This window comes from Streptomyces sp. NPDC050439, from assembly GCF_040655335.1.
Classification (GTDB): Bacteria; Actinomycetota; Actinomycetes; order Streptomycetales; family Streptomycetaceae; genus Streptomyces.
Window position 1 is genome coordinate 171,157 of sequence record NZ_JBFAJT010000011.1, and the last position, 164,822, is coordinate 335,978.

The window sequence follows — 164,822 nt, forward strand, 5'->3', positions numbered from 1 at the left end:
TCGGCCGAGGGGGAGTGCGTAAGGTGTCTGGAGCCGCTGAAGCTTGAGGTGGAAGCGGACTTCCAGGAGATGTTCTCGTACCCTGACGCCGACGACCGGGGCCGCACCGCGGAACCGGCCGACGACGCCGAGGACGACGAGGACAGGCTCTATCTCGAGGACGGCTTGTTCGACCTCGAGCCTGTGCTGCGTGATGCGGTGGTGCTCGCACTGCCGATGCAGCCGGTGTGCCGGGACGACTGTCCGGGTCTGTGTTCCCAGTGTGGAGCTCGGCTCGCGGACGACCCGGACCACCACCATGACGCCGTCGACATTCGTTGGGCGGCATTGCAGGGACTCGCCGGGACCATCCAGGACGGCGAGAAGGACGACGTGAGCGGCGCCGAAGCCGGCGTCGACGAGAAGCAGGAGAAGTAGCCGTGGCTGTTCCGAAGCGGAAGATGTCGCGCAGCAACACGCGCCACCGCCGGTCGCAGTGGAAGGCTGCGGTCCCCACCCTGGTTTCGTGTGAGCGTTGCCAGGAGCCGAAGCTCCAGCACATCGCGTGCCCGAGCTGCGGCACGTACAACAAGCGCCAGGTCCTCGAGGTCTGAGCGGCTGGTGAGAGGCACCGTGTCTAGCCACAAGATGGCGGAAGACGCCAACGCTGAAAAGGCTGCAAACGCCAAGAAGCAGGCGGAAAACACGGCCTCGTCCCACACGCTTTTGGAAGGGCGGCTCGGGTACAAACTCGAGTCCGCCCTTCTGGTGCGTGCACTGACCCACCGTTCGTACGCGTACGAGAACGGCGGTCTGCCGACGAATGAGCGGCTCGAGTTCCTCGGGGACTCGGTGCTCGGTCTCGTCGTCACGGACACGCTCTATCGCACCCACCCCGACCTGCCCGAAGGCCAGCTGGCCAAGTTGCGGGCCGCGGTGGTCAACTCGCGTGCGCTGGCGGAGGTCAGTCGTGGCCTCGAACTCGGCCTCTTCATCCGGCTCGGCCGGGGCGAAGAGGGCACCGGAGGCCGGGACAAGGCATCCATCCTCGCCGACACCCTTGAAGCGGTGATCGGCGCGGTCTATCTGGACCAGGGTCTGGACGCGGCGGGCGAGCTGGTGCACCGGCTCTTCGACCCGCTGATCGAAAAGTCCTCGAACCTGGGAGCGGGCCTGGACTGGAAGACCAGCCTCCAGGAGCTCACCGCCACCGAGAGCCTCGGCGTGCCCGAGTATCTCGTCACGGAGAGCGGCCCCGACCACGAGAAGACCTTTACTGCTGCCGCCCGCGTCGGAGGCGTCTCGTACGGCACCGGCACCGGCCGCAGCAAGAAGGAAGCGGAGCAGCAGGCCGCGGAGTCCGCGTGGCGCGAGATTCGCGCTGCCGCGGATGAGCGGATCAAGGCGGCGGAGGCCGATGCCGCTGCCGCTGCTGTGAAGGTTGACGGGGGCTCCGAAGCTCCGTCCGCCTGACAAGCGCTTTACTGTTGGTGCCGGTCGCCTTTTGGTGGCCGGCACCAGCCTTTTTCGCCGCTTCGCGGCGGGTTTCCCACCCGCCCGCCCGTCACCGGAGTCAAGACCCCCATGCCCGAACTGCCCGAGGTTGAAGTCGTCCGGCGTGGGCTTGAGCGGTGGGTGGCTCATCGCACCGTCGCCGACGTCGAGGTGCTGCATCCGCGTGCCGTGCGGCGGCACCTCGCGGGCGGTGACGACTTCGGGCAGCGTCTCAAGGGCCACCGGGTCGGTACGGCGATGCGGCGCGGCAAGTATCTGTGGCTGCCCCTGGAGGACAGCGGGATCTCGGTCCTCGCCCATCTCGGCATGAGCGGGCAGCTGCTCGTCCAGCCCCAAGAGGCGCCCGACGAGAAGCACTTGAGGATCCGCGTGCGGTTCGCCGACGCGCTCGGCACCGAGCTGCGCTTCGTCGACCAGCGGACCTTCGGCGGTCTGTCGCTGCACGCGAACACCCCGGACGGACTGCCGGACGTCATCGCGCACATCGCACGCGACCCGCTGGACGAGCAGTTCGACGACGCGGCCTTCCACACCGCGTTGCGCCGTCGGCGTACGACGATCAAACGGGCCCTGCTCGATCAGTCGTTGATCAGCGGTGTCGGCAACATCTACGCGGACGAGGCCCTTTGGCGGGCGAAACTGCACTACGAGCGTCCCACGGCCACGTTCACGAGCCCGCGCACGGCCCAACTCCTGGGCCACGTACGGGATGTGATGAACGCGGCGCTGGCCGTCGGCGGCACGAGCTTCGACAGCCTGTACGTGAACGTGAACGGCGAGTCCGGGTACTTCGAACGGTCGCTCGACGCCTATGGACGTGAGGACGAGCCGTGCCGCCGGTGCGGTACGCCGATGCGCCGGCGCCCCTGGATGAACCGCTCCAGCTATTTCTGCCCGCGCTGTCAGCGGCCGCCGGTCGCCCGCTTGTCGTAGCGGTCGCGCGCTTCGAGCACGCCGTCCATCCGGCCTTCCACGAAGTGGATGAGGTTCATCAGGCGGTCGGTGATCTCCCGGCCCAGCGGGGTCAGCTCGTAGTCGACCCGCGGCGGATTGGTGGGCTGCGCCTCGCGGTGCACCAATCCGTCGCGCTCCAGCGCGTGCAGCGTCTGGGACAGCATCTTCTCGCTCACGCCGTCGACCCGGCGGCGCAGCTCGTTGAAACGGAACGTGCCCTCGTGCAGCGCGCCCAGGGTGAGCGCGCCCCAGCGGCCGGTGACGTGCTCCAGGGTGCCGCGCGAGGGGCACTGCCTGGAGAACACGTCGTACGCCAGGTCCTGGGCGTCGTCGGTATGAGCGAGGGAGTCCATGCAGCCAGCATACTCCCGCACAGCGCTGACCCAGGGGTGGCGCTAACTGGAAGTTAGTGTGCCCAGTGGGACTCTAGAAGCCGAAGTCCTGCGTCCACCACGGGCCGCCCGGCGCGAAGTGCGCGCCGACGCCCAGGGTCTTGTAGTCGCAGTTGAGGATGTTGGCGCGGTGGCCGGGGCTTTTCATCCAGGCGTCCATCACGGACTGCGCGTTGGCCTGGCCCCGGGCGATGTTCTCGCCGCCCAGGTCCGATATCCCGGCCTTTTCTGCGCGGTCCCACGGGGTCGCGCCGTCCGGGTCGGTGTGGTCGAAGAAGTCGCGCTCGGCCATGTCCGTGCTGAAGTCGCCGGCGAGCGAGGCGAGCGCGGAGTCGCCGCTCACGGGGGAGCAGCCCACCTTGGCCCGCTCCTGGTTGACCAGGGTGAGCACGTCCGCCTCGGCGACGCTCTCCGCGGACGGAGACTTCGCGCCGGTGGCCGGCGGGGCCTTGGTCTTCTCGGCGGGCTTGCGCGAGGGGCTCGGGGGCGTCGTCTTCTTCTTCTCGTCGGTCCTGGGCGCGGGCGCCTTGGACGACGGCTTCTTCGACGGCTCGGCCGAGGGCTTCTCGGTGGTCTGCGAGGGGGAGGGGGCAGGGGCGTCCGGGCGCTCGGAGCCGCGGCTCGGCGGGGCCGACTCGCGCTCGGCGGTGCCCGTGTCGCCGCCCTGCGGCGAAACCTCGCTGGGAGTCGTGGCGGCACGCACCTTGTTCGAGTCGCCGCCACCGCCCAGGGAGTAGTTGTCGGCGCCCGGGATGAGGCCGGACGCGACCGCCACGGCACCCATCGCCACGGCTGCCGAGACCCCGAGCAGGCCGGTGCGCACCGGTGCGGCACGGCCCTTGCGGCGGTGTGACACGGTGGCGGGGCGGGGCTCCGGGACGCCGGCGTGGCCGCCCGCGTATGTGTCGGAGACCCCAGTGGCGCGGCCGGTGGCGGCTGCCCCTGCGCCGGAGCGTCGGTGGCGTCCCATCTCCTGGCCTTCCTCGTCCTCAGCGGTCAACGTGGCTCACCCATACGAGTGAGGCTCATCGAGTCGGGACTGTACGCGATGGCGCATGGGGACGAAGTGCTCCGAGAGCAATTGGCCGGTTAGCGTGCACCCATGAACGAAGAAGTCAGAGTCACGGCCTGGGTGCGTGGCCAGGTGCAAGGCGTGGGTTTCCGCTGGTTCACGCGGGCCAAGGCTCTGGAGATCGGGGGTCTGAGTGGTTTTGCTCTCAATTTGGAGGACGGCCGTGTGCAGGTCGTCGCCGAGGGCCCCCGCGCGGGTGCTCAGGGGCTGCTCGACTGGCTGCGCACGGGCGACACACCCGGCCGCGTCGACGGTGTCACTGAGATCTGGGACACTCCGCGCGGCATCTACGACACCTTCGCGATTCGCTGACGGAGACCTGTCGGGCGGGCCTGCTCCCGTGGGGTCCTGGCAACTGCCCGGGGCAGAAAACGCCTGGTGGTTGCCAAGAACGTCCCGTCGTGGCAGGCTCCCGGGTGAAGGATGATCGACACGCCCTCAGGGCCCCGCAGCAGAGGCAGCGCCGCCGTTTCCACGGCCGCCGGCCCCCGGGTTGCCCGCCAATACGGGGCGTGATCGTGTTGACCGTCAAACTTTTTGGTGAGACTCTGGAAGCCCCGCGCACCTTAGCTGTTTGGCATGTGAGAACGGCCCTGCAAGACCAGCACGAACAACGAGTGCCAAGCACCGCGGGTGCGATTCCCTCACGACCCACACCGCTTCGGTCGGTCACTCATTGTGGAGGACCATCCATCATGGCAAAGGCGCTTCTCGGTTACGTCGGCGGTTCCGACCCGCGACTTCTCGCCGAGATGCGACGGCTCCAGCAACGCGTCCAGGACCTGGAATCTGAGCTCGTGAAGATCCAGGCCGAGAACGACGCGCTCGCGGCTGCCGCTTCTCACGAATCGCTCCTGGAGAGCATCGACGTACCCCAGGCGGAGCCTGCGCTCACCTGACCATCACCTTCAGCAAGGCGCTCACCTCACACGACTGTGCGTAACGCCTGTTCGCGTCACGCGTGCTCCGGTCTGTGGGATGCCTGTTAACGCTTGTGGTCAGGCTGCCCATGTCAGCCGCTTGTCCAGATCTGCAAGGGACGCTTCGGCGTCCCTTCTTTCTGTCGCCGCATGGCCCTATTCCGTTACAGCTGATGTGCCCTGCATGTTCCTGGGTGAAACGGTCAGTGAAAGGTAGAGTCCGGCTGCGTGCACCTTAAGGCCCTGACACTGCGCGGTTTCAAATCCTTCGCGTCGGCGACGACGCTGAAGTTCGAGCCGGGCATCACCTGCGTCGTCGGACCGAACGGCTCCGGCAAGTCCAATGTCGTGGACGCGCTGTCCTGGGTCATGGGCGAGCAGGGCGCCAAATCGCTGCGCGGCGGCAAGATGGAGGACGTCATCTTCGCCGGCACCACCGGGCGCCCGCCGCTGGGCCGTGCCGAGGTGTCCCTCACCATCGACAACTCCGACGGCGCGCTGCCCATCGAGTACGCCGAGGTCACCATCACGCGGATCATGTTCCGCAACGGCGGCAGCGAGTACCAGATCAACGGAGACACCTGCCGGCTCCTCGACATCCAGGAACTGCTCTCCGACTCCGGCATCGGGCGCGAGATGCACGTCATCGTCGGCCAGGGGCAGCTCGACGGCGTGCTGCACGCCGACCCCATGGGGCGCCGCGCCTTCATCGAGGAGGCCGCTGGCGTCCTCAAGCACCGCAAGCGCAAAGAGAAGGCGCTGCGCAAGCTCGACGCGATGCAGGCCAACCTCGCCCGCGTACAGGACCTGACCGACGAACTGCGGCGTCAGCTCAAGCCGCTCGGCCGGCAGGCCGCCGTGGCGCGCAGGGCCGCCGTCATCCAGGCCGATCTGCGCGACGCCCGCCTGCGGCTCCTCGCCGACGACCTCGTCCGCATGCGGGACGCGCTGCGGACCGAGGTGGCCGACGAGGCGGAGCTCAAGCGGCGCAAGGACACCGCCGAGGCCGAGCTGAAGAAGGCGCTCCAGCGGGAGGCGGAGCTGGAGGACGAGGTGCGCCGCCTCACGCCACGGCTCCAGCGGGCGCAGCAGACGTGGTACGAGCTGTCGCAGCTGGCCGAGCGGGTGCGCGGCACGGTGTCCCTTGCCGACGCCCGGGTCAAGAGCGCCACCGCCGCGCCCCCGGAGGAACGGCGCGGCCGTGACCCCGAGGACATGGAGCGCGAGGCCGCGCGGATCCGCGAGCAGGAGGCGGAACTCGAAGCCGCCCTGGAGGCCGCGGAGCACGCCCTTGAGGACACCGTCGGCCACCGCGCCGACCTGGAGCGGGAGCTGGCCGTCGAGGAGCGCCGCCTCAAGGACGTGGCGCGGGCCATCGCCGACCGGCGCGAAGGCCTCGCCCGGCTGAACGGCCAGGTCAACGCGGCGCGCTCGCGAGCGGGCTCCGCGCAGGCCGAGATCGACCGGCTCGCCCTGGCGCGGGACGAGGCGGGGGAGCGCGCGGTCGCCGCCCAGGAGGAGTACGAGCAGCTGAAGGCGGAGGTCGACGGGCTCGACGCCGGTGACGCGGAGCTCGGCGAGCGGCACGACGAGGCGAAGCGTTCCCTCACGGAGGCCGAGGGCGCGCTGACCGCGGCCCGGGAGGCGGCGACCGCCGCCGAACGGAAGCGGGCCGCGGTCGCCGCCCGGCACGAGGCGCTCGCGCTCGGCCTGCGGCGCAAGGACGGTACGGGGGCGCTGCTCGCCGCCAAGGACCGCCTGGCGGGGCTGCTCGGTCCCGCGGCCGAGCTGCTGTCGATCACGCCGGGGCACGAGGTCGCGGTCGCCGCGGCGTTCGGCGCGGCGGCGGACGCGATCGCCGTGACCACTCCGGCGTCGGCGGCGGAGGCCATCCGGCTGCTGCGCAAGCAGGACGCGGGGCGGGCCGCGCTGCTCCTCACGGGGGCGCCGGACGCCGGCCCCGGTGACGTACGGCGGGAAGGTTCCGAAGGGCCGCCCATGGTCGCCGAACTGGTGCGCGGGCCCGAGGAGTTGATGCCCGCGGTGCGGCGGCTGCTGCGGGGGATGGTCGCCGTCGGCACCCTTGAGGACGCCGAGGACTTCGTCTACGCCCACCCGGAGCTCACCGCCGTCACCGCCGAAGGTGACCTGCTCGGGGCGCACTTCGCGCAGGGCGGGTCGGCCGGGGCGCCCAGTCTGCTCGAAGTGCAGGCGTCCGTCGACGAGGCGGCGGCCGAGCTCGAGCAACTCGCCGAGCAGTGCGAGGAGTTGGCGCACGCCCAGCGGGAAGCAGGCGAGCGGCGCAAGGAAGTGGGCGCGCTCGTCGAGGAGCTGGGGGAGCGCAGGCGCGCCGCCGACCGGGATAAGTCCGCCGTGGCCCAGCAGTTGGGGGCGCTCGCCGGGCAGGCGCGTGGCGCGGCGGGTGAGGCCGAGCGCAGTGCGGCCGCCGCGGCGAAGGCCCAGGAGGCGCTGGACAAGGCGGTCGAGGACGCCGAGGAGCTGGCCGAGCGGCTCGCCGTGGCGGAGGAGGCTCCGGTCGAGGAGGAGCCCGACACCTCGGTGCGCGACCGGCTGGCCGCCGACGGGGCCAACGCCCGGCAGACCGAGATGGAGGCCAGGCTTCAGGTGCGTACGCACGAGGAGCGGGTCAAGGGCCTGGCGGGGCGCGCCGACTCGCTGGACCGGGCGGCGCGCGCCGAACGTGAGGCACGCGCGCGTGCCGAGCAGCGCAAGGCCCGGATGCGGCACGAGGCCGCGGTCGCCGAGGCCGTGGCCCGGGGCGCGCGGCAGCTGCTCGCGCACGTCGAGGTGTCCCTTGTGCGGGCGGAGGAGGAACGTGCCGCCGCCGAGCGCGCCAAGGAGGTGCGGGAGCGGGATCTGGCCGCCGAGCGGGGCCAGGGGCGTGACCTGAAGGCCGAGCTCGACAAATTGACGGATTCAGTCCACCGCGGCGAGGTACTCGGTGCCGAGAAGCGGCTGCGGATCGAGCAGCTGGAGTCCAAGGCACTGGAGGAACTCGGTGTGGAACCGGCAGGACTCGTGTCCGACTACGGCCCCGACCAGCTCGTGCCGCCCTCCCCCGCGGCCGAGGGCGAGCAGCTCCCGGAGGACCCGGAGCATCCGCGCAACCGGCCCGTGCCGTACGTCCGCGGTGAGCAGGAGAAGCGGCTGAGGTCAGCCGAACGGGCGTACCAGCAGCTCGGGAAGGTGAACCCGCTGGCGTTGGAGGAGTTCGCCGCGCTGGAGGAGCGTCACAAGTTCCTGAGCGAGCAGCTCGAGGACCTGAAGAAGACGCGGGCCGACCTCCTGCAAGTGGTGAAGGAGGTCGACGAGCGCGTCGAGCAGGTCTTCACCGAGGCCTACCGGGACACCGCGCGTGAGTTCGAGGGCGTCTTCTCGCGGCTCTTCCCGGGCGGCGAGGGCCGGCTCATCCTGACCGACCCCGACAACATGCTCGCCACGGGTGTCGACGTCGAGGCGCGCCCGCCCGGCAAGAAGGTCAAGCGCCTCTCGCTGCTCTCCGGCGGTGAGCGGTCCCTGACCGCCGTCGCGCTGCTCGTCTCGATCTTCAAGGCACGGCCGAGTCCCTTCTATGTGATGGACGAGGTCGAGGCCGCGCTCGACGACACCAACCTGCAGCGGCTCATCCGCATCATGGAGGAGCTCCAGGAGGCCTCGCAGCTCATCGTGATCACGCACCAGAAGCGCACCATGGAGGTCGCCGACGCGCTGTACGGCGTGTCCATGCAGGGCGACGGCGTCTCGAAGGTGATCAGTCAGCGGCTCCGGTAGCCGCTTGTCGGCGCACTCCGTCACGCCATCTCCATAACTTCAAGACTTGAACGAACCACGCCTCGAGAGTCCCTGAAAGTCACAGGAACCCAGGTATTGACTTCGAAACTTGAAGGCATAGTCTCTGCAACGTTGCTTTTACCTTCAGGTGGTGGGCGGCGTGAAGTTGTGCGCCACTTGAAGTGCTCACCCCCACCCCCGGCGATGTTGCCGGTGGCCCGAGGAGTCCATGTGACCAGCACAACGAAGGCGCCGCAGCCCGGCCACGGCAGAGAGGCCCACCCGGACCATCTCGGCCATGTCATCTTCATTACGGCGGCCGCCGCGATGGGTGGCTTCCTGTTCGGCTACGACAGTTCGGTGATCAACGGCGCGACCGTCGCCATCCAGCACCGATTCGACGTCGACGCCAACATGCTCGGCTGGATCATCGCCACCGCACTGCTCGGCTGTGCCGTCGGTGCCGCGATCGCCGGCCGTATCGCCGACCGCATCGGCCGCATCCGCTGCATGCAGATCGCCGCCGTCCTCTTCGCCGCGAGCGCAGTCGGTTCGGCCCTGCCGTTCGCGGCGTGGGACCTGACGATGTGGCGCTTCATCGGCGGCATCGGCATCGGCATGGCGTCCGTCATCGGCCCGGCCTACATCGCCGAGGTCGCACCGCCCGCCTACCGGGGCCGCCTCGCCTCGTTCCAGCAGGCCGCGATCGTCATCGGCATCGCCGTCTCCCAGCTGGTCAACTGGGCCATCCTGAACATGGCGGACGGTGACCAGCGCGGCAAGCTCCTGGGCCTGGAGGCCTGGCAGCTGATGCTCGGCGTCATGGTCATCCCGGCCCTCCTCTACGGCCTGCTCTCCTTCGCGATCCCCGAGTCGCCGCGCTTCCTCATCTCGGTCGGGCGCAACACCGAGGCCAAGAAGGTCCTCGGCGAGGTCGAGGGAACCAAGATCGACCTCGACGCGCGCGTCTCCGAGATCGAGGAGGGCATGCGCCGCGAGCACAAGTCCTCGTTCAAGGACCTGCTCGGCAAGGTCGGCTTCCTGCCGATCGTCTGGATCGGCATCGGCCTCTCGGTGTTCCAGCAGCTCGTCGGCATCAACGTGATCTTCTACTACTCGAACCAGCTGTGGCAGTCGATCGGCAAGGACCCGAGCAGCTCGTTCCTGTACTCGTTCGAGACGTCGATCGTGAACATCATCGGCACGGTCATCGCGATGATCTTCGTCGACCGCATCGGCCGCAAGCCGCTGGCCATCATCGGCTCGGCCGGCATGGCGCTCGCGCTGTTCACCTGCGCCTGGGCGTTCTCCTACCGCACCGGCACCGGCGACAACGTCTCGCTGCCGGACGCGCAGGGCCTGACGGCGATCATCGCCGCCAACTTCTTCGTGCTCTTCTTCGCCCTCTCCTGGGGCGTGGTGGTCTGGGTGCTGCTCGGCGAGATCTTCCCGAACCGCATCCGCGCCGCGGCGCTCGGTGTGGCCGCGTCGGCCCAGTGGCTCGCCAACTTCGCGATCACCAAGACGTTCCCGAGCATGTCCGAGTGGAGCCTGACCGGCTCGTACATCATCTACGGCGCCTTCGCCGTGATCTCGATCCCCTTCGTCATGAAGTTCGTCCAGGAGACGAAGGGCAAGACCCTGGAGGAGATGGGCTAATCCCCGCTGCCCCTCCTCTGAGGAAGCTGCCCCGGTTCAAGGACCTATTCCTTGAGCCGGGGCAGTACGTTTTCGCAGAAGTGGTGCAGGCTGCGCCAGCCCTCGTCGACCGGCATCCCGCCGGAGAGCGGATGCAGCACGAGATTGGCCGCGCCGCCCTGCACGTACGCCACGCACTGGTCGGGCGTCAGGACGCGGTAGACGCCCTCGGCGCGCAGCTCCTCGACCGTGGTGGCGCTCGACTTCACCGCCGAGCGGATGTCCTTGGACTGCCATGAGGCGTACGTACGGGCCTCGTGCAGGAAGTGCTCGCCGTGCTCGGCCCAGGTGCGGTCCGGGTCGTCCGCGATGTGCAGGAGCGGGGTCTCGGCGGCGGGCATCATCGTCCAGCCCTCGGTGCCGTACTCCGCGAGGCGGTCGTTGTAGTACGCCTCCAGTTCCGGCAGATGCGCGCTGGGGAAGAACGGCAGGCCGAGCCGGGCCGCGCGGCGGGCCGCCGCCTGCGAGGAGCCGCCGACCAGGAGCATCGGGTGCGGCTGGGTGTACGGACGCGGGGTGACGCGCGCGGTGCGGCCGCGGAACTCGAAGGGCTCGCCGGTCCACGCCTGCAACAGGGTCTCCAGGAGCTCGTCCTGGAGCTTGCCGCGCCGCTTCCAGTCGACGCCGAACGCCTCGTACTCCTCGGGCCGGTAGCCGATCCCCGCCACCGTGACGAGGCGGCCGCCGCTGAGCAGGTCCAGTACGGCGATGTCCTCGGCGAGCCGCAGCGGATCGTGCAGCGGGCCGATGATCGCGGAGACCGTGACCGCGATGCGCCGGGTCGCGCCGAAGACCGCGCCGGCGAAGGTGAAGGGCGAGGGCAGCCAGTTGTTGCCGACGCCGTGGTGTTCCTCGGTCTGCACGGTGGAGATGCCCCGATCGTCGGCGTACGTGGCCATCTCCAGGGCGGCCTTGTAGCGATCGCTCAGCGAGGAGGGCGTGGCATCCGGATCGACGAGGTTGAAGCGTACGACTGTGACGGGCATGGAAACGTCCCCCTTCACCGTGTGCGGGCGAAGAGGGACGTTAGGTGATGCGGTGTCAGATGGCCAGAGTGCGGGGGCAGTTGCTCCGGATCAGGAACCAGCCCCGTAACGGCGTCAGGCCGAGACCAGCTCCGACTCGCCCTCGCCCTTGCCCTCGGGGGCCTCGACGGCCGGGGTCCTCGGAAGCACCGCGTACAGCACGGCGGCGATGAGGATCGTGGCCAGCCAGCCCAGGCCATTGCGGCCGATCCAGGAGGTGGCGAGCGGGCCGCTGAACCAGTCGACCTTCGTGAAGAGGAGGCCCGTCACCAGGGCGACCGCCCACGCGGTCATGGCCTGCCAGGCGAAGCCCGCCTTGTACCAGTAGGCGCTGGTGCGCTTGGTGTCCATCAGCGCCTCGCCGTCGTACGTCTTCCGGCTCAGCATGTCGATGCCGAACACGCCGATCCAGGCGGAGAACGCGACCGCCAGCAGGGTGAGGAAGGAGATGAACGAGCCCATGAAACTCTTTGCCACGTTCATCAGGATGTAGCCGAAAATCAGGCTGATGACGGCGTTGATCGAGACCGCCCACGTGCGCGGGACCTTGATGCCGAGCGTCATGGCGGTGAAGCCCGCGGAGTACATCGACATCGAGTTGATCAGCAGCATGCCGATCAGGGCCATCAGCAGGTAAGGCACCGCGATCCACGTCGGGAGCAGCTCGCCAAGGAAGGAGACCGGGTCGGAGGCCTCCGACAGGCTTGGCGTGCTGACCGCCATGACCGCGCCCATCAGGACCATCGGTACGACGACGATGCCGGCGCCGCCGATGGCGTTGCCCACCAGGGCCCTGTTGGAGGCCTTGCGCGGGAGGTAGCGGGTGAAGTCGGGGCCGGTGGGGACCCAGCTGATGCCGCCCGCGGCGATCACGCCGACGCCCGCGACCATCGCCGCGGTGGAGCCCGCGGGCCGCGAGAAGACGTCCGACCAGGGGGTGTTGGCCACCAGGTAGACGAGGACGAGGACGCTGAACGCGCCGAAGAGGTACGTGGCCCAGGTGTTGCAGATGTGCAGGACCTTGCGGCCCAGGCCGCTGATGACGAACGTGCAGGCGACGAAGGCGATCAGCGTCACGATCGTCAGCCACGTGCTGGACTTCACGCCGAAGCAGATGTCCAGGACGGTGATGATCGCGTACGCGCCGGTGACCGCGTTGATCGTCTCCCAGCCCCAGCGGGCGATCCAGATGAGCGAGCCCGGGAAGAGGTTGCCGCGCTGGCCGAAGACGGCGCGCGAGAGGGTCATGCCGGGGGAGCCGCCGCGCTTGCCCGAGATGGAGATCAGACCGACCAGGCCATAGCTGAGGAGAGGCGAGACGAGGGCGACGACCAGGGCCTGCCAGAAGTTGAGGCCGTTGGTCACGATGAGACCCGCGCCCATGGTGAGCAGCAGGACGCTGATGTTGGCCGCCACCCACGTGGGGAACAGCTCGCGGGCCTTGCCGGTGCGCTCGGAGTCGGGGACGGGCTCGAGGCCGCGTGTCTCCAGCGCGCCTTCGTTTTCGGCGGTGGTGCTCATGGGGTGGGGTCCGTGCCTCTCGCTCGGATCGCAACGCCGCGATCCGTCCGTGGGGGTGATCGGGTTGGACTCTACGCGCGTTGATACGGAGAGCTCCATCGTACTTTAGTCCGAGTAGTTCCCTCTATGAGCTTATGTTCTTTGGAGGAAGCTACAGCTTGAGCCTGTGTTGCCCCCATGACTGATACTGGGGAGGTTATGGAAATCGTCATCCTTGCTGTAGTCATCGCCGTGGTCGTGATCGGCGCGCTCGGCGGGCTCGTGATCGGCAGCCGCAAGAAGAAGCAGCTGCCGCCGAAGGCCCCGTCGTCCACGCCCACCATCACCGCTCCTCCGGCCGAGCCGCATGTCGGCGACGAGGCCGAGACGCCGCGCGACGAACCGCGCCGCACGATCGAGGAGGTGGAACTTCCGCTCGCCGAGCCGTCGGCGTCGGCCCCCGTCGTCATCGAGGAGCCGGCCGCCCCGGAGGTCGAGACCCCGGAGCCCACGGCAGGTCGCCTGGTCCGTCTGCGCTCGCGCCTCTCGCGCTCGCAGAACGCACTCGGCAAGGGGCTGCTCACGCTCCTCTCCCGCGAGCACCTGGACGAGGACACCTGGGAGGAGATCGAGGACACGCTCCTCACCGCCGATGTCGGCGTCGCCCCCACGCAGGAACTGGTCGAGCGGCTCCGCGAGCGCGTCCGCGTGCTCGGCACCCGTACCCCCGAGGACCTGCGCGCGCTGCTGCGCGAGGAACTCGTGGCGCTCGTCGACCCGGACCTCGACCGCACGGTCAAGACCGAGTCGGGCCTGGAGACGCCCGGCATCGTGATGGTCGTCGGCGTGAACGGCACCGGCAAGACCACCACCACCGGCAAGCTCGCCCGTGTCCTGGTCGCCGACGGCCGCTCCGTGGTCCTCGGCGCCGCCGACACGTTCCGCGCGGCCGCCGCCGATCAGCTGCAGACCTGGGGCGAGCGCGTCGGCGCGCGCACGGTCCGCGGCCCCGAGGCCGGCGACCCCGCGTCGATCGCCTTCGACGCGGTCAAGGAAGGCATCGCGGAGGGCGCCGACGTCGTTCTCATCGACACCGCGGGCCGCCTGCACACCAAGACCGGCCTGATGGACGAGCTCGGCAAGGTCAAGCGCGTCGTCGAGAAGCACGCGCCGCTCGACGAGGTGCTGCTCGTCCTGGACGCCACGACCGGGCAGAACGGCCTGGTGCAGGCGCGGGTCTTCGCCGAGGTCGTCGACATCACCGGCATCGTCCTGACGAAGCTGGACGGCACGGCCAAGGGCGGCATCGTCGTCGCGGTCCAGCGCGAGCTGGGCGTGCCGGTCAAGCTGATCGGACTCGGCGAGGGCGCGGACGACCTGGCGCCGTTCGAGCCCGAGGCGTTCGTCGACGCGCTGATCGGCGAGTAGCCGCTCGGCGCCCGGCGCCACGTACGAAAAGAAATGCCCCACCCCGGGGTGCAGCCGGGGTGGGGCATTTCGTGTGCGGGCGCCGACCGCTACGCCGGTGAGCGATGCGCCACGTACGCCAGGGTTCCGAGGACAAGACGCGCCTGGGGCGGATGCGTCGCCGAGTCCAGGTCAGGGGAGCGGAGCCAGCGGACCGGGCCGAGGCCCGCGCGATCGGAGGGCGGGGCGGTGATGTGCGCGCCGGGGCCCAGGCCGTGCAGGTCGATGCCGGCGTCGTCCCAGCCCATGCGGTAGAGCAGCTGGGGGAGTTCGGCGGCGGCGCCCGGGGCGACGAAGAAGTGCGCGCGGCCCTCCGGGGTGGCGGCCACCGGGCCGAGCGGCAGGCCCATGCGCTCCAGGCGGACCAGCGCCCTGCGGCCCGCGGCCTCGGCCACCTCGATGACGTCGAAGGCGCGGCCCACGGGCAGCATCACGGCGGCGCCCGGGAACTGCGCCCAGGCCTCCGTGACTTCGTCGAGCGTCGCCCCGGCGGGTACCTCGGGGGCGAACTCCAGGGGGTGGGCGCCGGGGGCGGCGCAGTCGGCCGCGCCGCAGGAGCAGCGGCCGTCGAGTGCGCGTGCGCCGGGGACCGCGGCCCATCCCCACAGTCCGGTGTACTCCGCCACCGCGGTGCAGTCCGACGTGCGGCCGCGCCGCCGTGCACCGGTGCGAGGCTTGTCGGTCCCCCGGATGCCGCCGATCGTGAAGCCCATGCCCCCTCCAACGGGTCGAGCGCGGTGTGGTTACGTGACGGAATCGGATCGTGACCCTGTGTTTGTGCGGGCGCCGAGTGGTTCACGGGGGGTGCGACCCGGTCATGCGCGCCCCGAAGTGCTCCCTTCCGCCCACCTTCGGTCGTCCACTGTCAAGTCAATCGCTTGTAGCGGCCCGGGAGTTCATTCGAAGGGGTGGCGAATGGTGGCGTTTCCGCGATCGCCCTCGCCGGAGGGGTGATCGTAGGATTACTTTCAGTGCACGGACCCTGAGTGCTGTGCACTCGTGGGTATGCCGGAGGCAAGTCGGTTTCCTGTTCGATGGGTGACGTTCTCCGGACGGAGAGCCGCACCGCGCGGCATTCTGGTAGGGCTTGGCGTGGGACCGCGCGTAAGTGTCTTGAGGGATGGGGGCGTTCCAGTGGGCGGCAATGGCGGAAGTGGTGCGAACGCTGAGAAGCGCCCCAACGAACTGCTCAATTCCTGGTTCGTGCGCAGCGGCTGGTCGAAGGGCGAGCTGGCGCGCCAAGTGAACCGCAGGGCACGGCAGTTGGGCGCGCACCACATCTCCACCGACACCTCGCGGGTGCGGCGCTGGCTGGACGGCGAGAACCCCCGCGAGCCCATCCCGCGCATCCTCTCCGAGCTGTTCTCCGAGCGGTTCGGCTGTGTGGTCGCCGTCGAGGACCTCGGGCTGCGTGCCGCGCATCAGTCGCCGTCCGTCTCGGGCGTCGACCTGCCCTGGACCGGACCCCAGACCGTCGCGCTCATCAGTGAGTTCTCGCGCAGCGACCTGATGCTGGCCCGGCGCGGCTTCCTCGGCACCTCGCTCGCGCTCTCCGCCGGTCCCTCCCTCATCGAGCCCATGCAGCGCTGGCTGGTCCCGGGACCGACGACACCGGTCGGCGACCCGGAGCCGCCCACCCCGTCCCGCAGGCCCGGCAGGCTCTCCAGGCCGGAGCTGGACCTCCTGGAGTCCACGACCGTGATGTTCCGGCAGTGGGACGCGCAGTGCGGCGGCGGCCTGCGGCGCAAGGCGGTCGTCGGCCAACTGCACGAGGTGACGGACCTGTTGCAGGAGCCCCAGCCGGAGGCCACGTCCAAGCGGCTCTTCAAGGTCGCGGGCGAACTGGCCGAGCTGGCCGGCTGGATGAGCTACGACGTCGGTCTCCAGCCGACCGCGCAGAAGTACTTCGTGCTCGCCCTGCACGCCGCGAAGGAAGCGGGCGAGAAGCCCCTCGGTTCGTACATCCTCTCCAGCATGAGCCGCCAGATGATCCACCTCGGACGGCCCGACGACGCGCTCGAACTGATCCACCTCGCGCAGTACGGCAGCCGTGACTGCGCGAGCCCGCGCACCCAGTCCATGCTGTATGCGATGGAGGCCCGTGCCTACGCCAGCATGGGCCAGCCCGGCAAGTGCAAGCGGGCCGTGCGCATGGCCGAGGACACCTTCGCCGACGCAGCCGACTTCGACGAGCCCGAGCCCGACTGGATCCGCTTCTTCTCCGAGGCCGAGCTGAACGGCGAGAACGCCCACTCGTTCCGTGACCTGGCCTATGTCGCGGGACGCAGCCCGACGTACGCCTCACTCGCCGAGCCCGTCATGGAGCGCGCCGTCGAGCTCTTCGGCAAGGACTCCGAGCACCAGCGTTCGTACGCACTGAATCTCATCGGGATGGCCACGGTCCACCTGCTCAGGCGCGAGCCCGAGCAGAGCACGGTCCTCGCGGGCCAGGCCCTGACCATCGCCAAGAAGGTGCGGTCCGAGCGGGTCAACACCCGCCTTCGCAAGACCGTGGACACCGCCGTGCGGGACTTCGGCGACATCGCCGAGGTCGTGCAGCTCACCGACCAGCTCGCCATCGACATGCCCGAGACCGCGGAGGCGGTCTGAGGGCGCCCCACCAGAACTCCGGCCGCGGCCGGTCCATCCCGAACTGCCCGACTCGGCTCCCCCACGCCAGGTCAATCGGATGGCCGCCGCGGCCGGTTTTTTCTGTGTGCGCAGGGTATGAAACCGCGCCCCGCCCGACCCGGCAGTTCATGGACGCGTAACACGCACGACCTCTTCGTCACTGCGGCGAAACATCGAGGGGCGCCCCCTGAAACGGCGCTGGGCCAATCTCATGGCGCATAACGGCCCACCCCCTCTTGCCCCCGCCCGCACGGGCCGCATACGACGACGAGGAGACGCCGATGCCCCCAGGCATCACGATCGCCGCAGACGCCCCGCAGCTGTCTGCCGCCAACACAGGGTTCATGCTCATCTGTTCCGCCCTGGTGATGCTCATGACGCCGGGACTCGCCTTCTTCTACGGAGGCATGGTCCGCGTCAAGAGCACACTGAACATGCTGATGATGAGCTTCATCAGTCTGGGGATCGTCACCATCCTCTGGGTGCTGTACGGCTTCTCCATCGCGTTCGGCACCGACCACGGCAGCCTCTTCGGCTGGTCGTCCGACTACGTGGGCCTCAGCGGCATAGGGCTCACCGAGCTGTGGGACGGCTACACCATCCCGGTGTATGTCTTCGCGGTCTTCCAGCTGATGTTCGCGATCATCACGCCCGCGCTGATCAGCGGTGCGCTCGCCGACCGCGTGAAGTTCACCGCCTGGGCGCTCTTCGTGGCGCTCTGGGCCACGACCGTCTACTTCCCGGTCGCGCACTGGGTATGGGGCACCGGCGGCTGGGCCTTCGAGCTCGGCGTCATCGACTTCGCCGGTGGTACGGCCGTGCACATCAACGCCGGTGCCGCCGCGCTCGGCGTGATCCTGGTCATCGGCAAGCGCGTCGGCTTCAAGAAGGACCCGATGCGGCCGCACAGCCTGCCGCTCGTCATGCTCGGCGCCGCGCTCCTCTGGTTCGGCTGGTTCGGCTTCAACGCCGGATCGTGGCTGGGCAACAACGACGGCGTCGGCGCCATGATGTTCCTGAACACGCAGGTCGCCACGGCCGCCGCCATGCTGGCCTGGCTCGCCTACGAGAAGATCCGGCACGGCGCGTTCACCACGCTCGGTGCCGCTTCGGGCGCCGTCGCCGGGCTCGTCGCGATCACCCCGTCCGGCGGCTCCATCTCGCCGCTCGGCGCGATCGCCGTCGGAGCCATCGCCGGTCTGCTCTGCGCCATGGCCGTCGGCCTCAAGTTCAAGTTCGGCTACGACGACTCCCTCGACGTCGTCGGTGTCCACCTCGTCGGCGGTGTCGTGGGCTCGCTGCTCGTCGGCTTCTTCGCCACCGGCGGCGTCCAGTCCGACGCCAAGGGCCTCTTCTACGGCGGCGGCCTCGAACAGCTGGGCAAGCAGGCCGCCGGTGTCGGCGCCGTCCTCGTCTACTCCATGATCGCCTCCGCGATCCTCGCCCTCCTGGTCGACAAGACCATCGGGATGCGGGTCAGCGAGGACGAGGAGGTCGCGGGCATCGACCAGGTGCAGCACGCCGAGACCGCGTACGACTTCAGTGGCGCCGGCGGTGGCACGGCGCCCCGTACCGCAGCCGTGCCCGGCTCGCCGGCCCAGGACGCCGGCAAGGCCGCGAACGAGAAGAACAAGAGGGTGGACGCATGAAGCTCATCACCGCGGTCGTCAAGCCGCACCGGCTCGACGAGATCAAGGAGGCCCTGCAGGCCTTCGGCGTCCAGGGCCTGACCGTGACCGAGGCCAGCGGCTACGGCCGCCAGCGCGGCCACACCGAGGTCTACCGTGGCGCGGAGTACACCGTCGACCTCGTGCCGAAGATCCGCATCGAGGTCCTGGTCGAGGACGACGACGCCGAACAGCTCGTGGATGTCGTGGTCAAGGCCGCCCGGACCGGCAAGATCGGGGACGGCAAGGTCTGGAGCGTCCCGGTCGAGACGGCCGTCCGGGTACGGACCGGCGAACGGGGACCGGACGCGTTGTGAGCTCTGCCGGCAGGGCTGCCGGCAGAACTGAGCGGAACTGAGCGGGACTGACAGGAGCTGCTGGGTGACGAGTGTGGACGTACGTACTGAATCGGACTCGGAAGACTCCGGACCCAGCGGCTATGCGGCGGCCCGGCTGCGCCTCCTCCAAGGGGAGGCGCGGTCCGGGCCGCCGCGCCGTTCGGCCCTCGCCGACCTCACGGACGACTGGCTGACCGGCCTCTTCACGGCCGCGGGTGCGCCACGGGGGGCCGCACTGGTGGCCGTCGGCGGGTACGGCAGGGGAGAGCTCTCGCCGCGCAGCGACCTCGACCTGCTGTTGCTGCACGACGGCAGCGCGGACGCCGGCGAGGTGGCGGCCCTCGCGGACCGCGTCTGGTACCCCATCTGGGATCTCGGGCTCGCGCTCGATCACTCCGTGCGTACGCCCGCGGAGGCGCGCAAGACGGCGGGCGAGGACCTCAAGGTGCAGCTGGGGCTGCTCGACGCGCGGCATGTCGTGGGGGATCTCGGGCTGACCGCCGGGCTGCGCACGGCGGTGCTCGCCGACTGGCGCAACCTCGCGCCGAAACGGCTGCCCGAACTGCGCGAGCTGTGCGAGGAACGGGCCGAGCGGCAGGGGGAGTTGAGCTATCTCCTGGAGCCGGACCTGAAGGAGGCCCGGGGTGGCCTGCGGGATGCGACCGCCTTGCGGGCCGTCGCTGCCTCCTGGCTCGCGGACGCGCCGCGCGAGGGGCTCTCCGATGCCCGGCGGCGGCTCCTCGACGTGCGGGACGCGCTGCATCTGACCACGGGGCGGGCCACCGACCGGCTCGCGCTGCAGGAACAGGACCAAGTCGCCGCCGAGCTCGGCCTGTTGGACGCCGACACCTTGCTGCGACAGGTGTACGAGTCCGCGCGCACCGTCTCGTACGCGAGTGACGTGACGTGGCGCGAGGTGGGCAGGGTGCTGCGGTCCCGGTCCGTGCGGCCTCGGCTGCGGGCGATGCTGGGCGGCGGCAAGGGGGCGGTCGCCGAGCGTTCGCCGCTGGCCGAGGGGGTCGTGGAACAGGACGGGGAAGTCGTCCTCGCGCGGGCGGCCCGGCCCGAGCGGGATCCCGTGCTGCCGCTGCGTGCCGCCGCGGCGGCGGCCCAGGCAGGGCTGCCCCTGTCGCTGCACGCGGTGCGCAGGATGGCCGCGGCGGTGCGGCCGCTGCCCACGCCGTGGCCGGCCGAGGCCAGGGAGCAGCTGGTGACCCTCCTCGGAGCCGGGCGGCCCACGGTCGAGGTGTGGGAGGCGCTGGAGGCCGAGGGGATGGTCACCCGGCTGCTTCCGGACTGGGAGCGGGTGCGGTGCAGGCCGCAGCGCAACGCCGTGCACACGTGGACGGTCGACCGGCATCTGGTGGAGACGGCGGTGCAGGCCTCGGAGCTGACCCGGCGCGTGGGGCGGCCCGACCTGTTGCTGGTGGCCGGGCTGCTGCACGACATCGGGAAGGGCTGGCCCGGGGACCACTCCGAGGCCGGGGAGATCATTGCCCGGGACGTCGCCGCCCGGATCGGCTTCGACCGGGCCGACGTGGCGGTCCTTGCGACCCTCGTACGACACCACCTGCTGCTGATCGAGACGGCCACGCGCCGCGACCTCGACGACCCGGCCACGGTACGGGCGGTGGCGGACGCGGTGGGTTCGACCGGGACGCTCGAACTGCTGCACGCGCTCACGGAGGCGGACGCGCTGGCCACCGGCCCCGCCGCCTGGTCCACCTGGCGGGGTTCGCTCGTCGCCGACCTGGTGAAGCGGGTGGGGGCGGTGCTCTCCGGGGAGGAGCCGGAGAAAGCGGAGGACATCGCTCCCACCGCGGAGCAGGAGCGCCTCGCGGTGGAGGCGTTCCGTACGGGCGGGCCGGTGCTCGCGCTGCGGGCGCAGACGGAGACCGTCGCCGCCGAGGAGTCGACCGGGGACCCGGAGCCGCTGGGCGTGGAGCTGGTCATCGCGGTGCCGGACCAGCCGGGCGTGCTGTCCGCCGTCGCGGGGGTGCTCGCCATGCACCGGCTCACGGTTCGGACCGCGGAGCTGCGCGGGGTGGGGCTGCCGTCCGGTCTCGAGGACTCGGTGCTGCTGCTCAACTGGCGGGTCGCCGCGGAGTACGGCTCCCTGCCGCAGGCCGCACGGCTGCGGGCGGACCTGGTGCGGGCCCTGGACGGCTCCCTGGACATCGCGGCCCGCCTTGCCGAGCGGGATGCCGCGTATCCACGGCGGCGGGGGACGGTCGCGCCGCCGCCCCGGGTGACCGTGGCCTCGGCGGGGTCGCGTCTCGCCACGGTCATCGAGGTGCGGGCCCAGGACGCGCCGGGCCTGCTGCACCGCATCGGCCGGGCGCTGGAGTCGGCGGGCGTGGAGGTACGGAGCGCGCACGTCTCGACGCTGGGCGCGAACGCGGTGGACGCGTTCTATGTGACGGGGTCGGGGTCCGGGGCGGGCATGCCTTTGCCGGGGGAGCGGGCGGCGGGGGTGGCCCGGGCGGTGGAGGAGGCGTTGCGGGGGTAGAGGGTGCGGGATGGCGCGGTGAAGGGGTGGTGCGGTGGGGGGGGGATGGTGCGGGATCACTGCCCCGCACTGGTCCACCCCTCCCCGGGGTACGACCTCCGCCCAGACGCTGCGCGCCCGGGCGCCCGGTGGTGCAGATACCCTGGAGGGCGACCCATCCGCCCTCCCCCATACTCAGCTCCGCGCGAGCGGGGGCCCCTTCGACCCGAGGATTCGCGACCGCCGTGTTCGACACTCTCTCCGACCGCCTCGCAGCGACATTCAAGAACCTCCGGGGCAAGGGCCGCCTGTCCGAGGCGGACATCGACGCCACGGCGCGCGAGATCCGCATCGCCCTGCTCGAGGCGGACGTCGCCCTCCCCGTGGTCCGGGCCTTCATCAAGCAGATCAAGGAGCGGGCCACCGGGGCCGAGGTCTCGCAGGCCCTGAACCCCGCCCAGCAGGTCATCAAGATCGTCAACGAGGAGCTCATCGGCATCCTCGGCGGCGAGACGCGACGCCTGCGGTTCGCCAAGAACCCGCCGAGCGTCATCATGCTCGCCGGTCTGCAGGGTGCCGGTAAGACGACCCTCGCCGGCAAGCTCGGCCTCTGGCTGAAGGGGCAGGGCCACTCGCCGCTCCTGGTGGCGTGCGACCTGCAGCGTCCCAACGCCGTGAACCAGCTCTCCGTCGTGGGCGAGCGCGCGGGCGTCGGCGTCTACGCCCCCCAGCCGGGCAACGGCGTGGGCGACCCGGTCCAGGTCGCCAAGGACTCGATCGAGTTCGCCAAGACCAAGCAGTACGACGTCGTCATCGTCGACACCGCGGGACGCCTCGGCATCGACCAGGAGCTGATGCAGCAGGCCGCGGACATCCGCGACGCCGTCAGCCCGGACGAGGTCCTCTTCGTCGTCGACGCCATGATCGGTCAGGACGCCGTCAACACGGCGGAGTCCTTCCGCGACGGCGTCGGCTTCGACGGCGTCGTCCTGTCGAAGCTCGACGGTGACGCCCGCGGTGGCGCCGCCCTGTCGATCGCGCAGGTCACGGGCCGCCAGATCATGTTCGCCTCCAACGGCGAGAAGCTGGACGACTTCGACGCGTTCCACCCGGACCGCATGGCGTCCCGCATCCTCGGCATGGGCGACATGCTCACGCTGATCGAGAAGGCCGAGCAGACCTTCTCCCAGCAAGAGGCCGAGCAGATGGCCTCCAAGCTGGCGAGCAGCAAGGGCAAGGACTTCACGCTCGACGACTTCCTGGCCCAGATGGAACAGGTCCGCAAGATGGGCAGCATCAGCAAGCTGCTCGGGATGATGCCCGGAATGGGGCAGATCAAGGACCAGATCAACAACCTGGACGAGCGGGACGTCGACCGCACCGCCGCCATCATCAAGTCGATGACGCCGGGCGAGCGCCACGAGCCGACCATCATCAACGGCTCCCGCCGCGCCCGTATCGCCAAGGGTTCCGGCGTCGAGGTCAGCGCCGTCAAGAACCTGGTCGAGCGCTTCTTCGAGGCCCGCAAGATGATGTCGCGCATGGCCCAGGGCGGCGGAATGCCGGGCATGCCCGGGATTCCGGGCATGGGTGGCGGCCCCGGCAAGCAGAAGAAGAAGCAGAAGCAGGCCAAGGGCAAGCGGAAGTCGGGCAACCCGATGAAGCGCAAGCAGGAGGAGCAGGAGGCCGCCGCCCGCCGCGAGCAGGCGGCCCAGGAAGGCGGCGCCTTCAACCTCCCCGCGGGCCAGCAGGGACAGAACTTCGAGCTGCCGGACGAGTTCAAGAAGTTCATGGGCTGACCTCGCCCGTTCTCGTACGCCTCCTGGGGCGCCCCTCTGCCGAGAGGGGCGCCCCAGGCGTTTTCGGAGCGGATGCCCGGCCCCGGTTTGTGTCGTAGCGTCCGGATATGAGCAACCCTGTGCCGCCGCGCCAGGCGCCCGACCAGCCATGGCGCTCCGAGGGTGCGCCCCCGCCCGCGCCCACACCACCGCCGAAGAAGAAGATGCCGGGCGGATGGGGCGGGCTCATCCTCACCGCGCTCATCGTCTATCTCATCGCCAACCTCGTCCTCTCGTTCTTCAACGACGGCGACGAGCCGACGATCTCGTACACGGAGTTCAGCAAGCAGGTCGACTCCGGGAACGTCACGAAGATCTACTCCAAGGGCGACGCGATCCAGGGGCAGCTCAAGAAGGAGCAGGAGAAGCCGGGTGACGCCAAGGGGAAGTACACCAAGTTCATCACCCAGCGGCCCGCCTTCGCCGACGACAAGCTCTGGGACGACCTGACCAAGCACGACGTCACCGTCACCGCCGAGCCCGTCGTCCAGGAGCGCAGCTTCCTCTCCAACCTGCTCATCTCGCTCGCCCCGATGCTGCTCCTCGTCTTCCTGTGGATCTTCATCGCCCGTCGGATGAGCTCGGGCATGGGCGGCGGAGCGGGCGGCATGCTCGGCCGCAAGGCCCCGCCCAAGCCGGTGGAGCTCGAACCCGGCGACAAGCGCACCACCTTCGAGGACGTGGCGGGCATCGACGAGGTCGAGGGCGAGCTCAGTGACGTCGTCGACTTCCTGAAGAACCCCGCCGCCTACCGCGAGATGGGCGCCAAGATGCCGCGGGGCGTGCTGCTCGCGGGCCTGCCCGGCACCGGCAAGACGCTGCTCGCGCGGGCCGTCGCCGGCGAGGCCGGAGTGCCCTTCTTCTCGGCGTCCGCGTCGGAGTTCATCGAGATGATCGTGGGCGTCGGCGCGTCGCGCGTACGCGAACTCTTCGCCGAGGCGAGGAAAGTCGCGCCGTCCATCATCTTCATCGACGAGATCGACACCATCGGGCGGGCGCGTGGCGGCGGCAGCGGGATGGGCGGCCACGACGAACGTGAGCAGACGCTGAACCAGATCCTCACCGAGATGGATGGTTTCTCCGGCTCCGAAGGTGTCATCGTCCTGGCGGCCACCAACCGCGCCGACATCCTCGACCCCGCCCTGACCCGTCCCGGACGCTTCGACCGGGTCGTCACCGTCAGCCCGCCCGACCGGGACGGACGCGAGGCCATCCTCAGGATCCACACCCGTGAGATCCCGATGGCGGACGACATCGACCTCACCCAGGTCGCCCGTACGACACCGGGGATGACCGGCGCCGAACTCGCCAACCTGGCCAACGAGGCCGCCCTGCTCGCGGTGAAGCGCAAGCAGAAGGAAGTGACGCAGTCCGACCTCTCCGAGGCCCTGGAGAAGGTCCAGCTCGGCGCCGAGCGGCCGCTGGTCATGCCCGAGGAGGAGCGGCGGCGCACGGCCTATCACGAGAGCGGACACGCCCTGCTCGGCATGCTGCAGCCCGGCGCCGACCCGGTCCGCAAGATCACCATCGTGCCCCGCGGGCGCGCACTCGGCGTCACGCTGTCGACGCCGGACGCCGACAAGTACGCGTACACCGAGGAGTATCTGCGCGGCCGCATCGTCGGCGCCCTGGGCGGCATGGCGGCCGAACAGGTCGTCTTCGACACCATCACCACGGGTGCCGAGAACGACCTCGAACAGGTCACCAACATCGCCCGCGGGATGGTCGGCCGCTGGGGCATGAGCGAGCGCGTCGGCAGACTCTCGGCACTGCCGAGCGACGCCCAGCAGGCCTACGGCCTCTCGGCCGCCCCCGTCACCCTCGACACGATCGACCACGAGATGCGGCGGATCGTCGACGAGTGCTACGAGAGCGCCTGCCGCCAACTGAGGGACCACCGGGGCCAACTGGACGCCCTGGCGGCCGCACTCCTGGAGAACGAGACACTGGAGGAGGAGGCGGCCTACCGGGTCGCCGGGATCACACGCCTCACCAAGGACGTCGACTAGACCGATTCGGCCACGAAGCGGCTTCGCGGCTCCCCACGGAGACGGCCCGGTGGGAGCTTCCTGCCGAACAGGACGAGGAGAAGGTCCTGCGCGGCGCCGGTCAGCGGGACCCCGGTGCCGTAGCTCCAGTCGAGGTCGTCGGCGCACAGCCGTACGCCGCCGACGTCCGCCCCGAAGAACTTGGTGCTCTTGGGCGTGACCTTCTTAAGAAGGATGCCGACACGGTCCAGGGGGACCCTGCGTTCGAGACCCAGGGCCACCGAGATGTCCAGACCGTGCACCACGTCGTGGCCGAGTGCGCCCTCGATTCCCGCGAAGGGCGGCTGCCAGGGGTGGTCGGCATTGTCCCTGAGAAACGCGGCGAGCTGACCCGTGGAGTACGTGGCGGCGTCCGCGCGGGCGCACCGGTCGGTCATCCGGTGCAGGCTCCCACGCGCCTTGACCAGTTCGGCCAGCGTCCTCGGGAGCGAGTACCGGAAGCCCAGCGACATATGGGCTGCCACTTCCCGGACCCGCCACCCGGCGCACAGCGTCGGCGCGTCCCACTGCGCGGGCGTCAAGTCGTCGAGCAGGGCGGCGATATCACGGCGTTCGGCGGCGACAGCGTTTCTGATGTCCACTTCTCCAGCGTGTCGACGACCTCGCCATAAGTCCAAGAGCTGGATCTTCTCGCCGCTAGCATGCCCAGTTATGGAACTCCGCCAGCTCCAGTACTTCGTCGCCGTCGCGGAGGAGGCCAACTTCACCCGCGCCGCCGCCCGTCTGCACCTGGCCCAGCCGGGCCTGAGCGCTCAGGTCCGGCAGCTGGAGAAGGAGCTCGGGCAGCAACTCCTCGACCGCTCGGGGCGGTCGGTGACCCTGACGGAGGTGGGCGAGGCCGTCCTGCCGTTCGCGCGGGCCGCGCTCGCCGCGGTCGAGGGCGTGCGGCACACCGCGGACGAGTTCACCGGACTGCTGCGGGGGCACGTGACGGTGGGACTCGTGTCGGGGGCCGCCACCCATGAGTTCGACGTGGTCTCCGTCCTGGCCGACTTCCATGACGCCCACCCCGAGGTGGAGATCGCCCTCACCGAGGACGCGTCCGACCGCATGCTGGCCGCGCTGCGCCACGGCGAACTGGACATCGCCCTGCTCGGCCTGGCGGACGGGGCACCCCCGCCGGGTGTCTCCTCGCAATTCGTGATCGATGAACCACTGGTGGTCGTCGTGCGCCCCGGTGACGCCCTCCTGACACCCGAGAGCCGTACGAGTGTCCCGCTGGCCGAGCTCCGTGACCGTCCGCTGATCAGCTTGCCGCGCGGCACCGGCGTGCGCGGGGTGCTCGACCGCGCCTGCGCGCAGGCCGGCGTCCGGCCCCGCATCGCCTTCGAGGCCGCGGTCCCGCAGGTCCTCGTGCAACTCGTCGTGCGCGGCCTTGGGGTGGCCGTCCTTCCGGCGCTGGAGCCCCGTACGGCAGCCGCCTACGGACTGCGGACGCTGGAGATCACGGACCCCCGGCTCCGTGGCCGCATCGCGCTGACCTGGCGCACGGACGGCCCCGCGAGCCCGGCGGCCAGAGTGCTGCTCGACCGCCTCCGGACGGCGCTGGGCACTGGTTAGCTGGGCACTGGTTAGGCGTACGCCCCTATCGCGCGTACGCCCCTATCGCGTGCGCGCGATCAAGTACCGGAACACGTTCGGCATCCACACCGTTCCGTCCCGTCGTTTGTGCGGGTGCAGGGCCTCCGTCAGTTCCTTGTCGACCTGCACCTGATCGGTCGCGCCCACCGCGGCGTCGAACAGTCCTGTGGAGAGCAGACCGCGGACCGCGCTCTCGGTGTCCGCGTACCCGAAGGGGCAGGCGACGCGTCCCGAGCCGTCCGGCTTGAGGCCTGCCCGCTGGGCGACCTCCTCCAGGTCGTCACGGAGCGCGGGGCGCCAACTTCCCGTATTGCGGAGCGGGTCGGCGAGCTTGGTCGCCACCTTCAGTACAGAAGAGGTCGTGCAGCGCTCCGGCGGACCCCAGCCGACGAGCACCACGGGGGTGCCGCGCCCGGTCAGCGGGACGGTGGACTCCAGGAGGCCGGAAAGGCCCTCGGAGTCGCCCGCCACACAGCCGATCGGCTGGAACGCGGTCACCAGGTTGAAGAGGGGGACATCAGGCCCCGAGACGTCGGCGGGGCCTCCCTCGACGAGCCGGGTGCCGCCGTGTCCCTCTGTGTCCGAGGCCGTCTCCGGCAGCAGGCGTTCGCGCGCCAGGGCGAGCCGTTCGGGAGCCGCGGTGTCGACGCCGGTGACCGAGGCGCCCCGGGATTCCGCCATCAGGAGGGCGAGCCCGGAACCGCAGCCGAGACCGAGAAGCCGTGTTCCGCCGCCCACGTCGAGTCGTTCGTACACCGCCTCGTAGAGCGGGACCAGCATCCGTTCCTGGATCTCCGCCCAGTCACGCGCGCGTGCGCACCGGTCCACGCCGCGCGGGGTCGTGCCCGCGCGGGGGAGGTGCGGCTGCGCGAGTGTAGGTGACATCGAAAGCGCCCCAATCCGCCGAGAGTTGCTGGAGTGTCGTATTCAAACGGTTCGTCCGCCCCCGTGCAGTGCGCTCGCACTCCCCCCGTATGCCAGAGAACTCCGCATCCGTCGCGGCGTCCAGAGGTTGTGGGGCAATGCTTGCGTGCCACCGTCGTGCGCCCCCTGAAGAAGCCCCGGAAGAATTCAATTCACGCGCTCCGGAGGCCCGCCGTACCATGCGCGCCATGGCTAAGGCACCCGTACTCACGCCCCGGGCGGAAGACTTTCCGCGCTGGTACCAGGACCTGATCAACAAGGCCCAGCTGGCCGACAACGGTCCGGTGCGGGGCACCATGGTGATCCGGCCGTACGGCTACGGCCTGTGGGAGCGCATGCAGCAGGACATGGACGCCCGCATCAAGGAGACGGGTACCCAGAACGCGTACTTCCCTCTCCTCATCCCCCAGTCGTACCTGACCAGGGAGGCCGAGCACGTCGAAGGCTTCGCCCCGGAGCTGGCCGTCGTCACGCACGGCGGCGGCAAGGAGCTGGAAGAGCCGGTCGTCGTGCGCCCCACCTCCGAGACGATCGTCAACGAGTACTTCGCCAAGTGGGTGCAGAGCTACCGCGACCTGCCGCTCCTGATCAACCAGTGGGCCAACGTGGTCCGTTGGGAGCTGCGCCCCCGGCTCTTCCTGCGGACGTCGGAGTTCCTCTGGCAGGAGGGCCACACGGCCCACGCGACGTACGAGGAGGCACGCGACTTCGCGGCCCGCATCCACCGTGACGTCTACGGAGCCTTCATGCGGGACGTCCTCGCGATGGACTTCGTGCTGGGCCGCAAGACCGCGAAGGAGCGCTTCGCGGGCGCCGTCAACACCCTCACGCTCGAAGGCATGATGGGCGACGGCAAGGCCCTCCAGCTGGGCACCAGCCACGAGCTCGGCCAGAACTTCGCCAGGGCCTTCCACACGCAGTACCTCTCCAAGGAGGGCAAGCAGGAGCTGGTCTGGCAGACCTCCTGGGGCAGTACGACAAGGATGATCGGCGCCCTGGTGATGATGCACGGCGACGACAGCGGCCTGCGGGTCCCGCCGCGTCTCGCGCCGGTCCAGGCCGTCGTCCTCGCCGTCAAGGGTGACGACGCGGTGCTCACCGAGGTCCGCGAGATCGGTGACCGCCTCAAGGCCGCCGGCGTGCGCGTCCAGGTCGACGACCGCACGGACATCCCCTTCGGGCGCCGCGCCGTCGACTGGGAGCTCAAGGGAGTGCCGGTGCGCGTCGAGGTGGGCCCGCGCGACCTCGCGAACGGCACCGCGATGGTGGCCCGCCGGATCGTCGACGAACACAGCGGGGGAGGCAAGGAGCCGGTCGCGATCGACTCCCTGGTGACGCTGCTGCCCACCCTCCTCGAAGAGGGCCAGCAGCTGCTCCTCGACCAGGCCCGCGAACGGCGGGAGTCCCGCACCTCGGACGTCACCACGGTGCCGGAGGCGGTGGAGGCCACGGCCGCCGGCGGCTGGGCGCGCATCCCCTGGGCCACGCTCGGCCCGGAGGGCGAGGCGAAGCTCGCGGAGCACTCCGTGTCCGTACGGTGTCTGGTCACGGAGGACGGGGCGGTGCCGGACGCCGATGAGACCCCGGGTAACGTCGCCGTGGTGGCCCGCGCCTACTGACGCGGGCGCCTCCGGTACCGGCGCGCCCGTTCGCGGCTCGCACGCCTGCCGAGGCAACCCACGTCCCGGTGTACGCGCTTCTTCTACGCGCCGGGGCGTACGCGCCACTACGTACCGGCTTGCCATGAGCTGCGAGGCTTCTGGGCAGATCAGCGCACCCGCCCTCGTCCGGACGCATCAATGACAACTGACGGGTACGTGCAAATTATTTGGGATGCCCCGGAATGGAACCCCTGGGCATCCCGGCTCGTTGTTCACGACGTGAGCACGACACCACCTGTTCTCGCCGCAGAGCTGGCACAGGCGTGGGCCGATATTCAGCGGCACCACCCCGAGCTGCCCGATCTTGCCGCGCCCGAATCCCTGATCGGAGAGTCGTCGTCCGCCTGCGGCGCCGAACTCTCCTTCGAGCGACTGCTCCACGAGGCAGTCCATGGCATCGCCGCGTCACGCGGCGTACGCGACACCTCACGCGCGGGCCGCTATCACAACCGCAGATTCCTCGCGATCGCCGAGGAGCTGGGCCTCGACCACCCCGAGGAGCCGCATCCCAGCAGCGGCTTCTCGCTGGTCACGCTCAACCCCGAGGCGCGCAAGCGCTACCGCCCGACGATCGAGCGGCTCCAGCGCGCCCTCAAGGCGCACACCGCGGCGACCGCCGCCGACACGGCACGCAGCTTCCGGGGCCCGGCCGCCCGGCACGGCTCCTCCGGGGGCGGCGTCCGCGTCAAGGCGGTCTGCGACTGCGGACGCAACGTCCGCGTGGTCCCCTCGGTGCTCGCCCAGGCGCCCATCGTCTGCGGCGGCTGCGGCAAGCCCTTCCGTATCCCGGAAGTGGTCGGCGCCGCCGCGGGCTGACGGGCTGAGCTGGGGATGCGTCGCGGGGGCGCCCGAACCGGGTTCGGACGTCCCGGCGGCGTATGGCACAATGGCTAGCTGTACTCGACGGCCGCATAGGAACCCTCTCGCCTCCGGCTGACGCGTCCATCGGGCACCCCGAGTACCGCAACCCCACGTGGCATCTCGTTGTGCCCAACCACGTCAAGACCAGGAGACACCACTCCAGTGGCAGTCAAGATCAAGCTGAAGCGTCTGGGCAAGATCCGTTCGCCTCACTACCGCATCGTCGTCGCCGACTCCCGTACCCGCCGTGATGGTCGGGCCATCGAGGAGATCGGTCTGTACCACCCGGTGCAGAACCCCTCGCGCATCGAGGTCGACTCGGAGCGCGCGCAGTACTGGCTCTCCGTCGGCGCTCAGCCGACCGAGCCGGTCATGGCGATCCTGAAGCTCACCGGTGACTGGCAGGCGCACAAGGGCCTTCCGGCCCCGGCGCCGCTGCTCGTCGCGGAGCCCAAGGACAAGCGCGCCGCGTTCGAGGCCTTCACCAAGGGCCTCGAGGGCGACGAGGCGAAGGGTGAGGCCATCACCCAGAAGGCCAAGAAGGCTGACAAGAAGGCGGACGAGGCCAAGGCCGAGTCCACCGAGTCGACCGAGGCCTGAGCATGCTCGAGGAGGCTCTCGAGCACCTCGTGAAGGGCATTGTCGACAACCCCGACGACGTGCAGGTCGCCTCGCGCAACCTGCGCCGGGGGCGTGTGCTCGAGGTCCGGGTTCACCCGGATGACCTCGGCAAGGTGATCGGCCGCAACGGCCGTACCGCGCGCGCTCTGCGGACCGTCGTGGGCGCCATCGGCGGCCGTGGTGTCCGCGTCGACCTCGTCGACGTGGACCAGGTTCACTGAACCACAGGTAGCACCGGCACGGGCCGGGGAGGGCTTCTGGCCCTCCTCGGCCCGTAGTCGTCTGCAGACACAGGAGAAAGAGCAGTGCAGCTGGTAGTCGCGCGGATCGGCCGCGCCCATGGCATCAAGGGTGAGGTCACCGTCGAGGTGCGGACCGACGAGCCGGAGCTGCGGCTCGGCCCCGGCGCCGTACTCGCCACCGACCCCGCCTCCACGGGGCCGCTGACCATCGAGACCGGCCGGGTGCACAGCGGCCGCCTCCTGCTGCGCTTCGAGGGCGTACGCGACCGCACGGGCGCCGAGGCGCTGCGCAACACGCTGCTCATCGCGGAGATCGACCCGGAAGAGCTTCCGGAGGACGAGGACGAGTACTACGACCATCAGCTGATGGACCTCGACGTCGTCACCAAGGAAGGCCTCGAGGTCGGCCGGATCACCGAGATCTCGCACCTGCCCTCGCAGGACCTGTTCATCGTGGAGCGGCCCGACGGCAGCGAGGTGATGATCCCCTTCGTGGAGTCGATCGTCACCGAGATCGACCTGGAGGAGCAGCGGGCGATCATCGACCCGCCGCCCGGCCTGATCGACGACCGCGCGGAGATCGCCTCGGCCAGGGACGCAGAGGAGCCTTCGGACGAGAAGCCCTCGGACGAGAAGCCCTCAGGGGACGACGCCTGATGCGGCTCGACGTCGTCACGATCTTCCCCGAGTACCTGGAACCCCTGAACGTCTCCCTCGTCGGCAAGGCACGCGCGCGTGGCCAGCTCGACGTGAACGTGCACGACCTCAGGGAGTGGACGTACGACCGGCACAACACGGTCGACGACACCCCCTACGGCGGCGGCCCCGGCATGGTCATGAAGACCGAGCCCTGGGGTGCGGCACTCGACGACGTACTCGCCGAGGGGTATGAGGCGGGGGCCCACGGGCCCGTCCTGGTCGTCCCCACGCCCAGCGGACGGCCCTTCACCCAGGAACTCGCCGTCGAGCTCTCCGAGCGGCCCTGGCTGGTCTTCACGCCCGCGCGCTACGAAGGCATCGACCGCCGTGTCATGGACGAGTACGCGACCCGGATGCCGGTCTACGAGGTGTCGATCGGCGACTACGTCCTCGCGGGCGGCGAGGCGGCCGTCCTGGTCGTCACCGAAGCCGTGGCCCGGCTCCTGCCCGGCGTCCTCGGCAACGCCGAGTCCCACCGCGACGACTCCTTCGCGCCAGGCGCCATGGCCAACCTCCTCGAAGGCCCCGTCTACACGAAGCCTCCCCAGTGGCGCGGCCACGGCATCCCGGACGTGCTCATCAGCGGCCACCACGGCAAGATCGCACGCTGGCGCAGGGACGAGGCGCTGCGGCGCACGGTCCGCAACAGGCCCGATCTGATCGAGCGCTGCGACCCCGCCGTCTTCGACAAGAAGGACCGCGAGATGCTCTCGATCCTGGGGTGGCGCCCGGGTCCCGACGGCCGATTTGGGCGAGACCCCCAGGCCGTGGAAGAATAGGCCGCTGCTGTACGTCCAGCGCGCGCCCCTGCCACAGGGGGAACGACGCCCGCCCGACGCGAACAGCTATCGAATCCTCATCACGAACTTCCCGCTGATGACCTGTGGCATCAGTGAAGAAAGCAGACGATCATGGCTAACCTGCTCGACTCCGTCGACAGCGCTTCGCTGCGCACCGACATCCCGGCCTTCCGCCCGGGTGACACCGTCAACGTCCACGTGCGCGTCATCGAGGGCAACCGCTCCCGTGTCCAGCAGTTCAAGGGCGTAGTCATCCGTCGCCAGGGTGCCGGCGTGCGCGAGACCTTCACGGTCCGCAAGGTCTCCTTCTCCGTCGGCGTGGAGCGCACCTTCCCGGTGCACACCCCGATCGTCGAGAAGATCGAGCTCGTCAGCCGCGGCGCCGTGCGTCGCGCGAAGCTGTACTACCTCCGTGAGCTGCGCGGCAAGGCCGCGAAGATCAAGGAGAAGCGCGACAACTGAGCTCGCGCACGGGTCCACAGCGGAGCCGGATAGCATCTGGCCCCGATGGACACCGAAGCACAGCACACGGAGCGCGACCGCTCCTCCCCACCCCCTGACTCCCCGAGCGCCGAGCGCGCGGGTGAGTCCGAGGGGACGGAGGACCGGTCGCGCTCCGCTTTTGTGTCGCTCGTGTCCTGGGTGCCCGGCGGCAGAGTCACCCTGACCCTGCTGTTCTGCATGGTGTCCCTGCTGCTCGTCAGCACCTTCGTGATGCAGCCCTTCCAGATCCCCAGCGGCTCCATGGAGCCCGCGTTCCGGGTCGGAGACCGGGTACTCGTCAACAAGTTGGCGTACCGTTTCGGTTCCGAGCCGCAGCGAGGTGACGCGGTCGTCTTCGACGGCAGCGGCTACTTCGGAGATGCCGACTACATCAAGCGGGTCGCAGGGGTAGGGGGAGACCGGGTGGTCTGCTGCGACAAGCGGGGGAGGATCAAGGTGAACGGCGAACCCGTCGACGAGCCGTACCTGTACCCGGGGGACGCCCCCTCGAAGGCGCGCTTCGTCGCGGTCGTCCCCGAAGGCAGCCTGTTCCTCCTCGGTGACCACCGCAGTGACTCCAGTGACTCCCGCGACCACCTGGGCCAGCCGGGCGGCGGCATGATCCCCGTCGACTCCGTGATCGGCAGGGCCGACTGGATCGCCTGGCCCATCGGACACTGGACCTCCCTGGAGCGTCCCGACAGCTACGCGCGCGTGCCGGCACCAGGCGGCGCGCATGGGTAACCGCGGGCGTACACGTGCCGCCAGTCACCGAGCCGACACCCGGCTGCCCACCGGCTCCCGGCCCACCACCGGTCCCGTACTGCCCGGCAGGGCCGAGCGGCGCAAGCTCGCGCGGAAGGTCAAGCGGCGCAGGCAGCGCTCGGCGATCAAGGAGATACCTCTCCTCATAGGCGTGGCGCTCCTCATAGCCCTGGTCCTGAAGACCTTCCTGGTGCAGGCCTTCGTGATCCCCTCGGGCTCGATGGAGCAGACGATCAAGATCGGCGACCGCGTGCTCGTCGACAAGCTCACCCCGTGGTTCGGTGCCAAGCCGAAGCGAGGCGACGTCGTCGTCTTCGAGGACCCCGGCAACTGGCTCAAGGACGAGCAGACCAAGAAGAAGGACGACCCCGTAGGCGTCAAGCAGGTCAAGGAAGGCCTCGCCTTCATCGGACTGCTTCCCTCCGACAACGAACGCGACCTGATCAAGCGCGTCGTGGGCACCGGCGGCGACACCGTGAAGTGCTGTGACAAGAACAAGAAGCTCACGGTCAACGGAGTCCCCCTCACCGAGCCCTACATCAATCCCGGGGACGAGCCGTCGTCGTTCGAGTTCGAGGTGAAGGTCCCTGAGGGGCGGCTCTTCGTCATGGGTGACCACCGCTCCGACTCGGCCGACTCCCGCTTCCACCGCACCGAGAAGTTCAGCGGCACGGTCTCCGAGGACAGCGTGGTGGGCCGCGCGCTCGTCATCGCCTGGCCCTTCGACCACTGGCGCAAACTGGAGGAGCCCGACACGTACGCGTCGGTGCCCGACGCGCGTGCGGGGTCGGACACCGCCCTTGGCCCGTCGCATAGGGTGGCCCCAGGCGATCGACACGGATTGACCGGACTCCCGACCCCTGCGGAACTCCCGCTCGTTATGGGAGTGGTGGGCCTGCATCGCATCAGGAGCGGGCAGCGGCACGGACTGAGGAGTGGATGTGGGGGATGTGGCGGTCGGCGCACGGTCCGGACACGGTGGGCCCGAGGAACAGCCGGGACGTTCAGACGAGCCGGAGGCCGCGGCGGACGGCGTGAGCCCCGGGAGTGACACCGCGGGGGCCGGTCCCGCGCCCGGTGAGCCGGACGGCAAGCAGGCCAAGGAGGCGAAGAAGCCCCGCTCCTTCTGGAAGGAGCTTCCCCTCCTCATCGGCATCGCGCTGATCCTGGCCCTGGTGATCAAGACTTTCCTGGTGCAGGCGTTCTCGATTCCCTCGGACTCGATGCAGAACACGCTCCAGAAGGGCGACCGCGTCCTGGTCGACAAGCTGACCCCGTGGTTCGGCTCGGAGCCCGAGCGCGGCGAGGTCGTCGTCTTCCGGGACCCCGGTCACTGGCTGGACGGTGAGCCGACGCCCGACCCGAACGCGCTCCAGCGGGTCCTCGGCTGGGTCGGCCTGATGCCGTCCGCCGACGAGAAGGACCTGATCAAGCGCGTCATCGCGGTCGGCGGCGACACGGTGGAGTGCAAGGGCACGGGCCCGGTGAAGGTCAACGGCAAGGCGCTGAACGAGCCGTACGTCTTCGAGGGCAACACCCCGTGCACCGTCGACGACCAGGGCGGCCAGTTCAAGCTCACCGTCCCCGCGGGCAAGATCTGGGTCATGGGCGACCACCGGCAGAACTCGCTGGACTCCCGCTACCACCAGAACCAGCCCGGCGGCGGCGCCGTCCCCGTGGACAACGTCGTGGGCCGCGCCATCGTGATCGCCTGGCCGCCCACCCGCTGGGCGACGCTGCCCAAGCCGGACACCTTCGACCAGCAGGGCATCAACGCCGCCATGAGCGCGGCGCCGGCGGCCCTCGGGCTCGCGGGTGCGGTGCCGGTCGTGCTCTGGCGCCGGCGTCGGCTGACGGTGGCTGCCGCGCAGGCCGCGAGGGTTTCTGGCGGAGGTACCGCCGGGTAGGGTGCCGTCCCAGATCGCCGATCTTCCGCGCTCCTGTTCGTAGGGGCGCGGGGTCGTCTCCGAAATGGGGGAGCACTGGGATGAGCAGGACACAACGTACGGACGAGGGCCGCGGACGGCTCGGCAGCGTGCTGTCGGGACTGGCCGTGGCCCTCGGCTGTGTGCTCTTCCTGGGAGGCTTCGTCTGGGGCGCCGTCCTGTATCAGCCCTACACCGTTCCCACCGGGTCGATGACGCCGACGATCGGCGCGGGCGACCGGGTCCTGGCCGAGCGGATCGACGGCAGCGAGGTGCGCCGCGGTGACGTCGTCGTGTTCCGGCAGGCGAGCTGGGGCGACCTGCCGATGGTCAAGCGCGTCGTCGGCGTCGGCGGGGACCGCATCTCCTGCTGCACGGACGGCAAGCTGATGGTCAACGGCAAGCCCGTCGCAGAACCGTATCTGCCGGAGGGTACGGGTGCCGCGGCCACCGGAATCCCGGCCACCACGGTCCCCAAGGGCAACCTTTTCCTGCTCGGTGACGAGCGCAGCGGCTCCCTGGACTCCAGCGTGCACCTGGGCGACTCCAACCGCGGCTCCGTGCCGCGCGGTGCGGTGGAGGGGCGGGTCGACGCGGTGGCCTGGCCGTCGGAGCGGTTCGGGACGCTGGAACGCCCCGAGGGCTTCGCCGGCATGCCGGGAGGCATCTCCGACCCCGGGCCCGTGCGGCTCATGGTGTGGGCGGTGGTGGCCGGCGCCGTTCTCGTCCTGGGCGGCGCGGCGTACGGCCCGGTGGCCAAGCGGCTGCGGCGCGGGCGCGAGCGTCCGCGGAGCCGCGACCGCTCGGGGGAGAGCGCCCATGTCGGCTGAGGAGCCGCAATCGGGGGCGCTGCGCAGGGTCGCGCGGGTGGTGCTGCTCGACCCGCAGGACCGCATCCTCCTGTTGCACGGCCATGAGCCGGAGGACGCGTCGGACGACTGGTGGTTCACGCCGGGCGGCGGTCTGGAGGGCGACGAGACGCATGAACAGGCCGCGCTGCGTGAACTGATGGAAGAGACGGGCATCACCGAGGTCGAGCTCGGCCCCGCCCTGTGGCAGCGGCTCTGCTCCTTCCCCTTCGCCGGACGGCGCTGGGACCAGGACGAGCGGTACTTCTTGGCGCGTACGTCGCAGACGTACACGCGGGCCGCGGGGCTGACGGAGCTGGAACGGCGGAGTGTCGCGGGAGCGCGATGGTGGACGTGCCAGGAACTGACCGAGGCACATGAGACGGTGTATCCGACCAGGCTCGCCGAGTTGCTTCGCAGGCTGCTCGACGAGGGTCCTCCGAGCCGGCCCGAGACGCTCGACACGGAAATCGTGTAGAGGCTCCAGGGGCTGACGCACAATAGGGGGACGCACGGCTGAAGGGGAACATGCCATGAGCGCCGAGGACCTCGAGAAGTACGAGACCGAGATGGAGCTGAAGCTCTACCGGGAGTACCGCGATGTCGTCGGTCTGTTCAAATATGTGATCGAGACCGAACGGCGCTTCTACCTCACCAACGACTACGAGATGCAGGTGCACTCGGTCCAGGGTGAGGTTTTCTTCGAGGTGTCCATGGCGGACGCCTGGGTGTGGGACATGTACAGGCCCGCCCGGTTCGTGAAGCAGGTGCGCGTCCTCACGTTCAAGGACGTGAATATCGAGGAGCTCAACAAGAGCGACCTCGAGCTGCCGGGCGGCTGAGTTCACCGCGCGGTTCACCGCTCGGTTCACCTTTCACCGCCACGGGTGAGCGAGTTATCCACAACGGATGAGTCGTCCACCAAGATCCACAGCGCTCGGGGCCGGGCCCCAGTGTGGGTGTCGGAGGTGGTTCCGACATGAACGCACGTGGGGCACTCGGGCGGTACGGCGAAGATCTGGCCGCGCGGCGGCTGGGCGAAGCCGGGATGACGGTTCTGGAGCGCAACTGGCGCGGTGGCAGGACCGGCGAGATCGACATCGTGGCCATGGACGGCGAAGCGCTGGTCGTCTGTGAGGTCAAGACACGCAGGGCCGCCCTGGTCGGCTCGGGGATCTACCAGCACCCGATGGCCGCCGTGGGCCAGGCCAAGGCGGAGCGGTTGCGCCGTCTCGCCGAGCGCTGGATCGACGAGCGTGGCGGCCCACCGCCGGGCGGAGTCCGGATCGATCTCGTCGGCGTCCTGATCCCACGCCGCGGGGCCCCTGTCGTGGAGCACGCGCGGGGGGTGGCCTGATGGGATTCGCGCGTACGTGTTCCGTGGCGCTGGTGGGCGTCGAGGGCGTGGTCGTCGAGGTGCAGGCCGATCTGGAGCCGGGCGTCGCGGCGTTCACGCTGGTCGGGCTCCCGGACAAGAGCCTGACGGAGAGCAAGGACCGGGTCAGGGCCGCGGTGGTCAACTCCGGAGCGGAGTGGCCCCAGAAGAAGCTCACGGTGGGCCTCAGTCCGGCGTCGGTGCCCAAGGGCGGCAGCGGCTTCGATCTGGCGATCGCCTGCGCGGTGCTCGGCGCGGCGGAGCGCATCGATCCGCGGACCCTCACCGACATCGTGATGATCGGCGAGCTGGGGCTCGACGGGCGGGTGCGGCCGGTCAGGGGAGTGCTGCCCGCGGTCCTCGCGGCGGCCGATGCGGGCTATGAGCAGGTCGTCGTCCCGGAGTGCACGGCGGCGGAGGCCGCGCTGGTGCCGGGGGTCTCGATCCTGGGCGTGCGCAGCCTGCGGCAACTGATCGCGGTGCTGACCGACGAGCCGGTGCCGGAGGAGGAGCCCGACGAGCCGGGGCGCCCGGACCCGATGCTCGCGGGGCTCTGCGTGCCCGGGACCGGTGTGGGCACGGGGCTCAGCGGCGGCCTGGACGACGCCCTCGCCCTCGACCTCGCCGATGTCGTCGGCCAGACCTCGGCCAGGACCGCCGTCGAGGTGGCGGCGACGGGCGGACACCACCTCTTTCTGCAGGGCCCGCCGGGCGCGGGAAAGACGATGCTCGCGGAGCGGCTGCCGGCGATCCTGCCCCGGCTGACCCGGGAGGAGTCCCTGGAGGTGACGGCCGTCCACTCCGTGGCGGGCATGCTGCCACCGGGCAAGCCATTGGTGGACACCGCGCCGTACTGCGCGCCGCATCACTCCGCGACGATGCAGTCGCTGGTGGGCGGCGGCAAGGGAATCGCGCGGCCGGGGGCGGTCTCGTTGGCTCACCGTGGGGTGCTTTTTCTGGACGAGGCGCCGGAGTTCAGCGGCCAGACCCTGGACTCCTTGCGCCAGCCCCTGGAGTCCGGGCACGTGGTGATCGCTCGCAGCGCGGGAGTGGTGCGGCTGCCCGCGAAGTTCCTGATGGTGCTCGCCGCCAACCCCTGCCCCTGCGGCCGGCACACCCTGCTGGGTGACGGCTGCGAGTGCCCGGCGTCCGTCATCCGCCGCTATCAGGCGCGGCTGTCGGGACCGCTGCTCGACCGGGTCGACCTGAAGGTCGAGGTGGAGCCCGTCACGCGCTCCGAGCTGGCCGGGCACGGCACTCCGGGGGACTCCACGCAGACCGTCGCCGACCGGGTGCGGGCCGCCCGGGAGCGGGCGGCGGCCAGGCTGACCGGCACCGGCTGGCGCACGAACAGCGAGGTCCCGGGGCACGCGCTGCGCACGCGATGGCCCGCGGAGCCGGGCGCCCTGGACGCCGCCGAACTCGACCTGGAGCGTGGCTTCCTGACTGCCCGGGGGCTCGACCGCGTCCTGCGGGTCGCCTGGACCGTGGCGGACCTCGCAGGACGGGACCGTCCCGGGGTCCAGGACGTCGCCCTGGCACTGCAGTTGCGTACGGGGATCTCGCGGGGAGTACCGATGGCGATCGGGGCTCTGACATGACCTCGGACCAGGGCGGCAGCCCGGCGGAGGAGCGGCTGGCGAGGGTCGCCCTGACCCGCATTCTCGAACCGGGGGATGCGGTGGGCGGGCGGTGGTTGCGCGAGACCGGGGCCGCGGAAGTGGTGCGGCGGCTGGTCGCGGGGGAGGAGCGGCTGGCCGGGGTGACTCCGGCGAGGTGGGAAGGGCTGCGGGCGCGGGCCGTGCGGGCGAGGCCCGGGCGTGACCTGGCGGTGGCGCGGGACGCGGGGGTGCGCTTCGTGTGTCCGGGGGAGGCGGAGTGGCCCGCACAGCTGGACGACCTCGGGGACGCCCGGCCCGTGGGGCTATGGGTGCGGGGGCAGCCCAGCCTGCGGATATGGGCGCTGCGGTCGGTGGCCGTGGTCGGCGCGCGGGCCTGCACGGAGTACGGGGCGCACATGGCGGCCGGTCTGGGCGCGGGGCTGGCCGAGCGGGGGTGGGTGGTCGTGTCGGGCGGCGCCTATGGGGTGGACGGCGCCGCGCATCGGGGAGCGCTGGGGGCCGGCGGGGCGACGGTCGCGGTGCTCGCGTGCGGGGTCGATCAGGCCTATCCGCGCGGTCACGCCGAGTTGCTGAGGAGGATCGCGGAACAGGGGCTGCTGGTGGGGGAGTTGCCGCCCGGGGACCATCCCACGCCGAGCAGGTTCATCCTCCGGAACCGCGTGATCGCCGCTCTCACCCGGGGGAGTGTCGTCGTCGAGGCCGCTTACCGCAGCGGTGCGCTCGCCACGGCGCGCAGTGCTCAGGAGCTCGGACGGTTCGCGATGGGGGTTCCTGGCCCCGCGACGAGCGGTCTCTCGGCGGGGGTGCACGAACTGCTGCGGCGGGACGGAATCCTGGTGACCGACGCGGCGGACGTCGTCGAGCTGGTGGGCGACATGGGCGAGCTGGCCCCGGAGCGGCGCGGGCCCGTCGTGCCGCGTGATCTGCTCGCCCCGGACGCCGCGCGCGTCCTGGCGGCGGTGCCCGGCCGGGGGAGTGCGTCGCCCCGGGAGATCGCACTCGGGGCGGGCACGGTGGTGGACATGGCGATCGGTCGGTTGTACGAGTTGCGCTCTCTCGGGTTCGTCGAACGACACGGCGAGGGCTGGCAGTTGACACGCCAGGCGATTGTGTCGGTCTCGTCGGAGGGAGGCGGTTCGTGACCGACCGTGTTCGGCCGTCTGGATGAACCCCCGATGTCCTTGGGGGCGCCCGCAGTTGACGCTTCAAGCTCGTCACGGACGGCGACGAGGGGTACTCGGCGGGGCGCCCAGCGGAACGTATCTGCGTACGCGGGATCCCCTACTGTTCGCACACTGCGACACTTCAGTCACGCTACGCTCACAAGGATTCCGACGCGGACAGGCAACCACGGGCAAGCAGACGGACAACCTCATTCACTTCACGCAAACTCACCACCTCGCGGGCGCGGGCGAATCCATCGGCTCGCACGACCTCACCGGTTCACGGCAGAACGGCTCAAGGCAACAAATGCCCCAGCACACCTCAGGGTCCGATCGGGCGGCGGCTCCTCCCGCCGCCCGGAGCGGCGAGCGGGAGCGGCCCCCCGCCCCCTCGTCGCTGGACGAGCTGTGGCGGTCGTACAAGGACACGGGGGACGGGCGACTGCGCGAACAGTTGATCCTGCACTACTCGCCGCTGGTGAAATATGTCGCGGGCCGGGTCAGCGTGGGCCTTCCGCCCAATGTCGAGCAGGCGGACTTCGTGTCCTCCGGGGTGTTCGGCCTGATCGACGCGATCGAGAAGTTCGACATCGAGCGTTCCATCAAGTTCGAGACGTACGCGATCACGCGCATCCGTGGCGCGATGATCGACGAACTGCGTGCGCTCGACTGGATTCCCCGGTCGGTGCGGCAGAAGGCGCGCAACGTCGAGCGGGCCTACGCCACGCTCGAAGCACAGTTGCGGCGTACTCCGTCGGAGGGCGAGGTCGCCGACGAGATGGGCATCGCCATCGAGGAATTGCACGCCATTTTCAGCCAGTTGTCGCTGGCGAACGTGGTGGCCCTCGAGGAGCTGCTGCACGTCGGCGGCGAGGGCGGCAACCGTCTGAGCCTGATGGACACCCTCGAGGACACCGCGGCCGACAACCCCGTGGAGGTCGCCGAGGACCGCGAGCTGCGGCGGCTGCTCGCGCGCGCGATCAACACGCTGCCGGAGCGGGAGAAGACCGTCGTGACGCTCTACTACTACGAGGGCCTGACGCTCGCCGAGATCGGCAACGTGCTCGGTGTGACGGAGAGCCGCGTGAGCCAGATCCACACGAAGTCGGTGCTCCAGCTGCGGGCGAAGCTGGCGAGTTTCGGCCGCTGAGCGCGCTGAATCGTCCCTGCCCCCGGCATGTGCCGTGCGATCGCGGTGTGGGGTTCCGCCGAGTGCATCGACTCCCGTCCTCGCGGTCACGTCCGTAGAGTGGAGGGCGTGCCAAGGATTCGAGCGGCCTCTGTGGCCGAGCACCGGTCGATGCAGCGCGGCGCCCTCCTGGACGCCGCACGGTCCCTGCTGTCCGAGGGCGGTACGGAGGCGTTGACCTTCCCCGCCCTCGCTGAACGCACGGGGCTCGCGCGGTCGTCCGTGTACGAGTACTTCCGGTCGCGGGCCGCGGTCGTGGAAGAGCTGTGCGAGGTCGACTTCCCCGTCTGGGCGGCGGAGGTCTCCGCCGCGATGGAGGGCGCCGACTCCGCCGAGGGCAAGGTCGAGGCGTACGTCAGGCGTCAGCTCGATCTGGTGGGGGACCGCCGCCACCGGGCCGTCGTCGCGATCTCCGCGGCCGAGCTGGACGCGGGTGCGCGCGAGAAGATCCGGGCCGCGCACGGAGGGCTCGTCGCCATGATCGGCGAGGCGCTGTGCGAGCTGGGGCACGCCGAGCCACGGCTCGCTGCGATGCTCCTGCAGGGTGTCGTGGACGCGGCGGTGCGGCGCATCGAGCTGGGCGCCGCCGAGGACCCGACCGCCATCACCGAGGCGGCCGTGGCCATGGCCCTGCGAGGGGTGCGGGGCTGAGGCTCCGCACGTCGACGCCCGGCAGCGGGGCGTCCCGTCCCCCTGCCCCGCCCCGCAGAACGCCTGCCCACAGCGGGACCGGCCGCAAGAACGACACCGGCCGCAGGAACGGCACATCGATCACCGGCAGCAGCCGGGCGGCCCCGCGTCGCAGCAGCCACGGCGGCATCAGCGACAGCGGGTCCAGATACGCCTCGGCCCTCAGCAGCCCCCAGTGGAGACAGCTGCCCGCGCAGTGGGTGCGAGGCGGCTCCAGTACCCCCAGCGTCTCGCCCGCCGCCACCTCGGCGCCCTTCTCGACCGTGGCCCGCACCGGCTCGTACGTCGTGCGCAGGGGTGGATCACCCGTGCCCGTCAGCTCCACGGCGATCACTCCCCGTCCCGCCACCCGGCCCGCGAAGGAGACCTTGCCCGCGGCCACCGCCCGGACCACCGAACCCGGCGGCGCCGCGAGGTCCACGCCCCGGTGGCCCCGGCCGTACTCCGTCGCCGGCGGCTCCCAGCCCCGTACGACGGCGGGCCGCACCCCCACCGGCCAAGCGCGGCCGATCTTCGGCACCGGCTCCCCGGCAGCCCCGGCGGGCACCACCGCCACGGTGATCAAGGCCACGCACAGCAACACCGGACCCGGCAACAGACGCAGAACCGCACGCAGTCTTCTTCGCATGTGAGACATGCCAGAACCGTCCCGCGCCGGGCCGGTCCGCGGGGATCATGGCGCGGATCTGTGGATGACCAGCCGCTTGTGGACAGCGGCGTCACCCGCTGCCTCGCGGGTCCCGTACACTTCTTGTGGCGATCCGGGTCACCGGGTCGACTTCGCACGCCCCGACACCAGGCCATCAAAAGCCAGGTGCCAGCGCCTCTCGGTCCTTTGTGGCACGGCGCGATCGCGGGCGTCAGGCGCGACCGCCATCCGGCGGACGCGGCACAACCGAGAACACCTAGGAGTACGGCCATGGCCGTCGTCACGATGCGGGAGCTGCTGGAAAGCGGCGTCCACTTCGGTCACCAGACCCGTCGTTGGAACCCGAAGATGAAGCGCTTCATCTTCACGGAGCGCAACGGCATCTACATCATCGACCTGCTCCAGTCGCTGTCGTACATCGACCGCGCCTACGAGTTCGTCAAGGAGACCGTCGCCCACGGCGGCACGGTCATGTTCGTCGGCACGAAGAAGCAGGCGCAGGAGGCCATCGCCGAGCAGGCGACCCGCGTCGGCATGCCCTACGTGAACCAGCGCTGGCTGGGCGGCATGCTCACCAACTTCTCGACCGTCTACAAGCGCCTGCAGCGCCTGAAGGAGCTCGAGCAGATCGACTTCGAGGATGTGGCCGCGTCCGGCCTCACCAAGAAGGAGCTGCTCGTCCTCTCCCGCGAGAAGGCCAAGCTGGAGAAGACCCTCGGCGGTATCCGCGAGATGTCCAAGGTGCCCAGCGCCGTCTGGATCGTGGACACCAAGAAGGAGCACATCGCGGTCGGCGAGGCCCGGAAGCTCAACATCCCGGTCGTCGCCATCCTCGACACCAACTGTGACCCCGACGAGGTCGACTACAAGATCCCGGGCAACGACGACGCGATCCGCTCCGTCACGCTGCTCACCCGCGTGATCGCCGACGCCGTCGCCGAGGGCCTCATCGCCCGTTCCGGCGTCGCCACGGGCGACCAGAAGCCGGGCGAGAAGGCCGCCGGCGAGCCGCTCGCCGAGTGGGAGCGCGACCTGCTCGAGGGCGAGAAGAAGGCCGACGAGCCCAAGGCTGACGAGGCCAAGGCCGACGAGGCCGAGGTTCAGAAGTCCGCCGAGACGGAGAAGGCCGCCGACGCCGAGCAGGCCGAGGCCCCCGCCGAGGTTGCCGCCGCCGAGGCCCCCGCCGCGGAGACCGAGCAGGCCTGACCTTCACAGGTTCGGTAGTTGACGGCGGGGGCCCACAGGCCCCCGCCGTTCACCCGTAGATCTTTCAGACCTCCGAAAGAGAATTTCAGGATCATGGCGAACTACACCGCCGCTGACGTCAAGAAGCTCCGTGAGCTCACGGGCGCCGGCATGATGGACTGCAAGAAGGCGCTCGACGAGGCCGACGGCAGCGTCGACAAGGCCGTCGAGGCCCTGCGCATCAAGGGCCAGAAGGGCGTCGCCAAGCGCGAGGGCCGCTCCGCCGAGAACGGCGCCGTGGTCTCCCTCATCGCCGACGACAACACCTCCGGCGTGATCGTCGAGCTGAAGTGCGAGACGGACTTCGTCGCCAAGGGCGAGAAGTTCCAGGCCGTCGCGAACTCGCTGGCCGCGCACATCGCCAAGACGTCCCCGGCCGACCTCGAGGCGCTTCTCGCGTCCGAGATCGAGTCCGGCAAGACCGTCCAGGCGTACGTCGACGAGGCCAACGCCAACCTCGGCGAGAAGATCGTCCTGGACCGCTTCGCGCAGTTCTCGGGCACCTTCGTGACCGCGTACATGCACCGCACCATGCCCGACCTGCCCCCGCAGATCGGTGTTCTGGTCGAGCTGGACAAGGCCGACGCCGACCTCGCCAAGGGCATCGCGCAGCACATCGCCGCCTTCGCGCCGAAGTACCTCTCCCGCGAGGACGTCCCGGCCGAGGTCGTCGAGTCCGAGCGCCGCGTCGCCGAGGAGACCACCCGCGCCGAGGGCAAGCCCGAGGCCGCGCTGCCCAAGATCGTCGAGGGTCGCGTCAACGGCTTCTTCAAGGAGGCCACCCTCCTCGGTCAGCCGTACGCGCTCGACAACAAGAAGTCCGTCCAGAAGGTTCTGGACGAGGCCGGTGTCACCCTGAAGCGCTTCTCGCGCATCAAGGTCGGCATCTGAGTCCGTACCGCGATCGACGGTAGACCCCGCTAGGGTCGACAGCGGTCGCCCGCGTACCCACGCGTACGCGACGTACGACCGCAGGATCTGACGAGGAGGCCATTGCCGAGCATGGGATGCGAACGACACCCCACCGGCAGTGGCCTTCTTCGTATGTGCGCCGAGCAAAAAGAAGCGAGAACTCCATGACCACCAAGGCCGACACAAACAGCGGCGACGATAAAGTCCCCGGTCGTTTCCTGCTGAAGCTCTCCGGTGAGGCATTCGCCGGCGGGGGCGGCCTTGGCGTCGACCCCGACGTGGTGCACGCGATCGCCAAGGAGATCGCCGCGGTCGTCCGGGACGGAGCCCAGATCGCGGCCGTCATCGGCGGCGGCAACTTCTTCCGTGGCGCTGAGCTCCAGCAGCGCGGCATGGACCGTGCCCGCTCGGACTACATGGGCATGCTCGGCACGGTCATGAACTGCCTCGCCCTCCAGGACTTCCTGGAGAAGGAAGGCATCGAGTGCCGCGTGCAGACCGCCATCACGATGGGCCAGGTCGCGGAGCCGTACATCCCGCTGCGCGCCGTGCGGCACCTGGAGAAGGGCCGTGTGGTCATCTTCGGTGCCGGCATGGGCATGCCGTACTTCTCCACCGACACGACCGCGGCGCAGCGCGCCCTGGAGATCGACGCCGAGGCCCTGCTCATGGGCAAGAACGGTGTCGACGGGGTCTACGACTCCGACCCCAAGACCAACCCGGACGCGGTGAAGTACGACGCGCTCGGTTATGGCGAGGTCATCACCCGCGACCTCAAGGTCGCCGACATGACCGCGATCACGCTGTGCCGCGACAACAAGCTGCCCATCCTGGTCTTCGAGTTGCTCTCCACCGGCAATATCGCGCGTGCCGTCAAGGGTGAGAAGATCGGCACGCTCGTGGGCGACGAGGGCACCCGCTCCTGATCTCGGGACGGCCCCCCGAGGGCCACGAGGGATGGACAAAGCCCTGCCGGTCGGACACGGTGCAGGGAAAGAGACGCGACGCAGCCGACGCCCCATGGACTCCCCCTACTTCACCGTGTGGGGGCGCCCCCAGCCCACTCACAACACCAGGAGCAAGTGGTGATCGAAGAGACCCTCCTCGAGGCCGAGGAGAAGATGGAGAAGGCCGTCGTGGTCGCCAAGGAGGACTTCGCCGCGATTCGCACAGGCCGTGCGCACCCGGCGATGTTCAACAAGATCGTGGCCGACTACTACGGCGCCCTTACGCCGATCAATCAGCTGGCCTCGTTCTCGGTGCCCGAGCCGCGGATGGCCGTGGTGACCCCGTTCGACAAGAGCGCGCTGCGCAACATCGAGCAGGCGATCCGCGACTCCGACCTCGGCGTCAACCCCAGCAATGACGGAAACATCATCCGGGTGACGTTCCCCGAGCTGACGCAGGACCGCCGCAAGGAGTACATCAAGGTCGCCAAGACCAAGGCCGAGGACTCCAAGATCTCGATCCGCTCCATCCGCCGCAAGGCCAAGGAAGCGATCGACAAGGCGATCAAGGACGGCGACATCGGCGAGGACGAGGGCCGGCGCGCGGAGAAGGAGCTCGACGACACCACCGCGAAGTACGTCGCACAGGTGGACGAGCTGCTCAAGCACAAGGAAGCCGAGCTGCTCGAGGTCTGAGGGCTCGTGGTCTGAGGACTGAGGAATCCGATCCGTGAACGACTCTTCCTGGGGGGCGCCTCCCAGAGCCGGGTACTGGGGGCCGCCCGACCAGGGCCCTGCTCAAGGGGCTGCCCCGGCAGGTCCCGCGTACGATGCGCATGACGCCCTGTATCCAGCAGAGACGCAGCCCATGCCCATCGTGCCTGACATGCCTGAAGTACCCCGGGAGCCCATGCCCAGCGCATCACAGCCCGCCCCTGAGGCGCCGCGAGCGCCTCAAGCGCCCAAGGTGCCCCAAGCGCCGCAGAAGAAGAGCGCGGGCCGTGATCTCGGGGCGGCCATAGGAGTCGGCGTGGGGCTCGGCGCGGTGATCGTCGCGTCGCTCTTCATCGTGAAGGCCGTCTTCATCGGCGTCATAGCGGTCGCCGTCGTGGTCGGTCTCTGGGAACTCACCTCGCGGCTCCAGGAGCGCAAGGAGATCAAGGCGCCGCTGGTCCCGCTGGCGGTGGGCGGCGCCGCGATGGTCGTCGCCGGGTACGTCCGCGGGCCCGAGGGCGCCTGGGTCGCCATGGCGCTCACCGCGCTCGCGGTGCTCGTCTGGCGGATGACCGAACCGCCCGAGGGCTATCTGAAGGACGTCACGGCGGGCGTCTTCGCGGCGTTCTACGTCCCGTTCCTCGCGACGTTCGTGGCGATGATGCTCACCGCCGACGACGGCGCGATGCGGGTGCTCACGTTCCTGCTCCTGACCGTGGTCAGCGACACCGGGGCGTACGCGATCGGCTGGCGCTTCGGCAAGCACAAGCTCGCCCCGCGCATCAGCCCCGGCAAGACCCGCGAGGGCCTGGTCGGAGCGGTGACGTTCGCGATGGCGGGGGGCGCGCTGTGCATGGAGTTCCTGATCGACGGCGGCACGTGGTGGCAGGGCCTGCTCATCGGCCTGGCGGTCGCCGCGAGCGCGACGCTCGGTGACCTCGGCGAGTCCATGATCAAGCGTGACCTCGGCATCAAGGACATGGGCACGCTGCTGCCGGGCCACGGCGGCATCATGGACCGCCTCGACTCCCTGCTGCCGACGGCACCGGTGGTCTGGCTGCTGCTCGTGATCTTCGTAGGATCCAGCTGACCTGCGTCTTCGCACACCAGGGGCTCGTCGTCCACAGGGCGGCGGGCCCCTTGCCTTATGTCTGCGACACTGGATGGACCATGCCTGTACCCGGAGAACTGGGTTCCGAGGATCGCGAATAGGCCCCCTACCTGCACGTTTGGTGCAGGTAGGGGGCCTATTGCTGCTCGCTGGGCCGTGCCTGGGCCGTGAGAGGGCGCGAAGCTAGCCTGATGCGAGGCGTCGACGGACCGCATCGCCGCTCGCATGGATGAACGCGGGTATGGCCCTGTGATGCCGCTCCCATAGCCGAGCGTATGACTCATCGTCGACGTGGCCCTGTCTCCAGTAGCTCCCCAGCTCCTTGCCGGCCGCGTCCAACTCGGCGAGTGCCGCGAGCAAGGCAGCGTCCCGAGTGAGGATGCGTAGCCGAACAGATGCCAGCACGTGGGCGGGCAGGTCGTAGCCACTGACACGGTCGTTCATGCCGAGGACCCTTTCCTCCCAGATGCGATCCTCGAAATCTGTCACCGAGGCAGCGATCAAAGCGCACTGCTCCATGAGCAACTCCGACAAGCGCGCCCTGTCTTCCGCGCGCTTCATCAGGCGTTGTCCCAGCAGTGCGATGGCAGCACCGACAATCGTCGCGAGCAACGTCCCCCAGATGTCCACGGTCGGCATTGTCCTCGTGATGCTGCTGATTGAGCCGTTGGCGGTGGACTGCCCGCCAACGGCCTCGCTTCTACGCCGCTTGCGTGGGTCCCGAAACGTTCTTGTGCTCGCCGATGAGCGTGTAGAGGCTGTCGACCGCCTTTCGTGTCCGTGTCTCGCTGCTAGGCATGAGGTGGGTGTAGACCCGCAAGGTGAAGCCAGGGTCTGTGTGCCCGAGGTAGCTGCTCAGCGCCTTGATGTTCTCTCCGGCGTCCAAGAGCACCGAAGCGTAGAAGTGTCGTAGCGCGTGCATCCCGTGCTCGCGCGCGGAGGGCAGGGGGCCGCCGTCCTCCGGTTTCTGGATGAGCCCTGCTTCGGCGAGGGCAGGTTTCCACGGGCTGATGTTGAAGTTGCTCCGATAGACGTGGTTTCCCTGCGGACCCGAGAAGATCAGCCGCTTGGTAACGGGCGGCCCGTCGGGCGTCTTCCACGGGAGCGTGACGTTCACTGGCGGATGTTCCCGCATGTGCTGAGCAAGTGCCTGACTGACTGAGTGGGGGAGCGGCACGTCACGCTCTTTGCTGTTCTTCGGCTTCCCGAAAAACGCTTTTCCCTCCACGACCTTGATTTGCAGCCCGACGTGCAGCCAGCCCGTGAGGAACCCCACCGCGTCGACAGGCAGGCCAAAGATCTCGCCCTGCCGCAAACCGCATCCCGCTCCGAGATCCACCACGCTTCGGTAGCGCGCCGGCAGTGCGTCGCGGACCGCGAATACCTGCTGGGCGGTCCACGGGACGACGCGCTCCAGCCCCGGCTTCGGGGCTGTCACCGAACTGGCTCGGCAGGGGTTCCGGGGGATGAGCCCATCATCGACGGCAGCGGTCAGGACCGCGGATACGTTCGCGAAGATGCCGCGTCGATACGACGACGCGAGCCCAGTGTCTTCCAACTGACGTACCCAAGTGCGGATGTGACTCGGCCGGAACGACGACAGGGGCCGTGATCCGATGTAGGGGATGGCGTGGAGCCGAATACGCGTTTCGGTGGTGGTCCGCGACGACACGTCCGTGGACTGAGCGGCAATCCAGCGTTCGGCGTACTGCTTGAAGGTGATTCGGGCGGCGGCGGGGTCGGTGTAGTTGCCGCGCGACATGTCAGCTTCGATGTCGGTCAGCCACCGTTCCGCGAGGCGCTTCTGTCCATCGCGGAAGCTCTTGGACTTCTCGGTGCCGTCGGGCCCGACGTAGCGAGCTCGGTAACGCTTACCAACGCCGTGGCGGTCGGTCTTCACACGCCGGGCCTTGCCGTTGGCGTCGCTCTCGGTCTTGTACCAGCGGTCCTGGATGTGGCCTGCCATGCGGCGGTGATCCTCTCGCAGAGCGAAGCAGGGCGGGGCCATATGGCCCCGCCCTGCGGGTGGTTGGTCGTGCTCGGGTGGTCGCCGGTTAGGCGGCCTTGTCGGCGGCCATGCGCTCCGCTGTCCAGTCGCGTACGGCGGCGGGGTCGTAGCGGACGTACTTGCCGACACGGAAGCCGGGCGGGCCGGTGCGCTTCTTACGCCACTGGTAGACGGTCTCCAGAGGCACCTCGAAGAGTTCGGCGATGTCGTCGGGAGTGAGGTAGCGGTCTGGGAGTCCGGCCCGGAGGGTCTCGCGGGGGTCGGGTTGAGCGGAACGGGTTCGGCTCATGGGGTCCTCGAAGTCGAGTCACGTTGCTCTTGGATTGGAGGCTGCTCAGGAGTGCGCGCCTGTCCGAGGCGGGGATTTCTGCGTCATCGCGTCACCTGCGTCAATCAGGCTTCTGACCTGTGGGTTTCGATGACGCAGCGGGGCGGGCCTCACGTCATCTGTGACACGGGCTCTCGTCACGGCGTGACGCGGGTGACGCAGGGTGACGCACGATTCGCCGTCTGCGTCACCGTTGTCAGTGCTGGTCAGCGGCCGTCTCTCGGGCCGTGGTGACGCAATGACGCAGATCTTCCCTACTTAGGAAAAAGAAGGGGTGGTTTCTGTGGTCGTACGTCGCTGCTTATGAGGTGAAGAGCGGGCCGCTTCGCGGCGCGACCCGTTCAGGGCGGCTGGCGCCGCCGAACAGCAAGAGGAGCACCCCGGGCGGGGCGTGCTCCTCTTGCTTGTCCGCTTGTATGGGGTCAGAACGCGGGTTGCTGTTGATGCGGCGAGGCCGGAGTCTGGCGGCTGAGCTCGATGAAGCGGGCGGCGCTGGTGCGGCCCCATTCGACCAGGACGCCCCGGGAGGCGAGGGTGGGCTGGATGCGCCGCAGTCGGTCGGAGAGCACCTTGCCGGTGGTGGGCCAGCCCTTGGGTAGGGGACGGCATTCCTCGCCGCTGTAGAGGGTGGTGAGGCAGTGCAGCCACTCGGCCGACGTCATCCGTACCTCTTCGCCTGGGGCGAGTCCGGCGGCGTGCTGCAGGACGGTCTGCGCCAGCAGGTCACCTTCGATGACGTCGTCGTTCAGGTCGTCCAGGCTGGCCCGGTAGGCGGCCAGGGTGCCGAAGGCCATGGCCGCGTCGAGCTGGGCGCACAGGTGGGCGAAGTCGGCCATGCGCAGGTCGGTGGGGGTGTCCGCTTCGGCCGCGCGGACCTTGACGGTGAGGTCCAGGAGCGAGCCGAGGACGGCGGGCAGGATCTCGGCGTACTCCGCCCACAGTTCCGCTTCGGTGCGCCGCACGCGGGGGCGTTCCAGGCGCAGGGTCAGGAGGCGTTCGGCGAGGTCGGGGCGGATGATGCCGACGTCGATGCCGGTGAGGAGCACCGGGCGGCGGTAGCGGGAGCGCACGACGTCGCCGTCGGTGAACAGGGCGCGCTTGATGCTCTCGGCTCCGGTGATCACGCAGCACATGAGGTCGGACAGGTCCGGGGCCAGGTGGGAGAGGTTGTCGAGGGCGGTGATCCATCCGGCGGCCACTGCCGTGATCATGTTTTCTTCGTCCTTGGGAGGCCGCCGCAGGTCGCTGCTCATTCCCTCGATGATGCGGATGAGCATCCGCCCGGCGGTCGACTTGCCCGCGCCCTGCGGGCCGGTCAGGAACGGTGCCGGCACCGGGACGGACGGTTCGAGGCAGCCGATGAGCCAGGCGAGGGCCAAGCACTCGGTCTGGGCGTCGGCGAAGTTGCACAGCCGCAGCAGCAGATCCAGGCCCTTGCCGTTGGTGTCCCGGGTGGGAAGGGGGAGTTCGCCGGTGAGCTGGGTGCGCCGCCAGCAGACTTCTTGGGGGTCGGGGACGCGGATGTCCCAGCCGGTGGCGTGGATGCGGACCGACTGTCCGTCGTCGCGGCCCAGGTCGAGCCAGGTGGCGCCGTCGAAGCCGGGGGCGACGCGGATGTGGGTGGGCTGTACCTGTTCGGTGAGTGCGAGTGCTTCGATCAAGTCCAACGCCTCCTTGAGGGCGGTTCCGTTGAAGACGCCGACCCCGTCACGGAAGAGGCCGACCATGAGTTCTTGGCGGTGGCTCCCGGTTGTGCCCTGGGAGCGGATGGGGCGGGCCACGGGGTGGCCGGTGCGCTGGGCGTACACGGTGCCTTCGACCGTGCGGAAGTAGCGGAAGTGGCTCTGCGCGTAGTCGGTGATGACCTTGCGGGCCGGGTCCTTCTCGTCGTCGGACACAGTCACAGCCCCAACCGGGTACGGGCGTTGATCCACGCCTCGGTGCAGTGCCGGGGCCTTTCGCCCTTGGCCTGAGCGGCGTCGAACAGCCGCGCGATGTGGGCGTCGGTGAGGCAGCCGCACCGGCCGTGCGTGGAGAGCACGGCGAGGAACGTGCGGTAGACGGTGGCGTGCACCGACTCATGCGCCTCGGTGATGCGCTGCTCGGCCATGGCGATGCCACGTTCCAGGTAGGCGGGCGTGCGGTGACGGCATTCCCCGCCATCGGTCAGTGCGGGCACGCCGACGGCGGGCGACGGCGGCTGGGCAGCAGCCGGTTCCTTGACGACCAGCGCGCGGACGGCGTCCGGCAGGGCGGTGATGGTGCCGGCGCCTTCGCCTAGCCATCGCGCGTAGGTCATCGTGGACTTGATGTCCACGCCCGTACGTACTGCGTTGGCCGATCGCATCGCCCCTAGGTAAATCCAGTGCTCGCCACGGGTGGTGGGCACCGCGCGGGTCGGTGGCAGGCTCTCGCGGGCCCAGGCGATGGCGTCGGCGTCGTCGAGGTCGAGGACCGTGAGCCGGGCACCGCCGGGGTGGTAGGCGACTGCTTGCGCCTGGGGCCACAGGCGTCGCCAAGGGCCGGAGACGATGACGTCGGGGTCGGTGGTCGCCGCGGCCCAAGCGTGGCAGGGGGCCGGGCAGGTGCAGGGGCCCGGGGTCTTCATGTTCGGCCGGCCGCCGCACGCGTTGCTCGCGCAGGCGCGGCAGTTCCCGAACGGCACCTTCCCGACCCGCAGCGGCAGCACGGGCACGCCGGACGCGGCGAGGGCCAGGGCGGTACGCAGGTGCTCGGTGCGGCCGTCGCCGTGGGCGGGGGCTCGCCGGGTGGCGGTGGGTTGGGCCATGCTGGGACTCCTCCAGTTCCTTTAGTTCCTTGTTGGGCGCTGGCTGGCAAGGGCGGCCCCGCGACTTTGGCGAGACGGAGGGGCTGCCCTTGGCGTAGCTAGAACGGGGGCTGGTCCCCGGTCTGGGGCCGGTTGCCCCCGGTGTTCCACGGGCTATCGCCGGATGCCGTAGCGGCCTGCGCCGGGCGCTTGGCCTCGATGGCCACGTTGGTGAACTTCAGCGACGCACCGATCTCGTCGATCTCCAGCGCGAGCATCGAGCGGTTCTCACCCTCGGGGGTCTCCCAGTTGTGCTGGCGGATACGACCGAACGCCACCACCCGAGAGCCCTTGGCCAGGGACTCCGCGATGTGCTCTGCCAGGGAGCGCCAGGCGGCGCATCGGAAGAACGTCGCGGTGCCGTCCTTCCACTGATTCGTCTCGCGCTCGTAGACGCGCGGGGTGGAGGCGATGGTGAACTTCGCCAGCGCGGCCCCGGAGGGCGTGAACTTCACCTCGGGGTCGGCGGTCAGGTTGCCGATCACGGTGATCGGGGTCTCTCCGGATGACATGCGGGTTCCTCTCAAGGTGCGTTTACGGGGTAGCCGTTGGTGATGGACCGATGGACTGTGGCCAAGCTCGTGCCCGCGGAATGGTGGGCTTGGCGCTGGGTGCGCTGGACGGTCGTGATCACCGTCTGGGTGGTCGTCTACGGAGCGGCTGCGATGTTCTGGCACTTCGTCCTGGACCACTCTTGGGCGGATGCGATCGTGTTCGCGGTCGTCCTGGCGGTGTGCAACGCGGTTGCCCAGTGGTGGGTCTGGCGGACGACCCGGCAGAAGACGTCGCGCCGCCTTGGTTGAGCTCTAGGCGCGATGGTTGGTGCCCTCGTCGGTGCGGATGACGGCGAAGGCGTCGGTGGTCGGGTCGTGGTGGACGTGGACCGCCCCGGGCGCTTCGTTGCGAGCCTCGGTGGCGCGGCGCGCGGCGACCAGGGAGGCGCGGGGGTTGCCGGCCGGGTAGGCGTCGATGCGCTCGGGGTGGTGTTCGGAGCAGGCGCGGCAGGTCATGGCGCTACTCCTGGCCGTGGGTGCGCACGTCGGTGATCTGCGTGCGCTCGGGCTGGGGAGTGGTGGTGCCGCTGTCGTCGCGCTGCCCGATGAGGGCGGCCACGGCGAACAGGATGATCAGGACCCAGAGCCCTGCGGGCCGCCGAGGCGGGGCGACCGGGGTGATGCTGATCTCGTAGCTGACGGGATGGCGATTGCCTAACGACACCGGGAAACCTCCGCGTTGAGAGCGTTGCGAGTGGAACGATCGGATCGTGTGCGGTGGCGCTGAAACGACATCGCCCCGCTCTCCAAGAGGGCGGGGCGCGATGCGGCAGGTGCGGGGGTGGGTCAGGCGGCGTGGTCGATGACGTTCGGCGGCATCTCCCAGCCCCATTCACGACTTGCGGCGGGGGCGAGCGGAGACGTCTTGCCCTGGGCTGCGTCGCGGCGCCGGGAGGTGAAGCAGAGTCGCCGCTCGTAGTCGGTGACCAGGGTTTGGACGAGGTTGACGTGCCGTCCGGTCTGCCAGATGGCCTGTCCTCGGCCGAGCAGTGGGATTTGGCGTACGGCCCAGTCGGGCAGGGAGAACAGGCTGCGGCATTGCTCGGCTTCGTCCTCGTCCATCTGGTGCAGGATGCGGGTGGAGGCCAGGCGCAGGAGGTCTTTGGCCTCTTCGGACTTTGCGTCCTTGGCGCTGTGCGCGACGGAGGTGACCGAGAGGCCTTCGCGGCGGGAGTACTTCATCATCCGCTGCAACAGCGCCGCTGTGGCGGGGTGTTTGAGGATCTGCCAGGCCTCTTCGACGATGAGCGTCGAGTGAATGCCGTGATCGGCCCCGCCCTGGGCGAGCCACACCGATTCCAGGAACACCCCGACCACCGACATCAGCGCGGGCAGGGCGATGGAGGTGCGGTCGATGCCGGAGAAGTCGAACACGGTCAGCTTCTCGTCCAGCGACACCGATGTCTGGCCATCGAGCATCCCGCGCGTGGCCGAGCGGATGAACGGCGACAGCGCCTGAACGACCTCCTGCCCGAAGGCGAGCAGCTGGCGTTGGTCGAAGCGTCCGGGGATTGCATCGGCCTGCAGCGAAGTGACCGCCCCCATCAGCCCGGACAGCGTGCGGGCCGCCGGGGACTCCATCGCCGCGTCCAGCGCCATCCGCGCCCCGGGCGACAGCGGCCGGTGTCCGCCGAGCTCAGCGAGCACGGCCACCAGCTGCACCCGGTGCAGCGGGGGGATCCGCTCATCGAGGGGGTTCATGCACACCCCCTCGCCGAAGCGGACCGGCGCGATACGCAGGGCTGCGGCCACCGCGTCCCACTCGCCGACGCCGTCTTCGCCCTTGGCGTCCAGGACGGCGTAGCGGCGGCCCGGGCGGGCCATGTCGCGCAGTGCCATGACCTTGGTGTTGGTGGACTTGCCGTTGCCGAGCGTGCCCAGCAGGGCCATGCCGGTGGACGGCAAGACCTCCTGGTCGCAGTCGACGGGGGTCAGACGGAAGGGCGAGCCGTCCAGCAGCGAGGCGCCGATCAGGGCGCCGTCGGTGATGGGCTTGCAGGCGTAGCCGGGAAAGAGGCCTGCGGCCTGGCGGGTGGTGGTGGTCAGCATGTGATCTCTCCTCCCGGAAGCGGCAGCGCCGAGTGCCAACCGGTTTCGTGTTCCTTGTCCATCCACGTCAGGTGGGCGCCGGCCGATACCGCGTTCTGCTCCAGGTCCCGGCGAAACTCTTTGAGTTCCGCCTGATCGCGGGCTTGGAGCATGATGCGGGCGCCGACCTTGACGTAGGCGGCGCCGTCGGAGATGTCTTCCTCGTGGAGTTCGGCGGCCCGCTTGCCGGTGCGGGTGGAGGTCTTCTCGCGCCGTACGTCCTTCTCGTCGCGGGCGGTTGCGGTGCGCAGCATCTCGCCGGTCTCCAGCCGCTTCTCGGCCTTGCGGCGGTCCAGCGGCAGGTACTCGACCACGGTCGTGCGGGTGACGCGGGGCAGCGTCGTGATCATCGGCCGCCAGAACTCCGCGGCTCGCTCACCCCGCCGAAAGTCGGCGACCTCGGCGGTTGCCGTGACGTAGTCACCGGAGCGGAAGTGATCCTCGTGGATCTCGTACAGAGCATCGCCCTTGACCGTGGCCAGCGCGGTATCCCAGGCGGGGCGGTCCCACAGGGGGCCCGCCTCGATGCCGCACACCTGCGCCTGCTCGAAGGCGGCCTGTGCCCAGGCCGTCTCTTCCTCGACGTCCGTGCTGTGGGCGGGTACGGACAGCAGGATGACGGTGGTGTGCACGTCGCATGCCCCGTTGACCAGCTCCATCAACTGCCGGTATGAGTCGGCCAACTCGCCGCCCTTCTCGGCGCGGATGTCGTGCTCGCCGACGTAGGGGCTGACGGCGTGCACGATGCGCACGCAGGAGCCGTGGCCGGTGGCCGCGACCCATTCCAGGAACGCGGCGAGCGCGTCGTGGGCGCGGTCGCGGTGGGCGCCGTCCTTGAGGGCGGCGCCGTCGGTGACCCACTCGAACGCCGCAAGCAACCTGCCGGAACTCTGGGGGAAGGCGTAGCCGTCGCGTTCGTGCCAGATCAGGTTATTGATCCTGGTGAACGCGTCGTGGTGGGGCAAGGCCCCCTCCGCATCGGATGCGGCGGGGGCCTGCTCGCTCTCGTACTGCCTGACGGCCTTGCCCAGGGCACGTTTCCTGAGCGCGTGGCCACTGTGGCGGGCTACGCGTTCGACGACGGTCGATCCGCCCGTCTTCACCAGGGCCAGCGCCCCCGCCAGGGCGGCGGGGACGATGCACGTCAAGGTGCCCAGGATGCCGGGGACGGCGACGCCGTGGGTGATGCTAAGAGCGACCCCGGCCCCGATGACCGTCAGATCAGTACGGGAAGGGGGGAGCTTGAGCGTCTCGGTCTCGTACAGCGGGTCGAGCAGATACGTCCGGGCCGCGGGCATGAGCAATCCTCTCCTGTCGTTGGGGGGACTTGCGGGCCGTGCCGGAGGCGGCAGGCTGTGGGGTCTGCGCCGGGTGTGCGGGCGCCTTCAGTGCGGCCCGAACTCCCTTGCCGCTGCCGGGGTAGCGGCGGCGGCCGGCCTCGTGTACGCCCGCGACCTGCCCCGGCGCCTTCCTCTTGTTGCCGCGCAGTGTCTGGGCGCGGGCCAGCCGCTTGGCGTGCGCCTGGCGTTCGGCGTCGGCGGGCAGCTTGGTGACCGCGGTGCGTCCCTCGCTCTGTGTCTTGAGCTTGGGGGCCCGGGTGACGGCCGCGGCGACGTGCTTGGCCATCTCCGGCAGGCTCAGCAGGATGTACAGGCACACGATCGTCGTGCTCGCGGTCAGCAGCAGATCCGTCAGGGCGCTCTTGGGCAGCACCCTGCGGAACATCAGCACGATGGAGATCGGCACGCGCGCCAGGAACACCGCCGCGACCAGATGCAGCAGCGCCTTGCCGCTACGCGACTGCAGCCAGCCCTTGCCCACCCCCAGCGCCGCCGACAGCGGCAGGAACACCACCGCGGCGAGCACGGCGAGCGGCGAGATGACGCACAGCAGCCACAGCGGACCCACCGCTAGCAGCACCACGAAGGCCTGGGCGAGGCGGCCGTAGGGGTTGCCGCTGGAGTCGAGCAGCGACTTTTCCATGCCCTTGAAGGGATGGTCGGCCAGGTCAGCGTAGATGAGCGCGGAGAACTGACCGAACGCGAACGCGAGCAGTCCCACCGCCATCGGAATCACGGTCACCAGGAACAGCAGGGCGAAGAACCGTGCCCCGGCCGAGCCCGCCTTCTTGAAGGCGGGCCCCGAGGGGCGGGTGATCCATAAGATCAGCCCGCCCACCAGAACGATCGCACCGATCAGCACGGCGATGCCCGCCACCGGGTTGTAGACCTTGGCCAGCGCGCCATCTTTGAGACCGCCGAGCGGATCGGCGGCCGCCATCATCGACTTGTCCATCAGCCGGTAGAGGGCGGCCGCCTGGTCGGACATCCAGTCAGCGGCGGCGCCGAGCGGGTCCATCGATCCGGGCATTTCCGGTGTCAACGCGTCGGGGTCCGACCCGCCGCCGTTCTCGCCGCCTTGGCCCTTCTCGCAGTACTTGTGGGCGGGCCCCTTGATGCGCTCGCAGGGATCATCGGCCACGGCTCAGCCTCCCAGCGCCGTGGCGATGGACGGGCCGATGGCCAGCACGCCGAGCAGCAGGACGATCAGGCCGCCCACAGTGATGGCGGTCTTCTTCAGCGCCGAGCCATCCTTCTTAAACCCGGCCTGGATGCCGCCGCGGCCGGCCGAGATGACCGCCCCCGCCGCAATCGCCAGGATGACCGCGCCGATAAGCACGCCCATGATCACGCCGTACAGCGGCAGGAACCCGGAGACGGGCGCCAGGTCCGGACCGGTGTCGTTGACCGTCTTGACGACCTGCTTGGCGCCCTCGGAGCAGTCCTTCTTGCCGTCGGACTTGGTGATGCAGCCATCACCGGGGCCCGCGACAACGATCGTTCCGGTGTACTTGGCCATGATCAGAACTCCTTTTCAGGGGTGGCGAGGGGGAAGGTGTCGTGCTGGGTGCTCGGGCGCTTAGCCGTCGAGTGCAGCCGGTAGGCGACGATCGCCATCGCGACGCACATCAGGACCAGGAAGACGGCCAGCCCGGTCAGAACGGCGACGGTTGTTTCCAGGCTTTCGGCGGACGCGGCCACGGAATACATGGCCTGGGTGGTGGCGATGCACTGTCCGTTTGCCATCACACCTCCTTGGTTTTCGTGGATTTGGGGTAGACCCGGCCCGCACCCATGTAGGTGTCCCACCAGATCTTTTCGATGCGAACTTTCGCCCCGGGGCGGGGCGCGTTCAGAAAATGACCCCGGCCGATGTAGATACCGACGTGGTCGATATCGGCGGGCATGGCCTTGCCCGCCCGCTTCTTCTGACTGAAGAAGACGAGATCACCGATGCGCAGATCGTTCTTTTCGACGAGCGCCCCATCGTTGTCCAGGTGCGTGTACTGAGCGCTGGCGACCCTGGGCAGATTTACACCGGCCTGGGAGTAGGCGGCTTTGGTGAGGCCGGAGCAGTCGAAACCGCCGTCGCTATCGCCGTTGCCGCCCCACACGTAGTTCTTGCCGATCTGAGCGGAAGCGTAATTGACCGCTTCCACTGCGACGTTGGACTGTCCGCCGACCGCTTGGCCCATCTTCGCGGCCGACGCCATGATGGTGGCGACGTAGTTTTCCGTCTCCTTGTACGGCGGTATGCCCCGGTACTTCTTCACCGCGCCGGGACCCGCGTTGTATCCGGCAAGCGCAAGCCGTGTTTTATCCCCGGGAACGTTTTCCACGTCCCGGGAGACAGAGCACATGTACTTGGCAGCGGAGGGGATCGCGTCTTCCGGATCCCATACGTCCTTCTTGCCGTCGCCGTTTCCGTCGACCCCGGAGTTCTGCCAGGTTCCGGGCATGAACTGCGCGATACCCATCGCCCCGACCGGTGATTTGGCCTTGGGGTTGAAACCGGATTCCTGTTTGAGCTGTGCGGCCAGGATGCTGGGGGTGATGGCGTCGCACTCATTGCCCCAGGCGTTGAACAGCCGCTCGTACTGTGCGGGCACCGATCCGGGCGCCGTGCGGTTGGCCACCGAGGTGGCTTTGCCGCTGACGGCCGGGTTGCCGGTCAGGGTCGTGGCGGTCACTGCCAGCAACCCCGATCCGACCACGATCAGGCCCATCGAGGACCCTTTCATCTCCCACTCTCCTCAGGTGTGTTCATGCAGCTCACACACCCCGTACGCCACCCTGCGGGCACCCTGCATTCACCCTGCGGCGCAAGGTGAATGCAGGGTGGGGACAAGGTGGGTGCAGGGTGGTGGGCAGGGTGCCTAGCGGGTCAGGATGTCGCTCAGGCGTCGGCCCTGGACGCGGTCGACGGACACCGAAGGCACCGGCCGCTCGAAGGCCTGTGACAGCCACGCGGAGACGGCCTTGCCGGTGGCAGTGCGGTCATCTCCTCCGGCGATGTCCACTCCCAGCTCGCGAAGCCGGGAAGCGAATTCGACGGTAGAGAGGAACGTCTCTCCGGCGTACGCCTCGCGGACGAGACGCACGTGTTCGGGCTCGGCCTCTTCGAATTCCTCGGCACGGGCGTCGATGGCCTCGTTCAGATCCTCGTCGGTGACGAGGAACCCCCGCATTTCGCGGTTCTTGTCCTTGACCTGGAGGATCGCCGCCCCGTCAATGGCGGGGAGTTTCGAGGCATCATGCCCGCCTCGCGCCGTTCCGCCGCCGAGGATCACATCCGACTGTCCGGTCTCCGCGCACCCAAAGGCGATGCGTACACGGTGATTGGACCGAATCGATGTGTTGATGACTTCAGACTTTGGATTCTGCGTCGACAGAACAACCAGGATCTTCGATGAACGGAACTTGCGGGAGGCGGTCTTCAGCTTCGTCTCGAACGCGGTGGCTTCCTTCCGTGTATCGGCTTCATCGGTGTAGGTGCTGACCTCGTCGATGATGAACAGCAGCGGTCGGTGTTTCGCCTTTCCGTTTCCGGCTCGCACCGATGCACTGTTCTCCGCTGCACGTTCCGCGTGCCGCTTCTCTACGAACGCGATGATTTCCAGCATGCGTTCGTGGTCGGGAACCTCTTCGTAGATCAGGCACGCCTTTTCCGCGTAGGCGAGATCGCCGTCACCCTTGGCGTCGACCAGGACGATGTCCCAGCCATTTAACAGGGCGAAATAGACGAGCCACTTGATCTCTTCGGTCTTTCCGCCGCCGGACGATCCGGCGATCAGAATGTGCGTATCGCCGATGGGAGAGTTAATTTCCACCAGGTGGCCGTACATGTCGTACCCGACCGACAGCACGCCCCGGCGGGCGGCTTCCACTGGATCGGGAAGGGCGGGGATGCGGCTGTAGACCGGCTGATCCAGGACCGTGATGACCACGTGCCGGGAGTTGGGCCGCGGGCGCAGGGTGACCCGGGTGGGGTCGACGTCGAGCCAGGAGATGACCCGTTCCGACTTGCCAGCCACATCCCCGTACACGCCACCCTGCGGCAGTTCGATGACCCACTCTTCCCCCAGGTCGACGCGCCCGCGGCTGAGCGTGCGGGCCTTGCCCGCCGCGTAGTCGAGTTTCAGCGCGGCCACCAGCTTGGGGGCCTCATCGTTCTGGAACGTCGCAGGCATCTGGCCCGGCTGCGCATCCGGTACGGCCGGTGGCGCACCCCACGCACTCTGCTCCGGGGCGGCGGCGACCTCTTCGTCGGGAGCCTCCACGGCGCCCAACGGGCTTCGCGGCGCGGGGCCGGGCAGCCCTTCGGAGGCGAACGCGGCCACCACCTGCGGTCGTTTGCGCTGCCGGGGGCGTCGCGCGCGGCGGTAGGCGCGTGTCATGGCCATCACGCACGAGCCGACCAGCAGCACGGCGGTGCCGAGCAGCCATAGCCGGTTGTCGTAGACCCAGGACTCGATCGCATCCCGGTAGACCAGCCCGGAGGCGGGCCCGGTAACAGCGAGCCCGCCGATCAACCATTTCACCTCTTCGGACATCGGCTTCTTCGCCGCGGCCCGTGCCGGTTTCGTTGTCTGTGTGGCTTCCTTCTCCTCGACCGCTTCGGCGGCCATACGTCCTCATCTCTCGATAGGGGGTGGGCAGGACGAAGCTCCCTGGGCGTGATGCGGATCTGCGCGGGGGACCTGCGGGACCTGCGGACGTATGTCCGCCAGCCCGCCAGCCGCCGGCCAACCGATGGCCCGGGGAAGGGGTGGTGCATCGACTGTCTTCCGGCAGTCGCAACGAAGCCCGGCCCCTCGTGATCGGGGCCGGGCTTCATTGATGTGTGCCGGACTACGCGACCTGCTCAGCGAACTCCGCCTGCAGCTGCTCGTAGGTCTTGGCCATCCGCTCGTAACTGGCCTTGGCGCCCTGGGCCCGCATCGCCTTGATGAACCCGTTGAGCGACTTCGGCGGCGCGAGCTCAGTGAAGATCCGCCGCCCGGTGAGGTAGAGCTCCTCATCACTCAGGCCCGGCTTGCGGCCCGGACCCTCGGAAAGATCCGAGGTCCCCTCGGAATCCTCCACAGATACCTGCGAGGCGTCAGCCCAACCAGGGTGTTCGCGCAGGCCAGAGAGTTCCGAGGATTCCGAGGACTCCGTCACTCGCGGGGCAGGCGCCGGTGCGCTCAGGCTCTTAGCCACCGGCGATTCCGAGGCCCCCTCGGAATCGCCGGGCGGGCGGGTCTCGATTCCGAGGGGGGTTTCCGAGGGCGGGGTCAGGACGTGCAGCGAGCGGGCCTCAAAGGCCTTGGCCGCGGTGCCGTGCTTGGACTCGGAATCCTTCAGCTTCTCTTCTGCCTTCGCTCGCGCCTTGTTGATCGTCTTTTGCATGCCGGTGAGGGCCTTGGCCTGCACGGCCTGGCGGTGGGCTTCGGCGAGGGTCTCGGCCGTCTCGATGACGACCTCATTCTCGGCGCCTGCCTTCAAGTGCCGGGCGTGGGCGTATGTGAGCGCGAGGGTGTTGCGGGCGGCTGCGGACTGCTCTTCGATGGCGCGGGAGGTCGCATCGTCGGCGAGCATGTGATCGGCGAAGATCCGCAGCCCCATGAACACGGCGGCGGCCACCGGGACCAGCGCGAAGACGCGGGCGTGTCCCATCAGCAGCAGGATCGCGACTGACCCGGCCATCGCGAGGCCGGCCACCGACAGCATCACGACCATGCCCAGGGTGCTGCGCTGGCGGATGGCCTGCTCGCTCATCTTCAGCGCGCCGATCCACAGTGCGTCGAAGACGAGCGCGATGAGCCAGGCGACAGCCGTGCCTAGCCTGCCGTCCAGGCCGAGGAGCGGGGCGAGTTGTCCGCCGACGGTGATCGCCACGACGGTCAGGGCCGCCAGCGTCAGCAGCTTCTCGACAACGGCGAACGGATTGAAGCCCCCGATCCTTGCGAGGGCGGTGGATTTGAAAGTCACGATCACTCCTGGGTCACGGTCGCTTCTTGGACTGGCGTGCGCGGTAGGCGTCCTGGAGCTGGGCGAAGCGCTCGCAAAGCTGCACTCCCTCCCGGCAGTCCTGGTCGGCCTGGCAGGCCGCGCAGTCGGAGGCGTGCTGGACGGCCTCCTCATAGGCGCGCATGTAGCGCACGTAAAGGTCGTCGGTCGGCTTCGCCATCAGTGGCCCGTCCAGCGGGTGATGCTCGGCCTCTTGGAGTCGCGGGCTTCGCCGAAGGCGATGAGCCGCACCGTGGCACCCGCGAAATGGGTGTAGGCCTCCAGCACCCAGGTTTTGCCGTCCGTCTGAGTGTGGAAGTCCACGGCATCGCGGGTGATGCCCAGCGCGGTCCGCCAGGGCTCAAAGGCGCCCAAGTCGTCGTGCAGGGAAAGCTCCAGCCGCGCCGAGTAGAGGGGTGAGACGAGCACGGTCGGGGCGGGCAGATCAGGGAAGTCCAGTGCCAGCAGGCGCAGGGTACGCAGCGGACCTGTCAGGTCCTCCATCACTGGGCTCGTGTTCATGCCGCCACCCCCATCACCAGCGGGCCCGTGCGGGCCCCGTGGCGGCCGGAGCGGCGCCCGGCGACCGTGGCGAACAGACGGCCAAGACCGGCCCGCTTGAGCCCAGATCGGGCCTGCTTGGCCGCGTACATCGACTCATCGGCCCGCCGCAGCAGACTGGAGAGGTCATCGCGGGGGAAGTCGGCGGCCCGGACCCAGCCGAGCGAGACGGTGGTGTGCACGTCCGGGCTCTGGCCATCGACGGGGCGGGCGAGGATGCCGTGCAGCAGGGCGAGCAGATCGGCGGCGGCGCCGTTCTCGTCGATCAGGACGGCGGCGAACTCATCGCCCCCGAGCCGCCCGGCCACCCCCTTGCGGCCCACGTGATGCGCCAGCCGGTTGGCGGTGGCCTTCAGTAAGGCGTCACCGGCGGTGTGGCCGTAGGTGTCGTTGATCTGCTTGAAGCGATCTACGTCGGCCAGGACGACGACCGCGCGCGGGTCCTTGAGCAGGGCTGTGGCGCGGTGGGTGAAGGCGTCGCGGGTGCGCAGGCCGGTGAGCGGGTCACGGCGGGCGACGTGCAGACGCCTGCCGAGCCAGCGCACGTGCACGGCCCATCCGGTGGCCAGCGGGGCGGTGGCTGCGAGGGCGCCTAACAGGGTGCTCATGCCGCCACCGCCAGGCTCTGCGCGCCGCACACGGCCGGACGCCGCATCGCAGACTTGCGGGCCCGCCGTCGCCGGGGCGTCTGGGTGGGCAGGTCGCTGGCCTTCAGCAGCTCGCGGGCGTAGGCCGCGGCCACCGGGTCGATGTGACGCAACTCGATGAGCACGTCGTGGGCCACCGCCAGGCGCGCCGCGCGGTCCTCCTCATTTTCCCCGGCGGCGCCGGTGAACAGCTCCGTGTCGAATCCCGCCGCGCGCTCGGCCAGGCCCAACGCCAGCTCTGCAAACTCCTTTGCCGTAACAGCAGCATGACCAGCAACGATGCACTTCATGGGTCGTGACTCCTCTGAGATCAGAAACGGATGGGGAACGGCCCGAACAGCGCCCCCGAAGTAGCCGCTTCGGGGGCGCGCGCCGTAGAAGGAAAGAGGCGCGATAGTCCTCATCAAACGGGCAGGCCGCAGGTACTTGGCCGGCGCCCTGCCCGCATGACGAGTGACGGGGCAAGCCCGTCACTGTCGTCTCGCGGCTCCCGTATGCGCCTCGCTCCGCCTCCTTTGGACGGCGCGCGGTCACCGCGTCGCTCAGTCGTCACTCGCTGAGTCGATCTCCCTGGATGTCATGGACCGGGTGCAGCCCAATCACCGGGGTCCCCGCCGATCCGGTCCCTGGGTCTTACGCCCGAAGGTCAGATCAACGGCTTAGCCGATGACACCGATCGTTCCGTGAAGACGACGGACTTCTACGTCTCCCCTGCCGCTCGAACCGCGTGTAAGCGAGTCCAGGCGGACGTTTGTGCAGGTCAAACGGGTTTCTCTTGTGCATCGACTCGGCCCTCTACGAAGAGGGTGCTTCGAGTTGGTGCACGTTCAGATTGGCCTAGGTCAGTTTTGAGTGCAAGGGGTTCCGTGGAGAAAGTTGGATTGACCTAGATCGGATATCCTCTAGGGATGGATTGGATGGAGTGGGGCAGCGGCAGCGCACCGACGGCGAAAGACATCGCGGCGTACTACCGATCCCGGATCGCGGCCGGCGAGTTGGAGCCGCTGGCACCTCTCCCGCCCGGCCGAAAGCTCGCCAAGCATTTGAAGGTGGCTCTTGCGACCGTTCAAAGTGCTTACGACGTGCTGAAGAGCGAGGGACTGACGGACTCCCGTCCTGGCAGCGGCACCTTCGTCGCGGAGGCCACTGACGACGCAACCGCACAGGATCGAGCCCAAGGGCTCCGCGAATTGCAGGGGCAGTTGAGCAAGGTCACTTCTCAACTTGCCGCACTTTCCGAGCGTGTAGCGAAGCTCGAAGACGACCGGACCGATGCCCCGTAGTTGGACGGGCGGTGGACCTGGCTTCCGTGCGTTGGAGGCACTTTCGCGGGAGGCTCCTCGGAAGCCATCATCAAGTGGTGCTGCTCATCTGCCGCCAGAGGCATAGCCGTACCCCTTCGTCGTCGTTTCGGGTGTCTGGCTCCCGACAACCAAGACGCTATGGGCCGCTCATGACCCGACCCCGGAAAATCCTTCCGGGGTCTATCTGCGAACCGAGGCGAGGCTGAAGTCATGCGAGGAATGACGCAGCAACTGACGATCGGCGAGCGGGTTGCGTGGTACCGCCACCGTCGCGGCATGTCCCAAGAAGTGCTGGCCGGGCTGGTGGGTCGCACCGCGGATTGGCTCGGCAAAGCGGAGAACAACCGTATCGAGCTGGACCGACTCTCTGTAATCCGTGCACTGGCTCACGCGCTGGATGTGTCCATCGGGGATCTCATCGGCGAGCCGACGCTGTTGGAGTGGTCGACAGACAGCGGGCGGCGCACGGTCCCTGCGCTGCGCGAAGCGCTCATGGATTACCGGCAGTTGACCCCGCTCCTTGGGGCGCCGGCGGATGGCGAGCCCCCGACCCTAACGGCTTTGCGGTCCGACGTGAGCGAGGTGTGGGATGCCTACCAGGGATCTCAGTACGGGTTCGCGACCCGACAGCTACCGCTGATCCTCTCGGACGCCCTGCTCGCAGTGCGTATGTACGCGGGAGAGGACCGGGAGGAGGCTAACGCGCTGCTCGCATTGACGTACCAGGGCGCAGCGATGGTGCTGGGCAAGCTGGGGGAGAGTGAGCTTGCTTGGATGGCGGCGGATCGTGGGCTCGCCGCTGCACAGCAGAGCGGGAACAACGTCGTCATCGGGTCGCTCTTCCGGTCAGTGACGCACTGCCTGCTGTCCACCGGGCGCTTTGAGACTGCGGTGCAGCTCGTTAGCGACGCAGCCGGGTTCCTCGAATCTGGACTGGGAGAGGCGACCCCCGCGTACTTGTCCGTCTATGGAACCCTCTTCCTGACAGGTTCAATGGCTGCGGCTCGTGCGGAGGACCGTGCGACGACGCAAGTCTTCCTGCGCGAGGCAGAGGCGATTGCGTCCCGGCTCGGGACCGACGGAAACCACATGTGGACGGCTTTCGGGCCCACCAACGTTTCGATCCACAGGGTTGCCGCCGCTGGTGAACTGGGAGACTTCCAGGTTGCAGCGGAGCTGGGGCCGCAGGTCGATACGAGCGGACTCCCGGTCGAGCGCAGGGTGCGGCACAGCCTTGAGGTGGCGCGGGCGCTCACGGCCTGGAATCGCATCGATGACGCGCTCAGCGTGGTCCTGGATGCCGAGCAACTGGCACCGGAACAGGTTCGGCACCACTACATGAGCCGGGAGATCGTGCTCGGCTGGGTCCGTGGAACGCGCGGACGGCCATCACTCCCCGTGGCTGACCTGGCCGAGAGGCTTCGAGTGATGTGAGCTGGTTAGGCTCGGTCATGTGAGCGAGACCGAGAACGAACACGAAGCGAAAATGGCGCGCCCGCGGATGGCCTCGGGCGCGCTCTTCTTTGATGCCGCGGGCCGCGTCATGCTCCTTGAGCCGACGTACAAGGACTACCGGGATATTCCAGGCGGATACATCGACGCGGGTGAATCGCCGCTACAGGCGTGTGTCCGCGAGGTCCGGGAGGAACTCGGCATCGCGCCCGAGATTGGCCGCTTGCTCGTCGTCGACTGGGCACCGAGCCCTTCCGAGGGTGACAAAGTGTTGTACCTCTTCGACGGTGGCACTCTCTCTGACCAGGTCCTGGCACAGATCAGATTGCAGGCGTCAGAGATCAAGGCGTACGAGTTCCATCCCGTCGCGGCGGTAGACGCCCTCACCATTCCCCGTCTCGCACGCCGCATCCGAGCGGCTGTGGTTGCGCGCGACGAAGGCGCCGTGGCGTATCTCGAACACGGCCTGCAACCCGAGCAATGAGCTTTCGCGGCCACAAGTCGCTGACCACCTGCTCCCGCTGGGCCCTCACAGCCCCAGAACGGAACGTACGGCCTGCTCGATGCGAGCCATGGTTTCTTGGCCCACCTCGCCCAGCAGCTTGGCGTTCTCGAAGCGCCGAGCCGCGTACTGGGTGACGTTGACCGGGACCGCGACCGCTCGCACGGGGTCGGCGATCGGCACGGATACGAGGGTGTCGGGGTAGGCGCCGGCCGGGTGCAGGAGCAGGCAGACGGCGGCCTGGAACTTCGTGTTCACCTCGTCGATGGAGAGCACGACTGCGGTGCGCGTGGTGTCGCCCACTGGGATCTCCCAGACAGTGCCGCGCTTCAACGGATGTCCCCCGCCGGGTCATCGTCGCCAGTGTCGACAAGGAGCACGCCCTTGCTGTCCACAGCGGCCAGCGCTTCGCGCAGGGTCTGATCCCGCAGCGTTCGGACCATGTACGCGTTCAGCGACAGCCCTGCCTCGGCCGCCGCCTTCCGCACCTCGGCGTCCAGGTCATCGGGTATGCGCACAGTGAATACACTCATGCCACCATTCTAGTAGTGACCCTTGGTGCCGGGAAGGCAGCTGAACAATCTCCGGACCCCTTGCCCCGCCCCCGCTTCGGTCGGCTGCGGCGGCGGTTACCGAGAGCCACAACGCGGGCTACAACCGATAGTCCTTCACCCCGTTGTCCAGGGTCGGGCCAGAGGCGACATGGGTGCATCAGCCTTCCGAGCAGCACGCTCGTGGTCCCTGCGTCAGTCACCAGGTACGAGTCTGGACCCATTGCCGGAGCGCTTGAAACATGGTCTCGTCGTCCAAGTGTGATTTCTCAATACAGGACATCATGACCAGCTCCATCACAGCTGGGTCCAGCAGTGCACGCCGCCCCTCGCGGTTAAAAACTTGTATGCATTCAATCTTCAAGAAACGCACGATCATCACACTAGCGTCGTGCCCACTGAAGTAATGTCGAAAATCTCCATCCACTTTGCTTTCGTATTCGACATATCGCGAATAAAGAGACTCGGGAGTCTCGCCATTCCTCTCCTTCGCGGGAAGGGTATGCAGCGCCAGTCGAAACACTTCGCGCACTTTTTCTTCCGATTGGTCCTCTAGATCCCACTTACCAAGAAGTCTGGGTGGGATAGTTGCCCCCGTCCCACTTTCCCTGAGAGTCAGACGAATCAAGAATAGGGAAATGAGAGCTGGCTTGATGGCGGAAAGTAACATCGACGGCGTGACATATTCGGGTGCGCCGATAGGTATATGCAGTAGCTTAGAAGTTGTTCGCTCATTTAGGGCGTAAGCTTCCATTGATGAGTAGTCTGTGTATAGGAGGCCGTGAACCTCCTCCTGTGTGTCCGCCTGAAGGCTAGCGAAATCCTTATCTGCAATAAGCGCTGCCGAAGTTTGATGTGGGATCCTCTTAGCCAGTTGTTGGGCGAGCCAGATCACTCTACCGCGCTCGCCAACCATGATTCCTGCATTTATTAGATCACCGTCGGAAATACTCACGCGATCGGAGACGGCGTAGATGTTGCATAATGTAGGTCTGTCTTCGCCGAACAAATTTTCGCTAAGGAAGTTCCGGTCAGATCTCCCCTCCGTGAATATGTCTTGAACGTCAGGGGCAACCTCGTAAAGGGTGATCAATTCATCGACTGTCCTGCGGTCGTCAGGTTCCTGCATGGCGCCCCTCCGGTTACCTGATAAACGAATTTAGTCTTCCAGAATTTTAGGGATCACCCTTGTGAGCGAGTCGCGATGGCCAGTAATAACCTCAATTGAGTGTGTCGCGACAATGAATTGAACGGGTGCTCCTTCTGTGAGTGACAGAAGCGCATTCATCAATTGACGTTGCCACTTCACATTTAGGCTCAATTCTGGTTCGTCGATCAGAAAAAGTCGAGTACTCTGGCGAGCCAACATCGTGTTAAGTAGCAGAAGGAGAATTTGCCGCTCCCCGGAAGATAGGCTCTCGGGTTGCAATACATGCCCATCCTCTGAGATCACGGAGATTCCATGTTGAGTGCTGTATCGGAATGTCTTACCACTACTTTCGAGGAAACGATTTACCTCACGTGAAAGAGTAGCTACGAGTCGAGCAACACTGCTAAGTGCGTCCAGGCGGGCTTCCTGTGCTTCCAGGAAGGGTTGCAAAACATCTTCGGCAACCCCAATCTTTTCGTCAGGGGTACGCCGAAGAACTTCGAGGAAAGAATCCTCTCGGAGCTTGGGCACTAGGCCGTACTTGCTGTACTGTTCCGTCTTGTGTGAGATCGCCTTTAGTTTGTCGGATAGATCCTGGCGCGTCGTCGCATATGAATCGACTTGATCGCTCTTTGCGATTTTCTCCAGGATCCCCAGGTATACATTATTTGATCCCCTAGAGCCCGAAACGTTGCCCCTGATGATCATGCGTTGGATCATCTCGGCAGAGCGCTTTAACGCCGTCGTCAGTTCTGCAGCAACTCCGTGTGAGCGTTCCTCCTCAGCTTCGTAATCGAATTCTTGAAATCGGATTCTACGGCGTTTACCCTTTGGCTCGATGTCGTCTCCGTAAATCCTTCGATCGTCAGCCAGCATGTAGGGGCCAGCCTTCAGGTTCTTCAAGTATCTGACGAAAGTGTCGTGGCGAATTTCGCGGACTCGCGTCGAGTCCATTACCGCCTCGTAAGACTCGCGCCACACTTGCTGAGACATCGCGTCTTCCCGAAGATGGTCAGGCATCAAGAGGGGGGGTGGATCAATTTCGAACAGCGGTTTTTGCTGCAAAGCATCCGAGCGCTCGGGAGCGTGTGCTACAGGGATGGCTTTTCCTTCGCGAGCCCTATAAATCTGCTCAACTACTCTCTTTTTGTTGTTGGCCACCGTGACCGTGAAGTCGCCGACTGGTCCATTCGTCTTGACGAAATTGATTACGTCACCGCTACCGAGAGTGATCGTGAATCGCTCGAAAGGTGTACTTGCGATCTCCGAGCGATGTCCCGATTCGTCAGAAGGTGACAGCGCGTGCCAGAGGAGCTTCAATACTGTTGTCTTCCCACTGCCGTTGTTCCCGTATAGCAGAGAAAGGCGACGTCCCTGAGTTCGGATGTCATCCTCTCCCGTAAGGTCAACGTGCAAATACTTACTCCCAAAAAGCCCCCGGATCTCCAGAGAAGAGACGAGCGTGCTTTCTTCGCTTGTCATGGGAAGTCCTCACATCTTGGAAAGGTGCTAGCTTCGTAGAGCGCGTAGCCTCAGCGTAGCTTCGTACGCTGCCCGGAGAGTCGATTTCGGGAAGCTAAGAGGCTGCCAATCTGACGCGCTCAAAGGAACGATTGAGCCAAGCTCACGGCACGACGGCACGACGGCACGACGGCACGACGGCAGGGGCCGAGTGAGACTGAGCACGATCGGAAGCGGAGTTGAAGTCGGCAGTGTGGGTGGGGCACGGGGCGGTGACCATAAGCCTGAGCCGTGCCCTCAGGCGCCGTTGTCGCAGCTCAGCCTAGAAACTGCCGGGCCGCCTGGGGGCCGTCCAAGAGGGGCCGGTAGTGGCCAATGACGACCAATAGCGACCGCCACCCGTAGGTGGTGACCTGGTCCGGCTTCCCCCGTCTGCGACACTGGATGGACCATGCCTGTACCCGGAGAACTCACCTTTGTCGCGCCCCGTGGAGCCAAGAAGCCGCCGCGGCATCTCGCTGACCTCACGCCCGCCGAGCGCAAGGAAGCCGTTGCCGCTGTCGGCGAGAAACCGTTTCGCGCCAAGCAGCTGTCGCAGCACTACTTCGCGCGGTACGCGCACGACCCGGAGCAGTGGACCGACATTCCCGCCGGTTCGCGTACGAAGCTCCAGGAGGCGCTGCTTCCCGAGCTGATGTCCGTGGTGCGGCACATCAGCTGCGACGACGACACCACCCGCAAGACGCTGTGGCGGCTGTTCGACGGCACGCTCGTCGAGTCCGTGCTCATGCGCTATCCGGACCGCGTGACGATGTGCATCTCGTCGCAGGCCGGGTGCGGGATGAACTGTCCGTTCTGCGCGACGGGGCAGGCCGGACTCGACCGGAATCTGTCGACCGCCGAGATCGTGCATCAGATCGTCGACGGGATGCGTGCGCTCCGGGACGGGGAGATCCCGGGTGGGCCCGCGCGGCTCTCCAACATCGTTTTCATGGGCATGGGTGAGCCTCTCGCCAACTACAACCGCGTCACTGGGGCCATTCGCCGGCTCACCGACCCCGAGCCGGATGGTGTCGGGCTGTCGCAGCGTGGCATCACCGTTTCTACCGTCGGGCTCGTGCCCGCCATCCACCGGTTCGCCGACGAGGGCTTCAAGTGCCGCCTCGCCATCTCGCTGCACGCGCCCGACGACGAGCTCCGCGACACCCTCGTACCCGTCAACACGCGGTGGAACGTGCGCGAGGTGCTGGAGGCGGGGTGGGAGTACGCCGCCAAGTCGGGGCGCCGCCTCTCCATCGAGTACGCGCTGATCCGGGACATCAACGACCATGCCTGGCGCGGTGACCGGCTCGGGCGGCTGCTCAAGAACAAGCCCGTCCACGTGAACCTGATCCCGCTGAACCCGACGCCGGGCTCGAAGTGGACGGCATCGCGGCCGGAGGACGAGAAGGCCTTCGTGAACGCCATCGCCGCTCATGGGGTGCCTGTCACGGTTCGTGACACCCGTGGCCAGGAGATCGACGGGGCGTGCGGTCAGCTCGCCGCGTCCGAGCGTTAGTCTGGCCGGAACACGACTGACCACAACTTCATAGCCGGAACACATCTTCATATTCCGACAGGGGAGCGCCACAGCGCTGAGAGTGCGGCAGCCAAGGACAGGTTGGCCGCAGACCCTCTGAACCTTGCCCGGGTCATTCCGGGTAGGAAGTTCGGTCATCACTCAAGCTGTTGCGCCCTGCCCGCGGCCCCTCCGGTCCGCGGGCAGGGCCGCGTCTCTTCCTGGTCACTCCAGGAGGAATGAACTCAGTGAGCACCACCAAGAAGGTCACGGTCACCGCGGTCGCGGCGGCCATCGGACTCGTCGCGCTCTCCGCGTGCGGCTCGTCCGACAGCGGCGACAACGCCGCCGACTCCAAGAGCGTCACGCTGGTCAGCCATGACTCCTTCAACGTGTCCAAGGACGTGCTGAAGGCGTTCGAGAAGAGCTCCGGCTACAAGGTCAACGTCCTCAAGGACGGGGACGCGGGCGCCGCCGTGAACAAGGCGATCCTGTCGAAGGACAACCCGCAGGGAGACGTCTTCTTCGGCGTCGACAACACCCTGCTCTCGCGCGCGCTCGACAACGGCCTCTTCCAGTCGTACGAGGCCAAGGGCTCGGAGAAGGTCGAGTCGGAGTTCCGGGTCGACGGCGACAAGCATCGCGTCACGCCCGTCGACAGCGGCGACATCTGCGTCAACTACGACAAGAAGTACTTCGCAGACAAGAAGCTGGCGCCGCCGAAGTCCCTCGATGACCTGGCGAAGCCCGCCTACAAGGATCTGCTCGTCACCGAGAACGCCGCGACCTCGTCGCCCGGCCTCGGGTTCCTGCTCGGCTCGGCCGCCGAGTACGGGGACGGGGGCTGGCAGGGCTACTGGAAGAAGCTCAAGGCCAACGGCGTCAAGGTCGTCGACGGCTGGGAGCAGGCCTACAACGAGGAGTTCTCCGGGTCCGCCGGCGGCAAGAAGGCCAAGGGCGACCGGCCGCTCGTCGTCTCCTACGCCTCATCGCCGCCCGTCGAGGTGCTCTACGCCAAGCCGCAGCCCAAGGAGGCGCCGACCGGCGTCGCGAAGGGCACCTGCTTCCGGCAGGTCGAGTACGCGGGTCTGCTCGCCAACGCCAAGAACGAGAAGGGCGGCAAGGCGCTCCTCGACTTCCTGATCGGTGAGAAGTTCCAGGGCGACATGCCGCTCAACATGTTCGTGAACCCGGTGCGGGAGAACGTCGAGCTGCCCGAGCTGTTCGTCAAGCACGGGGTGAAGATCGATGATCCGCAGACCATGGACCCGAAGAAGATCGCCGACAACCGTGAGCAGTGGGTCAAGTCGTGGACCTCGCTCGTACTGAAGTAGAGGGGCCCCGTAAGTCCCGCAAAGCCCGTGAGTCTCGTGAGTCTCATCAGTCTCGTACGGGGCTCTCGCGGGGGAGTGTGGCGCGGCTCGGTCTGATGGCCGTGCCCGTCGCCTTCTTCGCGGTCTTCTTCGCCTATCCGGTCGCCGCGATCGTCGCGCGCGGCCTGAAGGTGGGCGGGCAGTGGCAGTTCGGGCGGATCGCGGACGTCATCGGGCAGTCCGACGTCCGGCACGTGCTGTGGTTCACCACCTGGCAGGCGCTCGCCTCGACCGCGCTCACGCTGCTGATCGCGCTCCCCGGCGCGTATGTCTTCGCGCGCTTCGAGTTCAGGGGCAAGCAGGTTCTGCGGGCGGCCGTCACGGTGCCGTTCGTGCTGCCGACGGTCGTCGTCGGGACGGCGTTCCTCGCGCTGCTCGGCAGGGGCGGGCTGCTCGACGAGATGTGGGGCGTACGGCTCGACACGACCGTGTGGGCCATTCTGCTCGCGCACGTCTTCTTCAATTACGCCGTCGTCGTACGGACGGTCGGCGGGCTCTGGTCGCAGCTCGACCCGCGTCAGGAAGAGGCCGCGCGGATGCTCGGCGCCTCGCGGTGGACCGCCTGGCGGACGGTGACACTGCCCGCGCTCGGGCCCGCGGTCGCCGCGGCCTCTCTCATGGTCTTTCTGTTCACGTTCACCTCCTTCGGCGTCGTACAGATCCTCGGCGGGCCCGCGTACTCGACGCTCGAGGTCGAGATCTACCGGCAGACCGCCCAGCTCCTCGACCTGTCGACGGCCGCCGTCCTGACGCTCGTGCAGTTCGCCGCGGTCGGCCTGATCCTCGCCGTGCACGCGTGGACCGTGCGCCGACGCGAGACCGCGCTGCGGTTGGTCGACGCCGCCGCCGTGGCCCGGCGGCCGCGCGGCGCGGGGCAGTGGGCGCTGCTCGGCGGGGTGATGCTGACGGTCGCCGTGCTGATCCTGCTGCCGCTCGGCGTGCTGATCGAGCGGTCGCTGAGCGGTCCTGGCGGCTATGGCTTCGCGTACTTCAGGGAGCTGACGTCGGCGGAGGGCGGGGCGTTCCTCGTCCCGCCGATCGAGGCCGTCTGGAATTCGCTCCAGTATGCGATCGCCGCCACCGCCATCGCCCTGGTGATCGGCGGGCTCGCCGCGGCGGCGCTCACCCGGAAGGCCGGACGTCTGGTGCGCGGCTTCGACGCGCTCCTGATGCTGCCGCTCGGGGTGTCCGCGGTGACGGTCGGCTTCGGCTTTCTGATCACGCTGGACAAGCCACCGCTCGACCTGCGGTCGACGTGGATCCTGGTGCCGCTCGCGCAGGCACTGGTGGGCGTGCCCTTCGTCGTACGCACCATGCTTCCCGTCCTGCGCGCGGTGGACGGACGGCTGCGCGAGGCGGCCGCCGTGCTCGGGGCTTCGCCGCTGCGGGCCTGGCGCGAGGTCGACCTGCCGATGGTGCGGCGGGCGCTGCTGATCGCGGCCGGGTTCGCCTTCGCGGTGTCCCTCGGGGAGTTCGGCGCGACCGTGTTCATCGCGCGGCCGGACAACCCGACGCTTCCGGTCGCCGTGGCGCGGCTTCTGGGGCGGGCCGGGGAGCTCAACTACGGGCAGGCGATGGCCCTTTCGACGATCTTGATGGTGGTGTGCGCGGTGTCGCTGCTGCTGCTCGAACGGCTCCGTACCGACCGGACGACTGGGGAGTTCTGATGGGTGTGGGACTGGGTGCGGGTGCGGGTGCGGGTGTGGGCGTGGGTGCGGGTGCTGCGGGTGGGGGATTTGGGGCGGGTATGGGGTTGCTGACCTTGGTGGATGCGACCGTGCGGTTCGGGGGGCGGGCCGTGCTCGACCGGGTCGGTCTCGCGGTCGACGAGCACGAGATCGTCTGCGTGCTCGGGCCGAGCGGCAGCGGCAAGTCGACGCTGCTGCGCGCGGTCGCCGGGCTGCAGGAGCTGGACGGCGGGCAGGTCCTGCTCGACGGCCGTGACCAGCGGGGCGTGCCCGCGCACAAGCGTGGGGTCGGCCTGATGTTCCAGGACCACCAGCTGTTCCCGCAGCGCGACGTGGCCGGCAACGTCGCCTTCGGGCTGCGGATGCACGGGGCTTCGCGGGGCGAACAGGCCGACCGTGTCGCTGAGTTGCTCGAACTCGTGGGACTGCCCGGGGCGCAGCGGCGGGCAGTCGCGTCACTCTCGGGCGGCGAGCAGCAGCGGGTCGCTCTCGCGCGGGCGCTCGCGCCGAGGCCGCGGCTGCTGATGCTCGACGAACCGCTCGGGCAGCTCGACCGTTCGCTGCGGGAGCGCCTTGTCGTCGAACTCCGTGAGCTGTTCGATGAGTTGGGCACGACGGTCCTTGCGGTCACGCATGACCAGGGCGAGGCGTTCGCGCTCGCGGACCGGGTCGTGGTGATGCGGGACGGGCGGATCGCCCAGTCCGGCACGCCGCTTGAGGTCTGGCGGCAGCCCGCGGATGAGTTCGTGGCGCGGTTCCTGGGCTTCGACAACGTCGTCGACGCGACGGTGGTCGGGGAGGTGGCCGACACTGCTTGGGGCAAGGTTCCGGTGCCGGGGGGCGGGGACGGCGACGGGGACGGGGACGGGGACGGGAATGGGTTCGGGGGCGGGGGAGGTGGGCGGTGCCGGTTGCTGGTGCGGCCGGCCGGGGTGCGGCTGGTGCCTGTCGATGAGGGGCTGCCGTGTGTGGTGACGGCGCGGACCTTCCGGGGCACGCATGTCGCCGTCCATCTGGAGCCTCGGACCGGGCCGCGGCTTGAGGCCGCCTGTGCGTTGCGGGATGCGCCTGGGGTGGGGGAGTCGGTGGGGGTTGTGTTTGATGTGGGGGATGTTGTGGTGCTTGGCTGACGGGGTCCTCATCGGTGGGGGTAGTGGTGGTGGGCGTTAATCGCGTGTGTGTTGCGCGGGGGTCTGCCTAAGGTCTGGCGCATGACCACGTTGGAGTACGACCGCCATTGCGCCGAAATTCCCGTACAGCTGGGGCTGTTGAGGGAGACGCTTGCCGGGGCGGATCTGTCGGCCACCGTGCCGACTTGTCCCGAGTGGACGCTGGGGTACCTTGCCCGGCATGTGGGTGGCGCCGTGCGGTGGGCCGCGCGGCTGGTGGCCACCCGTGCCACGGAGGACATTCCGGAGGAGGACGTCCCCGGAATCCGCGGGCCGGAGGGGGATGATCCCGCGGCTCTCGACGCGTGGCTCGCGGAGACCGCCGAGATTGTCGCGGCAGCGTGGGACGGGGTGGACGCCGATACCGCGGTGTGGTCCTGGTCCGATCAGCACCATGCCGGGTTCTGGGCGCGTCGTATGACGCATGAGGTGGCTGTGCACCGGGCCGATGCGGCTATTGCCGCGGGGGTGCCGTATGTGGTTGCGGCGGATGTTGCCGCCGATGCGATTGATGAGTGGCTGGAGATTGTGCAGTTCGTGCAGCGGACTGAGGTGGGGGATTCGGCTGGGGAGTTGCGTGCGGGGGTGGTCGGTGAGTTGTTCGGTGAGTCGTTCGGTGGGGAGTGCAGTATTCATCTGCACGCGACTGATGTGGTGCCGTCGCTGGATTCCTCGCTGGATTCCTCGTTGCATGCCTCGATGGATGCTGAGTGGCTCATCGAGTTCGGGGCGGAGGGTTTTGCTTGGCGGCGTGGGCATGAGAAGGCGACTGTTGCTGTGCGGGGGCCGCTGACTGAGGTGTTGCTTGCGTTTTATCGGCGGCGGGGTTTGGACGGTGGGGGTGTGGAGGTTTTGGGGGAGCGGGGGTTGATGGAATTCTGGTTGGAGCGGGCGTCGTTCGGGTGATTTTTCCCCAACCCCACCCCTTCCCGAAAACCCGCTGGGCGCGGGGGCCTGGGGGGTGGGGTGGGCGGATTACTTGCGCGCCGGAGCCTTGGCGGCCGCCATCACCGGCTCCGCCGTGTTCGTCCTCAAGCGCCGGACGGGCTGGGTGGTCCGCCGGTGGGTTGGTGGGTGGGCCGGGTTGGTGGGTGTTGCGCGCGGCGGCCTTGGTGGCCGCCATCACCGGCTTCGCCGTGTTCGTCCTCAAGCGCCGGACGGGCTGGGTGATCTGCCGGTGGGTTGGTGGGTGGGCCGGGTTGGTGGGTGTTGCGCGCGGCGGCCTTGGTGGCCGCCATCACCGGCTTCGCCGAGTTCGTCCTCAAGCGCCGGACGGGCTGGGTGATCTGCCGGTGGGTTGGTGGGTGGGCCGGGTGGGTGGGTGGTGCGCGCGGCGGCCTTGGTGGCTGTCGTCACCGGCTTCGCCGAGTTCGTCCTCAAACGCCGGACGGGCTGGATTACCCGCCGATACGTCGGGGGTTTGTCGGACGGGCTGGATTATCCGCCGATGCGTCGGGGGTTTGTCGGACGGGCTGGATTATCCGTCGGTTCGGGGGCTCAGCCGTTTGTTGTGAGTGAGGCCAGGGCTGCTGGGGCCTCCTCCACTCTGTCCACCAAAGCGATCCTTGGTTCCATCGCGCGGCCTTGCGCCAATGCCTTCAGTAGGGGCCAGGCCGGGAGATCTCTGGTCCAGTGCGTTTCGTTCACCAGGATCATGGGGGTCGGTTCGCCGCGGGATTCGTAGTAGTTCGGCGTGGCCGCGTCGAAGATCTCCTGGAGCGTGCCGGCCGCCCCCGGCAGGAAGATCACGCCCGCGTTCGAGCGGGCCAGCAGGCCGTCCTCGCGGATGGCGTTCGCGAAGTACTTGGCCAGGTGCGTGGCGAAGGCGTTCGGCGGCTCATGGCCGTAGAACCACGTGGGGATGCCCACCGACGCCCCGCCGGACGGCCACCGCTCACGCACGTCGAAGGCCGCCCTCGCCCACTCGGTGACCGACGGGGTGAAGGACGGAGCCTTCGCCAGGAGTTCGAGCGCCTCGTCCAGCATCTCGTCGCGGAAGACGGACGCGTACGCGCCCAGGTTCGCCGCCTCCATCGCGCCGGGGCCGCCCCCCGTGGCGACCGTGAACCCGGCTCGGGCCAGCGAGCGGCCGAGCCGTGCGGCTCCCTCGTACGCCTCCGTGCCACGAGCCATCGCGTGACCGCCCATCACGCCCACCACCCGCGCGCTGACGAGCAGTTCGTCCAAGGCGTCCGAGATCGAGTCGTCGTGAATCGCCCGCAGCATGGAGGAGAAGACGTCGCCGTCCGCCTTGGTCTCCTGGAACCACGTGTACGCACGGGCGTCGGGCGTCGCCTCGTACCCGCCCTCGGAGAGGCCCGCGAAGAGCTCTTCCGGCGTGTAGAGAAGGCCGCGGTACGGGTCGAACGGCAGGCCGGGGACGGGCGGGAACACCAGCGCTCCCGCGGTCCGCATCGCGTCCACCGCGCCCTGCTCCATCGCGCACCCGAGGAACACCGCGCCCGTAGCGTCGCAGGCCCGCAGCACGGACGTACGCGCCATGAGATCTATGGCCTGGACGCGGCATCCGGCGAGGGAGCCGCCCGCCGCGATCTCGTCGAACTCCGCGAGCGACTCGATCTCGCGGTCGCCGCCGGGGAGGGGGGCAAAGGAGGGCGTGGAGGGTGTCGAGGTGGGGTTTGGGTTGGGAGTTGGCTGCATTCGGCCATGCTAGGGACGCTGCCCGGGCGGTGGGCCCCAGCCCCGTATCTCAGGCCCGCCTCCCCGACCCCGCTTCAACCCCCGTACCTCAGCCCTGCACCTCAGCCCTGCACCTCGGACTGGTCCATCCACATGATTTCCCAGGTGTGGCCGTCCAAGTCGTCGAAGGCGCGGCCGTACATCATGCCGAAGTCCTGCGTCTTGCCCGCCGTGCCGCCCGCCGCGACGGCCTTGTCGACCAGTTCGTCGACCTTCTCGCGGCTCTCGGCGCTCAGACAGAGCAGCGTCTCGCTCGTGGTCCGCGCGTCCGCGATCTGCTTCTCGGTGAACTGCTGGTAGTGCTTCTTGCTCAGCAGCATGGCGATGATCGTGTCGCTGATCACGACACAGGCGCAGTCGTCCGTCGTGAACTGGGGGTTGATCGTGTAGCCGAGATCCGTGAAGAACTTCTTCGAGCTGTCGACGTCGTTCACGGCGAGGTTCACGAAGATCATCTGCTGGTACATGTGGTGTCTCCCGATGCTGTGAGGTGTACGCGAGGTCGAAGGGAGGCCATCGCGAGTTCTGCGTCGCGCGTGCGTTCCGTGGCTCAGTGCCTTAGTGGCTTACGGAGGGGTAGACGCACGTTCGACGCGGAACTCATCGCCCCTCGCGGAACTTTTTTCCCGGGAGGTCGACCAGGGCTCCTCAGCAGCCCCCCCGGCGACTCCTCAGCAGCCCCTCAGCGACTCCTCAGCAGCTCCTCAGCCCGTCAGCGGCAGTGCCGCCAGCTGTGCGACCACCCATGTCAGCGGGCCGAACACGGCCGCGAGCACGCCCGCCCGCAGCGCCGCGGTGCCGCGCAGCATCGACGTCGGTGCCCCGAGCTGGAGCAGTGCCGATGTCGTCTCGGAGCGGGCGTGCTTGGCCTCGACGGCGGCCGTGGCCAGGGTGAGGACCGCGCAGCCCGCGACCAGCAGCGACCCGAGCGCGGTCAGCGGACCGACGGCCGGCCGCTCGCCGGAGTAGAGCGTGAGCGCCGCGTACGCCGCGGAGCCCACCACACAGAGCACCCCCAGCGGCCGCCCGATCCGCCGGGCCTCCTCCTGCAGCCCGCGCCCGGCCAGGAGCCGCATCGCTCCGGGCCTGGCCGCCTGCAGGATGCGCCCGCACAGGTACGTGAGGCCGGGTCCCGCGAGGGCGAGGCCGACCGCCGTGAGCGCCCACCCGGCGAGCACCCCCGCGGGGCTGCCGGTCAGACCGCCCGGCAGCGTCAGGTTCGAGGTGCCGGAGGCGCGGCTCGCGTACGCCTCGACGGCGAGGCCCGCCGCGAGGAGCGCGATGCCCCACGGCAGCCCGCTCGGCGGGGCGGCGGGTGCGTCCGGGTCCGCGGGTTCCTGCCGCTCGGCGCCCGGCTTGCCGCCGCGCTTGGTCGTCCGGGGGCGCAGGACGGCCGCGCTCGCGGCGGAGGCGGCCAGCGGCACCAGGGCGAGCAGGGTGAGCGCGGCGGCCAGCGGCAACGGCTGCCCGGCGGCGAGCAGTTCGGACGCGGCGCCGTCGAACGGCAGGCCCGTCAGATCGCCGCGCAGGTGCAGGAAGAACAGGAGCGCGACCATCGAGCCGAGTGTGCACGCCACGGCCGTGGAGATCGTGGCGAGCACCGTGAGCCTGGCGGGACCGAGCCCCACCGCGGAGAGCCCGGAGCGCGGCTTCGTCGCCGGGTCGGTGCGCGCGACGGTGACGGCGAAGTACACGGTGGCGGCGATCGGCGCGACGCACCAGGCGAGCCGCAGAACGGCCCCGCCGGACGCGTCCGGGTGGCCCATCGCGTACCCCAGCGTGCACAGCAGCAGGAAGCCGGTGCCGGCCGAGGCCGCGGCCACGAGCAGCCTGCGCAGCTGGACCAGGGGGTGGGCCCCGCGGGCTAGACGGAGAGCGAGCACGCGGCCCGGCCTTCCGCCTCGTCGGACTCGCCCTCGGCGGAAGCGGAGGCAGTGGAGGCAGCGGAGGCAGTAGAGGTAGCGGAGGTAGTAGAGGCCGTAGAGGTAGCAGAGGCGGCGTCAGCACCCGCCTCATCCCCGGCCTGCCCATCTCCCTCTGCTGCTTCCCTCGCTTCCCTCGAATCCCTCGGTTCCCTCGAATCCTCCGCGTCCCCTGTATCTCCCGTGTCCCCCGCCGCGCTCTCACCCGCCCCCGGCAGGTGCACCGTGTTCACGCGCCGTCCGTCGAGCAGCGTGACCGTACGGTCGGCGAGGGCGGCGATCTCCGCGTCGTGGGTGGCGAGGACGACCGTGATGCCGTGCGAGCGGGCCGCGGTCGTCAGCGTGCGCAGGACGTGGGCGCGGTCGGCGCGGTACAGCGGTGCCGTCGGCTCGTCGGCGAAGATCACGGACGGCATGGTGACCAGGGAGCGGGCGATGGCGATGCGCTGGCGCTGGGCCTGGAGCAGCGCGTGCGGCCGCTTGCGGGCGCAGTCACCGATGTCGAGGCGGTCGAGCCACTCCTGGGCCGTGGCCTTGGAGGCCCGGTGCGAGGAGCCGCGCAGCATCAGCGGCAGCGCGACGTTCTCCCGGGCCGTGAGCTCGGGGACGAGGTGCGGCTCCGGGTCGATCCAGCCGAAGCGGTCGCGGCGCAGGCGTTCGCGGACGACCGGGCTCATCGTGTGCACCGGCGTGCTGTTGAACCAGACCTCGCCCTGCTGGGGCAGGAGCTGGCCGGAGAGACAGCGCAGAAGAGTCGTTTTGCCGCTGCCGCGCGGGCCGGTGACGGCGAGGATCTCGCCCTCGCGGACACCGATCGATACGCCGGTGAGCGCGGGTGAGCCGTTGTGCGTGACGTGCAAGGCGCGTGCCCACAGCACGTCGTTGTCCGGCGGGGCCACCATCACGTACACCTCGGTTCAGATCAGTTTGCCTCCCCCGTACGGGGGAACGAAGGCGGGGCCGATCGGTCACTGGGCACGCTAGGGATCCAGGCCGTGCTGCCTGGAAAAGACGCGGCCCGGGGGCGTCCGTTCTCACTCGAACGGGCGCCCCCGGGGACGGTGTTGATCACTCGATCACACTATGGATCCCTGTGGAGCCGTAGGAGCTCCATGGGTTCCTGGGATCAGAGCTTCGTCCACGCCTCCGTGAGGACGTGGCGCAGGATGCCCTCGATCTCGTCGAAGGTCTCCTGGGTGGAGATCAGCGGCGGGGCGAGCTGGACGACCGGGTCGCCACGGTCGTCGGCGCGGCAGTACAGGCCGTTCTCGTACAGCGCCTTGGAGAGGAAGCCGTACAGGACGCGCTCGGTCTCCTCGTCGTTGAACGTCTCCTTGGTGGCCTTGTCCTTCACGAGCTCGATGCCGTAGAAGAAGCCGTTGCCGCGGACGTCGCCGACGATCGGCAGGTCGTGCAGCTTGCGCAGGGTCTGGTAGAACGCGTCCTCGTTGTCGAGGACGTGCTGGTTGAGACCCTCCTTCTCGAAGATGTCGAGGTTGGCGATGCCGACCGCGGCGGAGACCGGGTGGCCGCCGAAGGTGTAGCCGTGCAGGAAGGTGTTGTCGCCCTTGTAGAACGGCTCGGCGAGCTTGTCCGAGATGATGCAGGCGCCGATCGGGGAGTAGCCCGAGGTCATGCCCTTGGCGCAGGTGATCATGTCCGGGACGTAGCCGAACTTGTCACAGGCGAACATCGTGCCGAGGCGGCCGAAGGCGCAGATGACCTCGTCCGAGACGAGCAGCACGTCGTACTTGTCGCAGATCTCGCGCACGCGCTGGAAGTAGCCGGGCGGGGGCGGGAAGCAGCCGCCCGCGTTCTGTACCGGCTCCAGGAACACGGCGGCGACCGTCTCGGGGCCCTCGAAGAGGATCTCCTGCTCGATCTGGTCGGCGGCCCAGCGGCCGAAGGCCTCGGGGTCGTCGCCGTGGATCGGCGCGCGGTAGATGTTCGTGTTCGGCACCTTGTGCGCGCCCGGGACGAGCGGCTCGAAGGGGGCCTTGAGGGCCGGCAGGCCGGTGATGGACAGGGCGCCCTGCGGGGTGCCGTGGTAGGCGACCGCGCGCGAGATGACCTTGTACTTCGTGTGGTTGCCGGTGAGCTTGTGGTACTGCTTCGCCAGCTTCCACGCGGTCTCGACGGCCTCGCCGCCACCGGTGGTGAAGAAGACCTTGTTGAGGTCGCCGGGCGCGTGGTTGGCCAAACGTTCCGCCAGCTCGACGGCCTTCGGGTGGGCGTAGCTCCACACCGGGAAGAAGGCCAGCTCCTGCGCCTGCTTGTAGGCGGTTTCGGCGAGCTCGTGGCGGCCGTGGCCCGCATTGACGACGAAGAGGCCGGACAGGCCGTCCAGGTACTTCTTGCCCTTGTCGTCGTAGATGTAGGTGCCCTCGCCACGCACGATGGTGGGCACGGGTGCGTTCTCGTAGTCCGACATGCGGGTGAAGTGCATCCACAAGTGGTCGTACGCGGTTTGGCTGAGGTCCTTGCTCACGGCTATCGGGTTCCCCACATATAGGTCTGCTTCTTGAGCTTCAGATAGACGAAGCTCTCGGTGGAGCGCACGCCGGGGAGGGCGCGGATGCGCTTGTTGATCACTTCGAGAAGGTGGTCGTCGTCCTCGCAGACGACCTCCACCATCAGGTCGAAGGAGCCCGCGGTCATCACCACGTACTCACACTCGGCCATGGCCGTCAGCGCCTCAGCGACGGGATCCAGGTCGCCCTCGACGTTGATGCCGACCATGGCCTGGCGACGGAATCCCACGGTGAGCGGGTCCGTGACGGCGACGATCTGCATCACGCCCTGGTCGAGCAGCTTCTGGACGCGTTGGCGCACGGCCGCTTCGGACAGGCCCACGGCCTTGCCGATGGCGGCGTACGGACGGCGTCCGTCCTCCTGAAGCTGCTCGATGATCGCCAGGGAGACGGCGTCGATGGGAGAAGAGCCGTTCCCGTGTCGGGAACTACTGGAATCTGCGCTGCGACTGGCCACGACCCCATGGTGCACAGGAGTCGACAGTTCCGCAAGGTCAGATCGATGAAATTCGTTGTCTGAAGCTTCAATCGTCACGGATTTCGCAGTTCTGGGCCTCCGGGTATGTTGAAAGCGTCGGTACACCGACTAGGGTGGGTGTCTCATCCACTGGACATCTGACTGGAGGGCCGGAAGTGACCACCGAGCTGCGCCGTCTGCGTAACTACATCGACGGAGAATTCCGGGACGCCGCCGACGGCCGGACCACCGAGGTGGTCAACCCCGCCAACGGCGAGCCCTACGCCACCGCGCCCCTGTCGGGGCAGGCCGACGTCGACGCCGCGATGGAGGCGGCCGCCGCCGCGTTCCCCGCCTGGCGTGACCTGACGCCCGCCGAGCGCCAGAAGGCCCTGCTGAAGATCGCCGACGCCTTCGAGGAGCGCGCCGAGGAGCTCATCGCGGCCGAGGTCGAGAACACGGGCAAGCCGACCGGCCTCACGCGGTCCGAGGAAATCCCGCCCATGGTCGACCAGATCCGCTTCTTCGCGGGTGCGGCCCGGATGCTCGAAGGCCGCGCGGCCGGCGAGTACATGGAGGGTCTGACCTCCATCATCCGCCGCGAGCCGATCGGCGTCTGCGCGCAGGTCGCGCCGTGGAACTACCCGATGATGATGGGCGTATGGAAGTTCGCCCCGGCGCTCGCCGCGGGCAACACCGTCGTCCTCAAGCCCTCGGACACGACCCCCGCGTCGACCGTCCTGATGGCCGAGATCATCGGCTCGATCGTCCCCAAGGGCGTCTTCAACGTCGTCTGCGGCGACCGTGACACCGGTCGCGCGATGGTCGAGCACAACACCCCGGCGATGGCCTCCATCACCGGCTCCGTGCGTGCCGGCATGCAGGTCGCCGAGTCTGCCTCCAAGGACCTCAAGCGGGTCCACCTGGAGCTGGGCGGCAAGGCGCCGGTCGTCGTCTTCGAGGACGCCGACCTCGCCAAGGCCGTCGAGGACATCTCCGTGGCGGGCTTCTTCAACGCGGGCCAGGACTGTACGGCCGCCACGCGCGTGCTCGTGCACGAGTCCATCCACGACGAGTTCGTGACCGCGCTCGCCAAGGCCGCGGCCGACACGAAGACCGGCCAGCCGGACGACGAGGACGTGCTCTTCGGCCCGCTCAACAACGCCAACCAGCTCAAGCAGGTCTCCGGCTTCATCGACCGTCTTCCGGCGCACGCCAAGGTCGAGGCGGGCGGTCAGCGGGTCGGCGAGAAGGGCTTCTTCTACGCCCCGACCGTCGTCTCGGGCCTGAAGCAGGACGACGAGATCATCCAGAACGAGGTCTTCGGCCCGGTCATCACCGTCCAGTCCTTCACGGACGAGGAGCAGGCCGTCTCGTACGCGAACGGCGTGGACTACGCCCTGGCCTCCTCGGTCTGGACGCAGAACCACGCGCGCGCCATGCGCATGTCCAAGGTCCTCGACTTCGGCTGCGTCTGGATCAACACGCACATCCCGCTGGTCGCGGAGATGCCGCACGGCGGCTTCAAGAAGTCCGGCTACGGCAAGGACCTCTCGGCGTACGGCTTCGACGACTACACGCGCATCAAGCACGTGATGACGTCCATCGAGGGCTGAGCCCGCCCAAACCCGGGCCGCTCGGGCCTCCGCTAATTGAGATGCCCGGCCCCGCCGCCCCCGCGTACCGTCATGTACGCGGGGGCGGCTCCGTGGTGTGCTTCCTTCTTTCTCATCTCTGCAAAAGATCCGTAGCGCACCCACTCTCCGCCCCCGCTTGTCTGTACCCACGGGGGTGGAACCTGATGATGACGACGGCTGACGATCTCGCCGGGCTGCTGCTGCGCCGCCGGCAGAGCGTGTACGTGCCCTCCGGCGCCGGACGGTCCGCCGAGACCGCCGCCGCCGTGGTCGTCCTGGAGGCCGAACTCGCCGACCGCGGGCACCTGTTGACCGCGCCGCTGCGCCGCGCGCTGACCGAGCTCTCCGTCGCCGACCTCGCCGCGACCGGCATGAAGCTGCTCGCCGACGTCGACGCGCTGATGGGGTCCGACCGGCGGCACGCGCCGCTGTTCCGGCGCTTCCCCGACGAGATCGCGTACCAGCCCGCGTACGACCGCTACACCTCCCTCGTCGCCGAACACCTCGCCGCCCAACCGCACCAGCCCTGCATGAACTGCGCGGGCACCAAGGCGCGCGTCCGTGCGCTCAAGCCGTGCGCGCATCTGCTGTGCGACGACTGCCACCGCAAGGAACTGGACACGGGCTGCTGCGACGACTGCTGCGTCTGGTACGCCTGCCCCGTCTGCGAGAACCGCTACGAGACCGACGGGCCCACCGACCCCTGGCTCGACACCGGGGCCGGCCGGGGCGGTGACAGCGGCGAGATCCTGCGCGCCCTGCGCCTCGGCGCACCCGGTGACGCAGCCGCCGAGCTCGCCGCGCTGCTCGCCCGCCGTACGCCCCTGAACCCGCAGGACCACGACGATCTGGTGCTGCTGCTCGGGTACGCGGCTGCCGCCGACGCCACCGACTGGCTCCCGGCCGAGATCCCGTTGCGCGAGAGCAAGGCGCTCGCCCTCGCGCCGCTGCTCGACGTGCCGGACCTGCGCCCGCTGGTCATGCGGCACGCCGACACCGCCACCGATGTCCTTCGCATCCTCGTCGTACGTTCCGGGGGCGACCCCGATCTCCTCGAACTGCCGCGCGTGCGTGGGGTCCCGCGGCCCGTACGACGTGAACTGCTCGCTCTGCTCGACGGGTTCGACCTGCGGCGCCTCACTGAGGACATGGCCCGCAACCCGATGGGCTGGAAGCGGGTCGGCGAAATACTGCATCCCTTCGAGCAGGCCCACCGGCACGCGCGCGTGGCGCTCGCCTTCGCCGTCCTGCGCGGGACGCGCATCGGCGACAGCGTCCTCTCCGAGGTGCTGCTCGCCGAAGCCGCACGCCACGACGACGTCCGCATCGAGGGCGACCGGCTGCGGATCTCCACCTGGCAGGGGCGGGTCGAGGAGGCCATCGGCCGCTGGGACACGGTGACCGCGGCCGGGCTGCTGCGTGAGCGTCCCGGTGAACTCCTGCGCCGCCTTGACCTGTTGCTGGCCCGGTCGGGCGCCGCGACCCTGCCGGAGGCGGTGGGTGACGCGCTCGCGGACGCCCTGCCCCGCTCCGGGCCCGGCCCGCTGCTCGGCGCGTACGGCCGCATGAAGGTCCGCGCCGAGCCGGGGCACCGTCGCGTCTTCTTCCCGCGAGGACGCGTCACCCAGGCGTACGCGATCGACGACGACCGGCCGCCGCTGCCGCCCCGGGTGGCGGGGCGTGCCGGTGAGCTGATCGCGGCGGAGGCCGTGCGACGGCTTGCCGCGGGCTCGGAGGGCTCGGAGGGCGAGCGGTACGACGTCGCCGTCCTGGATGCCGCGCTCGACGATCTGCCGGTGCCGTTCGCCGAGCGTGCCTCCGCCGCCTCGCTGGTCGCCGTGCCGCGCGGCAGCTCGCTGCCCATGCCCGCGGACAGCGAGACCGTGCGGCTCTTCCTGCACTGGTTGCAGCCCAAGGGCAAGCGTGTCGACCTCGACCTCTCCGTCGCGCTCTACGACGACCTGTGGCGCTTCGTCGGCCTGTGCGACTACACGCACCTGACGTACGCGGGCGACGCCGCCCGGCACTCCGGGGACCTGACGTCGGCACCCGCCCCGCACGGCGCGACCGAGTACCTGGACCTCGACCTGCCGCGGCTGGCCAATGCGGGGGTGCGCTTCGTGGTGCCCGCTGTCCTCTCGTACAACAACGTGCCCTTCGACGAACTCCCGGACGCCTTCGCGGGGTTCATGGCGGTGGAGGGCACGGGGCGTGCTGTCTACGACCCACGCACCGTGCGGCAGCGCTTCGACCTCGCGGGTGATGCCGCGCTGCGCGTGCCGATGATCGTCGACCTGCGCTCGCGCCGCGCCTGGTGGGCCGACGTCACCCTCGGCACGGGCGAGGGCAACCACGACGTGTGGCGTTACCGCAAGCAGCTCGGCCGCATGGGCAACGACCTGCTCGACACTTTCCAGCCGCGCGGCCGGGCCACGCTGTGGGACCTCGCCTGCTGGACCGCGGCGGCCCGCACCGAAGGACCGGTGTACGTGCGCGGCCGTGGCCACGTCCTGTGGGGCTACCGCCGTGCCGACGACGAGCCGCGCGCCGACTTCGCGCTGCGGGTCCGCGACGGCTGGGAGCCGGACGAGCTGCGCGCGGAGGCGGTTCCTGAGCTGGCGGGCCGCCGTGCCCTTCTGGCCCTGCTGTACGGGGAGTTGGAGGGGGCGTCCGAGGTCGCGTCCGGCACGGTGTACCGCCTCTACCCGGGGCCGGTTGACGCCTCCCCGCTGGATAGGATCACGGCGGGGGATCTGGCGGGATGGCTGGCGCCGGTGTGAGGAGGGCCGGCCTCCGATCGACAGGGTGTCGGTTCCGGGCCGCTCGGCTCGACGCAGCGTCCATTGCCTGTACGTGACACGCAGGAGCATGCTGCCGAGGTGCGAGCGAATCCCAGTGCCTCCTCAGTCTCCCGTCGGCCGGTCTCTCGCCGGTCCCTGCTGCGTGCTCTCGGTGGCGGGGCGGCCGTCAGTACGCTCGCGGGCTGCGGTGTGCCCGCCGCGTACATCGCTCCCGGCGAGCGTGCCGCGGGGGACCGCTCGCGGCGGGACAAGACGCTGACCTTCGCCAACTGGCCGCTCTACATCGACACCGACGACGATGACGCGACGAAGCGGCCCTCGCTCGACGCCTTCGAGAAGCGGACCGGCATCGACGTCCGCTACACGGAGGAGATCAACGACAACGACGAGTTCTTCGGCAAGATCAGCCCGTCCCTGATGAACCACCAGGAGACCGGCCGCGACCTCATCGTCATCAGCGACTGGATGTGCGCGCGCTTCGTGCGGCTCGGCTGGGTCCAGGAGATGGACCGCGCGCGGCAGCCGAACGTCACCAAGTACCTGGACCCGCTGCTGCGTTCGCCGCACTTCGACCCGGGGCGCAAGCACACCGTGCCCTGGCAGTCGGGCATCACCGGCATCGCGTACAACAAGCGCAGGCTGGGCCGGGAGATCAAGCACGTGTCCGACCTCTGGGCCGACGACCTCAAGGGCAAGGTCACGCTGCTCTCCGGTCTCGACGAGGCGTTCGCGCTGCTCATGCAGGGGGACGGGGTCGACATCAAGAAGTGGAAGGCGGACGACTTCCACCGCATGTGCGACCGGGTGGAGAAGCTGGTGGCCTCGAAGCACGTCCGCCGCTTCACCGGCAACGACTACATCAAGGACTTGTCGAGCGGCGACGTCCTGGCGTGCCAGGCCTACAGCGGTGACGTCATCCAGCTCCAGGCGGACGACCCGGACATCGAGTTCGTCGTCCCCGAGGAGGGGGCAGAGCTGTGGGCGGAATCCCTGATGATCCCGAACCTGGCCCGCCACAAGCAGAACGCGGAACGGCTCATCGACTACTACTACGACCCCGAGGTGGCCGCGGAGCTCGCCGCCTGGGTCAACTACGTCTGCCCGGTGCCCGCCGCGCGCGACGTCCTCGCCTCGTCCAAGGACAAGGAGCTGGCGGCGCTCGCCGAGGACCCGCTGATCTTCCCGGACGACGCGATGCGGGGGCGGCTCGCGATCGCGCGGGACATCACGTCGAAGGAGCGGACGGAGTTCGCGAAGCGGTGGAACGCGATAGCGGGGTTGTAGCGGGGCTCGGGCTTGGGGAGATCCCGCTCATGAGGGGCGTCGGCGCAGGGCCTTCCGGACGGTGTCGGCCCCGTCCTCGCACAGCATTCCCCAGTACTCCAGCTTGTCCGCCACGGTCATCCGTACGGTCTGCCACTTGAACCAGAGGGGAAGCTGCCGGAACGGCACGAAACCCAGGGTGTCCCTGAGGGCGTGCTCGGCGAAGCCGCCGGGGCCCTCGGCGCGCAGCGCGGCGAACAGCTCCGGGATCAGCGCGCCGTTGAGCCGGGCCGCATGGCCTGCCGCGGTGAAGCCGAATCCTCGCTGGCCGTGGTCCGGCAGCCGCATCGCGCGGATGATGCGGGGTGAGGCCTCCGCCAGCGTGCAGTTGAAGGCAAGGCCGATGGCGGCTGTGCCGAGGCTGCGCTCGCCGCGGGCGTACGCCGCGTCCCACTCGGCGGGGTCGTCGAGGGCCAGCAGGCTTTCGCCGCGTTCCCAGTCCCACTTGGCCGCCATGGCCATGCTTCCTTTCCATCAGTGTCGTGAACGGCGGCGGTGCAGAGCCGTGCGGATGTCCTCGGCCGCGTACGTGGCGTTCAGCCGCCAGGTCTCCAGCTTGTCCCGCACCTTCGACGCGACCTTGCGCCACTTGAACCACGGGGGCAGGTCCCGGAACGGCACGAACGTCAGTGTGTCGTCCACCGCGTTCTCGGCCAAGCCGCGATGACCCTCCGCCCGCAGGGCGGCGTACAGCTGCGGGGTGAGTGCGTTGTTGAGGCGGGCCGCGGTGCCCGCCGCGGTGTACGCGAATCCCCGCTGGCCGTGGTCCGGCAGCCGCATCGCCCGGATGATGCGGGGTGAGGCCTCCGCCAGCGTGCAGTTGAAGGCAAGGCCGATGGCGGCTGTGCCGAGGCTGCGCTCGCCGCGGGCGTACGCCGCGTCCCACTCGGCGGGGTCGTCGAGGCCCAGCAGGCCTTCGCCGCTCTCCCAGTTCCACTCGGCCGCCATGGTCATGCCTCCGTCCTTCGGGACCTGAACTCTCACGTTGGATTTGAACACCCACGAGTCCCGTTCCGTTTCATAGGTAACTGCATGGCTCGTGCGGCCCTCCCGTCCGGGTGCCGCGGAAAAGGACGAACTTGATGATCAAGCGAACCGGCCTTCTCGTGGGGCTCGCCGCTCTGCCCGCCGCTCTCCTCACCGTGGTCGTCTCGTCCCCGGTGTTCGCGGCGGACCCCCCGGCCTACCAGATCGACCTGGGCCCGCTGAACGACTCCGGCTCCACGGGGACAGCCCTCCTGAGCCTGCGCGGCAACGCGTTGACCGTGTGGATCAAGTCCGAGGGCCTGGTGCCGGGGCAGCCATCGGCGCAGCACCTGCACGGTTCCACCGACGGGCACGACTTCCAGTGCCCGGACGACGGTGACGACACCAACGGCGACGGCGTCCTGAACAACACCGAGGCCACCGTCCACTACGGCGATATCAACATCTCGCTGACCGAGTCCGGCGCCACCGACGCGGCCAGCGGCCTCGCCGTGGACCGGATGCCGGTCGCCGACGCGCAGGGCAAGGTCTCCTACAAGCGCACCATCACCGTGGGGCAGGACGTGGTCGAGCACATCAAGGACCTGCACATCGTGCAGCACGGCATCGACCCCAACGACAACGGCAAGTACGACTTCGAGGGCGCCGGCAAGAGCGAACTCGACCCGAAGCTTCCGCAGGAGGCCACCGCTCCGACCAACTGCGGGGTGGTCAAGGGCGCGGCGGTCGGGTCCGTTCCCATCGGCGGGGTCGAGACCGGAGGGGGCGTGGAAGGCGTGGAGGGCGTGGAGGACCGTACGTCCACCGGTGTCGTGACCGGTGCCGCCGGGGCCGCGGCGGTGGCCGCCGCGGGGTCACTCGTGCTCGTCAGGCGGCGCATGACGACTCCGGTCCCGACCCCGGCAGCGGTCGCCGTCGCGAAGACCGGGGACGCCGCGTGAGCCGCTCGGCCTGGCGGGCGTGGACCGGGCTCCGACGTGCCTCCGCAGCCGCGATCGCCGCCGTCGCGGCGGCTCTGGTGCTCACCGCGTGCGCGGGCCCGGACGACACCGCCGCCGCGCCTGCCCCTCCCCGCCAGAGCGCGGCAGGGGAGGGCACGGCGGAGGGCAGCGCGGACGACGGAACCACGCCATCCGCCGAGCAGGACAAGGGCGTCCCCGAGGCCCTGAGCCGGTCGGCTCCGCAGCGCGTCGCCATCCCCTCCCTGGGAGTTTCCAGCGCGCTGGAGACGCTCGGGCAGGGCGGGGGCGGGGCGATGACGACGCCGAAGGATCCCGATCTGGCGGGCTGGTACGAACCGGGCCCCACCCCCGGCTCCAAGGGCCCGGCGGTGATCGCGGGCCATGTGACCTGGAACGGCGCTGACGCCGTCTTCAAGAAGCTGAAGTCGATGAAGGCCGGGGACACGATCGAGGTCACGCGGGAGGACGGCAAGACCGCCACCTTCGCGGTGGACCGTGTCGAGGAGTACCCGAAGAAGGAGTTTCCCACCCTGGAGGTCTACAAGAACATCGACCACGCGGGGCTGCGCCTGATCACCTGCGGCGGAGAGTTCGACGCGGACCGCAACTACTACCCCAACAACGTGACGGTGTTCGCGAGCATGACGGGCGTCGCGTAAGCGTGTTGACCTCGGCTCAGCCCCGCTGCATCGCCGCCAGGGCGATCCGCTCGGCGATCGGGTTCATGTCCTTCCCCTTGGCGTCGGTCGCGTTCACCGAGTAGGCGAGGGTCCGTGAGCCGCTCTCGGTGGAGGCGATCATGTTCGTGTAGCCGTAGCGGGAACCGGTCTTGAGCCAGACCACAGTGTCGTCGTCCAGTTCCATCCGCTGGAGCCCCGCGCCGAACATGGCCTTGGGGACGCCCGGCGCCAGCTCCGGCAGGGTGAGCATCTCCTTCAACTGCGGCTTGGGCAGGAGCTTTCCGTCGAACAGCGCCTGCGTGAAGACCTCCAGGTCGGCGGTGGAGGAGATCATGTCGCCCGCCGCGAAGCGGTCGTACTGATTCCACTCGGTGATGTCGACGAGCCGGGTGGTGCCGTCCGGCTGCTGCACGCTCTGGTATCCGCGGTTGTGCGGGCCGCGGATGCGGAGCTCGGTCCCGGGGAAGTAGGTGTCGCGCATATGCAGCGGCTTGAAGATCCGCTGCGCGGCCTGATCGGCGTACGAGTCCCCGGTGACCCGCTCGATGAGCATGCCGAGCACGGTGTAGCCGATGTTGCGGTAGTGCTGCTCGTCGCCGGGATCATGCTGCGGCCCCTTGGCGACGGCCGACGCGACGACCTTCCCGTAGTCCAACGTCTCGAAGCGGTGGGCGTACTCGTCGTCGAAGCCGTCGCCCGACTGCAGACCACTGGTGTAGTTGAGGAGGCTGCGCACGGGGACGGGCTTGAACCTCTTCTTCGGGTCCTCCTGCTTCGGGAACAGCTCCGGCATGTAGTGCTGCACCGGCTTGTCGAGGTCCAGTTCGCCGTCGGCGGCCAGCTGCAGCGCCACGGCGGCCGTCACGATCTTGGTCGTCGACCCGGCGCGGAAGCGCCCGTGCGGGTCGGCCTTTCTCCCCGTGACCAGGTCGTGTACGCCGGAACTTCCTCGCCACGACCCGTCCGTGCCGCCGACGCGGACCAGGGCGGCGGTCGCGTCGGCGTTCGGGAGGCCCTTGATCGCGGCACGCAGGGCCTTGCCGTCCGGCGCGGGCCCCTGCGAGGCGACCGCCGCGGGCGGGGTGTGCGCCTGCGCCAGGGCGGGGGCGGTCGCGGCGCCGGTGAGGCCGATGACGAGGGCGGCGGCGAGAGCGGTACGAGCGCGGAACTGCACGGTGTGACTCCAGGAGGGCTGCGGAAGGTGTGCCGTCCATCCTGGTGAGCCTGCGGGCAGGCCGGATCATCACTGGGGAGGGGCGAGGGCCCGGGGAATCCCGAGGGGGCAAGGCCCTCGTAGATCGGGGGAGTTGGCGGGTCTTCCCCTAGGGGGCGTCGGCGGCGGGACGGCCGTCGGCGCGCTCCTGCGCGGCCATCACCTCGTCGCCGTGGTCGAAGGCCCACGCCCCGAAGGCCTCGATCGGGTCGAGCAACGTACGCCCCAGGGCGGTGAGTTCGTACTCGACGCGGGGCGGTGACTCGTCGTACGACCGGCGCGAGACCAGGCCGTTGTACTCCAGGCGGCGCAGGGTCTCGGTGAGAATCTTGGGGCTGATGCCGCCGATCAGGCCGCGCAGCTCACGCGGGCGGCGCGGGCCGTGCCGCAGGGCCCAGAGCGTCACCGCGTTCCAGGTGTTGGCGAGCAGGTCGAAGGCGAGCCGGGCGCGGCAGTCGGCGAGCAGATCGTCGTTCGTCACGTACCGAATGGTGCCCGAGCGCTTTCCTACTGTCGTGCCGTACCCCGATGGACCGGGGCTCGGGACGAGAGGGAGACGGAGACAGGCATGCGCATAGGAATCATCGGCACGGGCGCCATGGCGGACGCGCTCGGTACGCAGTGGGTGCGCGCGGGGCACGACGTGCTGGTCGGCGGGCGGAACGAGGGCCGCGCGTCGGCGCTCGCCGCGCGCATGGGCGCGGCGGGGCACGGGACACCGCGTGCGGCGGCCGAGTTCGGCGACGCGGTGCTGCTCGCCGTGCCGTACGCGGCGGGGGCGTCGGTCGCGGGCGAGCTCCAAGTGGCCCTTCGCGGCCGGGTGCTGATCGACTGCTCCAACCCGGTGGGGCCGGGCTTCGTCCTGCTCACCGAGGGCGGGCCGTCGGCCGCACGACGGCTCGCCGACGCCGCGCCCGGAGCGCGGGTCGTCAAGGCGTTCAACCTCTGCCACGAGGACGTGTGGCGGATGGACCCGCCGGTCTTCGACGGCAGGCCGCTGGCGGTCCCGCTCTGCGGGGACGACGAGGGCGCCCTGGATGTCGTACGGGAGCTGGTGGGGGACGCCGGGTGTGCGCCGTTCGCCGCGGGCGGCCTGGAGCGGGCCGGCCTGGTGGAGGCCGCGGCGGCGCTGCTCATCGGGCTCTGGGTGGGGGAGGGGGCGGACGCGCAGGCCATCGCGCCCCCGCTCGCGTATGCCGCGGGTGCCCCGCGGGCCGCGGTCGGCGCCGCGGCCGGCGCCGCCGTCCCTGCCGTCACTTCGCCATGAGCAGAATGACGAGGACCACGCCGACCAGAAGCGCGATGGTCAGCATGCGGCCCACGGGGTGCCGTGGATTGAGACGATGGCCGCGATAGCCCCGTTCGTCGCGCTCGTACACGAAGAGCGGCTCTTCCCGCTTGTCGTCGTCGCTGTTCCCCATGCACCACAAGCTAGTTGAGGAAACCGTTCGGCTACGAGAGCGCCCCGTCGGGCCGCATGTCCCGGACACGCAGGGCGTGCAGCGTGTCGACGCGGTTGGTGGTGATCGCGTCGACGCCGATGCCGATGAGCCGGCGCATGGAACGCCTTGTGTCCGGCGTCCAGGCCGAGACGAGCAGCCCCTGCCGCTGCACCTGTGTGACGAGCTCGCGGCCGAGCAGCGAGAAGCGGTAGTTGAGCCAGCGCGGCTTGATCGCCTCGAGCACGGCGTGGCGCGGCGGGGCCAGGCTCGTCCAGGTCAGGGCGATCTCGGCGGTGGGATCCGCCGCGCGCACCGCGAGCATCGTCCGGGCACCCGCGCAGTAATAGACGCGCTCAGACGCCCCGCAGTCGGCGACGGCGCCGACGACCGCGCGCACGGACTCCGGTGTGGCGTCCGGCAGATCCACCATGAGGCGGTGGCCTTCGGTCGCCGCCACGGCGTCCTCCAGGGTGGGTACGCCGTCCTCCGTGAGGCCGCGCACCTCGTCCGCGGAGAGCACGGACAAGGGGCGGTCGAGTTCCCACAGGCGTTTGAGGGTCGCGTCGTGCAGCAGGACGGGCACGCCGTCACGGCTGAGACGGACGTCGATCTCCACCGCGTCCGCGCCCCGGTCGAGCGCGGAGCGCAGGGACGGGAGGGTGTTCTCGCGGACGCGGTAGGGATCGCCTCGGTGGGCCACGGCTGTCACGGTGCGCATGGGCCCATTGTGCTGCCGCGCTAGGGGGCGAGCCAGGTCCGCGTGTACGTGTCGATCTCTTCGACGAGCTTCGCCTTGCCCGCCGGGTCGAGGAACGACGCGTCGACGGCGTTCTTCGCCAGGTCCGCGATGCCCCGCTCGTCGAGGTCGAGGAGGCGGGCGGCGATCGCGTACTCGTTGTTGAGGTCGGTGCTGAACATCGGCGGGTCGTCGGAGTTGATGGTGACCGGGACCCCGGCGGCGACGAACTGCTTGATCGGGTGCTCTTCGAGGGTGGTGACGGCGCGCGTCGCGATGTTCGACGTCGGGCAGACCTCGAGCGGGATGCGGTGCTCGGCCAGGTGGGCGAGGAGCTTCGGGTCTTGGGCGGCGCTGGTGCCGTGGCCGATGCGCTCGGCGCGCAGGTCGGTGAGGGCGTCCCAGATGGTGCCGGGGCCGGTGGTCTCGCCCGCGTGCGGCACGGAGTGCAGGCCCGCGGCGATGGCACGGTCGAAGTAGGGCTTGAACTGCGGCCGGGGCACGCCGATCTCGGGCCCGCCGAGCCCGAAGGAGACCAGGCCCTCGGGGCGCAGCTTGTCGGTGGTCGCGAGCCTGGCCGTCTCCTCGGCGGATTCGAGGCCTGCCTCGCCGGGGATGTCGAAGCACCAGCGCAGTACGACACCGAGGTCCGCCTCGGCCGACTTGCGGGCGTCCTCTATGGCGTCCATGAAGGCGCGGTCGTCGATGCCGCGCCGCACGGAGCTGTAGGGGGTGACGGTCAGCTCGGCGTAGCGGATGTTCTGCCGGGCCATGTCGCGGGCGATCTCGTACGTGAGCAGGCGTACGTCGTCCGGGGTGCGGACGAGGTCCACGACCGACAGATACACCTGCACGAAGTGGGCGAAGTCCGTGAACGTGAAGAAGTCGGCGAGCGCCTCGACGTCCGTGGGCACCTTGGAGTCGGGGTGGCGGGCGGAGAGGGCCGAGACGATGCGGGGAGAGGCCGAGCCGACGTGGTGCACGTGCAGTTCTGCCTTGGGCAGTCCGGCGATGAAGGCATGCGGGTCGCGTGGCTCTCGGGTGCTGCTGCGCGGATCGGTCACGGTTTCCTCCCCAGGAACGGAATTGATCGGCTGATCGGTGGGTCAGGGATCATCGTAAGTGGCGGGCCCGCGGCCCAGGCGGTGGCCGTAGCATGACGGAACGTAGGAAAGAGGTGACGCGGGATGTCCGAGGGATCGGCAGGGCCGGGTGGGTCCGAGGGGCGGGACCCCTGGGCTCCGCCGCAGGATGACGCGGGACGGGTGCCGCTGGAGAAGCGGGACCCATGGGCCGCGCCCACCGCGTCTCCGTCACCGCCTCCCGCGCCGTCTCCCGCCGCGGCCGGCCAGGATGAGCCGGTGCCGCCGCCTCCGATCGGGCCCGAGGGGCCGGGGCAGCTGCCCTACGGCTACCCCGGGGTTCCCGGGCCGGGGCCGCAGGGCTACCCCGGATATCCCGGCTACCCGGGCCACCAGGGGCAGGGCCCTCCCGGCTACGGATGGCCCGCGATGCCGATGGCGCCCTCCAACGGGATGGGCGTGGCCGCGCTGGTCCTCGGGATCGTCTCGGCGGCCGTCTTCTGCCTGTGGCCCCTGGCGATCGTGCTCGGCATCCTGGCGATCATCTTCGGGGCGATCGGGCGCGGCAGGGCGCGACGCGGCGAGGCGACGAACCCCGGACAGGCGCTGGCCGGGATCATCTGCGGGGCGGCGGGCATCGTGCTGGGCGTGGCCCTGCTGGTCGTGCTGATCGTGGTGCCGGACGACGTGTTCGAGGAAGACGGAGCAGGCCCGGAGGGCGACAGCTACTCGGCATCCGCGCTCGTCAGAACCTGAACCACCGCACCCCTACCCCAACCGTTCCCTGGCCTCCATCAGTGCGAAGCCCAGCAAGTTCGGGCCGAGCCACTTCTCCGGGTCCTGGGCCCGCTCGTCGTCGGCCGCCAGACCTATGCCCCAGATGCGGTCCAGCGGGCTCGCCTCCACCAGCACCCGCGACCCCGTGCCCAGCAGGTAGGACGAGAGCGCGGGCGTGGACGTGAATTTGTGGACGCTGCCCTCGACCACGATGCCGAACCGCTCGCGCGCCCATATCGCCTCGTCGAAGCCCCGCACCAAGCGCCCCGCCTTCTTCGCCTCGGCGGGCGTACGCGCGGCCAGGACCGCCGCCTCGGCCTTCGCGTCGGAGAAGAGGCGGGCCTTGCCGGCCATCATCCAGTGCTCGGCCGTCCCGTACTCCACGCCGTCCACGGTGAACGGCGACAGCCACCACTGGCTCAGGCAGCTCGAACCGAGCGTCCCGTCCCGCCGTGGCCGGTGACCCCAGAAGTGCAGATACTTCACACGCTCGCCCGACCGAACCGCCGCGACCAGCGTGTTCACAGAGTCGATCTTCGTCATGCACGCGAGTCTGGCACGCACCACGGACATTCCGTCCTGGGTTTTCCAGGACGACTCGACACCTGGTCGACAGATTCCGTCGCGTAACCAAAAGGCAACAACGGAATCACTTGTTGGAGTACCACTGCTCTGTCAGGATCGGCACTCAAATCGATCTGGAGCTACGCCGACCCCCTGGGACGGGGACGACGGCGGAGGAGAGCGTCATGCACAACTTCCAGGCGCAGGACCACTTCGCGGAAGGCGCGCAGTACATCGCGGGACGGCTGACCAAGGGCACCTCAGGGCGCTCCCACGCCGTCGTCGACCCGGCCACCGGGAACGAGATCCACCGGTACGAACTCGCGGGCGAGAAGGACGTCGACGCCGCCGTCGCCGCGGCGGCGCACGCCTTCCCCGAGTGGGCCGGCGCGACCCCCGGCGAGCGCTCCGACGCCATGCACCGCTTCGCGGGCGTACTGGCCGAGCGCGCCGAGGACTTCGCGCAGGCCGAGTCGCTCCAGTGCGGCAAGCCCATCAAGCTCAGCCGGGAGTTCGACGTACCGGGCACGGTCGACAACGCCGCATTCTTCGCGGGCGCGGCACGGCACCTCCAGGGCCAGTCGGCCGGCGAGTACTCCGGCGACCACACCTCGTACGTACGGCGTGAGCCCATCGGTGTCGTCGGGTCCATCGCGCCCTGGAACTACCCCCTCCAGATGGCTGCCTGGAAGGTCCTCCCGGCCATCGCCGCGGGCAACACGATCGTCCTGAAGCCCGCCGAACTCACCCCCTTCACCTCGCTGCTCTTCGCGCAGGCGGCCACCGAGGCGGGCATCCCGGACGGTGTCGTCAACATCGTCAGCGGGGCCGGGCAGGATGCCGGAGAGCGGCTCGTCGGGCACCCCGACGTCGCCATGACCTCCTTCACCGGCTCCACCGGCGTCGGCAAGCGCGTCGCCGAGATCGCCACCTCCACCGTCAAGCGACTGCACCTGGAGCTCGGCGGCAAGGCCCCCTTCGTGGTCTTCGACGACGCCGACCTCGATGCCGCCGTGCACGGCGCGGTCGCGGGCGCGCTCATCAACACCGGGCAGGACTGCACGGCCGCCACGCGCGCGTACGTGCAGCGTCCGCTGTACGACGCCTTCGTGGAGGGCGTCGCCGAGCTCATGGAGAGCGTCCGGCTCGGCGACCCCTTCGCCGAGGACACCGACCTCGGGCCCCTCATCTCGCACGTCCACCGCGACCGCGTCGCCGGTTTCGTCGACCGGGCACGCTCCTACGCGCGCGTGGTCACCGGCGGCGAGGCGCTCGACCACCCCGGGGCGTTCTACCGGCCCACTCTCATCGCCGACGCCGCCCAGGACAGCGAGATCGTGCAGTCCGAGATCTTCGGCCCCGTTCTCGTGGTGCTGCCGTTCGACTCCGACGACGAAGGGATCAGGCTCGCCAACGACACCCCTTACGGACTCGCCGCCTCCGCCTGGAGCCGCGACGTGTTCCGCGCCAACCGCGCGACCCGCGAGATCAAGGCGGGCTGCGTGTGGGTCAACGACCACATCCCGATCCTGAGCGAGATGCCGCACGGCGGATACAAGGCGTCCGGCTACGGCAAGGACATGTCCGCGTACTCCTTCGAGGAGTACACGCAGATCAAGCACGTGATGTTCGACAACACCGCGGTCGTCCGCAAGGACTGGCACCGCACGATTTTCGGGGACCGATAGCCGATAGGCCGCCCGACCAGCGGCCCCATCCTCCCGAAAGGGCAACCAAGCGCATGGAGCAGTACGAGCCCGACCCCCTCTCCCCGGCCCAACGGGCCGCCATGCACCGCAGCCTCAGGAACGGCAGGGCCTCCCTCACCCGCCGCTCCCTGCTGCGGGCCTCCTCGAGCGGCGCCCTCGCCATCGGTGGCCTGGGGGCACTCAGTGCCTGCGGCATCCCGGCCGCGAGCAAGGGCCAGGGCGACGTCTCGTCCGAGGACCACTCGGACAAGGAGAAGCGCGTCTCCTTCTCCAACTGGACCGAGTACATGGACGTCGACGACGACGAGCGCCGCCCCACCCTGGACGCGTTCACGAAGCGCACCGGGATCAAGGTCAAGTACACCGAGGACATCAACGACAACGTCGAGTTCTTCGGGAAGATCAAGCCGCAGCTCGCGGCGGGCCAGGACACCGGCCGCGACCTCATCTGCGTCACCGACTGGCTCGCCGCCAGGCTCATCCGCTTCGGCTGGGTCCAGAAACTGGACCCCGCCAACCTGCCGCACGCGTACACCAACCTGTCCGCCCAGTTCCGCAACCCGGACTGGGACCCAGGGCGGGCCTACTCGTACCCCTGGACCGGCATCTCCACCGTCATCGCGTACAACAAGAAGGCGACCGACGGCGAAGAGATCACCTCGGTGTCGCAGCTCCTGGACAACCCCAAGCTCAAGGGGCGGGTCGGCTTCCTCTCCGAGATGCGCGACAGCGTCGGCATGACGCTCATCGACATGGGCAAGGACCCGGCGAAGTTCACCGACGACGACTTCGACGCGGCCATCGCCCGCCTCCAGAAGGCCGTCGACAAGAAGCAGATCCGCCGCTTCACGGGCAACGACTACACCTCGGACCTGGACAAGGGCGACCTCGCCGCGTGTCTGGCCTGGGCCGGGGACATCGTCCAGCTGAAGGCCGACAACCCGGACATCGACTTCCGCATCCCCGACCAGGGCTACATCACGTCGACGGACAACCTGCTCGTCCCGAACAAGGCACGCCACAAGAGCAACGCCGAGCGGCTCATCGACTACTACTACGAGCCCGAGCCGGCCGCACGCCTGGCCGCGTACATCAACTACGTCTGCCCCGTGGACGGTGTGCGCCCCGAGCTCGCGAAGCTCGACAAGGACGCCGCGAACAACCCGCTGATCCTCCCGGACAAGGAGATGGCCGCGAAGTCGCACGGGTTCCGCTCGCTGACGCCGAAGGAAGAGACGGCGTACGAGGAGAAGTTCGCCAAGCTCACCGGTGCGTAGCGCTGCGCTGGACTGCGGCCGTTTGAACCCGCGGGCCGTGCGTGGCTGATCGCGCAGTTCCCCGCGCCCCTGAAGGGGCGCCTCCGTCCCTCCCCTCGACTTCCCTGGACCCCACCATGACCTCTGCTCAAGAACACGGCGGCGACGTCCGCCTCACCGGGATCAGCAAGACGTACGGCTCCTTCAAGGCCGTCCGCCCCCTTGACCTGACCGTGCCGCAGGGCTCCTTCTTCGCGCTGCTCGGCGCGTCCGGCTGTGGCAAGACCACCACGCTCCGCATGATCGCGGGACTCGAGGAACCCAGCACGGGCACCGTGCACCTGGGCGAGCAGGACGTCACGGCGCTGCCGCCGTACAAGCGGCCCGTCAACACGGTCTTCCAGTCGTACGCGCTCTTCCCGCACCTCGACATCTTCGAGAACGTCGCCTTCGGCCTCCGCCGGCGGGGCATCAAGTCCGTGAAGGGCAAGGTCGGCGACATGCTCGACCTCGTCCAGCTCGGCGAGCAGGCCCGCAAGAAGCCGCACCAGCTCTCCGGCGGCCAGCAGCAGCGCGTGGCCGTCGCCCGCGCCCTGATCAACCACCCCAAGGTGCTCCTCCTCGACGAGCCGCTCGGCGCCCTCGACCTCAAGCTGCGCCGCCAGATGCAGCTCGAACTCAAGCGCATCCAGACCGAGGTGGGCATCACGTTCATCCACGTCACGCACGACCAGGAGGAGGCCATGACCATGGCCGACCAGGTCGCGGTGATGAACGCGGGCCAGGTCGAACAGCTCGGCGCCCCCGCCGACCTCTACGAGAACCCCCGCACCACCTTCGTCGCCAACTTCCTCGGCACGTCCAACTTCATAGAGGCCGAGATCGCGGGACGCAGCGGCGACGACCTCACCCTCAAGGCCGGCGACGGCAAGCTCACGCTGCCCGCCGCGCGATGTACGGCGCCGACCACCACGGGCGGCAAGGTCATCCTCGGCGTACGCCCCGAGAAGATCTCACTCACGCACGCCGACGACGCGGGGGAGATCCCGGCGGGCCGCAACCGCATCACGGGCCGCATCGCCGACAGCAGCTTCATCGGCGTCTCGACGCAGTACGTCGTCCGCAGCCCGATCTGCGACGAGTTCGAGGTCTACGCCCAGAACATCGAGCGCGACACCCGCCTGGTCCCCGGCGTCGACGTCGTCCTGCACTGGAACCCCGCGCACACCTTCGGCCTGGACCCCGCCCAGGACATCGAGGCGGGCGTCGAGAAGGTCGAGGAGGACGCCTCCGCATGACGACGACCCTCACGAAGGCGCCCCCGGCGAAAGAGCCGGACGAGGCGCCGCGCAAAGTCCGCAAGCGGGGCCGCCTCGTCCCCTACTGGCTGCTGCTGCCCGGCATCCTCTGGCTGCTCGTCTTCTTCGCCCTTCCGCTGGTCTACCAGGCGTCGACATCCGTCCAGACGGGCTCCCTCGAAGACGGCTTCAAGGTCACCTGGCACTTCGCCACCTACTGGGAAGCCCTGACCGACTACTGGCCGCACTTCCTGCGCTCGGTGATGTACGCGGGCTCCGCCACGATCCTGTGTCTGCTGCTCGGCTATCCGCTCGCCTACCTCATCGCGTTCCGCGCGGGCCGCTGGCGCAACCTCATCCTGGTCCTGGTGATCGCGCCGTTCTTCACCAGTTTCCTCATCCGTACGCTGGCGTGGAAGACGATCCTCGCGGACGGCGGCCCCCTCGTGGGCGCCCTGAACACGCTGCACGTCCTCGACGTCACCAGCTGGCTCGGCGTGACCGAAGGCGACCGGGTCCTCGCCACACCCCTCGCGGTGATCTGCGGACTCACCTACAACTTCCTGCCGTTCATGATCCTGCCGCTCTACACCTCCCTGGAGCGCATCGACGGCCGGCTGCACGAGGCGGCGGGCGACCTCTACGCGAAGCCGTCCACGACCTTCCGCAAGGTGACCTTCCCGCTCTCCATGCCGGGCGTCGTCTCCGGCACGCTGCTCACGTTCATCCCCGCGGCGGGCGACTACGTCAACGCGGATCTGCTCGGCTCCACCGACACCCGCATGGTCGGAAACGTCATCCAGACGCAGTTCCTGCGCATCCTGGACTACCCGACCGCCGCGGCCCTTTCCTTCATCCTGATGGCCGCGATCCTCGTCATGGTCACCTTCTACATCCGTAAGTCCGGGACGGAGGATCTCGTCTGATGGCTGCCTTCTTCCGCTGGCTCCGCGGCAAATTCGTCGTCATCGCGGGTCTGCTGACGCTCGCGTATCTGCTGCTGCCGAACGTCGTCGTGACGGTGTTCTCCTTCAACAAGCCGAAGGGGCGCTTCAATTACGCCTGGCAGGAATTCTCGCTCGACGCGTGGAAGGACCCCTGCGGTGTCGCCGACATGTGCGGCTCGCTCTCGCTGAGCCTGCAGATCGCGTTCTGGGCGACGATCGGGGCGACCCTGCTCGGCACGATGATCGCGTTCGCGCTCGTCCGGTACCGCTTCCGGGCGCGCGGCGCGGTCAGCTCGCTGATCTTCCTGCCGATGGCGATGCCCGAGGTCGTGATGGCCGCCTCGCTGCTCACGCTCTTCCTCAACATGGGTGCTCAGCTGGGCTTCTGGACGATCCTCATCGCCCACATCATGTTCTGCCTCAGCTTCGTGGTGACCGCCGTCAAGGCGCGCGTGATGTCCATGGACCCGCGCCTGGAACAGGCCGCGCAGGACCTCTACGCGGGCCCCGTGCAGACCTTCGTCCGCGTCACGCTGCCGATCGCCGCACCGGGCATCGCGGCCGGCGCGCTGCTCGCCTTCGCGCTCTCCTTCGACGACTTCATCATCACGAATTTCAACGCGGGCTCGACGGTGACGTTCCCGATGTTCGTCTGGGGATCGGCGCAGCGCGGCACGCCCGTACAGATCAATGTCATCGGTACGGCGATGTTCCTCGTCGCCGTTCTCCTGGTGCTCGGCGGAATGATCGTCTCAAAGCGCCGCAACAAGCAGTCGGCATAAAGTCCCACACGCGTTCTGAAGGAGTTGGAAATCATGGCCCCAAGCGCCATGACCCGTTGGACCACGTCACTCTCGGACGCCCAGCCGGTCTCGTACTGGCTCGACGACCCCGGCAAGCCGCGCGCCGAGCCCGCCCTCACCGGTGACGAGCAGTGCGACCTGCTCGTCGTCGGCGGCGGCTACAGCGGTCTGTGGACCGCGCTGATCGCCAAGGAGCGCGACCCGGACCGCGACGTTGTCCTGGTCGAGGGCCGGGAGGCGGGCTGGGCCGCCTCCGGCCGCAACGGCGGCTTCTGCGCCGCGTCCCTCACGCACGGCATCGCCAACGGCCTGTCCCGCTGGCCCGGCGAGATGGCGAAGCTGGAGGAGCTCGGCGCCCGCAACCTCGACGAGATCGAGGCGGCCGTCAAGCGCTACTCCATCGACTGCGACTTCGAGCGCACCGGCGAGATCGACGTGGCCACGCAGCCGCACCAGCTCACCGAACTGCGCGAGATGTACGAGGAGATGGCGGAGCACGGCCTCGCGGACGGCTCCGAAATGCTCGACGCCGACGCCCTGCGCGCGCACGTCGACTCGCCGACCTTCCTCGGCGGCCTCTGGGACCGCGAGGGCGTCGCCATGCTCCACCCGGCGAAGCTCGCCTGGGGCCTCAAGCGCGTCTGCCTGGAGAAGGGCGTACGCGTCTACGAGCACACGCCCGCCCTCGAACTTGTCTCCTCCGGCGCCGGAATGGCCGTACGCACCCCGTACGGCCGCATCCGCGCCCGGCAGGTCGCGCTCGCCACGAACATCTTCCCGTCGCTGGTCAAGCGCGTGCGCGCGTACACCGTCCCGGTCTACGACTACGCGCTGATGACGGAGCCGCTGACCGAGGAGCAGCTCGCGGCCGTCGGCTGGAAGAACCGGCAGGGCCTGGGCGACAGCGCCAACCAGTTCCACTACTTCCGGCTCTCCGCCGACAACCGCATCCTGTGGGGCGGTTACGACGCGATCTATCCGTTCGGCGGCAAGCTGCGCGCCGAGCACGACCACCGCCCGGAGACGTACGCGAAGCTGGCGGGCCACTTCTTCACCTGCTTCCCGCAGCTGGAGGGGGTCCGGTTCACGCACGCGTGGGGCGGTGCGATCGACACGTGCTCGCGCTTCTCGGCGTTCTTCGGGACGGCTCACGCGGGGCGGGTCGCGTACGCGGCGGGCTATACGGGGCTCGGGGTCGGGGCCACCCGCTTCGGTGCCGACGTCATGCTGGACCTGCTCTCCGGCGAGCGCACGGAGCGTACGTCCCTGGAGATGGTGCGCACGAAGCCGCTGCCGTTCCCGCCCGAACCGTTCGCGTGGACGGGCGTGGCCCTGACCAAGTGGTCGCTGGCCCGCGCGGACGAGAACGGCGGCAAGCGCAATCTGTGGCTGAAGACCATGGACAAGCTGGGCCTGGGTTTCGACAGCTAGGTTCTCCGAACCCGCGTAACGACAAGTTCTCCGAACCCGCGTAACGCTCCCGCCCGAACCCCCTCTCTCCTGTGACAGGCACAGCTGTTGCACAGGAAAGGGAGGTTCCCCCATGACTGACCCGGGGGTGAAGCCGGCGGTCGAGTGGCTCGTGTCGGTGGCGCCGAATCCGGACGCCTGCCGCTGGGAGTGGGAGCGAAATCCCCTGGGGGTGGCGCTCCTTCCCGCCGGCAGGCTCTGGGACGTACTGATCCTGCCCGGCGAACTCGGCTATCCGACGCTCGACGTACTGACCCGCTGCATCGACCGCCCCGGCCCGGTGCTCGCGGACTTCGGCGACTCCCGCATGGGCTTCTTCGTCCCGGCGGGCACCGTCGCCCGCTGGGTCGGCACGGGCGTGCGCGGCGCGGGCCGTGGCACGTGGATCGTGGTCCCTTACCCGGGGCGCTCGACGGGCGGGGTCCGCTGGCTCGTCCAGCCGGACGGGTCGGGCACGCTGACGGATCCGGCGGTCCTCGAACTGGCGATGCACGAGGCGGCGGCGCAACTGGCGCCGCGGGACGGAGAGTCGCCGAATTCTTGACGGGGCCTTGACAACTTGATTGGTCTGGACCAAATTGAGCGACCCACCCTCCATCCCCCATGCCCGGAGGCAGCCGTGGAGCGTTCCCTACCGCGTTACCTGAGACGTCTTTCCGTGGCCGTGGCCACGGCCTGCGCGCTCGCCGCGTCCGGCCTGCTCGCCACCGAGGCCTCGGCGGGCCCATCGGCCTCGACGGGACCCGCGCCGAAGGCTGCCGCCGCCGAGCACACCCTGGTCGGCTACCTCCACACGAGCTTCGCCAACGGCTCCGGCTACACCCGGCTCGCGGACGTCCCCGACAGCTGGGACATCATCGACCTCGCCTTCGGCGAACCGACGACCGCCACGTCCGGCGACATCCGCTTCAGCCTCTGTCCGCGGACGGAGTGCCCCGGCGTCGAGTCGAAGGAGGAGTTCAAGGCCGCGGTCAAGGCCAAGCAGGCGGCGGGCAAGAAGGTCCTGATCTCCATCGGAGGCCAGAACGGCCAGGTCCAGCTGACCACCGCCCAGGCCCGCGACACCTTCGTCTCCTCGGTCTCGGCGATCATCGACGAGTACGGCCTCGACGGCCTGGACATCGACTTCGAGGGCCACTCCCTCTCGCTGAACGCCGACGACACGGACTTCAAGAACCCCAAGACCCCGTCGATCGTGAACCTCATATCGGCCGTCAAGACCCTCAAGGCCAAGTACGGCAGCGGCTTCACGCTCACGATGGCCCCCGAGACCTTCTTCGTGCAGCTCGGATACCAGTTCTACGGAACGGGCAAGTGGGGCGGCCAGGACCCCCGCGCCGGCGCCTACCTGCCGGTCATCCACGCCCTGCGCGACGACCTCACGCTGCTGCACGTCCAGGACTACAACTCGGGCCCGATCATGGGTCTCGACAACCAGTACCACTCCATGGGCGGCGCGGACTTCCACATCGCGATGACCGACATGCTGCTCACGGGCTTCCCGGTGGCGGGCGACACGAGCAATGTCTTCCCCGCGCTGCCGCCGGAGAAGGTGGCCATCGGCATGCCCGCCTCGGTGAACGCGGGCAACGGCCACGTCCCCACGACCGAGGTCAACAAGGCCCTGGACTGCCTGACCAAGGGCACCAACTGCGGCACGTACAAGACCCACGGCACGTGGCCCGCCCTACGCGGCCTGATGACGTGGTCGATCAACTGGGACCGCCACAACAACGGGGAGTTCTCGAAGAACTTCGACGGTTACTTCGGCTGATCCGCGTCGGCTTCGGAAGCGTCTGGACGGCGTCCGTACCGGGCGACGACGAGCAGCACCACCTGCAACGCCATCCCGAACAGACACCAACTCGCCACCACGTCCAGCGGCCAGTGATACCCGCGGCGGACCAGGCCGAGGCCGACGCCGAAGTTCAACAGGGCGCAGGCGATGACCAGTTCGCGGCGTGCGTAGGTGCCGCGCAGGTACGGGAGCAGGAGCAGCGCCGCCCCGCCATAGGCGACCATGGCGGTGGCGGTGTGGCCCGAGGGGTAGTAGCCGGTGCCGTCCATGCCGGGCGGGCCGGTGCGGCCGATGAGTTCCTTGAGCGGGATCACGAGCACCGGGACCACGGCCATGGCCACGGCTGCGGCGGCCGGGGCGAGCCACCAGCGGAACGTACCGGCCCGGTGGCCGCGCCAGGCCGCGTAGGCGATGGCGGCGGCGAGGACCGGGACCGCGATGGCGACCCCGCCCAGATCGGCGAGGAATTCGGCGGCGCCGTCAGGGAGGCGGCTTCCGGTGATCCAGGGGCCGAGCCGCTCGTCCGCGTCGCGGAGGGGGCCGTCGGCGATCACTTGCCAGGTGATGAGCGCGAAGAAGAGCGCGCAGAGGCAGAAGAGGAGAGTGGACGGCCGCCCCGGAACAGGGGGGGTGGTTCCGAGGCGGCCGTCCTGACCGGTGTGCCGCACGCCCCGGGGGGTTTGGGGCGGGCGGCCATCCGATCGGTGAGGAGTTCCGGAGCCAGTGACTCCGGGTGTGTGCGCGAGGGCACGACCAAGACGGGGCTGGGGAGGCTCCGTCCCGGTGTCGCCCACAGTCACCTGTGGGCGGGGTGTTTCTCTCATCTGCAGAAACCGTACGTCAGCCGGTGGCGGCCCGACAGGCGGAACGGCAACCCGGCATGGGTCCCGCACACGTTCTTCACATGCCCCGACGGTCACCCCAGGTCACGGGTTCCGCACCGCGCGCCGTACACACACGTCAGGGCATGTGCGGATACATGCGGAGCCGGGATCTTCCCCCTTTGGGGTGATCCCGGCTCCGTCGGACGCGGTGTGCGCCGAATGAGATCAGACGCGCGCGAACGCGGCCTCGATGATGTCCAGGCCCTCGTTCAGGAGGTCCTCGCCGATGACCAGCGGCGGCAGGAAGCGCAGGACGTTGCCGTACGTGCCGCAGGTGAGGACGAGCAGGCCCTCCGCGTGGCAGGCCTTGGCGAGCGCGGCCGTCGCCTCGGGGTGGGGCTCCTTGGTGGCGCGGTCCTTGACGAGCTCGATGGCGATCATCGCGCCACGGCCGCGGACGTCGCCGACGATGTCGTACTTCTCGGCGATGGAGTTCAGGCGGGCCTTCATCGTGGCCTCGATGGCCTTCGCCTTGCCGTTGAGGTCGAGCTCCTTCATCGTCTCGATGGCGCCGAGCGCACCGGCGCAGGCCACCGGGTTGCCGCCGTAGGTGCCGCCGAGGCCGCCGGAGTGCGCGGCGTCCATGATCTCGGCGCGACCGGTGACGGCGGCGAGCGGCAGACCGCCGGCGATGCCCTTCGCCGTGGTGATCAGGTCCGGCACGATGCCCTCGTCCTCGCACGCGAACCACTGGCCCGTGCGGCAGAAGCCGGACTGGATCTCGTCCGCGACGAAGACGATGCCGTTGTCGTTGGCGAACTTCACGATCTCGGGCAGGAAGCCCTTCGCGGGCTCGATGAAGCCGCCCTCGCCGAGCACCGGCTCGATGATGATCGCGGCGACGTTCTCCGCGCCGACCTGCTTGCCGATCTGGTCGATGACCTGCTTGGCGGCCTCGGGACCGGCGTTCTCCTCGCCCGTCGGCCAGCGGTAGCCGTACGCGACCGGGACGCGGTAGACCTCGGGCGCGAACGGCCCGAAGCCGTTCTTGTACGGCATGTTCTTGCTGGTCAGCGCCATCGTGAGGTTCGTACGGCCGTGGTAGCCGTGGTCGAAGACGACGACGGCCTGGCGCTTGGTGTGCGCACGGGCGATCTTGACGGCGTTCTCGACGGCCTCGGCGCCGGAGTTGAAGAGCGCGGACTTCTTCGCGTGGTCACCGGGCGTCAGCTCCGCGAGCTGCTCGGCGACGGCGACGTACCCCTCGTACGGCGTGACCATGAAACAGGTGTGCGTGAAGTCGGCGAGCTGCGCGGTCGCACGGCGTACGACGGCCTCGGCGCTGGCGCCGACGGACGTCACGGCGATGCCGGAGCCGAAGTCGATGAAACGGTTGCCGTCGACGTCCTCGATGATGCCGCCACCCGCGCGCGCCGCGAAGACAGGCAGCACGGAACCCACGCCACCGGCGACCGTGGCGGTACGGCGGGCCTGCAGCTCCTGGGACTTCGGCCCGGGAATGGCGGTGACGACGCGGCGCTCCTGCGGAAGTGCGGTCATGGGGTGCTCCTGGGGGTGGGGCGAGGCGGACGCTCGGTGCTTGTCTGCTTGCTTTCGTTGCTGCTTTCTTTCGCAGGTTAGGGGCGGAGCCCGGGGGCGGGCATGCTCCACGGGGGAGTTGTTCGGCGTGGCGCTTGTCCGTGGTGGACATAGCGGGGGGAGGGGGCGGGGTGCGGCTTTCGTCCCGGTCCGTGGGCCGCGCCGGTCCGGGTGTTCCCGCAGGCCCCGGCCGCGTATCCGGTGAACTGCCCCTGCAGGGGCACTAGATTGACGGCTGAACCGACAGACCGGCAGGTCAGGGGGCAAGGGCCATGGACTCCGAAGGCACGCACGACGCTCGCGGTACGCACGCCACACCGGTGCCGCGGCCGGCAGGGCCTTCCGTGCCCGCAGCGCCGCCGATGCCCCGGCGGGCGCCCGGCCCTGCCGGCGCCTCGTCGGTCGCCGACTGGCTTGCCGCGCCGCGGCCCAAGGCGATCCCCGGCGTCTGGCGCTACGCCTACCGGGCCCCCGCGCCCGAGGCCGAGACCGAGGGCGTCAGCCGGCGGCTGATCGTCGGCATGGCGATCTCCGCCGTGCTCGGCCTGCTGTTCTGGTCGCTGTGGCGGCAGGGCAACATCCCCTATCAGTGGGCCCTGCTGAAGCTGTTCACGCCGGGCGACTGGTGGTGGGCGGGCAGCGCCCAGCCCAAGCAGTGGCAGGCCGAGGACGCCCGGATCGTCTACGACGGGATCGTCTTCGGCGTGGTGCTGTACTCGGTGGGGCGGCTCGGTGCCTGGCCCGACGCCATCCGGCACTTCGTGGTGCGGCGCCCGCAACCCTCCCGTGCCGTGCTCGCCTCCGTCGCGGCGGTCGGCGTCCTGCTCTTCGTCTGGCCGACCGCCCTCGGGCTCGACGCGCGGCCGCTGCCCGTGGCCGATCCCGTCTTCTCCCTGGTCGCGCTCGTCGCGGGTGGTTACGAGATCTTCGAGTCGCAGGTCCTCACCGACGCCCTGTACGTCCTGATCACCCTCGCGGTGCTGTGGCCCTTCGCCCGGATCGGCGGATGGTGGGAGGCGATCCGTGACGGCAGGGCTGCGGCGACGCGGCGGCCCGCCTCCCCACCGCCCCCCGCCGAGGCCCCCGCGCGCGGCCACTGGCCCGAACTGCGCGCGGCGGGACACGACAAGGCCGCCGACCTGCTCTCCGCCGAGCTGCTCGGCGGACGCATGAACGACGTCGACTGCGCCCGCGTGACCCACGCCTGGCGCACCGCCGCCGCCGACCCGGGCGCGCTCGCCACCTTCGTGGACACGGTCGCCCGGCAGGGCTCCGCCTCCTGGACGCACCCCTCCGGCCAGCGCGACCTGCCCGCCCGCAGCGCCGTCCACGACCTGCTCGTGGGCCAGGTCAGGATCGGCCGCTTCGCGAAGGACGAGCGCAACCCGTACGCCGTGCGCGACGCCGGTGCCGCGCTCGACCCCGCCGTGCTCGGCACCTCACTGCTCGCGGTGGGCCCTTCCGGCGCGGGCAAGACCGGACGGCTCATGCGCCCGGTGGCCGAATCGCTCTCCCTGGGCGCCCTCGCCGGGCAGTGCGCGGTCGTCGCCGTGTGCGCCGCGGGCACGGCGCTCGGTCCCGACACCGCGTACGACGTCGTGGTCAGGCCGGGCGACCCCGCGTCCGTGCACGACCTCGACCTGTACGCGGACTGCGCCGACCCGGACGAGGCCGCCGCCTTCCTCGCCGAAGGCCTCGTCGGTGACCTCGACGCCGTGGACACCCGGCGCGCCGCCACCAGCCTCGCCCAACTCCTCGGCCCCTACCGCCTCCTCCACGGCCGCTTCCCCTCCGTCCCCGCACTGCGCGAACTGCTCGAAGGCGACCCCGCCGCGCTCGCCGCCCTCCAGGACGGCCTCGCCGCGGACCAGCACACCGCCATGCGCCGCGAACTCGAAGCCCGTATCCGCCAGTCCGGCTCACCCAACGACCCGGGCCCCGCCCTGGCCGACCGGCTCGCCCTGCTCGACCGCCCCGCCTTCGCCGACTTCTTCGACCCCAGCGGCGAGGGGCACCCCTTCTCGATGCGCGCCGTCGCGCACCACCCCCTTCGGGTCAGGGTGGACCTCCCCGAGCACGGGCACGAGGAGGCGTCGAGGCTCCTGGCGAGGCTCCTGCTCGCCCAGTTCTCGTACGTCGCGCGCGGCCGTGCCCGGCGGCCGCACTTCGTCTGCCTGATCCTCGACGACGCGGCGCGCACCCTCACCCCCGAGAGCGTGCGGGCCATCCAGCGCCTGCGGTCGCTGAACGCGGGCGTGGTGCTCGGTCTGCGCACGATCGGCGAGGTGCCGGAGCCGCTGCAGGGGCCGCTCTACGCGGCGGTCGGCTGCCGGATGGCCTTCTCCGGCGTGACGACCTGGGACGGACGCCGGTTCACCGAGGCCTGGGGCACCGAGTGGATCGAGACCAAGGAAGTGGCCCAGCACACCGTCTTCGCCGACCAGCCGATGACGCGGGCGCTGCACTCGCTGCGCAAGCTCGTCACCGGCAAGGCGGTCACGACCGACGCGGTCACCGTGCGCAAGGTCGAGCGCGAACGCTGGTCCGCCTCCGAACTGGCCCACTCCCTGCCCCCGGGCCACGCCGTCCTCTCCCTGACCGACGTACGGGGCGAGCACGCGCCGCCGTTGCTGGTGGACCTCCGGGGTTAGTCGCCGGGGCGTAGGTAGGGGGTGTACGTACGGGGTATTCGGTCCCGTACGTACCGTACGGTGAGGCAGAATCGGCACACGTCGTTCATACGTACCGGCCAAAAGATCCACATCTCGTCCGGGATCCGGCGGCCGACCGGAACGCGTGCCTCACCGCCGCCGCCAGACCTGCCGCCCTGACCTGCTGACCAGACCTGAAGGTCCCATGCCGCCCACGCTCGCCTCCCTCGTCCACCACTCCGCGCTCAAGCTCACCGTGCGCGCCGGTGAGGAGCATCTGGACGCGCCCGTGCGCTGGGCACACGCCAGTGAGCTCACCGACCCCGTGCCCTACATGGAGGGCGGCGAGCTCCTCCTGATCACCGCGCTCAAGCTGGACGCGGAGGACCCGGAGGCCATGGCCCGCTACGTGAAGCGGCTCGCGGCGGCAGGCGTCGTCGGGCTCGGGTTCGCGGTCGGCGTGCATTACAAGGACATCCCGGAGGCCTTGGTCGCGGCGGCCGCGGACGAAGGGCTTCCGCTCCTGGAGGTGCCCCGGCGCACCCCCTTCCTCGCCATCAGCAAGGCCGTCTCCGCGGCCATCGCCGCCGACCAGTACCGCGCGGTGACGGCAGGCTTCGCCGCCCAGCGCGAGCTGACCAAGCAGGCGCTGAGCGACGGCCCCGAAGGACTGCTCGCCGCGCTCGCCGCACAGGTGGACGGCTGGGCCGCGCTGTACGACGCGTCCGGCGCCGTCGTCGCCACGGCCCCCGAGTGGGCCTCCCGCCGGGCCGCCCGGCTCACCACCGACGTGGAGCGGCTGCGCGACCGGGCGGCCCCCGCGAGCGCGGTCGTCGCGGGCGCCGAGGACCGGGTCGAGCTGCACTCGATCGGCACGGGACGGAGGCCCCGCGCCGCGCTCGCCGTCGGCACGGCATCCACCCTCGGCACCGCCGAGCGGTACGCACTGCACTCCGCCATAGCGCTGCTCACCCTCACCACGGAACGCAACCGCTCGCTGCAGGCCGCCGAGGCCCGGGTCGGCTCCGCCGTCCTGAGGATGCTGCTCGCCGGGGAGCCGGACCACGCCCGCACGGTGGCGGGGGAGTTGTACGGCAGCCTGCTCGACGCGCCGTTCCGCCTGGTGGTCGCGGAAGTACCCGCGTCGGCCCCGGCCGACGGCGATCCCTTCGCCCAGCTCACCGACGCCGTCGAGTCGGCCGCGGCCCGCGCCGGCGAGGCGCTCCTGGTCGTCCCCTACGGCGAGCGGCTCGTGCTGCTCGTCGTGGACGGCGGCGCGGGCGCCGCGGCCTGCGTCGCGTACGCGCGGACGCTGGAGGCCGGGCGCGCGGAGGTGCCCGAGGGCGGGACGGGCGAGGGGGCTGCGCTCCTCCTCGGCCTCTCCGCGCCCGCGGGCCCGATCGCGGCGGCCACCGCGTACAAGCAGGCCGACCAGGCACTGTCCATCGCCCGGCGCCGGGGCCGCGCGATGGTCGAACACGAGGACCTCGCCGCGGGCTCGGTCCTGCCGCTGCTCGCCGACGACGCGGTGCGCGCCTTCGCCGACGGCCTGCTGCGCGCCCTGTACGAACACGACGCCACCGGCCGCGGCGACCTGATCGCCTCGCTGCGCGCCTGGCTCTCGCGCCACGGCCAGTGGGACGCGGCGGCGGCCGACCTGGGCGTCCACCGCCACACCCTGCGCTACCGCATGCGCAGGGTCGAGGAGATCCTGGGCCGCTCCCTGGACGACCCGGACGTCCGCATGGAGCTGTGGCTCTCGCTCAAGGCGACATCGAGCGGTACGGAGTGATCGCTGGGGAATTGCTCCCCTGCCAAAGAGGCGCGACCCCGGAGGGCAGTACTCCGCGTCGGACAAACGACCGTCGCCCCCGCCGCCCCTACGGTGGGGAACGTACCCCCCAAGACACACCTTCGCGGAAGGGCCGGGAATCGACATGACTTCCATCCACGCCTTCTGGCTCGCCGGTCGCCAGACCACCGGTGAGACCACTCTCGACGTCACCTCGCCCTGGGACGGGCGGATCGTCGGCAAGGCGGCCGTCCCGACCGACGCCCAGGTCGAGGAGGCCGTCGCCGCCGCGTACGCCGTGCGCGACGAGTTCGCCGCGACCCCGGCGCACGTGCGGGCAGCGGCCCTCGACCACGTGAGCCGCAGGCTCGTCGAGCGGACGGAAGAGATCGCCCAGCTCATCTCCGCCGAGAACGGCAAGCCGATCAAGTGGGCCCGCGGCGAGGTCGGCCGTGCCGTCTCCGTCTTCCGGTTCGCCTCCGAGGAAGCCCGCAGGTTCAACGGCGGCGAGGCCCAGCGCCTCGACACCGACGCCGGTGGCCAGGGGCGTCTCGCCTTCACCCGCCGCTTCCCCAAGGGTGTCGTCCTGGGCATCGCGCCGTTCAACTTCCCGCTGAACCTCTGCGCCCACAAGATCGCCCCGGCCATCGCGTCCGGCACGCCGATCATCCTCAAGCCGGCGCCCGCGACCCCGCTCTCCGGTCTCCTCATCGGCGAGCTGCTCGCCGAGACCGACCTGCCCGCCGGGTCCTGGTCGGTCCTGCCGGTCGCGAACGAGAAGATGCCCGCCCTCGTCCAGGACGAGCGCCTCCCCGTCATCTCCTTCACCGGCTCCGAGAAGGTCGGCTACGCGATCCTGGACTCGGTGCCGCGCAAGCACTGCACCCTGGAGCTCGGCGGAAACGGCGCCGCCGTCGTCCTCGCCGACTTCTCCTCCGACGAGGACCTGGACTGGGCGGCCTCGCGCATCGCGACGTTCTCCAACTACCAGGGCGGCCAGTCCTGCATCTCGGTGCAGCGCGTCATCGCCGACGCCTCCGTCTACGACCGGCTGGTGCCGCGCGTGCTCAAGGCCATCGAGGCCCAGGTCACCGGCGACCCGTCCGACGCGAAGACCGACGTCGGCCCGCTCGTCAACGAGGACGCCGCCAAGCGCGTCGAGTCCTGGGTCGACGAGGCCGTCCAGGCGGGCGCGCAGCTCCTCGCCGGCGGCAAGCGTGACGGCGCCTCGTACGCGCCGACCGTGCTCGCCGATGTACCGGCCGACGCCACCATCGCCGTCGAGGAGGTCTTCGGACCGGTCCTCACGATCAAGAAGGTGGACGGCGAGGCGGAGGCGTTCGCCGCCGTCAACGACTCCAAGTACGGCCTCCAGGCGGGCGTCTTCACGCACGACCTGCAGACCGCCTTCCGCGCCCACCGCGACCTGGAGGTCGGCGGCGTGGTCATCGGCGACGCCCCCTCCTACCGCGCCGACCAGATGCCGTACGGCGGCGTCAAGCAGTCCGGCGTCGGCCGCGAGGGCGTCCGCTTCGCGATGGACGACTACACCTACGAGCGCGTCATGGTGATGACGGGCCTCGCCCTGTAGGCCAACTCTCGAACCGGACGGCCGGAGCCCACTGTGCGGGGGCTCCGGCCGTTCTCGTGCGTGAGGGCTTCGCGCGCGGACGCGATGCGCCGAACGCTGCGCGAGGACTGGTGGGCGCGGGACGAATCGGGTACATACGATCCATACGATCGAGTAGCACCAGTCAGTAACCGACCGGGTCAAGATCGGGTCAATCGGAGCCGATCGGCCCCACTCCGCGGCGAGGTGAGCTCCTCAATGCCCGCACAACCCACACCCCTTCCCGGGGCCTCCGTCAGCGAACGCGAGGCCCGGCAGGTCGCCGAGGCCGCCCGCGAACAGGACTGGCGCAAGCCCAGTTTCGCCAAGGAACTCTTCCTCGGCCGCTTCCGGCTCGACCTGATCCACCCGCATCCGATGCCCGCCGACGAGGACGCCCGGCGCGGCGAGGAGTTCCTCGCCAAACTCCACGACTTCTGCGAGACGAAGATCGACTCGGCCCGCATCGAGCGCGAGGCGAAGATCCCCGACGAGGTGATCAACGGGCTCAAGGAGCTCGGCGCGCTCGGCATGAAGATCGACACCAAGTACGGCGGGCTCGGCCTCACGCAGGTGTACTACAACAAGGCGCTGGCCCTCGTCGGCTCCGCGAGCCCGTCCATCGGCGCGCTGCTCTCCGCGCACCAGTCGATCGGCGTACCGCAGCCGCTCAAGCAGTTCGGCACCCAGGAGCAGAAGGACGAGTTCCTGCCGCGCTGCGCCCGCACGGACATCAGCGCGTTCCTCCTGACCGAGCCGGACGTCGGCTCCGACCCCGCGCGCCTGGCCACCATGGCGGTGCCGGACGGCGATTCGTACGTCCTGGACGGCGTGAAGCTGTGGACCACGAACGGCGTCGTCGCCGACCTCCTGGTCGTCATGGCGCGCGTGCCGAAGTCCGAGGGCCACAAGGGCGGCATCACGGCCTTCGTGGTGGAGGCCGCGGCCGAGGGCATCACCGTCGAGAACCGCAACGCCTTCATGGGCCTGCGCGGCCTGGAGAACGGCGTCACCCGCTTCCACCAGGTCCGCGTCCCGGCCGCGCACCGCATCGGCCCGGAGGGCGCGGGCCTGAAGATCGCCCTGACGACCCTCAACACCGGGCGCCTCTCGCTGCCCGCGATGTGCGTCGGCGCGGGCAAGTGGTGCCTGAAGATCGCCCGTGAGTGGTCGGGCGCGCGCGAGCAGTGGGGCAAGCCGGTCGCGCTGCACGAGGCGGTCGGCGCGAAGATCTCCTTCATCGCGGCGACGACCTTCGCCCTGGAGGCCGTACTCGACCTCTCCTCGCAGATGGCCGACGAGGACCGCAACGACATCCGCATCGAGGCGGCGCTCGCCAAGCTGTACGGCTCCGAGATGGGCTGCCTGATGGCGGACGAGCTGGTGCAGATCCGCGGCGGCCGCGGCTTCGAGACCGCCGAGTCCCTCGCCGCCCGCGGCGAACGCGCGGTCCCCGCCGAACAGGTCCTGCGCGACCTGCGCATCAACCGCATCTTCGAGGGCTCGACGGAGATCATGCACCTGCTCATCGCCCGCGAGGCGGTGGACGCGCACCTGAAGGTGGCCGGCGACCTGATCGACCCGGACAAGTCCCTGACCGACAAGGCGAAGGCCGGCGCGAAGGCAGGCGGCTTCTACGCACGCTGGCTGCCGAAACTGGTCGCAGGGCCGGGCCAGCTCCCGCGCTCCTACGCCGAGTTCCACCCCAGCGGCCACGCGGACCTCTCCCCGCACCTGCGCTACGTGGAACGCAACGCGCGCAAGCTGGCCCGCTCGACCTTCTACGCGATGTCGCGCTGGCAGGGAAAGATGGAGACCAAGCAGGGCTTCCTCGGCCGCGTGGTCGACATCGGCGCCGAACTCTTCGCGATGAGCGCGGCGTGCGTACGCGCGGAGCTCCTGCGGACGACCGAGGACCACGGCCGCGAGGCCTACCAGCTGGCCGACACGTTCTGCCGCCAGTCCCGCATCCGAGTCGACGAACTGTTCGACCGCCTGTGGACCAACACGGACGGCGTCGACCGCAAGGTGGTCAAGGGCGTCCTGAACGGCATGTACACCTGGCTGGAGGCAGGCGTCGTCGACCCCAGCGGCGAAGGCCCCTGGATCGCGGACGCGACCCCCGGTCCCACCCAACGGGAGAACGTCCACCGGCCGATCCGCTGACACCCTTTCCGGGGCGTTCCCCCGTGCGGGAACGCCCCGGAACACGATTACGGCCCACCGGATCGGGGCGCAGTGTCTCCTCACGCCGCCGCCCAGGCAAGAATGGGGGGATGAGCGACAGTCCAGCCCCCCTCGCCGATCCGCATCTCGTCTTCGACCCCGTCGCGACGGACGGTCCTCGGGACATCGTCATCCTCGGCTCGACCGGATCGATCGGCACCCAGGCCATCGATCTCGTCCTGCGCAACCCCGGCCGCTTCCGCGTCACCGCGCTCTCCGCCGCCGGCGGCCGCGTCGGACTGCTCGCCGAGCAGGCCAGGCAGCTGCGGGTGCGGACCGTGGCCGTGGCCCGCGAGGACGTCGTACCGGCGCTGCGCGAGGCGCTCACGGGTCAGTACGGCAGCGAGCCGCTGCCCGAGATCCTCGCCGGACCCGAGGCGGCCACGCAGGTCGCCGCGTCGCCCTGCCACACCGTCCTGAACGGCATCACCGGCTCCATCGGGCTCGCGCCCACGCTCGCCGCGCTCGAAGCCGGCCGCACCCTCGCACTCGCCAACAAGGAGTCGCTCATCGTCGGCGGCCCCCTGGTGAAGGCCCTCGCCAAGCCGGGGCAGATCATCCCCGTCGACTCCGAGCACGCCGCGCTCTTCCAGGCGCTCGCCTCGGGCACCCGCGCCGACGTGCGCAAGCTGGTCGTCACGGCCTCCGGGGGCCCGTTCCGGGGACGCACGAAGGCCGACCTGGCGGACGTGCGGCCGGAGGACGCGCTCGCGCACCCCACCTGGGCCATGGGCCCGGTCATCACCGTCAACTCCGCGACGCTCGTCAACAAGGGCCTGGAAGTCATCGAGGCGCACCTCCTCTACGACATCCCCTTCGAGCGCATCGAGGTCGTCGTCCACCCGCAGTCCTACGTGCACTCCATGGTCGAGTTCACCGACGGATCGACGCTGGCCCAGGCCACGCCGCCCGACATGCGCGGCCCGATCGCCATCGGCATCGGCTGGCCCGAACGCGTCCCGGACGCCGCCCCCGCCTTCGACTGGACCAAGGCATCCAGCTGGGAGTTCTTCCCCCTCGACAACGACGCGTTCCCGTCGGTCGGGCTCGCCCGGCACGTGGGCAAGCTCGCGGGCACGGCCCCGGCAGTGTTCAATGCCGCCAACGAGGAGTGCGTGGACGCGTTCTTGAACGGCGCCCTGCCCTTCAACGGAATCATGGAGACCGTCACGAAGGTCGTCGCCGAACACGGCACACCGTCCGCGGGAACTTCCCTGACCGTCGCGGACGTCCTCGAAGCGGAGACCTGGGCGCGCGCCCGGGCCCGTGAACTGACGGCGAAAGCGACCGCGGAGGCTCGCGCATGACGACCTTGATGATGATCCTCGGCATAGTCGTCTTCGCGGTCGGGCTGCTGTTCTCGATCGCCTGGCACGAGCTGGGCCACCTGTCGACCGCCAAGCTGTTCGGCATCCGCGTGCCGCAGTACATGGTCGGCTTCGGCCCGACGATCTTCTCGCGCAAGAAGGGCGACACCGAGTACGGCATCAAGGCCATCCCCCTCGGCGGATACATCCGCATGATCGGCATGTTCCCGCCGGGCCCTGACGGCCGCCTGGAGGCGAGGTCCACCTCCCCCTGGCGCGGCATGATCGAGGACGCGCGCTCCGCCGCCTTCGAGGAGCTCAAGCCCGGCGACGAGACGCGGCTCTTCTACACGCGCAAGCCGTGGAAGCGCGTGATCGTGATGTTCGCGGGCCCGTTCATGAACCTGATCCTCGCCGTGGTGATCTTCCTCGGCGTGATGATGACGTTCGGCATCAGCACCCAGACGACGTCCGTCGGCAAGGTGTCCGACTGCGTCATCCAGCAGAGCGAGAACCGCACCAAGTGCGAGAAGGGCGACACGGTCGCCCCCGCCAAGGCCGCCGGACTGAAGCTCGGCGACAAGATCGTGGCCTTCCAGGGGCAGCCCGTCGACGACTGGTCCGCGCTCCAGGGGAAGATCCGCGAGACGATCGGCCCGGCCACCATCACGGTCGAGCGCGACGGCAAGCGGGTGGAACTGCAGGCCGACCTCATCAAGAACCAGGTCAGCAAGACCGACGGTGAGGGTGGCTATGTGGAGGGCAAGTACGTCACCGCGGGCTTCCTCGGCTTCACCCCCGCCACCGGCATCGTCCAGCAGGGCTTCGGCGACTCCGTGAACCGCATGGGCGACATGATGGAGAACGGCGTCGAGTCGCTCATCGCCCTGCCGTCCAAGATCCCCGACCTGTGGGACGCGGCCTTCGGCGACGGCGACCGCAAGCAGGACTCCCCGATGGGCGTCGTCGGCGCGGCCCGCGTGGGCGGCGAGGTCTTCACGCTGGACATCCCGCCGGAGAACCAGATCGCGATGATGCTGTTCCTGGTGGCGGGCTTCAACCTCTCGCTGTTCCTGTTCAACATGCTGCCGCTGCTGCCGCTGGACGGCGGTCACATCGCCGGGGCCCTGTGGGAGTCGGTCCGCCGCAAGGCGGCCAAGCTCCTGAAGCGGCCCGACCCGGGCCCCTTCGACGTCGCGAAGCTGATGCCCGTCGCCTACGTGGTGGCCGGGATCTTCATCTGCTTCACGATCCTCGTTTTGATCGCGGATGTGGTCAACCCGGTGAGAATCTCCTAGTAACGCGAAGTTTGGGGCGGCCGGGCACTCTATGTGTCCGGTCGCCCACCATTGGGTGGACTTGAGGACGGGATGTGCTCGGGCCCTGTGGGGTGCCGTAATCTCGAAGTCTGGAGCCCGCCGAACTCGGGACCTTGATCCACACCTTGGGGATGCACGCCAGATGACTGCCGTTTCTCTCGGAATCCCGTCCGTACCGACCAAGCTCGCCGACCGCCGGGTCAGCCGCAAGATCCAGGTCGGTACGGTCGCCGTCGGCGGCGACGCACCCGTGTCGGTGCAGTCGATGACGACGACGCGTACGTCCGACATCGGCGCGACGCTGCAGCAGATCGCCGAACTCACCGCGTCCGGCTGCCAGATCGTGCGGGTCGCCTGTCCTACGCAGGACGACGCGGACGCCCTGGCGACGATCGCGCGCAAGTCGCAGATCCCGGTGATCGCCGACATCCACTTCCAGCCGAAGTACGTCTTCGCGGCGATCGACGCCGGCTGCGCCGCTGTCCGTGTGAACCCGGGCAACATCAAGCAGTTCGACGACAAGGTCAAGGAGATCGCGCGGGCCGCGAACGACGCGGGCACCCCGATCCGCATCGGCGTGAACGCGGGTTCGCTGGACGCACGCCTTCTCAAGAAGTACGGCAAGGCGACTCCGGAGGCGCTGGTCGAGTCGGCCCTGTGGGAGGCGTCCCTCTTCGAAGAGCACGGCTTCCGGGACATCAAGATCTCGGTCAAGCACAACGACCCGGTGGTCATGGTCAACGCCTACCGCCAGCTTGCCGCGGCCTGCGACTACCCCCTGCACCTCGGCGTGACCGAGGCCGGACCGGCCTTCCAGGGCACGATCAAGTCGGCGGTCGCCTTCGGCGCGCTGCTCTCCGAGGGCATCGGCGACACGATCCGCGTCTCGCTCTCGGCCCCGCCGGTGGAGGAGATCAAGGTCGGCATCCAGATCCTGGAGTCCCTCAACCTCAAGCCGCGCCGCCTGGAGATCGTCTCCTGCCCGTCCTGCGGCCGCGCCCAGGTCGACGTCTACAAACTGGCCGAAGAGGTCACCGCGGGCCTGGACGGCATGGAGGTCCCCCTCCGCGTCGCCGTCATGGGCTGCGTCGTGAACGGCCCCGGCGAGGCCCGCGAGGCCGACCTCGGCGTCGCCTCCGGCAACGGCAAGGGCCAGATCTTCGTCAAGGGCGAGGTCATCAAGACCGTCCCCGAGTCGAAGATCGTGGAGACCCTCATCGAAGAGGCCATGAAGATCGCCGAACAGATGGAGAAGGACGGAATCCCTTCCGGGGAGCCGACGGTCGCTGTCGCGGGCTGACTTTCCCGTCATGTGGGCCCCGCCACCGACACGGTGGCGGGGCCCACGTGTGTACTGCGGGGCACTCGGGGCGGTGGGCGGGAAAAATCCGCCGCGAAGCGACGAAAAGGTATCGGCCCCACGGGGAGCACCCGCCCGCGGCGAGGAACCCCAGAGGACAAAGGGCCCCCCGCACAAGGCGCCCCCGCCAGGTACAGTGCGGAGATCAGCAGACCGTAATGGTGAGGCCCCCGCACGTGTTGACTCAGACCACCACCAGGGTCCTCGAACCGAGTGACCTGGACGCCGCGCTCGCCGTGCTCGACCGCGAGCCGGTGGCCAACGCCTTCGTGACCTCGCGGGTCCGCGTCGCGGGCCTCGACCCGTGGCGGCTCGGCGGCGAGATGTGGGGCTGGTACCAGGACGGAATGCTGGAGTCCCTCTGCTACGCGGGCGCCAACCTCGTCCCGATCTGCGCGACCCCGCGAGCGGTCCGCGCCTTCGCGGACCGCGCCCGCAGGGCAGGCCGCCGCTGCTCCTCCATCGTCGGCCCGGCCGAGCCCACCGCCCAGCTGTGGCGGCTGCTCGAACCCTCCTGGGGCCCCGCCCGCGAGGTCCGTGCCCAGCAGCCCCTGATGGTCACCGACCGGCTTCCGCAGGACATCACCCCCGACCCCTACGTCCGTCGCGTCCGCAAGGACGAGATGGAGACGATCATGCCGGCGTGCGTGGCGATGTTCACCGAGGAGGTCGGCATCTCGCCGCTCGCCGGCGACGGCGGACTGCTCTACCAGGCGCGGGTCGCCGAACTCGTCGGCACGGGGCGCTCCTTCGCCCGCCTCGACCGCGACGGCAAGGTCATCTTCAAGGCGGAGATCGGCGCGGCCACGGCGCTGGCCTGCCAGGTGCAGGGCGTCTGGGTGGCCCCCGAGTACCGGGGCCAGGGCTACGCGGCACCGGGCATGGCGGCCGTCCTGCGCTACGCCCTCGCGGACGTCGCCCCCGTGGTCAGCCTCTACGTCAACGACTTCAACACCGCGGCCAGGGCGGCGTACCGGCGGGTGGGTTTCCGGGAGGTCGGGGCGTTCATGAGCGTCCTGTTCTAGCCTCCTTCCAGCCCCTACGCGTCTCACACCGCACTCCTCACACACCCCCGTCCGCGAGTTAAAGTTCGGCGCATGACTGACGACGTCGTGATCGGGCCGCTCGACCTCGCCACGCACGTGGACGAAGCGCTGCGGGTGCAGGCCCACGCCTTCGGGCTCAGCGACGACGAGGTGACCGTGCGGCGGCAGATCGTGCTGCGGCACATCACCTACCCCGGCGCCCGCGCGCTCGGCGCCACCACCCCCGAGGGGCGGCTCGTCGCCTTCGTCTACGGCATGCCCAACGACCGCGGCCACTGGTGGTCCACGGTCGTCGAGCCGTATCTGCGCGTGCGCGGCATGGAGGACTGGCTCGACGACTCCTTCGTGATCACCGAGCTGCATGTGCAGCCCGGCCACCAGAACCGGGGGATCGGCCGCACGCTCATCACCACCATCACGGACGCCGCCGACCAGCCCCGTTCGATCCTCTCCGCGATCGACGTCGAGAGCCCCGCGCGGGGCCTCTACCGCTCCCTCGGGTACACCGACCTGGCCCGCAACGTGCAGTTCCCCAGCGCCCAGAAGCCGTACGCGGTGATGGGCGCGCCCCTGCCGCTGAGGCGTCCGGGCACCTAACCGATTTCCGCCCGCGCCGGGGCCCCGCGTAACCTCCTGCCCATCACCCTTTCCACGCAGGAGTTCACCATGGCCCAGGTCCAGCGCATGTCCCGCTTGATGATCAAGACACTGCGCGACGACCCGGCGGACGCAGAGACGCTCAACCACAAGCTTCTCGTTCGGGCCGGATACGTCCGCCGCACCGCCGCCGGCATCTGGTCCTGGCTGCCGCTGGGCAAGAAGGTCCTGGACAACATCACCAACGTCGTGCGCGAGGAGATGGACGCCATCGGCGCCCAGGAGGTCCTCCTGCCCGCGCTCCTGCCCAAGGAGTCGTACGACGCGACGGGCCGTTACGACGAGTACGGCGACCTGCTCTTCCGCCTCAAGGACCGCAAGGGTGCGGACTACCTCCTCGGTCCCACGCACGAGGAGATCTTCACCCAGATCGTCAAGGACCAGTGCTCGTCCTACAAGGACCTGCCGGTCGTGCTGTACCAGATCCAGACGAAGTACCGCGACGAGGCCCGTCCCCGCGCCGGTGTGCTCCGTGGCCGCGAGTTCCAGATGAAGGACTCGTACTCCTTCGACACGACGGACGAGGGCCTCGCCGAGTCGTACGCCCTGCACCGCGCCGCGTACATCAAGATCTTCGAGCGCCTCGGCCTCGACCACCGCATCGTCTCCGCCGTCTCCGGCGCGATGGGCGGCTCGGCCTCCGAGGAGTTCCTGGCGCCCGCGCCGGCCGGCGAGGACACGTTCGTGGACTGCCCCGCGTGCGACTACGCGGCCAACACGGAGGCCGTGTCCTTCGTGGTCAGGGAAACCGCGGATGCCTCGGCGCACGGCCCCGTCGAGGACCTGGACACCCCCGACACCCCGACCATCGAGACGCTCGCGGCCCACCTCGGTGTGCCCGCGTCGGCGACCCTGAAGAACCTCCTGGTCAAGGTCGACGGCGAGATCGTCGCCGTGGGCGTCCCCGGCGACCGCGAGGTCGACCTCGGCAAGCTCGGCGAGCACCTGTCGCCCGCCGTCGTGGAACTGGTGACGGCGGAGGACTTCGAGGGCCGCGACGATCTCGTACGCGGTTACGTCGGTCCGCAGGGCCTGGAGAAGGTCCGCTACATCGCCGACCCGCGGGTGGCGGCCGGCACGGCCTGGATCACCGGCGCCAACAAGATCAACACGCACGCGAAGAACGTCGTCGCCGGCCGTGACTTCGAGGTCGACGACTACCTGGACGTCGTGGTCGTCGAGGAGGGCGACCCCTGCCCCCAGTGCGGCACCGGCCTGAAGCTGGACCGCGCCATCGAGATCGGCCACATCTTCCAGCTGGGCCGCAAGTTCGCCGACGCCTTCCAGCTGGACGTGCTCGGCCAGCAGGGCAAGCCGGTCCGCGTGACCATGGGCTCGTACGGCATCGGCGTCTCGCGCGCGGTGGCGGCGCTCGCCGAGCAGACCGCGGACGACAAGGGCCTGTGCTGGCCCCGCGAGATCGCCCCGGCCGACGTGCACGTGGTGGCCGCGGGCAAGGCGCTCCAGACGGAGCTCGCCCTCGACGTCTCCGAGCAGCTGAACGCGGCGGGTGTGCGGGTTCTGGTCGACGATCGTGCGGGCGTCTCGCCCGGCGTGAAGTTCACCGACGCGGAGCTGATCGGTGTGCCGCAGATTCTCGTCGCGGGCCGTCGCTCGGCCGAGGGTGTGGTGGAGCTGAAGGACCGCAGGACCGGAGAGCGCGAGGAGCTCACCGTTGCCGAGGCGATCGCGCGACTGACTGCCTGAGTCGGACGCTGGGGCTCCGCCCCAGACCCCGTACAAGATGTCCTCAAACGCCGGACGGGCTGGATTTCCAGCCCGTCCGGCGTTTGAGGACGAACTCGGTTAAAGCCACCCCGCGAACTCCAACAACAGCTCCGCATCCTGCTCCCGCCCGACACGGCGGGCCCGCACCCCCGACTCCACGGCCCGGAACAACGTCCACCCCCGCAGTCGCTCCTGATCCACATCCAGCGACTCGGCCAGCTTCTTCACCCGGCGGCGGGTGATCGAGGACCCCGAGGGGGAGGCGATCAGGTCCTCGACGCGGTCACGCACAAGACGCGCCAGGTCGAACGCCGTTTCCCCGACGACCGGGTCAGGGCCCACGGCCAGCCACGGCACGCGATCCCCCTGGAGCACCTTGCTCTGCCGGAACGTGCCGTGCAGCAACCGCACCTCCGCGTCCCCGGCGAGCAGCTCCTCCCGGGCCGCGAGAGCCGCGTCCACCAAGGGCGCGACCTCCCCGTCGGCCGACGCCCGCATCGCCTCCGCCTGCCGCCCCGTCCGCTCGGCGACCGTCTCGAAACGGTGATCCGTGGGCGGCTGGACCCACAGTCGGCGCAGGGTGCCCGCAGCTTCGAGGAGAGCCTTGGCCTCCGGCAGCGAGCGGACCGACACATCGCGGTGCAGCCGTTCGAGCAGGAGGGCGCCGTCCGCGGCCGAGGGATCGAGGAGCCGTACGGCGCCGAGCCCGTTCCAGTGCGCGAGCGCGGCCCGCTCGCTCTCGGGACGCGACCTCGGCGGCACCAGCTTCAGCACCGCGGGCGTCTCGTCGGCCTGGCGCACCATGACGACGAGACTGCTGCGCCCGCCGGGCACATGGACCCGCTCGACGGTCAACTCGCGTAGAGCGACGGCCTGTTCGGCTGCGCCGGGCAGCTTCTCCAGCCAGTCGTCGCCGTCCTGCGCCGTCTCACCGAGTGCGGTGACCAGACGCCGGGGCGGTTCGAGAGCCATACGCGACGTGTTCCCTTCCTGAGCGGGCCAGGGTCCCGCTGACGGACCCTAGGCCTTGGGCGCCGAGGAGCCGGAAGTGGCGGCCCGCTCGGCGAGACCAGGGAAGGTTACGCTCCCGCCGCGCCACCGCGCCGCACGGACCGCCGCCTCCCGCAGCGCTTCGGCCGCGTGCGCACGCCGGGTGCCGGTGGCGGCCCGTACGAGATCCGAGTAGACGCCCGCGACCCGCTCCTCCAGCTCCGTCGCGAGCCGTACGGCGGCCGCGGAGTCCGGCACCTTGAACGGCAGCGCGTAGGCGGCAGCCGAGGGCTCGGGCTCGCCGCCCAGGTCGCGCACGGCGCGCTGCAACTCGTCGCGCCGGGCGCGATGCGCGTCGTACGCCGTGCGCGCCTCGTCCCTGCGGTCCTCGCCGATCCGGCCGCCGACGACCCCGAAGCCGTACACGGCGGCGTGCTCGGCACCCAGCGCGGCCTGCACCGCCCGCAACTCGTCCTTGGACTCGCTCACTTGTCGCCCTCCGTCAGCAGATACGCGTGCGCTGCGCCCGACGCCGCCACCGAGGCGAGCAGCCTGGCCAGTTCCGGCGGCGCGTCGAGCAGGTCGTTCCCGCGCCGCTTCGCCAGCTTCCGCTCGGCCTCGGCCAGCTCGCGCACGGCTTCCTTCTCGTCCTTGGGGACGGAGGGCTTGCGGGAGGGCGCCGCGGAGGGGGAGGGGGAGCCCGAAGCGGCGGCGGGGCTCGGCGGCGCGGACCCCTCCGCGAAGGCCTTCTCGTGCCGCTTCACCTCCGCCCGCAGCGGATCGAGGCGACCGGCCAGCGAGGGGTGTGCGGCGAGGACAGCGTCGTACCGTTTCAGCAGCTCACCGCTGTCCTGGGCGCTGCGCGCGCGCAGGCGTGCGGTGGCGGACGGGCGCTCGTCCGCGTCCGTGGAGGCGGACGAGCAGCCCGACAGGAGCACGGCCCCGGCCGCTCCTGCGGCCCCGGTCAGCAGGCTCCTGCGGCGCGGCCCCGAGGGGGCGTGCGAGGGGGTGGGATACGACGGCACGGCAGACGTCCTCGGCAGGAAGGCCAGAAAGGCAGGCAGTCAGAAGGTGGGCGAGCCGGGCGTGAGCCCGGTGATCACCGTACCTGCGGCCTGCCCTCGTACGCGTGAGCGGCTCGGCGCCGGGCGGAGAACGGGCGGGTCGCGGCCCGACAGGGGCCCGCCGGCGGGCGGCAACACCCCTCGGGACCGGATACCCTTTGACCTGACACACGACGAACCCACAACAGCACACGCGGCCGAGGAGTCACCCGGATGAGCACCACCCAGAGCGAGAGGCTGCGAGAACTGCTGGAACCGCTCGTCAGCTCGAAGGAACTGGATCTCGAAGAGATCGAAGTGGCCTCGGTCGGACGCAAGCGGGTGCTGCGGGTGGTCGTCGACTCGGACGACGGCGTGGACCTGGACCAGATCGCGGAGATCAGCCGCGAACTCTCGGAGAAGCTCGACGAGAGCGACGCGATGGGCGACGGGGAGTACACCCTCGAAGTCGGCTCCCCGGGCGCCGAGCGCCCGCTGACGGAGCACCGCCACTATCTGCGCGCCGTCGGCCGCCTGGTGAAGTTCCAGCTCACGGAGGGCGGCGACGAGCTGATCGCCCGCATCCTCGACGTGGACGACGAGGGCATGAATCTTGAAGTACCGGGCGTGAAGGGGCGCAAGCCCACCGCCCGCAGGCTCACCTTCGACGAGATCGCCAAGGCGCGCGTCGAGGTCGAGTTCAACCGCAAGGACAAGAAGGAAGAGGAGGCGTAGCCGTGGACATCGACATGAGTGCCCTGCGGGGTCTGGTCCGGGAGAAGGAGATCTCCTTCGACCTGCTGGTCGAGGCGATCGAGTCGGCCCTCCTCATCGCTTACCACCGCACCGACGGCAGCTTCCGTCGCGCCCGCGTGAAGCTGGACCGCGAGAGCGGCCATGTGACGGTGTGGGCGACGGAGGACCCGGCTGACCTCGAAGAGGGTCAGGAAGCCAAGGAGTTCGACGACACCCCGTCCGACTTCGGCCGTATCGCCGCGACGACCGCCAAGCAGGTCATCCTGCAGCGCCTGCGCGACGCCGAGGACGACGCGACCCTCGGCGAGTACGCGGGCCGTGAGGGCGACATCGTCACGGGCGTCGTCCAGCAGGGCCGCGACCCGAAGAACGTGCTCGTCGACATCGGCAAGCTCGAGGCCATCCTGCCGGTGCAGGAGCAGGTGCCGGGCGAGGAGTACTCCCACGGCCTGCGCCTTCGTTCGTACGTCGTCCGGGTGGCGAAGGGTGTCCGTGGCCCCTCGGTCACGCTGTCCCGTACGCACCCGAACCTCGTCAAGAAGCTCTTCGCGCTCGAGGTCCCGGAGATCGCCGACGGGTCGGTCGAGATCTCGGCCATCGCCCGTGAGGCCGGCCACCGGACCAAGATCGCGGTGCGTTCGACCCGTCAGGGCCTCAACGCCAAGGGCGCCTGCATCGGTCCGATGGGCCAGCGCGTGCGCAACGTCATGGCCGAGCTCAACGGCGAGAAGATCGACATCGTCGACTGGTCGGACGACCCGGGCGAGATGGTCGCCCACGCGCTGTCGCCGGCGCGGGTCAGCAAGGTGGAGATCGTCGACATGGCGGCCCGTTCCGCACGGGTCACGGTGCCGGACTACCAGCTGTCCCTCGCCATCGGCAAGGAGGGCCAGAACGCCCGCCTCGCCGCGCGGCTCACGGGCTGGCGCATCGACATCCGCCCGGACACCGAGCAGCCGCAGGACTCTCAGGAGTCTTGATCAAGACAACAACCGTTCGATTTTTGCCCCAAAGGGGTGAGGTCGGTACGGGGAGGTAGACTTAATCGTGTCTGGCCGGACGCAAGCCCGCGCATGCCCTGAACGCACCTGTGTGGGGTGCCGGGAGCGAGCGGCCAAGAGCGATCTGCTGCGCATCGTGGCGAAAGGGGGCGCTTGCGCCCCCGATCCAAGCGGTACGCTGCCCGGCCGGGGTGCGTATATCCACCCCGTCCCGGTCTGTCTCGACCTGGCGGTCCGACGCAGGGCGTTCCCGAGGGCCTTCCGGGCTCCGGGCCCGCTCGACACGGCGGACTTGCGCCGAGCCGTCGAGACAGTTGCCCAGCAGGCAACACCGTAAGGAAGGTCGCGCGGAACCCCGCGCGACCCTGGTATTCCGCGAGTTGGAAGTAGGTCGAGATTGCGATGAGCACTCGATGAGCACGCGATGAGTACGCCCATGAAGTAGCGACGGTCCGGCGTAACCCGGACCTAAAAGGAGCGAAGTGGCTAAGGTCCGGGTATACGAGCTCGCCAAGGAGTTCGGCGTAGAGAGCAAGGTCGTCATGGCCAAGCTCCAAGAACTCGGTGAATTCGTACGTTCGGCGTCCTCGACGATCGAGGCGCCCGTAGTACGTAAACTGACTGACGCATTGAACACGGGTGGCGGCAACGGCAAGTCCGCCGCCAAGCCCGGGGCGCCGCGCAAGCAGGCCGCCCCCAAGCCGGCGACGCCGTCGGCACCCTCTTCCGCGCAGGCCGCCCGTCCGGGTCCGGCCGCGCCCAAGCCGCCGGCGGCCAAGCCCGCCGCCGCGGCCGACAAGCCCGCGGCCTCCCCGGCCGCTCCCGGCCCGCGCCCGGGTCCGAAGCCGCCGACGCCCAAGCCGGCGCCGGCAGCTCCGGCCGCCCCCGCCGCGCCGGTCACCCCGGCTCCGGCGTCGCCGGCCCCGGCAGCCCCGGAGTTCACCGCTCCGCCGGCCGCTCCGGCCGCCTCCTCGGCGCCGGCAGGTCCCCGTCCGGGCGCTCGCCCGGGTGCCCCGAAGCCCGCGGGCCGTCCGGCCCCCGGCCAGGGTGGTCAGGGTCAGGGTGGTCAGGGCCAGGGTCGTGGCGACCGCAACGACCGTCAGGGTGGCGCTCCTCGTCCCGGCGGCCAGGGTGGCGCCCCGCGCCCCGGTGGCCGTCCGGCAGGACCGCGCCCCGGCAACAACCCCTTCACCTCTGGTGGCTCCACCGGCATGGCGCGCCCGCAGGCGCCCCGTCCGGGCGGCGCCCCGCGTCCCGGCGGCCAGGGTGGCCCCGGCGGTCCCGGCGGCGCCCCGCGCCCGCAGGGCCAGGGCGGCCAGGGTGCTCCTCGTCCGCAGGGTCAGGGCGGCGCTCGCCCCAGCCCCGGCGGCATGCCTCGCCCGCAGGGCGGTGCCCCGCGTCCCGGTGGCGCCCCCGGTGGCGGCGGTAACCGTCCGAACCCGGGCATGATGCCGCAGCGTCCCGCTGCTGGCCCGCGTCCCGGTGGTGGCCCCGGCGGTGGCCGTGGTCCCGGTGGTGGCGGTCGTCCCGGCGGTGCCGGTGGCGGCGGTCGTCCCGGTGGCGGCGGCTTCGCGGGTCGTCCCGGTGGTGGCGGTGGCGGCTTCGCCGGTCGTCCCGGCGGTCCCGGTGGCGGTGGCGGCGGCTTCGCCGGTCGTCCCGGTGGCGGCGGCGGTCGTCCCGGCTTCGGTGGCCGTCCCGGCGGTCCCGGTGCCCGTGGTGGCACGCAGGGTGCCTTCGGCCGTCCCGGCGGGCCCGCCCGTCGTGGTCGCAAGTCGAAGCGGCAGAGGCGCCAGGAGTACGAGTCGATGCAGGCTCCGTCGGTCGGCGGCGTCATGCTGCCGAGGGGCAACGGCCAGGCGGTCCGCCTGTCCCGTGGTGCCTCGCTGACCGACTTCGCCGAGAAGATCAACGCCAACCCGGCGTCGCTCGTCGGCGTGATGATGAACCTCGGCGAGATGGTCACGGCCACGCAGTCCGTGCCGGACGAGACGCTGAAGCTGCTCGCGGACGAGATGAACTTCGTCCTCGAGATCGTCAGCCCCGAGGAGGAGGACCGCGAGCTGCTCGAGTCCTTCGACATCGAGTTTGGCGAGGACGAGGGCGGCGAGGAAGCGCTCATGGCGCGTCCGCCCGTCGTCACCGTCATGGGTCACGTCGACCACGGCAAGACCCGTCTTCTGGACGCGATCCGCAAGACGAACGTCATCGCGGGCGAGGCCGGCGGCATCACGCAGCACATCGGTGCCTACCAGGTCGGCGCCGAGGTCAACGGCGAAGACCGTCGCATCACCTTCATCGACACCCCCGGTCACGAGGCGTTCACCGCCATGCGTGCCCGTGGTGCGAAGTCCACCGACATCGCGATCCTCGTGGTCGCGGCGAACGACGGTGTGATGCCGCAGACGATCGAGGCGCTGAACCACGCCAAGGCGGCCGACGTGCCGATCGTGGTCGCGGTCAACAAGATCGACGTCGAGGGTGCCGACCCGACCAAGGTGCGCGGTCAGCTCACCGAGTTCGGTCTGGTCGCCGAGGAGTACGGCGGCGACACGATGTTCGTCGACATCTCCGCCAAGCAGGGACTGAACATCGAGTCCCTCCTGGAGGCCGTGGTCCTGACCGCGGACGCCTCGCTCGACCTGCGGGCCAACCCGGAGCAGGACGCGCAGGGTATTGCGATCGAGTCCCACCTGGACAAGGGCCGCGGCGCCGTCGCGACCGTCCTGGTCCAGCGCGGTACCCTCCGCGTCGGTGACACGATGGTGGTCGGCGACGCGTACGGCCGAGTCCGCGCGATGCTCGACGACAAGGGCGAGAACGTGACGGAGGCGGGTCCCTCGACTCCGGTCCTCGTCCTCGGTCTCACCAACGTGCCGGGTGCCGGCGACAACTTCCTGGTTGTCGACGAGGACCGTACGGCCCGTCAGATCGCCGAGAAGCGTGCCGCCCGTGAGCGCAACGTCCGCTTCGCCCGCAAGGGTGTGCGGTTCTCCCTGGAGAACCTGGACGAGGCCCTCAAGGCCGGTCTGGTGCAGGAACTCAACCTCATCATCAAGGGCGACGCGTCCGGTTCGGTGGAGGCCCTCGAGTCCTCGCTGCTCCAGCTCGACGTCGGCGAAGAGGTCGACATCCGCGTCCTGCACCGCGGCGTGGGTGCGGTCACCGAGTCGGACATCGACCTGGCGACCGGCTCCGACGCGATCGTGATCGGCTTCAACGTCCGTGCGGCCGGTCGTGCCGCCCAGATGGCCGATCGCGAAGGCGTGGACGTCCGGTACTACTCGGTCATCTACCAGGCGATCGAAGAGATCGAAGCGGCCCTCAAGGGCATGCTCAAGCCGGAGTACGAAGAGGTCGAGCTCGGCACGGCGGAGATCCGCGAGATCTTCCGCTCGTCCAAGCTGGGCAACATCGCCGGTGTTCTTGTCCGGTCGGGCGAGGTCAAGCGCAACACCAAGGCGCGCCTCATCCGCGACGGCAAGGTCATCGCGGAGAGCCTCAACATCTCCGGTCTGCGCCGCTTCAAGGACGACGTCACCGAGATCCGCGAAGGGTTCGAGGGCGGTATCAACCTCGGCAACTTCAACGACATCAAGATCGACGACGTCATCGCGACGTACGAGATGCGCGAGAAGCCGCGAGGCTGATCACGACAGCTCGAACCGGGGCCGGTCGAGGGGAGGTAAATCCCGTCGATCGGCCCCGGCCGTTCCGTGTACGGTTCTTGTGTCCCTGCCAAGTGGTTGGCGGGGCACGACCCCGAACCGGCGGGACATCCGGACACACATGTATGTGGGGACACTGTCCTTCGATCTGCTCCTCGGCGACGTTCGCTCGCTGAAGGAGAAACGCTCCGTCGTCCGGCCGATCGTCGCCGAACTCATCCGCAAGCACGCGGTGAGTGCGGCGGAGACGGGGAACCAGGACCTCCATCGCCGGGCCGAGATCGGCCTGGCGCTGGTCTCCGGGGAGACGGGGCACCTCACCGACGTACTGGACCGGTGCGAGCGCCTGGTCGCCGCCCGTCCGGAGGTGGAGCTGCTCTCCGTTCGACGCAGGCTCCACGGCGACGAAGACTGATTGCACAGCAAGGCGAAGAAGGAGACGGAGCAGTGGCCGACAACGCGCGGGCGAAAAGGCTGGCGGACCTCATCCGAGAGGTGGTTGCCCAGAAGCTGCAGCGCGGGATCAAGGACCCGCGGCTCGGTACGCATGTGACCATCACGGACACCCGGGTCACGGGTGACCTGCGAGAGGCGACCGTCTTCTACACGGTCTACGGGGACGACGAGGACCGCGCGGCGGCCGCCGCCGGTCTGGAGAGCGCCAAGGGCGTCCTCCGTTCCGCGGTCGGCCAGGCGGCGGGCGTGAAGTTCACCCCCAGCCTCGCCTTCGTGGCGGACGCGCTGCCGGACAACGCACGGGCCATCGAGGACCTCCTCGACCGGGCCCGGATGTCGGACGAGAAGGTGCGCGAGGTGTCCGCGGGCGCCGAGTTCGCCGGCGGGGCCGACCCGTACCGCAAGCCCGAGGACGAGTCCGCCGACGACGCAGAAGAAACGGACGGCGACGCCCGCGCATGAGCAGCACCGGCAACAAGACGCCGGACGGACTTGTCATCGTCGACAAGCCGTCCGGCTTCACTTCGCATGACGTGGTCGCCAAGATGCGCGGGATCGCCAAGACCCGCCGCGTCGGCCACGCGGGCACCCTCGACCCCATGGCGACGGGCGTTCTCGTCCTCGGGGTCGAGCGGGCGACCAAGCTCCTCGGCCACCTCGCGCTGACGGAGAAGGAGTACCTCGGCACGATCCGGCTCGGCCAGAACACGGTCACGGACGACGCCGAGGGTGAGTTCACCTCGTCCGCCGACGCCTCGGGCATCAAGCGGGACGCCATCGACGCGGGCATCGCCAAGCTTTCCGGCGACATCATGCAGGTGCCGTCGAAGGTCAGCGCCATCAAGATCGACGGCAAGCGGTCCTACGCGCGGGCACGCGAGGGCGAGGACTTCGAGATCCCGGCCCGCCCGGTGAAGATCTCCGCGTTCACGGTGTACGACGTCAGGGACGCCGTCGCCGACGACGGCACCCCCGTACTCGACCTGGTCGTCTCCGTGGTCTGCTCGTCGGGGACGTACATCCGGGCCCTCGCCCGCGACCTGGGCGCGGACCTCGGGGTCGGCGGCCATCTGACGGCACTGCGGCGCACCCGCGTCGGGCCGTACAAGCTGGACGCGGCCAGGACCATCGACCAGCTCCAGGAGGAGCTGACGGTGATGCCGGTGGCCGACGCCGCCGCTGCCGCGTTCCCGCGCTGGGACGTGGACGAGCGGCGGGCGAAGCTGCTGCTCAACGGCGTACGGATCGAGATGCCGGGGGAGTACGCCGGAGCCGGCGCCGTCGCGGTCTTCGATCCGGAGGGCCGCTTCCTGGTCCTGGCCGAGGAGCTGAAGGGCAAGGCCAAGAGCCTGGCCGTCTTCGCCTGAGCCGGATCTCATCTCCGTACGGGAAGCTCCCCGACGAGAGATTTCCGTCGTGGAGCGGCGGCAGCTGTGCGCGTGGCCGCCTGCCGCTCCACGACGAATCCCCCCACCTCAAGATGTATCCACCGCGCCCCGCCGATTCACCCCTTTGGGCAGGCGCTCGGAGTGAACCGAGGGAGCGGAAGGGGGCGCGTTCGCGACGCGTTCTGTCCCGCTGATCACCGCCGACCTACCGTCGAGAGGGACGGGGCGTCGCGGGAGGTTCGGGCATGGCGGGACAGGGCGACCCGACGGTGCTCGACGGTGCCCTCGTGCGGATCTGTGACCTGGCCGGGCGCCCGCGGGGAATGGGCTTCGCCGCCGACGACCACGGCACGGTGATCACCAGCCATGAGGCCGTCGACGGCCTCGCACGGCTCGTGCTGCACGCCGCGGGGGAGCGCGTCTGCGTGGTGGCCGCCGATGCTGTGGTGGCCCTTCCCGAGGCCGATCTGGCCCTCGTCCGCACCGAGGGGCTCGGTCTGCGGCCCCTGCCCGTCACGGTCCGCGAGACCGCTCCCGTCGGCGCCTATGTACGGATCGTCGCGCGCGGCCCGCGCGAGGCGCGGGTCCTGGGTCCGGCTTCCGTCACCTACACGGCGACGGACCGCTTCCACCTCCTCGACGCCGCGATGGAGCTGGCGATCGGCACGGACGGCGCGGACGCGCTGCGGCTCGGCGGCGGGGCGGCCGGTGGCCCGGTCGTCGACGCCTCGTCCGGTGCCGTGCTGGCCGTCCTCGGCACCGCGCTGCACGGCGAGCACAACGCGGCGGGGTTCGCCGTGCCGCTGCGGGAGGCGGCCGCCGCCGACCCGGGCGGTCCGCTCGCCGAGCTCCTTGCACGCAACGCGGCGACCGTTCCCGCCTACGGCTGCGACCTGAACCTGGCCGGCGCGCTGCACCTGGCGGCGACGTCCTTGGGCTCCGACGGGCCGCGCCCCGCCCTCCTGGAACCGGTGGAACGCCCGGACACGACAGAGGAGTTGACCCGTTTCGCCTCGGGGCCCGCGCAGGTCCTCGGACTGGTGGGCGACCCCGGTACGGGCCGGACGACGGAACTCGCCGCCCTCGCCGCGAGCCGCGCGCGCGGCGCCGAACCGGCCCCCACGCTGTGGCTGCGCGGCGCCGATCTGCAGGGCACGGACACCGGCGTGGGCGACGCGGTGGAGCGGGCGCTCGAACGGGCGGGCCGCATCCTGGAGGCCTCGAACGCGGCGGAGGACTCGCCCGCCGACGCGGACGACGACGCGGACGACGGGCTCGGGGACATCTCCGCGGGGCGGGTCGCGCGGCTCGTCCGGGACGAGGGCCGGGCGCTGCTGCTCTTGCTCGACGGCCCCGAGGAGATGCCGCCGGCCCTCGCGCACCGCCTCGCACAGTGGAGCAGGGGGACGGGCGAATGGCTGCGGGAGACGGGCGCGCGGCTCGTGGTGGGCTGCCGGGCGGAGTACTGGGAGCAGGCAGGGGAGCACTTTCCCGAGGAGCTCCAGCCGGGACGCGTGCACCTGGGGGACCTGCCGGAGCGGCAGGCGCGGATCGCCCGTGCGCGATACGGCATCCCGGACGGCGCGCTCGCCCCCGCCGACGAGCGCCACCCCCTCGCCCTGCGGCTGCTCGCCGAGGTGCGGGCAGCTCTGCCCGAGGAGCCGCCGCCGGGCCGCCCCGACCGGGACGCGATCTTCGAGGCCTATCTGGACGTGCTGTGCCTGCGCGTCGCAGTGCGGCTCGCGGCGGCGAAAGGACTGCGGGGCGCGGCTGTTCGGCGCCTGGCGGCGAAGGTGTCCGGCCAGGTGCACGAGGCCGCGCGGCGGTGCCTGGGGCCGGGGCAGGGGGAGCTGGACCGGGCGTCGTTCGAGGAGGTGTTCCCGTGGGGCACGGGCTGGGCCTCCGCGGTCCTCACGGAGGGACTGCTCGTCCCGGCGGGCGACGGCTACCGCTTCGCCCACGAGGAGCTCGCGGACTGGATCCAGGGGATGCACCTGGACGTGGACGGAGCACTGTGGTCCCTGGTCTTCCGCCACGACCCGACACCCCCTTCACTGCCGGTACCGCGCCACAGGATCGGCCCGGTGGTACAGGCGTTGCTGCTGCTGGGGCGGCAGCGGGGGGCGGGGGAACTGGGGGCGCGGTTGGGGGAGTTGGGGGAGGTATGGGGTGTGGCGCCTGCGGATGTGATGCGGGGCAATCGGGCGGGTGGGCGGGAGACACGCCGCGAAGCGGCGAAGGGCCGACCGCCGGGTGCGGGTGAAGACGGGGCTGAGGCCAGGGGCCAGGGGGACGCCGGGTGGTGGGCCAGGCACCTACTGGAGCAGACCCTCGCCCGCGTGGCCGACGCGAAGCCCTACCTCACGCTCCTCAGGCACCTCGCCCGCGAAGGCACGTACCCCGCGGAGTTCTGGCTCGGCCTGCCCCTCACCGAGGACGACCGCTTCGACCTGCTGCGGGACGCGGTGATCCACGACCCTCCGCCCGGCACCCCGCAGGCCCGCAGCCTCGACGCGGTGGCCGAGCTCCTGGCCACCGCGCCCGCGAAGGTGCAGCCACAACTGACCCGCTGGTTCACCGACGAGCGCCCCCTCGAAACCACCCCGCACGCCACCGTCGCGTCCGCCGCCCAGGCCCTGCTCCACACCCACCGCCACCGCGCCATCGACGACCTCACCGAAACCCTCGTCGACTGCGCCCATCCCCGCGCCGACGAACTGCTCGCCGCGCTCGCGGAGGAGGAGCCGTCGGCCATCTGCCGGGCGGTCGACCGCTGGGTCCACGACACGAGCCCGGCCCGCCAGGTCGCCGCCGTCGCCTACGCCCTGCGCGCCGCCCCGCACGCGCGCACGGACGCCGACCGCAGGCTCCTGCGCTACACGGCCTTCGCCCTGCTCGCCCGCACCGCCGACGACTCCCTGCACGGCGCCGCGCTCGCCCTCCTCGTCCGCGACCCGCAGACCCGCGCCCGCCACCTGCGGCCCGCCCTGCAACGCTTCACCGCCGGTGACCCGCAGCTCCCCGCGAGCGCCCTCGTCGCCGCCCTCGACACCCACCCGGAGCAGATCCTCGCCGCTTTCCGCACCCGGCTGTACGGCCCCGGGCCCACCCCGGGCGACGTACTGCGCGCCCTGGCCGACGTGACGGCGCCCGACCTGGCCCAGCGCGTCGCCGATCTCGTACGCGACGTGCTGGAGCTGCGCCCCGACCTCGCGGGCCACGTGGCCGCGTACCTCGACCTGCGGTTCGAGCAGGGCACCAGCGTCCGTGCCGTCCTGCTCCCGCTGGTGACGGAGTTCCTGCGCAACCGCCCGCCGGCGGTCCGCGCCGCGCTCGCCACAGCCGTCGCCGCCCCCGGAACCGACGCCTCGCGCGCTTTGCGCACCGAACTCCTCGAAGTGCTGCTCGTCCAGGAGCGGGAGCCCGAGGTCCTGGACGCGGTGCTCTGCGCGGTGGCGGTCGGCGACGACAAGGAAAGGGTCCGCGAGCTGGTGCACCGCACCGGCGGACTACTGGTCCGCACGCCGGAGGGCGCGACCTGCTTCGACCGGCGCCTGGTCGAGCTGGCCCGTTCGGTGCCGGGGTTCTCCACACAGGTCGCCCGGTGGATCTGCGAGGCCCCGCAGGACTGGTCCGCCCTCGTCGGCCCCAGCTCCCGCCGCATGATCGAGAACCTCGCCGGAGCGCGTGTCCCGGCGTGACCCCCGCCACCCCCTCCGATGCGATCCGGATGGCGCGGGCATGGCAGTCTTAGACCTGCGCAATCGGCAATGGGACGTACACACACATACACAGGTTCGGCGAGGAGCAAAGACAGTGCAGCGCTGGCGTGGCTTGGAGGACATCCCCCAGGACTGGGGGCGCAGCGTCGTCACCATCGGTTCCTACGACGGCGTACACCGCGGGCACCAGCTGATCATCGGCCGCGCGGTGGAGCGCGCCCGTGATCTCGGCGTGCCCGCCGTGGTCGTCACCTTCGACCCGCACCCCTCCGAGGTCGTGCGCCCCGGCAGCCACCCGCCGCTGCTCGCCCCGCACCACCGGCGCGCTGAACTCATGGCGGAGCTCGGCGTGGACGCGCTCCTGATCCTGCCGTTCACCTCGGAGTTCTCCAAGCTGTCGCCCGCCGACTTCGTCGTGAAGGTCCTGGTCGACAAGCTGCACGCGCGCCTGGTCGTCGAGGGCCCCAACTTCCGCTTCGGCCACAAGGCCGCGGGCAATGTCGCCTTCCTGACCGAGCTCGGCGCCACATACGACTACGAGGTCGATGTCATCGACCTGTTCGTGAGCGGTGAGGCCGGGGGCGGCGAGCCCTTCTCCTCCACCCTCACCCGGCGCCTGGTCGCCGAGGGCGACGTGCGCGGCGCGGCGGAGATCCTCGGCCGCCCGCACCGCGTCGAGGGCGTCGTGGTCCGGGGTGCGCAGCGCGGGCGTGAACTGGGCTTCCCCACCGCCAACGTGGAGACGCTGCCGCACACCGCCATCCCCGCCGACGGCGTCTACGCCGGGTGGCTGCACGCCCAGGGCGAGGCGATGCCCGCGGCGATCTCCGTCGGGACGAACCCGCAGTTCGACGGCACGGAGCGGACCGTCGAGGCGTACGCGATCGACCGCGTCGGCCTCGATCTGTACGGGCTGCACGTGGCCGTGGACTTCCTCGCCTTCGTGCGCGGGCAGGCGAAGTTCGACTCGATCGACTCGCTGCTCGTCGCCATCGCGGATGACGTGAAGAAGTCGCGCGAGCTGATCGAGGCCGCCGAGTAGGTCTTCCGACCTGCCCCCTTACCGCTGTACTGCCCTTCCCGCTGTACTGCTCTTCGCGCCTACAGCAGGTGGGGGAGGGCCACGCCGTTGACCAGCGGCCCTTCCACGGTGACCCCTTCATTGACCAGCGACTCGATGTGCGGCAGCGGTGGGGGGTTCGCCGGCGCGTGCTCCGCCGCCGAGACCGGGGTGGCGATCACGGTGACGGACACGGCGAGGGCGGCGAGCAGGGCGACGGTCCAGCCGCGGCGACTACGCATGCGATCTCTGCTTTCTCTCAGGTTTCCTGCGGCGGTCAAGGAGCGGTCAAGGAGCGGTCACCGGGGCCGAGTTAGCCCACACGGGCGACGCATGGGCCCGGGCGTCCGACGACCCTTTCGTATGATCGTCGGTGACTTCTCGGCCGCGCCGCGGTTACGCACGGCGAGCGGGACGCGATCGGCGGCCCGCACTCGCACGGTCCAAGGAGGCTGCAGTGAACGGCAGTTGGGTCAAGACCACTTCCCGCTGGGCGCTGGTCGCGGCGGTGGCGGCAGTGCCGTCCGTCCTGAGCTCCGGCGCGGCGCACGCCGACGAGACGAACCACGGCTCCCACAACGGGCACACCGTCTCGCTGATCAGCACCGGCCAGGTCGACGACCCCATGGAGGACGTGCTGGAGCACACCCTCAACTTCGGTGACGGGTACAGGTGGGGCTGACTCCAGGTGGGCTGACACGCCGAGTTCGCTCGTCACGCACTTGCGCGGCCCCGGGCGGCCGCACAAGTACGTGACGACGTAGGCGTGTTCAGGTCAGGCCATGACTGCGTTCAGGTCACGGGGCGAGGCATGCCGCGCCCGGCACCTCGGAGGGGAGGCCGGGGCTGGCCGGATCGACCAGCGAGGTGACGTCACCGGCCGCCTGTGTCACGCAGTCGACGGTCCCCACGGGGTCCGGGATGGCGCCGGCGGGCACGGCGAGAGCCCCCAGCAGTGCGACGGCCCCGAGGATGACGGCGGCGGAACGGCGCATGAATGCTCCTTGTTAGCTGTGAAGTTGACTACGGTCCGTGTCTGATCCGGACCTCTCTGTAACTCCCCAGCCCCACACGCGATAGGCGCCGCGTCACCCGTACGTGGAAGAGGTAACGATCCGTCACCCGCGCAGCCTCGCGCCTCCCTCAGACGCCCGACGCGCCGACGTTGACCGCCGCCCAATGGCACGCCACCTGCGTCTCGCCGCCGCCCGCGAGCACCGGGAGATCCTCCGTACGGCAGCGGTCCGCCACTCCCGCCCTCTCCGCCTCACCCGAGGCGAGCACCTGGCAGCGCGCGTGGAAGCGACAGCCGCCCGGGATGCGCGACGGGTCCGGCGGCTCACCGGTGAGGACCACCGGATCGCCCGGAGCCTCCGGAAGAACCGACAACAGCGCCTGCGTGTACGGATGCTGAGGTGAGGTCAGGACCTCCTCCACCGTCCCCGTCTCGACGATCCGCCCCAGGTACATCACCGCGACCCGGTCTGCGATGTTCCACGCCAGACCCAGGTCGTGCGTCACCACCAGGGCGGAGAGCCCCAGCTCCTCGCGCAGACGCAGCAGTAGGGCGAGGATCTCGCCCCGCACGGACGCGTCGAGCGAGGCGACCGGCTCGTCCGCGACGATCAGCTCGGGTTCCAGGACCAGCGCGCCCGCGATGACGACGCGCTGACGCTGGCCGCCGGACAGCTCGTGCGGATAGCGCAGGAAGAACCGCTCGGGCGGCCGGAGCCCGGCCCGCGAGAGGGCGTCGGCGACCGTCGCCTGCTCGTCGCCGCCGTACCCGTGGATGCGCAGGCCCTCCGCCACGGCCTCGTACACCGTGTGGCGGGGATTCAGGGAACCGCTCGGGTCCTGGAGCACGAGCTGGACGCGCTTGCGGTACGCCTTCAGGGCGCGGCCCGAGTAGTCGAGCGGCCTGCCGCCGAAGGTCACCTTGCCGGACGTCGGCGACACCAGGCCGAGCAGCGAACGGGCCAGGGTCGTCTTGCCGCAGCCCGACTCGCCGACCAGGGCCACGATCTCGCCCGGCTTGATGTCGAGGTCGACGCCGTCGACGGCACGTGCGGGCGGCGCGCCGCGGCGGCCGGGGAACGTGATGTGCAGGTCGCCCGCCGACAGCAGCGGATCAGCGGACAGCAGGGTTTCTTCGGTGGTCATGCGTCGCTGCTCCTCGGTGCGCGATCCGTTGCGTGATCTGTCGGTGCTCACGGCGTACGCTCCGCCGTCGCCGGCGGGGATGTCGGCTGCGCCGGAAGCTGCGCGCCCGCGTGCACGCACGCCGCGCGGTGCCGGGGGCCCGCGTCCCGCAGCGCCTGGTCCTCCGTGACGCAGGTGTCGAGGGCGACCGGGCAGCGCGGGTGGAACGTGCAGCCCGTGGGGAGCAGGGACGGGTCCGGCGGGTCGCCGGGCAGGCCGCGCGGCGCGAAGCGGGACGCCGTGTCGCCGATGCGCGGGAAGGCCGCCGAGAGGGCCTTGCCGTACGGGTGCTGCGCGTTCTCGTAGACCTCGGAGGCCGGACCCTCCTCGACGACGCGGCCCGCGTACATCACCGCGAGCCGGTCGCAGGTGTCGGAGAGCACCGCGAGGTCATGGCTGATCATGATGAGGCCCAGGTCCTGCTCGGCCACCAACTGTTCGATCAGCCGCAGGATCTGTGCCTGGATCATCACGTCCAGGGCCGTCGTCGGTTCATCGGCGATGATCAGGCGCGGGTCGCAGGCCAGCGCCATCGCGATCATCACGCGCTGCCGCTGCCCGCCCGAGAGCTCGTGCGGGTACGCCTCCGCGCGGGCGGCCGGCAGGCCCACCTGTTCGAGCAGCTCCCCGGCCTTCTTCCGCGCCCCGGCCTGCGTCGCCTTCTTGTGCAGCAGGATCGGCTCGGCGATCTGGTCGCCGATGCGGTGCACCGCGTTGAGCGAGTGCATCGCCCCCTGGAAGACGATCGACGCGCCCGCCCAGCGGACCGCGCGGACCTGGCCCCACTTCATGGTGAGGACGTCCTCGCCGTCGAGCAGGACCTCGCCGGTCACCTTCGTCCCCGCGGGCAGCAGTCGAAGCAGCGCGAGCGCCAGCGTGGACTTGCCGCAGCCGGACTCGCCCGCGACACCGAGCTTCTGGCCCGCGTCGACCGAGAGGTTCACGCCGCGCACCGCGGCCGCCCCGGACGCGTACGTCACCTCGAGATTTCGTACGTCGAGGAGGCGCTGTTCTGTCGTCACCTTGGTCTCCGTCACCTTGTCCGAGCTGATCAACGGGAGACCCCCAGCCTGGGGTTGAGCACGGACTCCACGGCGCGTCCGCACAGCGTGAACGCGAGTGCGACGACGGCGATGGCGAGTCCGGGCGGAGCCAGGTACCACCAGTCGCCCGCGCTGACCGCGCCCGCCTCGCGCGCGTCCTGGAGCAGCCCGCCCCAGGAGACGACGGTCGGGTCACCGAGGCCCAGGAAGGCGAGCGTGGCCTCGGTCAGGATGGCGTTGGAGATGACGAGGGTGGTCTGCGCGAGCACCAGCGGCATGACGTTGGGCAGGACGTGCCTGCCCATGACATGGCCGTGGCCGCCGCCGAGCGCCTGCGCGCGTTCGATGTACGGGCGTGACTCCACGGCCAGGGTCTGGGCGCGGACGAGCCGCGCGGTCGTCGGCCAGGTGGTCACGCCGATCGCCAGGATGATCGTCCAGATGGACTTGGACATCACCGAGGCCAGCGCGATGGCGAGCACCAGCGTCGGCATCACCAGGAACCAGTCGGTGACCCGCATGATGACGGTGGAGTACCACCCCTTGAAGTGCCCCGCGGTGATCCCCACGACCGTGCCGATGGCCACCGAGAGCACGGCGGCCAGCAGCCCGACGGTGAGCGAGATCCGCGCGCCCCACACGAGCAGGCCGAGCAGATCGCGCCCGAACTGGTCGGTGCCGAGGGGGAATTCGCCGCTCGGCGACTCCATCGGCTTGCCCGGCGCGTCGGTCACGCTCTGCGCGTCCGAGCCGACCAGAAGCGGCGCGAAGACGGCGATCAGCGCGATCACGACGAGCGCGGCAAGGCCGAAGAGCCCGGCCCGGTGGGTGCGGTACTCGCGCCAGAAGCGGGCGACGGAGTGCCGCCTGCGGGTCCAGGCGAGCGCCCGGGGGCTCTTCGCGACCGGGACCCCGGGGACTTCGGGGGCCTCGGGCTCTGTTGCTTCGGTCGTCATCGGCCCACCCTCGGGTCGAGCAGCGGATAGATCACGTCGGCCAGGGTGTTCATCAGGATCACCGCGGCGGCGAACACGAAGAACAGACCCTGCACGAGGGGCAGGTCGGGCACGCTGAGCGCGGCGTAGAAGAGACCGCCGAGCCCCGGCCAGGAGAAGACGGTCTCGACGAGGATCGCGCCCGCCACCACCGTGCCGAGGTTCACGAACATCAGCGTGACGGTGGGCAGCATCGCGTTCGGGACGGCATGACGACGGCGTACGAGATCGTCCCGCAGACCCTTGGCGCGCGCGGTGGTCAGATAGTCGCTGCCCATCTCGTCGAGCAGGGACGACCGCATCACGAGGAGCGTCTGCGCGTACCCCACGGCCACCAGGGTGATGACGGGGAGCACCATGTGGTGCGCGACGTCCAGGACATACGCGATGCCCGTCTCGCCGCCCGATTCGAGCCCGCCCGTCGGAAAGAGCCCGGGGATCGGACCGGCGCCGACGGAGAATGTGATGATGAGCAGAAGTCCGAGCCAGAACGACGGCACGGAGTAGAGGGTGAGCGCCAGACCGGTGTGGACCCGGTCCCCGAGCCCGCCGTTGCGCCAGGCCGTCCGGGTGCCGAGCCAGATGCCGATGAGGGTGTAGAGCACGAACGCGGTGCCGGTGAGCAGGAGCGTCGCGGGCAGCGCTTCGGTGATCTTGTCCATCACCGGGGTGTGGAACTGGTAGGAGGTGCCGAAGTCGCCGGTCAGCGCGTTGCCGCAGTAGTCGAAGAACTGCGTCATGACCGGCTGGTCGAGGCCGAACTCCTTGCGCATCGCGTCCAGCTGTTCGGCCGACACGCGCTTGCCGCCCGTCATCTGCTTCACGGGGTCACCCGGAATGAGCCGGAACAAGAAGAAGCTGGTGACGAGGACGGCGAACAGCGAGACGGCGGCGCCGCCCAGCTTGCCCGCCACGTAGATGAGATAGGCACGGGTGTTGCGGGCCCGGGGCCCGCGGGCCGACGGCCCGGCGAAAGCCGGGTCGTCGGTCACCGCGGTGCCCTCGGTGTCGAGCAGTGCGGGATTGCTGTCAGCGGTCATGCGTTACTCGCGGTCCTCTGCGGTCGAACGGCGGCGCAGGGCGAACAGGACTCCACCGCCGACGAGCACCACCGCGGCGGCGGCGATACCGATGATGACACCGGTCGAGCTTCCATCCTTGGAGGAACTCTTCCCATCCGCGGGCACCGCTGACCACCAGGACCAGTAACCGTCCTGACCGTAGATGTTGCCCGCGGCCGTCGGCATGGTGGTGATGGACTTGATCTGGTCGGTGCGGTAGGCCTCGACGGCGTTCGGGTACGCCAGGATGTTCATGTACCCGGAGTCGTAGAGCCAGGACTGCATCTCCTTGACGGTCTCCGCGCGCTTGGCCGGGTCGTACTCGGCCAGCTGCTTGTCGTAGAGCTCGTCGTACTTCTTGTCGCAGATGAAGTTGTCCGTCGCGGCGCTCTCCTTGGCCTTCACCGGGAGCGCGGCGCAGGAGTGGATGCCGAGGACGAAGTCCGGGTCGGGGTTGACCGACCAGCCGTCGAACGCCAGGTCGTACTCGCCCGCGTACCAGGGCACGGACACGTCATCAAGACAATTGACCTTGAGCCCGATCCCCAGATCGCCCCACCACTCCTTCAGATACTTCCCGACCGCCTTGTCGTTCGGGTCGGTGGCGTGACACAGGATGCGGAAGTCGAGCGGCTTCCCGTCCTTGCCGACGCGCTTGCCGTCACCGTTCTTCTTGTAGCCCGCCTCGTCCAGGAGTTGGGCCGCCTTCTTGGGGTCGTACGACAGCTTCTGGTCGGCGGAAGGCTTCCAGGCGTACTCGGAGAAGCGAGGCGGGATGTACCCCTCGCCCTCGACGGCCTGGCCCTGGAAGACCTTGTCGACCAGCGCCTCACGGTCCACGGAGAGGAAGAGCGCCTGACGGACCTTCTTGTCCAGGAGCGCCTTGTTGCCGTCACCGAACTTCTTGCGGTCGCGGGTCTGGGCGCCGGGGTTGGTCGCGAGCGCGAAGAAGCGGCGCCCGGGCCCCTCGTTCACCTTGACGTTCTCCGTGCCCTTGAGCTCGGCGGCCTGAGCGGGCGTCAGCGCGGGCTGGCCGGCGACGAAGGAGACCTCGCCCTTCTTCAGCGCCGCGACGGCCGCGTCCTGGTCCTTGTACGTCTTGAAGACCAGCTCGTCGAACTTGGGCGCGCCACGCCAGAAGTCCTTGTTGGCCTTCAGCTTCACGTACTGGTCGGTCTTGTAGTCGGTGAGCTCGAAGGGCCCGTTGCCGACGATGGGAAAGTCTTTGTCGTTGTTGAACTTGCTGACGTCGTCGACCTTCTCCCACACGTGCTTCGGGACGATCGGCACGTCGAGGGCGGCCATGGTGGCCTGCGGCTTCTTGAGCTCGATGACGAGCTGGGTGGGGCTGGGGGCGGTCACCTTCTTGAAGTTGGCGACGAAGCCGGAGTTGGCGGTGGCGGTGCCTTCCTTCGACATCAGCTTGTTGAACGTCCAGGCGGCGTCCTCGGCGGTGGCCTTCTTGCCGTCCGACCACTTGGAGTCGTCCCGGATGGTGTACGTCCAGGTCAGCTTGTCCGCGGAGGTCTCCCACTTGGTGGCGAAGCCGGGGATCGCGTGGTTGTCCTTGGCGTCGTAGTTCGTCAGGTACTCGTACGTCAGACGGTGGATGCTGGTGCTCAGCAGCCGCTGGGCGAGGAAGGGACTGAGCGAGTCGACGCTCTGGGCCACCGCGACGGTGAGGGTCTCCTTGCCGTCCGCCTTGGCCTCGGCCTGTTGGGGCGCCGGGTTGAGCGGAGAGGCAAGCCCCGCGGTCAGGGCGAGGGCTCCGGCTCCGGCCGCCAGGAGGAGGCGGAGGCGTGCGGGTGCCTTCGGGGGCGCCTGCGGGGGCGCCTTGGTGGTGGGGTGAGACCGGTGAGACCGTGTTCTGCCGTGCTGATCTTGTGTGTCCATGGGTCGGTGACCTCGCGTCATCGCTCGCGCAGAGATGGCTAGTTGATCAAGGAACGCCAGCTGGTTGATGTGTGTGTCTACCAGCGCCAGTCTGCGTCAGTCAACGGCAGGTGAACCCCATGTGGCCTGCGGAAATAACGAGTTGACCCGTATTTCATCCGCATTGGTCAAGACCTGTGAAGCGTGGCTGGTCGGGGGGTGGCGGTGGGGGGAGGGGCAGGTGGGGGAGTCGTTGTCCCTGAGCCGCCCTGCCCACCCCTGCCCTGGTCCTTTCGGTGATGGGGCAGGGCTGCGGGGTAATCGGATGGGCGGGCAGGAAAGTCTGTTCGTCAGTCGAAACTTGGGGCGCCGAGACAACAGGCTGGGCCCGCACCAGGAGCTGGTGCGGGCCCAGTTGATATCGGCGGAGGCGAAGGCTACTGCTGCGGCGCCTCCGGCGCGGGCGGCTGCGGGGGCTGGTACGGAGCCCCGGGCTGGAACGGCTGCCCAGGCTGAACAGGCGGAGGCACCTGCCCCGGCTGAGGCTGCTGCCCCTGAGGCGCGGGCGCCTGGTACGGCTGCCCAGGTGCCGGCGCCGCAGGCGCCTGCGGGGGCGCGGCGTTCTGCCACCCCTGCGGAGCCCCTGGCTGCGGCGGATACGGCTGCCCACCGGGCTGCGGCTGCTGCTGCGGGTGGGGCTGAGGAGCGTACGGCTGCTGCGGGGGCGCTTGCCCTGGCTGGGGCTGCTGCCCAGGCTGGGGCTGCTGTGGGTGAGGCTGAGGCGCCTGCGCACCGTACGGCTGCTGCCCGGGATAACCCCCCTGCCCCGGCAGGGGCGGAGCCACGACCGGAGGCGGGTTGCCGTCCGAGGTCCAGAGCCCCTGCTGCTGCTGAGCCCGTACGAAGTCCTCCGCAACCATCGCCGAGAGGTTGAAGTACGCCTCCCGCACCTTCGGCCGCATCATGTCGAGATCGACCTCGGCACCAGCGGCGAGATGCTCGTCGAAGGGGATGACGACAACCCCCCGGCACCGCGTCTCGAAGTGCGACACGATGTCGTCCACCTTGATCATCTTGCCGGTCTCGCGCACTCCGGAGATGACGGTGATCGACCGCGAGACAAGGTCGGCGTACCCATGGGCCGACAGCCAGTCCAGCGTCGTCGAGGCGCTGCTCGCCCCGTCCACGGACGGCGTAGAGATGATGATCAGCTGATCGGCAAGATCGAGAACGCCGCGCATGGCGCTGTACAGCAGCCCCGTACCCGAGTCGGTCAGGATGATCGGGTACTGCTTCCCGAGCACATCGATGGCGCGCCGGTAGTCCTCGTCATTGAAGGTGGTGGACACGGCCGGGTCGACGTCATTGGCGATGATCTCGAGCCCGGACGCGGCCTGCGAGGTGAAGCGCCGGATGTCCATGTACGAGTTGAGGTACGGGATCGCCTGCACGAGGTCACGGATGGTGGCCCCGGTCTCACGGCGCACGCGGCGCCCGAGCGTACCGGCGTCGGGGTTGGCGTCGATGGCAAGGATCTTGTCCTGCCGCTCGGTGGCAAGCGTGGAGCCGAGGGCGGTAGTGGTGGTGGTCTTGCCCACCCCACCCTTGAGACTGATGACGGCAATGCGATAGCAGGACAGAACCGGAGTCCGGATCAGCTCCAACTTCCGCTGCCGCTCGGCCTCCTCCTTCTTGCCGCCGAGCTTGAACCGGGACCCGCCGGCAGCGGGCCGACTGCTCTTGGCCTTCGGCTTGGTGTTGCGCAGCAGCCGATCGGAGGACAACTCGACGGCAGCGGTGTAACCGAGGGGCGCGCCGGGATTGGTCCGCTCACGCTGATCATGCTGCACGGGCTGCGGCCAGGCGGCACCGGTACGGGGATCGATGGGGGCCTGCGGCTGGGCCTGTGGCTGTGGCTGAGCCTGGGGCGGCTGCTGGGCCTGCGGCTGTGGCTGTGGCTGAGCCTGGGGCGGCTGCTGGGCCGGAAGCGGCTGCTGCTGAGGCTGCGGCTGTACGGGAGCAGGAGCCTGCGGCATCGGCTGCGGCGCGGGCGGCTGCTGGGCCTGAGGCGCGGGCGCGGGAGGCTGCGGGAACCCATAACTACCGTGCGGGGCAGGGGAATTGGGCTGAACAGGAGCGGGCGCCCCTTGCTGGGGGAACCCGTAACTACCCTGCTGCGGGGGCGCAACGGGCCCAGGAGCTGGAGCCCCTGCCTGCGGGAAGCCATACCCGGCGGGCGGAGCGGCTGCTTCGGGAGCAGGGGCGGGGGCGGGAGCGGGGGCAGGAGCCGGAGCCCCGGCCTGCGGGAAGCCGTACCCGGTGGGCGGAGCGGCTGCCTCGGGAGCAGGAGCCGGAGCCGGAGCGGGGGCAGGGGCAGGGGCAGGGGCACCGGCCTGCGGGAAGCCGTACCCGGCGGGCGGAGCGGTCGCTTCGGGAGCAGGAGTCGGGGCCGGGGCCGGGGCCGGAGCGGGGGCAGGGGTAGGCGCACCGGGCTGCGGGAAGCCGTACCCGGCAGCTGGAGCAACCGCTTCGGGAGCCGGGGCCGGAGCGGGGGCAGGGGCAGGCGCACCGGCCTGCGGGAACCCGTACCCGGCGGCCGGAGCGGCTGCTTCGGGAGCGGGAGCGGGGGCGGGAGCCGGAGCCCCGGCCTGCGGGAAGCCGTACCCGGCAGGTGGAGCAACCGCTTCGGGAGCCGGAGCCGGAGCCGGAGCCGGAGCCGGAGCGGGGGCAGGGGACGGGGCAGGCGCACCAGCCTGCGGGAACCCGTACCCACTGGGCGGCGGAGCTGGCGCGTCGGCGACCGGCGAGGGAGCCACGGGCCCGGTGGGCGAGGGCCACGCCGGGGGCGCAGGCTGCGGAGCCTGCGGCTGCACCGGCGCAGGGGCCGGAGCAGGCGCGACCTGCTGCGGCACCTGCGGCTGAACGTGTTCGGGGGCCGGCGGTGGCGTCGGCTCGGGCCACTGCGGCGCAGAGGTGGGCGCGGCGGGCTGGAAGGCGGGCGGCAACGGCGGAAGCCCACCGTTCGGCGCGGGCGGCGGAGTCCAGGAGGGCGGCACGGAGTCCTGCACCTCATCGACGGGCGCGACAGGCACGGAGTCCTGCGGAGCGGCGTCCTGAGGAACAGCGTCACGGACCTCGTCTTCGGCATCCCCCGCGTCGTCGGAGGTACTCAACTCCGCAGCGGCGGAATCGCTGTCACCCGAGCCTTCAACATCACCGGCTCCGGCCCCGGCACCAGTAGCTGCACCGGCATCGACGCTGACACCGACATCACCAGGCTCACCAGAGCCAACCTCGTCGTCATCAACCTTCGCGGCCCCACCATCGGCCACGTCCACGGGCTCATCGTCGGAGTCGTCCCGCGAAGCCTCAGCAGCGGCCCGCTCCTCGATCTCACGCATCTCCCGCTTCAGGGCGGCAGAGGAGAACCGCATGGTGGCGCCACTCTCAAGATCGCCACTGCTGTCGGCAAGGGGCTCAACCACAGGGGAAGGCGCAACAACAGGCTCCCCCTGAAGCTCCGCACCAGCATCGCCATCGCCACCGACCTCCGCCTCAGGCTCCGCCACCTCAGGCTCCGCCTCCTCGGGCGCAACCTCAGGCTTGGGCACAACACCAGTCACATGCACGGAGGAGGCAACACCAGCAACGGCCCCGCTCCAGTCAGCGGCACCCCCCGAGGGCGAACCACCCTCAGGCGCAGCAGAGTCGGAGGGTTCGGCCGGAGCCGGTGCAACCGGCGCAGACCAGTCAGCCCGCGGCTGGAACCCACCCCCCACAGGCAGCTTCGGCACAACGGAGGGCGGCCCAACAGGAGGAGACAGCGGAGCCGGAGGCTCAGGAGCAGCGGGAGGAAGAACGGCCTCCTCAGAAACCGCAGACGCAGACTCCGAAGGCGCCACAGGCGCCCCAGCAGACGAAGCAGGAGTCGAGTCCGAGTCAGATGTCGAGGCCGAAGCCGAAGGAGTCTCCCCCGCACTGCCGGACGCATTCTGCGTATACCAGGCAGGAGGGGCGTAGTCGATGGTGAACTCGCCCGTCGTCTCGGCAGCGGACTCCGCGTCGGACTGATCATCGACGGGTGAATCCCAGCCCCCGCGGATCTCGTCCCGATCGCTGTTCACAATGCCTCCTGATGTGGTCGAGCACCCTCGTGCCGTGGTGGGAGGGCGACCGTTTCTGTCGTCCGATCCGCCAAGGCTCTCCCCGTGGTGGACGCACACCACCCACTCCCGGGTTCTGGCGACGCGTCCAGTACCAGCCTAATCACCAAAAGCACCAGCACGGCAGGGCAGCCCACCCCACGAATCCTGTCCTTTCCCTCACGCTCCCCACGGGAGTGACCCCCATATCCGGAACCGTGACGGACAAAAGCCCCAACAGGCGACAAGGGGCTGTCAATTCACGAGGCCCGGAGGAACTCCCGCTTCGCAGCGCGGCGTTGGCTGCCGCGACGGCCTCGCGGGTGGATCAACGGCACGCGCGTAGACGTACGATCTTCGCTCCACCCCACACAGGCGCCCCAAGCCCACGCCCTACGCCCACCACCCCTCCTGCGCCACCCCACCCCTCCCACGAACACCCACAGCCCCCACAAACGCAGACAAGGACCTCACGACGTGAGCTTCGGCCCGCCTCCTTCCTCCTTCACCCAATCCGCACTGGCAGCGGACGGAGCTCGCAGGAACCGTCGGAGGCGGATGGCCGGCGTCGTCGTCGCGGTCCTCGTCGCGGTGCTGTGCGTCGGTGGCGGGTATCTGTGGCTCGGGGCCGGCGGCTCGACACCTGAGGGCGACAAGCCCGGCGCCGCCCCTCAGGATCGGCTCGACATCAGGCAGACGGTCGAGGAACGGCCCGAGACCAGGAGGGGTCAGATGGCCTTCCGGTTCTCTGTGGACGACATGAGCCCGGGGGAGGAGTACGAGATGCCGGGCACGTGGGCGACCGACAAGATCCTCGCCAAGGGCATCAACAAATCGCTTGTCGGCTTCAAGATGGGCGATGACGCGACCACGGGTGACGAAGCCTGGCGTACGGCACTCAGCGGCCCCATCTGTGGAACCACCCGGCACGTGACCGTGGAAGCCCGTACGGCGGTGCTGCACAGGTCCAAAGACGACCCCGAGGCTCCGTGCGACCGGGTGACTTTCTTCGACATCGACACGGGGGAGAAGGTCTGGGGCAAAACGTTTCCGACGTCGGAGACGCTGCTCGGGCAGGATCCGACGAGTGTGTCGATGACGCGGGGCACCGTCGCCGTGGCGTGGGGCAACGGCTCGGTGGCCTACGACATGGACACAGGGGATCGCTTGTGGAAGAAGGCCCGTGTCTCAGGCTGTGAGCACCGGGGCCTGGCGGGTGGGCGCGGTCTGCTCATGCTGTTGGCGTGCGCCCACACCAAGGACGTGACGTTCCAGGTGCAGAAGCTGGATCCCCGTACCGGCGACGCGAAGTGGACGTACCTGGCCGCCCATGGAATCAAGGGGATCAACCTGCTGTCCGCCGAGCCCGCTGTCATCGCTCCCGCCGCGGGCGACAACGCGGTGACGCACCTGATCTCGATCGACGACCACGGAAAGCGGCGCGCGACCATCGGGCTCGGAAGCGGGCGCTATGTCGTCAACTGCGATACCGCGACAGGCTTCGACGCGGCCGACGACTGCCCCTCCACGGTGGTCAGTGACGACCAGGTCTTCGTCATGAGCCGCGAGGACCCCCACGGCGACATGATCAACAACTCGAATCACATCGTGTCGTTCGACCTCGCGACGGGCAAGACCGTCAAGAAGTTCGAATCGGGGAGTGGTCAGCTGCTCTACCCGATGCGGATGAGCGGAGACCAGCTCCTCGCCTACCGGGAGAGCACCGACCACATCACGCCCATGGGGCTGACGAGTCTCGACCCGCGGACCGGCAAGGAGACCCCGTACTTCTACTTCGCCCTGCCCGTTGAGGGCTGGACGCTTGCCGGCGTCGAACTGAGTGACGTCGTGATCCAGGACGGACGGCTCTTCTTCGGCAGCAGGCAGGCGAGCGGCCCCAGTGCCGAGAAGAAGAAGGAATGGTCGTGGCTGGTCGTCGGCCTCGAGGGTGCGAAGCGGTAGACGCACTCGGCCCAGGGGTGAGGGTGGGCCCGGAGGTCGGGTTCAGCCCTCGCCCCGGCCGCCGTCGCGCGGCGCCGCCGGCTCCAGATCGAACTCCCCGTCCCGCGCCCCGAGCACGAAGGCCCGCCACTCCGCCTCGGTGTATCGCAGCACCGTCTCGGGCTCGAGCGACGACCGCATGGCCACGGCACCGTCCGGCAGGTACGCGATCTCGACCCGTTCCTCGTGCGCCTCGGTGCCCGGCGCGCTGTGCCACTCCACGCCGGAGATGTCGAGAGCGTAGAGCTCGTTCTTCTCCCGCTCCTTGCGCGCTGCGACGTCCTCGTCCTGCCCCTGGACGCTCTTGTCCTCTGTACCGGCCATGATGCGGAGGCCCCTTCCCCACGTGCGAGCGATGCGACTGACCTGCCCGCTCAGCGTACGTGCGGCTCGGATCCGTGGAGCGGGTTCCGATCACGCTCACACCGGGGAGGGAGAATCACGCACGCAAGGGTGGAGAATGAGGTAGAGAACGCCTGTCGAGGCGGCACGGGCGCCCATACCGCCCCGGTAAAGCCGCACACAAGCCGACTGGTACCCTGTGTAGCGGCCGTATGTGTACGCGCCCCCAGACCCCCCGAGGTCGAGACTCATCGAGGCTCTGACCGAGGACCTGGAGGCAGCGCCCAGCGGACCTCGCCTCCCGAGTTATGGAAGCTCCCCTGCGATGTAGACCAGGGGCACTCGGTGGCCACGAAAAGACTACGAGGAGTAAGCGTGTCGCTCGACGCCGCTACGAAGAAGCAGATCATGACCGAGTTCGGCCAGAAGGAGGGCGACACCGGCTCCCCCGAGGTCCAGGTCGCCATGCTCTCGCGCCGTATCTCGGACCTGACCGAGCACCTCAAGACCCACAAGCACGACCACCACTCCCGTCGTGGTCTGCTGATCCTGGTCGGTCAGCGCCGCCGTCTGCTGCAGTACCTGGCCAAGAAGGACATCAAGCGCTTCCGTGCGCTGGTGGACCGTCTGGGCATCCGTCGCGGTGCGGCGGGCGCCAAGTAAGACATCGTGAAGGGGGCGGTTCCCACGCAAGAGGGGGCCGCTCCCTTTGCTGTACGTGCGCGTTGTCACCGACACTTTGTAGTCTGGTGACATAGGCACGTCCCCGCGGGTAGGGATCACCATGGTCCAGCGCCCCGGGGACACCCAGCAGGACCTCACGAAGGAGAGGCGCACCAGCCGCCGCCGATCTTCGGTAGTGGCCCCCGGGCGAAACCCCCGGGAGCTTCGATCGAAGACCGGCCCGCACACACGGCGCGTTTCTCCGCACAGTCCCTGTCCACGAAAGGACGCATGGGGCGCCGCTCCCGGGCCACACGGGCCCAGGGGCGAGAAGACGAAACGTAGACACGTAGGAGAACAGTGGAGAACGAGACCCACTACGCCGAGGCTGTTATCGACAACGGCACTTTCGGCACCCGCACCATCCGCTTCGAGACGGGCCGCCTGGCCAAGCAGGCCGCAGGCTCCGCCGTCGCGTACCTGGACGACGACACCATGGTGCTGTCGGCCACCACCGCTTCCAAGCGGCCCAAGGACCAGCTCGACTTCTTCCCCCTCACGGTGGACGTCGAGGAGCGGCAGTACGCCGCCGGCAAGATCCCCGGTTCGTTCTTCCGTCGTGAGGGCCGTCCCTCCGAGGACGCGATCCTGACCTGCCGCCTGATCGACCGCCCGCTGCGTCCTTCTTTCAAGAAGGGCCTGCGCAACGAGATCCAGATCGTCGAGACGATCATGGCGCTCAACCCCGACCACCTGTACGACGTGGTCGCGATCAACGCCGCCTCCTGCTCCACGCAGCTGGCCGGCCTGCCCTTCTCGGGCCCGATCGGCGGCACGCGCGTGGCGCTCATCAAGGGCCAGTGGGTCGCCTTCCCGACGCACACCGAGCTCGAGGACGCCGTCTTCGACATGGTCGTCGCCGGTCGCGTCCTGGAGGACGGCGACGTCGCGATCATGATGGTCGAGGCCGAGGCCACCGAGAAGACCATCCAGCTGGTGAAGGACGGCGCCGAGGCCCCGACCGAAGAGGTCGTCGCCGCCGGTCTGGAAGCCGCGAAGCCCTTCATCAAGGCGCTCTGCAAGGCCCAGTCGGACCTCGCCGCCAAGGCCGCCAAGCCCACCGGTGAGTTCCCGGTCTTCCTGGACTACCAGGACGACGTCCTCGAGGCCCTCACCGCCGCCGTGAAGTCGGAGCTCTCGCAGGCCCTGACCATCGCCGGCAAGCAGGAGCGCGAGGCCGAGCTGGACCGCGTCAAGGAGATCGCCTCCGAGAAGCTGCTCCCGCAGTTCGAGGGCCGCGAGAAGGAGATCTCCGGTGCCTACCGCGCGCTGACCAAGAAGCTGGTCCGCGAGCGCGTCATCAAGGACAAGGTCCGCATCGACGGCCGTGGCGTCACGGACATCCGTACGCTCGCCGCCGAGGTCGAGGCCATCCCGCGCGTGCACGGCTCGGCGCTGTTCGAGCGTGGCGAGACCCAGATCCTGGGCGTCACCACCCTCAACATGCTCCGTATGGAGCAGCAGCTCGACACCCTTTCGCCGGTGACGCGCAAGCGCTACATGCACAACTACAACTTCCCGCCGTACTCGGTCGGCGAGACCGGCCGCGTCGGTTCGCCGAAGCGCCGCGAGATCGGCCACGGCGCGCTCGCCGAGCGCGCGATCGTGCCGGTGCTCCCCTCGCGCGAGGAGTTCCCGTACGCGATCCGTCAGGTCTCCGAGGCCCTCGGTTCCAACGGCTCGACGTCCATGGGCTCGGTCTGCGCCTCGACGATGTCGCTGCTGAACGCCGGTGTGCCGCTGAAGGCCGCCGTCGCCGGTATCGCCATGGGTCTGATCTCGCAGGAGATCGACGGCCAGACGCACTACGTCGCCCTCACCGACATCCTCGGTGCGGAGGACGCGTTCGGCGACATGGACTTCAAGGTCGCCGGCACGAAGCAGTTCGTGACCGCGCTCCAGCTCGACACCAAGCTCGACGGCATCCCCGCCTCGGTCCTGGCCGCCGCGCTGAAGCAGGCCCGTGACGCGCGTCTGCACATCCTCGACGTGATGAACGAGGCGATCGACGTTCCGGACGAGATGTCCCCGAACGCGCCGCGCATCATCACCGTCAAGATCCCGGTGGACAAGATCGGTGAGGTCATCGGCCCGAAGGGCAAGATGATCAACCAGATCCAGGAGGACACCGGCGCCGACATCACGATCGAGGACGACGGCACCATCTACATCGGTGCCGCCCAGGGCTCGCAGGCCGAGGCCGCCCGCGCCACGATCAACGGCATCGCCAACCCGACCATGCCGGAGGTCGGCGAGCGCTACCTGGGCACCGTCGTGAAGACGACGACCTTCGGCGCGTTCGTCTCGCTCATGCCGGGCAAGGACGGTCTGCTGCACATCTCGCAGATCCGCAAGCTCGCCGGCGGCAAGCGCGTGGAGAACGTCGAGGACGTCGTCGGCGTGGGCCAGAAGGTCCAGGTCGAGATCGCCGAGATCGACTCCCGCGGCAAGCTCTCCCTCATCCCCGTCATCGAGGGTGAAGAGGGCGACGACACGAAGGACGACACCGACAAGTGACGTCGCGTAGCACCACGACGACGGCCCGCCCCTCTTCGGAGGGGCGGGCCGTCGCCCGTACCCAAACCCTCCTCAAGGGCAAGGACGGCATCGGCACGGTCCGCCGTACGACGTTGCCGGGCGGCCTCCGGGTCGTCACCGAGACCCTGCCCTCCGTACGCTCGGCGACCTTCGGGATCTGGGCGAACGTCGGTTCCCGTGACGAGACGCCGTCCCTGAACGGCGCCACGCACTACTTGGAGCACCTGCTCTTCAAGGGCACCAAGAAGCGCAGCGCCCTCGACATCTCGGCCGCGCTCGACGCGGTCGGCGGCGAGATGAACGCGTTCACGGCGAAGGAGTACACGTGCTACTACGCACGCGTGCTCGACACCGACCTGCCGCTGGCCATCGACGTCGTCTGCGACATGCTGACGGGCTCCCTGATCCTCCAGGAGGACGTCGACGCGGAGCGCGGCGTCATCCTCGAAGAGATCGCGATGACCGAGGACGACCCGGGCGACTGCGTGCACGACCTGTTCGCGCACACGATGCTCGGCGACACCCCCCTCGGCCGCCCGGTCCTCGGCACCGAGGAGACGGTCAACGCCCTCACCGCCGAGCGGATCCGCCGCTTCTACAAGAAGCACTACGACCCGACCCACCTCGTGGTCGCGGCCGCGGGCAACGTGGATCACAACAAGGTCGTACGTCAGGTCCGTGCCGCCTTCGAGAAGGCGGGCGCCCTGGGCCGCACCGACGCCACCCCGGTCGTCCCGCGCCAGGGCTCACGCAGCCTGCGCACGGCCGGCCGCGTCGAGGTCGTCAACCGCAAGACCGAGCAGGCCCACGTCATCCTCGGCATGCCGGGCCTGGCCCGCACCGACGAGCGCCGCTGGGCCATGGGCGTCCTGAACACCGCGCTCGGCGGCGGCATGTCGTCCCGCCTCTTCCAGGAGGTCCGGGAGAAGCGCGGCCTGGCCTACAGCGTGTACTCGTACACGTCGGGCTTCGCCGACACCGGCCTCTTCGGCGTGTACGCGGGCTGCCGCCCGAGCCAGGTGCACGACGTGCTGAAGATCTGCCGCGACGAGCTCGACCAGGTCGCGGAGCACGGTCTGTCGGACGACGAGATCGCGCGTGCGATCGGCCAGCTCGCGGGCTCCACCGTCCTCGGCCTCGAGGACACCGGCGCGCTGATGAACCGCATCGGCAAGAGCGAGCTGTGCTGGGGCGAGCAGATGTCGGTCGACGACATGCTGGCCAAGATCGCGGCGGTCACCCCGGACGACGTCCGCGAGGTCGCCCGTGAGGTCCTCGGCCACCGTCCCTCGCTGTCGGCCATCGGCCCGCTCAAGGACAAGCAGGCCGCCCGCCTGCACGAAGCGGTCTCCTAAGGCCTCAGCGGTCTCCTCACTCCCTTAAGGAATCAGGTACATGAGCAAGCTGCGCGTGGCGGTCATCGGAGCCAAGGGCCGGATCGGCTCCGAGGCCGTCCGAGCCGTCGAAGCCGCCGAGGACCTGGAGCTGGTCGCCGCGCTCGGCCGGGGCGACTCGCTGGACACGCTGGTGGAGACCGGCGCCCAGGTCGTGGTCGAACTGACCAACCCCGACTCGGTGATGGACAACCTCGACTTCTGCGTACGGCACGGCATCCATGCCGTGGTCGGTACGACGGGCTGGACCGACGACCGCGTCGCGCAGCTGGAGACCGCCCTTGCCGCATCGCCGGAGACGGGCGTCCTGATCGCCCCGAACTTCTCCATCGGCGCGGTGCTCACCATGAAGTTCGCGCAGATCGCGGCGCCGTACTTCGAGTCCGTCGAGGTCGTCGAGCTGCACCACCCGAACAAGGCCGACGCCCCCAGCGGCACCGCCACGCGCACCGCCCAGCTCATCGCCGAGGCGCGCCGCGAAGCGGGCAGCGCCCCGCAGCCGGACGCCACGACGACCGCGCTCGACGGCGCCCGTGGCGCGGACGTCGACGGCGTGCCGGTGCACTCCGTGCGCCTGCGCGGCCTCCTGGCCCACCAGGAGGTGCTGCTCGGCGGCGAGGGCGAGACGCTCACCGTCCGGCACGACTCGCTGCACCACAGCAGCTTCATGCCGGGCATCCTGCTCGGCGTACGGCGTGTGGTGAGCACTCCGGGCCTCACGTTCGGCCTGGAACACTTCCTGGACCTGAACTGACACGGACCGGCTGACCCACATGCGAGCAAAGATCACTTACGCCGTCACGGCTGCCGTCCTGGTCGTCTACTTCGTCCTGGTCGGCAGCCGCGGCGTGCTCCTCATACAGCACGGCACCGCGCTCACCGTCACCTTCGGTGTCGCGGTGCTCATCCTGCCGTTCATCGGCGTCTGGTTCCTCTGGAAGAACACGCAGTTCGTCCAGCGCGCCAACCGTCTCGCCGCCGAGCTGGAGGCCGAAGGCGGCCTGCCCGTCGACGAGTTGAAGCGCACGCCCGGCGGCCGCATCGACCGCGACTCGGCCGACGAGGTCTTCGCCCGGCGCAAGGCCGAGACCGAGGATTCGCCGGACGACTGGCGCTGCTGGTTCCGCCTGGCCGTCGCCTATCACGACGCCCGGGACACCCCGCGCGCGCGGCAGGCGATGCAGCGTGCGATCGCGCTGCACGCCGGCCGGCCGGTGAACGTCTAGCGGCTCGGATCAGGCGGTACGGCGGTATTCGTCGGCCCACACCTCGATTGAGTCGGCCGCCCGGTTGAACGCCTCGTACCGCGCCAGGAAGTCGGCGTTGCGGTCGGTGAGCAACGGCTGCTGCCCCTCGGCCCGCTGATCCCGGCGTACGAGGACGAGTGCCTGCCCCTGCACGGTGCGGGGCAGCCCGAGCCACCGCACGGGCTGCTGCGTCGTGCGCACCGTCACGACCTGCGCCCACGGCACGGTCTGCGTCGTCAGGAAGGCCACACGACGCAGTCCGTGCGCGCTCACCCAGGTGCCCATCCGCAGCAGCCGCAGCGCGCTCACGATGATCGCCACGGCGAGCCCCGCGCAGATCGCGGCGCCCGCCAGTGAGTCCGCGAACGCGATGATGACGGCGGCGACGAGGACGTACGAGGCGAGCAGCAGGAGCAGCGCGGCCGCCCCCACCCGCCACGGGCCCGGCCGGTAGGGCCTGCGCCAGTGGTCGCGGTCGTCGAACGGCAGCGCGGCGTCGTCCGCTGACTCGTCAAAGGCTCGGTCCGCCGTCAGAAAGGGCAGGGGCACGACTGAATCCTCACTCGATCCACGCACGGGCTGTGCCCGGTGAGGCTACCGAGCCCCGCTCCCGCCTACCACCTCTGGGGGGCCATGGGGGTACCTCCCACGCTTTCAGGGCAGTGGGGGAGAGTCAGGCCGTCATCGATCGTCCGACGCCTCTGACTGCTGGTTCTGCGCGGGTGACTGATCGGGTGACAGGGCCGGCATGCCGAACAGCAGGGAACCCGCGAGGCCGGCGACCACGACCAGGCCGACCAGGGTGCGGCCCACGACCTGAGCGGCCGAGGCACGCTCTCGGGGTGGGGGAGTGACGTTGCTGCGGAACTTGTCGGCTTCGGCGATGAAGGCGAACGGGACGGGCTCGCGCCGACGGAACATGGGGTGCGTTTCTCCTCACGCGACTCGAACTTAACTCTGTTGTCCAGATAGACGCTCGAAACGGCCAATTGGTGCCCGGTTTCACCAAATTCGCCGAAGATTGTCGCGGCGAGGCACCGAACGGCCGATTGTCAGTGCCGGGCCATAGAGTGGGCGCCGCCCGAGTGATGCACATGGAAGGACCCCGCCAGTGAGCGAGACCCCCACCGAAGACCTCAAGCCCAGCTTCCGCAGCGAGGTCACCGTCGAGTTGGTGAAGCATGCCGCGACCGACTCCGACGTCCTGTGGGCCGCCCGTGTCTCCACTGCCGGTGAGCAGTCCCTGGAGGAGCTCCAGAAGGACCCCGAGCGCTCCAAGGGCCTGATCAACTACCTGATGCGGGACCGCCACGGCAGTCCGTTCGAGCACAACTCGATGACGTTCTTCATCAGCGCCCCGATCTTCGTCTTCCGCGAGTTCATGCGGCACCGCGTGGGCTGGTCGTACAACGAGGAATCGGGCCGCTACAGGGAGCTCCAGCCGACGTTCTACGTCCCTGGAGAGTCCCGCAAGCTGGTCCAGGAGGGCCGCCCCGGGAAGTACGTCTTCGTGGAGGGCACCCAGGCCCAGCAGGAGCTCACGGGCCGCGTCATGGAGGACTCGTACCGCCAGGCGTATGAGGCCTATCAGGAGATGCTCGCCGCCGGTGTCGCGCGCGAAGTTGCCCGCGCGGTCCTGCCGGTCGGCCTCTTCTCGTCGATGTACGCGACGTGCAACGCCCGTTCGCTGATGCACTTCCTCGGCCTGCGCACGCAGCACGAGCTCGCCAAGGTCCCGTCCTTCCCGCAGCGGGAGATCGAGATGGTCGGCGAGAAGATGGAGGAGCAGTGGGCCAAGCTCATGCCCCTCACGCACGCGGCGTTCAACGCCAATGGACGCGTGGCTCCGTAAGGCACTGATGTACGGGTGGGCTGAGTGAGGTGTCCGTATTGCGGCATTTCGAGAAGTTCATCTAGCCTGATCAAACGGACCCGGCACTGCTTGAACCCCCGAGCAGGCAGTGCCGGGCTCCTCACTTGTCAGGTCCGCACACATCCCCCGAGGGGGGACCACGCGCTGAGCAGCGAGTAGCGTGTTACCCATGGCTCCGACCTCCACTCCGCAGACCCCCTTCGGCAGGGTCCTCACCGCTATGGTCACGCCCTTCACGGCGGACGGCGCACTCGACCTCGACGGCGCGCAGCAGCTCGCCGCCCACTTGGTGGACGCAGGCAACGACGGCCTCGTCATCAACGGCACCACGGGCGAGTCCCCGACCACCAGCAACGCGGAGAAAGCCGATCTCGTACGAGCCGTGGTGGAAGCAGTCGGAGACCGCGCCCACGTCGTGGCGGGCGTCGGCACGAACGACACCCGCCACAGCATCGAGCTCGCCCGCGACGCCGAGCGTGTCGGCGCCACCGGCCTCCTGACGGTCACGCCGTACTACAACAAGCCCCCGCAGGAGGGCCTCCTCCGGCACTTCACCGCGATCGCCGACAGCACCGAGCTGCCGGTCATGCTCTACGACATCCCCGGCCGCAGTGGCGTACCGATCAACACCGAGACGATCGTCCGCCTCGCCCACCACCCCCGGATCGTCGCCAACAAGGACGCCAAGGGTGACCTCGGCCGCGCCAGCTGGGCCATCGCCCGCTCCGGCCTCGCCTGGTACTCCGGCGACGACATGCTGAACCTCCCGCTGCTCTCCGTGGGCGCCTGCGGCTTCGTCTCCGTCGTCAGCCACGTGGTCACGCCCGAGCTGCGCGCGATGATCGACGCGTTCTCCACGGGTGACGTACAGAAGGCCACCGAGATCCACCAGAAGCTGCTCCCGGTCTTCACCGGCATGTTCCGTACGCAGGGTGTGATCACCACCAAGGCGGCGCTCACCCTGCAGGGCCGTCCCGCGGGCCCGCTGCGCCTGCCCCTGGTGGAGCTGTCGCACGACGAGACGGCCCAGCTCAAGATCGATCTCGCCGCCGGCGGGGTACAGCTCTAAACACAGACTTCACAACTGAATACGCGAAACACCGCGGGACACCGGCTGACGCCGTCCCGCACCCACACCAAACAACTGCTACTGCACGAACGTCATGCGCGCCACGTGCCCCGGAGGTACGTGGCGCGTGTGGTGAGGAGAGTCTTTTGAGTCATCCGCATCCTGAACTCGGCGCCCCGCCGAAGCTCCCCAAGGGCGGCCTGCGGGTCACCCCGCTGGGCGGCCTCGGTGAGATCGGCCGCAACATGACCGTATTCGAGTACAACGGTCGCCTGCTGATCGTCGACTGCGGAGTGCTCTTCCCCGAGGAGGAGCAGCCCGGAATCGACCTGATCCTGCCGGACTTCACGTCCATCAGGGACCGCCTCGACGACATCGACGGCATCGTGCTCACGCACGGCCACGAGGACCACATCGGCGGTGTCCCCTATCTCCTGCGCGAGAAGCCGGACATCCCCCTGATCGGCTCCAAGCTGACCCTCGCGCTCATCGAGGCGAAGCTCCAGGAGCACCGCATCCGTCCGTACACGCTCGAGGTCGTCGAGGGCGACCGCGAGCGCCTGGGCCCGTTCGACTGCGAGTTCGTCGCGGTCAACCACTCCATCCCGGACGCCCTGGCCGTCGCCGTCCGCACCCCCGCGGGCATGGTGGTCGCCACCGGCGACTTCAAGATGGACCAGCTGCCGATGGACGGCCGCCTCACGGACCTGCACGCGTTCGCACGGCTGAGCGAGGAGGGCATCGACCTCCTTCTCTCCGACTCGACGAACGCCGAGGTCCCGGGCTTCGTCCCGCCGGAGCGCGACATCTCGAACGTGATCCGGGGCGTCTTCGCCGGCGCCCAGAAGCGGATCATCGTCGCCAGCTTCGCCAGCCACGTCCACCGCATCCAGCAGATCCTGGACGCCGCCCACGAGTACGGCCGCAGGGTCGCCTTCGTCGGCCGCTCCATGGTCCGCAACATGGGCATCGCGCGGGACCTCGGCTACCTCAAGGTCCCGCCGGGCCTGGTCGTCGACGTCAAGACGCTCGACGACCTGCCGGACCACGAGGTCGTGCTCGTCTGCACGGGCTCGCAGGGTGAACCGATGGCCGCCCTCTCCCGGATGGCCAACCGCGACCACCAGATCCGCATCGTCCAGGGCGACACGGTGATCCTGGCGTCGTCGCTCATCCCCGGCAACGAGAACGCGGTCTACCGCGTGATCAACGGCCTGACCCGCTGGGGAGCGAACGTCGTCCACAAGGGCAACGCGAAGGTGCACGTCTCCGGCCACGCCTCGGCCGGCGAGCTCCTGTACTTCTACAACATCTGCAAGCCCAAGAACCTGATGCCGGTACACGGAGAATGGCGCCACCTGCGCGCCAACGCCGAGCTGGGCGCCCTCACCGGCATCCCGCACGACCGCATCGTGATCGCCGAGGACGGCGTCGTCGTCGACCTCGTCGAGGGCAAGGCGAAGATCGTCGGCAAGGTCCAGGCCGGTTACGTGTACGTCGACGGGCTCTCCGTGGGCGATGTAGGCGAGCCCGCGCTGAAGGACCGCAGGATCCTCGGGGACGAGGGCATCATCTCGGTCTTCGTGGTCGTGGACTCCAGCACCGGCAAGATCACCGGGGGCCCGCACATCCAGGCCCGTGGCTCCGGCATCGAGGACTCGGCCTTCTCGGCAGTCATGCCGAGGGTCCAGGAGGTCCTCGAGAAGTCGGCCCAGGACGGTGTCGTCGAGCCCCACCAGCTGCAGCAACTCATCCGCCGCACGCTGGGCAAGTGGGTCTCGGACAACTACCGCCGACGCCCGATGATCCTTCCCGTCGTCGTCGAGGTCTGACCCCGGCACTGCGTGAACTAGGAGCGGGGCGCCTCGATTTGCATCGAGGCGCCCCGCTCCAGTACGTTTACGTCTCCGCCTGAGAGGGAAGCACCCGGCACTCACGTGCTCGGAGCCACTCGAAGAGGGCGGGGGAATTCCGACTCAGAATCTCTGATAAAGTCGGAGCCGCCGGAAAGGGAAACGCGAAAGCCGAAAAGCCGGAGCGGGAACCGGAAAGGCACCGAGGAAATCGGACACGAAAGAGTCTGATAGAGTCGGAAACGCAAGACAGCGAAACACAGCAAGACAAAA

At 69.5% G+C, this 164,822-nt stretch carries 153 protein-coding genes, 2 pseudogenes and 1 riboswitch (1 of these 156 running past the window's edge); of the genes and pseudogenes, 92 read left to right on the forward strand and 63 right to left on the reverse strand.

Annotated features, from left to right (window positions below):
- The 4 genes from AB0I66_RS37360 to mutM form a co-directional block, all read left to right on the forward strand.
- Nucleotides 1-417 carry the 3' portion of a DUF177 domain-containing protein gene (locus tag AB0I66_RS37360; protein ID WP_363212668.1) on the forward strand. Its footprint begins 228 nt before the window's first position, so 417 of the gene's 645 nt are visible here — the last part of the coding sequence; its start codon lies beyond the left edge, outside the window; the stop codon is at nucleotides 415-417.
- 2 nt (nucleotides 418-419) lie between these two features.
- A complete protein-coding gene (rpmF, locus tag AB0I66_RS37365) occupies nucleotides 420-593 on the forward strand; it encodes a 50S ribosomal protein L32 (RefSeq protein WP_003965982.1) in 174 nt (57 codons plus the stop codon).
- Between the two features lie 7 nt (nucleotides 594-600).
- Complete coding sequence (gene rnc, locus AB0I66_RS37370) at nucleotides 601-1,452, forward strand: ribonuclease III (RefSeq protein WP_363212511.1); 852 nt, start codon at nucleotides 601-603, stop codon at nucleotides 1,450-1,452.
- Between the two features lie 111 nt (nucleotides 1,453-1,563).
- Nucleotides 1,564-2,427, forward strand: coding sequence for a bifunctional DNA-formamidopyrimidine glycosylase/DNA-(apurinic or apyrimidinic site) lyase (gene mutM / locus AB0I66_RS37375; protein ID WP_363212513.1), 864 nt, complete (start codon nucleotides 1,564-1,566; stop codon nucleotides 2,425-2,427).
- On the opposite strand, the gene AB0I66_RS37380 is transcribed toward mutM, so the two are convergent.
- Both AB0I66_RS37380 and AB0I66_RS37385 read right to left on the reverse strand, forming a co-directional pair.
- Nucleotides 2,397-2,801: a helix-turn-helix domain-containing protein gene (locus tag AB0I66_RS37380; protein ID WP_363212514.1), complete on the reverse strand. Its 405-nt coding sequence runs from the start codon at nucleotides 2,799-2,801 to the stop codon at nucleotides 2,397-2,399. The genes mutM and AB0I66_RS37380 overlap by 31 nt on opposite strands.
- 73 nt (nucleotides 2,802-2,874) lie before the next feature.
- The gene (locus AB0I66_RS37385) at nucleotides 2,875-3,810 is read right to left on the reverse strand and encodes a CAP domain-containing protein (RefSeq protein ID WP_363212669.1); all 936 of its coding nucleotides are present in this window, start codon (nucleotides 3,808-3,810) and stop codon (nucleotides 2,875-2,877) included.
- 132 nt (nucleotides 3,811-3,942) lie between these two features.
- Between AB0I66_RS37385 and AB0I66_RS37390 the strand changes: the two genes are divergently transcribed.
- From AB0I66_RS37390 to AB0I66_RS37405, 4 genes are all read left to right on the forward strand, one after another.
- A complete protein-coding gene (locus AB0I66_RS37390) occupies nucleotides 3,943-4,224 on the forward strand; it encodes an acylphosphatase (protein ID WP_361838089.1) in 282 nt (93 codons plus the stop codon).
- Nucleotides 4,225-4,607: 383 nt separating this feature from the next.
- On the forward strand, nucleotides 4,608-4,811 hold the full coding sequence (locus AB0I66_RS37395; protein ID WP_135333243.1) for a hypothetical protein: 204 nt from the start codon (nucleotides 4,608-4,610) through the stop codon (nucleotides 4,809-4,811).
- Nucleotides 4,812-5,060: 249 nt separating this feature from the next.
- Entirely contained in the window at nucleotides 5,061-8,624 is a 3,564-nt protein-coding gene (gene smc, locus AB0I66_RS37400) for a chromosome segregation protein SMC (RefSeq protein WP_363212515.1), read from the forward strand.
- Between the two features lie 231 nt (nucleotides 8,625-8,855).
- Nucleotides 8,856-10,283, forward strand: coding sequence for a sugar porter family MFS transporter (locus tag AB0I66_RS37405; protein ID WP_363212516.1), 1,428 nt, complete (start codon nucleotides 8,856-8,858; stop codon nucleotides 10,281-10,283).
- 44 nt (nucleotides 10,284-10,327) lie between these two features.
- Here AB0I66_RS37405 and AB0I66_RS37410 read toward each other — a convergent pair whose 3' ends face one another.
- Both AB0I66_RS37410 and AB0I66_RS37415 read right to left on the reverse strand, forming a co-directional pair.
- The gene (locus tag AB0I66_RS37410; RefSeq protein ID WP_363212517.1) at nucleotides 10,328-11,308 is read right to left on the reverse strand and encodes an LLM class flavin-dependent oxidoreductase; all 981 of its coding nucleotides are present in this window, start codon (nucleotides 11,306-11,308) and stop codon (nucleotides 10,328-10,330) included.
- Between the two features lie 114 nt (nucleotides 11,309-11,422).
- Complete coding sequence (locus tag AB0I66_RS37415; protein ID WP_363212518.1) at nucleotides 11,423-12,868, reverse strand: cytosine permease; 1,446 nt, start codon at nucleotides 12,866-12,868, stop codon at nucleotides 11,423-11,425.
- 198 nt (nucleotides 12,869-13,066) lie between these two features.
- Between AB0I66_RS37415 and ftsY the strand changes: the two genes are divergently transcribed.
- Nucleotides 13,067-14,275, forward strand: coding sequence for a signal recognition particle-docking protein FtsY (gene ftsY, locus AB0I66_RS37420; protein WP_363212519.1), 1,209 nt, complete (start codon nucleotides 13,067-13,069; stop codon nucleotides 14,273-14,275).
- Between the two features lie 89 nt (nucleotides 14,276-14,364).
- Here the strand turns inward: ftsY and AB0I66_RS37425 are convergent, their stop codons facing one another.
- Nucleotides 14,365-15,027 (reverse strand): bifunctional DNA primase/polymerase, encoded by a 663-nt coding sequence (locus AB0I66_RS37425; protein WP_363212520.1) that lies wholly within the window; start codon nucleotides 15,025-15,027, stop codon nucleotides 14,365-14,367.
- A gap of 421 nt (nucleotides 15,028-15,448) precedes the next feature.
- Here AB0I66_RS37425 and AB0I66_RS37430 point away from each other — a divergent pair, with 421 nt between their 5' ends.
- The 6 genes from AB0I66_RS37430 (at nucleotide 15,449) to ftsH (ending at nucleotide 25,285) form a co-directional block, all read left to right on the forward strand.
- Nucleotides 15,449-16,924, forward strand: a complete 1,476-nt coding sequence (locus AB0I66_RS37430; protein ID WP_363212521.1) for a hypothetical protein — start codon at nucleotides 15,449-15,451, stop codon at nucleotides 16,922-16,924.
- Between the two features lie 302 nt (nucleotides 16,925-17,226).
- The gene (locus tag AB0I66_RS37435; RefSeq protein WP_363212522.1) at nucleotides 17,227-18,594 is read left to right on the forward strand and encodes an ammonium transporter; all 1,368 of its coding nucleotides are present in this window, start codon (nucleotides 17,227-17,229) and stop codon (nucleotides 18,592-18,594) included.
- The gene (locus AB0I66_RS37440) at nucleotides 18,591-18,929 is read left to right on the forward strand and encodes a P-II family nitrogen regulator (protein WP_249587501.1); all 339 of its coding nucleotides are present in this window, start codon (nucleotides 18,591-18,593) and stop codon (nucleotides 18,927-18,929) included. Before AB0I66_RS37435 ends, AB0I66_RS37440 begins: the two co-directional genes overlap by 4 nt.
- A 64-nt stretch (nucleotides 18,930-18,993) precedes the next feature.
- Nucleotides 18,994-21,459 (forward strand): [protein-PII] uridylyltransferase, encoded by a 2,466-nt coding sequence (locus AB0I66_RS37445; protein WP_363212523.1) that lies wholly within the window; start codon nucleotides 18,994-18,996, stop codon nucleotides 21,457-21,459.
- Nucleotides 21,460-21,683: 224 nt separating this feature from the next.
- Nucleotides 21,684-23,237 carry a signal recognition particle protein gene (gene ffh, locus AB0I66_RS37450; RefSeq protein WP_363212524.1) on the forward strand — a complete coding sequence of 518 codons (1,554 nt, stop codon included), beginning with the start codon at nucleotides 21,684-21,686 and terminating at the stop codon, nucleotides 23,235-23,237.
- A gap of 107 nt (nucleotides 23,238-23,344) precedes the next feature.
- Nucleotides 23,345-25,285, forward strand: a complete 1,941-nt coding sequence (ftsH, locus tag AB0I66_RS37455; RefSeq protein ID WP_363212525.1) for an ATP-dependent zinc metalloprotease FtsH — start codon at nucleotides 23,345-23,347, stop codon at nucleotides 25,283-25,285.
- On the opposite strand, the gene AB0I66_RS37460 is transcribed toward ftsH, so the two are convergent.
- Nucleotides 25,282-25,905 (reverse strand): maleylpyruvate isomerase family mycothiol-dependent enzyme, encoded by a 624-nt coding sequence (locus AB0I66_RS37460; RefSeq protein WP_363212526.1) that lies wholly within the window; start codon nucleotides 25,903-25,905, stop codon nucleotides 25,282-25,284. The two genes, ftsH and AB0I66_RS37460, sit on opposite strands and share 4 nt — an antisense overlap.
- Nucleotides 25,906-25,975: 70 nt before the next feature.
- Here AB0I66_RS37460 and AB0I66_RS37465 point away from each other — a divergent pair, with 70 nt between their 5' ends.
- Nucleotides 25,976-26,884, forward strand: a complete 909-nt coding sequence (locus AB0I66_RS37465; RefSeq protein ID WP_363212527.1) for a LysR substrate-binding domain-containing protein — start codon at nucleotides 25,976-25,978, stop codon at nucleotides 26,882-26,884.
- Between the two features lie 42 nt (nucleotides 26,885-26,926).
- Here the strand turns inward: AB0I66_RS37465 and AB0I66_RS37470 are convergent, their stop codons facing one another.
- Nucleotides 26,927-27,790: an SAM-dependent methyltransferase gene (locus AB0I66_RS37470; protein WP_363212528.1), complete on the reverse strand. Its 864-nt coding sequence runs from the start codon at nucleotides 27,788-27,790 to the stop codon at nucleotides 26,927-26,929.
- A gap of 227 nt (nucleotides 27,791-28,017) precedes the next feature.
- On the opposite strand from AB0I66_RS37470, the gene proS reads away from it, so the two are divergent.
- From proS to AB0I66_RS37560, 18 genes are all read left to right on the forward strand, one after another.
- Nucleotides 28,018-29,448 (forward strand): proline--tRNA ligase, encoded by a 1,431-nt coding sequence (gene proS / locus AB0I66_RS37475; RefSeq protein ID WP_363212529.1) that lies wholly within the window; start codon nucleotides 28,018-28,020, stop codon nucleotides 29,446-29,448.
- A 261-nt stretch (nucleotides 29,449-29,709) separates the two neighbouring features.
- Entirely contained in the window at nucleotides 29,710-30,306 is a 597-nt protein-coding gene (locus AB0I66_RS37480) for a hypothetical protein (RefSeq protein WP_351165389.1), read from the forward strand.
- A 207-nt stretch (nucleotides 30,307-30,513) separates the two neighbouring features.
- Nucleotides 30,514-30,951: a 30S ribosomal protein S16 gene (gene rpsP, locus AB0I66_RS37485; protein WP_363212531.1), complete on the forward strand. Its 438-nt coding sequence runs from the start codon at nucleotides 30,514-30,516 to the stop codon at nucleotides 30,949-30,951.
- Between the two features lie 2 nt (nucleotides 30,952-30,953).
- Entirely contained in the window at nucleotides 30,954-31,193 is a 240-nt protein-coding gene (locus tag AB0I66_RS37490; RefSeq protein WP_030361979.1) for an RNA-binding protein, read from the forward strand.
- 84 nt (nucleotides 31,194-31,277) lie between these two features.
- Nucleotides 31,278-31,871 carry a ribosome maturation factor RimM gene (rimM, locus tag AB0I66_RS37495; protein WP_363212532.1) on the forward strand — a complete coding sequence of 198 codons (594 nt, stop codon included), beginning with the start codon at nucleotides 31,278-31,280 and terminating at the stop codon, nucleotides 31,869-31,871.
- Nucleotides 31,871-32,692 (forward strand): tRNA (guanosine(37)-N1)-methyltransferase TrmD, encoded by an 822-nt coding sequence (trmD, locus tag AB0I66_RS37500; protein WP_363212533.1) that lies wholly within the window; start codon nucleotides 31,871-31,873, stop codon nucleotides 32,690-32,692. The genes rimM and trmD overlap by 1 nt, the downstream gene beginning before the upstream one ends.
- A gap of 132 nt (nucleotides 32,693-32,824) precedes the next feature.
- Nucleotides 32,825-33,175: a 50S ribosomal protein L19 gene (gene rplS, locus AB0I66_RS37505; protein ID WP_160507458.1), complete on the forward strand. Its 351-nt coding sequence runs from the start codon at nucleotides 32,825-32,827 to the stop codon at nucleotides 33,173-33,175.
- Between the two features lie 45 nt (nucleotides 33,176-33,220).
- Nucleotides 33,221-33,940 carry a signal peptidase I gene (gene lepB, locus AB0I66_RS37510; protein WP_363212534.1) on the forward strand — a complete coding sequence of 240 codons (720 nt, stop codon included), beginning with the start codon at nucleotides 33,221-33,223 and terminating at the stop codon, nucleotides 33,938-33,940.
- On the forward strand, nucleotides 33,933-35,012 hold the full coding sequence (gene lepB, locus AB0I66_RS37515) for a signal peptidase I (protein ID WP_363212535.1): 1,080 nt from the start codon (nucleotides 33,933-33,935) through the stop codon (nucleotides 35,010-35,012). Before lepB (AB0I66_RS37510) ends, lepB (AB0I66_RS37515) begins: the two co-directional genes overlap by 8 nt.
- Nucleotides 34,903-35,868 (forward strand): signal peptidase I, encoded by a 966-nt coding sequence (gene lepB / locus AB0I66_RS37520; protein WP_363212536.1) that lies wholly within the window; start codon nucleotides 34,903-34,905, stop codon nucleotides 35,866-35,868. The genes lepB (AB0I66_RS37515) and lepB (AB0I66_RS37520) overlap by 110 nt, the downstream gene beginning before the upstream one ends.
- An 80-nt stretch (nucleotides 35,869-35,948) precedes the next feature.
- The gene (lepB, locus tag AB0I66_RS37525; RefSeq protein WP_363212537.1) at nucleotides 35,949-36,716 is read left to right on the forward strand and encodes a signal peptidase I; all 768 of its coding nucleotides are present in this window, start codon (nucleotides 35,949-35,951) and stop codon (nucleotides 36,714-36,716) included.
- Complete coding sequence (locus tag AB0I66_RS37530; protein ID WP_363212538.1) at nucleotides 36,706-37,212, forward strand: NUDIX hydrolase; 507 nt, start codon at nucleotides 36,706-36,708, stop codon at nucleotides 37,210-37,212. The genes lepB (AB0I66_RS37525) and AB0I66_RS37530 overlap by 11 nt, the downstream gene beginning before the upstream one ends.
- A gap of 55 nt (nucleotides 37,213-37,267) precedes the next feature.
- On the forward strand, nucleotides 37,268-37,576 hold the full coding sequence (locus tag AB0I66_RS37535; protein WP_003965949.1) for a DUF2469 domain-containing protein: 309 nt from the start codon (nucleotides 37,268-37,270) through the stop codon (nucleotides 37,574-37,576).
- A 137-nt stretch (nucleotides 37,577-37,713) separates the two neighbouring features.
- Nucleotides 37,714-38,091, forward strand: coding sequence for a YraN family protein (locus AB0I66_RS37540; protein WP_363212539.1), 378 nt, complete (start codon nucleotides 37,714-37,716; stop codon nucleotides 38,089-38,091).
- Nucleotides 38,091-39,710, forward strand: a complete 1,620-nt coding sequence (locus AB0I66_RS37545) for a YifB family Mg chelatase-like AAA ATPase (RefSeq protein WP_363212540.1) — start codon at nucleotides 38,091-38,093, stop codon at nucleotides 39,708-39,710. The genes AB0I66_RS37540 and AB0I66_RS37545 overlap by 1 nt, the downstream gene beginning before the upstream one ends.
- Nucleotides 39,707-40,873, forward strand: coding sequence for a DNA-processing protein DprA (dprA, locus tag AB0I66_RS37550; RefSeq protein ID WP_363212541.1), 1,167 nt, complete (start codon nucleotides 39,707-39,709; stop codon nucleotides 40,871-40,873). The genes AB0I66_RS37545 and dprA overlap by 4 nt, the downstream gene beginning before the upstream one ends.
- Before the next feature lie 328 nt (nucleotides 40,874-41,201).
- Nucleotides 41,202-42,044: an RNA polymerase sigma factor WhiG gene (whiG, locus tag AB0I66_RS37555; RefSeq protein WP_363212542.1), complete on the forward strand. Its 843-nt coding sequence runs from the start codon at nucleotides 41,202-41,204 to the stop codon at nucleotides 42,042-42,044.
- A 132-nt stretch (nucleotides 42,045-42,176) separates the two neighbouring features.
- Nucleotides 42,177-42,734, forward strand: a complete 558-nt coding sequence (locus tag AB0I66_RS37560) for a helix-turn-helix domain-containing protein (protein WP_363212670.1) — start codon at nucleotides 42,177-42,179, stop codon at nucleotides 42,732-42,734.
- On the opposite strand, the gene AB0I66_RS37565 is transcribed toward AB0I66_RS37560, so the two are convergent.
- Entirely contained in the window at nucleotides 42,688-43,410 is a 723-nt protein-coding gene (locus AB0I66_RS37565; protein WP_363212543.1) for a M23 family metallopeptidase, read from the reverse strand. The two genes, AB0I66_RS37560 and AB0I66_RS37565, sit on opposite strands and share 47 nt — an antisense overlap.
- Before the next feature lie 282 nt (nucleotides 43,411-43,692).
- Between AB0I66_RS37565 and rpsB the strand changes: the two genes are divergently transcribed.
- The 5 genes from rpsB (at nucleotide 43,693) to AB0I66_RS37590 (ending at nucleotide 48,330) form a co-directional block, all read left to right on the forward strand.
- Nucleotides 43,693-44,628 (forward strand): 30S ribosomal protein S2, encoded by a 936-nt coding sequence (gene rpsB, locus AB0I66_RS37570; protein WP_363212544.1) that lies wholly within the window; start codon nucleotides 43,693-43,695, stop codon nucleotides 44,626-44,628.
- A 93-nt stretch (nucleotides 44,629-44,721) separates the two neighbouring features.
- Nucleotides 44,722-45,558 (forward strand): translation elongation factor Ts, encoded by an 837-nt coding sequence (gene tsf / locus AB0I66_RS37575; protein ID WP_363212545.1) that lies wholly within the window; start codon nucleotides 44,722-44,724, stop codon nucleotides 45,556-45,558.
- Between the two features lie 185 nt (nucleotides 45,559-45,743).
- Nucleotides 45,744-46,505 (forward strand): UMP kinase, encoded by a 762-nt coding sequence (gene pyrH, locus AB0I66_RS37580; protein ID WP_363212546.1) that lies wholly within the window; start codon nucleotides 45,744-45,746, stop codon nucleotides 46,503-46,505.
- Between the two features lie 159 nt (nucleotides 46,506-46,664).
- The gene (gene frr / locus AB0I66_RS37585) at nucleotides 46,665-47,222 is read left to right on the forward strand and encodes a ribosome recycling factor (protein WP_127829926.1); all 558 of its coding nucleotides are present in this window, start codon (nucleotides 46,665-46,667) and stop codon (nucleotides 47,220-47,222) included.
- 34 nt (nucleotides 47,223-47,256) lie between these two features.
- Entirely contained in the window at nucleotides 47,257-48,330 is a 1,074-nt protein-coding gene (locus AB0I66_RS37590; protein WP_363212548.1) for a phosphatidate cytidylyltransferase, read from the forward strand.
- A gap of 204 nt (nucleotides 48,331-48,534) precedes the next feature.
- Here the strand turns inward: AB0I66_RS37590 and AB0I66_RS37595 are convergent, their stop codons facing one another.
- From AB0I66_RS37595 to ssb, 6 genes are all read right to left on the reverse strand, one after another.
- Nucleotides 48,535-48,981: a hypothetical protein gene (locus AB0I66_RS37595; protein WP_363212549.1), complete on the reverse strand. Its 447-nt coding sequence runs from the start codon at nucleotides 48,979-48,981 to the stop codon at nucleotides 48,535-48,537.
- A gap of 70 nt (nucleotides 48,982-49,051) precedes the next feature.
- On the reverse strand, nucleotides 49,052-50,317 hold the full coding sequence (locus AB0I66_RS37600; protein ID WP_363212550.1) for a site-specific integrase: 1,266 nt from the start codon (nucleotides 50,315-50,317) through the stop codon (nucleotides 49,052-49,054).
- Between the two features lie 88 nt (nucleotides 50,318-50,405).
- The gene (locus AB0I66_RS37605; protein ID WP_363212551.1) at nucleotides 50,406-50,648 is read right to left on the reverse strand and encodes a helix-turn-helix domain-containing protein; all 243 of its coding nucleotides are present in this window, start codon (nucleotides 50,646-50,648) and stop codon (nucleotides 50,406-50,408) included.
- Between the two features lie 461 nt (nucleotides 50,649-51,109).
- A complete protein-coding gene (locus AB0I66_RS37610) occupies nucleotides 51,110-52,585 on the reverse strand; it encodes an ATP-binding protein (RefSeq protein WP_363212671.1) in 1,476 nt (491 codons plus the stop codon).
- Nucleotides 52,586-52,587: 2 nt separating this feature from the next.
- The gene (locus tag AB0I66_RS37615; protein WP_363212552.1) at nucleotides 52,588-53,475 is read right to left on the reverse strand and encodes a bifunctional DNA primase/polymerase; all 888 of its coding nucleotides are present in this window, start codon (nucleotides 53,473-53,475) and stop codon (nucleotides 52,588-52,590) included.
- Between the two features lie 98 nt (nucleotides 53,476-53,573).
- A complete protein-coding gene (gene ssb, locus AB0I66_RS37620; RefSeq protein WP_363212553.1) occupies nucleotides 53,574-54,026 on the reverse strand; it encodes a single-stranded DNA-binding protein in 453 nt (150 codons plus the stop codon).
- A gap of 42 nt (nucleotides 54,027-54,068) precedes the next feature.
- Here ssb and AB0I66_RS37625 point away from each other — a divergent pair, with 42 nt between their 5' ends.
- On the forward strand, nucleotides 54,069-54,317 hold the full coding sequence (locus tag AB0I66_RS37625) for a hypothetical protein (RefSeq protein ID WP_363212554.1): 249 nt from the start codon (nucleotides 54,069-54,071) through the stop codon (nucleotides 54,315-54,317).
- 3 nt (nucleotides 54,318-54,320) lie between these two features.
- Here the strand turns inward: AB0I66_RS37625 and AB0I66_RS37630 are convergent, their stop codons facing one another.
- The 14 genes from AB0I66_RS37630 to AB0I66_RS37695 form a co-directional block, all read right to left on the reverse strand.
- Complete coding sequence (locus AB0I66_RS37630) at nucleotides 54,321-54,524, reverse strand: hypothetical protein (RefSeq protein ID WP_363212556.1); 204 nt, start codon at nucleotides 54,522-54,524, stop codon at nucleotides 54,321-54,323.
- A gap of 4 nt (nucleotides 54,525-54,528) precedes the next feature.
- Nucleotides 54,529-54,732, reverse strand: coding sequence for a hypothetical protein (locus tag AB0I66_RS37635; RefSeq protein WP_363212557.1), 204 nt, complete (start codon nucleotides 54,730-54,732; stop codon nucleotides 54,529-54,531).
- Nucleotides 54,733-54,854: 122 nt separating this feature from the next.
- The gene (locus AB0I66_RS37640) at nucleotides 54,855-56,117 is read right to left on the reverse strand and encodes a hypothetical protein (protein ID WP_363212558.1); all 1,263 of its coding nucleotides are present in this window, start codon (nucleotides 56,115-56,117) and stop codon (nucleotides 54,855-54,857) included.
- Complete coding sequence (locus AB0I66_RS37645) at nucleotides 56,111-57,454, reverse strand: hypothetical protein (RefSeq protein WP_363212560.1); 1,344 nt, start codon at nucleotides 57,452-57,454, stop codon at nucleotides 56,111-56,113. Before AB0I66_RS37645 ends, AB0I66_RS37640 begins: the two co-directional genes overlap by 7 nt.
- A complete protein-coding gene (locus tag AB0I66_RS37650) occupies nucleotides 57,378-58,637 on the reverse strand; it encodes a hypothetical protein (protein WP_363212561.1) in 1,260 nt (419 codons plus the stop codon). Before AB0I66_RS37650 ends, AB0I66_RS37645 begins: the two co-directional genes overlap by 77 nt.
- Nucleotides 58,638-58,640: 3 nt before the next feature.
- On the reverse strand, nucleotides 58,641-59,015 hold the full coding sequence (locus AB0I66_RS37655; RefSeq protein ID WP_363212562.1) for a hypothetical protein: 375 nt from the start codon (nucleotides 59,013-59,015) through the stop codon (nucleotides 58,641-58,643).
- 2 nt (nucleotides 59,016-59,017) lie between these two features.
- Nucleotides 59,018-59,242 carry a hypothetical protein gene (locus tag AB0I66_RS37660; RefSeq protein ID WP_363212563.1) on the reverse strand — a complete coding sequence of 75 codons (225 nt, stop codon included), beginning with the start codon at nucleotides 59,240-59,242 and terminating at the stop codon, nucleotides 59,018-59,020.
- A complete protein-coding gene (locus AB0I66_RS37665) occupies nucleotides 59,242-60,222 on the reverse strand; it encodes a bifunctional lytic transglycosylase/C40 family peptidase (protein WP_363212564.1) in 981 nt (326 codons plus the stop codon). The genes AB0I66_RS37660 and AB0I66_RS37665 overlap by 1 nt, the downstream gene beginning before the upstream one ends.
- 150 nt (nucleotides 60,223-60,372) lie before the next feature.
- Complete coding sequence (locus tag AB0I66_RS37670) at nucleotides 60,373-62,124, reverse strand: type IV secretory system conjugative DNA transfer family protein (protein WP_363212565.1); 1,752 nt, start codon at nucleotides 62,122-62,124, stop codon at nucleotides 60,373-60,375.
- Between the two features lie 223 nt (nucleotides 62,125-62,347).
- Nucleotides 62,348-63,469 (reverse strand): hypothetical protein, encoded by a 1,122-nt coding sequence (locus tag AB0I66_RS37675; RefSeq protein ID WP_363212566.1) that lies wholly within the window; start codon nucleotides 63,467-63,469, stop codon nucleotides 62,348-62,350.
- Between the two features lie 13 nt (nucleotides 63,470-63,482).
- Complete coding sequence (locus AB0I66_RS37680; protein WP_363212567.1) at nucleotides 63,483-63,668, reverse strand: hypothetical protein; 186 nt, start codon at nucleotides 63,666-63,668, stop codon at nucleotides 63,483-63,485.
- A complete protein-coding gene (locus tag AB0I66_RS37685) occupies nucleotides 63,668-64,009 on the reverse strand; it encodes a hypothetical protein (RefSeq protein WP_363212568.1) in 342 nt (113 codons plus the stop codon). The genes AB0I66_RS37680 and AB0I66_RS37685 overlap by 1 nt, the downstream gene beginning before the upstream one ends.
- Nucleotides 64,006-64,656: a GGDEF domain-containing protein gene (locus AB0I66_RS37690; protein ID WP_363212569.1), complete on the reverse strand. Its 651-nt coding sequence runs from the start codon at nucleotides 64,654-64,656 to the stop codon at nucleotides 64,006-64,008. Before AB0I66_RS37690 ends, AB0I66_RS37685 begins: the two co-directional genes overlap by 4 nt.
- Nucleotides 64,653-64,985 (reverse strand): hypothetical protein, encoded by a 333-nt coding sequence (locus AB0I66_RS37695; protein ID WP_363212570.1) that lies wholly within the window; start codon nucleotides 64,983-64,985, stop codon nucleotides 64,653-64,655. Before AB0I66_RS37695 ends, AB0I66_RS37690 begins: the two co-directional genes overlap by 4 nt.
- A 618-nt stretch (nucleotides 64,986-65,603) precedes the next feature.
- On the opposite strand from AB0I66_RS37695, the gene AB0I66_RS37700 reads away from it, so the two are divergent.
- The 3 genes from AB0I66_RS37700 (at nucleotide 65,604) to AB0I66_RS37710 (ending at nucleotide 67,935) form a co-directional block, all read left to right on the forward strand.
- On the forward strand, nucleotides 65,604-65,978 hold the full coding sequence (locus AB0I66_RS37700) for a winged helix-turn-helix domain-containing protein (RefSeq protein WP_363212571.1): 375 nt from the start codon (nucleotides 65,604-65,606) through the stop codon (nucleotides 65,976-65,978).
- A gap of 240 nt (nucleotides 65,979-66,218) precedes the next feature.
- Nucleotides 66,219-67,433 carry a helix-turn-helix domain-containing protein gene (locus AB0I66_RS37705; RefSeq protein WP_363212572.1) on the forward strand — a complete coding sequence of 405 codons (1,215 nt, stop codon included), beginning with the start codon at nucleotides 66,219-66,221 and terminating at the stop codon, nucleotides 67,431-67,433.
- Between the two features lie 52 nt (nucleotides 67,434-67,485).
- A complete protein-coding gene (locus tag AB0I66_RS37710) occupies nucleotides 67,486-67,935 on the forward strand; it encodes an NUDIX hydrolase (protein WP_363212672.1) in 450 nt (149 codons plus the stop codon).
- Between the two features lie 45 nt (nucleotides 67,936-67,980).
- Here AB0I66_RS37710 and AB0I66_RS37715 read toward each other — a convergent pair whose 3' ends face one another.
- The 4 genes from AB0I66_RS37715 to AB0I66_RS37730 all read right to left on the reverse strand — a co-directional run bounded on the left by AB0I66_RS37715 (nucleotide 67,981) and on the right by AB0I66_RS37730 (nucleotide 71,136).
- The gene (locus AB0I66_RS37715; RefSeq protein WP_363212573.1) at nucleotides 67,981-68,256 is read right to left on the reverse strand and encodes a hypothetical protein; all 276 of its coding nucleotides are present in this window, start codon (nucleotides 68,254-68,256) and stop codon (nucleotides 67,981-67,983) included.
- Between the two features lie 26 nt (nucleotides 68,257-68,282).
- Nucleotides 68,283-68,486, reverse strand: coding sequence for a toxin-antitoxin system HicB family antitoxin (locus AB0I66_RS37720; protein ID WP_363212574.1), 204 nt, complete (start codon nucleotides 68,484-68,486; stop codon nucleotides 68,283-68,285).
- Nucleotides 68,487-68,703: 217 nt separating this feature from the next.
- On the reverse strand, nucleotides 68,704-69,633 hold the full coding sequence (locus tag AB0I66_RS37725) for a hypothetical protein (protein ID WP_363212575.1): 930 nt from the start codon (nucleotides 69,631-69,633) through the stop codon (nucleotides 68,704-68,706).
- A gap of 30 nt (nucleotides 69,634-69,663) precedes the next feature.
- Entirely contained in the window at nucleotides 69,664-71,136 is a 1,473-nt protein-coding gene (locus AB0I66_RS37730; protein WP_363212576.1) for an AAA family ATPase, read from the reverse strand.
- A gap of 430 nt (nucleotides 71,137-71,566) precedes the next feature.
- Here AB0I66_RS37730 and rlmN point away from each other — a divergent pair, with 430 nt between their 5' ends.
- The 5 genes from rlmN to AB0I66_RS37755 all read left to right on the forward strand — a co-directional run bounded on the left by rlmN (nucleotide 71,567) and on the right by AB0I66_RS37755 (nucleotide 77,809).
- On the forward strand, nucleotides 71,567-72,673 hold the full coding sequence (gene rlmN / locus AB0I66_RS37735; RefSeq protein WP_363212577.1) for a 23S rRNA (adenine(2503)-C(2))-methyltransferase RlmN: 1,107 nt from the start codon (nucleotides 71,567-71,569) through the stop codon (nucleotides 72,671-72,673).
- A 49-nt stretch (nucleotides 72,674-72,722) separates the two neighbouring features.
- Nucleotides 72,723-72,840: riboswitch (TPP riboswitch) on the forward strand.
- Between the two features lie 72 nt (nucleotides 72,841-72,912).
- A complete protein-coding gene (locus tag AB0I66_RS37740; protein ID WP_363212578.1) occupies nucleotides 72,913-74,007 on the forward strand; it encodes a thiamine ABC transporter substrate-binding protein in 1,095 nt (364 codons plus the stop codon).
- Nucleotides 74,008-74,102: 95 nt separating this feature from the next.
- Complete coding sequence (locus AB0I66_RS37745; RefSeq protein WP_363212579.1) at nucleotides 74,103-75,713, forward strand: iron ABC transporter permease; 1,611 nt, start codon at nucleotides 74,103-74,105, stop codon at nucleotides 75,711-75,713.
- Nucleotides 75,714-75,793: 80 nt separating this feature from the next.
- The gene (locus AB0I66_RS37750; protein WP_363212580.1) at nucleotides 75,794-76,864 is read left to right on the forward strand and encodes an ABC transporter ATP-binding protein; all 1,071 of its coding nucleotides are present in this window, start codon (nucleotides 75,794-75,796) and stop codon (nucleotides 76,862-76,864) included.
- 81 nt (nucleotides 76,865-76,945) lie between these two features.
- Nucleotides 76,946-77,809: a maleylpyruvate isomerase family mycothiol-dependent enzyme gene (locus tag AB0I66_RS37755; protein WP_363212581.1), complete on the forward strand. Its 864-nt coding sequence runs from the start codon at nucleotides 76,946-76,948 to the stop codon at nucleotides 77,807-77,809.
- A gap of 591 nt (nucleotides 77,810-78,400) precedes the next feature.
- Here the strand turns inward: AB0I66_RS37755 and AB0I66_RS37760 are convergent.
- The 6 genes from AB0I66_RS37760 to AB0I66_RS37785 all read right to left on the reverse strand — a co-directional run bounded on the left by AB0I66_RS37760 (nucleotide 78,401) and on the right by AB0I66_RS37785 (nucleotide 84,528).
- Nucleotides 78,401-79,564, reverse strand: a complete 1,164-nt coding sequence (locus AB0I66_RS37760; RefSeq protein WP_363212582.1) for an LOG family protein — start codon at nucleotides 79,562-79,564, stop codon at nucleotides 78,401-78,403.
- A 101-nt stretch (nucleotides 79,565-79,665) separates the two neighbouring features.
- Nucleotides 79,666-80,070, reverse strand: a complete 405-nt coding sequence (locus AB0I66_RS37765) for a VOC family protein (RefSeq protein ID WP_363212583.1) — start codon at nucleotides 80,068-80,070, stop codon at nucleotides 79,666-79,668.
- 237 nt (nucleotides 80,071-80,307) lie between these two features.
- Nucleotides 80,308-81,486: a hypothetical protein gene (locus AB0I66_RS37770; RefSeq protein WP_363212584.1), complete on the reverse strand. Its 1,179-nt coding sequence runs from the start codon at nucleotides 81,484-81,486 to the stop codon at nucleotides 80,308-80,310.
- The gene (locus AB0I66_RS37775; protein WP_363212585.1) at nucleotides 81,468-82,427 is read right to left on the reverse strand and encodes an ATP-binding cassette domain-containing protein; all 960 of its coding nucleotides are present in this window, start codon (nucleotides 82,425-82,427) and stop codon (nucleotides 81,468-81,470) included. Before AB0I66_RS37775 ends, AB0I66_RS37770 begins: the two co-directional genes overlap by 19 nt.
- Before the next feature lie 224 nt (nucleotides 82,428-82,651).
- Nucleotides 82,652-84,031, reverse strand: coding sequence for an aspartate aminotransferase family protein (locus tag AB0I66_RS37780; RefSeq protein WP_363212586.1), 1,380 nt, complete (start codon nucleotides 84,029-84,031; stop codon nucleotides 82,652-82,654).
- The gene (locus AB0I66_RS37785; RefSeq protein ID WP_363212587.1) at nucleotides 84,016-84,528 is read right to left on the reverse strand and encodes an Lrp/AsnC family transcriptional regulator; all 513 of its coding nucleotides are present in this window, start codon (nucleotides 84,526-84,528) and stop codon (nucleotides 84,016-84,018) included. The genes AB0I66_RS37780 and AB0I66_RS37785 overlap by 16 nt, the downstream gene beginning before the upstream one ends.
- A 161-nt stretch (nucleotides 84,529-84,689) precedes the next feature.
- Here AB0I66_RS37785 and AB0I66_RS37790 point away from each other — a divergent pair, with 161 nt between their 5' ends.
- The 3 genes from AB0I66_RS37790 to AB0I66_RS37800 all read left to right on the forward strand — a co-directional run bounded on the left by AB0I66_RS37790 (nucleotide 84,690) and on the right by AB0I66_RS37800 (nucleotide 90,235).
- Nucleotides 84,690-86,129 carry a gamma-aminobutyraldehyde dehydrogenase gene (locus tag AB0I66_RS37790; protein WP_363212588.1) on the forward strand — a complete coding sequence of 480 codons (1,440 nt, stop codon included), beginning with the start codon at nucleotides 84,690-84,692 and terminating at the stop codon, nucleotides 86,127-86,129.
- Between the two features lie 185 nt (nucleotides 86,130-86,314).
- Nucleotides 86,315-88,930 (forward strand): MXAN_6230/SCO0854 family RING domain-containing protein, encoded by a 2,616-nt coding sequence (locus AB0I66_RS37795; RefSeq protein ID WP_363212589.1) that lies wholly within the window; start codon nucleotides 86,315-86,317, stop codon nucleotides 88,928-88,930.
- A 99-nt stretch (nucleotides 88,931-89,029) separates the two neighbouring features.
- Nucleotides 89,030-90,235, forward strand: a complete 1,206-nt coding sequence (locus AB0I66_RS37800) for an extracellular solute-binding protein (RefSeq protein ID WP_363212590.1) — start codon at nucleotides 89,030-89,032, stop codon at nucleotides 90,233-90,235.
- A gap of 27 nt (nucleotides 90,236-90,262) precedes the next feature.
- Here the strand turns inward: AB0I66_RS37800 and AB0I66_RS37805 are convergent, their stop codons facing one another.
- Nucleotides 90,263-90,730 carry a hypothetical protein gene (locus tag AB0I66_RS37805; RefSeq protein ID WP_363212592.1) on the reverse strand — a complete coding sequence of 156 codons (468 nt, stop codon included), beginning with the start codon at nucleotides 90,728-90,730 and terminating at the stop codon, nucleotides 90,263-90,265.
- 18 nt (nucleotides 90,731-90,748) lie between these two features.
- Complete coding sequence (locus AB0I66_RS37810) at nucleotides 90,749-91,228, reverse strand: hypothetical protein (RefSeq protein WP_363212593.1); 480 nt, start codon at nucleotides 91,226-91,228, stop codon at nucleotides 90,749-90,751.
- Nucleotides 91,229-91,353: 125 nt separating this feature from the next.
- Here AB0I66_RS37810 and AB0I66_RS37815 point away from each other — a divergent pair, with 125 nt between their 5' ends.
- Nucleotides 91,354-92,202: a hypothetical protein gene (locus AB0I66_RS37815; RefSeq protein WP_363212594.1), complete on the forward strand. Its 849-nt coding sequence runs from the start codon at nucleotides 91,354-91,356 to the stop codon at nucleotides 92,200-92,202.
- On the forward strand, nucleotides 92,199-92,882 hold the full coding sequence (locus tag AB0I66_RS37820) for a class F sortase (protein WP_363212595.1): 684 nt from the start codon (nucleotides 92,199-92,201) through the stop codon (nucleotides 92,880-92,882). Before AB0I66_RS37815 ends, AB0I66_RS37820 begins: the two co-directional genes overlap by 4 nt.
- Nucleotides 92,883-92,898: 16 nt before the next feature.
- Here AB0I66_RS37820 and AB0I66_RS37825 read toward each other — a convergent pair whose 3' ends face one another.
- Together AB0I66_RS37825 and AB0I66_RS37830 are read right to left on the reverse strand one after the other, a co-directional pair.
- Nucleotides 92,899-94,077, reverse strand: coding sequence for a serine hydrolase domain-containing protein (locus tag AB0I66_RS37825; protein WP_363212596.1), 1,179 nt, complete (start codon nucleotides 94,075-94,077; stop codon nucleotides 92,899-92,901).
- A gap of 148 nt (nucleotides 94,078-94,225) precedes the next feature.
- The gene (locus tag AB0I66_RS37830) at nucleotides 94,226-94,597 is read right to left on the reverse strand and encodes a helix-turn-helix domain-containing protein (RefSeq protein WP_363212597.1); all 372 of its coding nucleotides are present in this window, start codon (nucleotides 94,595-94,597) and stop codon (nucleotides 94,226-94,228) included.
- A gap of 87 nt (nucleotides 94,598-94,684) precedes the next feature.
- On the opposite strand from AB0I66_RS37830, the gene AB0I66_RS37835 reads away from it, so the two are divergent.
- Complete coding sequence (locus tag AB0I66_RS37835) at nucleotides 94,685-95,383, forward strand: NAD(P)-binding domain-containing protein (protein WP_363212598.1); 699 nt, start codon at nucleotides 94,685-94,687, stop codon at nucleotides 95,381-95,383.
- On the opposite strand, the gene AB0I66_RS37840 is transcribed toward AB0I66_RS37835, so the two are convergent.
- From AB0I66_RS37840 to AB0I66_RS37850, 3 genes are read right to left on the reverse strand one after another with little or no spacing between them, the layout of a single operon-like run.
- Nucleotides 95,370-95,537, reverse strand: coding sequence for a hypothetical protein (locus AB0I66_RS37840; protein ID WP_363212599.1), 168 nt, complete (start codon nucleotides 95,535-95,537; stop codon nucleotides 95,370-95,372). The two genes, AB0I66_RS37835 and AB0I66_RS37840, sit on opposite strands and share 14 nt — an antisense overlap.
- Nucleotides 95,538-95,568: 31 nt before the next feature.
- On the reverse strand, nucleotides 95,569-96,276 hold the full coding sequence (locus tag AB0I66_RS37845; RefSeq protein ID WP_363212600.1) for a glycerophosphodiester phosphodiesterase: 708 nt from the start codon (nucleotides 96,274-96,276) through the stop codon (nucleotides 95,569-95,571).
- A 20-nt stretch (nucleotides 96,277-96,296) separates the two neighbouring features.
- Complete coding sequence (locus AB0I66_RS37850) at nucleotides 96,297-97,385, reverse strand: adenosine deaminase (RefSeq protein WP_363212673.1); 1,089 nt, start codon at nucleotides 97,383-97,385, stop codon at nucleotides 96,297-96,299.
- Between the two features lie 270 nt (nucleotides 97,386-97,655).
- Between AB0I66_RS37850 and AB0I66_RS37855 the strand changes: the two genes are divergently transcribed.
- Nucleotides 97,656-98,132, forward strand: a complete 477-nt coding sequence (locus AB0I66_RS37855) for a DUF4190 domain-containing protein (protein WP_363212601.1) — start codon at nucleotides 97,656-97,658, stop codon at nucleotides 98,130-98,132.
- Between the two features lie 12 nt (nucleotides 98,133-98,144).
- Here the strand turns inward: AB0I66_RS37855 and AB0I66_RS37860 are convergent, their stop codons facing one another.
- Nucleotides 98,145-98,726: an NADAR family protein gene (locus AB0I66_RS37860; protein WP_363212602.1), complete on the reverse strand. Its 582-nt coding sequence runs from the start codon at nucleotides 98,724-98,726 to the stop codon at nucleotides 98,145-98,147.
- A 176-nt stretch (nucleotides 98,727-98,902) separates the two neighbouring features.
- Here AB0I66_RS37860 and AB0I66_RS37865 point away from each other — a divergent pair, with 176 nt between their 5' ends.
- The 8 genes and pseudogenes from AB0I66_RS37865 to AB0I66_RS37900 form a co-directional block, all read left to right on the forward strand.
- Complete coding sequence (locus tag AB0I66_RS37865; RefSeq protein ID WP_363212603.1) at nucleotides 98,903-100,405, forward strand: gamma-aminobutyraldehyde dehydrogenase; 1,503 nt, start codon at nucleotides 98,903-98,905, stop codon at nucleotides 100,403-100,405.
- 53 nt (nucleotides 100,406-100,458) lie between these two features.
- The gene (locus AB0I66_RS37870) at nucleotides 100,459-101,703 is read left to right on the forward strand and encodes an extracellular solute-binding protein (protein WP_363212604.1); all 1,245 of its coding nucleotides are present in this window, start codon (nucleotides 100,459-100,461) and stop codon (nucleotides 101,701-101,703) included.
- 116 nt (nucleotides 101,704-101,819) lie between these two features.
- Complete coding sequence (locus AB0I66_RS37875; RefSeq protein WP_363212605.1) at nucleotides 101,820-102,980, forward strand: ABC transporter ATP-binding protein; 1,161 nt, start codon at nucleotides 101,820-101,822, stop codon at nucleotides 102,978-102,980.
- On the forward strand, nucleotides 102,977-103,906 hold the full coding sequence (locus AB0I66_RS37880; RefSeq protein WP_363212606.1) for an ABC transporter permease: 930 nt from the start codon (nucleotides 102,977-102,979) through the stop codon (nucleotides 103,904-103,906). The genes AB0I66_RS37875 and AB0I66_RS37880 overlap by 4 nt, the downstream gene beginning before the upstream one ends.
- A complete protein-coding gene (locus AB0I66_RS37885) occupies nucleotides 103,906-104,709 on the forward strand; it encodes an ABC transporter permease (protein WP_363212607.1) in 804 nt (267 codons plus the stop codon). The genes AB0I66_RS37880 and AB0I66_RS37885 overlap by 1 nt, the downstream gene beginning before the upstream one ends.
- A 33-nt stretch (nucleotides 104,710-104,742) precedes the next feature.
- On the forward strand, nucleotides 104,743-106,161 hold the full coding sequence (locus AB0I66_RS37890; protein ID WP_363212608.1) for an FAD-dependent oxidoreductase: 1,419 nt from the start codon (nucleotides 104,743-104,745) through the stop codon (nucleotides 106,159-106,161).
- Between the two features lie 112 nt (nucleotides 106,162-106,273).
- On the forward strand, nucleotides 106,274-106,744 hold the full coding sequence (locus AB0I66_RS37895; protein ID WP_363212609.1) for a hypothetical protein: 471 nt from the start codon (nucleotides 106,274-106,276) through the stop codon (nucleotides 106,742-106,744).
- A gap of 231 nt (nucleotides 106,745-106,975) precedes the next feature.
- Nucleotides 106,976-107,974, forward strand: a pseudogene (locus AB0I66_RS37900) (chitinase); the annotation flags it as partial.
- Here AB0I66_RS37900 and AB0I66_RS37905 read toward each other — a convergent pair.
- Nucleotides 107,962-108,666 (reverse strand): phosphatase PAP2 family protein, encoded by a 705-nt coding sequence (locus tag AB0I66_RS37905; protein ID WP_363212610.1) that lies wholly within the window; start codon nucleotides 108,664-108,666, stop codon nucleotides 107,962-107,964. The pseudogene AB0I66_RS37900 and the gene AB0I66_RS37905 sit on opposite strands and share 13 nt — an antisense overlap.
- A gap of 381 nt (nucleotides 108,667-109,047) precedes the next feature.
- A complete protein-coding gene (gene gabT, locus AB0I66_RS37910) occupies nucleotides 109,048-110,382 on the reverse strand; it encodes a 4-aminobutyrate--2-oxoglutarate transaminase (protein WP_363212611.1) in 1,335 nt (444 codons plus the stop codon).
- Between the two features lie 311 nt (nucleotides 110,383-110,693).
- Between gabT and AB0I66_RS37915 the strand changes: the two genes are divergently transcribed.
- The 10 genes from AB0I66_RS37915 to AB0I66_RS37960 all read left to right on the forward strand — a co-directional run bounded on the left by AB0I66_RS37915 (nucleotide 110,694) and on the right by AB0I66_RS37960 (nucleotide 126,095).
- The gene (locus tag AB0I66_RS37915) at nucleotides 110,694-113,072 is read left to right on the forward strand and encodes an ATP/GTP-binding protein (RefSeq protein WP_363212612.1); all 2,379 of its coding nucleotides are present in this window, start codon (nucleotides 110,694-110,696) and stop codon (nucleotides 113,070-113,072) included.
- 205 nt (nucleotides 113,073-113,277) lie between these two features.
- On the forward strand, nucleotides 113,278-114,864 hold the full coding sequence (locus AB0I66_RS37920) for a PucR family transcriptional regulator (RefSeq protein ID WP_363212613.1): 1,587 nt from the start codon (nucleotides 113,278-113,280) through the stop codon (nucleotides 114,862-114,864).
- A 145-nt stretch (nucleotides 114,865-115,009) separates the two neighbouring features.
- On the forward strand, nucleotides 115,010-116,455 hold the full coding sequence (locus tag AB0I66_RS37925) for an aldehyde dehydrogenase family protein (protein ID WP_363212614.1): 1,446 nt from the start codon (nucleotides 115,010-115,012) through the stop codon (nucleotides 116,453-116,455).
- Nucleotides 116,456-116,692: 237 nt separating this feature from the next.
- Entirely contained in the window at nucleotides 116,693-118,639 is a 1,947-nt protein-coding gene (locus tag AB0I66_RS37930) for an acyl-CoA dehydrogenase family protein (RefSeq protein WP_363212616.1), read from the forward strand.
- Nucleotides 118,640-118,749: 110 nt separating this feature from the next.
- Complete coding sequence (gene dxr, locus AB0I66_RS37935; RefSeq protein WP_363212618.1) at nucleotides 118,750-120,006, forward strand: 1-deoxy-D-xylulose-5-phosphate reductoisomerase; 1,257 nt, start codon at nucleotides 118,750-118,752, stop codon at nucleotides 120,004-120,006.
- The gene (locus AB0I66_RS37940) at nucleotides 120,003-121,304 is read left to right on the forward strand and encodes a site-2 protease family protein (protein ID WP_363212619.1); all 1,302 of its coding nucleotides are present in this window, start codon (nucleotides 120,003-120,005) and stop codon (nucleotides 121,302-121,304) included. The genes dxr and AB0I66_RS37940 overlap by 4 nt, the downstream gene beginning before the upstream one ends.
- 163 nt (nucleotides 121,305-121,467) lie before the next feature.
- Nucleotides 121,468-122,625, forward strand: a complete 1,158-nt coding sequence (gene ispG / locus AB0I66_RS37945) for a flavodoxin-dependent (E)-4-hydroxy-3-methylbut-2-enyl-diphosphate synthase (protein WP_190084813.1) — start codon at nucleotides 121,468-121,470, stop codon at nucleotides 122,623-122,625.
- A 236-nt stretch (nucleotides 122,626-122,861) separates the two neighbouring features.
- Nucleotides 122,862-123,710: a GNAT family N-acetyltransferase gene (locus AB0I66_RS37950; RefSeq protein ID WP_363212620.1), complete on the forward strand. Its 849-nt coding sequence runs from the start codon at nucleotides 122,862-122,864 to the stop codon at nucleotides 123,708-123,710.
- 72 nt (nucleotides 123,711-123,782) lie between these two features.
- Nucleotides 123,783-124,328, forward strand: a complete 546-nt coding sequence (locus tag AB0I66_RS37955; protein WP_363212621.1) for a GNAT family N-acetyltransferase — start codon at nucleotides 123,783-123,785, stop codon at nucleotides 124,326-124,328.
- A gap of 69 nt (nucleotides 124,329-124,397) precedes the next feature.
- Entirely contained in the window at nucleotides 124,398-126,095 is a 1,698-nt protein-coding gene (locus AB0I66_RS37960; RefSeq protein ID WP_363212622.1) for a proline--tRNA ligase, read from the forward strand.
- 99 nt (nucleotides 126,096-126,194) lie between these two features.
- On the opposite strand, the gene AB0I66_RS37965 is transcribed toward AB0I66_RS37960, so the two are convergent.
- From AB0I66_RS37965 to AB0I66_RS37975, 3 genes are read right to left on the reverse strand one after another with little or no spacing between them, the layout of a single operon-like run.
- A complete protein-coding gene (locus AB0I66_RS37965) occupies nucleotides 126,195-127,088 on the reverse strand; it encodes an aminoglycoside phosphotransferase family protein (RefSeq protein WP_363212623.1) in 894 nt (297 codons plus the stop codon).
- Between the two features lie 48 nt (nucleotides 127,089-127,136).
- Entirely contained in the window at nucleotides 127,137-127,595 is a 459-nt protein-coding gene (locus AB0I66_RS37970; RefSeq protein ID WP_363212624.1) for a ferritin-like domain-containing protein, read from the reverse strand.
- A complete protein-coding gene (locus AB0I66_RS37975) occupies nucleotides 127,592-128,131 on the reverse strand; it encodes a hypothetical protein (protein ID WP_363212625.1) in 540 nt (179 codons plus the stop codon). Before AB0I66_RS37975 ends, AB0I66_RS37970 begins: the two co-directional genes overlap by 4 nt.
- A 252-nt stretch (nucleotides 128,132-128,383) precedes the next feature.
- On the opposite strand from AB0I66_RS37975, the gene rimP reads away from it, so the two are divergent.
- The 9 genes from rimP to AB0I66_RS38020 all read left to right on the forward strand — a co-directional run bounded on the left by rimP (nucleotide 128,384) and on the right by AB0I66_RS38020 (nucleotide 140,179).
- A complete protein-coding gene (gene rimP, locus AB0I66_RS37980) occupies nucleotides 128,384-128,884 on the forward strand; it encodes a ribosome maturation factor RimP (RefSeq protein ID WP_363212626.1) in 501 nt (166 codons plus the stop codon).
- A gap of 2 nt (nucleotides 128,885-128,886) precedes the next feature.
- Nucleotides 128,887-129,885, forward strand: coding sequence for a transcription termination factor NusA (gene nusA / locus AB0I66_RS37985; RefSeq protein WP_363212627.1), 999 nt, complete (start codon nucleotides 128,887-128,889; stop codon nucleotides 129,883-129,885).
- A gap of 67 nt (nucleotides 129,886-129,952) precedes the next feature.
- Complete coding sequence (locus AB0I66_RS37990) at nucleotides 129,953-130,243, forward strand: DUF448 domain-containing protein (RefSeq protein ID WP_363212628.1); 291 nt, start codon at nucleotides 129,953-129,955, stop codon at nucleotides 130,241-130,243.
- Between the two features lie 145 nt (nucleotides 130,244-130,388).
- A complete protein-coding gene (gene infB, locus AB0I66_RS37995) occupies nucleotides 130,389-133,553 on the forward strand; it encodes a translation initiation factor IF-2 (RefSeq protein ID WP_363212629.1) in 3,165 nt (1,054 codons plus the stop codon).
- Nucleotides 133,554-133,692: 139 nt separating this feature from the next.
- A complete protein-coding gene (locus AB0I66_RS38000) occupies nucleotides 133,693-133,986 on the forward strand; it encodes a DUF503 domain-containing protein (protein ID WP_363212630.1) in 294 nt (97 codons plus the stop codon).
- Nucleotides 133,987-134,018: 32 nt separating this feature from the next.
- Complete coding sequence (rbfA, locus tag AB0I66_RS38005; protein WP_363212631.1) at nucleotides 134,019-134,489, forward strand: 30S ribosome-binding factor RbfA; 471 nt, start codon at nucleotides 134,019-134,021, stop codon at nucleotides 134,487-134,489.
- A complete protein-coding gene (truB, locus tag AB0I66_RS38010; protein ID WP_363212632.1) occupies nucleotides 134,486-135,394 on the forward strand; it encodes a tRNA pseudouridine(55) synthase TruB in 909 nt (302 codons plus the stop codon). The genes rbfA and truB overlap by 4 nt, the downstream gene beginning before the upstream one ends.
- A 266-nt stretch (nucleotides 135,395-135,660) precedes the next feature.
- Nucleotides 135,661-139,116 (forward strand): trypsin-like peptidase domain-containing protein, encoded by a 3,456-nt coding sequence (locus AB0I66_RS38015; protein WP_363212633.1) that lies wholly within the window; start codon nucleotides 135,661-135,663, stop codon nucleotides 139,114-139,116.
- 115 nt (nucleotides 139,117-139,231) lie between these two features.
- Complete coding sequence (locus AB0I66_RS38020; protein ID WP_363212634.1) at nucleotides 139,232-140,179, forward strand: bifunctional riboflavin kinase/FAD synthetase; 948 nt, start codon at nucleotides 139,232-139,234, stop codon at nucleotides 140,177-140,179.
- Nucleotides 140,180-140,238: 59 nt separating this feature from the next.
- Here AB0I66_RS38020 and AB0I66_RS38025 read toward each other — a convergent pair whose 3' ends face one another.
- Nucleotides 140,239-140,439 carry a hypothetical protein gene (locus AB0I66_RS38025; protein ID WP_363212635.1) on the reverse strand — a complete coding sequence of 67 codons (201 nt, stop codon included), beginning with the start codon at nucleotides 140,437-140,439 and terminating at the stop codon, nucleotides 140,239-140,241.
- Nucleotides 140,440-140,693: 254 nt separating this feature from the next.
- On the opposite strand from AB0I66_RS38025, the gene AB0I66_RS38030 reads away from it, so the two are divergent.
- Nucleotides 140,694-140,879: a hypothetical protein gene (locus AB0I66_RS38030; RefSeq protein ID WP_363212675.1), complete on the forward strand. Its 186-nt coding sequence runs from the start codon at nucleotides 140,694-140,696 to the stop codon at nucleotides 140,877-140,879.
- 115 nt (nucleotides 140,880-140,994) lie between these two features.
- Here AB0I66_RS38030 and AB0I66_RS38035 read toward each other — a convergent pair whose 3' ends face one another.
- The 8 genes and pseudogenes from AB0I66_RS38035 to AB0I66_RS38070 all read right to left on the reverse strand — a co-directional run.
- The gene (locus tag AB0I66_RS38035) at nucleotides 140,995-141,192 is read right to left on the reverse strand and encodes a hypothetical protein (RefSeq protein WP_363212636.1); all 198 of its coding nucleotides are present in this window, start codon (nucleotides 141,190-141,192) and stop codon (nucleotides 140,995-140,997) included.
- A gap of 148 nt (nucleotides 141,193-141,340) precedes the next feature.
- On the reverse strand, nucleotides 141,341-142,357 hold the full coding sequence (locus AB0I66_RS38040) for an ABC transporter ATP-binding protein (RefSeq protein WP_363212637.1): 1,017 nt from the start codon (nucleotides 142,355-142,357) through the stop codon (nucleotides 141,341-141,343).
- A gap of 47 nt (nucleotides 142,358-142,404) precedes the next feature.
- Nucleotides 142,405-143,418, reverse strand: a complete 1,014-nt coding sequence (locus AB0I66_RS38045) for an ABC transporter ATP-binding protein (protein WP_363212638.1) — start codon at nucleotides 143,416-143,418, stop codon at nucleotides 142,405-142,407.
- A 29-nt stretch (nucleotides 143,419-143,447) separates the two neighbouring features.
- The gene (locus AB0I66_RS38050) at nucleotides 143,448-144,395 is read right to left on the reverse strand and encodes an ABC transporter permease (RefSeq protein ID WP_363212639.1); all 948 of its coding nucleotides are present in this window, start codon (nucleotides 144,393-144,395) and stop codon (nucleotides 143,448-143,450) included.
- Complete coding sequence (locus AB0I66_RS38055) at nucleotides 144,392-145,474, reverse strand: ABC transporter permease (RefSeq protein ID WP_363212640.1); 1,083 nt, start codon at nucleotides 145,472-145,474, stop codon at nucleotides 144,392-144,394. The genes AB0I66_RS38050 and AB0I66_RS38055 overlap by 4 nt, the downstream gene beginning before the upstream one ends.
- 3 nt (nucleotides 145,475-145,477) lie before the next feature.
- A complete protein-coding gene (locus tag AB0I66_RS38060) occupies nucleotides 145,478-147,388 on the reverse strand; it encodes an ABC transporter substrate-binding protein (protein ID WP_363212641.1) in 1,911 nt (636 codons plus the stop codon).
- Nucleotides 147,389-147,804: 416 nt separating this feature from the next.
- A complete protein-coding gene (locus tag AB0I66_RS38065) occupies nucleotides 147,805-149,217 on the reverse strand; it encodes a MinD/ParA family protein (protein ID WP_363212676.1) in 1,413 nt (470 codons plus the stop codon).
- A gap of 2,145 nt (nucleotides 149,218-151,362) precedes the next feature.
- A pseudogene (locus tag AB0I66_RS38070) lies at nucleotides 151,363-151,593 on the reverse strand (SCO5717 family growth-regulating ATPase); the annotation flags it as partial.
- A gap of 474 nt (nucleotides 151,594-152,067) precedes the next feature.
- Between AB0I66_RS38070 and AB0I66_RS38075 the strand changes: the two are divergent.
- The gene (locus AB0I66_RS38075; RefSeq protein WP_363212642.1) at nucleotides 152,068-153,471 is read left to right on the forward strand and encodes a PQQ-binding-like beta-propeller repeat protein; all 1,404 of its coding nucleotides are present in this window, start codon (nucleotides 152,068-152,070) and stop codon (nucleotides 153,469-153,471) included.
- A gap of 42 nt (nucleotides 153,472-153,513) precedes the next feature.
- Here AB0I66_RS38075 and AB0I66_RS38080 read toward each other — a convergent pair whose 3' ends face one another.
- Nucleotides 153,514-153,834 carry a DUF397 domain-containing protein gene (locus AB0I66_RS38080; RefSeq protein WP_363212643.1) on the reverse strand — a complete coding sequence of 107 codons (321 nt, stop codon included), beginning with the start codon at nucleotides 153,832-153,834 and terminating at the stop codon, nucleotides 153,514-153,516.
- Between the two features lie 393 nt (nucleotides 153,835-154,227).
- On the opposite strand from AB0I66_RS38080, the gene rpsO reads away from it, so the two are divergent.
- From rpsO to AB0I66_RS38105, 5 genes are all read left to right on the forward strand, one after another.
- Complete coding sequence (rpsO, locus tag AB0I66_RS38085) at nucleotides 154,228-154,515, forward strand: 30S ribosomal protein S15 (protein WP_160507553.1); 288 nt, start codon at nucleotides 154,228-154,230, stop codon at nucleotides 154,513-154,515.
- Nucleotides 154,516-154,875: 360 nt separating this feature from the next.
- Nucleotides 154,876-157,092, forward strand: a complete 2,217-nt coding sequence (locus AB0I66_RS38090; RefSeq protein WP_363212644.1) for a polyribonucleotide nucleotidyltransferase — start codon at nucleotides 154,876-154,878, stop codon at nucleotides 157,090-157,092.
- The gene (locus AB0I66_RS38095; protein WP_363212645.1) at nucleotides 157,089-158,468 is read left to right on the forward strand and encodes a pitrilysin family protein; all 1,380 of its coding nucleotides are present in this window, start codon (nucleotides 157,089-157,091) and stop codon (nucleotides 158,466-158,468) included. Before AB0I66_RS38090 ends, AB0I66_RS38095 begins: the two co-directional genes overlap by 4 nt.
- A 40-nt stretch (nucleotides 158,469-158,508) precedes the next feature.
- Complete coding sequence (gene dapB, locus AB0I66_RS38100) at nucleotides 158,509-159,261, forward strand: 4-hydroxy-tetrahydrodipicolinate reductase (RefSeq protein WP_363212646.1); 753 nt, start codon at nucleotides 158,509-158,511, stop codon at nucleotides 159,259-159,261.
- 19 nt (nucleotides 159,262-159,280) lie between these two features.
- On the forward strand, nucleotides 159,281-159,733 hold the full coding sequence (locus AB0I66_RS38105; protein ID WP_363212647.1) for a hypothetical protein: 453 nt from the start codon (nucleotides 159,281-159,283) through the stop codon (nucleotides 159,731-159,733).
- 9 nt (nucleotides 159,734-159,742) lie between these two features.
- Here AB0I66_RS38105 and AB0I66_RS38110 read toward each other — a convergent pair whose 3' ends face one another.
- A complete protein-coding gene (locus tag AB0I66_RS38110; RefSeq protein ID WP_363212648.1) occupies nucleotides 159,743-160,303 on the reverse strand; it encodes a hypothetical protein in 561 nt (186 codons plus the stop codon).
- A gap of 132 nt (nucleotides 160,304-160,435) precedes the next feature.
- Nucleotides 160,436-160,675 (reverse strand): hypothetical protein, encoded by a 240-nt coding sequence (locus AB0I66_RS38115; protein WP_363212649.1) that lies wholly within the window; start codon nucleotides 160,673-160,675, stop codon nucleotides 160,436-160,438.
- A gap of 190 nt (nucleotides 160,676-160,865) precedes the next feature.
- Between AB0I66_RS38115 and thyX the strand changes: the two genes are divergently transcribed.
- From thyX to AB0I66_RS38130, 3 genes are all read left to right on the forward strand, one after another.
- Nucleotides 160,866-161,606, forward strand: coding sequence for an FAD-dependent thymidylate synthase (gene thyX, locus AB0I66_RS38120; protein ID WP_363212650.1), 741 nt, complete (start codon nucleotides 160,866-160,868; stop codon nucleotides 161,604-161,606).
- Nucleotides 161,607-161,796: 190 nt separating this feature from the next.
- Entirely contained in the window at nucleotides 161,797-162,696 is a 900-nt protein-coding gene (gene dapA / locus AB0I66_RS38125; protein WP_363212651.1) for a 4-hydroxy-tetrahydrodipicolinate synthase, read from the forward strand.
- A gap of 146 nt (nucleotides 162,697-162,842) precedes the next feature.
- The gene (locus tag AB0I66_RS38130) at nucleotides 162,843-164,528 is read left to right on the forward strand and encodes a ribonuclease J (protein WP_363212652.1); all 1,686 of its coding nucleotides are present in this window, start codon (nucleotides 162,843-162,845) and stop codon (nucleotides 164,526-164,528) included.
- Nucleotides 164,529-164,822 lie beyond the last annotated feature (294 nt).

Coding starts and splice junctions, on each gene's coding strand:
- mutM (WP_363212513.1), top strand. CDS start 1,564: ATGCCCGAACTGCCCGAGGTTGAAGTCGTCCGGCGTGGGCTTGAGCGG.
- AB0I66_RS37380 (WP_363212514.1), bottom strand. CDS start 2,801: ATGGACTCCCTCGCTCATACCGACGACGCCCAGGACCTGGCGTACGAC.
- AB0I66_RS37385 (WP_363212669.1), bottom strand. CDS start 3,810: ATGGGACGCCACCGACGCTCCGGCGCAGGGGCAGCCGCCACCGGCCGC.
- AB0I66_RS37390 (WP_361838089.1), top strand. CDS start 3,943: ATGAACGAAGAAGTCAGAGTCACGGCCTGGGTGCGTGGCCAGGTGCAA.
- AB0I66_RS37395 (WP_135333243.1), top strand. CDS start 4,608: ATGGCAAAGGCGCTTCTCGGTTACGTCGGCGGTTCCGACCCGCGACTT.
- AB0I66_RS37410 (WP_363212517.1), bottom strand. CDS start 11,308: ATGCCCGTCACAGTCGTACGCTTCAACCTCGTCGATCCGGATGCCACG.
- AB0I66_RS37415 (WP_363212518.1), bottom strand. CDS start 12,868: ATGAGCACCACCGCCGAAAACGAAGGCGCGCTGGAGACACGCGGCCTC.
- ftsY (WP_363212519.1), top strand. CDS start 13,067: ATGGAAATCGTCATCCTTGCTGTAGTCATCGCCGTGGTCGTGATCGGC.
- AB0I66_RS37425 (WP_363212520.1), bottom strand. CDS start 15,027: ATGGGCTTCACGATCGGCGGCATCCGGGGGACCGACAAGCCTCGCACC.
- AB0I66_RS37435 (WP_363212522.1), top strand. CDS start 17,227: ATGCCCCCAGGCATCACGATCGCCGCAGACGCCCCGCAGCTGTCTGCC.
- AB0I66_RS37440 (WP_249587501.1), top strand. CDS start 18,591: ATGAAGCTCATCACCGCGGTCGTCAAGCCGCACCGGCTCGACGAGATC.
- ftsH (WP_363212525.1), top strand. CDS start 23,345: ATGAGCAACCCTGTGCCGCCGCGCCAGGCGCCCGACCAGCCATGGCGC.
- AB0I66_RS37465 (WP_363212527.1), top strand. CDS start 25,976: ATGGAACTCCGCCAGCTCCAGTACTTCGTCGCCGTCGCGGAGGAGGCC.
- AB0I66_RS37470 (WP_363212528.1), bottom strand. CDS start 27,790: ATGTCACCTACACTCGCGCAGCCGCACCTCCCCCGCGCGGGCACGACC.
- proS (WP_363212529.1), top strand. CDS start 28,018: ATGGCTAAGGCACCCGTACTCACGCCCCGGGCGGAAGACTTTCCGCGC.
- AB0I66_RS37490 (WP_030361979.1), top strand. CDS start 30,954: ATGCTCGAGGAGGCTCTCGAGCACCTCGTGAAGGGCATTGTCGACAAC.
- trmD (WP_363212533.1), top strand. CDS start 31,871: ATGCGGCTCGACGTCGTCACGATCTTCCCCGAGTACCTGGAACCCCTG.
- rplS (WP_160507458.1), top strand. CDS start 32,825: ATGGCTAACCTGCTCGACTCCGTCGACAGCGCTTCGCTGCGCACCGAC.
- lepB (WP_363212534.1), top strand. CDS start 33,221: ATGGACACCGAAGCACAGCACACGGAGCGCGACCGCTCCTCCCCACCC.
- lepB (WP_363212535.1), top strand. CDS start 33,933: ATGGGTAACCGCGGGCGTACACGTGCCGCCAGTCACCGAGCCGACACC.
- lepB (WP_363212537.1), top strand. CDS start 35,949: ATGAGCAGGACACAACGTACGGACGAGGGCCGCGGACGGCTCGGCAGC.
- AB0I66_RS37530 (WP_363212538.1), top strand. CDS start 36,706: ATGTCGGCTGAGGAGCCGCAATCGGGGGCGCTGCGCAGGGTCGCGCGG.
- AB0I66_RS37535 (WP_003965949.1), top strand. CDS start 37,268: ATGAGCGCCGAGGACCTCGAGAAGTACGAGACCGAGATGGAGCTGAAG.
- AB0I66_RS37540 (WP_363212539.1), top strand. CDS start 37,714: ATGAACGCACGTGGGGCACTCGGGCGGTACGGCGAAGATCTGGCCGCG.
- AB0I66_RS37545 (WP_363212540.1), top strand. CDS start 38,091: ATGGGATTCGCGCGTACGTGTTCCGTGGCGCTGGTGGGCGTCGAGGGC.
- dprA (WP_363212541.1), top strand. CDS start 39,707: ATGACCTCGGACCAGGGCGGCAGCCCGGCGGAGGAGCGGCTGGCGAGG.
- whiG (WP_363212542.1), top strand. CDS start 41,202: ATGCCCCAGCACACCTCAGGGTCCGATCGGGCGGCGGCTCCTCCCGCC.
- AB0I66_RS37565 (WP_363212543.1), bottom strand. CDS start 43,410: ATGTCTCACATGCGAAGAAGACTGCGTGCGGTTCTGCGTCTGTTGCCG.
- rpsB (WP_363212544.1), top strand. CDS start 43,693: ATGGCCGTCGTCACGATGCGGGAGCTGCTGGAAAGCGGCGTCCACTTC.
- tsf (WP_363212545.1), top strand. CDS start 44,722: ATGGCGAACTACACCGCCGCTGACGTCAAGAAGCTCCGTGAGCTCACG.
- pyrH (WP_363212546.1), top strand. CDS start 45,744: ATGACCACCAAGGCCGACACAAACAGCGGCGACGATAAAGTCCCCGGT.
- AB0I66_RS37600 (WP_363212550.1), bottom strand. CDS start 50,317: ATGGCAGGCCACATCCAGGACCGCTGGTACAAGACCGAGAGCGACGCC.
- AB0I66_RS37605 (WP_363212551.1), bottom strand. CDS start 50,648: ATGAGCCGAACCCGTTCCGCTCAACCCGACCCCCGCGAGACCCTCCGG.
- AB0I66_RS37615 (WP_363212552.1), bottom strand. CDS start 53,475: ATGGCCCAACCCACCGCCACCCGGCGAGCCCCCGCCCACGGCGACGGC.
- ssb (WP_363212553.1), bottom strand. CDS start 54,026: ATGTCATCCGGAGAGACCCCGATCACCGTGATCGGCAACCTGACCGCC.
- AB0I66_RS37625 (WP_363212554.1), top strand. CDS start 54,069: ATGGACCGATGGACTGTGGCCAAGCTCGTGCCCGCGGAATGGTGGGCT.
- AB0I66_RS37630 (WP_363212556.1), bottom strand. CDS start 54,524: ATGACCTGCCGCGCCTGCTCCGAACACCACCCCGAGCGCATCGACGCC.
- AB0I66_RS37640 (WP_363212558.1), bottom strand. CDS start 56,117: ATGCTGACCACCACCACCCGCCAGGCCGCAGGCCTCTTTCCCGGCTAC.
- AB0I66_RS37645 (WP_363212560.1), bottom strand. CDS start 57,454: ATGCCCGCGGCCCGGACGTATCTGCTCGACCCGCTGTACGAGACCGAG.
- AB0I66_RS37655 (WP_363212562.1), bottom strand. CDS start 59,015: ATGGCCAAGTACACCGGAACGATCGTTGTCGCGGGCCCCGGTGATGGC.
- AB0I66_RS37660 (WP_363212563.1), bottom strand. CDS start 59,242: ATGGCAAACGGACAGTGCATCGCCACCACCCAGGCCATGTATTCCGTG.
- AB0I66_RS37665 (WP_363212564.1), bottom strand. CDS start 60,222: ATGGGCCTGATCGTGGTCGGATCGGGGTTGCTGGCAGTGACCGCCACG.
- AB0I66_RS37670 (WP_363212565.1), bottom strand. CDS start 62,124: ATGGCCGCCGAAGCGGTCGAGGAGAAGGAAGCCACACAGACAACGAAA.
- AB0I66_RS37680 (WP_363212567.1), bottom strand. CDS start 63,668: ATGGCGAAGCCGACCGACGACCTTTACGTGCGCTACATGCGCGCCTAT.
- AB0I66_RS37685 (WP_363212568.1), bottom strand. CDS start 64,009: ATGAACACGAGCCCAGTGATGGAGGACCTGACAGGTCCGCTGCGTACC.
- AB0I66_RS37690 (WP_363212569.1), bottom strand. CDS start 64,656: ATGAGCACCCTGTTAGGCGCCCTCGCAGCCACCGCCCCGCTGGCCACC.
- AB0I66_RS37695 (WP_363212570.1), bottom strand. CDS start 64,985: ATGAAGTGCATCGTTGCTGGTCATGCTGCTGTTACGGCAAAGGAGTTT.
- AB0I66_RS37700 (WP_363212571.1), top strand. CDS start 65,604: ATGGATTGGATGGAGTGGGGCAGCGGCAGCGCACCGACGGCGAAAGAC.
- AB0I66_RS37705 (WP_363212572.1), top strand. CDS start 66,219: ATGACGCAGCAACTGACGATCGGCGAGCGGGTTGCGTGGTACCGCCAC.
- AB0I66_RS37710 (WP_363212672.1), top strand. CDS start 67,486: ATGGCGCGCCCGCGGATGGCCTCGGGCGCGCTCTTCTTTGATGCCGCG.
- AB0I66_RS37720 (WP_363212574.1), bottom strand. CDS start 68,486: ATGAGTGTATTCACTGTGCGCATACCCGATGACCTGGACGCCGAGGTG.
- AB0I66_RS37725 (WP_363212575.1), bottom strand. CDS start 69,633: ATGCAGGAACCTGACGACCGCAGGACAGTCGATGAATTGATCACCCTT.
- AB0I66_RS37730 (WP_363212576.1), bottom strand. CDS start 71,136: ATGACAAGCGAAGAAAGCACGCTCGTCTCTTCTCTGGAGATCCGGGGG.
- rlmN (WP_363212577.1), top strand. CDS start 71,567: ATGCCTGTACCCGGAGAACTCACCTTTGTCGCGCCCCGTGGAGCCAAG.
- AB0I66_RS37740 (WP_363212578.1), top strand. CDS start 72,913: ATGAACTCAGTGAGCACCACCAAGAAGGTCACGGTCACCGCGGTCGCG.
- AB0I66_RS37745 (WP_363212579.1), top strand. CDS start 74,103: ATGGCCGTGCCCGTCGCCTTCTTCGCGGTCTTCTTCGCCTATCCGGTC.
- AB0I66_RS37750 (WP_363212580.1), top strand. CDS start 75,794: ATGGGGTTGCTGACCTTGGTGGATGCGACCGTGCGGTTCGGGGGGCGG.
- AB0I66_RS37755 (WP_363212581.1), top strand. CDS start 76,946: ATGACCACGTTGGAGTACGACCGCCATTGCGCCGAAATTCCCGTACAG.
- AB0I66_RS37760 (WP_363212582.1), bottom strand. CDS start 79,564: ATGCAGCCAACTCCCAACCCAAACCCCACCTCGACACCCTCCACGCCC.
- AB0I66_RS37765 (WP_363212583.1), bottom strand. CDS start 80,070: ATGTACCAGCAGATGATCTTCGTGAACCTCGCCGTGAACGACGTCGAC.
- AB0I66_RS37775 (WP_363212585.1), bottom strand. CDS start 82,427: ATGGTGGCCCCGCCGGACAACGACGTGCTGTGGGCACGCGCCTTGCAC.
- AB0I66_RS37795 (WP_363212589.1), top strand. CDS start 86,315: ATGATGACGACGGCTGACGATCTCGCCGGGCTGCTGCTGCGCCGCCGG.
- AB0I66_RS37805 (WP_363212592.1), bottom strand. CDS start 90,730: ATGGCGGCCAAGTGGGACTGGGAACGCGGCGAAAGCCTGCTGGCCCTC.
- AB0I66_RS37810 (WP_363212593.1), bottom strand. CDS start 91,228: ATGACCATGGCGGCCGAGTGGAACTGGGAGAGCGGCGAAGGCCTGCTG.
- AB0I66_RS37835 (WP_363212598.1), top strand. CDS start 94,685: ATGCGCATAGGAATCATCGGCACGGGCGCCATGGCGGACGCGCTCGGT.
- AB0I66_RS37840 (WP_363212599.1), bottom strand. CDS start 95,537: ATGGGGAACAGCGACGACGACAAGCGGGAAGAGCCGCTCTTCGTGTAC.
- AB0I66_RS37845 (WP_363212600.1), bottom strand. CDS start 96,276: ATGCGCACCGTGACAGCCGTGGCCCACCGAGGCGATCCCTACCGCGTC.
- AB0I66_RS37860 (WP_363212602.1), bottom strand. CDS start 98,726: ATGTCCGTGGTGCGTGCCAGACTCGCGTGCATGACGAAGATCGACTCT.
- AB0I66_RS37865 (WP_363212603.1), top strand. CDS start 98,903: ATGCACAACTTCCAGGCGCAGGACCACTTCGCGGAAGGCGCGCAGTAC.
- AB0I66_RS37870 (WP_363212604.1), top strand. CDS start 100,459: ATGGAGCAGTACGAGCCCGACCCCCTCTCCCCGGCCCAACGGGCCGCC.
- AB0I66_RS37875 (WP_363212605.1), top strand. CDS start 101,820: ATGACCTCTGCTCAAGAACACGGCGGCGACGTCCGCCTCACCGGGATC.
- AB0I66_RS37880 (WP_363212606.1), top strand. CDS start 102,977: ATGACGACGACCCTCACGAAGGCGCCCCCGGCGAAAGAGCCGGACGAG.
- AB0I66_RS37885 (WP_363212607.1), top strand. CDS start 103,906: ATGGCTGCCTTCTTCCGCTGGCTCCGCGGCAAATTCGTCGTCATCGCG.
- AB0I66_RS37890 (WP_363212608.1), top strand. CDS start 104,743: ATGGCCCCAAGCGCCATGACCCGTTGGACCACGTCACTCTCGGACGCC.
- AB0I66_RS37895 (WP_363212609.1), top strand. CDS start 106,274: ATGACTGACCCGGGGGTGAAGCCGGCGGTCGAGTGGCTCGTGTCGGTG.
- gabT (WP_363212611.1), bottom strand. CDS start 110,382: ATGACCGCACTTCCGCAGGAGCGCCGCGTCGTCACCGCCATTCCCGGG.
- AB0I66_RS37915 (WP_363212612.1), top strand. CDS start 110,694: ATGGACTCCGAAGGCACGCACGACGCTCGCGGTACGCACGCCACACCG.
- AB0I66_RS37920 (WP_363212613.1), top strand. CDS start 113,278: ATGCCGCCCACGCTCGCCTCCCTCGTCCACCACTCCGCGCTCAAGCTC.
- AB0I66_RS37925 (WP_363212614.1), top strand. CDS start 115,010: ATGACTTCCATCCACGCCTTCTGGCTCGCCGGTCGCCAGACCACCGGT.
- AB0I66_RS37930 (WP_363212616.1), top strand. CDS start 116,693: ATGCCCGCACAACCCACACCCCTTCCCGGGGCCTCCGTCAGCGAACGC.
- dxr (WP_363212618.1), top strand. CDS start 118,750: ATGAGCGACAGTCCAGCCCCCCTCGCCGATCCGCATCTCGTCTTCGAC.
- AB0I66_RS37940 (WP_363212619.1), top strand. CDS start 120,003: ATGACGACCTTGATGATGATCCTCGGCATAGTCGTCTTCGCGGTCGGG.
- ispG (WP_190084813.1), top strand. CDS start 121,468: ATGACTGCCGTTTCTCTCGGAATCCCGTCCGTACCGACCAAGCTCGCC.
- AB0I66_RS37955 (WP_363212621.1), top strand. CDS start 123,783: ATGACTGACGACGTCGTGATCGGGCCGCTCGACCTCGCCACGCACGTG.
- AB0I66_RS37960 (WP_363212622.1), top strand. CDS start 124,398: ATGGCCCAGGTCCAGCGCATGTCCCGCTTGATGATCAAGACACTGCGC.
- AB0I66_RS37965 (WP_363212623.1), bottom strand. CDS start 127,088: ATGGCTCTCGAACCGCCCCGGCGTCTGGTCACCGCACTCGGTGAGACG.
- rimP (WP_363212626.1), top strand. CDS start 128,384: ATGAGCACCACCCAGAGCGAGAGGCTGCGAGAACTGCTGGAACCGCTC.
- AB0I66_RS38000 (WP_363212630.1), top strand. CDS start 133,693: ATGTATGTGGGGACACTGTCCTTCGATCTGCTCCTCGGCGACGTTCGC.
- truB (WP_363212632.1), top strand. CDS start 134,486: ATGAGCAGCACCGGCAACAAGACGCCGGACGGACTTGTCATCGTCGAC.
- AB0I66_RS38015 (WP_363212633.1), top strand. CDS start 135,661: ATGGCGGGACAGGGCGACCCGACGGTGCTCGACGGTGCCCTCGTGCGG.
- AB0I66_RS38025 (WP_363212635.1), bottom strand. CDS start 140,439: ATGCGTAGTCGCCGCGGCTGGACCGTCGCCCTGCTCGCCGCCCTCGCC.
- AB0I66_RS38035 (WP_363212636.1), bottom strand. CDS start 141,192: ATGCGCCGTTCCGCCGCCGTCATCCTCGGGGCCGTCGCACTGCTGGGG.
- AB0I66_RS38040 (WP_363212637.1), bottom strand. CDS start 142,357: ATGACCACCGAAGAAACCCTGCTGTCCGCTGATCCGCTGCTGTCGGCG.
- AB0I66_RS38050 (WP_363212639.1), bottom strand. CDS start 144,395: ATGACGACCGAAGCAACAGAGCCCGAGGCCCCCGAAGTCCCCGGGGTC.
- AB0I66_RS38055 (WP_363212640.1), bottom strand. CDS start 145,474: ATGACCGCTGACAGCAATCCCGCACTGCTCGACACCGAGGGCACCGCG.
- AB0I66_RS38060 (WP_363212641.1), bottom strand. CDS start 147,388: ATGGACACACAAGATCAGCACGGCAGAACACGGTCTCACCGGTCTCAC.
- AB0I66_RS38075 (WP_363212642.1), top strand. CDS start 152,068: ATGGCCGGCGTCGTCGTCGCGGTCCTCGTCGCGGTGCTGTGCGTCGGT.
- AB0I66_RS38080 (WP_363212643.1), bottom strand. CDS start 153,834: ATGGCCGGTACAGAGGACAAGAGCGTCCAGGGGCAGGACGAGGACGTC.
- dapB (WP_363212646.1), top strand. CDS start 158,509: ATGAGCAAGCTGCGCGTGGCGGTCATCGGAGCCAAGGGCCGGATCGGC.
- AB0I66_RS38105 (WP_363212647.1), top strand. CDS start 159,281: ATGCGAGCAAAGATCACTTACGCCGTCACGGCTGCCGTCCTGGTCGTC.
- AB0I66_RS38115 (WP_363212649.1), bottom strand. CDS start 160,675: ATGTTCCGTCGGCGCGAGCCCGTCCCGTTCGCCTTCATCGCCGAAGCC.
- dapA (WP_363212651.1), top strand. CDS start 161,797: ATGGCTCCGACCTCCACTCCGCAGACCCCCTTCGGCAGGGTCCTCACC.